This window comes from Schaalia sp. ZJ405 (assembly GCF_011038885.2).
GTDB lineage: Bacteria > Actinomycetota > Actinomycetes > Actinomycetales > Actinomycetaceae > Pauljensenia.
In genome coordinates, this window is record NZ_CP064952.1 from 517,956 (window position 1) to 748,641 (window position 230,686).

183 protein-coding genes, 4 tRNA genes, 3 rRNA genes and 1 pseudogene (2 of these 191 only partly in view) are annotated in these 230,686 nt (G+C 57.6%); 105 read left to right on the forward strand and 86 right to left on the reverse strand.

The annotated features are described in order from the left end of the window. Nucleotides 1-259, forward strand: the 3' portion of a protein-coding gene (locus G7Y41_RS02115) for an ABC-F family ATP-binding cassette domain-containing protein (RefSeq protein ID WP_165316175.1). 1,652 nt of this gene lie to the left of the window's left edge; only the last 259 of its 1,911 coding nucleotides appear in the window; the start codon falls outside the window, past its left edge; the stop codon is at nt 257-259. A gap of 217 nt (nt 260-476) precedes the next feature. Continuing rightward, nucleotides 477-5,252, forward strand: a complete 4,776-nt coding sequence (locus G7Y41_RS02120) for a glycosyl hydrolase family 95 catalytic domain-containing protein (RefSeq protein WP_165316174.1) — start codon at nt 477-479, stop codon at nt 5,250-5,252. A 232-nt stretch (nt 5,253-5,484) separates the two neighbouring features. On the opposite strand, the gene G7Y41_RS02125 is transcribed toward G7Y41_RS02120, so the two are convergent. Both G7Y41_RS02125 and G7Y41_RS02130 read right to left on the reverse strand, forming a co-directional pair. Continuing rightward, nucleotides 5,485-6,003 (reverse strand): MarR family winged helix-turn-helix transcriptional regulator, encoded by a 519-nt coding sequence (locus G7Y41_RS02125; RefSeq protein ID WP_231367342.1) that lies wholly within the window; start codon nt 6,001-6,003, stop codon nt 5,485-5,487. Nucleotides 6,004-6,108: 105 nt separating this feature from the next. Next, nucleotides 6,109-6,738 carry a TetR/AcrR family transcriptional regulator gene (locus tag G7Y41_RS02130; protein WP_165218842.1) on the reverse strand — a complete coding sequence of 210 codons (630 nt, stop codon included), beginning with the start codon at nt 6,736-6,738 and terminating at the stop codon, nt 6,109-6,111. A gap of 100 nt (nt 6,739-6,838) precedes the next feature. Here G7Y41_RS02130 and G7Y41_RS02135 point away from each other — a divergent pair. The 7 genes from G7Y41_RS02135 (at nt 6,839) to G7Y41_RS02165 (ending at nt 12,531) form a co-directional block, all read left to right on the forward strand. Beyond that, nucleotides 6,839-6,909: transfer RNA gene (locus G7Y41_RS02135), tRNA-Gln, on the forward strand. A 100-nt stretch (nt 6,910-7,009) separates the two neighbouring features. Continuing rightward, nucleotides 7,010-8,050, forward strand: a complete 1,041-nt coding sequence (locus tag G7Y41_RS02140; RefSeq protein WP_165218840.1) for a bifunctional UDP-N-acetylglucosamine diphosphorylase/glucosamine-1-phosphate N-acetyltransferase GlmU — start codon at nt 7,010-7,012, stop codon at nt 8,048-8,050. A 38-nt stretch (nt 8,051-8,088) separates the two neighbouring features. Continuing rightward, entirely contained in the window at nt 8,089-9,060 is a 972-nt protein-coding gene (locus G7Y41_RS02145; protein ID WP_165218838.1) for a ribose-phosphate diphosphokinase, read from the forward strand. Nucleotides 9,061-9,248: 188 nt separating this feature from the next. After that, nucleotides 9,249-9,863, forward strand: coding sequence for a 50S ribosomal protein L25/general stress protein Ctc (locus tag G7Y41_RS02150; protein ID WP_165218836.1), 615 nt, complete (start codon nt 9,249-9,251; stop codon nt 9,861-9,863). Nucleotides 9,864-10,126: 263 nt separating this feature from the next. Further along, nucleotides 10,127-11,380, forward strand: coding sequence for a BMP family lipoprotein (locus tag G7Y41_RS02155; RefSeq protein WP_165316173.1), 1,254 nt, complete (start codon nt 10,127-10,129; stop codon nt 11,378-11,380). A gap of 99 nt (nt 11,381-11,479) precedes the next feature. After that, nucleotides 11,480-12,229: an LOG family protein gene (locus G7Y41_RS02160; RefSeq protein WP_165316172.1), complete on the forward strand. Its 750-nt coding sequence runs from the start codon at nt 11,480-11,482 to the stop codon at nt 12,227-12,229. Nucleotides 12,230-12,366: 137 nt separating this feature from the next. Continuing rightward, nucleotides 12,367-12,531 (forward strand): DUF3117 domain-containing protein, encoded by a 165-nt coding sequence (locus G7Y41_RS02165; RefSeq protein WP_165218830.1) that lies wholly within the window; start codon nt 12,367-12,369, stop codon nt 12,529-12,531. 106 nt (nt 12,532-12,637) lie between these two features. Here the strand turns inward: G7Y41_RS02165 and G7Y41_RS02170 are convergent, their stop codons facing one another. The 5 genes from G7Y41_RS02170 to G7Y41_RS02190 all read right to left on the reverse strand — a co-directional run bounded on the left by G7Y41_RS02170 (nt 12,638) and on the right by G7Y41_RS02190 (nt 17,197). Then, on the reverse strand, nt 12,638-13,276 hold the full coding sequence (locus G7Y41_RS02170; RefSeq protein WP_165316171.1) for an SDR family oxidoreductase: 639 nt from the start codon (nt 13,274-13,276) through the stop codon (nt 12,638-12,640). A 125-nt stretch (nt 13,277-13,401) separates the two neighbouring features. Further along, complete coding sequence (locus G7Y41_RS02175; RefSeq protein WP_165218826.1) at nt 13,402-14,031, reverse strand: O-methyltransferase; 630 nt, start codon at nt 14,029-14,031, stop codon at nt 13,402-13,404. 90 nt (nt 14,032-14,121) lie between these two features. Then, on the reverse strand, nt 14,122-15,252 hold the full coding sequence (locus tag G7Y41_RS02180; protein WP_165218824.1) for an Mrp/NBP35 family ATP-binding protein: 1,131 nt from the start codon (nt 15,250-15,252) through the stop codon (nt 14,122-14,124). Between the two features lie 114 nt (nt 15,253-15,366). Next, on the reverse strand, nt 15,367-15,915 hold the full coding sequence (locus G7Y41_RS02185; protein WP_165218822.1) for a DUF1003 domain-containing protein: 549 nt from the start codon (nt 15,913-15,915) through the stop codon (nt 15,367-15,369). Next, entirely contained in the window at nt 15,908-17,197 is a 1,290-nt protein-coding gene (locus tag G7Y41_RS02190) for a magnesium transporter MgtE N-terminal domain-containing protein (protein WP_165218975.1), read from the reverse strand. The genes G7Y41_RS02185 and G7Y41_RS02190 overlap by 8 nt, the downstream gene beginning before the upstream one ends. 190 nt (nt 17,198-17,387) lie before the next feature. On the opposite strand from G7Y41_RS02190, the gene G7Y41_RS02195 reads away from it, so the two are divergent. After that, nucleotides 17,388-18,098, forward strand: coding sequence for a YflT domain-containing protein (locus G7Y41_RS02195; RefSeq protein WP_231367343.1), 711 nt, complete (start codon nt 17,388-17,390; stop codon nt 18,096-18,098). Between the two features lie 93 nt (nt 18,099-18,191). Here the strand turns inward: G7Y41_RS02195 and G7Y41_RS02200 are convergent, their stop codons facing one another. Beyond that, complete coding sequence (locus G7Y41_RS02200) at nt 18,192-19,622, reverse strand: aminopeptidase P family protein (protein ID WP_503632165.1); 1,431 nt, start codon at nt 19,620-19,622, stop codon at nt 18,192-18,194. Nucleotides 19,623-19,823: 201 nt separating this feature from the next. On the opposite strand from G7Y41_RS02200, the gene G7Y41_RS02205 reads away from it, so the two are divergent. The 4 genes and pseudogenes from G7Y41_RS02205 to G7Y41_RS02220 all read left to right on the forward strand — a co-directional run bounded on the left by G7Y41_RS02205 (nt 19,824) and on the right by G7Y41_RS02220 (nt 25,322). Beyond that, a complete protein-coding gene (locus G7Y41_RS02205) occupies nt 19,824-20,672 on the forward strand; it encodes a PHP domain-containing protein (RefSeq protein WP_165316169.1) in 849 nt (282 codons plus the stop codon). Further along, nucleotides 20,669-21,304, forward strand: coding sequence for a MarC family protein (locus tag G7Y41_RS02210; protein ID WP_165218816.1), 636 nt, complete (start codon nt 20,669-20,671; stop codon nt 21,302-21,304). Before G7Y41_RS02205 ends, G7Y41_RS02210 begins: the two co-directional genes overlap by 4 nt. A 190-nt stretch (nt 21,305-21,494) precedes the next feature. Next, nucleotides 21,495-23,855, forward strand: coding sequence for a glycogen/starch/alpha-glucan phosphorylase (locus G7Y41_RS02215; RefSeq protein ID WP_165316168.1), 2,361 nt, complete (start codon nt 21,495-21,497; stop codon nt 23,853-23,855). A 170-nt stretch (nt 23,856-24,025) separates the two neighbouring features. Then, a pseudogene (locus G7Y41_RS02220) lies at nt 24,026-25,322 on the forward strand (IS3 family transposase). Nucleotides 25,323-25,385: 63 nt separating this feature from the next. On the opposite strand, the gene G7Y41_RS02225 reads toward G7Y41_RS02220, so the two are convergent. Further along, nucleotides 25,386-25,964: a 1-acyl-sn-glycerol-3-phosphate acyltransferase gene (locus G7Y41_RS02225; protein ID WP_165316440.1), complete on the reverse strand. Its 579-nt coding sequence runs from the start codon at nt 25,962-25,964 to the stop codon at nt 25,386-25,388. A 127-nt stretch (nt 25,965-26,091) separates the two neighbouring features. After that, nucleotides 26,092-26,955, reverse strand: a complete 864-nt coding sequence (locus G7Y41_RS02230) for a D-hexose-6-phosphate mutarotase (RefSeq protein WP_165316439.1) — start codon at nt 26,953-26,955, stop codon at nt 26,092-26,094. 404 nt (nt 26,956-27,359) lie between these two features. Between G7Y41_RS02230 and typA the strand changes: the two genes are divergently transcribed. Continuing rightward, a complete protein-coding gene (gene typA / locus G7Y41_RS02235) occupies nt 27,360-29,279 on the forward strand; it encodes a translational GTPase TypA (protein ID WP_165218809.1) in 1,920 nt (639 codons plus the stop codon). An 80-nt stretch (nt 29,280-29,359) separates the two neighbouring features. Here the strand turns inward: typA and G7Y41_RS02240 are convergent, their stop codons facing one another. After that, entirely contained in the window at nt 29,360-29,626 is a 267-nt protein-coding gene (locus G7Y41_RS02240; RefSeq protein ID WP_231367344.1) for a putative acetyltransferase, read from the reverse strand. A gap of 196 nt (nt 29,627-29,822) precedes the next feature. On the opposite strand from G7Y41_RS02240, the gene fdxA reads away from it, so the two are divergent. The 3 genes from fdxA to G7Y41_RS02255 all read left to right on the forward strand — a co-directional run bounded on the left by fdxA (nt 29,823) and on the right by G7Y41_RS02255 (nt 32,916). After that, nucleotides 29,823-30,164: a ferredoxin gene (gene fdxA / locus G7Y41_RS02245; protein WP_165218808.1), complete on the forward strand. Its 342-nt coding sequence runs from the start codon at nt 29,823-29,825 to the stop codon at nt 30,162-30,164. 16 nt (nt 30,165-30,180) lie between these two features. Further along, nucleotides 30,181-31,389, forward strand: a complete 1,209-nt coding sequence (gene dapC, locus G7Y41_RS02250; protein WP_165316438.1) for a succinyldiaminopimelate transaminase — start codon at nt 30,181-30,183, stop codon at nt 31,387-31,389. Nucleotides 31,390-31,623: 234 nt separating this feature from the next. Next, on the forward strand, nt 31,624-32,916 hold the full coding sequence (locus G7Y41_RS02255) for a citrate synthase (RefSeq protein ID WP_231367386.1): 1,293 nt from the start codon (nt 31,624-31,626) through the stop codon (nt 32,914-32,916). A gap of 135 nt (nt 32,917-33,051) precedes the next feature. On the opposite strand, the gene dapD is transcribed toward G7Y41_RS02255, so the two are convergent. Together dapD and G7Y41_RS02265 are read right to left on the reverse strand one after the other, a co-directional pair. After that, entirely contained in the window at nt 33,052-34,014 is a 963-nt protein-coding gene (gene dapD, locus G7Y41_RS02260) for a 2,3,4,5-tetrahydropyridine-2,6-dicarboxylate N-succinyltransferase (protein ID WP_165218805.1), read from the reverse strand. Nucleotides 34,015-34,170: 156 nt separating this feature from the next. After that, nucleotides 34,171-34,911, reverse strand: coding sequence for a Maf family protein (locus G7Y41_RS02265; protein ID WP_165218804.1), 741 nt, complete (start codon nt 34,909-34,911; stop codon nt 34,171-34,173). 378 nt (nt 34,912-35,289) lie between these two features. Here G7Y41_RS02265 and G7Y41_RS02270 point away from each other — a divergent pair, with 378 nt between their 5' ends. The 13 genes from G7Y41_RS02270 (at nt 35,290) to G7Y41_RS02325 (ending at nt 50,504) form a co-directional block, all read left to right on the forward strand. Continuing rightward, nucleotides 35,290-36,345 carry an adenylate/guanylate cyclase domain-containing protein gene (locus G7Y41_RS02270; protein ID WP_231367345.1) on the forward strand — a complete coding sequence of 352 codons (1,056 nt, stop codon included), beginning with the start codon at nt 35,290-35,292 and terminating at the stop codon, nt 36,343-36,345. 135 nt (nt 36,346-36,480) lie between these two features. Beyond that, nucleotides 36,481-37,161: a response regulator transcription factor gene (locus tag G7Y41_RS02275; RefSeq protein ID WP_165218803.1), complete on the forward strand. Its 681-nt coding sequence runs from the start codon at nt 36,481-36,483 to the stop codon at nt 37,159-37,161. 178 nt (nt 37,162-37,339) lie between these two features. Beyond that, nucleotides 37,340-38,665 (forward strand): HAMP domain-containing sensor histidine kinase, encoded by a 1,326-nt coding sequence (locus tag G7Y41_RS02280; RefSeq protein ID WP_165218802.1) that lies wholly within the window; start codon nt 37,340-37,342, stop codon nt 38,663-38,665. A gap of 184 nt (nt 38,666-38,849) precedes the next feature. Next, on the forward strand, nt 38,850-40,007 hold the full coding sequence (locus G7Y41_RS02285; RefSeq protein ID WP_165316437.1) for a 5-(carboxyamino)imidazole ribonucleotide synthase: 1,158 nt from the start codon (nt 38,850-38,852) through the stop codon (nt 40,005-40,007). Nucleotides 40,008-40,106: 99 nt separating this feature from the next. After that, nucleotides 40,107-40,658, forward strand: a complete 552-nt coding sequence (gene purE, locus G7Y41_RS02290) for a 5-(carboxyamino)imidazole ribonucleotide mutase (RefSeq protein ID WP_165218798.1) — start codon at nt 40,107-40,109, stop codon at nt 40,656-40,658. 430 nt (nt 40,659-41,088) lie between these two features. Continuing rightward, the gene (locus G7Y41_RS10015; protein WP_231367288.1) at nt 41,089-41,286 is read left to right on the forward strand and encodes a hypothetical protein; all 198 of its coding nucleotides are present in this window, start codon (nt 41,089-41,091) and stop codon (nt 41,284-41,286) included. Beyond that, nucleotides 41,246-42,541 (forward strand): IS1634 family transposase, encoded by a 1,296-nt coding sequence (locus G7Y41_RS02295; protein WP_231367346.1) that lies wholly within the window; start codon nt 41,246-41,248, stop codon nt 42,539-42,541. The genes G7Y41_RS10015 and G7Y41_RS02295 overlap by 41 nt, the downstream gene beginning before the upstream one ends. A 268-nt stretch (nt 42,542-42,809) precedes the next feature. After that, entirely contained in the window at nt 42,810-43,802 is a 993-nt protein-coding gene (galE, locus tag G7Y41_RS02300) for a UDP-glucose 4-epimerase GalE (protein ID WP_165315746.1), read from the forward strand. Between the two features lie 13 nt (nt 43,803-43,815). After that, a complete protein-coding gene (locus tag G7Y41_RS02305; protein ID WP_165315747.1) occupies nt 43,816-44,778 on the forward strand; it encodes a glycosyltransferase in 963 nt (320 codons plus the stop codon). 193 nt (nt 44,779-44,971) lie between these two features. Further along, on the forward strand, nt 44,972-46,039 hold the full coding sequence (gene wecB, locus G7Y41_RS02310) for a non-hydrolyzing UDP-N-acetylglucosamine 2-epimerase (protein ID WP_165315748.1): 1,068 nt from the start codon (nt 44,972-44,974) through the stop codon (nt 46,037-46,039). A 20-nt stretch (nt 46,040-46,059) separates the two neighbouring features. Continuing rightward, nucleotides 46,060-47,280 (forward strand): glycosyltransferase, encoded by a 1,221-nt coding sequence (locus tag G7Y41_RS02315; RefSeq protein ID WP_165315749.1) that lies wholly within the window; start codon nt 46,060-46,062, stop codon nt 47,278-47,280. Between the two features lie 10 nt (nt 47,281-47,290). Further along, nucleotides 47,291-49,312, forward strand: coding sequence for a DUF6541 family protein (locus tag G7Y41_RS02320; RefSeq protein WP_165315750.1), 2,022 nt, complete (start codon nt 47,291-47,293; stop codon nt 49,310-49,312). Nucleotides 49,313-49,412: 100 nt separating this feature from the next. Beyond that, the gene (locus G7Y41_RS02325; protein WP_165315751.1) at nt 49,413-50,504 is read left to right on the forward strand and encodes an acyltransferase family protein; all 1,092 of its coding nucleotides are present in this window, start codon (nt 49,413-49,415) and stop codon (nt 50,502-50,504) included. 54 nt (nt 50,505-50,558) lie between these two features. Here G7Y41_RS02325 and G7Y41_RS02330 read toward each other — a convergent pair whose 3' ends face one another. The 5 genes from G7Y41_RS02330 to G7Y41_RS02350 form a co-directional block, all read right to left on the reverse strand. After that, nucleotides 50,559-51,596, reverse strand: a complete 1,038-nt coding sequence (locus G7Y41_RS02330; protein ID WP_165315752.1) for a D-glucuronyl C5-epimerase family protein — start codon at nt 51,594-51,596, stop codon at nt 50,559-50,561. A 160-nt stretch (nt 51,597-51,756) separates the two neighbouring features. Beyond that, nucleotides 51,757-53,262, reverse strand: a complete 1,506-nt coding sequence (locus G7Y41_RS02335; protein WP_165315753.1) for an LCP family protein — start codon at nt 53,260-53,262, stop codon at nt 51,757-51,759. Beyond that, entirely contained in the window at nt 53,259-54,533 is a 1,275-nt protein-coding gene (locus tag G7Y41_RS02340; protein WP_165315754.1) for an LCP family protein, read from the reverse strand. Before G7Y41_RS02340 ends, G7Y41_RS02335 begins: the two co-directional genes overlap by 4 nt. 54 nt (nt 54,534-54,587) lie before the next feature. After that, nucleotides 54,588-55,028, reverse strand: a complete 441-nt coding sequence (locus G7Y41_RS02345; protein WP_165315755.1) for a DUF2304 domain-containing protein — start codon at nt 55,026-55,028, stop codon at nt 54,588-54,590. A gap of 2 nt (nt 55,029-55,030) precedes the next feature. Next, on the reverse strand, nt 55,031-55,708 hold the full coding sequence (locus G7Y41_RS02350; protein WP_165315756.1) for a glycosyltransferase family 2 protein: 678 nt from the start codon (nt 55,706-55,708) through the stop codon (nt 55,031-55,033). A gap of 118 nt (nt 55,709-55,826) precedes the next feature. On the opposite strand from G7Y41_RS02350, the gene G7Y41_RS02355 reads away from it, so the two are divergent. The 4 genes from G7Y41_RS02355 (at nt 55,827) to G7Y41_RS02370 (ending at nt 59,912) form a co-directional block, all read left to right on the forward strand. Then, on the forward strand, nt 55,827-56,444 hold the full coding sequence (locus G7Y41_RS02355) for an acyltransferase (RefSeq protein WP_165218774.1): 618 nt from the start codon (nt 55,827-55,829) through the stop codon (nt 56,442-56,444). Next, nucleotides 56,441-57,544 carry a DegT/DnrJ/EryC1/StrS family aminotransferase gene (locus G7Y41_RS02360; protein WP_165218772.1) on the forward strand — a complete coding sequence of 368 codons (1,104 nt, stop codon included), beginning with the start codon at nt 56,441-56,443 and terminating at the stop codon, nt 57,542-57,544. The genes G7Y41_RS02355 and G7Y41_RS02360 overlap by 4 nt, the downstream gene beginning before the upstream one ends. Before the next feature lie 4 nt (nt 57,545-57,548). Next, on the forward strand, nt 57,549-58,535 hold the full coding sequence (locus G7Y41_RS02365; protein ID WP_165315757.1) for a Gfo/Idh/MocA family protein: 987 nt from the start codon (nt 57,549-57,551) through the stop codon (nt 58,533-58,535). 93 nt (nt 58,536-58,628) lie between these two features. After that, nucleotides 58,629-59,912, forward strand: a complete 1,284-nt coding sequence (locus tag G7Y41_RS02370; protein WP_165315758.1) for a lipopolysaccharide biosynthesis protein — start codon at nt 58,629-58,631, stop codon at nt 59,910-59,912. 101 nt (nt 59,913-60,013) lie between these two features. Here G7Y41_RS02370 and G7Y41_RS02375 read toward each other — a convergent pair whose 3' ends face one another. Next, nucleotides 60,014-62,263, reverse strand: a complete 2,250-nt coding sequence (locus tag G7Y41_RS02375) for an N-acetylmuramoyl-L-alanine amidase (protein WP_165315759.1) — start codon at nt 62,261-62,263, stop codon at nt 60,014-60,016. A gap of 388 nt (nt 62,264-62,651) precedes the next feature. Between G7Y41_RS02375 and G7Y41_RS02380 the strand changes: the two genes are divergently transcribed. Further along, complete coding sequence (locus tag G7Y41_RS02380) at nt 62,652-63,743, forward strand: glycosyltransferase family protein (protein ID WP_165315760.1); 1,092 nt, start codon at nt 62,652-62,654, stop codon at nt 63,741-63,743. Nucleotides 63,744-63,820: 77 nt separating this feature from the next. Here the strand turns inward: G7Y41_RS02380 and G7Y41_RS02385 are convergent, their stop codons facing one another. Continuing rightward, nucleotides 63,821-65,407, reverse strand: coding sequence for an asparagine synthase-related protein (locus tag G7Y41_RS02385; protein ID WP_165315761.1), 1,587 nt, complete (start codon nt 65,405-65,407; stop codon nt 63,821-63,823). Nucleotides 65,408-65,557: 150 nt separating this feature from the next. Between G7Y41_RS02385 and G7Y41_RS02390 the strand changes: the two genes are divergently transcribed. Continuing rightward, the gene (locus tag G7Y41_RS02390; protein ID WP_165315762.1) at nt 65,558-66,730 is read left to right on the forward strand and encodes a glycosyltransferase; all 1,173 of its coding nucleotides are present in this window, start codon (nt 65,558-65,560) and stop codon (nt 66,728-66,730) included. On the opposite strand, the gene G7Y41_RS02395 is transcribed toward G7Y41_RS02390, so the two are convergent. Continuing rightward, a complete protein-coding gene (locus G7Y41_RS02395; RefSeq protein ID WP_165315763.1) occupies nt 66,691-68,490 on the reverse strand; it encodes an ABC transporter ATP-binding protein in 1,800 nt (599 codons plus the stop codon). The genes G7Y41_RS02390 and G7Y41_RS02395 overlap by 40 nt on opposite strands. A gap of 218 nt (nt 68,491-68,708) precedes the next feature. On the opposite strand from G7Y41_RS02395, the gene G7Y41_RS02400 reads away from it, so the two are divergent. After that, nucleotides 68,709-70,001, forward strand: coding sequence for a nucleotide sugar dehydrogenase (locus G7Y41_RS02400; protein WP_165315764.1), 1,293 nt, complete (start codon nt 68,709-68,711; stop codon nt 69,999-70,001). Between the two features lie 71 nt (nt 70,002-70,072). Then, on the forward strand, nt 70,073-71,692 hold the full coding sequence (locus tag G7Y41_RS02405; protein ID WP_165315765.1) for a DUF2142 domain-containing protein: 1,620 nt from the start codon (nt 70,073-70,075) through the stop codon (nt 71,690-71,692). A gap of 13 nt (nt 71,693-71,705) precedes the next feature. Here G7Y41_RS02405 and G7Y41_RS02410 read toward each other — a convergent pair whose 3' ends face one another. The 7 genes from G7Y41_RS02410 to G7Y41_RS02440 form a co-directional block, all read right to left on the reverse strand. Next, nucleotides 71,706-73,211 carry a DUF2142 domain-containing protein gene (locus G7Y41_RS02410; RefSeq protein WP_165315766.1) on the reverse strand — a complete coding sequence of 502 codons (1,506 nt, stop codon included), beginning with the start codon at nt 73,209-73,211 and terminating at the stop codon, nt 71,706-71,708. A gap of 152 nt (nt 73,212-73,363) precedes the next feature. Continuing rightward, nucleotides 73,364-74,659, reverse strand: a complete 1,296-nt coding sequence (locus G7Y41_RS02415; RefSeq protein ID WP_165315767.1) for a lipopolysaccharide biosynthesis protein — start codon at nt 74,657-74,659, stop codon at nt 73,364-73,366. Then, nucleotides 74,656-75,669 (reverse strand): glycosyltransferase family 2 protein, encoded by a 1,014-nt coding sequence (locus G7Y41_RS02420; RefSeq protein WP_165315768.1) that lies wholly within the window; start codon nt 75,667-75,669, stop codon nt 74,656-74,658. Before G7Y41_RS02420 ends, G7Y41_RS02415 begins: the two co-directional genes overlap by 4 nt. Then, on the reverse strand, nt 75,666-76,772 hold the full coding sequence (locus tag G7Y41_RS02425; protein ID WP_165315769.1) for a UDP-N-acetylglucosamine 2-epimerase: 1,107 nt from the start codon (nt 76,770-76,772) through the stop codon (nt 75,666-75,668). The genes G7Y41_RS02420 and G7Y41_RS02425 overlap by 4 nt, the downstream gene beginning before the upstream one ends. Further along, nucleotides 76,769-77,170 (reverse strand): DUF2304 domain-containing protein, encoded by a 402-nt coding sequence (locus G7Y41_RS02430; protein ID WP_165218744.1) that lies wholly within the window; start codon nt 77,168-77,170, stop codon nt 76,769-76,771. The genes G7Y41_RS02425 and G7Y41_RS02430 overlap by 4 nt, the downstream gene beginning before the upstream one ends. Next, complete coding sequence (locus G7Y41_RS02435) at nt 77,164-77,943, reverse strand: glycosyltransferase family 2 protein (RefSeq protein ID WP_231367347.1); 780 nt, start codon at nt 77,941-77,943, stop codon at nt 77,164-77,166. The genes G7Y41_RS02430 and G7Y41_RS02435 overlap by 7 nt, the downstream gene beginning before the upstream one ends. Before the next feature lie 283 nt (nt 77,944-78,226). Continuing rightward, nucleotides 78,227-79,654, reverse strand: coding sequence for a sugar nucleotide-binding protein (locus G7Y41_RS02440; protein WP_165315771.1), 1,428 nt, complete (start codon nt 79,652-79,654; stop codon nt 78,227-78,229). Nucleotides 79,655-79,924: 270 nt separating this feature from the next. Between G7Y41_RS02440 and rfbA the strand changes: the two genes are divergently transcribed. Then, complete coding sequence (gene rfbA / locus G7Y41_RS02445; RefSeq protein ID WP_165218738.1) at nt 79,925-80,821, forward strand: glucose-1-phosphate thymidylyltransferase RfbA; 897 nt, start codon at nt 79,925-79,927, stop codon at nt 80,819-80,821. A gap of 8 nt (nt 80,822-80,829) precedes the next feature. Here the strand turns inward: rfbA and G7Y41_RS02450 are convergent, their stop codons facing one another. Both G7Y41_RS02450 and G7Y41_RS02455 read right to left on the reverse strand, forming a co-directional pair. Next, the gene (locus G7Y41_RS02450) at nt 80,830-83,265 is read right to left on the reverse strand and encodes a glycosyltransferase (protein WP_165315772.1); all 2,436 of its coding nucleotides are present in this window, start codon (nt 83,263-83,265) and stop codon (nt 80,830-80,832) included. 1 nt (nt 83,266) lies between these two features. Beyond that, the gene (locus tag G7Y41_RS02455) at nt 83,267-84,784 is read right to left on the reverse strand and encodes a hypothetical protein (protein ID WP_165315773.1); all 1,518 of its coding nucleotides are present in this window, start codon (nt 84,782-84,784) and stop codon (nt 83,267-83,269) included. Nucleotides 84,785-85,061: 277 nt separating this feature from the next. On the opposite strand from G7Y41_RS02455, the gene rfbB reads away from it, so the two are divergent. From rfbB to G7Y41_RS02470, 3 genes are read left to right on the forward strand one after another with little or no spacing between them, the layout of a single operon-like run. Continuing rightward, nucleotides 85,062-86,069: a dTDP-glucose 4,6-dehydratase gene (gene rfbB / locus G7Y41_RS02460; RefSeq protein WP_165218732.1), complete on the forward strand. Its 1,008-nt coding sequence runs from the start codon at nt 85,062-85,064 to the stop codon at nt 86,067-86,069. A gap of 4 nt (nt 86,070-86,073) precedes the next feature. After that, nucleotides 86,074-87,021 carry a glycosyltransferase family 2 protein gene (locus tag G7Y41_RS02465; protein WP_165218730.1) on the forward strand — a complete coding sequence of 316 codons (948 nt, stop codon included), beginning with the start codon at nt 86,074-86,076 and terminating at the stop codon, nt 87,019-87,021. A 47-nt stretch (nt 87,022-87,068) separates the two neighbouring features. Next, complete coding sequence (locus G7Y41_RS02470) at nt 87,069-88,118, forward strand: glycosyltransferase family 2 protein (protein WP_231367348.1); 1,050 nt, start codon at nt 87,069-87,071, stop codon at nt 88,116-88,118. On the opposite strand, the gene G7Y41_RS02475 is transcribed toward G7Y41_RS02470, so the two are convergent. Then, nucleotides 88,075-88,872 (reverse strand): hypothetical protein, encoded by a 798-nt coding sequence (locus G7Y41_RS02475; protein WP_165315775.1) that lies wholly within the window; start codon nt 88,870-88,872, stop codon nt 88,075-88,077. The two genes, G7Y41_RS02470 and G7Y41_RS02475, sit on opposite strands and share 44 nt — an antisense overlap. A gap of 261 nt (nt 88,873-89,133) precedes the next feature. Here G7Y41_RS02475 and G7Y41_RS02480 point away from each other — a divergent pair, with 261 nt between their 5' ends. From G7Y41_RS02480 to G7Y41_RS02490, 3 genes are read left to right on the forward strand one after another with little or no spacing between them, the layout of a single operon-like run. Continuing rightward, nucleotides 89,134-89,433: a WhiB family transcriptional regulator gene (locus tag G7Y41_RS02480; protein ID WP_165218724.1), complete on the forward strand. Its 300-nt coding sequence runs from the start codon at nt 89,134-89,136 to the stop codon at nt 89,431-89,433. Next, nucleotides 89,430-92,816 (forward strand): glycosyltransferase family 2 protein, encoded by a 3,387-nt coding sequence (locus G7Y41_RS02485; RefSeq protein WP_231367349.1) that lies wholly within the window; start codon nt 89,430-89,432, stop codon nt 92,814-92,816. The genes G7Y41_RS02480 and G7Y41_RS02485 overlap by 4 nt, the downstream gene beginning before the upstream one ends. Further along, on the forward strand, nt 92,813-94,483 hold the full coding sequence (locus G7Y41_RS02490; RefSeq protein WP_165315776.1) for a DUF5719 family protein: 1,671 nt from the start codon (nt 92,813-92,815) through the stop codon (nt 94,481-94,483). Before G7Y41_RS02485 ends, G7Y41_RS02490 begins: the two co-directional genes overlap by 4 nt. Before the next feature lie 34 nt (nt 94,484-94,517). Here the strand turns inward: G7Y41_RS02490 and G7Y41_RS02495 are convergent, their stop codons facing one another. The 3 genes from G7Y41_RS02495 to G7Y41_RS02505 form a co-directional block, all read right to left on the reverse strand. After that, entirely contained in the window at nt 94,518-94,946 is a 429-nt protein-coding gene (locus G7Y41_RS02495) for a metallopeptidase family protein (RefSeq protein ID WP_231367350.1), read from the reverse strand. Nucleotides 94,947-95,088: 142 nt separating this feature from the next. Continuing rightward, the gene (locus tag G7Y41_RS02500; protein ID WP_165315777.1) at nt 95,089-95,670 is read right to left on the reverse strand and encodes a DUF3499 domain-containing protein; all 582 of its coding nucleotides are present in this window, start codon (nt 95,668-95,670) and stop codon (nt 95,089-95,091) included. Nucleotides 95,671-95,692: 22 nt separating this feature from the next. Next, the gene (locus G7Y41_RS02505; RefSeq protein WP_165218718.1) at nt 95,693-96,529 is read right to left on the reverse strand and encodes an RDD family protein; all 837 of its coding nucleotides are present in this window, start codon (nt 96,527-96,529) and stop codon (nt 95,693-95,695) included. A 19-nt stretch (nt 96,530-96,548) separates the two neighbouring features. Between G7Y41_RS02505 and G7Y41_RS02510 the strand changes: the two genes are divergently transcribed. Then, complete coding sequence (locus tag G7Y41_RS02510) at nt 96,549-97,544, forward strand: stage II sporulation protein M (RefSeq protein WP_165315778.1); 996 nt, start codon at nt 96,549-96,551, stop codon at nt 97,542-97,544. 173 nt (nt 97,545-97,717) lie between these two features. Here G7Y41_RS02510 and G7Y41_RS02515 read toward each other — a convergent pair whose 3' ends face one another. From G7Y41_RS02515 to G7Y41_RS02535, 5 genes are read right to left on the reverse strand one after another with little or no spacing between them, the layout of a single operon-like run. Continuing rightward, nucleotides 97,718-99,052, reverse strand: coding sequence for a DUF58 domain-containing protein (locus tag G7Y41_RS02515; RefSeq protein ID WP_165218714.1), 1,335 nt, complete (start codon nt 99,050-99,052; stop codon nt 97,718-97,720). After that, on the reverse strand, nt 99,052-100,077 hold the full coding sequence (locus G7Y41_RS02520) for an AAA family ATPase (protein ID WP_196819536.1): 1,026 nt from the start codon (nt 100,075-100,077) through the stop codon (nt 99,052-99,054). Before G7Y41_RS02520 ends, G7Y41_RS02515 begins: the two co-directional genes overlap by 1 nt. Further along, nucleotides 100,070-101,281 carry a DUF4350 domain-containing protein gene (locus tag G7Y41_RS02525; protein ID WP_165315779.1) on the reverse strand — a complete coding sequence of 404 codons (1,212 nt, stop codon included), beginning with the start codon at nt 101,279-101,281 and terminating at the stop codon, nt 100,070-100,072. The genes G7Y41_RS02520 and G7Y41_RS02525 overlap by 8 nt, the downstream gene beginning before the upstream one ends. Then, the gene (locus G7Y41_RS02530; RefSeq protein WP_165315780.1) at nt 101,278-101,937 is read right to left on the reverse strand and encodes a DUF4129 domain-containing protein; all 660 of its coding nucleotides are present in this window, start codon (nt 101,935-101,937) and stop codon (nt 101,278-101,280) included. The genes G7Y41_RS02525 and G7Y41_RS02530 overlap by 4 nt, the downstream gene beginning before the upstream one ends. Then, nucleotides 101,938-103,308, reverse strand: a complete 1,371-nt coding sequence (locus G7Y41_RS02535; RefSeq protein ID WP_165315781.1) for a DUF7847 domain-containing protein — start codon at nt 103,306-103,308, stop codon at nt 101,938-101,940. A gap of 179 nt (nt 103,309-103,487) precedes the next feature. Here G7Y41_RS02535 and mtrA point away from each other — a divergent pair, with 179 nt between their 5' ends. From mtrA to G7Y41_RS02550, 3 genes are all read left to right on the forward strand, one after another. After that, nucleotides 103,488-104,168 carry an MtrAB system response regulator MtrA gene (mtrA, locus tag G7Y41_RS02540; protein ID WP_165218704.1) on the forward strand — a complete coding sequence of 227 codons (681 nt, stop codon included), beginning with the start codon at nt 103,488-103,490 and terminating at the stop codon, nt 104,166-104,168. A gap of 133 nt (nt 104,169-104,301) precedes the next feature. After that, the gene (mtrB, locus tag G7Y41_RS02545; protein ID WP_442984258.1) at nt 104,302-105,933 is read left to right on the forward strand and encodes an MtrAB system histidine kinase MtrB; all 1,632 of its coding nucleotides are present in this window, start codon (nt 104,302-104,304) and stop codon (nt 105,931-105,933) included. Beyond that, entirely contained in the window at nt 105,930-107,735 is a 1,806-nt protein-coding gene (locus tag G7Y41_RS02550) for an LpqB family beta-propeller domain-containing protein (protein ID WP_165315783.1), read from the forward strand. The genes mtrB and G7Y41_RS02550 overlap by 4 nt, the downstream gene beginning before the upstream one ends. A gap of 33 nt (nt 107,736-107,768) precedes the next feature. Here the strand turns inward: G7Y41_RS02550 and G7Y41_RS02555 are convergent, their stop codons facing one another. Continuing rightward, complete coding sequence (locus G7Y41_RS02555; RefSeq protein ID WP_165315784.1) at nt 107,769-108,728, reverse strand: hypothetical protein; 960 nt, start codon at nt 108,726-108,728, stop codon at nt 107,769-107,771. Between the two features lie 168 nt (nt 108,729-108,896). Between G7Y41_RS02555 and G7Y41_RS02560 the strand changes: the two genes are divergently transcribed. From G7Y41_RS02560 to secA, 3 genes are all read left to right on the forward strand, one after another. Continuing rightward, complete coding sequence (locus G7Y41_RS02560; RefSeq protein WP_196819537.1) at nt 108,897-109,745, forward strand: ComF family protein; 849 nt, start codon at nt 108,897-108,899, stop codon at nt 109,743-109,745. A 181-nt stretch (nt 109,746-109,926) separates the two neighbouring features. Then, nucleotides 109,927-110,586, forward strand: a complete 660-nt coding sequence (hpf, locus tag G7Y41_RS02565; RefSeq protein WP_165218694.1) for a ribosome hibernation-promoting factor, HPF/YfiA family — start codon at nt 109,927-109,929, stop codon at nt 110,584-110,586. 219 nt (nt 110,587-110,805) lie between these two features. After that, nucleotides 110,806-113,661 (forward strand): preprotein translocase subunit SecA, encoded by a 2,856-nt coding sequence (gene secA, locus G7Y41_RS02570; RefSeq protein WP_165218692.1) that lies wholly within the window; start codon nt 110,806-110,808, stop codon nt 113,659-113,661. 130 nt (nt 113,662-113,791) lie between these two features. Here the strand turns inward: secA and G7Y41_RS02575 are convergent, their stop codons facing one another. Next, nucleotides 113,792-114,775 (reverse strand): polysaccharide deacetylase family protein, encoded by a 984-nt coding sequence (locus G7Y41_RS02575; RefSeq protein WP_165218690.1) that lies wholly within the window; start codon nt 114,773-114,775, stop codon nt 113,792-113,794. A gap of 140 nt (nt 114,776-114,915) precedes the next feature. On the opposite strand from G7Y41_RS02575, the gene G7Y41_RS02580 reads away from it, so the two are divergent. After that, on the forward strand, nt 114,916-115,917 hold the full coding sequence (locus G7Y41_RS02580; protein WP_165315785.1) for an asparaginase: 1,002 nt from the start codon (nt 114,916-114,918) through the stop codon (nt 115,915-115,917). A gap of 157 nt (nt 115,918-116,074) precedes the next feature. Then, a complete protein-coding gene (locus tag G7Y41_RS02585) occupies nt 116,075-117,517 on the forward strand; it encodes a purine-cytosine permease family protein (protein WP_165315786.1) in 1,443 nt (480 codons plus the stop codon). A gap of 301 nt (nt 117,518-117,818) precedes the next feature. Here the strand turns inward: G7Y41_RS02585 and G7Y41_RS02590 are convergent, their stop codons facing one another. After that, entirely contained in the window at nt 117,819-118,778 is a 960-nt protein-coding gene (locus tag G7Y41_RS02590; protein ID WP_165315787.1) for a sugar-binding transcriptional regulator, read from the reverse strand. 128 nt (nt 118,779-118,906) lie between these two features. Here G7Y41_RS02590 and G7Y41_RS02595 point away from each other — a divergent pair, with 128 nt between their 5' ends. Genes G7Y41_RS02595 through xylB form a run of 5 tightly spaced genes read left to right on the forward strand, consistent with a single transcriptional unit; the run spans nt 118,907 to nt 124,710 of the window. After that, the gene (locus G7Y41_RS02595) at nt 118,907-119,926 is read left to right on the forward strand and encodes an ABC transporter permease (RefSeq protein ID WP_165315788.1); all 1,020 of its coding nucleotides are present in this window, start codon (nt 118,907-118,909) and stop codon (nt 119,924-119,926) included. A 53-nt stretch (nt 119,927-119,979) separates the two neighbouring features. Then, on the forward strand, nt 119,980-120,999 hold the full coding sequence (locus tag G7Y41_RS02600) for a substrate-binding domain-containing protein (RefSeq protein WP_165315789.1): 1,020 nt from the start codon (nt 119,980-119,982) through the stop codon (nt 120,997-120,999). 28 nt (nt 121,000-121,027) lie between these two features. Continuing rightward, nucleotides 121,028-122,560 carry a sugar ABC transporter ATP-binding protein gene (locus G7Y41_RS02605; RefSeq protein WP_165218678.1) on the forward strand — a complete coding sequence of 511 codons (1,533 nt, stop codon included), beginning with the start codon at nt 121,028-121,030 and terminating at the stop codon, nt 122,558-122,560. A gap of 17 nt (nt 122,561-122,577) precedes the next feature. Then, nucleotides 122,578-123,204: a KpsF/GutQ family sugar-phosphate isomerase gene (locus tag G7Y41_RS02610; RefSeq protein WP_165315790.1), complete on the forward strand. Its 627-nt coding sequence runs from the start codon at nt 122,578-122,580 to the stop codon at nt 123,202-123,204. Further along, nucleotides 123,205-124,710, forward strand: a complete 1,506-nt coding sequence (gene xylB, locus G7Y41_RS02615) for a xylulokinase (protein ID WP_231367351.1) — start codon at nt 123,205-123,207, stop codon at nt 124,708-124,710. It abuts the gene before it with no gap. 116 nt (nt 124,711-124,826) lie between these two features. Here the strand turns inward: xylB and G7Y41_RS02620 are convergent, their stop codons facing one another. From G7Y41_RS02620 to G7Y41_RS02655, 8 genes are all read right to left on the reverse strand, one after another. After that, entirely contained in the window at nt 124,827-126,086 is a 1,260-nt protein-coding gene (locus G7Y41_RS02620; RefSeq protein WP_165315792.1) for an AGE family epimerase/isomerase, read from the reverse strand. Nucleotides 126,087-126,265: 179 nt separating this feature from the next. Next, complete coding sequence (locus G7Y41_RS02625; protein ID WP_165315793.1) at nt 126,266-127,900, reverse strand: class I adenylate-forming enzyme family protein; 1,635 nt, start codon at nt 127,898-127,900, stop codon at nt 126,266-126,268. Beyond that, nucleotides 127,894-129,108 carry a glycerate kinase gene (locus G7Y41_RS02630; RefSeq protein WP_165315794.1) on the reverse strand — a complete coding sequence of 405 codons (1,215 nt, stop codon included), beginning with the start codon at nt 129,106-129,108 and terminating at the stop codon, nt 127,894-127,896. The genes G7Y41_RS02625 and G7Y41_RS02630 overlap by 7 nt, the downstream gene beginning before the upstream one ends. A gap of 118 nt (nt 129,109-129,226) precedes the next feature. After that, nucleotides 129,227-130,576: an MFS transporter gene (locus tag G7Y41_RS02635; protein WP_165315795.1), complete on the reverse strand. Its 1,350-nt coding sequence runs from the start codon at nt 130,574-130,576 to the stop codon at nt 129,227-129,229. A gap of 33 nt (nt 130,577-130,609) precedes the next feature. Beyond that, nucleotides 130,610-131,785 carry a thiolase family protein gene (locus tag G7Y41_RS02640; RefSeq protein ID WP_231367352.1) on the reverse strand — a complete coding sequence of 392 codons (1,176 nt, stop codon included), beginning with the start codon at nt 131,783-131,785 and terminating at the stop codon, nt 130,610-130,612. Nucleotides 131,786-131,798: 13 nt separating this feature from the next. Then, a complete protein-coding gene (locus G7Y41_RS02645) occupies nt 131,799-133,256 on the reverse strand; it encodes a CoA-transferase (RefSeq protein WP_165315797.1) in 1,458 nt (485 codons plus the stop codon). Continuing rightward, nucleotides 133,253-134,014: a glucose 1-dehydrogenase gene (locus G7Y41_RS02650; RefSeq protein ID WP_196819538.1), complete on the reverse strand. Its 762-nt coding sequence runs from the start codon at nt 134,012-134,014 to the stop codon at nt 133,253-133,255. The genes G7Y41_RS02645 and G7Y41_RS02650 overlap by 4 nt, the downstream gene beginning before the upstream one ends. Beyond that, entirely contained in the window at nt 134,004-135,122 is a 1,119-nt protein-coding gene (locus G7Y41_RS02655; RefSeq protein ID WP_165218660.1) for a LacI family DNA-binding transcriptional regulator, read from the reverse strand. The genes G7Y41_RS02650 and G7Y41_RS02655 overlap by 11 nt, the downstream gene beginning before the upstream one ends. A gap of 241 nt (nt 135,123-135,363) precedes the next feature. On the opposite strand from G7Y41_RS02655, the gene recO reads away from it, so the two are divergent. The 3 genes from recO to G7Y41_RS02670 all read left to right on the forward strand — a co-directional run bounded on the left by recO (nt 135,364) and on the right by G7Y41_RS02670 (nt 137,711). Beyond that, a complete protein-coding gene (recO, locus tag G7Y41_RS02660) occupies nt 135,364-136,098 on the forward strand; it encodes a DNA repair protein RecO (protein WP_165218963.1) in 735 nt (244 codons plus the stop codon). 56 nt (nt 136,099-136,154) lie between these two features. Then, nucleotides 136,155-136,970, forward strand: a complete 816-nt coding sequence (locus G7Y41_RS02665; RefSeq protein WP_165315825.1) for an isoprenyl transferase — start codon at nt 136,155-136,157, stop codon at nt 136,968-136,970. Nucleotides 136,971-137,192: 222 nt separating this feature from the next. Further along, nucleotides 137,193-137,711: an SNARE-associated domain-containing protein gene (locus G7Y41_RS02670; RefSeq protein ID WP_165315798.1), complete on the forward strand. Its 519-nt coding sequence runs from the start codon at nt 137,193-137,195 to the stop codon at nt 137,709-137,711. Between the two features lie 84 nt (nt 137,712-137,795). On the opposite strand, the gene G7Y41_RS02675 is transcribed toward G7Y41_RS02670, so the two are convergent. The 4 genes from G7Y41_RS02675 to G7Y41_RS02690 form a co-directional block, all read right to left on the reverse strand. Then, nucleotides 137,796-138,179: a Fur family transcriptional regulator gene (locus G7Y41_RS02675; RefSeq protein WP_231367389.1), complete on the reverse strand. Its 384-nt coding sequence runs from the start codon at nt 138,177-138,179 to the stop codon at nt 137,796-137,798. An 83-nt stretch (nt 138,180-138,262) separates the two neighbouring features. Beyond that, nucleotides 138,263-139,204, reverse strand: coding sequence for a metal ABC transporter permease (locus G7Y41_RS02680; RefSeq protein ID WP_442984252.1), 942 nt, complete (start codon nt 139,202-139,204; stop codon nt 138,263-138,265). After that, nucleotides 139,201-139,995, reverse strand: coding sequence for a metal ABC transporter ATP-binding protein (locus tag G7Y41_RS02685; RefSeq protein ID WP_231367353.1), 795 nt, complete (start codon nt 139,993-139,995; stop codon nt 139,201-139,203). The genes G7Y41_RS02680 and G7Y41_RS02685 overlap by 4 nt, the downstream gene beginning before the upstream one ends. Before the next feature lie 26 nt (nt 139,996-140,021). Then, nucleotides 140,022-141,203 (reverse strand): metal ABC transporter substrate-binding protein, encoded by a 1,182-nt coding sequence (locus tag G7Y41_RS02690; protein ID WP_442984253.1) that lies wholly within the window; start codon nt 141,201-141,203, stop codon nt 140,022-140,024. A 182-nt stretch (nt 141,204-141,385) separates the two neighbouring features. Here G7Y41_RS02690 and G7Y41_RS02695 point away from each other — a divergent pair, with 182 nt between their 5' ends. From G7Y41_RS02695 to G7Y41_RS02715, 5 genes are all read left to right on the forward strand, one after another. Then, complete coding sequence (locus G7Y41_RS02695; RefSeq protein WP_165315801.1) at nt 141,386-142,777, forward strand: glycine--tRNA ligase; 1,392 nt, start codon at nt 141,386-141,388, stop codon at nt 142,775-142,777. Then, complete coding sequence (gene dusB / locus G7Y41_RS02700) at nt 142,778-144,073, forward strand: tRNA dihydrouridine synthase DusB (protein WP_165315802.1); 1,296 nt, start codon at nt 142,778-142,780, stop codon at nt 144,071-144,073. It begins immediately after the preceding gene. Between the two features lie 89 nt (nt 144,074-144,162). Next, the gene (aroD, locus tag G7Y41_RS02705) at nt 144,163-144,951 is read left to right on the forward strand and encodes a type I 3-dehydroquinate dehydratase (RefSeq protein ID WP_165315803.1); all 789 of its coding nucleotides are present in this window, start codon (nt 144,163-144,165) and stop codon (nt 144,949-144,951) included. Nucleotides 144,952-145,041: 90 nt separating this feature from the next. After that, nucleotides 145,042-145,551, forward strand: a complete 510-nt coding sequence (locus tag G7Y41_RS02710) for a hypothetical protein (RefSeq protein WP_165218640.1) — start codon at nt 145,042-145,044, stop codon at nt 145,549-145,551. Between the two features lie 79 nt (nt 145,552-145,630). Next, nucleotides 145,631-146,110, forward strand: a complete 480-nt coding sequence (locus G7Y41_RS02715; RefSeq protein WP_165315804.1) for an S-ribosylhomocysteine lyase — start codon at nt 145,631-145,633, stop codon at nt 146,108-146,110. 159 nt (nt 146,111-146,269) lie between these two features. Here the strand turns inward: G7Y41_RS02715 and dnaG are convergent, their stop codons facing one another. Then, on the reverse strand, nt 146,270-148,318 hold the full coding sequence (dnaG, locus tag G7Y41_RS02720) for a DNA primase (RefSeq protein WP_165315805.1): 2,049 nt from the start codon (nt 148,316-148,318) through the stop codon (nt 146,270-146,272). A gap of 160 nt (nt 148,319-148,478) precedes the next feature. Continuing rightward, complete coding sequence (locus G7Y41_RS02725; RefSeq protein WP_165315806.1) at nt 148,479-149,621, reverse strand: hypothetical protein; 1,143 nt, start codon at nt 149,619-149,621, stop codon at nt 148,479-148,481. Between the two features lie 166 nt (nt 149,622-149,787). Here G7Y41_RS02725 and G7Y41_RS02730 point away from each other — a divergent pair, with 166 nt between their 5' ends. Continuing rightward, on the forward strand, nt 149,788-151,074 hold the full coding sequence (locus tag G7Y41_RS02730) for a deoxyguanosinetriphosphate triphosphohydrolase (protein WP_165315827.1): 1,287 nt from the start codon (nt 149,788-149,790) through the stop codon (nt 151,072-151,074). 153 nt (nt 151,075-151,227) lie between these two features. Beyond that, the gene (locus tag G7Y41_RS02735; RefSeq protein ID WP_165218632.1) at nt 151,228-152,376 is read left to right on the forward strand and encodes a branched-chain amino acid aminotransferase; all 1,149 of its coding nucleotides are present in this window, start codon (nt 151,228-151,230) and stop codon (nt 152,374-152,376) included. Between the two features lie 126 nt (nt 152,377-152,502). On the opposite strand, the gene G7Y41_RS02740 is transcribed toward G7Y41_RS02735, so the two are convergent. Further along, nucleotides 152,503-153,696 (reverse strand): cobalamin-independent methionine synthase II family protein, encoded by a 1,194-nt coding sequence (locus G7Y41_RS02740; RefSeq protein ID WP_165315807.1) that lies wholly within the window; start codon nt 153,694-153,696, stop codon nt 152,503-152,505. Between the two features lie 236 nt (nt 153,697-153,932). Here G7Y41_RS02740 and G7Y41_RS02745 point away from each other — a divergent pair, with 236 nt between their 5' ends. From G7Y41_RS02745 to G7Y41_RS02755, 3 genes are all read left to right on the forward strand, one after another. After that, entirely contained in the window at nt 153,933-154,610 is a 678-nt protein-coding gene (locus tag G7Y41_RS02745) for a DedA family protein (RefSeq protein ID WP_165315808.1), read from the forward strand. Nucleotides 154,611-155,361: 751 nt separating this feature from the next. Then, nucleotides 155,362-156,588 carry a peptide ABC transporter permease gene (locus tag G7Y41_RS02750; RefSeq protein ID WP_165315809.1) on the forward strand — a complete coding sequence of 409 codons (1,227 nt, stop codon included), beginning with the start codon at nt 155,362-155,364 and terminating at the stop codon, nt 156,586-156,588. Continuing rightward, nucleotides 156,585-157,247 (forward strand): ABC transporter ATP-binding protein, encoded by a 663-nt coding sequence (locus tag G7Y41_RS02755; RefSeq protein ID WP_196819539.1) that lies wholly within the window; start codon nt 156,585-156,587, stop codon nt 157,245-157,247. The genes G7Y41_RS02750 and G7Y41_RS02755 overlap by 4 nt, the downstream gene beginning before the upstream one ends. Nucleotides 157,248-157,417: 170 nt before the next feature. Here the strand turns inward: G7Y41_RS02755 and G7Y41_RS02760 are convergent, their stop codons facing one another. The 3 genes from G7Y41_RS02760 to ilvD form a co-directional block, all read right to left on the reverse strand. Beyond that, the gene (locus G7Y41_RS02760) at nt 157,418-157,954 is read right to left on the reverse strand and encodes a transcription repressor NadR (RefSeq protein WP_231367354.1); all 537 of its coding nucleotides are present in this window, start codon (nt 157,952-157,954) and stop codon (nt 157,418-157,420) included. A gap of 61 nt (nt 157,955-158,015) precedes the next feature. Next, on the reverse strand, nt 158,016-159,632 hold the full coding sequence (gene cimA, locus G7Y41_RS02765; protein WP_165315811.1) for a citramalate synthase: 1,617 nt from the start codon (nt 159,630-159,632) through the stop codon (nt 158,016-158,018). Between the two features lie 33 nt (nt 159,633-159,665). Next, nucleotides 159,666-161,537, reverse strand: coding sequence for a dihydroxy-acid dehydratase (gene ilvD, locus G7Y41_RS02770; protein ID WP_165315812.1), 1,872 nt, complete (start codon nt 161,535-161,537; stop codon nt 159,666-159,668). Between the two features lie 220 nt (nt 161,538-161,757). Between ilvD and G7Y41_RS02775 the strand changes: the two genes are divergently transcribed. Genes G7Y41_RS02775 through lplAB form a run of 3 tightly spaced genes read left to right on the forward strand, consistent with a single transcriptional unit; the run spans nt 161,758 to nt 164,197 of the window. Further along, nucleotides 161,758-162,933: a PTS sugar transporter subunit IIC gene (locus G7Y41_RS02775; protein ID WP_231367355.1), complete on the forward strand. Its 1,176-nt coding sequence runs from the start codon at nt 161,758-161,760 to the stop codon at nt 162,931-162,933. A gap of 36 nt (nt 162,934-162,969) precedes the next feature. After that, nucleotides 162,970-163,143: a hypothetical protein gene (locus tag G7Y41_RS02780; protein WP_165315813.1), complete on the forward strand. Its 174-nt coding sequence runs from the start codon at nt 162,970-162,972 to the stop codon at nt 163,141-163,143. 4 nt (nt 163,144-163,147) lie between these two features. After that, entirely contained in the window at nt 163,148-164,197 is a 1,050-nt protein-coding gene (lplAB, locus tag G7Y41_RS02785) for a lipoate-protein ligase LplAB (RefSeq protein WP_165218618.1), read from the forward strand. Nucleotides 164,198-164,310: 113 nt separating this feature from the next. Here the strand turns inward: lplAB and G7Y41_RS02790 are convergent, their stop codons facing one another. From G7Y41_RS02790 to G7Y41_RS02805, 4 genes are all read right to left on the reverse strand, one after another. Next, on the reverse strand, nt 164,311-165,012 hold the full coding sequence (locus tag G7Y41_RS02790; protein WP_165315814.1) for a YggS family pyridoxal phosphate-dependent enzyme: 702 nt from the start codon (nt 165,010-165,012) through the stop codon (nt 164,311-164,313). Nucleotides 165,013-165,113: 101 nt separating this feature from the next. Further along, nucleotides 165,114-165,605 carry a Cys-tRNA(Pro) deacylase gene (gene ybaK / locus G7Y41_RS02795; RefSeq protein WP_165315815.1) on the reverse strand — a complete coding sequence of 164 codons (492 nt, stop codon included), beginning with the start codon at nt 165,603-165,605 and terminating at the stop codon, nt 165,114-165,116. A 54-nt stretch (nt 165,606-165,659) separates the two neighbouring features. Continuing rightward, nucleotides 165,660-166,049, reverse strand: coding sequence for a YccF domain-containing protein (locus G7Y41_RS02800; RefSeq protein WP_165315816.1), 390 nt, complete (start codon nt 166,047-166,049; stop codon nt 165,660-165,662). 28 nt (nt 166,050-166,077) lie between these two features. Further along, a complete protein-coding gene (locus G7Y41_RS02805) occupies nt 166,078-168,762 on the reverse strand; it encodes a DEAD/DEAH box helicase (RefSeq protein ID WP_165315817.1) in 2,685 nt (894 codons plus the stop codon). A 263-nt stretch (nt 168,763-169,025) separates the two neighbouring features. On the opposite strand from G7Y41_RS02805, the gene G7Y41_RS02810 reads away from it, so the two are divergent. Further along, the gene (locus tag G7Y41_RS02810; protein WP_165315818.1) at nt 169,026-170,534 is read left to right on the forward strand and encodes an alanine/glycine:cation symporter family protein; all 1,509 of its coding nucleotides are present in this window, start codon (nt 169,026-169,028) and stop codon (nt 170,532-170,534) included. A 43-nt stretch (nt 170,535-170,577) separates the two neighbouring features. Then, a complete protein-coding gene (locus tag G7Y41_RS02815; RefSeq protein ID WP_165315819.1) occupies nt 170,578-171,357 on the forward strand; it encodes a fumarylacetoacetate hydrolase family protein in 780 nt (259 codons plus the stop codon). Between the two features lie 135 nt (nt 171,358-171,492). Here the strand turns inward: G7Y41_RS02815 and G7Y41_RS02820 are convergent, their stop codons facing one another. Then, entirely contained in the window at nt 171,493-172,716 is a 1,224-nt protein-coding gene (locus G7Y41_RS02820; RefSeq protein WP_165315820.1) for a MalY/PatB family protein, read from the reverse strand. A gap of 267 nt (nt 172,717-172,983) precedes the next feature. Between G7Y41_RS02820 and gltX the strand changes: the two genes are divergently transcribed. The 5 genes from gltX (at nt 172,984) to G7Y41_RS02845 (ending at nt 176,566) form a co-directional block, all read left to right on the forward strand. Then, the gene (gene gltX, locus G7Y41_RS02825) at nt 172,984-174,510 is read left to right on the forward strand and encodes a glutamate--tRNA ligase (protein ID WP_165315821.1); all 1,527 of its coding nucleotides are present in this window, start codon (nt 172,984-172,986) and stop codon (nt 174,508-174,510) included. Between the two features lie 125 nt (nt 174,511-174,635). Next, nucleotides 174,636-174,707 (forward strand) — tRNA-Gln (locus G7Y41_RS02830). Nucleotides 174,708-174,739: 32 nt separating this feature from the next. Next, nucleotides 174,740-174,812, forward strand: a tRNA-Glu gene (locus G7Y41_RS02835). A gap of 58 nt (nt 174,813-174,870) precedes the next feature. Next, nucleotides 174,871-174,943: transfer RNA gene (locus tag G7Y41_RS02840), tRNA-Glu, on the forward strand. A 507-nt stretch (nt 174,944-175,450) separates the two neighbouring features. Continuing rightward, nucleotides 175,451-176,566 (forward strand): IS1249 family transposase, encoded by a 1,116-nt coding sequence (locus tag G7Y41_RS02845; RefSeq protein ID WP_196819463.1) that lies wholly within the window; start codon nt 175,451-175,453, stop codon nt 176,564-176,566. 23 nt (nt 176,567-176,589) lie between these two features. Here the strand turns inward: G7Y41_RS02845 and G7Y41_RS02850 are convergent, their stop codons facing one another. The 3 genes from G7Y41_RS02850 to G7Y41_RS02865 form a co-directional block, all read right to left on the reverse strand. Beyond that, nucleotides 176,590-178,260: an ATP-binding cassette domain-containing protein gene (locus G7Y41_RS02850; protein WP_165316399.1), complete on the reverse strand. Its 1,671-nt coding sequence runs from the start codon at nt 178,258-178,260 to the stop codon at nt 176,590-176,592. Nucleotides 178,261-178,893: 633 nt separating this feature from the next. Next, on the reverse strand, nt 178,894-180,303 hold the full coding sequence (fumC, locus tag G7Y41_RS02860; RefSeq protein WP_165218598.1) for a class II fumarate hydratase: 1,410 nt from the start codon (nt 180,301-180,303) through the stop codon (nt 178,894-178,896). A gap of 92 nt (nt 180,304-180,395) precedes the next feature. Next, a complete protein-coding gene (locus tag G7Y41_RS02865) occupies nt 180,396-181,673 on the reverse strand; it encodes an MFS transporter (RefSeq protein WP_165316400.1) in 1,278 nt (425 codons plus the stop codon). Nucleotides 181,674-181,871: 198 nt separating this feature from the next. On the opposite strand from G7Y41_RS02865, the gene G7Y41_RS02870 reads away from it, so the two are divergent. Together G7Y41_RS02870 and hemG are read left to right on the forward strand one after the other, a co-directional pair. Continuing rightward, a complete protein-coding gene (locus G7Y41_RS02870) occupies nt 181,872-182,585 on the forward strand; it encodes an SGNH/GDSL hydrolase family protein (protein ID WP_165316401.1) in 714 nt (237 codons plus the stop codon). A gap of 86 nt (nt 182,586-182,671) precedes the next feature. Next, nucleotides 182,672-183,271 carry a menaquinone-dependent protoporphyrinogen IX dehydrogenase gene (gene hemG / locus G7Y41_RS02875; RefSeq protein WP_165316402.1) on the forward strand — a complete coding sequence of 200 codons (600 nt, stop codon included), beginning with the start codon at nt 182,672-182,674 and terminating at the stop codon, nt 183,269-183,271. Here the strand turns inward: hemG and G7Y41_RS02880 are convergent. The 4 genes from G7Y41_RS02880 to G7Y41_RS02895 all read right to left on the reverse strand — a co-directional run bounded on the left by G7Y41_RS02880 (nt 183,268) and on the right by G7Y41_RS02895 (nt 185,782). Next, nucleotides 183,268-183,858, reverse strand: a complete 591-nt coding sequence (locus tag G7Y41_RS02880; RefSeq protein WP_165316403.1) for a dihydrofolate reductase — start codon at nt 183,856-183,858, stop codon at nt 183,268-183,270. The two genes, hemG and G7Y41_RS02880, sit on opposite strands and share 4 nt — an antisense overlap. Nucleotides 183,859-183,896: 38 nt before the next feature. Then, on the reverse strand, nt 183,897-184,694 hold the full coding sequence (locus tag G7Y41_RS02885) for a thymidylate synthase (RefSeq protein ID WP_165316414.1): 798 nt from the start codon (nt 184,692-184,694) through the stop codon (nt 183,897-183,899). A gap of 8 nt (nt 184,695-184,702) precedes the next feature. Beyond that, entirely contained in the window at nt 184,703-185,107 is a 405-nt protein-coding gene (locus G7Y41_RS02890; RefSeq protein ID WP_231367394.1) for an OsmC family protein, read from the reverse strand. Nucleotides 185,108-185,215: 108 nt separating this feature from the next. Next, nucleotides 185,216-185,782 (reverse strand): DUF2505 family protein, encoded by a 567-nt coding sequence (locus tag G7Y41_RS02895; RefSeq protein ID WP_165316405.1) that lies wholly within the window; start codon nt 185,780-185,782, stop codon nt 185,216-185,218. A 150-nt stretch (nt 185,783-185,932) separates the two neighbouring features. Between G7Y41_RS02895 and G7Y41_RS02900 the strand changes: the two genes are divergently transcribed. After that, nucleotides 185,933-187,399: a sensor histidine kinase gene (locus G7Y41_RS02900; protein WP_165218584.1), complete on the forward strand. Its 1,467-nt coding sequence runs from the start codon at nt 185,933-185,935 to the stop codon at nt 187,397-187,399. A gap of 158 nt (nt 187,400-187,557) precedes the next feature. Here G7Y41_RS02900 and G7Y41_RS02905 read toward each other — a convergent pair whose 3' ends face one another. Then, the gene (locus tag G7Y41_RS02905; RefSeq protein ID WP_165218582.1) at nt 187,558-187,806 is read right to left on the reverse strand and encodes a WhiB family transcriptional regulator; all 249 of its coding nucleotides are present in this window, start codon (nt 187,804-187,806) and stop codon (nt 187,558-187,560) included. A 174-nt stretch (nt 187,807-187,980) separates the two neighbouring features. Then, a complete protein-coding gene (locus G7Y41_RS02910) occupies nt 187,981-191,223 on the reverse strand; it encodes an FtsK/SpoIIIE domain-containing protein (RefSeq protein ID WP_165316406.1) in 3,243 nt (1,080 codons plus the stop codon). Nucleotides 191,224-191,497: 274 nt separating this feature from the next. Here G7Y41_RS02910 and ligA point away from each other — a divergent pair, with 274 nt between their 5' ends. Further along, complete coding sequence (ligA, locus tag G7Y41_RS02915; RefSeq protein WP_165316407.1) at nt 191,498-193,978, forward strand: NAD-dependent DNA ligase LigA; 2,481 nt, start codon at nt 191,498-191,500, stop codon at nt 193,976-193,978. A 54-nt stretch (nt 193,979-194,032) separates the two neighbouring features. Here the strand turns inward: ligA and G7Y41_RS02920 are convergent, their stop codons facing one another. Next, the gene (locus G7Y41_RS02920; protein ID WP_165316408.1) at nt 194,033-195,298 is read right to left on the reverse strand and encodes a phospholipase D-like domain-containing protein; all 1,266 of its coding nucleotides are present in this window, start codon (nt 195,296-195,298) and stop codon (nt 194,033-194,035) included. A 186-nt stretch (nt 195,299-195,484) separates the two neighbouring features. On the opposite strand from G7Y41_RS02920, the gene gatC reads away from it, so the two are divergent. The 5 genes from gatC to G7Y41_RS02945 all read left to right on the forward strand — a co-directional run bounded on the left by gatC (nt 195,485) and on the right by G7Y41_RS02945 (nt 202,024). Continuing rightward, nucleotides 195,485-195,781, forward strand: coding sequence for an Asp-tRNA(Asn)/Glu-tRNA(Gln) amidotransferase subunit GatC (gatC, locus tag G7Y41_RS02925; protein ID WP_165218574.1), 297 nt, complete (start codon nt 195,485-195,487; stop codon nt 195,779-195,781). After that, nucleotides 195,781-197,319 carry an Asp-tRNA(Asn)/Glu-tRNA(Gln) amidotransferase subunit GatA gene (gene gatA / locus G7Y41_RS02930; RefSeq protein WP_165316409.1) on the forward strand — a complete coding sequence of 513 codons (1,539 nt, stop codon included), beginning with the start codon at nt 195,781-195,783 and terminating at the stop codon, nt 197,317-197,319. The genes gatC and gatA overlap by 1 nt, the downstream gene beginning before the upstream one ends. Next, nucleotides 197,319-198,812, forward strand: coding sequence for an Asp-tRNA(Asn)/Glu-tRNA(Gln) amidotransferase subunit GatB (gene gatB / locus G7Y41_RS02935; protein WP_165316410.1), 1,494 nt, complete (start codon nt 197,319-197,321; stop codon nt 198,810-198,812). Before gatA ends, gatB begins: the two co-directional genes overlap by 1 nt. Nucleotides 198,813-199,154: 342 nt before the next feature. After that, nucleotides 199,155-200,702, forward strand: coding sequence for an ATP-binding cassette domain-containing protein (locus tag G7Y41_RS02940; protein ID WP_165218570.1), 1,548 nt, complete (start codon nt 199,155-199,157; stop codon nt 200,700-200,702). Between the two features lie 56 nt (nt 200,703-200,758). Next, entirely contained in the window at nt 200,759-202,024 is a 1,266-nt protein-coding gene (locus tag G7Y41_RS02945; protein ID WP_165218569.1) for an ABC transporter permease subunit, read from the forward strand. Between the two features lie 56 nt (nt 202,025-202,080). Here the strand turns inward: G7Y41_RS02945 and G7Y41_RS02950 are convergent, their stop codons facing one another. Beyond that, complete coding sequence (locus G7Y41_RS02950; protein ID WP_165316411.1) at nt 202,081-202,266, reverse strand: hypothetical protein; 186 nt, start codon at nt 202,264-202,266, stop codon at nt 202,081-202,083. A gap of 56 nt (nt 202,267-202,322) precedes the next feature. On the opposite strand from G7Y41_RS02950, the gene G7Y41_RS02955 reads away from it, so the two are divergent. After that, nucleotides 202,323-203,456, forward strand: a complete 1,134-nt coding sequence (locus G7Y41_RS02955; protein ID WP_165218567.1) for a substrate-binding domain-containing protein — start codon at nt 202,323-202,325, stop codon at nt 203,454-203,456. Nucleotides 203,457-203,987: 531 nt separating this feature from the next. Here G7Y41_RS02955 and G7Y41_RS02960 read toward each other — a convergent pair. Together G7Y41_RS02960 and G7Y41_RS02965 are read right to left on the reverse strand one after the other, a co-directional pair. Then, complete coding sequence (locus G7Y41_RS02960) at nt 203,988-204,740, reverse strand: ATP-binding cassette domain-containing protein (RefSeq protein ID WP_165218566.1); 753 nt, start codon at nt 204,738-204,740, stop codon at nt 203,988-203,990. 16 nt (nt 204,741-204,756) lie between these two features. Continuing rightward, nucleotides 204,757-205,944 carry an ROK family transcriptional regulator gene (locus tag G7Y41_RS02965; RefSeq protein ID WP_165218565.1) on the reverse strand — a complete coding sequence of 396 codons (1,188 nt, stop codon included), beginning with the start codon at nt 205,942-205,944 and terminating at the stop codon, nt 204,757-204,759. Nucleotides 205,945-206,132: 188 nt separating this feature from the next. Between G7Y41_RS02965 and G7Y41_RS02970 the strand changes: the two genes are divergently transcribed. The 5 genes from G7Y41_RS02970 (at nt 206,133) to rrf (ending at nt 214,820) form a co-directional block, all read left to right on the forward strand. Beyond that, a complete protein-coding gene (locus G7Y41_RS02970; protein WP_165316412.1) occupies nt 206,133-207,392 on the forward strand; it encodes a sugar ABC transporter permease in 1,260 nt (419 codons plus the stop codon). A gap of 170 nt (nt 207,393-207,562) precedes the next feature. Beyond that, nucleotides 207,563-208,990: an NAD(P)-dependent malic enzyme gene (locus G7Y41_RS02975; protein ID WP_165316413.1), complete on the forward strand. Its 1,428-nt coding sequence runs from the start codon at nt 207,563-207,565 to the stop codon at nt 208,988-208,990. 623 nt (nt 208,991-209,613) lie between these two features. Further along, a 16S ribosomal RNA gene (locus G7Y41_RS02980) occupies nt 209,614-211,151 on the forward strand. 285 nt (nt 211,152-211,436) lie between these two features. Continuing rightward, nucleotides 211,437-214,565: ribosomal RNA gene (locus tag G7Y41_RS02985) — 23S ribosomal RNA — on the forward strand. 135 nt (nt 214,566-214,700) lie between these two features. Further along, nucleotides 214,701-214,820 (forward strand): 5S ribosomal RNA (gene rrf, locus G7Y41_RS02990). The 16S, 23S and 5S rRNA genes sit together here, the layout of an rRNA operon. 243 nt (nt 214,821-215,063) lie before the next feature. Here the strand turns inward: rrf and G7Y41_RS02995 are convergent. Both G7Y41_RS02995 and G7Y41_RS03000 read right to left on the reverse strand, forming a co-directional pair. Beyond that, nucleotides 215,064-215,780 (reverse strand): response regulator transcription factor, encoded by a 717-nt coding sequence (locus tag G7Y41_RS02995; RefSeq protein ID WP_165315249.1) that lies wholly within the window; start codon nt 215,778-215,780, stop codon nt 215,064-215,066. Continuing rightward, entirely contained in the window at nt 215,767-216,903 is a 1,137-nt protein-coding gene (locus G7Y41_RS03000; RefSeq protein ID WP_165315248.1) for a sensor histidine kinase, read from the reverse strand. The genes G7Y41_RS02995 and G7Y41_RS03000 overlap by 14 nt, the downstream gene beginning before the upstream one ends. A gap of 354 nt (nt 216,904-217,257) precedes the next feature. Between G7Y41_RS03000 and G7Y41_RS03005 the strand changes: the two genes are divergently transcribed. The 5 genes from G7Y41_RS03005 (at nt 217,258) to G7Y41_RS03025 (ending at nt 221,061) form a co-directional block, all read left to right on the forward strand. After that, on the forward strand, nt 217,258-217,647 hold the full coding sequence (locus G7Y41_RS03005) for a hypothetical protein (RefSeq protein ID WP_231367356.1): 390 nt from the start codon (nt 217,258-217,260) through the stop codon (nt 217,645-217,647). Nucleotides 217,648-217,896: 249 nt separating this feature from the next. Continuing rightward, the gene (locus G7Y41_RS03010) at nt 217,897-218,661 is read left to right on the forward strand and encodes an efflux RND transporter periplasmic adaptor subunit (protein ID WP_165218468.1); all 765 of its coding nucleotides are present in this window, start codon (nt 217,897-217,899) and stop codon (nt 218,659-218,661) included. Between the two features lie 3 nt (nt 218,662-218,664). Continuing rightward, the gene (locus G7Y41_RS03015; protein ID WP_165218465.1) at nt 218,665-219,354 is read left to right on the forward strand and encodes an ABC transporter ATP-binding protein; all 690 of its coding nucleotides are present in this window, start codon (nt 218,665-218,667) and stop codon (nt 219,352-219,354) included. Further along, the gene (locus G7Y41_RS03020) at nt 219,347-220,537 is read left to right on the forward strand and encodes an ABC transporter permease (protein WP_165315247.1); all 1,191 of its coding nucleotides are present in this window, start codon (nt 219,347-219,349) and stop codon (nt 220,535-220,537) included. Before G7Y41_RS03015 ends, G7Y41_RS03020 begins: the two co-directional genes overlap by 8 nt. A 26-nt stretch (nt 220,538-220,563) precedes the next feature. Continuing rightward, nucleotides 220,564-221,061, forward strand: coding sequence for a hypothetical protein (locus G7Y41_RS03025; protein WP_165315246.1), 498 nt, complete (start codon nt 220,564-220,566; stop codon nt 221,059-221,061). Between the two features lie 311 nt (nt 221,062-221,372). Here G7Y41_RS03025 and G7Y41_RS03030 read toward each other — a convergent pair whose 3' ends face one another. Continuing rightward, nucleotides 221,373-222,092, reverse strand: a complete 720-nt coding sequence (locus G7Y41_RS03030; protein ID WP_165315245.1) for a hypothetical protein — start codon at nt 222,090-222,092, stop codon at nt 221,373-221,375. Nucleotides 222,093-222,459: 367 nt separating this feature from the next. Here G7Y41_RS03030 and G7Y41_RS03035 point away from each other — a divergent pair, with 367 nt between their 5' ends. Then, on the forward strand, nt 222,460-223,806 hold the full coding sequence (locus tag G7Y41_RS03035) for a threonine/serine exporter family protein (protein WP_165218560.1): 1,347 nt from the start codon (nt 222,460-222,462) through the stop codon (nt 223,804-223,806). Nucleotides 223,807-223,911: 105 nt separating this feature from the next. On the opposite strand, the gene G7Y41_RS03040 is transcribed toward G7Y41_RS03035, so the two are convergent. The 5 genes from G7Y41_RS03040 to G7Y41_RS03060 form a co-directional block, all read right to left on the reverse strand. Then, a complete protein-coding gene (locus tag G7Y41_RS03040; RefSeq protein ID WP_165315244.1) occupies nt 223,912-224,988 on the reverse strand; it encodes a hypothetical protein in 1,077 nt (358 codons plus the stop codon). Beyond that, complete coding sequence (locus G7Y41_RS03045) at nt 224,985-225,650, reverse strand: ATP-binding cassette domain-containing protein (protein WP_231367357.1); 666 nt, start codon at nt 225,648-225,650, stop codon at nt 224,985-224,987. Before G7Y41_RS03045 ends, G7Y41_RS03040 begins: the two co-directional genes overlap by 4 nt. Before the next feature lie 11 nt (nt 225,651-225,661). Next, complete coding sequence (locus tag G7Y41_RS03050) at nt 225,662-226,705, reverse strand: peptidoglycan-binding domain-containing protein (protein WP_165315242.1); 1,044 nt, start codon at nt 226,703-226,705, stop codon at nt 225,662-225,664. A gap of 61 nt (nt 226,706-226,766) precedes the next feature. Then, on the reverse strand, nt 226,767-227,375 hold the full coding sequence (locus tag G7Y41_RS03055) for a hypothetical protein (RefSeq protein ID WP_165315241.1): 609 nt from the start codon (nt 227,373-227,375) through the stop codon (nt 226,767-226,769). A 464-nt stretch (nt 227,376-227,839) separates the two neighbouring features. Beyond that, nucleotides 227,840-229,447, reverse strand: coding sequence for an aspartate:alanine exchanger family transporter (locus G7Y41_RS03060; protein WP_442984259.1), 1,608 nt, complete (start codon nt 229,445-229,447; stop codon nt 227,840-227,842). Between the two features lie 383 nt (nt 229,448-229,830). On the opposite strand from G7Y41_RS03060, the gene G7Y41_RS03065 reads away from it, so the two are divergent. Further along, a protein-coding gene (locus G7Y41_RS03065; RefSeq protein WP_165218449.1) for an acetolactate synthase large subunit crosses the window boundary here: on the forward strand, nt 229,831-230,686 show its 5' end (the start). 950 nt of this gene lie beyond the right edge of the window; only the first 856 of its 1,806 coding nucleotides appear in the window; the start codon lies at nt 229,831-229,833; its stop codon lies beyond the right edge, outside the window.

Consider the following 230,686-nt stretch of genomic DNA (forward strand, 5'->3'; position numbering starts at 1 on the left):
GTCGGCAGCTGGTGTGTCTGATTCGCAGGTGCGTCGAGCAGCGAAGAAGGAAGCGGATCGTCTCGAGCGGCGTTTGGAGAAACTTCGGGCTGTGGCCGGAGATCTTGAGGGGCAACTTGCGTCGCTTGCCGAGCGTGTTGCTTCTGATTCATCGGTGGTGGCGCAGCTGACCGCTGTGTCTGAGGAACATCGCGCGGTGTGCGAGGAGATTGATGCCTGCGAGGAGGCGTGGTTAGAAGCCGCGGAATTCATCGACTAACGGGGCGGGCTGTTGGTGATTGTACGCTGAGTTTGGGCTGTTCAGTGGGGGTCTGTCCCCGTCTGAAATTTCTTCCATTTTTAATAGTTAATTTTCTCAAATACCTGCATCGGTTAATAGTCCTCCGATATCGTGTGCTGCAGTGGTGAGAACCCGCCCACGAAGGAGTGGGCGTTGCACGTCTTCCCGCAGATCCATCAACGAAGTGGAGTGACATATGAAAACGGGAAAGCGCTTACTGACAAGCACTTTCGCCGCGGCGGTTCTGGTGTCAACAATGATGCCCGCAACCTTCGCTGAACCTGCTCATCTTAATGATTACCAAGCTGAACCATCGAGTTCATCGGACCCTGTGCTGTGGTACCGACAGCCCGCCTCGCAGACCCCTCTGACCCAAGGAGCACGCCCGGGGGAGGATGAGGTGTGGCAACAAACCACTCTTCCCGTGGGTAACGGCGACCTGGGAGGCACGATCTACGGTGAGGTTGCCCAGGAACGCATCGTGATTAACGAAAAAACCCTGTGGCTTGGTGGTCCCAAATCAACCCCCACATACAACGGTGGAAACGCCGCTGATCGTGGGAAGAACGGTGAGAGCATTCGGCGAGTCCAGCAACTCTTCGAAGAAGGAAAACAGAAGCAGGCATCCGATCTTGCCGGTGCGCAACTCATCGGCGGCTTCGACCGAGACAGAGAACAGGGCGGATACCAGGCCTGGGGTGAGCTGATGATCAACCAGGGCCTTGGACAAAATCCGAGATACAGCGACTATCGACGCTCCCTTAACCTCGCAACGGGAACCTCAACCGTTGAATTCACCGTTGGTGGGACGCAATACACGCGTGAAACACTGGTTTCACATCCTGCACGTGTCATGGCCCTTCACCTGACGTCCACCGGCGACGCAGAGCTCAACCTCGGGGTCAATCTGGTGTCTTCCCACCGCAGTGACCTCAACGAAGAAAAATCCACCTACGCGGACGGAGTGTTGACAACGACGGGTGCGTTGCGTAACAACAGCCTCGTCTATACCTCAAAGATCGCGGCAGTAAGCGAGGACGGGGGTGCGATTACCTCCGATGGAGCATCCCTGAGAATCGTCGGTGGTCATTCCGCGACCGTCTACCTTGCTGCGGCAACGGACTTTGCTTACGACTATCCGACGTACCGAAGCGGTGAGAGCGCTGCTCAGGTCGAGGCTCGGATCCATAAGGATATCGTCGCGGCTGTCGCGAGTGGCTGGGAGAGTGTGCGAGAGGCCCACGTTGCCGACCACTCCGCCCTCGTTCATCGCACGAACCTCAACCTCGGAGGATGGGACAATTCCCTCCCTACGGATCAGCTGCTGAGTGCATATAAGCAAGGTCAGACAACTCCCGCGCAGGAACGTACCCTAGAAACCCTTCTCTACCAGTACGGACGCTACCTGACGATCGGCTCCTCGCGCGCAGACTCCCAGTTGCCCGCCAACCTCCAGGGCGTGTGGGCTAGGCGAAGCAATGACAAGGGAGGGGAGAACCCCTGGAAGAGTGACTACCACATCAATGTCAACCTTCAGATGAATTACTGGCCAACATATTCGGCGAACCTTGCCGAAATGGCAGAGCCGATGATCCGCTACATGGAGGGACTTGTTGAACCCGGTCGTGTCACGGCAAAGACCTACATGGGTACCGCTGGCACTCCCGGCACGGGATACACCGCGAACACGGAGACCACGCCGTACGGGTGGACGGCTCCGGGCAAGAGCTTCTCGTGGGGATGGTCGCCAGCCGCGGTCCCGTGGATGCTGCAGAATGTCTACGAGGCCTACGAATACTCCCTCGACCCCCAACTGCTTCAACGAATCTATCCGCTGCTGCGTGAGCAGTCCGATTTCTACATCAATTCAATTCTTCACCCTTCGCAGGATGCGTACGGTGTTGAGAGGCTGACGTCCTCGCCAACCTACTCGCCCGAACACGGGCCCTATACAGACGGAAACACCTACGAGCAGACCCTCATCTGGCAGCTTCTCAACGACACGATCACAGCCGCAGGTGTTCTTGGTGTTGACGCCGACAAAGTCGGAGGAGTCCAGTCCTGTGCGACAGCGAACTGGCAGAAGAACTGGGCTGCACAGGGGGCGTTCGTCTCAGGTGATGCCAACCGTTCCTGGTCATGTGCGATGTCGCTGCTCAAGCCGGTTGTTGTTGGAGAGTCGGGGCAGATTAAGGAATGGTACAACGAGGGTGCGCTAGGCAAATGGAAAGACGGAAGCCCGATTGGGAGCTACCAGAAAAATCACCGTCACCTCTCCCATATGCTCGGCCTGTTCCCCGGTGACCTCATCAATGTGGACAACCCGACCTTCATGGATGCCGCAAAGTACTCCCTTGACCAGCGCACCGACTCGGCAACCGGCTGGGGCATCGCGCAGCGACTGAATTCGTGGGCACGCACCGGCGACGGCGACCGCGCGCACAAGATCATTCGCTCGCTTTTTGCCACAGGGATCTATCCGAATCTCTTCGATGCGCATCCGCCGTTCCAGATCGACGGAAACTTCGGATACACGTCCGCCGTTGACGAGATGCTTCTCCAGTCGAATTCGACCTATGTTGACCCCGAGGGAACATCGCACGCGAACTATCTCAACCTCCTTCCGGCGCTCCCAGCGGCGTGGTCCTCCGGTAGCGTTGAGGGGTTGCGTGCACGCGGGGACTTCACCGTGTCGATGAACTGGGATAACCAGGCTCTCAAATCTGTCACCCTGACATCGGGATCAGGGGCGGATGCGACTCTTGCATTGAATGGAGCTGAAGGTGCGGTGGTGACCGACGCATCGGGTGCCCAGGTGGAAACCACTGTTCATGATGGATCGCACCTCTCTTTCCCAACGAAAGTGGGGGAGACCTACACCGTCAAGGGAATGACGTCGATTTCCGTGCAGTCGCGCACAGGAGCCACCGTTATTGGAACGGATGATGGATTCCTTCAGCTCGACGCGCAGGTCAAGAGTGGAAACGACGAATCCGGTTCGACAGTTCCCGAACTCGTGTGGTCAGTGTCGGACAGCTCGGTCCTCGATGTTGATGCCACTGGCCGTGTCAGCGCGAAGGGCGTGAACGCAAGTGCAACGGTCACCGTTGCTCTTAAGTCTGATCCTCGGACCAAAGCCTCGATCGGCATTACCGTGGCAACGGGTCGTACGGTTGAGAGCCTCGTTGACGATGCCGCTCAAGGGATTGAATACACGGGTCCGTGGGGAACTTGGACGGATGCTCGAAATCACATGGGCACTGTTCACTTCATCCAGGACGGTTTGGGACAGGCGAGCTTCTCCTTCACCGGCACGGGAGTGAAGATTTACGGAAACCTCAACTCGACGTTCGGACAGGCTGAGTTCTGTCTTGACGGCAAAGATTGCGTGACCGTTCCTCTTGACACCGCCGGTGATGAGCACAAGCAGCTCCTTGCGACATTTGAGGGACTGTCCGAGGGCGAGCACACGGTGACCATGAAGAACCAGGTCCGTAATGGGAAGAAGAAAGCAGAACTGGACTACATCGGTGTGCTCACTCCCGGTATTGATCGCAGCAAGTTCCAGGAATTGCTCGAAACGGTCTCCGAAGCGTCCCCGGTGAAAAATACCTACCTTTCGGACTCGTGGGACACCTACGCGGCAGCTCTGGAGCAAGGGGTTGGCGTATTCAATAATCTGGATTCCTCGTCGGATGCTCTTAATCAGTCGCTAGATGTCCTGAAAGCAGCGTTCAAGGGACTGACAAAGGACGCGGAGGCTCCCTCGGCCCCCACACTCACCGCAGAAGCGGCAAGTGAATCGGTAGCGCTCACGTGGACGGAATCGACGGATAACGTCAAGCTCGTGGGATACGAACTCACCGGCAACGGGCTCAAGAAGAGCTTCACGCTGGCGGACGAGCGGTCCTTTACCGTCACCGATCTTCAGCCGTCGAGCAACTACGAGTTCTCGATTGTGGCCATTGATGCTGCGGGGAATAAGTCGGAAGCGGGAACCGTCTCAGTGACAACGCTGAAGGATCCTCAACTTGATATTCCCGAAGTTGACACGATTGCGCCGTCACAGGTGCCGGATCTTGCGGTGACGGCTCGACATGACTCCGCAGTTGTCACCTGGGGTGAATCAACGGACAATGTGAAGGTCACGCATTACGAGATTGCGGTGTATGTCAAAGGTGATGCCCCCAAGAATGAGGGCGTGATGTTCCGGTCGTTGCGTGCGGCGCTCACCCAGGGTGTCCCCGTGTTTGTGACGACAGTTGACGCCTCGGCTACGCGGAGTTACACGGTGACGGGGCTTGATCCTGAAACGGAATACGAAGTCCTTGCCTACGCCGTTGACGGTGCGGGGAACCGATCCCAGCGTGCTGGTGCAACCTTTAGAACGGCTGCTGCGCCGGCTACGCCCGCAAACCCCTCTGAACCGGAAAAACCGGGGACTGATGAGCCGGGAACTGACAAGCCCGGCGGTGATAAGCCTGGAGCTGATAAACCCGGTGCAGACAAGCCTGGAGCTGATAAGCCTGGTGCGGATAAGCCCGGAGCTGATAAACCCGACGCTGACAAGCCTGGGTCGGATGAGCCCGGTGCAGATAAGCCCGGCGGTGATAAGCCTGGCGGTGATAAGCCTGGCGCGGACAAACCCGGTGCTGATAAGCCCGGGTCGGACAAGCCCGGTGCTGATAAACCCGAAACTGACAAACCCGCCACTCATCAGCCAGGCGCCGGTGAATCAGGCACCAATGGAACTACGTCCCCAGGTGTCAATTCATCAGCGAAGCAGAAACCCGGTCCAGCAAGCTACGGCGGAAAGGGAAAGAATGCGTCCCTGAGCAGGAACCTTGCTCGCACAGGTACCGATTCCCCCATTGTCTTGCTCGTTGCTGCGGGGATTGCCTGCGCTGGCATCGCAGGCGTGCGGGTATCGCGCGTATCACGTCGGATCACACGCAACGACGGCGACGAGTGACGGTGGGAGCGATTGCATGAGGTGATGAGCTGCGCGCATGTTGCGCTCAGTCGCGATGATTGATCGCAGCGTTGCTGAGAACATCACCATGAATGTCAGTGGGGTCTAAGACGAGAGTCTTGGACCCCACTGGCGTGTGGTTGATCAATGTGAATGGGGATGTGCAGCGCAAGCGCGCGTGAGCCTGATTGTGGGCATCAGTGCTGACCTGGCCAAGCGATACGGCGGAGGTCTACTTCGATGGTGTTGCCGTAGATTCCAGCGGGACAAGAACGCTGCGCAGGAGGCTTGCAAAATCCGTCATGTCAGAGTCGGGGACAGAGGCGAGGATCTCCCGCTCCACCTCAAGTAACGCTTGAAGTGCCTGGTCAACGAGCATCTTCCCGTCGTCGGTCAGTGCGACGAGGACGGCTCGACGATCCACAGGCGAAGGTGTGCGCGAGACGAGACTGCGTTGTTCGAGCCGATCGATGCGATTGGTCATCGTCCCAGAGGAGACCAGGAGTTCCGTCATGAGTGCTCCAGGTGTCAGTGAATATGGGGGACCGGACCTGCGTAGGGAGGAGAGCACATCAAATTCCCACGGCTCAAGGTTGTGAGTGGCGAAAGCTTCGCGACGCTTGAGGTCTAGGTGACGAGCGATGCGCGTGATGCGCGACAGAATGCGCATGGGCGCGACGTCGAGGTCGGGACGCTCCTGCGTCCATGCGGCAACGATTCTGTCGACTTCGTCAGGTGTAGCTGTGGTCACAAGATCAAGATACTTGATGTCGAGAAGAAGTGGTCAAGTAATGCACAATTGCTTCGGGCGCGTTTCACGTTGGGCGCATCTATTCACCGATGTGTGCGCTGGCATCTATTCCTGAGGCTGGCGCACACGCAAAAGAGGAGTTGGCCGCAGATTGCGGATCCCATTCCACACGAGGTTGACGACGTGTGCCGCCACCTCGTCCTTGTCGAGACGTCGATCATCGAGCCACCACTGTCCAACCTGCGCGATGAGGCCGACGAGCATCTGCGCATACAGCGGTGACCACCCTGCGTTTAGTCCGGAACGTGCAAATTGCTCAGCAAGCAGATGTTCGACCCGGTTGGCAACATCGCCGAGGATGGACGAAAAAGACCCGAGGCTGGGGTCTGTGGGGGCGTCGCGGACGAGCACGCGGAAGCCGTCTGAATTGGACTCAATGTAGTTGAGCAGCGCGAGGGTAGCGTTTTCCAGGAGCAACCTCGGGCGGTCAGAGGAATCAAGAGATGCGTGGAGTGAACTGACTAAGGACTGAACTTCGCGATCAACGATGACCGCGTAAATCCCCTCTTTCCCACCGAAATGCTCGTAGACAACGGGTTTGGACACCTTGGCTTTGGAAGCAATTTCCTCGACGCTCGTGGCGTCGAATCCCTTCTGAGCAAAAAGTGAGCGCGCCACGGTGACAAGCTGCTCTCGGCGGGCAAAGCCGCTCATTCGGGTACGTTTCTCAGCCATAACGCTCAGTATCTCACGTTGCTGTGCCCGGCGATGGGTGCGAGGTCGTCCTCGTTTTTAGAGAACTGCCTAAGAATGTGGCACAATTTGTCCAGTGCTTTCCGCCCTGGTGTAATGGCAGCACACGGGTTTTTGGTGCCTTTGGTCCGGGTTCGAATCCTGGGGGCGGAGCGAAAGCCGAACACGCAGAGTCTGTCCGCGTCTTCGGCCTTTCCGGTGGGTCTGATGTGCACGCGCCGGTCACGATCGCGCTCTCTTCGGGAGGAATCCAGTGTCCCAGCCCGCAGCAGTCATCGTCCTTGCCGCTGGGCAGGGAACTCGGATGAGGTCGGCTCTCCCTAAAGTCGTTCACCCCATCGTCGGGGTTTCAATGATCGGGCATGCACTTCGAGCCGCTCAAGGACTCAACCCCGATCACCTCGTGACGGTTGTGCGCCATCAACGCGACCTCGTTGCCCAGGAAATTCTGCGCAATTCCCCCGAATCCCTCATCGCCGATCAAGACGAAATCCCCGGAACGGGACGTGCCGTCCAATGCGGTCTGGCGACACTCGAAAATGAAATCGGCCACGTTTCAGGAACGATCGTTGTTACCTACGGTGACGTTCCCATGCTGTCCACTCAGACGCTCCAGATGCTGCTCGACCAACATCATGCCGAGGGCAACGCGGTCACAGTCCTCACTAGCGTCGTTGATGACCCAACGGGCTACGGACGAATCATCCGTGATGCCCACGGAAGCGTCATCGCCATCGTTGAGGATCGTGACACGACTCCCCAGCAGAAAGCCATCACCGAAGTCAACGCCGGAATCTACGCTTTCGACGCCGAATTTCTCACCGAAACCCTCTCGGGACTGGGAACAGACAACGACCAGGGCGAGGTTTATCTCACGGACGTCCTCGCCGCAGCTGCCCCAGCGGGCCGACGAGCCGGCGCAGTCGTGCTCACCGACCCGTGGCAAGCCCAAGGATGCAACGATCGCGTTCAACTCGCACAGCTCGGCGCGGAATTTAACGCCCGGATCTGCCAGGAACACATGAAGGCCGGGGTGACGATCGTGGACCCGTCCTCGACGTGGATCGATGTTGACGTCACCATCGGTGCGGACACAACAATCTGGCCGGGAACAACGATCCGGAGGGGAAGCGTCATCGGGACAGGATGTGAAATCGGTCCCGCCGCAACGATCGTATCGGCGCAAATTGGGGATAACGCGACGATTCCCACAGCATGGGTGGAAAATGTTGCCGTCACTGCCGATACGATGGTTCAGCCGTTGAGTTTCCTCGGTCGACGAGACGTCGACTGACCGACCGTAGGTATTTCGTCACAGGGAAGGACTTCCGCATGACCGGTTTGGTGGCTAGGGGAGAGAAGAGCCTCGTCCTCGTTTCCGGTAGAGCACACCTCGACTTGGCGAATCGGGTGGGTGAAGAAATCGGCTGCGGTGTCTCACCCGTCACCGCCTACGACTTCGCTTCCGGTGAGATCTACGTTCGTTTCAACGAATCGGTCCGAGGGGCCGATGTCTTCGTTCTTCAATCCCACACCGGCGACATCAACAAGTGGCTGATGGAACAGCTCATCATGATTGACGCCGCAAAGCGTGCCTCCGCTAAGCGCATCACCGCTGTGGCTCCTTTCTATCCCTACTCTCGCCAGGACAAGAAACACCAGGGACGTGAACCGATTAGCGCCCGCCTGATTTCTGATCTGTATAAGACTGCCGGCGCCGATCGCGTGATGAGCGTGGATCTTCATGCCTCGCAGGAACAGGGGTTCTTCGATGGGCCGGTGGATCACCTCTTCGCCATGCCCGTCCTCGTTGACTATGCGCGCTCGCGTGTTGATCTGTCGAACACCGTCATGGTGTCTCCGGATGCTGGTCGAATCCGCGTTGCGGAGAAGTGGTCATCGAAGCTCGGTGGCTGTCCACTGGCCTTTGTCCACAAGACTCGCGACACCACGCGACCGAATGTTGCCGTGGCCAATCGCGTTGTCGGCGAGGTCGCCGGGAAACACTGCATCCTTGTTGACGACATGATCGATACCGCGGGGACAATTACCGAGGCCGTGAAGGTCCTCCACGACGCGGGAGCAGACAAAGTGATCATCGCGGCAACGCATGGCATCCTGTCCGATCCTGCAGCGAGGCGACTGTCGGAATGCGGTGCATCCGAGGTCATCGTCACCGATACCCTTCCGATTCCCGCCGAGAAGCGCTTCCCACAGCTGACGGTACTGTCGATTGCGCCGCTCCTGGCCCGAGCCATTCGCGAGGTCTTCGAAGACGGATCGGTCACATCACTCTTCGACTAATTGGCTTGTCTGTCCCGTCCGGGTACACTGAACGAGTTGCTCCGGCGAGGGCTGTGGCACCAGCGGATAGCTTCGGCTATTCCGGCTGCGCGATGGCCGTTATCGACAGAGCCTTTCGGGATCTCGTGGGTCCTCGGGTTCATCGACGCGTCGGCGCGTTGAATGACAGAACTCTTTGAGGAGAAACCATGAGCGATACCCCCGTTCTGAATGCGTCCGTTCGCACCGAGTTTGGCAAGGGTGCTGCCCGTCGCGCCCGTCGTGCGAACCTTGTTCCCGGCGTGATCTACGGCCACGGTGAAGACACGATCCACGTTGACGTTCCCGGGCATGACCTGTTCCTGCTGGTTCGTGGCAACACGAACGCGCTTGTTGAGCTCAAGTTTGATGGCAAGAGCCAGCTCGCCCTCGTTAAGGATGTGCAGCGCCACCCGGTGTCGCGTGTTCTTCTGCACGCTGACTTCCTCGCGGTGAAGGCCGGCGAGAAGGTTGACGTTGAGGTTCCGATCGTGATCACGGGCGAGTCTGCTCCTGGAACTCAGCACAATGTTGAGGAATTCAACATCCTCGTGAAGGCTCCCGCCACGGCGATCCCCGATTCCATTGAGGTTGACATTACCGGTCTTGAGGCCGGCACGGTTCTGCGCGTCGCTGACCTGGCGATTCCCGCGAACATCGAGATTGAGGTTGACCCCGAGCAGGACATCGTCTCCATCCAGGAGATCGCCGCTCTTGACGAGGGCGATTCCGAAGCCGGCGAGGCTGCGGAAGGCGAAGCCGGAGAAGCTCCTGCCGCCGAGTGATTCTTCCTCATCAGCGAGGACGGGCGGGGCTGCGCGTGAAAATGCGTGGCCTCGCCTTTGGCGTTCTCATTGCGCGTCTGCGGCGGTGCGCGGCGCATTTCCACGGTGACGCGAGGTCAGTCGCGGCGCCCGTCTTGATGGCCTGTGCATGTGGCGTAGGTCGACTGTGATCGATCTGTCGGTTTTTCCGTACGTGTGCCTGCTAGCGTGGGTGCCATGACAGATTGAACGAAAGGTTACATGTGATTCACTCTGTACGTGTCATGCGTTTGTCCTCCGCCGCCCTCGCCCTGTGTGTTGCGGGTGGTCTTGCGGCGTGCTCGCCCTCGACGGGAGACTCAGCCGTTGCCCAAGAATCGACGGTCTGCGTAGCCGTGCCCTCGGGTGAGGAAACATCGGCGTTGGTCGCAGCTCTTGAAAGGGCTGCGGTGGATTCGGGTGCGAAGTTCTCCAGTGTCTCGGGTGAGGGTGTTGTGGACTCGCTCGTGACCAAGGGCTGCACTCTGGTTGTCGCGGATTCCGTGTTTGCTGAGAGTGTGTCCGCGGCGGCGCGCGAGAATACCTCGGTGAACTTTGCCCTGTTAGGCGGTCATTTCATTGACGAGGACGGGGCTGAGGAAACTCCGGCGAATGGCACCATCATCGATATTCGTCTTGGAGAAGCCGCCTACCTTGCGGGCTACGCCTCGGCTGGGATGACGACAACGGGCAACCTGGCGACTGTTGGTTCGTCAGATAGCGTGATGGCGCGCGCAGCGATGGATGGTTTCGCCCAGGGTGTCGATGCGTACAACGTTGCGTTTGGCACGTCGATTTCTGTTGAGAATTGGAATTTCGCTACGCGAACAGGTTCCATCGTTGAATCGGCAGAGGCTGCGTCAGAAATAGTGAAGAAGAACCTGGCCGCAGGTGTGGATATCGTCATGCCCGTTGGTGTTGAAGCCACCAGCGGTGCCGTCGATGCCATCAAGACTGCGAAGAACCCTGCGTCGCGACTTGTGTGGACGAACATCCAATCCACCGATCTTGAGTCTTCTCAGCCGCAGTCGGGTGCTCAATTGGAGCCAATGTCAGGCAGTAACGCTCAATCTGGGAGTTCTGGCACCGAAGCGCAGACATCGGCTCCTCAGTCGGGCATGTCCGATGCTCAGGGGAACATGGATTCAGCTCAGAGCGGCGGCGTAGTTGCGGCGGCTCATCAGCTCGAGCCCGAGATTTCTCAGTCTGCGCGTGATGAACTCGGTGTCCCCGTTCTCACGGGCGTGTACGTCGATTACGAAGGAATATTTGCCGACGTCATCGACGATGCCCTGGCCGGCGCACTGTCAACGAAGCCGTACGTCGCAGCGATGTCTAACGGTCGTGTGACACTGGCAAGTTTCGGTCCCTTTGCTCAGCTGCGGTCTGAGGAGATGAAGGAGCGTCTCACCGAACTCAGGAGGGCGTTGTTGTCCACCGAGCTGCAAGTGCAAGCCCCCTGGGAACACGACGAAGGCGTGTCGGCAGGTCATCGTTAGGAACATCGGGGGAGTGGTTCAGGGCTTTGAGCATGACACTGCTCAAAGCCACTAGCATGGTGCGAAGCAAGCGCCCCGTCGACGCCACGAGAGGAATACATGTCCACTCAATCATCTTCACCTTCGTCAACACCACGCTCAACCTATCAGCGTGGTCCTGTGATCCTGCGCGGACGTGAAATTCCACAAGAAACAACCGACGCTAACCTCCTGCGTCCACAGCAGTCCTCGGACTGGCTCCACGAGGATCCGTGGCGAGTACTGAGAATCCTTTCGGAATTCGTTGAAGGATTTGGGGCGCTCGCTGAACTTGGTCCCGCGATCTCCGTCTTCGGTTCCGCCCGCACACCCCAGGACGCTTCCGAATGGCAGATGGCTCACGCAATCGGTGGAGAACTAGCCAAGCGCGGATACGCGGTGGTCACGGGCGGAGGACCCGGCGCAATGGCTGCGGCAAACAAAGGTGCCTGGGATGCGGGTGGAACTTCTGTTGGCCTGGGGATTGAGCTTCCCCATGAGCAATCACTCAACGAATGGGTGAACGTCGGAATTAACTTCCGGTATTTCTTCGCCCGTAAAACGATGTTCGTCAAATACTCATCCGGTTTCATCGTGATGCCGGGTGGTTTCGGAACGATGGATGAACTCTTCGAAGCGCTGACCCTGGTTCAGACACAGAAGATCGGATCTTTCCCCATCGTCCTCGTGGGCACCTCGTATTGGAGCGGACTCATTGAGTGGATCCGAGACCAGATGCTTGGGCACGCAAACATTTCCGCACCGGACATCGACCTCATCCACGTGGTTGACGACCCCGTCGAAGCAGTGGACCTTGTTGTCAATGCCTAGGTGACGTCCGTAGCCTCCGTGAGGGGTGCGTGGAAGTCGTCAACGTTTTCTCGGCCATTTTTGCTATTTCCGGGTAAAATGGGTGTGTCCACAATGGTGCGAATCGCGCCTGCACCAAGCACAAGAGGAGTGCACACATGGCAGCAATGAAGCCGAGGACCGGTGATGGTCCTCTCGAGGCGACAAAGGAAGGGCGCGGAATCGTCATGCGCATCCCAAGCGAGGGCGGCGGCCGTCTGGTCATCGAACTCAACCCGGATGAAGCCAAAGACCTTGCCGAAGCCCTCAGCTCGGCAGTCTGAGCATTCGTTAATCAACAACGCGTGAACCCTCGAATCACCTGATTCGAGGGTTCACGCGTCCCTTAAAGCCACGAGTCGATAATCGCTGATTGACAGCGAAGACACGCTAGATCATGTCAAGAGCCCGATCAATGGGCACATCCCCATCTGCCATCGTGATGACGCGACGGTAGGTGTTCGAGCGCTGAAGAACCCCGGCAAGGACCCGCGCAACATTTCCAATAGAGTTGGGCTGAGAATGGTCAACATGTGTCGTGATCATTCCCGTCGGGTGCTCGTCCTCGACAAGATTCCCGGGCTGAACAATTGTGTAGGCGAGCTCCGTGTTGTGCATGAGCCACTGGTCGGCAAAGAATTTCGCGATGTTGTAGTTCATGATGCCCGCAAGTGCGGGATCGTCCCACTTTTCTGGCCTATCGGCGAACACTGATGAAAGAAGGATGAAGCGCTCGATTCCTGCGCGCTCAGATGCCTGCATGAGCTTCACGGCGCCGAAAGCATCTGTGCGGAGAAGATCTTTTCCTCGTGAACCCGCGGTGAAATAGACAGCATCAATACCGTCAAGCATCGTGGTCATGTCGTCAAGAGGCCATGAGACATCGAATGTCACGGCTTCGACATGTGGAGTAACGGCGAGGCTCTCAGGGTGACGTGAAGCGGCAACCACCTCGTGACCCGCTAAATGAAGTTCATGGACAAGCTGGGTTCCGACTCTGCCGCTTGCGCCCGCAACAAAAACCTTCATCGTTGGTTGTCCTTTCGTCCTCGGCAATGGAACACACCACTGAGAATAGACCGAGGGTGTCACCTGAGGCGATGGGAGACCATTCACTCCCGAGGAGAGCAGGAGAACCAGGTTTCCCGGCGAGTTTAGCGCTTAATGGCCACCGCTATTCCGTCGCTGACAGGCAAGAGAGCCGTGACAAACTCCTCCGACTCTCGCAGGTAGTGAAGAACTTCGCGAGCGACCACGGTCTGAGCATCCCGGCGAGCAGGATCGGCAACCTGGTCATGCCACAACGCGTGGACGAAGACAATGACCCCGCCGGGACGCAGAACACGCACCGCATGATCGAGATATTCGGGGGTCTCTTGAATATCGGCATCCAACACCATCATGTCGTAGCCGCGAGCAGCCATCCGTGGGAGAACATCCAAAGCCCGTCCAGAAATCAGACGAGTACGCTGCGACGACACTCCCGCAGCGGTGAAAGCACGGCGCGCATGCTTGTGAAATTCCACGTCCGAGTCGATTGATGTGAGCACTCCGTCGGGAGCCATCCCATCAAGAATCCACAGGCCGGAAACCCCGGCTCCCGTGCCAACTTCAAGAACAGCACGCGCACCGGATACCGCAGCAATCATGCGCAACGTCGATCCGATGCTGGCACTGACTGGCTGTGCACCAAGTTCGGTGGCATTGTCCCGAGCTTGGCGCACAGTCGGTGACTCGGTGATGAAATCCTCGGTGTACACCCATGCTTGAGCCATGTCCGACATGGTGCCCGCCTTTCCGCTGCGTTGATGTGTCCTGAGCCGATCCACTTCCCACACTCTATCGTTCAACAGCGAGGATACCTGGTATTGATCTCAGTGATGGACGGGAGAGACCCCCAGAGGCCGCCCTGCCAGGCCACGCTCATAGGTGCCGAGCGCGGATGCCAACTCGTGGAGTGCCTGAGCAGCAGGACCCGAAGCTGAAGCAACAGGACGCCCTGAATCCCCGCCCTCGCGCAGAGCAATGTCGAGGGGAATCTGACCAAGAAGAGGAACGGAGTAGCCAAGCTGAGCGGTCAGGCGTGCCGACACTGACTGACCGCCGCCCGCTCCGAAAATCTCCAGACGAGACCCGTCGGGCTGGGTGAGATACGACATGTTCTCCACGACGCCGATGACTTTCTGATTGGTGTCACCCGCAATTGACCCGGCACGTTCGGCAACTTCGGCGGCGGCAACCTGTGGCGTCGTCACAACAAGGATTTCCGAGGTCGGAAGCAGCTGAGCGATCGAAATAGCAACGTCACCGGTGCCCGGAGGCATATCGATGAGAAGAACGTCGAGATCCCCCCAGAACACGTCAGCGAGGAACTGTTGAAGGGCCCGGTGAAGCATGGGGCCACGCCAAATCACGGGCTGACCCTCGGGAACAAACATTCCGATGGACATGACCTTGACGCCCGAAACTCCCACTGGCGGAATAATCATCCCGTCAATGACCTGCGGATCGTGATCGACTCCCATCATGCGGGGAATCGAGAACCCGTAGATATCGGCGTCCATGATGCCGACTTTGAGGCCGCTATTTGCCATTGCGGTTGCAAGATTCGCGGTCATTGATGATTTTCCGACACCGCCCTTACCCGAGGTCACCGCGATCACACGGGTGAGGGAATCTGGTCGTGCAAAGGGAATCTCCCGCTCAGGACGTCCACCGTTGAGCTTCTCACGCAGAGCTTTCTTCTGCTCATCGTCCATGACTCCCATGTTCACAGTCACTGAGTCAACGCCCTGAAGTTCTCCAACCCTGGCGGTGACATCCTCACTGATCTGCGTGCGCAGCGGACAGCCGGCAGTCGTCAACAGCACCGTGATCGTGACCTGACCGCCGTCAATGGTGATGAGGTCCGGGGTGACCATGTTGAGGTCGGTAATCGGACGGTGAATTTCGGGGTCAATGACGCCCGCGAGGGCTTCCATGACCTTTTCGGTGGTAACAGACATGCCATCATTCTACGTGTCGGCGTATCCGTGCTTCCAGGTGGAGGTTAGACGCTCAGGCGTCGCGAGGACGTGCGCACATGGGTGCTGGCGAATGTTGCGACTGACGCAGGGGTCTTAGAAAGTTTGAGGATCCTCATTGACGTGCGGGGAACGACTCAGCGCAGCAGCGTCAGCTTTCTTCTGGTTCGATTCGATTTCCTCGCGAAGTTCCTCCAAGACGTCACGCAGCTCCGAACGAACGAAGTCACGCGTGGCAACGTCCTGCAAAGCCAGACGCAAACCGGCGATCTCCCGCGTGAGATATTCCGTGTCCGTGAGATTGCGTTCAGCGCGTTGGCGGTCCTGCTGAGCTTGAACGCGGTCGCGGTCGTCTTGACGGTTTTGAGCAAGAAGGATCAGCGGCGCAGAATACGACGCTTGAAGAGACAGCATGAGTGTGAGTGCAGTGAACCCGAGCTGAGCGGAATCAAATTGCCAGGCATCGGGAGCGAGGGTGTTCCACGCGATCCACGCGATGACGAAAACAGTGAGATAAACAAGGAACTGAGGCGTACCAGAGAACCGAGCAATATTTTCGGCTCCCCGCCCCATCTTCTCTGACTCAAAGTTAATGCGTGGAAGACGAAACTTACGATCCGCTGGGGTGTCAAGACGATCAGCCATCAATGCTCCTTGCCATCAGTCGGTCGGTTTCTTCATCATCAAAATCACGCCAGTCCGTTGGGAGTAGCTCATCCAAAACGTCGTCAACGGACACGGCACCGAGGAGATGCCCGTCATCGTCAACAACCGGCAACGCAGTGAGGTTATACGTCGCCAGAAGTCGAGTGACCGTTGCGACGTGAGCCTGCGGCGGCACAGCCTCAATGTCAGAATCCGTGATCGTTCCCAGCAGAGTCTGTGGCGGCTCACGCAGGGCGCGCTGAATATGAACCATCCCCAGGTAGGGGCCCGTTGGTGTTTCCTCCGGTGGTCGAACAATGTAGGCGATTGTTGCCAGTGACGCGGGAATGTCCTCGCGGCGAACCGCCGCAAGCATCTGAGCGATCGTCGCGTTCGGCCCGAGAATCACCGGTTCCGTTGTCATGAGCGAACCCGCGGTGGATTCCTCGTAGGTCAGTAGCCGCCGCACGTCCTCTGCCTCGTCCGGCTCCATGAGCGCGAGCAGTGTCTGCGCCTGTGAATCCGGAAGTTCAGAAATCAAGTCAGCTGCGTCATCGGGTTGCATGACGTCAAGAACATCCGCCGCTCGCGTGGATTCCAAACCCGAAAGAATGGACACGCGGTCGTCCTCGCCAAGCTCCTCGAGGACGTCGGCGAGGCGAGAATCCTGAAGCTGCTGGGCAACAGCCAACTGACGATCACTGGGCAGAGTGTGGATGAAGTCCGCAAGGTCTGCCGGACGCATATCCTCCGTGTGCTCAACCAGTGCGGTTGCGGCCTGGTTGGAATCTGTTTTCAGTAGGCCCGTGACGTCACGCGAATTGACCGTGAGGGTTTCGCCGCGACGAGAAAAGCCGAGAGTGGATTCCTTCTGGCGCTGAACGTGGAGCTTTGAGATCACCCAGTCCTTGGGGCGGCGCCTTTCCATCGCAACATCGAGGATTTTCACCGACCCAGTTCCGTCGTTGAGAGTGACGATTCGGTCGAAAAGTTCGGCGAGGACGAGGGTCTCGGATGGACGCTGCGTAAAGGAACGGATGTTGAGCAACCCGGTGGTGATCACCGACCCCGGTTCAATGGACGTCACCCGAGTCATCGGGAGGAACACGCGTTTTCGCGGCCCGACCTCAACGACGAAGCCAATGACATTCGCCGAGGTCTTAATGCGGAACGTCACGACAACGTCGTGAACTTTACCGACGCGATCTCCCAGCGGGTCGAAAACGGATGTTCCGGCGAGTTTGCCGATATATACGCGTTTGCCCGGGGTCCCAAGTTCCATTTCTACAGTGCTCACAGGGCCCAGCCTAAGCGCTGGCCATGATGTTCGGGTGACGAAGTGTGAAGAAACTTTGCCATTCTCACACAGAAAACCTCCAGGGTTTTACGGGACAATAGGTACAGCGCATCGCGATACGCGTCGAACTGCTCAAACGAACACGGTCGGCCTCGGCCCATCCAGGAGGAATCCAATGGCTCAGAACTCTCGGGGAGGCGCCCCGTGGACTCCAACGATGCCTTCAGGCACCGAAGTGGCGTCCTACAAGACCTATGCGGAAGCGCAGGGCGGTGTTGACTTTCTGTCGGACCAGATGTTTGACGTCAAGTCCATCACCATCGTGGGAACTGACTTGCACATGGTTGAACGGGTGACCGGGCGTTTGACGATGGCTCGTTCCGCTTTGTCGGGAGCAACAACGGGTGTGCTGTGGGGTGCGCTCATGGGAATGATGGTGTCCTTCTCAACGCAGAGCACCGGCGCTAGCCTGTGGATCCTCATCGGAATGTTGGGTGGAGCCCTCGTGGGAACGCTGATGTCTGCCATCGGCTATGCGATGTCCGGTGGCCGTCGAGACTTCACCTCCCACTCGCAGGTTGTTGCCTCCCGTTACGCGGTCCTCGCCTCAGCTGAGATTGACAAGGCTTTCGAGCTTCTGCAAAAGACTCCCGGTAACATGATGCGCCCCAAGCGTGCGCCACGTCCCCAGCGTTCGGGACCCACGGAGTACGGGTCCCGGCTCGATGAGAAACCGCGTTTCGGTGTTCGCAAGTCCGCTCAGTCATCCACTGACGAGGATCAGTCTGCTCAGCCGTCCTCGGCTGAGGAAGAGTCGTCCTCGCACGAATCCTCGGTTGCCTCTGAGGTTTCGTCCACTGAGCCAGCGAAACCGGAAACCAACTGAGATATCAGGTGGATGCGCCTTGTGCGCTCCCGGTGAGCAATTGTGCGCTCCCGGTGAGCAATTGCGCAGTAGGCGACTTCCTTGGTTGGCAACCTATTTGGTTGACGACTGCACGTCCTCGATCCATGCTTCAACGTCGGCAATCGTCCGGGGAATGTCTTCGGAGATTCGCGTGACAGACCCGTCGGCGTTGACAACGACGTCGTCTTCGATGCGCACACCAATCCCACGGAACTCCTCGGGAACCGCAAGGTCATCGCTGCGGAAATAGAGACCGGGCTCAATCGTGAACGCCATTCCCGGTTCAAGGAGCGCATCCTGGTACATTTCGCGGCGTGCTTGAGCACAGTCATGAACGTCCAGGCCCAAGTGGTGGCTGGTTCCGTGAGGCATCCACCGGCGATGCTGCATCCCCTCAGGGCTCAGCGCCTCCTCGGGGCTGACAGGAAGAATTCCCCAGTCACTTAAACGATGGGCGAGCACGGTGGTTGCTGCGTCATGGATATCCCTGAAACGAACGCCCGGTTCATTTGCCCGGGCAAGAGCTGCTTCGCATGCGTCAAGGACAGCCTGGTAGATCTTGGCCTGAATGGGGGAGAAACGGCCATTCACAGGCAAAGTTCGGGTGATGTCCGCGGTGTAGAGCGAGTCCACTTCGATTCCAGCATCAACGAGGACGAGGTCGCCCTCGTTCACAGGTCCGTCATTGTCGATCCAGTGAAGGGTGTTCGCATGGTTGCCGGACGCGGCAATGGTGTCATAGCCGAGGCCGTTGCCCTCTTCGCGTGCGACAGCTCCGAATGCTCCTTCGATGACACGTTCGCCGCGACGATGCTGGATGGCTCGGGGCAGACAGCGGATGATGTCGGTGAAGCCCCGGTGAGTGGCGTCAACGGCTCGGCGAAGCTCATCAAGTTCGTACCGGTCTTTAATGAGGCGAATCTCGGAGAGGTGTGCCTCTAATGCGTGGTCGTCATCTTGAGCATCGGCGCCGCTGGGAAGTCCGGCCTGCTGGCGAACCTCATTGACGAGTGCCTCGACCTGAGAATCGACGTCGCGAACGATGCGTAAGCCAACGGTTCCCGCATCCTTAGCTAGGGCATCTCGGAGAGTGTCAATATGTTCGCAGCGCAGTCCGGTTGCAACGGCGACCTCGTCAAGTGAGGGACGAGCACCCACCCAGAATTCGCCGTAACGGGAGTCGCTGTAGAACTCTTCTGAGGAACGTGATGCGCGCGGCTTGAAATAGAGGACGGCTTCGTGTGTTCCATCCTCTGTGGGTTCGAGGACGATCACGGCGTCAGGTTCTTTTTCTGCGCCAAGGCCCGAGAGGTAGGCGAAAGCAGAGTGCGCCCGGAAACGGTAATCCGTGTCGTTGGAACGGACCTTGTAGGTGCCTGCGGGGATGACGAGGCGGTCGTGACCAAAGGGCGCTCCAGCCTTTGTTGCGCGCTGCGGAAGGAAATCTGCAACAGCTTCCCTCCGAGGTGTGGGAATGTGACGCTCACCCCAATGTGATCCCATGAAGTCACGGAAAGCCTGAGATTCTGGGCGGCGTGAACGTGACTGTCCTCGTTGAGCGAGGGTGTCGGGGGAAGTCGCGGATGCGCTGTCCGAGGTATTCGCTGAGGAAGAGTCTGCGGAAACAGGGGTGTGATCAGTCATGTGTCCTATCTTCTCACTGTCAGCGGCATCAGTCTGGTCGAATTCATATACCCTCTGTTTATGCTCCTCATTGACCCGCATACTCACTCAGCTGTTTCGGATGGCACGGACGCTCCCGATCAGTTGCTCCACCTGGGAGCCAAGGCGGGTTTAACGATGCTGGGTTTAACGGATCACGACACTTTCGCCGGATGGGACGAGGCCGAGTCCGCCGTTGCCTCGTCAGGGGTCTCACTCATCCGCGGTGTGGAGATTTCATGTGCGACCCAGGGGATCACGGTGCATCTTTTGGGTTATCTTCCCGACCCAACACATGCGGAGCTTGTGTCGGTTCTTGACCGGACGCGTCTGTCGCGGGAAACCCGTGCGCGCAACATCGTTGAGCGCCTCAGCGCTGACTTCCCCGTGACGTGGTCCGATGTTCTTCGCTGGGCTCCCGAGGATGGTCCCATCGGTCGCCCCCACATCGCGGATGCCCTGATCGAGGCGGGTGTATGTCAAGATCGGTCGGAGGTTTTTGCCACGCTCCTTCGCACGTCCAGCCCCTACTACGTTCGCCACTGGGCACCCGACGCAGTTGACGCAGTGGCCTTGGTGCGTCGTGCAGGAGGAGTTCCCGTGCTCGCTCACCCATTGGCGAGGACGCGTCAGCGATTCCTCCCCCCTGAATCGGCGATCGACGACATGGCTGAGGCAGGGCTCTTTGGGATCGAGTGCGAGCACCGCGATCACAGCGTCGAGGACCGACACCGCGCCCGCGACATCGCCAAGCGACTGGGTTTGAGAGTTTTTGGTTCCTCGGACTACCACGGAACGGGCAAGCCGAACCGTTTGGGTGAGAACGTCACCGATCCGCGTGTCATTGCTGAGCTTGAGGAACAAGGCACCGTGGAGGTGATTCGTCCATGAACATCGACGTTTTCTTTGACGCAGCGATGTTTGCCACAACATTCACAACGCTCATCGTCATCCTCGATCCACCGGGAACAATCCCTGTTTTTCTCGGACTGACCGCGCGCCTGAATCGTGCAGAGCAACGCCGGGCCGCGCTTCAGGCCACGGCCGTGTCGATCAGCGTAATCCTCATCTTCGCCGTTCTTGGACAGCAAATTCTCCATCTTCTCCAAATCTCAATGGAAGCTCTCCAGCTGTCAGGCGGGGTCCTCCTCTTCCTCGTGGCGATGGAATTGCTCATGGGGCAGGACTCCGGGGAGCCCGACACCGGCGATGCTCGCGTCAACGTTGCTCTTGTCCCGCTGGGCACGCCCCTGCTTGCCGGACCTGGGTCAATCGTTGCCGTCATGGTGTCGGTCGCTCAGGCGCGCTCCTCGCTTGCGGGCTGGGTGGCTGTCATCGTCGCGGTTGTCATCGCGCACATCGTCATGTGGGCGGCGATGCGTTTTTCGTTAGAGTTATCACGTTTCTTAGGTCCCGGCGGCATTATGCTCCTGACGAAGATCTCCGGTCTTCTTCTGGCGGCGATTGCAACGCAACTGGTCATGACAGCGGTTTTCATCTTCATCAAGTCTGCGCATTTCTAGGCCGAAGTGGCACGCAACCCGATGGGCGCGGGTTCACAGGGAACGTTAAGCGCACATAGGGGCTATTTGGGTTACTCTGTCTCCCGGTAGGTCTGAACAGACGGTACTTCCTCGTTCGTCAGGAACGAGGGGGGCGAGTCACAGCAGCTGCCGCGAGGATGTTCGCTGATTCCGAAGAGGAGATCACCACATGACCCTGTCCAAGAGTTTCCCTTCACAGGTCCGCGCCAACTCTGGACGGCCTGTCTTAGAGTCAACTCCGATGGAGGTGTGGCAGGGGCTTTCCGCGTCGATCGTTGACCACATCGCGTCCGACTGGGCAGCCACGGCAAAGAAATACGCACAGGGACGTCAGGAACACTATTTTTCGGCGGAGTTCCTCATGGGACGTGCGCTCCTCAACAACCTCTCCAACCTCGGCCTCGTGGATCACGCCCGGGACATTCTTTCCAACTACGGACTGGACCTGAGCGTCATCCTTGAGGAAGAACCGGACGCCGCTTTAGGTAACGGCGGTTTGGGACGCCTGGCAGCCTGTTTCCTCGACTCATGCGCGACTCTGGATCTGCCGGTCACCGGCTACGGGATTCTCTACCGGTACGGCCTCTTCAAGCAGCTTTTTGACAACGGTTTCCAAACGGAACACCCGGATCCGTGGATGGAAGAGGGCTACCCCTTCGTCATCCGCCGCGAAGAGCTGTCCCGAATCGTTGAATACGCGGACCTCAGCGTCCGCGCGGTCCCCTACGACATGCCGATCACCGGTTATGGCACCCCGAACGTGGGGACCTTGCGTTTGTGGCGTGCGGAGCCAATCGAAGAGTTCGACTACGACGCCTTTAACTCCCAGCGTTTCACCGACGCGATCGTGGACCGCGAGCGGACAAACGATATTTCCCGCGTGCTTTACCCGAACGACACCACATACGAGGGCAAGGTCCTGCGGGTGCGTCAGCAGTATTTCTTCTGTTCAGCTTCCCTCCAGTCAATCCTCGATAACTACGTTGAGCAGCACGGCAAGGACCTGCACGGCTTCGCGAAGTACAACGCGATCCAGCTCAACGACACGCACCCGGTTTTGGCAATCCCCGAACTCATGCGCCTCCTGATGGATGAGCACGGCATGGGTTGGGAGGACGCCTGGGAGGAGGTGTCACAGACTTTCGCCTACACGAACCACACGGTTCTCGCCGAAGCCCTGGAAACATGGGACATGGGGATCTTCGATCGGATCTTCCCGCGCATCGCCGAAATTGTTCGTGAGATTGACCGACGTTTCCGCGTGGACATGAGTGAACGCGGCCTCGATCACGCCACTATTGACTACATGGCTCCGGTATCGGGCAACACGGTCCGCATGGCGTGGATTGCCTGCTACGCGTCGTATTCGATCAATGGTGTTGCTGCTCTCCACACGGAGATCATTAAGCGTGAAACCCTGAAGGAATGGCACGCGATCTGGCCCGAGCGCTTCAATAACAAGACGAACGGCGTGACTCCGCGCCGCTGGCTCAAGCAGTGTAACCCGCGTTTAGCTGACCTGTTAGATGAGGTCACCGGGTCGGATGAGTGGGTCACGGACCTGTCGGTTCTTGGTCGTTTCACAGACGCTGCCAATGACGAGGTGCTTGAGCGTTTGGCGCAGATCAAGTACGAAAACAAAGTTGATTTTGTTCGCTGGGTGCGCGAACGCGAAGGCATCGACATTGACCCAACGGCAATTTTCGATGTTCAGATCAAGCGTCTCCACGAGTACAAGCGGCAGCTGCTCAACGCGTTCTACATTCTTGACCTGTATTTCCGTCTGAAGGAAAACCCGCAGCTTGATCTTCCCAAGCGCGTCTTTATTTTCGGCGCGAAGGCCGCTCCCGGGTACATCCGGGCCAAAGCGATCATCAAGCTCATCAACGCGATCGCCGATGTGGTCAACAACGATGAGGACATTAACGGTCGCATCAAAGTTGTGTTTGTGCACAACTACAACGTGTCGCCTGCCGAGCACATTATTCCCGCCGCCGATGTTTCAGAGCAGATTTCCACTGCCGGCAAGGAGGCGTCGGGCACGTCGAACATGAAGTTCATGATGAACGGTGCTTTGACGCTGGGCACATTGGACGGCGCAAATGTCGAGATTCTCGATGCCGTTGGTCCGCAGAATGCGTACATTTTCGGTGCCACTGAGGATGAGCTTCCCGAGCTGCGTCGTCACTACGATCCGCGCTGGCACTACGAGAATGTTCCCGGTCTGCGTCGTGTCATTGACGCGCTGACCGACGGGACCCTCAGCGACAACGGTTCAGGGTGGTTCCACGATCTTCGGGGTTCACTCATGGAGTTCGGCTATGAGCCCGCCGACGTCTATTACGTTCTTGGCGACTTCGCTGACTACCGTGAGACGAAGGACCGGATGGCCGCTGACTACGCTGATACGAGGGCGTGGGCTGCGAAGGCGTGGGTGAATATCACGCAGTCGGGGCGTTTCTCTTCAGACCGGACGATTCGTGACTACGCGACTGAGGTGTGGAAGATTCAGCCGTCACCGATCGCTTAAGACATCAGGCATCGTCGTCCTCGTTTCAGGGGACGAGGACGAGGTGTGGGCCCGGATGCTGCGACTGAACTGCTCCCCATTGGTTGGACTGAGAAATCAGTTTTGGCTAGTGGGGGGTAGTTTTTTGAGAGCACGAAGTTCTCTGGGTCGGTTGCAGCGTGAACAGCTTGTTGAGTTGTTTGAGCAGGGTGTGGGTTACACCGCAGCAGCTCATTGGTTGGGAGTTGGTTTGTATCCGGTTAGGAAGCTTGAGCGTAGGTTTAAGCTTCATGGCAGGCTATGTCTTGTGGAGAAACCAACCAGGCAACAGTATTCCTTCGAGGTGAAGAAGGAAGTTGTTGAGCGTTTTCTAGCTGGTGAGACGAAAATGAATCTCGCGCGTGAGTTCGGACTGTCATCTGCTCAAATCATCCAGAGGTGGGTTCGCGCCTGGCGTGAAGGTGGTGACGATGCGCTTCGCCCCAAGCCGAAAGGCCGTCCGAAAGGATCTGCCAGGCCGAAGGTAGTCACTACAGAAGACAAGCTTCACCGTGAAGTGGAACGGCTACGGGCTGAAAATGCGTATCTAAAAAAATTGCGGGACTTGAGGAACCAAAGGCGCGGCTGAAGACGCAAGTTGTTGCCATCCTCAAGTCAGACCACTCGCTCAACGATCTTCTACAAGCTGCGGGCCTTGCCCGGTCGACGTACTTTTACCATCAGGCACGACTTGACCGGCCCGATCCACATGCCAAGCTTAAGAAGACCATTATGTTGATCTTTGAGAAGATGAAGCGCCGTTATGGCTACCGTCGGGTGCTGAGCGAACTGCGTAACCAAGGGTGGAAGGTCAATCACAAGCTGGTCTACAAACTCATGGATCAGATGGGACTGAAATCCAAGGTTCGCCCACGCAAGAAGTACAACTCCTTCAAAGGCCAGACCAGCCACATCGCCGAGAATCTCTTGAACCGTAACTTCATGCCCGATAAACCCAACACTGTCTGGGCCAGCGATGTCACCGAGTTTCGTGTCTGTGGCACCAAGGTCTATCTCTCACCGGTCATGGACTTATACGACCGCAGTATCCTGGCGCACGAGTTGTCTACCTCGCCGTCCACTAAGTTCACCTCAACATCGTTGAAGAATGCGATTGCTTGGCACCAACCTGGTGAAGGATTGATGGTACATACCGATCAGGGCTTCCAGTACCAGCATTCAAGCTGGCGTCAACTGATTCACTCTATCGATGGCACACAGTCGATGTCGCGCAAGGGCAATTGTTATGACAATGCGACCATAGAAAATTTCTTCGGGCATCTGAAGACCGAGATGTATCACGGCGAGCACTTCGCCAGTGTCGACGAATTTTGCCAGGCCGTTGATGACTACATCTTGTGGTACAACAACGACCGACTCCAACAACGATTTAAGGGTCTGACCCCGATGCAATACCGGAATCAGACCCTTAAAGCCCCAACCCCCTAGAATAAAACCAGTCCAACTTTCGGGGGCTAGTTCAGACGCATCCGGGCCCACACACATGAGTTGTTAATCTTCCTCGTCTTCGATCCGCAGTCGGGGGACGGATGTTTTTTCGGGGTTGACACCTGTCATCGGTGCGTAGAATTCGCGAATAACATCCATATCGCGGCGAACATCTCCGGTGAGCGTATATGTTCCTGCCCAGCCGAAGGTTTTCGTCACGGAGTCAACGAAGCCGAATTGGATGGGAACATCGGCCTGCATCGCCATCCGGTAGAAGCCGGATTTCCAGTATTCGCGTGGGCTGCGAGTTCCTTTCGGTGTCATGCACAGAATGAAACTGTCGGAGGTATTAAAGCGTTCTGTGATGGTCTGGACGATGCCGTGTGACCGTGAGCGCTCAACGGGAATTCCACCGATGGAGCGAATAAATCGTCCGAGGATCGGCGCATTGGCGAGAGAGTCTTTGACGAGGAACTGGAAGTTCTTATTCTGGCTCCACAGTGAAACAGCCATGAAAATGCCGTCCCAATTCGACGTGTGCGGGGCACCGATGATGATGACTTTGTCAGGAAGAGGTTGAGTCGACACCGACCACCGCGAACACGCGATGTACAGGTCAGCGAGGCGTTTTTTCAGGCCCATGTATTCCCCCTCGTGCGGGCGTCAGTCATCGGTGATGGGACGTTGCACTCATGGGGCAACGAATTCCAAACCCCCACTTTACGATGTGTGAGCGCGGTGTTGCCTCGCAGGTCATCAAATGATCAGCTTAGTTGAGCATCTCCACACGAACTGTGAGATCCATGACGTGGCTTTCACCGGGTTGGAGGGTCAGGGCGTTCTCCCCGACATTCCCAGCGTCAATGCAAATGAATTGCATCCAATCGGAATCATTGAGGTCATCGATTACGGCAGCACCGTCACGCCACGGGTTCCACACAATCGTCGAATTGGATCCGTGTTTTTCAATGATGATTCGTCGCAGCCACCTGGGGTCTGTCAGCATCAGCGTGTGCGCGGAAGAATAAACCGAGTTCGTTGTGCGCACCAGGGCGAGTTCCTCAAATTGTGTGCGCCACTTTTGTCCGCGTGCTTTGTCAAAGAAGCGTGCTCCGCGCAAGCCGTTAATCGTCACGTCTTTGATGTCGCCGACGGCAACATACATGTGGAGTGATTCCTCGAAGATGAAGGCGTGGTCGTCCTCGTTCGTTATCTCAAGGAACAGGGAAAGAACGTCTTCGGGTACCACATTGAGGCGAGCTGAGAAAGCGTGGGGGAAAATCCCACCGTGGTCCTCTCGGGCGTGTGTGAGCTCCAAGGTCACGTTCACGTCGGTGGATTCGGCCTCGTTAATGCTCCACTGGGCCGTGCGCGCAAATCCGTGATTCGGTGCGTGAGCGGGCGAGGATGAGGAGGTGTCGAGGACGATATCCGCTTGCGTGGTATCCGCTGATCCAAACCAGGGCAAGCACACGGGAATGCCCCCGCGGATCGGTGTGCTTCCATCAAAAACTGCTCGATCAGAGAGCCAGAGCACAGGGCGGTTATCCGCCGCTATCCATTCGAGCGTTGTTGCACCGAATGGCGTGAGCGTCGTGTCATCGCTAATACGGAGAGTCCGGACGGTCTGCATATCATCAAGAATAATCGTTACTGGGGTAATACCGCGAGGAAATGGGATGTCCGTGCGGGAAATGTCTCCAAGTAGTCATTGACAATTCCCGATGATACGCAAATGGATCGTTGCGAATCTCCGAGGACGAGAGGGCGCCTATCAGTGGAATGATCGTGGTCGCAGCGGTGCCAGGTCCCGTGGTGTCGCATCTTAAGGTCGTCTAGCGTTCCAGTTCAGGGACGTCTGTGATCGCAGGACGCCATAACAGCGTGCGGACGTGTTGAACGTCGCAGGAACTGGTCGCGGAGGGTGGGCCGTGAGCCGATATTCTGAAGGAGTATTGCTCGACCGTGGCGCACTGTGAGGCGTCTGTCCCGCGGGTGCGTGGTTCCACGGTCGATTATTCATTGTGAGGAGACCATATGCCCACGCGCTCGGATCTGCGTAACGTCGCGATTGTTGCCCACGTTGACCACGGGAAGACAACACTCGTTGACGCGATGCTGTGGCAGTCGGGAGCTTTCTCGGAACGCGATACCGTTGAGAAAACGGGCGAACGCGTCATGGATTCGGGTGACCTTGAACGTGAAAAAGGCATCACGATCCTCGCAAAGAACACCGCTGTCCACTACAGGGGGCCGGCAGCCCAAGCCCTGGGACTTGACGACGGCGTCACCATTAACGTCATCGACACCCCCGGTCACGCGGACTTTGGTGGCGAGGTCGAGCGCGGACTTTCGATGGTTGATGGCGTTGTCCTCATGGTTGATGCCTCCGAAGGTCCGCTGCCGCAGACCCGTTTCGTTCTGCGTAAGGCCCTCCAGGCCCAGCTTCCAGTTGTCGTTGTTGTCAATAAGGTGGACCGGCCTGATTCACGAATTGACGAGGTCGTGTCTGAGACAACGGATCTGCTGCTGTCTCTGGGCGAAGATCTCATGAACGAAGGCTTCGACGCGGATGTGGACTCATTGCTCGATGTCCCCGTGATTTACGCCTCTGCGAAGAACGGTGTTTCTTCTGTGACCAATCCGGGTAACGGTCATCTCCCAACGGAAAATCTTGAGCCGTTGTTCGAGACGATTCTTCATCGGATCCCCGGTCCGACGTACGAGGACGAGGCGCCACTACAGGCACATGTGACGAATCTTGACGCGTCGCCTTTCCTTGGACGTTTGGCGCTCCTGCGTATCCACAATGGGACGCTGACAAAGGGGGCAACAGTTGGCCTTGCTCGCCACGACGGGTCGATCAAGCAGGTCCACATTTCTGAGCTTCTGCGCACCGAGGGACTTGAACGAGTGTCCGCTGAGAGTGCGGGACCCGGTGAAATTGTTGCCGTTGCAGGTATTGATGACATCACCATCGGTGAGTCCTTAGTTGACCTTGAGGATCCGCGTCCACTTCCGCTGATTACCGTGGATGATCCGGCGATTTCAATGACCATCGGAATTAACACGTCGCCGATGGCTGGCCGCGTCAAAGGTGCGAAGGTCACGGCCCGTCAGGTCAAGGACCGCTTGGATCGTGAACTGGTTGGCAACGTGTCCCTCAAAGTGCTTCCCACGGAACGCCCGGACGCGTGGGAGGTTCAGGGCCGCGGCGAACTTGCGTTGGCGATCCTTGTTGAACAGATGCGACGCGAGGGTTTTGAGCTGACCGTAGGTAAACCGCAGGTTGTGACCAAGGAGATCGACGGCGTGCGCCAGGAGCCGATGGAGCGCATGACGATTGACATTCCCGAGGAGTACTTGGGTGCGGTGACTCAGCTCATGGCGTCTCGCAAGGGACGCATGGAAACGATGTCCAATCATGGCTCGGGGTGGATTCGCTTGGAGTTCGTTGTCCCTGCTCGAGGGACGATCGGTTTGCGGACGCGTTTCCTCACGGAGACTCGCGGCACGGGAATTGCTTCGTCGATTTCTGAGGGATACGCGCCGTGGCAGGGCCCCATCGAGCAGCGACTGACGGGTTCCCTCGTTGCCGATCGCGCGGGCCAGGCAACCCCGTATGCGATGACGAACCTTCAAGAGCGCGGATCTTTCATTATTGAACCGTCCTCGGAGGTGTACGAGGGACAGGTTGTTGGTGAAAACCCGCGTGGTGAGGATATGGACGTCAACATTACGCGCGAAAAGAAGCAGACGAATACCCGTTCAGCCACGGCGGATGTGTACGAGTCGTTGACCCCTTCACGTAAGCTCACTCTCGAAGAGTCCCTTGAGTTTGCTGCGAACGACGAGTGCGTTGAAGTCACCCCCGAGGCCGTGCGTGTCCGCAAAGTTGTTCTTGATGCTCAGGAACGTTTCAAGATCGCTGCCCGTGAACGTCGCGCACAGAAGTAGTTTCACCAGGGAGGGTTCCTCCCGTTCCGCCCAGACCGCTGCGCTTGTCATTGACGAGGACGATGTCGCTGCATACGGCCTCAGCCTTGGCTGGGCAGGTATTGCGGTGGTGGTGGAACGCGTTTGCCTGTGACCATTGTTGAGGCTTCGACCCGGATGATGCCGCGACGCGTATCGACGCTCACGTGGTCAACGGCAACATCGGTGAGTGTGCCCAATGCGTCATGCAGTCCGTCATCGAGCCGATACCTGACGACAACGCGCTCGCCCTCGTTCCATTTCAGCCACGGCAACACCTCTCGCGCCCCGTTGCGGTGAGCGGAATCCTCTGGGGAAGAACCCGGCATTTTAAGCGTCCCTCATGTGCTGTATTGTCGTCTGTCTGCTCGCCAATATGCGACACTCCTTGCGGACGTCTTTTGGGTGACATACTGCGGAAAAGACAGTGGCGCGCGGTGCTTCTCACGACGCGTCGATGTGGGTAGAGGATAATAGATGAAGATGTTCACGGTCCACACGAAGTGAAGGAAACGAGGAGCCCTCATGACTTACGTCATTGCTCAACCATGCGTCGACGTCAAAGACCGCGCCTGCGTCGACGAATGTCCTGTTGACTGCATCTACGAGGGCAAACGCTCGCTCTACATCCACCCGGAAGAATGCGTGGACTGCGGAGCATGCGAGCCGGTCTGTCCTACGGAAGCAATTTTCTACGAGGACGACCTTCCCACCGAATGGTCCGACTACTACCGCGCGAACGTTGACTTCTTTGAGACCCTCGGTTCCCCAGGTGGTGCGCAGAAGACCGGAGCAATGGACTTCGATGACGAGATGATCGCGCAGCTTCCCCCTCAGAACCAGGACTATCTTCAGGCACATTCGTGATTGACGCTGGTGAATCATGGCCCATGTTGATCGACTCACTCATTGCTCTCAGCTGACCGACGACGCCCCCGGTGTTGGGGAGTTTCCCAGGCCGCTTGCCCTTCCGAAATTCCCGTGGGATAGCCTCGCCCCAGCCAGGGAACGCGCCTTAAGTCACGAGGACGGGATCTGCGACCTCTCGGTGGGGACCCCCGTGGACCCAACGCCGGAGTTTATTCAGCGCGCGCTCACCGAGGCTGCCGATTCTCCCGGATACCCCACGGTCATCGGGACTGAGGAGGTCCGCCGGGCAATTCTTTCGTGGGGCCAACGCCGAGGCATGATTGACGTGGGAATGTCCGGGGTGCTTCCAACGATCGGGTCAAAGGAAGCTGTGGCATGGTTACCCCTTATGCTCGGGGTGGGGTCTGGCGACATCGTCCTCGTCCCTGAGGTTGCCTACCCAACGTATGACATCGGTGCCAGACTTGCCGGAGCCACGCCCGTCCCCGTTGACCCGACGCGACCGGAAACATGGCCTGATGCGGCGTGCGTGTACCTTAACTCGCCGGGAAATCCCCACGGGCATGTTCTCTCAGTTGAGCAACTGCGCGCTGGCGTTGCGTGGGCTAGGCAGCGACAGGCGGTGATCATTTCCGATGAGTGCTACGCGGCGCTTGCCTGGGAGGAGCCGTGGATGAGCGAGGGCGTGCCGTCGATTCTTGATGAGAGAGTCTGCGACGGTGACTCCAGCGGACTTATTGTTCTGTATTCCCTGTCAAAACAGTCCAATCTCGCCGGCTACCGCGCGGCCCTGGCCTACGGTGATCCCCGGCTGATTGCTGCGATCGTTGAGGTCCGTAAGCATTCGGGCATGATGGTCCCGGCTCCCGTTCAGCACGCGATGGCCTGCGCTTTGCTTGATGATGACCACGTGCGTGAGCAGCGTGATATTTACGGGCATCGTCGCCAGCTTCTCATGTCGGCAATTGCCGCCGCAGGTTTGGAAGTTGATCCGCAGTCTCAGGCGGGTCTCTACCTGTGGGTTGGTGCTCCGCACTCGGGTCTTGATGCCTGGGAGCTTGTTGATCGCTTTGCGAAACTGGGCATCCTCGTTGCTCCGGCTGATTTCTATGGGACACATGAGCGGGGGAAGGTCCGGGTTGCGCTGACGGCAACGACGCAGCGGATCGAAGCTGCCGCAGATCGGTTGATGAAAGCGGGACCTGAGGCTTTTGCTCGGTGATACGCCCGGTATCTGCGTGTTGGGCGTCAATGTGGCCAGCGCGCTCGTCCTCGTTCATCTCAGAAAGTCTTGATATCGAGACAAATTTTCGCTGACCAGTGACCAAAGGCCTAGAAATGAGGTACCGTTTTCTATAAGTGAATCAACGTCGACTCAATTTTTCCCCAAGTCGGCGGATAGAAGCTGAATCTTCGGAGGATAGGAGGTGTCTCCATGACACAACACGGCGATGGAATGAACGAACGCCCCAACGCTCTGCTGAACATCGGTGACAAAACGGTCGAACTCCCTCGAACGAATGCATCGATCGGAAATGACGGAATCGGAGTCTCGCGGCTCATGGCGGACGGGGGAGTCGTTGCGCTCGACCCCGGATTCACCAACACCGCCTCGTGTGCTTCGGCGGTGACATATATCGACGGTGATGCCGGTATCCTTCGTTACCGCGGATATCCCATTGAGCAGCTGGCCAAAAACTCCTCCTTCTTGGAGGTGGCCTACCTTCTCATCTACGGTGAACTCCCCACCCAAACTCAGCTCGAAAACTTCGTGATGCGGGTGAAGAATCACCGGCTTCTCCACGAAAACTTCCGCGCATTCTTCACTGCCTTCCCCCATCGCGGACACCCGATGGCGATTCTCCAAGCCGGTGTTGCCGGAATGGCGACGTACTACGAAGACACGCTGGACCCTCGTGATCCCGCACAGCTTGACACCGCTGCCGTCCTCTTGCTGGCAAAGCTCCCCACGATGATTTCCTACATCGCCAAACGTGCCGCAGGGTTGCCGCTGACCTACCCTGACGCCCAGCGCGGCTACACCGAAGATTTCATCCAAATGACCTTCGGTATGCCCTACCAGTCACACGACATTGATCCGGCGCTTGTGCGCGCCCTCGACATGCTGTTGATCCTCCACGCCGACCACGAGCAGAACTGCTCAACCTCAACGGTTCGGCTCGTGGGTTCCTCTCAGGCAAATCTCTATGCCTCCGTTGCCGCCGGCGTTGGCGCGCTCGCGGGCCCGCTTCACGGCGGGGCAAACGAAGCAGTGTTGCGGATGCTCCATCAGATCCGAGACACCGGGGACCCCGTTCAGGTATTCGTCGATAAGGTCAAGTCAAAGGCCGAGGGCGTTCGGCTCATGGGTTTTGGCCATCGCGTGTATAAGAACTACGATCCGCGCGCAGCGATCGTCAAAGAAACCGCTCACGACGTGCTGTCCCGTCTGGGCAAACGCGACGAGCTTCTCGACATCGCGATGGAACTCGAAGCGATTGCCCTGTCTGATGACTACTTCAAGGAACGTAAGCTCTACCCCAACGTCGACTTCTACACGGGGCTGATCTATTCCGCGATGGGCTTTACAACGAAGCTCTTCACTCCGTTGTTTGCTCTGGGTCGTCTGCCCGGGTGGATCGCCCAGTATGTTGAAATGACGAAGGATCCCGCAACGAAGATCGGTCGTCCTCGACAGGTGTATGTCGGTGAGGTTGAACGTGACTACGTGCCGCTGAGTCGGCGGTAAGTGACGATATCGCTCCGGTGCCCACGCTATTGCGACGGGCGCCGGAGCGATGTCATGCGTTCCCCAAGTTCCTTGGGAACGAGGGCGACTGGAATCACGGTGTTGTGTCTTCACCGTGATTCCAGCGCGAACCCCCTAGAGTTCGATTGATTTGCCTCCGCGGGCCAGTGCTTCGATTCGACCGGACTGGGAGTTGCGGCGGAAGAGGATATTTGATGCGCCGGAAAGATCTCGGGCAAAAACGGTTCTCGGCTCGGCGAAGAGTCCATTGGAGCCGGGTAGAACGCCGCCGGATTCCATGAGCGCAACCCTCGCACCCGCGGTGAGGTAGAGGCCGGCTTCGACGACGCAGTCATCGCCGAGGGGGATACCCAAACCGGAGTTCGCGCCCAGGAGGCACCGCTTTCCTAGACGAACGGCGGAATCGCCGGAGTTACCTGAGAGAGTTCCCATTGTTGACGCGCCGCCGCCAACGTCGGACCCGTCATCAATGACAACTCCCTGCGCGATGCGTCCCTCAACCATTGAACGTCCCAGGGTGCCAGCGTTGTAGTTGACGAACCCGGCGTGCATGACTGTGGTGCCTTCAGCAAGGTATGCGCCGAGGCGAACCTTTGCACCGTCAGCGATTCGCACTCCCTTGGGAACAACGTAGTTGACCATCGGTGGGAACTTGTCAACGCCTTGAACGGTGACGGGGTGCCCGAGGGAAGCGCGCAGTCTCAGGCGCGTTTCCTCGAAGTCTGTGACCGAGCACGGACCTTGCGATGTCCACACAACGGTGGGGAGCCGGGAGAAGATCCCGTCAAGGTTAATGGTGTTCGGTCTGACCAGCCGATGTGAGAGGAGGTGGAGCCGCAGGTAGGTTCCCGCGGTGGAATTTGGCCGATCCTCGAGATCGGATTTGCAGGTGACGATAGTGGTATGTACGCCGCGCGCCTCGTCGACGCGTTCCATGCTGGAGAGCTTTTCAAGCAAGTCGGCATCGTCGCCGGGTTGCATGACTCCCAGGTGCGGGCGGGGGTACCAGACGTCTAGTGTTTGGCCGTCTTTGGTTACTGTTGCGAGGCCGATGCCCCATGCCTTGGTCGTGTCCATGAGGCTTACTGTAATTGGGATATAGGACTTTGTCCCTAGATTTCCGAATGTCGGTTGAAAATCCTCGTAAGGTTTCCCCGGTGGTGCGCTCTTTTCTGGGGACGAGGGCGAGGCCGCGTGCTTCGCGGCTCCGCTTCGTTACCGAGGTGCCGGATCTCAGTTGGTTCGACGATGATCCCACAGGTCAGGCCAGAAAATGCCAAGTTCAGTGGCCATTTCGCGCAGAAGCGGAAGGGAGATTCCCACGACTGCGTGGTGATCACCTTCAACTCCACGGATGAAAGGACCGCCGAGGCCGTCAATGGTGAATGATCCGGCAACTGCGAGGGGCTCGCCCGAGTCAACGTAGGCGTCAATTTCTTCGTCGCTCATATCGGTGAAGTTGACGACGGTGTGGGACGCCCGAACGCTTGTGCCCACAAGCTGATGTAGTGAACCATCCCGGCTGCCCAGAAGCGCGGCATAGTGGCCGGTCCAGAGTGTGCCAGATTTTCCGCTCATCGCGCGGATGCGTGCACGCGCAACCTCAGGGGTGTGGGGCTTTCCCAGCATTTCTCCGTTCATTTCCAGCATCGAGTCGCATCCCACGACGAGCAGTTTTCCTGCGGGAAGTTCATCCGGGGTGGAGTCATCCCGGCTTGTTGGCGTGCAGATGTCGTTGACAACGGCTTCGCACTTGGCCTGTGCCAGGAGAGTCACCTGCTGGGCGGGTGATAGGCGAGGGTGTGTCTGCCGGGTGTGGTCATGGCTGTCGGGGGTGGATTTCTGCGCAGCGTCGATTGCCCGGGCAAGGACCGCGTCCTCGTCAACGTGGGAGACACGGATGATGGGTGTGATTCCGGCGCTGATGAGGGTTGCTCGCCGCGCCGGGGACTTTGAGGCAAGAATCAAACGCATGGGGATATTGTCCTCCACATCGGCGATGTGATGTCCCAACGATCGGGCAATCTGTGGTGCGTGGCTCAGGCGATGCCACGGGGAGCGATGATTAAGCAAGGCGATCTCATGGGATTATCGGTGCTGGTCAAGGTGGGTATGAGGGGCCATGACAGTGAAGATAGGCTGATGTGGTTGCGGTGATCCGTGGTGAAAATGCCGCGGGCGAGTCACAAGTGGAGAAAAGTGACGTAGACTACTAAAGTATGGGTGGCTTGCGGCGTTGTCTCTCATCCCGTGGTGCACACGACGCAAAGAATATGACCGCATCGCGAAATGGTGGATGGACCAGTGACGCGGTCGTGAGGAAATGGCTGTAAGAGTGGAGAAAGGGTGGCGATGAGCGCGGAAACTCCGACTGCGCACGATCAGCGACCTGTGGCACCCTCGGAAGACGATTTTCATCTGACGGCTCCAAGCTATGTTCTCAGCCTTCTCGGGGGGCCAAAGATCTTCTCGGCTGAGGATATTGCCGAACACACCGATATGTCGATTGAGCAGGTTCGAGACCTGTGCACGGCGATGGGTTTTGCGTATTCGGAGCCATCCGCGAGTGTTTTTACCCAGCGGGATCTCGACGTGTTCCAGGAATGGACAGCATTTGTTCAGTCCGGGGCAATTGATGAAGCGACCTCGCGATCACTCATTCGAGCGAACTCACACCACGCAGATCGGCTGAGTCTGTGGCAGGTTGAAGCACTTGTCGAGGACGCTGTTCGCCGGCTGGACCTCGATGACACGACGGCGCGACTCTACGTGCTTGATCATATGCGTGACAGTATCGCCGTGTTCCAAAAAATGTTCATCCATTCGTGGCAACGCCAGATGGAAGACCTCCTGTCGCGGCTTGATCGTGAAGTGTCGCAACGCGGTCACGAGAATGCGAAGGCACGTTTCCCACTTAATCGGTCTCTCGGCTTCGTTGACATGGTGTCGTACACATCCTCGTCCACAATCCTTGGTGATGCGCTCGTGGGGCTGATTGAAAAGTTCGAGGATGCGTGCAGGACCGCGGTCACGGAGGCGGGTGGTCGCGTTGTCAAGATGATTGGTGATGCCGTCCTCTTCATTGCCGATGATCTCCCCACGGGACTGCGCGTTGTGACGTCCCTGATCGAGCGGCTCAATGCGGATGATGAAATCCTGCCTGTGCGTGCGTCTTTTGTTCGGGGCGACGTCTTCTCCCGTTCCGGTGATGTCTTCGGCCCCACGGTTAACCTGGCATCGCGTTTGGTGGACATTGCTCCGGTCGGCCAGATCTTGACAGATCCAACAACCGCAACGGCAGTGGCGGCAGGCAAGGGCGGTGAGGGGTATGCGCTTGAGGAGTTCCCAGTTGCGGAACTTCGTGGTTTTGGAGCGGTTTCACCGTATCTTTTAGCGCGCATCGACTGATTTGGCTGCGCGGCGTGCCGTGGGAAGCGTGCGAATTATCGCGGAAAAGTGCGCCTGTGGCTAGGTCTGTGAAGAAGATGTCCAAAATAGTCAAGAAAGGTGAAAGAAAGCGTTGGGAAACGCTAAGATTGTTGTGTGACTACAGTACTTCTTGTCGAAGATGACCCGGCAATCTCGGAACCTCTGGCTCGCGCGCTCGGGCGTGAGGGCTACGAAGTGCGCGCTCACGGCACTGGTCGTGGCGCTCTTGGAGAGCTTGAAGGTGCAGATCTGGTCGTTCTGGATCTGGGGCTTCCCGACATTGACGGGCTTGATGTTGCGCGCGAAATCCGCTCGGATGGGAACCCCGTTCCCATCCTCATCCTGACGGCACGAACGGATGAAGTGGATATGGTTGTCGGCCTCGATGCCGGCGCAGATGACTATGTGACGAAACCGTTCCGCCTGGCGGAGCTTCTTGCGCGCGTTCGTGCGCTGCTGCGTCGTCACGGTCCGGAAGTGTCCGACACTGATCTTGTTGCCCAGGATGTTCGCGTGGACGTTGCCGCTCACCGTGCATTCTCGGGAGATAAGGAACTCCAGCTCACCGCGAAAGAATTCGATCTGCTGCGAGTCCTTATCCGAGACGCAGGAAATGTTGTCGGTCGTGAAACGATCATGCGTGAGGTCTGGGGTTCGGATCCAACAGGATCAACAAAGACCCTGGACATGCACGTCTCGTGGCTGCGCCGCAAACTTGGTGACGACGCAACCAGCCCGCACTACATCACCACGGTGCGCGGCATGGGGTTCCGTTTCGAGAATCCGGGCCGCTAAGTACCCTTCACGTGCAGGCGCGAAGCACGGAGCTCTCCTCGGAGGAATTAACGAGGACGATGCGGATCATGCGACGCGCCTGCACTGGGTGAGCGAGACTGATCGCATGGAGGCGACCGTCTCGTCATTGGCGCGACCGAAGTGTCGGCGGTGAGCCAGTTAAGGCTGGAGGGAATGCATGCGTAAACGTGCTGTGCGAATCATTCTCGTCGCGGTGTCAGTTGTTGCTCTTCTCATGGGGATCCCTGGAGCGGTGACGTCATCGCTGATGCTGTGGGGGCAGGCCGAGCAAAATCTTGAGGCTCGGGCGATGGAGATCGTTCGGTCGCTGGATCGGGCGAACCAGGATGGAACGGTGGTGACGTCGGCCCTCGCTGACGCGTGGTCATCAGCGAGGCAGGATGGTGCCGCGACGGTATATGCGCACCTCAAAGCTCCCGACGGCGGTGTCATCATCGTTGGTGAAAAGCCTTCGTTTCCCACGCTCTCCACCTTGGTGACATCCGCGACCGGTTCCTCGGTTCGGCTTGAAATTTCAGCCATCCCGACGATTCAGAAAATCGTCATCGTGTGCATCATGTTCGCCGCCGGAATGGTTACGTGCCTGCTCGTTGGTCGTCTATTGGCATCCCGCCTGTCGCGTCACCTATCGGCCCCGCTGATCTACCTTGCTGCACAGGCCGAGCAGATCGGCTCAGGTCAGGTTCGTGCCCGAGTTAAGCCGTCCGGAATCGAAGAAATTGATCTGGTGTCGGAGGAACTGGCACGCACGGGTGAACGCATGGCAGGGCGCCTCGCCGCAGAGCGTCAGTTCGCAGCGGATGCATCGCACCAGCTCAGGACTCCGCTGACGGCACTGTCGATGCGCCTGGAAGAAATCGAGATGATTTCCACGGAAGACGCGGTCCAAGACGAGGTTCGCAGCTGCCTCGAACAGGTTGAACGTATGACAACAGTGGTTGCTGAACTCCTCGATACAAGCACGAGAGCCAGCGGCCTAACAGAAGCCATCCATATTCTCGAGGTATTCAATACGCAGCGCGAAGAATGGGAAGAAGTCTTTGAACGAGCAGGGCGCCAACTGGTGTTCTTAGATGAGGCAGAGCTGCCCGTCCTCGCTGATTCTGGAAAGCTCGGGCAGGTCCTCGCAACACTCATTGAAAACTCCTTGCACTACGGAGATGGGATCACCCGTGTTCATGCGCGTCGTTCAGCGAATAAACGCGGCGTCATCATTGAGGTCAGTGATGAGGGTGAGGGCATCGACGACGACCTCGCACCAGATATTTTCATCAAAGGCGTTTCGGGCCACGGGTCAACGGGTATCGGCCTTGCCCTTGCCAAGGACCTCACCGGTGCGATGGGTGGGCGCCTTGACCTCACGCAGAATCAACCCCCCATTTTCACCGTGTCACTCGCAGCGATCCCCGCATCTCTTGACCCCGATCGTGTGATGCCGCAGGGGCCGGTTGTGTCAATGGGACGGCGCTCCCGTCGTTTTTAAGCCGAGACGCGCTTCCTTGCTGCCCCTCAGCGAGGCGCCGTGTGCGCTGAAACGAGCCTCCGCGAGGGCAGATTGGTCACCGGAGATTCACTGGCGGCCCCAAGAGAATCGTTGTGGCGCACGGATTGAGGCTCGCAATGCAGTCGATTCGGCGAGGAATGCACGGGCACGCTAGGTTAAAAGGGTGGATCAAAGGAAAACGACTCGACCCGTGGTCGCAGTTATCGGCGGTGGACAGCTGGCCCGGATGATGCAGGAAAGTGCGATTGCTCTCGGCGTCGATCTGCGCGCCCTTGTTGAATCCCGTGATGGGGCAACGGGACAGGTGACAGTCAACTCCATCGAGGGAACCCCCAGCGACGACGCCCTCGTTGACACTCTCGTTGACGGTGCCGATGTGCTGACTTTCGAGCACGAACATATCCCTCAGTCGCTCCTGACGCGCCTGGCACCGCACATCCCTATTGAACCCTCCGCCGCGTCCCTACTTTTCGCCCAGAATAAACTTGCGATGCGTCAGCGACTGACCGAACTTGGCATCCCGTGTCCGCAGTGGGCGCGCGTCACATCGGTGGATGACGTTCGTGCCTTCGGTGACCGTGTTGGATGGCCAATCATCGTTAAAACCCCAACCGGAGGCTACGACGGACACGGAGTCCGTGTGGTTGACGATGCCTCGGATGTCGCGCAATGGCTGTCGGAACGTTCAGAGTTGCTCGCCGAAGAGAAAGTGCCCTTCACATCTGAAGTTGCCGCTCTGCTCGCCCGTTCCCCTTCCGGTGAAATCCGATCATGGCCCGTGGCAACCACCGAACAGGTGGACGGTGTCTGCTCGGTCGTCACCGCACCAGCCAGTGGAATGAGCGATCAGGTGGTGAATTCCGCCCAGGACATCGGCGAGAGGATCGCACGAGAGCTGGGAGTCACGGGTGTTCTCGCCGTCGAAATGTTCGTCGTCGGCCAAGGGGACAACCAGCACGTCCTCGTCAATGAATTGGCGATGCGCCCCCACAACACCGGCCACTGGACCATCGACGGAGCCGTGACCAGCCAGTTTGAGCAGCACTTGCGCGCAGTCCTCGACCTGCCCTTGGGAGACACCGCAGCTTTGCGACCCGGTGCGTCCACGGTCATGGTCAATCTCCTGGGATCATCACTGCCCGATCCTGCCCGCGCACTCCCCGCCGCCCTCGCTGCCGGGGGGCCACGAGCCCGCATCCATCTGTACGGCAAAGAGGTGCGACCGGGCCGCAAACTCGGTCACGTGACCGTCATTGACGAGGACGCCGCCGCAGCTCGCGCTGCGGCGCAACGGGCGGTCGCCTGCCTACGCGGAGAATAAGGCCTAAAAACGGCTGAGGCAATGGCGTTTTGGGCGATCGCTGATCTGCGAGAATACACTGGGAGAGGGCGTCGTCCTCGACAATGACAGGGAGCAATCATGGAGCCTCAACTTGACGTGCAACTGACCGCCACGGGTCAGACCCCGCTGGTCGGAGTTGTCATGGGATCGGACTCGGACTGGCCGACGATGGAACCAGCGGTTGCGGCGCTCGCGGAATTCGATATCGCGTGCGAGGTCGGAGTGGTATCGGCGCACCGGATGCCCGAAGACATGGTTGCCTACGGGCGCAGTGCCTCGGGGAGAGGTATTCGCGTAATCATTGCGGGCGCTGGGGGAGCCGCTCACCTCCCGGGGATGCTTGCAGCGCTCACAGAGCTGCCGGTCATCGGAGTTCCAGTTCCTCTCAAACATCTCGATGGCGTTGATTCTCTCCACTCAATTGTTCAGATGCCTGCTGGTGTCCCCGTCGCCACCGTGTCGATCGCGGGGGCACGCAACGCCGGTCTGTTGGCCGCGCGGATCCTCGGTGCTGGTGAGGGAGAACGCGCTGAGACCCTGCGCTCGAAGATGCGTGTTTTCCAATCCGACTTGCGGGCGGTGGCAATGGACAAGGGAGCCAAGCTCGCCGACCGCGTTCGAGGAAGCTGACAGCGCTGGCGCAGGGCTTCCCCTGGTAGCCGTCATCGTGCGAGCCCGCGCTACGAGGCCTAGGAACCCCTGTAGACGCCACCCCGCGCGTCTGACCGGCAATGCCGCTTCGCATTGGTGCCCGCGCCCTGCCCTGTGGAAATCCCACGTGCTAGGCACTCACGCCACGCTATTTGAGCACCGCGTACTGCGGACGGCAAGCATTGCCGTCGTCACTGCGTAAGACCCGACTTACGACATGGGTGTGTGATCGGGTTAACTTTTGATGTGTTGGTCTGGGGTTTTGGGTTTTGGGTGGTGGGTTTTTCCGCACTAAGGGGGGGTGGGTTGTAGTGTGATGTTTGTGAGTCCGTATATCCGTACTGTTACTACCGCTTCGGGTGCTACTGCTGTGCAGGTGGTGTTGGAGGAACACGCGGGTAGAAAGACGATGAAGCATATTGGTTCTGCTCATGACGATAGTGAGTTGGCACTGCTTAAAGCTCAGGCTCAGCGTTTTATTGATGGCGATCAGCTTGTGCTCGATTTAGGTCTGGGTGGAGAGTGGGAAGCTTCAGGTATTGGCTCGAAAGGATCATCCGCTGCCGGTGAGTTCGCAGAAGGCTGGGGTACTGCTGGAGTGTATTGATACCTGCTACCAGCGACTGGGTTTGGATGTTGTTACTGGAGGTGACCGGGTCTTTGCGGATTTGGTGCGTGCTCGTATCATTGCGCCGGGCTCGAAGTTGGACTCGATTGAAACGCTGGCTGAGGTTGGTGTGTCCTGTGTAAGTTATCGCACTATCCAGCGTCACTTGCCTCACTTTGCTACCGAGGCTTTTCGTGAGGTGTTAAGCCAGGCGTTGGCTTCTCATGCCAGCATTGGTGCGGGTAGTTTCATTTTGTACGACGTTACTACACTGTACTTTGAGACTGATACGCCCGATGAGTTGCGTAAGTCAGGGTTTTCTAAAGAACGTCGGGTTGAACCCCAAATCCTTGTTGGTCTGCTCACCGATGCCACTGGTTTTCCGCTGCATATTGGGGCTTACGAAGGAAATCAAGCTGAAACGCGTACGATGCTGCCGATGATCCGGGCTTTTCAGGCTGCCTACAACATCGATCAGATCACTGTTGTTGCTGACGCGGGAATGTTTTCGGCTGAGAATAAAACTGCACTCGTTGAGGCTGGGTTGGACTACATACTCTCAACGAAGGTCTCCCGCATGCCTGAGGTTATTGCACAGTGGAAACGTGATCACCCCGGTACCGACTATCCCCACGGGCAAATATGGTCACAGTCTTGCTATATTGACGGGCGTCAAGCCCTATCAGGTAAGCCGAACTCCATTATCCACTTTCACTACTCCTACGACCGGGCCCGGCGAACGTTGCGCGGTATCGATGAGCAACTCGCCAAGGCTGCCCGTGCGGTAGAAGGCAAAGTAGCGATCAAACGTAATCGCTACGTCGATCTGAAAGCCCCAAGCAAGAAGATCAACTACGAATTGGCCGCTAAACATAGGGCTTTAGCTGGGATTAAAGGTTACGAAACAACACTGACATCGATGCCAGCACCGCAAGTGCTCGCTGCCTACCGGCATCTGCTCAACATTGAAAAGTCGTTCAGAATGTCCAAATCTGATCTTAAAGCCCGCCCGATCTACGCCCGCACCCAAGATTCAATCAACGCTCACCTCAACATCGTCATGGCCGCCCTAGCAATCAGCCAGATGATAGAAACAGCCACAGGTAAAAGCATTAAACGCGTCGTACGAACCCTCAAAAAGTACCGAACCTTCGAACTAACACTCAACACCACCACCATCCACGCCGCCACACCACTACCCCCAGACGTCCAACAACTCGTCAACACCATCACCAACCCCAAAATTCCGCACTAAAATGTCGTAACTCGGGACCGCGTTCGAGGAAGCTGACAGCGCTGGCGCAGGGCTTCCCCTGGTAGCCGTCATCGTGCGAGCCCGCGCTACGAGGCCTAGGAACCCCTGTAGACGCCACCCCGCGCGTCTGACCGGCAATGCCGCTTCGCATTGGTGCCCGCGCCCTGCCCTGTGGAAATCCCACGTGCTAGGCACTCACGCCACGCTATTTGAGCACCGCGTACTGCGGACGGCAAGCATTGCCGTCGTCACTGCGTAAGATGTGTCTATGAGCATTCTTGTGTGTGGCGGCGCCGGGTATATCGGCGCGCATGTTGTTCGGCTTCTTCAACAGCGCGGTGAGAAAGTCATCGTCGTTGACGATTTGTCGACGGGCCGCAAGGATCGGATCGGGAACGCGACACTCGTGACACTCGATGTTGCCGCTAGCGATGCGGTCACCGTCCTCGCCAATACGATGGTTGACGAGGACGTCACAGGTGTCATCCACTTCGCTGCACGCAAGCAGGTGGGGGAGTCTGTTGAACGCCCCATGAGGTACTACCGCCAGAACGTCGGAGGGCTCGCCAATGTCCTCAGCGCGATGAACGAGGCCGGCGTTGACCAGATGATCTTCTCCTCCTCCGCTGCTGTTTACGGAATGCCCGATGTGCCGACGGTTTCCGAGGACGTGCCCTGCCACCCCATTAACCCCTACGGGGAAACGAAGCTCATCGGTGAATGGATGATGGCGGACTGCCAGCGCGCCTGGGATCTCAAATGGATTGGTTTACGCTACTTCAACGTTGCGGGAGCGGGCTGGGATGACCTCGCGGACTCAGCGATCCTTAACCTCATTCCAATGGTCCTTGACCGCGTGGAACGCGGTGAGGCTGCGAAGATTTTCGGTACGGACTATCCAACGCCCGACGGAACGTGCGTCCGCGACTACATTCACGTCCTCGACCTCGCTGAGGCCCACATCGCTGCACTCACTGCGTTAGCCACGGGCCAGCCGTCGCACCACACGTATAACGTCGGCACGGGGATTGGCACCTCGGTGCGCGAAATCGTTGACGGCCTGCGTCGCGTGGCCGGCTGGGAGTTCCCCGTCGAAGAATGTGACCGTCGTGCCGGTGACCCCCCGACGCTCATCGGAGATCCGCTGAGTATCGGCGTTGACCTGGGATGGAAAGCGAACCACGGACTAGACGAGATCCTCGACTCAGCCTACAGCGGCTGGCAGGCGGGCCCACGGCCGATCACTGCGCCTCGGGCCTAACCTGGGGCGTCAGGTGTATTCCAACGATTCGAGGATCCTCCACGTCAACGAGGTAGCCAATGTTGCCAGCACCCTCGTTGACGAGGCGCGACGCGAGGGAAAGAACTGGCGTTTACGTCGGATTCCTGCCGGACGAGGGAATATCTTCACCGTCGCAACATCGCGCGCCCGTGACCTTGTGACGGCGCGCAAGCTGATCGGCGCCAGTGATGTTGTCCATCTCCACTACGCAACAAACGGCTACCTCATCTGGGGATCAACACCATCGGTTCTGCACCTTCATGGATCTGACATCCGAAAAGATTGGAAGCGTCCGCTCCTCAAATCAGTGATCAGCGCGAGTTTGCGCGCAGCAGATGCCGTTGTCTATTCGACCCCGGATCTCTATCAGTGGATCGAGGACGTGCGCCCCGACGCAACGTGGATTCCCAATCCCGTCCCACGTTCCTTCCTTGAGCCGGTGCCCGGGGTGACGCGCAGCGAACGCATTGTCTTCTCATCGCGCTGGGATGAGACAAAAGGGATTGAACTGCTCCTGCCTCTGGCTCAACGATTAGTGGAAGCGGGCTGCGAGGTCGTTGGACTGGATTGGGGGACTCATCGAGAAGATGCGCGCCGAGTAGGAGTGAAGCTGGAGCCCCTCATGGATCATCACGAATTCAAGGGTTTCCTTGCAGGAGCAAAAGTCGTTGTGGGTCAGCTCAAATTCCCCGCTCTGTCGATGACTGATTTTCAGACGATGGCATTGGGGATCCCTCTGATCTGCTCGGCAAATAGTGAGCAGCCACCGGCCTACACGGTCACCTGCGATGACTACGCGGGCCTTGTGCCGCGCGATCCTGAAGCGATAGCGGAATTGATCCTCGACGGCTCACATCCAAGCGATTCGGTTGCCTCGCAGTGGGTTGAAGACCACCATTCTCCCGGTGTGACTGTGCGAGCCTGCGAAGACGTCTATCGGCGCATCCTCGCCTAATTGCCCTGTCACGTGTCTTCGCGTGGGCCGCCAGTTCCTGTATCCAAGGTCTGGATGAGGCCGCGAAGCGCGCTCGTCCTCGTCAAGGCCGTCAGTTTTCGGGTGTGATCCATGAACGAGGACGTAGCCGGTGACCGAAAGGCCTCCGGGGGAGAAATAATCGCTTCGCGTATTCCCCTTATATGATGGGCATATGCGAATTGTTTCTGTAGTCGGCGCCCGCCCCCAGTTCGTCAAGCTGGCTCCGATTGTCCACGCGTGTGCGGCGGCGGGAATTGACCACAAGATCATCCATACCGGTCAGCATTACGACCCGATGCTCTCCGACGTGTTCTTTCGTGATCTGGGAATTCCTGCGCCGGATGTGAATCTGGGGATCGGTTCGGGAACCCCGGGAGTTCAGACCGGTGGGATCATGGAGAAACTTGATGACGCCTTCCCCTCACTTGAGCCTGACTGCATCCTTGTCTACGGAGATACAAATTCGACGCTTGCCGCCGCGGTCTGCGCGGTGAAGCTGCACTACCCCCTCGTTCATCTTGAAGCTGGACTGCGATCCTTTAACCGTCAGATGCCTGAAGAACATAACCGCGTGCTGACGGATCATGCGGCAGACCTGCTTCTCGCTCCGACTCAGGTCGCTGCTGATCACCTAAAAAACGAGGGACTTGCCGATCGCACGGTCATTGTGGGTGATGTCATGACTGATGTCGTCTACCAGGTCAAGCAGACGCTTGATGGCGTCACCTCGCCGATCGTTCGGGAAGGAATTGCCGCAGCAGGAAACTACTCGTTGGCCACCATTCACCGGGCGGAAAACACCGATGATCCGGACCGACTTCGCTCCATCGTGTTCTCCCTGTCTCAGGTGGATCATCCCGTTGTTCTCCTCGTTCATCCCCGATTTCGAGCCAAGTGCAGCGAGTTCGGGATTGATCCTCATCAAGGGAACATCGTGGTTCATGATCCGCTGGCTTACCCTGATCTCATCAGCTCAGCGATGGCAGCACGCGGTATCATTACGGATTCGGGTGGTCTCCAAAAAGAAGCGTTCCTCCTGAGGGTCCCAACAACAACGATTCGCCCTGAAACAGAATGGGTTGAGACCGTCGAGTGCGGGTGGAATCAGCTGGTTGAGCCTGGGGAAGGGTTGATTGAAGCGGTGTCTCGGCCTCGTCCGATGGACACGGATGCGCAACCCTACGGGGATGGTCATGCGGCGGTGCGCGCAGTGGAAACCATTGCCGCTCGGTTGAGCTAAAAAGAAGGAGTATAGGCATCGTGATCCTCACGGGACTGATGGTGAGTCGGATCTTTGCGCCGGAGCCCGCTGCGGCCTCACTCAGGCTCTCGTGGGTGAAAGCGGGGCTTGAAAAATGTGGTGCGCGAATGAGGGTGCTCACGACTCGCCCCCCGGCAGGAATCGAGGCTGAGGATGCTCCGGAGATTACTCGGGTTCCGGTGATCCGTGACTCCGAAGGATACGTCAAGGGATATCTTTCCTACGCGTCATTCGATATCCAAGCGTTCCTACGGATCCTGGTGAGTCCGCGTCAGGATTTCATTCTTGTTGAACCACCCCCAACAACCGGAACGGTGGCACGGGTTGCCTGCTGTCTGAGGCGGACTCCTTATTTTTGGTATGCCGCGGATGTCTGGTCCGACGCCACAGAAGGCATGGAGGTTCCCGGGATCGTCAAGAAGACGGTACGGGCGTTGGAATCTTTCGCGATCCGCGGAGCTCAAGGCTGCATCGCAGTTTCAGATGGCGTAGCTCAGCGCATCGAAGCACTGGGTGCTCGCAGAGTCAGGGTGATCCCCAACGGTGCAGATACGGAGATTTTTACTCCTGAAGTTGAGCCCCTATCGGATGCGGATCGCGAATCTATGGGGATTGCTCACCCATATTTTGTCTACGCCGGAACCGCATCCCAATGGCAGGGGGCGGAACTCTTTGCTCGTGCGTTTGAGATTTTCTGGGAGACGAATCCCTCGGTTCAATTGCTCTACCTCACCAGGGGAGATGCTGTTGCAGTTCTCGAGGACGTGGCCGCACGGCTCAAAGAACGAGCGGACAGCCGCGGAATGAATGTTCAACCGATCATCGTGCACTCAACCGTGTCGCCCCAGGAAGCCGCCCAATGGCAACATGAGGCGATCGCGAGCTGTGTCTCGATCCAACCGGGGGTTGGATACGACATTGCCTATCCGACGAAAGCTCTGGCTGCGCTGTCAACGGGGACACCGGTGTTATATGCCGGAGTTGGTCCCGCAGCCCAGGACATCAGAACCCACGAGCTTGGCTTGACCGTTGCCTACGACGAACACGCAGTTGCTCACGCAATGACCCAGCTCGAACAACGCAACAGCGAGGGAACGCTGAGTCAGACGTGGGACGAGGATCGTCTTCATCAGTGGGTCGTGGACAATCGTTCAATGAAAGCTGCTGGCGAGCAGGTTGCCGCCTTCATCGCAGAATCGATCATTGAAAAGACACGCTGAGGAGTTTTGAGTGGAATCGGTTGCCGCATGGATGAACGTTCTTCCGGTGGTGGCGTCAACTATCGCCGTCCTCTTCCTTCCCGGGTTGTTCCTCACGACACTTCTCTTTCCTCGTTCTTCCCTTCTTCTGCGGATCGCTCAGGCGCCCGCGTGGTCGGTTGGAGGCATTGCCGTTTGGACGGTGCTTGGGCACTATGTTGGCGTCAAGTGGGGCCTCTGGCCTTTCGTCGGATTCATCCTGTGTGTTGGCGTTGTTCTGTGGGTCCTGGGGAGAACCGGGTGGGGGCGCGGTGTCGCCCAGATGCTTCCTCCGGTCGAAACGAGCACTAGGGAAACCGTTGGGAGACTTGGCGCGGTCCTCGTCGTGTGGATATTCGTTATCCTCCCCATCATTGTGTCGGCGAGCCCATACGACATTGTTCAGGGCGGAGATTCAAGTTATCACTACAACCAACTGTGGTTGATGCACCAGACGGGGGATGCTTTCCCCCTGACATCTAACGCAACGATGGCCGGTTTATCGGATGCCAGCTGGTATTACCCCAATACCTGGCACGCCATGTTGATTCTTGCGACCGTGGGGAATATCCCGTCCTATGTCACGGCACATGTCCTTTTCCTCGTCACGCCCTTGGTCTGGTTACTCGGGGCAGGAGCATGGTCTGTGTCCGTTGGAGGAGACAGCCGGCTTTTTGAGTGGAGTCTCCTCGGTTCAGTGCTCGCTCCGATTGCCTTGATCCAGCTTCAATTTACGACGACGCTGTGGCCCTTTGTTCTGGGAATCGTGCTTCTTCCGGGAATTATGGCGGTGTGGTATTACGCGATCAAGGCAGTGAGACGTCAGCCCGACGCCCTCGTGATCCTTCGGACCGTCCTCGTGGTGAGCCTGATCAGCGTCATCCCTGCGGTGGGACTCATCGGGGTTCACCCATCAATGCTGCTTCCCCCTGCTTTCGCTTTCTATGTCTACCTCCTCTTCGAGCTGATCCGATCAGGTATCGCGACGTATCGGAAACATCGCGGGAAAGCTCTGTACTGTTTCTTTGCGGCAGCCGGCCTCATTATTCTTGTTTTGATCATCGTCGAAGCTCCCTTAGCTCCGCGCCGACTACTGTTCTTTAGATTCCCTCCCCAGCTTGGCTGGACCCAGATCCCCCAGAAACTTTTTGCGAGCGTGACGCTCTTCATGCCCGGTGGGGGAGTGCTCGGATTGATCTTCTACGCCGTCGTTGGTCTGGCGTTGCTGGGCGCGCTCATTGTCGCATTCCGAAAGCGACGGTGGATCATGCTCTCCGGATGGCTCTCACAGTGGCTTCTGATTCTCGGGACATTCTTCCCGATCTTTGGATTGACCCGGATTACCAGTCTTTACTACAACTACCCGGACCGCCCCAAAGCCGCGGCTGCGATTTTTCTCGTGCCGCTCATTGCTCTGGGAGCGCAGACGCTCTGGGAGAGGGTAGCGAAAGCTCTACGACCTCGCTATGCGTGGACACGGCCCGCTGTGCTACTTCTTGCACCCGCGCTGGCCTATTCCTTGGTCATGCACTCCATTGCAACAAAGGTTGACAGTTCGTTCGCGCCCGACACCGAAAATGTTCGCTTCCTTGCGAACGAGGACGAGCTCGCAATGATCAAACGTGCGAGCACGACCCTTCCTCAAGATGCACGAGTGCTTGGTGATCCTGCTGCGGGAACCGCTCTGCTCCAACCCTTATCAAACGTCAAAGTTGTCTGGCCCTACCCTAATCCGCCAGCGAATTTCGAGGACCGCTACCTCCTCAACCGTTTCCACGACATTCATCAAGATTCGTGGATCTGCGACATTCTTGACAAACACGGCATTAGATACTTCTATCGGGATGAACCGCGTTACTACAACGGCGGCTACACCGATCGAGTGCGGCCCGGTCTTTATCACGTCCCGGTTGATCGGGGTTTTGAGCTGGTGGATTCGGGTGGAAGCGCCGCAATTTACAAGATCACGCTCTGCGATTCTCCCGATCGCCCACGGGCACATGTTGTGCCCTAGCGCTTGGGTTGTATGAGTCTTGCCCGTGCCCGCCATACAATGTGGGCAGTGACATTCTGCTCGCTCAAACCTTCATCTTCGTCTCTCAACGGGAATGCCCTTGACATCGCTCGTAGCAACTCCACCGTCATCGCCACCGGTTCGCCTTGATTCGCTGACAGGTATGCGATGGTGGGCGGCGTTCTGTGTCTTTGCCTATCACATGGCCAACCTCGCTCCCCTGAAAGGGCAGGCGATCTTTAACTTCGGCTATTCGGGTGTGACATTTTTCTTCATCCTGTCTGGATTTGTGTTGACATGGTCGGCTCGACCTGAAACGGGCGCACGTCGTTTCTGGATGCGTCGATTTGCGCGGATCTGGCCCGCGCACATTGTTGCTCTTCTGATAGCAATTCCCGTCTTCTATCGGCTGAGCACTCTTGACCCAGACCAGTTCTGGATCAAACCCCTTTCGTGGGTTCTCCTGCTCTCTATTCCATTGATCCAGGGTTTCTTCACTGATTCGACGATTCTCTTCTCCGGCAACCCAGCAGCGTGGACTCTTTCATGCGAGGTGTTTTTCTACGCGCTACATCCGTTGCTCATGCGTCCGTCCTTGAAACGTATGCGACCTGCGTCGGTGTTCTTCATCGCAGCTGCTCTTTGCGGCGGTCTGCTCTACTCTCTTTTCGGTGCCGCCCAGATTCCTTCCCCCATTGCTCGTCTCTGGGAATTCTTCCTCGGAATCGGGCTGGCTCTCCTGATGCGTTCGGGGATCAACCTGAATATCAACGGAGGGTTCGGCTACGTTGTACTGCTCATCGCTCCGATCGTCTATCTCATTCCGACGCTGGTCCCTCATCCGGCAACGAGCGCGTTGGAACACATGATGCCTGTGGTGTTAGCTGTCATCTACGCCTGCGCTATTTTCATCGCGGCAAGTGCGGACATTCACCGTCGCCCATCAGGATTCCGCTTTCCCTGGTTGGTCAAAGCCGGGGAGGTCTCCTATTGCTTCTATTTGGTGCATGCAACGGTCCTCTACGCCGTTCTTGAACGTACCGGATTTATTCTGTGGAGTCCGAGAAAGTCGATCGCCGTGTGGATCGGCGTATTTTGTGCTGCGTATCTTCTGGCCTACTGCCTCCATCGTTTCATTGAGCGTCCGTGTGAAGCGAGGATTCGGTCCTGGTCTGACCGTCGTTTTTCCTAAAGGCTCCATATTGAGGCGCGACCACTGCGGGAGTTGTGTTCCGTAGTAGTCGGACTAACTGTGATCCTGTTCAAGGAGGGAGGCTTGTTGGTGAAATTCGTCGTTCTGGCAGATCTCTGCAATGAATCGAAGCTCAGCAATGACACCCTCGTGGTATTTTTCGGGAGCGCCCCATGTTTTGTGTCCGAAGTTAGTCATGGCGTAGTAAGAAGGAGCCCCTGGATTTCGATAGAGATCGAGTGAATGTAATTGAGCGTAAGAGCCGGCGTTAATATACGATGCGGCGAGAGCGTCTTTCGTGATTCTGTAGTAGTCATAAAGGCCAATGATCGCGTACATGTGACCGTTGACTACATGAGTATTTTGTGAGTCAACAGCTGCCGGATACTCTTCGAAATACATGCACTCAGATGAGCTGTCTGGGCACTTCATGAGGTTCGTGAACCAGTGGCCTTCTGTAGATTTTTGGACACTGAACGATTGAAAGATCTCCCGCATCAACGGAATATATTTGTCATCATGCGTGATGTCGTACATCCGAGAGAGAACGGATAGTACCATTCCCTGTGCCATTCCGGATACCCAGGGGACGTCCATCCGTAATTCACCACGAGAGTGCTCGAACTGATACTCAAACCACCGTGATCCGTCAATGACTGTGGAGCCGTCAAGCAGATATTTGACGTTGTCTTGTGCAACTTTTAATAGGCGGGAATCATGAGTCTCTTCATAGAGATTAATGATCCCCAGAAGATTCCATGACATGCTGACAGGATGATAGACGATATGACCGTTAATTTCTGTTTCGATGATTCCATCGTCGTTGACCATTCCAAGGACTTCGTTGACCGTGAGCGTCGTGTCTTGGTCATAGTGGGAGGGTGTTGAATCGCTGAGTGTGTATTCAGAGGCATACTTTTCAGCGACTTCGTCATTTGTTAGTGCTACTACCGGTTCGCTTTGTTGTACCTCAGATACGGGTGACTCGGGGGGTGTATCAGAATTCGATGCCGCGTGTGGTCCCGCGCAAGATGCGCACAGACAAGCTGAGGCGAGAAGGAATGAGATTTGCGAAACTTTGGGGATGCGCACGTGGGTCTCCTCAGTCATGAAAATTCAAGGTCGTGAGATGAGGGAACAAAGCGTGAACAGACATACGGTGCTGTCGGATTCAGCTTTCCTCAGTCTCTCAGAATCAGAACATGTGTCATGCTACATGACATCAATCCCGTAAGGCCGCGTCAGCAAAGAATCACGGGGCGATCTGGTTGAGATCTGTTGGAGTGAGAGTTCCGGAGCGTACTTTGTTGAAGAAAGCGGGCGCAGTCTGTTCCTGGAGAAGCACCGCAGATGCCCCCGCATCGGTGATATAGCTCAGCGAAGCGATCGGCGGAACACCCGTGAGTTGGTTGTGAGAGGCCTTTCTCAACGCCAACACCAATTGGGCGACGTCGAAAACATTGGATTTATTATCAACGGTGAAAGCTGAAGATCCTGCTCGTTCAACAGTGAGTGTCTTTGCCGGGTTGACCAGCGTTGATGGTGACAAAGCTTGAGAAATGACTTGTGAAATCACCTGACGCTGACGATTCGTTCTCCCGATATCTCCCTGTGGATCGGAGTAGCGCATTCGAGAAAAGGCAAGAGCAGTTTTGCCATCGACATCGTGGCATCCGGCTGTCCACATCAGACCGGAGTACGCGTCGTCAACGTCGGCGTCGTAGCACAGGTTGACCCCGCCCACTGCGTCAACGAGGGAGGAAACCCCACCCATGCCGACTTGGACATAATGATCCACGGTGAGGCCAGTGAGTGCTTCAACGGTTTTGACGAGGAGCTCGGAACCTCCGTAAGCGTAGGAAGCATTGAGCTTGTCTTCGCCGTAGTCAGGAATGCGTGCAAGAGTGTCGCGAGGCAACGACACGGCAACCGCTTGGCCATTGGGTGCAACGTTGATGAGCATGATCGAGTCCGAGCGCTCACCGCCCTCGAATCCATCTTGCACAGCACCATCTGCTCGGGAGTCAGACCCGGCAAGAAGGTACGTTGTTCCCGGGGAGTCTGGAGCACCAGAAAGCGCGGTTGTGCGACCAAGATTCGTATTCGCATCCCACAGGAGGAATGACACCCACGCGAGCAGAACAACGAGGAAGAACAGGAGAACTTTAGCCGTCACGCTGCGCCATGACCGCTTGGGGCGGCGCCTGGGAGCTTGCGTGACACCTGGGCGCAGATGAGACGACTCCGCGGTCCTTGGCGCCGCGGCACCCGGCTGTTGTCTGGGGGACTGCCACCGAGAACCAGAAGGTCCCCCAACGCCTTGCGATGCGCCACGTCCCTGATAGTCGTGAGAGTCCGGATATTGCGTCGAGGCCCGATACGACGGCGCGCGGCGGGCCTGGGGTGCGTAAGCAGGGGGCATTGCTGCTGGCCTTGGCTGAGCGTTCTCGCGCGGAAAACTCCCGGCTGAGTCTGAGCCGCGAACAATCGGAGAGGAAGCATCTTCGGGCGCTGCGCCGGACCTATGATCCGGTGGCACGATCGACTGCCTCAGCGGACGCCCCCGTGAGTCGTCTCCCCGAGAAATCCTCCACTGGCGTTCACTGGCCCCATTCGAGGAATCCGAAGCAGGGGCGCGCTCGTCCTCGTCCCCAGATAGCGGACGACAATCATCGGAGCCACGAGAGGTGCGTCGAACTTCCCGATGCGACGGACGGCGACGAGAGGGATCGGGGGTAAAAGACGGGGGATTGGTCATCGTTGTGGCGGGCAGGGTTGAGGTGCAGGATCAGGGGAGGGGGCAGCGGCTGTTTCGGGCGGTGTCGGGGATTCCGCCGGTGGAGTAGTCGCGGCCGAATCCATTCCCTCTGGTGCTTCGCTGGGCGTTGGGGCCGTTGACGCTTCTGCTGGAGGATCGGGGACCGTGACCAGTTGACCGTTGCCATCGGTGTATTGGAGACCCGCGGGCAGGGCGCCGTCGCTTGCCAGAGCCTGCCAGAGCGCCGATGCATCCGGTTCGGTGGCCCGCACTCGGTTGCTATCGAAGTCATCGAGGTGGTTCGGCATCGTCACGAAACGGATGTTCGCGCGTTCAATATCCATCAGAGACAGGAGAAGACCGGCGTCGGCATTAATGTCCGACAGGTTCGTCGACATCGACAACGACGAAATCGCAGACTGAAGGAATGACACGAGCGCGGGGAAATCCGTGACGAAGTTCTTCGACAGCAGCTCGCGGAACATCGCAGAGACGAGCTTTTGCTGGCGACCAATTCGCGAAAGATCGGAGCCATCACCAGCGCCGTAGCGGACGCGCGCGTATCCGAAAGCTTGGACTGCGTCGAGCTTCTGGCAGCCGGCTTTGAGATGAGCATTCGCCGAATCATCGTCAATGTCTTCCTCGACATCGAGCCACACGCCACCCAGAGCGGACACCATGTTTTGGAAACCAGAGAAGTCAACGACGGTGAAAGCGTCAATTGTCAGACCCGTGAGCTGTTCGACCGTTGCTTTTGTGCAGGCTATTCCTCCAGCAATGTCGTTCGTGACAGCTCCCGTGGCGAACGCGGAATTAAACATCCCGGTGTATTCCCACGTCGTTGTGCCGTCGCTGTGCGTACACGAGGGAATGTCGGTGATGAGGTCGCGGGGAATTGAGACGACGGTGACGGTCTTTCGGTCCGCACTGATGTGCGCAACCATTGTTGTGTCCGACTGGATCGTGACGAGTTCTTCTGGGTCCCCGTAGTTACCCGCTGACTGGTCGTAGCGGGAGTCGATACCTGAGACCAGGATATTGAGGGCCCTTCCCTCGAATTGATCAGCGGGAAGTTCCTGCTGCTTTTTGCCCTTGGGGGTCAGGGTTGAGATGTCGATTGCCTGGGACTTCACTTGGTTCGCCAAAGCGGCGTAGACAAAGACTCCCGTCAAACCGAAAAAGAGGACGAGTGAGAGGAGTGAGGCGAGGATGATACGAGGTATCCCCATACGGTCAACGTGTGTTGCCGCGTGTTGAACTGGGTATTTCATGCGTCTGGCTCCGTTCACCGCCGCCTCGGCCTGTTCGTCGTCATTGTTTAGATCTTAACCTTTGTTAGGCGAGTGAGAAGATACGCTCGGTCCGTTTCCTGAGTTTTCCTCAGATTCATTGGGGTCGGTGGTATCCGTGCGCTCGCCCTGTTCGTCCGGGTATTGGACATTGTCGAGGGCGACTGCGCGCGCCAACGCAGTGAGGCGACGAGCGCTCTCCAAGTCGCGACGATACGCCGAGGTCATCTGGATGAAGACAGCGATGACGAGTGCATAAACGAGGAGGTTGATGCCGCGATCAACACCGATAGCTTGGGCGAGCCTATTGAGCAGGCCGGGGAAAAGGACAGCAAACACGGCGAAAAGAAGGATGAGAAGAGTCCCTAAACGGCGTATTGCCAGCCTATTTGCAGAACGCGGTGGACGAACAATGAAGTAGGCAAGAACGATGAGGGCGACGATGAGGAGCGCCTTAATTAACCAGTACGACGTCATGATTACTTCATCACCAGCTCGACGAGAATGTTCACCGAATTGAGCAGCGACTGCCCTTTAGAACGCGAATAGTCGGTGTAGCGCACATTCACTGGCATCTCCTTCCACGGGAGGGAGGTCTTGGCCAGTTGCTCAACAATTTCGGAGGCGTGAGCCATGCGATCTTGGTGTAGGTGGATCTGTTCGAGGGCGTCACGACGGATCAGGCGAAGACCGTTGTGGGCGTCGGTGAGTTTAAGTCCCGTCTGGAGGCGAGTGACCAGGGCGGCAGTCCGCAGGACCAGAGCCTTTAGGCCCGTCATCTCGCGTTTTGCCCCGTCGAGGAATCGTGAACCAAAAACGAAGGAGAGGTCCTCATCGAGGGCTGCCTGACGCATGGCGACGACATCATCAATGCTGTGCTGCCCATCGGCGTCGAAAGTGGCGACGAAACGGGCGTTTGTGTACCTGAGGACGAAATCGAAACCGGTTTGGAGGGCGGCTCCCTGACCGAGGTTGATCGGATGTGTTGTGACGACAGCTCCCGCAGCGCGAGCGACCGCTCCGGATCCGTCTGTGGACCCGTCATCGATGCAGACAATGTTCGGAAACACCTGTCGTGCTTCCGAAATGACTTGGCTGATCACCGTTTTTTCGTTGTATAACGGCACAACAAGCCAGGTGTCGTCGTAAGTCTTCATGGGTGCCAGTATTCCATGTGATTCTGTGAATCTTTTGTGGAGCGGGCGTGAGTTAAGGCATGTCATTTCTGTTCTGCCACGAGAATCGTGCGTAGGATGACCTCAGTAGAATCCGTGGATGGGAGACTTTGTGGTTCGCATTGCTCAGTCAGCTGACGTTGACGAAAGAGCCTCAATTGGCGAGGGTTCCTCAATCTGGCACCTTGCTCAGGTACGTGAGGACGCAGTTCTTGGAGAAAGCTGCATTGTCGGACGAGGTGCCTATATCGGCACCGGTGTGACGATGGGGGATCACTGCAAGGTTCAGAATTATGCCCTGGTGTACGAGCCAGCCCGCCTCGGTCACGGTGTCTTCATTGGTCCTGCGGTCGTTTTGACGAATGACCATTTTCCCCGTGCGATCAATCCGGACGGTTCGATCAAGAGCGCCTCGGATTGGGAGGCTGTCGGAGTGACCATCAAAGACGGAGCGGCGATTGGCGCACGTTCCGTTTGCGTTGCTCCGGTGACTATTGGAGCCTGGGCAACCGTTGCCGCCGGTGCCGTTGTCACGAAGGATGTCCCCGACTACGCGCTCGTCGCAGGAGTCCCTGCTCGCCGCATCGGATGGGTTGGGCGCTGCGGGGTCAAACTCGAAGAATCCTCAGAAGATCCGACACTATTTATCTGTCCGCAATCTGGTGAAAAATACCGTCTAGTTGGTGAAGAACACCTGGAATTGGAGAAAGCTCAATGACTCGCGAGATGATTCCGGCAGCCCATCCTGAAATTGGCGAGGAGGAGATCGAGGCCGTCGCGCGTGTCATGCGCACGGGAATGGTCGCCCAGGGGCCCGAGGTTGCTGCCTTCGAGGAAGAGTTTGCTGCGCAGCTGGTTCCCGGAACCGAAGCGATCGCTGTGAACTCGGGGACTTCCGCTCTGCACCTGGGTCTCCTTGCCGCGGGAATTGGCGAGGGAGACGAAGTGATCGTTCCTTCCTTCACCTTTGCTGCAACAGGAAATTCGGTGGCAATCACCGGGGCAACGCCGGTCTTCGCCGACATCGATCCCGTGACTTTCTGTTTGTCGCCTGAGTCGATCGAAGCGTCGATCACTGAGAAAACCAAGGCAATTATGCCCGTTCACCTCTATGGACACCCCGCTGCGATGGAGGAAATCCGCGCGATTGCTCAAAAGCATGGCCTCATGGTGTTCGAGGACGCAGCTCAAGCTCACGGCGCATCCCTCAACGGCACACAGGTTGGTGCCTTCGGAACCTTTGCGGCTTTCTCGCTCTATCCAACGAAAAACATGACATCTGGCGAGGGCGGAATGGTGACGACTTCCGACCCTGAGGTTGCGCGCAAGGTCCGTCTCCTGCGTAACCAGGGAATGGAGAAACGCTACGCGAATGAACTTGTTGGTCTGAATAATCGCATGACCGACATTCACGCGGCCATTGGACGAGTCCAGCTGACGAAGATCGGTGCGTGGACGCAGAAGCGCCAAGAAAATGCCGCGTTCCTCTCGCGCAACCTCGAAGGAGTTGTTGTCCCGACCGTGTGCGAGGGCGGCGTCCACGTGTATCACCAGTACACGATCCGAGTGACTGACACCGATCGTGATCGCTTCATGCAGGCACTTCGGGAGGAATGGCAGGTTGGCTCCGGGGTCTACTACCCGATTCCCAACCACCGTCTGCCCTCACTGACGCCGTATGCCCCGGGGCTTGACCTTCCCCAGACTGAGAGCGCTGCCAGCGAAGTCGTGTCCTTGCCGGTGTACCCCTCACTCACTGAGGAACAGCTCGACCGCATTGTCGAGGCCGTCAACGCCTGTGCGAAAGCAGGAGCGTGATCGCATGGCGCCAATTCGTGTAGGAGTCCTGGGGATCGGCTCGATGGGCCGACACCATGTTCGCAATGTGAAGAACACCGAGGGGTTTGAGCTCGTCGCTTTAGCTGATCCGGCGGGCGACCGTTTCGGCGTTGCGGGCGGCATGGAGGTTCTCCCCGATGTGGAGTCCCTCATCGGAGCCGGAATTGACGCCGCTGTCGTCGCCGTGCCAACCGTGTACCACGAGGACGCTGCACTCAAACTTGCAGCCGCGGGCGTCCACACGCTGGTGGAGAAGCCGTTGGCTGCCGACGTGGAGTCTGGCGAGCGTATCCAGAAGGCCTTTGCAGATGCCGGACTCGTCGGAGCCGTCGGTTACGTTGAACGCTGTAATCCGGCGTTGCTCGAGATGCGCAAACGAATCCAAGACGGTCAGCTGGGCCGCGTCTTCCAGATCATCACGCGCCGTCAATCGCCTTTCCCCGCACGCATCTCGGATGTCGGCGTCGTCAAGGATCTTGCGACGCACGATGTTGACCTTGCGGCCTGGGTTGCAGGTTCGACCTATGAGACGATTTTTGCCCAGACTGCCTGCCGATCAGGACGTGAACACGAAGATCTGCTCGTCGCATCCGGGCGATTTGCCAACGGCGTCCTCGTTAATCACCTGGTCAACTGGATGAGTCCTTTCAAGGATCGGACAACAATCGTCACCGGCGAACACGGTGCGCTGGTTGCCGATACGACGATGGGTGATCTGACCTTCTACGAGAATGGGTCGATGCCTGTTCAGTGGGATCAGATCGCAAACTTCCGGGGAGTTTCCGAGGGCGAGGTCACGCGTTATGCGTTGACGAAGCGTGAGCCACTGGCGGTTGAACACGAACACTTCCGCGATGCGATCCTCGGCGTCGGTTCGGATCACGTGTCGATGGAGGAGGGCTTGACGGCGCTGCGCGTTGTCGAAGGAATTCTCCAATCGGCCGCAATCGGACAGGCAGTGACGCTGTAGGGGATTCACTCGGCGATGAGTGGTCCTGTTCCACCTGGGGACGGGACCACTCATTTTCGTTTATAGGATTGAGGCACGAGGGGGAGCGGACAGATGTTTCAACGGATGATCACATACGGGAAGAATGTCTCCGCATCTTCGCCGTTCCTTCGCTATGTTCTCACGCTCGTCACAGGAACCGCCGCTGCGCAGGTCGTTGTCTTTTTCATGACGATGATCATCACCCGCCTTTACGGGCGGGAGATGATCGGTGAATTCGGAACATTCAACGCCATTGTTGCTGTTGTTGTTGCTGTTGCCGCTGGCCGCTACGACATGGCTCTCATGCTCGAAGCAGATGATCGCGATGCAAAGGTCCTCGCCAAGTTAGCCTTCCGCACCATCCTCGTTGTCTCGTTCATCGTGACTTTCTTGTCTTTTCCTCTGCGGCCACTCGTTGCGCATCACTATTCGCAGGCCGTAGCAGACTGGCTCCCCCTTGCGGGACTAACCACCCTCTTCATGTCCGGTGCTGCGCTCGTGCAGTACTGGTACAACAGGAAAACCGACTACAAGACCATTGCACTCAATCGCGTGCAACAGCAGATCGGAACCAGCGGCGGACAGGTCGTCTTCGGCTGGGCTGGCCTTCACTCAATCGCAGGCCTGATCAGCGGCCAGATCCTCGGACAAGCCTGGGCGTTCTTTAATCTGGGTTTCCGTGCAAAAGACCTCAGGCACTTGGATACCACAGGATCGAAGTCCATGAAAGCCTTGGCCCGTAAGCACTGGAAAATGCCCGTTCTTAACGGCCCAAATGTTCTCGTGGACACGGTGCGAGCCAATGGAATCAATCTCCTGATCGGACGGGTGTCGGTTGGGGACTTCGGAGAATACCTCATTGCCAATCAGGTGGTCAGCGTGCCGGTGACTCTGATTAATTCGGCAGTGTCCCAGGTATTTTTCCAAAAGCTCTCGACGATTCAACCCGGGCATATGCTCAAGGAAGTGAGGAACCTCGTCAAGCGCGCACTTATTATCGGGACGATTCCCTTTGCGCTCCTGTGGCTTGTGGCACCGTGGCTGCTCCCCATCTTATTCGGTCCAGATTTTTCACAGTCCGGCTACTACGCTCGCGCACTCATCCCGTGGATGGCCATGCTGCTCATTACCTCGCCGATTTCCACACTCTTCGTCACAACGGGCACTCAGCACTGGCTTTTGGTTTTTTCGATCCTCTACACGCTGGGCAGTCTGTCGTGGCTGATTTTTTCGCCTCTTGATCTGCTGGGAACGATCTACGTCCTCGGACTTATCATGGCCGCGTTTCTCTTGGTCATGACGGCGATGTCGATCTTCGCTGCGCGTCGATTTGACCGGCGCGCAGCGAATGCCTAGACGCCGCGAGCTCCATGAAGGACGCCCCCTTAATCCGCACACGCCGTCGGGTAACGGGAAGCGTGGATCAGGGGGGCGTTCTTCAACAGCTACTTGCCCGATTACCTGAGTTCGTAGTGGTAGAGTTTTCCGTTCGTGCTCACAGCCCACATCCGAGATGAATCGGTGATTGTCAGGACAACCGGAAGGGAATTCCATCCCTGGCCGACCTGCTTCGAGGCACCAAGGGCCCCAGAATTCAAGCCGGAATAGACCAAGAAACGTCCTGCCTGGTTAATGGCAGTGAGGTCGCGGACTCCATCGCCTGTGACATCAGGAATCATATTGAGGCTGCGCATATTATCCCAACCACTCCCCATGACCACGGGGGAGAGGAATCGTCCTCGGCCCGTTGTGATGTACGCGCGAAGACGTCCTGTCGACCTTTCGATTCCGAGCAGCGCAGGGTTGTTGTCGGTGTATTTGTTCACCGCAAAAATTCTGGAGAATATCCCCCAACCGTTCCCGATCACTTGGGTGCTGAGGAATCCACCTTTACCGTTGCCTCGATACAGAAGGAGATCACCGTTGCTCTTGCGACGGGCGATGATATCCGGATTCCCATCGCCATCAAAGTCGACTCCCGCGCTCACCTGGTCAACGAATGTCCAGCCGTGTCCGATTTGACGAGGCATCGCGAAAGTCTTCCCCGTTGTGCTCGAATACAGGTGGAGGGTTCCATCGGTACGCAGCAGGAGCGCATCTTGATGTCCGCGTCCGCTGAAAGCTCCTGCTGAGAGGAGCTGACCGTTATGCCAGCCGACACCGATCTGCTGTGGGGCTGACCAAACTGGGAGATTCTCGGTGTTTGGCTTCGGGGGCTGCGGCGTGGATCCTGACTTGTTGATGGTGATAATTTTCTGTCGAATTGTTGGGAGCTCCGCGTAGAGATTCTTCCCCGGGCACGCCGTATATCCAACATCGCGGTGTCCAGAAACAACGGGGATCGTCAGTGATGCCGTGTTCTTAGCACCGGGAACCACGATCGTTGCGTTCGGATTCGTAATGCCGTGGAGCTTGAGTTTCCACGCCATCACCCGTGCAACAGAGTCAATAATTTCGTTCGTCGCGGGCGCTGTTTCGTAATTTCCCAGCACTGAAATACCGAAAGTCTGGCCGTTGGCTCCGTATGCGTGTGCGCCCATAATTCCTTTGGTCAGGCCGCCTGAGCGTCCTTCCCAGATCCCACCGTACTTATCGACGAGGATGTTGTACCCGATGTCACCCCACCCCAGCGTCACGGCATGGTAGAGATAAATACTCCGGATAATCCCGGGAACCTGGCTCTGCGTGTAGTTATTTGCTCCCGCTGTGTGATGGAGAACGACTCCCTTGACATTCAGAGCCTCGGGTGTCCAGGTCATCTTGGATTCATCGGCTCCCCAGCCCTTTCGGGTGGTGATCGTGAAGCCCTGTCCCGTGTCGTACATGGTCCCCTGCGCGTTGACTCCGGTGGCCGAGTGCAGTGCCGTTGACGTGGAGGAATGGTGTCCGGTGGCTGCGCCGCCCTGTTCGAGGACGCGGTCCGAACCGGGCGTCTGTGCCGGATTGAGCGTGTCTGGGTCAGGCGCAGCGCCGTCCTCGGACTCAGATGCGGTGATCTCAAGAGGATCGGGCATCGTTTCACCTTCGGGGTTAATCACCGTTAACTCTGCCCCGGAAACTACACGTCCATCTGTGGAGGATACGGCCGCCTCGACCTCGTCAACATCAACGATTGCCACGGGTTCCGTTCCAATGACGGAAGGGGACTGACCATTTTCTAAGTGCGCATCCTCTGCTTCAACTTCGGTCCACTCGCTCCACGTGTTGCCGTGACGTGTGCGGTACTCGAATCGCAGGAGCTCGGGATCTTCCCCGGCGGGAACTGTGATGCCGATAATCGCGGACTTGCTCGTCACCGGCTGCTGGATCACTGAGAGACGCTGACGGTCGTCGTTGAGTGTGCCGACCCCATCTTTTTCTTCAGAAGACAAAGGGGTGAGTTCCGACTGCTGTTCGTCGACGAGGGCGACCTGCGCTGCTGGTTGGCTTGTGTAGTCATCAGGAGCCGCGACCTCACTGAGTTCGTTTCGCGTTTCGACGGGTTCAATGCCGAAGTTTTCGTCTGTGGCTGTGGTCGATGCTGCTTGGGAGAGCGCCACGGTCTGTGTCAGGGGAGTATTTTCTGCGGTGGCCAACGCCAGATCAACGTTGTGCGGGCTCTGCGTGGGGTGAACATATGCCCCCGTCGCGACAAGCATCAGGGAGAGCCCTGCTGCTATGAAGCCGGCAGTTGTGCGGCGATTGCGCGTATGTGTATTCCAGTTCATCGGGGCCTTCCACAGATTCAATCCGATTGTTGGCGTACGTCGTGAGGTTTCGTATTGAGACAATCGAGAACTAGTGTGCCACAAGTTTGCTATTGAGGCTAGCGTGTGTGAAATGAAACGAACTGACATTATCAGCTGATGATTCTCGCGGTTCCTCGTGGATGGCACTGAAAAATGATCTGGGGTCGGTATATCTGCTGGTAGAGCCGGGCTTTGATGATCATGTGATCGGAAGTAACGTCGAGAGGTTGCAGATTGATCGACGATGCCGATAGCGTGGTCCGTGGATCATTGGTCCTTGACGAAGGATGGCGGATGAAGCGTCACGCGGTGTCGAATTACCTGAATGCGACGTGGCGAAAGCGCGGTCAGATGAGGAGACGCTGACATGAAAACAATGGTGTTCCACGTGCCCTTTCCATTGAATCGAGCGTCCAACGCCGCCTCTGGAATGCGTCCCTATAAGATGCGTGATGCCTTCGAGGAGATCGGCTACCGGGTGATTGACATCACGGGAAATGGGAAAGAAAGAAAGAGTCAGGCCCGAGCACTTCGTCGGTTTATTGACGGCGGAGGGAAAGTTGACTTTGCCTATTCGGAGTCGGCAACAATTCCCACGCTGCTGACGGAAAAGAACCACCTCCCCACGCACCCCACCGTCGACTTTGGTTTATTCCGCTACCTCAAGAAACATTCCGTGCCCATCGGCTTGTTCTACCGTGATATCTTTTGGCGCTTCGATGACTATCGCAGAGCCGTTAAATGGCCACTGTCTTCAGCGATGATTGCGCTCTACCGCTACGACTTGAGGCAGTACACCAAACTTGTCTCGAAGCTCTACCTCCCGTCACTGAAGATGGGGGCATACGTGCCGATTGTGCCCAAAGACATGCTTGCTGAGCTTCCTCCCGGAGCCCAGATCCGACAATCCGGTACAGACTCACAGAACGCGTCACTGAATCTCTTTTACGTCGGTGGTTTTTCCGGGCACTACCACATGGAAGAAGCGGTCCGTGGAGTCTCTGCACTGACTGGCGTGGATTGGACCATCTGCACCCACAGAGATCAATGGTTGACCAACGAAGAGAGGTATCGTCCGCTCCTAGGCACCAATATCCGCATCGCCGAGGCCACGGGGGAAGAACTCGATCCGTACTATGCCCAGGCTGACATTGGAATGCTCGCAGTTGCCCCCGATGAGTATTGGACTTTTGCTGTTCCCTACAAGCTGTTCGAATACATGGGCAGGGGAATCCCGATCCTCGCATCAAAGGGTACTCAAGCCGCCGCCATTGTCGAGGCTGAGAATATCGGCTGGACCGTTGACTATCGTGCGGAAGAAATTTCACGCGTGCTGAGCCGGCTACGTGATCATCCCGAGGAACTCGCCGAGATGACCCGGCGCGTCAAAGCGCGGGCCGTAGAACACACCTGGGAATCGCGCGCTCGTCGCGTTGCCGCAGACCTGACAGGTCACTAGCGTCCTCACACATCAGTGGCGCCACAGCAGGTCACTAGCGTGACGAGGTCGCGCTCAGGCTTTCACGGTTCCACGTACTAGCGGGGAACCACTGTTCCTTGAGGAATCCAGGAACCCTCAAGGAATAGGTCGCAGTAGATGCCAAGGATTGTGGTTCCGCTGAATAATTTCCGATCAATCTCGCGTGTGCTGAGGTCTCCCGCGAGAGCCTGGAATGCCATTGGATGATCGCGGGAAACTTTCGCAGCGTAGAAACGGTTTAGGTATTTCGTTACGCCCATGAAATCGAAGGATTTCTTGACGAGCTCTTTCATCGTTGGGTTGAGCCGTGCGGCCGGTGCCTCAAAGTTCGGCAGCGAAACCCCCGAGACTTCAGCGAAACGCTCATTGACCATCCGAATGTAGGGTGCGCGATCCACGCCCCACACTTCAGGAGCGCAGGAGAACCACGTGTTCCACGCCTCGGCTTCGAGCATCGGCATCGCCCATTGGAAACCGTAATGTTCATAGGCGCGAACTGAGTTGTTGATGTACTTGGCCTGTCGTTCGAAGAGGTTGTATTGCGTGATGACGCTCGCCCGCTGGTGTGGATTGGCGTCGGGCCAATACTCACGAAGGAAGGCTTCGAGTTTGGCATGCGAATACGCGTTGTGTGCCGGGAAATCTGGGGATGCCTGTAAAACAAAGTGGTGGTGAGCGAGAATCCTCGCCATATCACCCACGGATACGGGAACTTCAGGGGGAAAAGCCCAGAAATCATGCTCATTCCCAACCACCGTGTGTCCGGGGCTGATGACGGCGTGAGGATCAATGTCGGGATCGTCAGCTAATTCCTTCAGCGCGTACCAGTCCTGGATATGGGGGAGTGCGTTGCCGCTCCAGGAATCCTGAAGAAAACTCAGCGTCTCGGGTTGATACCAGTGTGCGTGAACATCATGAGGATCAAGCTGAACGTACTTCCAGGGATAGTCCAACCCCGTTGCGACGAGACGGGAGATCTCTGCTTCAGATGAACCCGCGACTCCATAGGTAAATGCGAGGACGTTGCGAGCTCCAACCTCTCTCAGGAGCGTGAGAATGAGGCGAGAATCTGCTCCCCCCGACAGCGGGATGAGGATCTGATGCCCATTCGCCTGCTCAACCATTCGCGCAGTTGCTTCGCGAAGCACATCAAAGAAGTGTGAATGAAACTCCTCAGGATTCACATCAATTGGCGAGTCACACAATGCCGTGGAATGGGGAGTAACAGTCATCGTGCCGTCTTGACGAAACAGCGCACAGGACCCACTGGGGACGGTTGACACCCCCTCAATGAGAGTATCTGTGCCGGCAACAAATCCAAGATGCCGAAATTCTTCAGCTGCCTCAGTGTTGCGCCGAGGAGAATCCATGAGCGACAGCACGTCGGTAGGGGAAGATGACAGAACGAGTTCACCGTTGATACGAGTATGCAGAATAGGGAAGGAACGCGGCCCATCCGTGATGGCATGAACCTCGTGATCCCGCGTGATGATTGCCGCCCAATTTCCCCGCTGCGAACGAGCCCACTCGACGGGGGAGGCAAAGTCCGTTCCGTGAGGGGACATGGGGAGGGAACTGCGCCACCAGACGTCACCGAAAGAAAACTGGAACTTTGTCCACTTGTGTTCGTCGGCAAGAATCATCAAACTCTCCAGTGCAACGGTCTTTAGAATAGATCGTATCTGCTTGACGGCAGATGGCGAAACGATGGCACAACACACTCAGTGAGACACCCAAACCTCGGAAGGCGTGGCGCCTGACCAGCCATAACGAAACAACCGAAAGATCGATTGATGCATGTTCTATGGACACCCTCGTGGTATCCGATGCCCAACGCCCCACTCAATGGCACTTTCTTCGAGGAACAGGTGGAAATCCTTCGGTCGGCCGGTCACGACGTGGGTGTCTATTGTCTGAGTCCACAATCATTCTGGCAGTGGAGACGAACTCCCACTGTGGTGGATACAGACCGCCACCTCCTTTTTAATACCTTCCCCACCGTTCCCAAAGGCGCGTTGCCTGGCGACTATGCGCTCATCCGACGATATGCACGTGCGGCAGCAGAACAGTACGTGTCGCGCTGGGGAAAACCGGATGTGATCCACGCGCATTCGGTGTTCCCCGGTGTGCTTGTTGCGCAGAACCTGGCAGATCTGTGGGGCGTGCCCTACGGAATCACCGAGCATCGGGGGTCCGTCCTCGATGCAAAGGAAACAACGCCGAGGTTCGCTCGAATCACAGACGCCGTGCGGCGAGCTGACTACCGCTTTGCCGTTTCTCGCGGATTCGCCAACGCCCTGGGTGCCAAGTTCGGTGTCCCTTTCGATGTGGCGGCCCTTCCCGTCCCGGAGCATTTTTTCGACCATGCACTCCACCAACCCCGCACGGGGACGACACGTTTTGTCCACGTCTCGGGCCTGGATCGGTGGAAACGCGTGGAGGAAACGATCGACGCATTGTCCGAGATCCGAGCCGAAGGCCTCAACGTTCAACTGGATATCATCGGTGGTACGCCTGAGCGTGTCGAGCACTTCACAACTTACGTGGGCGACAGGGGACTGTCTGGGAGTGTTTCCGTGCTCGGCCCTGTGAGCAGGGATGACCTTGCTGGAAGCCTCGCTGAGTACGACGTCCTCGTCCTCGTCTCCAGCACGGAAACAGCTGGGATGGTCTTCGCAGAGGCGCAGAGCCTCGGGATCCCCGTCATCGGCTCGTCAACCTTTGGCGGTTCCTTCATGGTGACCCCCACGACGGGAATCGTTGTGCCCATCGATGAGCCAGAAGCGCTCAAAGATGCGATGCGAAAGTTTGCGTCGGGAGAGGTCTCACTGAATCCGCAGAGCGTGCGCGATGAGGCACGCAGTCGTTTCTCAGCCGATGCTTTCGCCGCGCTCCACAACGAGATCTACACGCAAGCCGTCAAGGATCACTCGGCATCCGAGGGGTCGAGCAGCCCGGCTAATTGAGCCTGGTGAGCGAATCCTTCAGCCTGCGAGGTGAGTTCGTCAAAGGTGCCCTGAGCAACGAGGCGACCTGACTCGAAGTAGAACAGGGTGTCATAGTCCTTGATCGTCGACAGCCGGTGCGCAATCGATATCAGCGTGATCTCCCCCCGGAGGTTGTGCAGAGCCTGAGCAATCTCGGCCTCGGTTTCAGTGTCCAAGGCACTCGTTGCCTCATCAAGAACGAGGACGAGCGGGTTGGAATACAGCGCGCGCGCAATGCCCAGGCGCTGACGCTGACCGCCCGATAACGCCATGCCGCGATCCCCGACGGAGGACTCAAGGCCACCTGTACGCTGCTGGACCGTGTCCCACAGCTGCGCTTGAGTGAGGCTTAAGACAATGCGATCCCGATCGATGACCCCTTGCCATGACAGGGCAATGTTTTCCTCAATCGTTCCATCGAAGAGCGCGACCTCCTGGGGAACATAGCCGATCCGGTGACGCCAGTTCTTCAACACCTCAGGCAGGGGATGATCATCGAGGAAGATCTGTCCGCTATCGGGTTCAAGGAGTCCGAGGACGAGGTCGACCAGCGTGGACTTCCCCGACCCGGATTCTCCAACGAATGCCACGGAAGACCCCAACGGGATCGTCAGGGACACATCATCGAGAGCGGGACGCTGCTGCGTTGGATACGTGAAGGTCACGTGTTCGAGGCGAAGCTCCTTGGGGTGCGAAACCGGAGTTGTTCCCTGATTGACCGGTTTCGCCGCCCGGTATTCTTGAGCTTCATAGATGTCTTTGATCACCGTGTCCACCTGAGCGGTGTTGGCGTTAATGATGTTCATCGTGGCTTGGAATCCCGTCAGTGACGGAATGATCCGCATCCCGGCAACAGCGAAGAGGACGACGGCGTTAATCACCTGGTCCATTGAGTGATAGATGACGAAATTCACCAGGCCGATGATGAGGAATCCGCCGATGAGGGCTGCGTCGAGGACGAACTTGGGAACACCGCTGTAGAACTGAATGTCCGCGCGAGCATCCGTTGCGCGCTTGCGGTGCTTGCCAACCACGGCCTCGACCTCGTCAAACTTGTCACGTAGCGTGATCTCTTTGAGAGCTCCCACCATGTCGGTCATGAGGGTGGCGGTCTTGAAGGAATACTCAACGTTAATTCGGCCGGCATCCGTCGTGTATTTCGAGAGCCTGCGGTAGAGCACCAGGGCGATGAGGCCGAGATAGCTGACGGTGACCAATGCGGTAATGGGTTGAACGAAAACCAACGTGAGCGTGATCCCGACCGAGGAAATGAGGAGGCTGGGAACGTTGAGGAGCGGAAAAATTAAGCCGGCGTTGATCGCTGCGATGCCGATGTCCACCATGCGCACAAGCTCGGAGGTTGTTCGGCTCAAGCGAGCGATCCACGGGGCTCCCAGATACGCGTGGAATAGATGATTCCCCAGTTGAAATTCATATTCGGCGAATTTTCGGGTTGCCAGTCGCTGCTGGATCAAAGACAGCGTTGACTTCGTCAGGATGATCAGCGAGATCACCAAGATGACGTAAATGTACTGGGAGGGACCGAAGCGTCCGACCAGGGGGATCGAAATGTCCTGCGCATTGATGATCGCCGACAGTGAGAGGGCCAGCGTGATCACGGCAACCGTGTCAAGGATCGTCAAAATGACGGAGATCGCGACGAACGTCCAAATGTAGGGCACCGCACCTGCGGGGAGGAACGGAAGGAGTTCCCGAAACTGCTTGAGGCTCTTATTCATAAGGAGACCGTGGGTTCGATTCAGTCGATGAATAGATGGTGCTCGTTATTCTAAGGGGAATCTCTCGCAAGAATCGGCTTGAGCCTCCGGATGGGGGACGAGGACGATTGCGAGTTCACACCGCGAAGCGATGGAACGGGGATGTGTCGGGGCGGTGCAAGGAACACCTCATGCCAGACTAGACTCAGCACAGACAATCAATGAAGGAGTAAGTCGGAATGCGTATCGCTGTTGTTGCACTCGGAAAGATCGGACTTCCGTTGGCTGTGCAATTCGCTCGCCAGGGACATGACGTCGTTGGTGTCGATGTATCGCAGCAGACAGTCGATCTGGTGAATGAGGGGACGGAGCCATTCCCCGGCGAGGCACACCTCCAGGAATACCTCAGTGAGTTGGTACCCTCTGGCAAGCTTCGGGCAACAACCGACTACGGCGACGCCATCCCGAGGGCTGACGCAGTCGTCCTCGTTGTTCCGCTTTTCGTTGACGAGGAATCGCGCCCCGACTTTGGCTGGATGGATGCCGCCACAAGGTCCCTGGCCAAACACCTGACACCGGGCACGATTGTTTCCTACGAAACGACCCTGCCGGTTGGGACCACTCGTGGGCGCTGGAAGCCCATGCTTGAGGAAATCTCAGGCCTGAAGGAGGGTGAAGATTTCCACCTGATCTTCTCGCCTGAACGTGTTCTCACGGGTCGTGTTTTCCAGGATCTGCGTCGCTACCCGAAGCTCGTTGGTGGCCTCAACGAAGCGGGAACTCAGGCGGGAATCGCGCTGTATCAGCAGCTCCTTGAATTCGATGAACGTCCCGATCTGCCCCGCCCCAACGGCGTGTGGGACATGGGCAGCGCCGAGGCCGCGGAGATGGCGAAACTTGCAGAAACCACCTACCGTGACGTCAACATCGGCCTCGCCAATCAATTTGCCGTCTACGCAGACAAGGTGGGGATTGACGTTTACCGCGTCATTGACGCGTGTAATTCTCAGCCCTACAGCCACATTCACCGTCCCGGAATTGCCGTTGGTGGTCACTGCATCCCCGTGTATCCGCGCCTCTACCTGTCGACCGATCCGGATGCGACCGTTGTGTCGACCGCCCGCTGGTACAACGCCGACATGCCCGAATATGCGGTCTCTCGCGTCGAAGAGATCCTCGGTGACCTCAAAGGGATGAAGATCGCCGTCCTCGGTGCCTCCTATCGCGGTGGGGTGAAGGAAACGGCGTTCTCCGGAGTGTTCGCCACCGTCGATGCCTTGGTTAAGCGCGGTGCGGTCGTTGCCGTTGAAGACCCGATGTATGCCGATGAGGAACTTGAGGCCTTTGGTTGGTCCCCCTATCACATCGGCGATCAGGTGGACGTCGTCATCGTTCAGGCAGACCACAGGGACTACACGACTCTCACTCCTGCTGACTTCCCCGGAATCACACTGCTCTTCGACGGTCGCGGAATCACCGACGCCTCCCTGTGGACAGGGGTTCCGCGTCTGACGATCGGTGGAGGTCGCTGAGGAGTTTTCCGCTGTGGGGTCACATGAAGCGGTGAACACAATTGACGCATGAGAAAGGGACGAATGAGGTCATGAAAACTGGCTTGGGCGCTCGCGGTCGCGGATTCTGGACGATCTGTCTGACGCTACTTTTCTTCGTCACGGGCGTCGCCTGGGCGTTCAGTTCGTCAACCGGGACCTCCCCCGACAGTGACTACCATCTGACGAGCATGTGGTGTCCCAAAGGTCTTTCTGTTTCATCGTGTGATGAGCGCATCGTGAACGGAACTCCCACGGTTGTGGTCCCCGGATCGGTGGCCAATTCCTCGTGTACCGCATTCAAGCCGAATGTCACAGGTGCGTGTTCTCTTGCGATTTCTGATCAACCTGAACGCACGAGCCGTTACGATCACGGATCGTATCCTTATGGCTACTACGAATTTCACCATCTCTTCGTCAATTCCAACCTGAACGTCATGGTGTTGACGATTCGTATCGTCAATGTGTTGATCGCAGCCGTTATTCTCGGGGCCTTGGGGTGGTTGCTTCCAACGCATCTGATCCCCGGATTCCTTTTTGCCATCATCGGAGCGTGGATTCCCAACGGCATCTACTTCATTGCGTCGGTGAACCCGAGTTCGTGGTCAGTCACGGGAATGTTCGCGGTCGCAGTGGGTTTAACCGGCGTATTGACAACGAGGGGAAGCAAGAGAATCGGACTGACAGTCGTCACCGCTGTCGGGTCGCTGCTGTGCGTGGCGAGTAGGGGAGATGCCACATTCCTCACCGCCGTTGTTGCCGTGGCAGTGGCCGTGGTGTTCCATCGGAGAATTCTGCGCGACTGGAACTGGACGGTCCCTCTCGGTGTTTTCCTCGTCGGTATCGTCATGTTCCTCCTGGGCAAGCAGAAGGAAACGCTCTTCGCTGGTGGGGAGAGTACCGGAGCTCATGCTCTTGGAAGCGCCGCAATCGGTGCGGTATCAACGAATGGTGCGACGATGGGTGCGATTGCGGCCACCGCAGCGCCCGAGCGACCGGGTTTCCTCAGGCTGTTCCTCATGAACATCCTGGAGTATCCCAACTACTTCGCGGGATTCTATGGAAGCAATTCCGGAAAACTTGGATGGATGGATGTGCAGCTCTACCCATTCGCCATCTACGGCATGTACTTTTTCTTCGGGATTCTCCTGGTCATCGGCCTACGCACCTTCGTCTGGTCACAGGCCCTCGCAGCGTTGATGATCCTCTCAACAACTGTGGTGATCCCCGCTTACTTCATGGCGATCCGCGGAATCCTTGCGAACGGATATTTCCAGCCTCGGTACATGCTGCCGATGCTTGCGGTATTTCTTTTCTTCTGGCTAGCTGACATGCAAGCCACGGAAGAATCGGTTGACACTGATGGCGCCTACGTCAGCGGTCCCCTTCATTCGTGGAATTTTTCCTCACTTCAGCTGGGAGTCGCATGTGTATTTCCGATTCTCGTCAATACCTTCGCTTTGCGCTCAGTGATTAATCGCTACACCTTGGGGGCACGCAACCCCAAGCTTGGACCGATCGACACCAATACCTGGTGGTGGAATATCCCGGTTCCTCCATCCGCAGTCTGGGTGGTGGGATCTGTAGGGTTTATCGTGGCCGTTGCTGGAATCCTCATCATCATGCGCCGACTTGGTATCGTCGGATCCAAAGGCTTGCAGCAGAGCTCGTGAGTGAAGACTGGCCTCACCTGGATGTATCGCTGAAAGAATCTGTGGTGTGCTCAGCGTGAGCGAGTTTCGGATCTTGAAATCTGAAAATCAGGATTCCTGCGCATGCGATCGCTACTGCGAACACGGCAGAAACGCAGAGCCACAGTGTCATCGGTGACACCGGAATGTTCCACCACCATTCAATTGTCGAGTCGATGTTGAGAATGTTCGTCTCGCCCAGCCCCCTGACGTAGCGCGTGATCACAGCGTGTAACTGCATAGCGTGTCCAGCGGTGAAGGCAGAAGCGATGAGGACGAATTGAGGAAGGGACACGAGCTGTTGACGTGGGCGATCAGCAGCGTAGAGCATCCACAGGAGAGGAGCGAGCAGGGGGAGGATATAGCGGGCCTGATAGCCCGATAGGCCAGGGAAAGCTCCGATGGTTCCAAAAACGATGGGGATACCGCACAGAGCGCCAGCAACCATGAGCGATGCCATCCATTTGTGCCAGCTTCCGCCGCGCAGTCCCAGCATCAACGTGGCGCCAGCAGCAACGAGGAAGAGGAAGACAGCCGATGCGTTGATGGGGATGTCGAGCCAACCGAGAGTCTGGCCGTGTGAGTAGAATCCGCCGAAAAGCGAGGGAACGCGGGCGAGGACATTCAATAGGGAGGTGTTCTCTTGCGGGGTCCCGGCACTGAGATTGTTTGACTGGGCAACGACGAACATGTTGAAGACACCAAGAATGCTGAGCACAGCTAAGGCGATGCCATTGATGCGCAGCGTTCGATTCCATCGGATAGCAAAAAGCAGGCCCATCGAGACAACAAAGATGTAGAAAGAAGCATCCGGTCGTGAGGCGAAACAGAGGGCTGCTCCAATAGTTGCTAATGCCAGGAGAATCCACCGACGCAGCCCTTGAGTGCGCGCCGACATCAGCATGGCCACGGTATAGGTGAAAACTCCGGTAATTGACCAGGAACTTGGGTTATTTGTTGAAATCAGGTACATGCCCAGGGGAATCCAGGACCCGATGAGTGCAATGAGGAGGGGCGGGAGGTATTTCTTGGGCATGAGAACGACGATTGCGCTCATGAGAATAGCTGCAATGAGGACGTTGATCAGGCGCATCGTGATGACAGACGCACTGATGTTATCGGTGATAAAGAGGTGATGGAATGCGTAATATGCACCCGGATACTGGCCCGTGTTGTATCGAGGAGTCCACACCGTGAGATTCGGATCAACATGCGACGAACACGCTGCCGAGAGCGTTGGTACCCCGGCAAAACATCCGGGGGTGGCGTAGACCGGCTGGGGAACGCCGACGGTCATCACGCCGTCGACTATTCGTGACGGGCAGGAATCTTCTCCCTTTGGGCACCAGATACTTGTCAGGTGAAAGTCATCGTCCGGTGATCCGCCCACAGGTGAAGAAATGGCCCATCCGGCACCGATCACGAGGATGCACAGGAGAAGTAGACCTCCGGTGATCCACGAAAAACTCCGATTCTTGACGAAAGAATTCTTTGTGCTCATTGACTCGGCAGTGGGGTGTAAGCGCATGGTTTGATAACCTCCGAAGTCGTGCCGATGAGTTGCCGTTATGATACAAGAAAAATGCGTGAATTTAGAGGATTGTTACAATCGCCGAAAAATGTATATTTCAATAAATTATCCGGGTGAAATACCTATTGATCCGCGAGTTTTCCTATTCGTAGTCCCGAGCGAACAAGCAGCATGGAGACAACAAATGCGACGACGGATGCGACGACGAATCCTACGGCCCCGCGAATTTCTGGGCGTGCAGGAAAGAACTGAATGGACACGACCGTTAAGAGCAGCGTCGTGGCCCACGTCAGCATCACGTGGGCGTAGTTGCCGAGGGAAACGAGGGTCGAAGCCAGAAGGAGCGCACCTGCGAGGACGACAGTTGCCGATAGCAGGAGGGAGACGAGCCACGCTGGAGCAGCGTAGTGTGGCCCAAAAACCAGTGTGATGAGCCACGGGCCGATTAACCAGCCGAGCAGTGCAGTGGGGACTAGTGCTCCGGCGATTCCGAGCCCAAGCGTGACTTGTTGTCGTGACAGATCCGTTCGGCGTCCTTCGCGAATCGCGCGGGACGTGTACGGAATGACCAACGCCTGGATCGGCGACATGAGAACTAAAGGAACCCGTGAAATGGTGATTACTGAGAATAAGACTGCGAGTCCCATCGAGGATCCGATCGTGGCCGAGACAACTGCTGGGTATCCCGTGAGTACACATGCGAGAAGACCATTTGCTCCCGTCAGGACGAGTGCATTACGGATCGTCTCTATGAGCGAGGTCGGGAGCAAGCTCATCGGATGAGGTGGTTCATCTCCCCGAGGCGACGGATCGCTGGTCGACGGGAGTGCGGGGGCGGGTTGAGAGGTGAATCGGCGGATGATGCCAGCGAATGGAACCCAGGCGAATGAACCGATGACGGTTGCGCACACTGCAAGGTGAAGATTTGCGTTGACGCCAATGACAACGCAGATCACGAGGATAACTAGACGGGCGAGAGCTTCAATGAGAATAACTGCCGCATAGTGACATTCGCGTTGAAAGCCGAGAAGGGTGCCGCGGAGGGCGAATTGGATGATGAATCCGAAATATGCGATTGCGACAAGAGTGAGTAGGAGAGAATCGCGGAGAAAAATTGTGTGCCAGCCGAAAAATCCGAGTGGAACGAGGACGAGTGCCGTTCCGACAGCAAAGATCGCGATGAAGTGAAAGATCTCGTGCCCTTCGTGGGTGACGTTTTCGTGGGCGAATGAGATGCGGCGCGCTGCGTGCTGTTCGATCGAGGAGAAAACTGAGCCGCCAGCAAAAATTACTCCCCAGAGAGTGATGAAAGCGGCGTTGTCGTTAGGTGTGAGCCACCGCGCGGTGAGGCCGAGAAAGACGATGCCGAGTGCGCTCGCCAATCCCAGTGCGATACCAATGATTCCAATCTGTTTCACGTAGCGTCACGTCGATTCCGCTGGATCAAACGTAGACCGCGCACCGCTCCGGCTGTGAAAAAGACCGAGAATGGAAAACTCAGGACACCCACTGCTGTTGCTTCACGAGGATGAGCGCCGCACGAGCGGGAGATGAAACCCCCGAGAATACTCAGACCGACTGTCATTGAGAGGAAGGACTTGGGGAAACGGAGAGCGAAAAGCCCCGTTCCCGTGACCGCGAGAGTGAGGAGCGCTAAATACTCAGGGGCGCGACGAGGATCGGTGAGGTAGCCATCGACGAAAGTCGTCCCTCGGTAATAGCACTGACGGACCCATTTCTTCGCACCCTCTTTTCCCCAGTAGCGGCACGAGGCCTGTGGTGAGAGTCGGATTCCTGGGCTTTGAGCCAGGCTTCGCAGCAGAAGGGTGTCGTCTGACCTGAGCTGAGGATCGTCGATGAGACTCTCATAGCGTTTCATTGCGTCACCAAGCAGCACCCGGGGAACGAGAAAGGCTCCCGTTCCTTTGGGGTGACGATCGAAATTCTGCTCATCTAAGAGAACTTCTTGCCGATCTCTAAAGTAGTCACGCCACCAGATTGCAGTGAGCCCCATCCAAAACGCGGCGGTGAGTGACGTGCGATTCGCTAAGTGAACATCGAGGTTCCAGATATCTTCATGACGCTGTTCAACTCGATGACGGAGGAAACTCAGGCACTCCTCATCGAGGGCGACGCGCGCATCAAGGAGGAGGACATAATCTGTCACCGCATGGCGCAGCCCGCGTTCTCGGGCAGCGAATCGTCCTCGGTTTTCCTGGCGAAGAAGGAGAACGTCGGTGGCTTCTGCTAGCTCGCTGAGAATGTGAGCATCTCGGGAATCGGACCCGTCGTCAACCACGATGAGTCGATGCGAAATTCCCGCACGACGTGCGCTATTGCGCAATGCGTTGAGTGAACGAATCACCGCGTCGCCCTCGTTAAAGACGGGCATGATGACGTCAAGGGAATCAAGGTGAGGCATTGTCATGCATTCCATACACTGTCGATCTCGTCGACGATGATCTTCGAGGGCTGAAATTGATCGAGGCACGGCGGTCGTCGGAATGTCTCCCATTCCTGAAGGAAAGTGTTGAGGGTGTCAATGTTTTGACCCGTGAGGAGGACGTTCTGCCCGATTCCTTGGTCCTGTTCGGAATGAGTCCGGTGAATGGCGCACGGAATACCCAGCGCAGCGCACTCTGCTTGGAGCCCACCCGAATCGGTGACGACGAGAGACGCTCCCATGAGTATCGACTGGAAGGTTCTATACGAGGACTTATCGATACGACGGAAGTGATCATCGAACACATTTTCCAGATCGTATTCGTGCAGGCGTTCACGCTCGGATTTCCCGATGAGGATCACGAGTGGAAACTGTCGTGAAAACTCTTTGAGTGCGTAGAGAACATCACGATATGCGTCGCGATCGCGAACAAGCTCGAAGCGATGCAGAGTGACCAAACCGTAGCGCGCAGGGAGGTTAAACGCTGTGGGACGCAAGGAATCGCGCACTTCGCGAAGGGAATCGACGACGGTGTTCGCGCCGGTACAGATGACTTTGACGCCTTTGCGAGTGGCGACCTTGGCGAGATTGGCAACTTCACGTGACGTGGGAGCGAAATGAAGGTGAGCGAGACGTCCGACGATGCGTCGGTTGATTTCTTCGGGGAATGGGCTCCACATGTTTCCCGTGCGCATTCCGGCTTCAATGTGACCAACTTGTGCGCCGAAAATCCTGCCGATGAGCGAACCGATGACCGTTGTGAAGGTGTCTCCATGAACCAGGACAATTCCCTGGTGCAGCTCGGACTTGATGAGCCTGCGGTTCTTGGCCACGGATCGTCCGATCGACAAGAGCCATCCGGGTACTTGACGAACACTGACCACTCCTCGGGCATGAGCGTCATCGACGAGGAGAAGTTCGGGTTGCTCGATGCTCAGATCCGCAAGTGTTTCGGCAACGCCGTCGCTGTGCTGAGCAGTGCTCCAGTATCCGTAGCGTCGGCCACGACGTTTCAGCTCATGCATCACCGGAGCGATCTTGATCAGCTCGGCTGTTGTTCCTGCGATGAAGATGATTCTCCGGCTCATCGATGGGAGTCCTCTGCGTTGTTCTGTTGCGCGGGGTGTTCAAGGGAGTGCAGGCGCCCCGCAAGGCTTCTGAGTTCTTCGGCTTGAAGAGTGATTTCTTCTGCGAGTTTTCGCCGTTCCTCATAGAGCGTCGATAAGTCCACGCTGAGTTGAAGGATCATGAAGAGAAGGACAATTGCGGCGACGAATAATCCAAGGTTGAGCGGGACAACGATGCCGAGGAGTCGAGCAAACCAGTCGAGGATGTGCGGATAGATACTGACGAGGACCATTCCACCCGCGATGATGATCCACCACAGTGCGTAGCGTTCTCGCATTCCGGCGTTTCGGATTCCAAGGACGACGGAAAGAAGAACGAGTGCCGAAAAAATGAGACCGAGAAGGTAGGTTGTCACCATGTTCGCTCCTTTCCGACGTCGGCTGTTGGCACCGAGTGGGAAGACGACTCACGTGTGGCATCAGAACGGTCTGTGGAGGGACTTCCAATTTTCATGGGAGGTCGCGTTAATGCAATGCTCAACGACATCGTTGCTCGGATCAGCTGAATGAGAGATCGAATGAAGCCGTGGGAAGGCTCTCCGCCTGCCCTGGGACGCATGGTGACACCAACCTGTCTGACTTTGAGACCGGATTGGGAGGCAATGACAAGTGCCTCAATGGTGTCACCCAAATATGCTGAAGGATAATGACGTGAAAAAAGTTCAAGAGCTCGACGTGAATAGAGCTTAAAGCCCGACGTTGTATCGGTGAGGCGAGTGCGGCACACCCGGCTGAGGGTCATCGAGAGAAATGACATGGCCCATCGCCTCGGTCCGCGGATGGTATATGTTCCAGGTTCGGAAAAACGGGCACCGATGACAACATCGGCGTTGTCAGATATGTGTTTTTCGTAGAGAAGTGAAATATCTTGGGGATTGTGCTGGCCGTCAGCGTCTAGCTGAACCGCATATGAATACCCGTGACGAACGGCGTATTGAAAACCGGTTCGCATTGCACCGCCAACGCCCAGATTAAATGGCAATTCAAGAACAGGAACACCTCTTTCGCGGGCCACCGTCGCGGTAGCGTCCGTGGAGCCGTCGGAGACAACGATGACGTCGCAGCGGGAGGAGAATGAACGAAGATGATCCAATACTGAACCAATGACGTCTTGTTCATTCCACGCCGGCATGATGACTAAAATCCGCTCGGATTCAGATTCTCTTGCCTTCCAGCTGCTCGCCTGATCATTCTCACGTGGCTCATGCGAATGATCTGTGCAACGATCAGCGTTCCCAGGGGGTCGTTGGGAATCCCGCATGATCGTTGTCTCCGGTTGCTCGATTCGATGAGTAAGTCCGTTCTCATTATGCCAGAACGTCTATTCATCATTGAGCATGTGGAAAATTACATCAGCGGCGCCAAGAAATACCACTCTCGCTAATTATTGAACATTGAAATATATTTCCAGTCAATTACGCGTTGACCAGCGATTGAACATACTCTTCCAGACGCTTCATTGAATTCTCCGGAGTGAAACCCGTGGCCTCGATCTTTGTCAGATTCAGCACCGAATTCAATGGACGCGGGGCCACGTCTTGCCCGGCGAAGTACTCCTCGGTGGAAATCGGCGTGACGGCATCACCGGGGTGTCCGGCAAGCTCGAAAGTCCGACGGGCGACATCCGCCCACGACACAACCGGGCCTTCGCCCGACAGGTTGTACGTGCCGACGGGAGCCTGCGAGGAGATCAGGTGAATGATTCCGGCAGCCAAATCTGATGTGAACGTCAATCGGCCGATCTGATCGGAAACGACTCGCGGCGAAATACCCCGCTGAGCCAAGGACACCATCGTCTTGACGAAATTCTTCCCATCGCCAACAACCCAGCTGGTGCGCACGAGATAATGCCGGGGAACGGAACGGATCGCAGCATCTCCGCCGGCCTTTGACTGCCCATAGACACCCAGAGGAGATGCGGGCTCGTCCTCGTCGTGGGGTCCCGTGGATCCGTCGAAGGTGTACTCGCTGGAAATATGGACGAGGAGGAGGCCGCGCTGCGAGGCAATACGTGCAAGGTTCGCCGGCCCCGTGGCATTTGCTTTCCACGCCTGGGGTCGCCCTTGGGCGGTTTCAGCACCGTCGACATTCGTCCACGCGGCAGCGTTGATGATGATGTCATATGACGCCCAGTCGATCGTGTCCAAAGAGGCGGCATCGGAAATATCGACCTCGGGAAGGTCAACTCCCGTGACCTCGAAGCCGGCTTGGGGGAGCTGTCGAAGCAACTCACGTCCCAGCTGGCCCTTTGCCCCGGTCACAAGAACCCGACGGACCGAGGACGACGGGAAAGGAGAGACCGCAGACAGTTGCGGATGCTGCGCGTCCTTTTCGGAGGTGATTGCGTTCGACAGGGGGATCGGCCATTCGATAGCCACCGTCGGATCGGCGAGATTGACGAAGGTGTACTGCGCGTCGGGGGACCAGTGGTCATTGACCAGGTACGTGTAGGCGGTGTTCGGTTCAAGCGTCTGATAGGCGTTGCCTACCCCGCGAGGAACATAGATCGCGGTGTCCGGCGTGATTTCCGTGGTGTAGACGGAGCCGAATGAGGGGCCTTCTCGCAGATCCACCCAGGCTCCAAAGACGCGGCCGGCGGCCACGGAAATGAACTTGTCCCACGGTTCGGCGTGGATCCCACGTGTCACACCGACATCGTCATTGAACGAGATGTTGTTTTGGACGGGATGGAAGTCCGGCAGCCCCAGCGCAACCATCTTTTCGCGCTGCCAATTCTCCTTGAACCAGCCGCGACGATCCGCATGAACAGTCAGGTCGATGTGGAGCAACCCCGGGATCGGGGTTTCATGGATCGACAAAGGACGAGGAGAGGTGGCGGCCATGAGCGTCTAATCCCTTTCGACAACTGATGTGTCCGACGTCGTGCGGCCAGAGCGGCTCGACGGCGTGTCAGGCAGTGCGAAGCCGGTCTTCATTCCGACGAATGGACAACGCTTAGATCCTAGTCGACAGGTGGAGAGTGCGTGAGTGGAGCGCGTGGTGAGTGTGATTTCCGCTGGATGTAGAGGATAATGGCCCGCGACACATGAATGAACGCCCTCGTGGGCACCGAAGCATCTGGATGCGGCAGGCGATAGCTGAAAGGACCCCCAATGAAAGGCATTATTCTTGCCGGAGGCTCCGGCACCCGCCTCCACCCGATCACGTTGGGCACATCGAAGCAGCTGCTGCCCGTGTACGACAAGCCGATGATTTACTATCCGCTGTCCACGCTTATGCTCGCGGGGATCCGTGACATCCTCGTCATCACAACGCCCCACGATCAAGAGAGCTTCCGCAGGCTCCTCGGCGATGGTTCCCAATTTGGAATCTCGCTGTCCTACGTTGTCCAGCATGAGCCCAACGGACTTGCGCAGGCCTTTGTTCTGGGTGCTGATCATGTGGGAACGGACTCGGCCGCACTCGTTCTGGGAGACAATATCTTCTACGGTCCGGGAATGGGTGAGAGACTGCGGCGTCACACGAACCCGGACGGGGGAGCGGTCTTTGCCTATCACGTGGCTGACCCCAGTGCCTACGGTGTCGTCACCTTCGACGGGGAATTCAACGCCCTGGCAATCGAGGAAAAACCCACAAATCCGCAGTCGAACTACGCGGTTCCGGGACTGTACTTCTACGACAATTCCGTTGTTGAGATCGCGAAAAACCTCAAACCGTCGGCGCGTGGTGAGTACGAGATCACCGACATCAACAAGGCATACCTGGAGGCAGGAAAACTCAAGGTCGAGCTGCTGCCCCGCGGGACCGCCTGGTTAGACACGGGAACTTTTGATTCGTTGACGGACGCAACGAACTTCGTGCGCACCGTCGAGGCTCGCCAGGGAATGAAGATCGGCGCACCCGAGGAGGTGGCGTGGCGGATGGGATTCCTTTCCGACGACGAGCTTGTTCAGCGAGCGCAGCCACTTCTCAAATCTGGGTACGGGAGCTACCTCGTTGCTTTGGTTGAGCAAAAACGCGACCTCGAAGAACTCACCAAGATCCGTTAAATGCCCGTCTACGAATCCTGCTCCATCTGACGCAGAATCCGTTTCGCTGCGCGGCGATACACCTCGGTTGGGCCACCCAGCGCCCAGTAATCCTTCACCAGTTGCAGATCTTCGGAGAGTGTTCGCTGGCGATCCGGGATGAGAATCGACATGTCAGCGAGCTCCTGGCGGCTTCGAGCAAGGGGAGCATCGGGCGCTCGACGCGGACGTTTGAGGAAGTCAACGATCGGTTCGAGGGCGCGCGACCAGCGGAACTGCTCGCGGTAGCGTTCGATATTCCTCTGCATTTCTGAGGCAACGCCGTCCTCGTATAGCACCTTTTCCAGTGCGTCAGCCAGCGCCTGGGGATCCTCGGGGGGCACACCGATGCCGATCCCTTCAGAGTCGAGGACGTTGCCGAAAGAATCGCCGGTTGTTGCAACGATGGGCAGACCGGTCCACAGGTAATCGAGGATGCGGGTACGGAAAGACAACGCGGTCTCAACGTGCTCAAAGTGGGTTGACACTCCGGCATCCGCGTCGAGGAGGACATCGGCCCGACGATCGTAGGGCACCCATCCGGAGTTGAAGAACACGAAACGATCCGTCAGTCCGAGTTCTCGTGACAGTTCCTGAGTCTGCCACGCAACCTTCATCTCCGGTACACCCGGATTCGGATGCTTGAGGCCCATGAAGTACAGACGAATATCGGGGTGCGTCGTGTGCAGCAGATCGATTGCTCGCACGAGGGTGAGGGGATCAAACCAGTTGTAAATGCCGCCGCCCCAGATGATGACCTTGTCATCCATGCCGATCCCGGGAACGACCCCGCGGATGCCGTGTTCGAGTTGAACAGGAGCGGCGTCCTCGACCCCGAAAGGAACAACAGAAATCAACGAATCAAGACCGACCTCGGCCTCAAGGGTGAGCCGGTTGACGCGCCCAAGCGCCGCGAGCTGCCCGAGCCAAAAGTCTTTTTGCTTGAGTGAAGCGCAGACAAAAAAGTCACCGCGAGCCAGCTGCTGATTGAGCAGAGTCGTCACATTTGCAATCTGCGTCTTGCGGCCCGATTCCCCCAGGTCCTTCGCCTGTTCGAGCTGCTCAAGATGCATGGGGTCGTAGATGTCGGCGATGAGGATCTTGTCGGAGTCGCGAAGCCAGGGAGCTTCCTCAAGGAGTGACCCCTGGAAAAGGATCGCGTCAGCCCAGTCGGTATGGGGACGCAGTTTCTTGTCACGCGCGGCAACGATCTCGTAATTCGGATCCGTGACGTCTTTGACGCCCGAGGTCGACACGAGCCGAACGGTATGCATCGCCGATAGGGCGTGCGCGATATGCCGGGCACGAATCGCCGGGCCAGCGAGCTTCTCAGAGATTGGGTCACCCGTGACCACAAGAACGTTGAGATGAGGCTGGACAAAGTTGGCGTAGCCCCACAGCTCGGCCGCATGCTGATCCGTCAGGGCCTCGAAACCCGGGCGGGACGAGGACGAAAAGGCCGCAGCGCTCAGATCTGCAAACTCATCGTCGGGGCACACACGCAGTGCCTGGATGCCCACACGCTCATTGAGCAACTCATCGAGATGACTGGCAAACACCGAGACAGCATGGGAATCGAGAGCAGATGCGCGGGAGAGAGCCGGTGCCAGCAATCGATCGCGGAGCGTATCATCGGCGTTCCTGACAATGACAGCGAGGGCGCTGATGAGTGCATCCGACAACGCGGGTGCGGGAGAGTGCGAGGCTTCGTGGGCACGCTCCCCTTCGGCCCGAGAGGCCTCGGCGTGCGTGGCTGAAAGCACGGAGCCTGAATCTGTTGGTGGCGCGCTAGGGGGCGCCACAGCAAGAACATGATGCCCGGCAAGGTTCGCGCGCCATCCGAAATCGATGTCGTCGTACACGCCTCGCAACCCCTCATTGAGGCCGCGGAGAGCGCGGAATTCCTCCGTGCGGACAACCATCGCCTCACGCGAAGGGAAAAGAACCCGCCCTTTGACCGCCGCTGCGGGATCAACAACAGTGACCGCAATGGCATCGGGATTGTCTGCGAGCATACGCACCCCGGTGAACACCCAATCGAGCTGAGCCGGTGCCGATCTTCCCAGGACAGCGAACATCTGCCCGCGTGCCTCGTGAGCAGCCCTGTTGACCCCCCGGGAAAACCATGCGGGAACTAAAGAGCCTTCGCGGGGAACAACGATCGTGCGAACCTGAGCAAAACGGGAGGTGAGAGCAGCGGGAAGGGGCGCCGCGTCGTCCTCGGCAATGATGAGCAGCTCAGCATCCAGAGGAACGCACGGATCGCATGAGCCGTCGGGGGAAAGCTCAGCAGCCCGAGAGAGAGCGGAATCCTCGGCGGTGGACGAGGCGTGAGACCCGGACGCACCGAGCGGCTGCGTACCCGTCAACGTGTCAAGGAGAGTGCCAGCTTCGGATGAGAGGGAAGTGATGATCGACAGTTGCATGTCAGCGGCCCAATCTCTGAGTGGATGAACCCACGCCCAGGTACAGCATGGCCTTCTGCGCGACGTTTGACTGCGCCCCGCGGTTGGGGAAGAACGTTGAGGTCACGCCCGCCCAACGCCGTGGCGCCGCGCAGAACCCAGCGAGCTGTACGCCGTCGGGATCAACGGCGATGAACGAATCCAACGACGGATCCTCATCGTAGGATTCCGTTGAGATACGGCGGGTTCCGGCAAGCATTCCCAGGAGGAAATCCCGTTCGGACTGGGTGGGCGCGATCGTGAAGTCGGCGCGTTCAAGGAGGAGACGCAGCTCTGGTGACGGGTCCATTCCACGGTCAGCAGGGAAGAAAGTGTCGAGGATGGGGGTGGGTGTCAGGTCGGCTGCAACGGGGATTTTCGACGTGACGACCTGGGGGAACATGCTGAGTGTTGTTCCAAGGAAAACGACGGCATCAAAGTCCTCCGCAAGGAGCCCCCGAGTGTCATCATCGGGGACATTCACCCGGGTCACGCTGGCTTCAGATGCCTCAAGCACACCTTCGAGCCCATCGCATCGGGCCAACGCCTGCGCATCGCCCGAAGGAAGGATGACGAGGACCCGGTTGCCCAGATCGTTGCTTCCCGGGAGGCCCTCTGTAGCGGATTCGTCCTCGCGGTGGCTCGTTGGTGACGAGGCCGGCTGCGGTGACGTGACTGGAGTCAACGACTCAGCCGTAGGCGTGCGACTGGCCGACAGCGTGCTCATTGTGGCCGCATACGCCTGGGCAAGCGGCCCCGCATATTGACAGATCGCGCGATCGGCTCGGCGGGAGAGATCTCGTGCCGCCCACGCTGTGATACGCCGATTCGCCAGAACGTGTCGACGCAGATCAGTAAGGTGGTGTGTCCGTGTGTGAGCGCTCATCGCCTCGGTGCCGCATTCCGGGGACGAGGACGAGGGCCCTTCCCCTCCCATTACCTGCCCCACCTGAGCGGAGGCAAGCGCGACGTGAAGAGAAACGGAAGCACGTTCCCGATCCGGACCCTCCATGAAGACGCTGACGAGGGCGTCAAGGGAAGCGACGCGCCGCTGGAGTTCCCGCGGTGATCCAGGAGCCGGCACCTCCCAATGGGAGTGGGGCAGTAGGACAACAGATACCCCTGAGAGTGCCAGGAACCACTGGATCGCCAAGAGGGCGACCTCCGCCTCGAAAAGCCCCTGACCGTTGGATAAATCGTCAAGGAGACGCGGGGGAATGATCTGATAGGCATGCTCATTGACGAGGACGAGGTCGCTGGCAACCGGGGGAAATGGAAGAGACTCACCGGTTCTTTCCCATGTCACAGAGGCGTTATTGGGCGCTTGGCCTGGGGCCTCGGGGCCGGTGAAAACGACGGCGGCGCTCCCGGGAAGTTCCGCGAGCCTCACGCGGGCCGTGTGAACATCATCGGACACAACGGTTGGAACCTCACCGAGGGGTGTCAGCGCGTAGATGCCCTGTCCCAGTGCATGAACTGCCGAGTATCCGGCTGATTGCATGAGGCTCTCCTTGTTTTCCGCGTGCGCTCGGTCGTGGGCGTTTCCCTAGTTTAGAGGGCAGTTGCAGAATCGGTGTGACATCTGGTGCCGTGCTGCCTCAAGGCCAAGGCGTAGCGCACGGTAGGGGAGTGTCAGCGCATGTCACGTGGCATGTCCGACGAAGCATCCCAGATAACGCAGGTGAGTGATGTAACGTGTGTCCCACAGAATATCTATAGTGGACACCGAGAGTTCCACCGACGGACGACCGGGCCCCTAATGCGTGGAGGTGCGCAGCGTGAAAATTCTTGTCACCGGCGGAGCCGGATTTATCGGAGCGAATTTTGTTCACACGCTGCTTGACGAGCACGAGGACGTTGACGTAACGGTCCTTGATAAGTTCACCTACGCCGGCAACCGCGGATCCCTGACCGACGTCCCCGAAGACCAGGTTTCTCGCCTGACAATTGTCGAGGGCGATGTTGCCGATCGTGACCTCGTTGACGATCTCGTTGGTGAAACGGATGCCATTGTTCACTTCGCTGCCGAATCCCACAACGACAACTCCCTGAACGATCCATTCCCCTTCGTTCAGACGAATCTCGTGGGAACATGCACTCTTCTTGAAGCCGCTCGACGTCACGCAACACGTTTCCACCACATCTCCACTGACGAGGTGTACGGCGACCTTGAGCTGGATGATCCAGCGAAGTTCACGCCCGAAACTCCCTACAATCCCTCGTCTCCGTATTCGTCATCGAAAGCCGGATCGGACCTGATGGTGCGCGCATGGGTGCGGAGCTTCGGTGTTGAGGCAACGATCTCGAATTGCTCGAATAACTACGGGCCCTATCAGCATATTGAAAAGTTCATTCCCCGGATGATTACGAATAGGTTGCGCGGAGTTCGTCCTCGTCTCTATGGGGACGGATTGAATGTCCGCGACTGGATCCACGTGCGCGATCACAACACCGCCGTGTGGGAGATCCTGATGAACGGGCGTATCGGTGAAACTTACCTCATCGGAGCCGACGGGGAGACGAACAACAGGGAAGTTGTTGCGGTTCTCAACGAACTCATGGGTTACCCAGCGGATGATTTCGACCATGTCACCGACCGTCCCGGACATGATCTGCGCTATGCGATAGATAACACGAAGCTGCGCGAAGAACTGGGATGGGAACCCCATTTCACGGACTTCCGTTCAGGCTTGGCTGACACGATCGAGTGGTACACGAACCACGAGGCCTGGTGGGCACCCCTCAAAGAGCAGGTTGAAGCCAAATACGCTGCTGAGGGACACTAGGCACATGGTTCACGTGCCGCTTGTCCACAGGGATTTCTCCCCGCGGGTCACAGTCCTCATGGCAACGTACAACGGTCGCCAGTGGATTGAAGAACAGATCGAGTCGATCCTCACCCAAGAGGTTGTCTCGGTGCGGCTTGTTGTGTCCGATGACGGGTCCACCGATGGAACTCGGGAATTTCTTGAAGAAAGAGCGCAACGAGAACCTCGGATCCACGTCCTTGCCCCTCGCAACGGACCCGCCGGTGTTGCCGCCAATTTCCTTCACCTTTTCACGACGCACGAACCTGACGGCTCCTACGTTGCGTTCAGCGATCAAGATGACATCTGGTATCCGGATAAGCTCAAGCGACAGGTGTCGCTACTGCAGAGCCTCGGGCTGGACGCTGTGTCATCGAATGTCACGAGTTTCGATGCGTCCGGCCGGGAAAAGCTCATCCGAAAGTCCCGGCCCCAACGCAAATGGGATCATCTTTTCGAGGCCGCAGGTCCGGGATCGACCTACATCTTCACTCCGGCGCTTCATGCAAAGCTCCGTGATGTCCTTTCAACGTTGGACTATTCACGAGTGGGCGTTCATGACTGGTACATCTATGCGCTTGCGCGCGCCCAGGGCGCACGATGGCTCATTGATGAGACCCCAACTGTGCTCTATCGACAGCACGGAGGAAATGTCCAGGGAGCAAACCTGGGGATCTTCGCCCATATCTCACGGTTATCGCGCCTATCGCAGGGGTTCTACGGGGAACAATTCATCGAGACTGCGCGCGCAGTGTCCGCATGCAACGTGTACACGAAAGCGCGAAACAACGACCTTGATCAGATGATTGAGCTTCTCGAAAACTCTGACCTCAAGAGCCGAGTGGCGCTGCTGAAGCGGGCCTCGCAGATTCGCCGGTCTTTCGTTGAAGGCCTCGAACTTGCCGTGTCGCGTGTTCTTCGGGTGTGGTGATGGTGGCGCCGCAACAGTCAGGACCACGCATCTTAGACAATCCCACGGTGTCCGTTGCGCTGTGCACCCACAACGGAGCGGAGTTTATCGCCGCGCAGGTTCGTTCGATCATTGACCAGACATCACCCGTTGACGAAATCGTCCTCGGCGATGATGACTCCACCGATGAGACGGTGGAGATTGTTGAGCGCGTGCTTGAAGGAACACCGGTTAGGCTGCGCGTTCGTCGCCACAGTCCCGCCCTACGTGTGAGAGGAAACTTCTCTGACGCAATCGGAGCAACAACCGGTGATGTCGTCATCCTGTGTGACCAGGATGATGTGTGGCATCCGCGCAAAGTGGAAACCCTCGTTGCGGCAATTGCTCAGGGAAACGACCTTGTGCATTCTGATGCGCGTCTCGTTGACGCTAGCGGGGATCCGCTGGGGACAACGCTGCTGGGGAGCCTTGGGGTGAGTCAGTGGGAGAAACGTCAGCTGAGCGGTGGGGATGCGGTGGCCGTACTTTTGAGGCGCAACCTGGTGACCGGAGCAACCACCGCCCTCAATGGTCAGTTTGCCCGCGCCGTCATGCCCGTTCCCGAGGGATGGATTCACGACGAATGGATGGCGATGCTCGCGGCGTTACGAGGACGACTGCGGCTTCTCCCGGTGCAACTCACCGACTATCGGCAACACGACAACAATGAGATTGGTGTGAACAAGGGAGGCCTGAAGGGAAGGTTGGCACGTCTGCTTGTCTCCGATGTTGACGATGACGTTCGGCGTTTGAGGCGGGCCTACGCCTTGGAAAGCGCAGTTGCGGATGCTCAATGGATCAGCGCCGACAATGCCCAACGTGTCCGAGAATTCCGCGAGCACCAGGTTTTCCGCGCGCAGCTGCCCAAGTCTCGGGTCCTGAGACTGCCGAGGATCCTTGCCGAATGCGTGCGCGGGCGCTACTCACGCTATTCTCGCGGGTGGCTCACTGTTGCCCGCGATCTGTTGCAGGTTCACGGCCCGGATCGGCGTCAACGATTAGATGCGATCATGGAAGACTATGCTCGCCAGGACCCTACCGGTACGTCCCAAGCCCCGCTGAGACATTCTCCGAGCTGAGAATCTTGTCGGCTTGCGCCGGTGAGTAGCACGTTGGATCAATAACGACAACGGAACATCCGCGCAGCCACTGGTCGCACACCTCGCCCGCGAGGCGGCGAGGACGGCCCAGCAAGCCGATGCGGGTGCCTCGCTCTAAGGGCCCGTCAAACACCGTCTGTCCGCGCAGCGCCTCGGTGACAGCGTCTTCAACTGGTGGAGCATATGAGGGAACCAGCGTCACCAAGGCATCGGGTTGAGCCATGAGTTCTTGAAGGGCATCCAGCTCGCCCTCGTCAAGATCATCCCCATCCCAAGAAAACGCAAGATAGCGGGGGGATTGGAGCAGCACCCAGGCCCCGATGCCCCGAGCGTGCGCTGTCGTGGTGTCGGCTGCGTTGGATACAACGACATCTCCAGGAAGCACGCGAGGGCCTATGCGGGCAGCAGCGGCGTTATCGGATGCGAGCTTATCGGATGCGGGTCCCGTCCCGGCTGCGTCAAGAATCTCCCACCCCATGAACCGAGCGGACAACTCCCACAAGACGCGCTGCCAGAGAACGAGCGGAGCGTAGAGCCGGGGACGGGATTCACCCAGCGGTGATGTTGACCCGAAAAGGTCGGCCCCGAGTTCCTCTCCGATGAGGTTGGCAATTTTTGCTAGCCACCGAGCAACAACGGGACCGGAAAGTTCAACCCGTTCGTGGGAATAAACTGTCAAGACCGGGCCGCGACGCGAGGAGAGGTCACCGAGTAGCTGGGGGAAAGTTGTCATAGGAGGAGGGTAACGGATGGGGATGGCGGGATTCTTAATCGGGGTGTTTGACCAGGTCAACGCTCGATGAGGGAGGCGGATGCGGGGATTGCGTGAAGGTGACATCGCGCGTTACCAGAGACGCGGCTGGCGCGCGAATCAATGCGAGAAAACTCCCAGTAACCCTCGAACGTGATCTCATTTACTCCCATCCACTTGACTTGTGCGGATGACACGCGTGTAATTTCCATATTGACACTTGATTAACGAGGAGAAGACATCGTGTGGAACATCTTGGGTGACGGGCCGATCTCGTGGTCGGACGCATCATCTGATGTCGACGTCTTTGCGCTCGTCGACGGGCCGCTTGCATGGCAGCAACACGCATTGTGTGCACAGACCGACCCCGAAGCCTTCTTCCCTGAAAAAGGCGGGTCAACGCGCGAAGCCAAGGCCGTGTGCCAATCCTGCGAGGTGCGAGAGGAATGCCTTGAGTACGCTCTCGCTCACGATGAACGATTCGGAATCTGGGGCGGCCTGTCCGAACGTGAGCGTCGTCGACTCCGCCGTATAGCCGGGTGACTACGCCCACGCGCACCGGGATCGCCGCCCTCATCGTTACCAGGGGCGAGTCACCGGATCTTCGCGCCGTTCTGAAGTCCGTTGGACACCAGACTCTTGCGGCGGACCACTGCGTCGTTATTGACGTTGCTGGCTCCTCAAACCCGGTGCTCAATGCGTCTGCACTTCCCGCCGACGTAACACTGATCCACATCGGCCGCGCCCCCAATCTCGGCGAAGCAATTCGGCGCGCAACACGAGAACCATTATTTCCTTCCGCCGTGTTGTCGGCCCGATGGTGGTGGATCCTTCATGATGATTCCCAGGCGGAACCCTCATGTCTTCAACACCTCTGGGAGGTTGGCGACCAGGGGCGAACCATTGCCGCGGTCGGCCCGAAACAGCTGTCGTGGGATGGGGAGGAAATCCTTGAATTAGGGATTTTCGCAACCCGCAGTGCCAGACGGCTCAACCGTGTCTCTGAGGGGGAAATCGACCAGGGACAGTACGACTCAACCAGTGACGTGTTGGCCGTCGGTACCGCCGGCATGCTCATTGACCCGCAGGCGTGGTTCCTTGTGGGGGGAACAGATCCGATGCTCGGTCCCTTCGGAGACGGCCTCGACCTCGGGCGTCGCCTGCATCGGGCGGGATACCGTGTTGTTGTTGCGCCCAAGGCACGGATTCGTCACAGGCGCGCATCCTTGACTCCCAGCACCGTCAATGACAGTGACGAGGACGAGCGCGCCAACGCGCGAGCAACAGCCGACCCCGCTGATGAGGACCACAGTGACGTCGATGCCCGGCGCACACACGACGACTCCCTAGAGCTGCGGCAATCCACTGCCGAAAATGTTGTCGAGATAGAAGCCGCAGCCTCGTCCTCGTCCCGAGAAACAAGACGCCAGCATCCGGCGGACGAATCCTTCGGTGCCAGGCGCTTTGCCCAGCTCTATAACTGGGCAAAAGCAACACCGATCCTCCTTCTGCCTTTCCTCGCAATAGCACTTCTCGTGTGGACTCCCGCGCGGGCGCTCGCCCGGGTCGCAACGAACTCCGGGCATCTTGCGCTTGCAGAATTTGGTGCGTGGGGACGCCTCATCGGCTCAACCGGACACCTGCTTGTTGCCAAGTGGAAAGCGCAGCGGACCGCAAAAGTCCCAGCGTCAACGCTGCGGAGCTTGGAAACAACGCCGCGTGAACTTACTGCTCAGCGATCCCTTGACAGACGAATTGCCCGCGCACACCGCGTGACGCACGCTGAACCACTGGTCGAAGAATCTCTGCGCTCTCACCGGATGTCCACCGCGGTGACCTTCGCCGTCGTCCTCGCCGTGTCAATTATTGCGTCAATTGGCCAGTGGTGGTTCGTTTCCGGGCCGCTCACAGGTGGAGCGTGGACGGCTCTTCCTGAAAAATGGTCAACGCTGTGGGAAGCGGCGTGGGCCGCGTGGATTCCCGGAGGAGACGGACATCCCTCGCCGGCCGACCCGATCCTTGGTGTTCTTGCGCTCCTCTCGTGGCCCGCCCACGTCTTTGGGGTCGCGCCGAATCTGTGTGCAACGGCGATACTTGTCAGTGCCGGTCCGCTCTCAGCAGCGAGTATGTGGGTTCTTTCCCGTCGCTTCACCGCGTCAACAACATGGCGGGCAGCCGCGGCTTGCACATGGTCAGTGCTTCCTGCGCTCACGATGAGTCAATTCCAGGGGCGTCTGGGAGCCACGATCGTTCACTGTGTTCTTCCGCTGGTGATTGCCGCGTGGATGAGTCTCCTGCACCTCGACACCCCCGTGCGGGTCGCCGCTTCCACTGACACCGTCACCGTGACGTCCCGACGATTCACCGGAGCGATCGGCGCTGCGAGCCTCAGCGGAGCTGTTGTTGTGGCGGGTGCTCCGTGGATGCTGGTGGTCATTCTCATTCTCGGATGCATTGTTCTGGGCGTGAGCCGCGGGCCGCGCCGGTGGGCAGCGCTTCCCATGATGCTGACGCCCACGGTGCTCGTCGCACCGATCGTCATCACAGCAATCGCCGGAGGACACACGTGGAGGGCCCTGGTCACCCCCGGGGGAGGCGCCAGTGCCTACGTGATTCCCCAGGGGTGGCAGGTATTCCTTGGTGTGCCTTCTGCTGCCCAGCGTCCCCTCGATCTTGCATTCAGCCTCGTCCCCGGAACCCTTCTGATCATCGGGGCATTCATTGCCGTTGCACCAACGATGAAAGCGTCGTCAGCTGACGCTTCTTCGCCTCGTCGACGAATGCTTCCGGCTCTCGCCCTACTTGCCGGCGTCGTGTTCGCCGGATGCGGCCTGGCCATCGCCCGCATCCACGTGGCTATTGACGCCCAGGTTGCGGCGACGGCGTGGGCATCTCCGGCACTTTCCCTTGCGGGACTGGCACTCATCGTGTCGATCCTCAGCGCGATTCCATTCCAGCACGCATGGAATGGCCCGCGCATGCTGGTGATCACGCGTCTGGGCTTGGTTGCCGCGATCATCATGGCTGCCTGCGGAGCGGGACCAATTGTGGCCAGGGTCGATGCCCTTGGGCGGGACAACTCCCTGAGCAACTGGGACCGCCTCCACAACACTCACGTCAGCGTTGCCTCAGCCCACTTGGTCTCCGCGGTTTCCGCTCAGGCGGAGGAATCGGTGCGCGCCGGACGAGTTCTCGTTCTCGACGCGGATGCCAATATCGACACACTCAATGTGTCGCTGTGGCGAGGACGCGGACCGATGATGACCGACGAATCCTCAGTGACGCGTGCCCGGGCACTCAACGCCGCAGTTCAGCGTGCATCAACGGGAGCGCAGGCACATGAGTCGGCAGCTGGCACAGCGCCTGCTCACAGCGATGCCGCAGAAAATTCGCTCGCGCAACTCGCGCTCACCCTCGTTGCTTCCCCCGATGCCTCAACGGTTCTCCAGCTTGCCGACCACGGAATCGACACGATCCTCATTCCTGCCAGAACTCGTGGACGCGATTCCATGAGCGAAGCTCTTGGGCGCGCACCCGGCTTGGAAAAGGTCGGTGACACCGATGCTGGAACTGTGTGGCGCCTGCGCCCCAAAGGGCTGCAACCCGCACGGATGCGTGTGCTCTCAGGGTCTTCCTGGAGTGTCATTGAATCTGGACAGATCAGTGCGCATGGCCGACTACCCGAAGGAACAACGGGAACGCTGACTCTTGCTGAACGCGCGGACCCTCACTGGCATGCGCGCATTGATGGCCACCCACTTGAGCCCTCAAGGCAGTCGTGGAACCAGGAATTCACCGTGGAATCAGGTGGCGAACTCGCCGTGTATTACCGCACGTGGTGGCAGCTTCCGTGGTGGATCACGCTGGGGATCCTTGGAGCCGCAAGCCTCGTCCTTGCCGTGCCCGTCAGGAGGAATCGTTCATGATGCGCACCGAAGGTCACAGCATGCGCTTCCTCAGCCCTCGGATTCTTATTGCCTTAGCCGCAGTACTCAGCCTCGCAGGCATCGCCGTTGGTGTATCCGTCAACGAATGGCTTCCTTTGGGCCGCGACGGACACGTCCCATCACCACAGCGTGAAGCCTCACCCACGTCAATGACTCTTGCCTGCCCCCCGGGAATCATTGATCCTTTCTCAACGCTGACAGCAAGCACCCCATCAGCAATCTGGTCAAACACCCCCGTTGACGGTGAGAATCCCGCGCAAGGAACACGTTCTGAGACGAGCAGTCCCTTAAGCAAAGGGGCCGGTCAGCTTCGGACCGTCACGTCCCAAGCGTCAGAGGATGGACGGCTCACCCTCCCCAGTGGAGTGACGATCGCCGGTCAGGGCGGGGGAGAACTCGTGGGCATCTCAGCAACGGGATGTGCAGCGCCCTCGGCGGAGCAATGGATCGTGGCTGGGTCAACCGTCGTGGGAGAAGACCTCGTCCTCGTCCTCGCAAATCCCGCGGACTCTGCTTCTGTTGTGTCAATTTCCGGTTATAGCGGCGGTGGATTAATTGACCCGACACCCCAGCAGGTGACGGTTCCTGCCGGCACCACCCTCGCGGTCCTCGTCGCCGGTTGGTATCCCGACGCGGAACGACTTGCACTGCGTGTTTCTGCCGACGGCCCCGGAGTTGTTGCCTGGGCCCAAAGCTCTGGGATGTCGGGGGAAGTGCCGCTGGGAAACACCTGGCTGCCATCTGTTCGTCCGTCCACCACGAACGTTATCGGCGGAATTGACCCCAAAACAACGTCCACGCTTCGTGTGGCTGTTCCCGGTGACTCTAGCGCACACGTTGAACTGAGTGCGGTTACAGCCGGTGGAACAACGTCGGTTCCGGGAGGCAGTGTTGAAGTTGACGGACACACGGTTCTTGACATCCCCCTCGGCGGAATCGGAACGGGTGAAGACACCTACGCTTTGGTGGTCAGCTCTGACGTGCCCGTTGCCGCTCAGGTCCGGATGAGGGACGAGGGCGAGGCGTGGCCTGGAGGTGGGCAATCATGGGAAACCCGCGCCACTGTCTCGCCGTCGACAGCAGTGACCAGTGCTCGACTCCCCGGTGCATCTGTCATCACGGACCTTGTGACGCGTCAGCTTGACGCTGACCCGGTGCGTCCGACCTCGATTCCCACACCATCGGGAGCCTTAGAGGTCAAAGCCAAGCTCGTTGTCGTTGCCGATGAGTACACTGCTCACGACCTGTTATCTTCTGCTTCCTCAGACTCAGGGAGCGTGTCGCAAAAGACTCTGACGCGTGATACCGACACGGATCAATCCGGTGGACAAAGCGCTGGTTCCCCCCAGTCCGGTGGTGGAGAATCCACCCCGGTGGACACTGCACAGTCCGCAGGTCAACACTCCGGTCAGGGGGCGTCGGGGGGCGTGATGATCACGTACGGCGGACACACCCACACGATTGCAGCGGGAACAACGATGACGCTTGACCTGGCATCGGAAGACGCCGAGTTCACCAGCAACGCCCCCGTGCGGATCATCGTTGAGATTCAGGCGTCGACCCCGGTTGGAACTGTGCGCGGCGCGTGGCCCGTGGGGACGCTTGGATTGGCAACTCAGGGCGCACGCGTCAGTGTTGATAACTAGGGTCACGCGGGGTTGATCACTAGGATCGCGCGGGTTATGAATTCCCGAGGGCGTCGTCAAGTTCATCCGGGGGGATCGCCAGAACACGCGCAAGACGATCGGCAATGACAGCGCGCGTGAGCTGAGCGACATCCTGCGTTGTGCATCGCAACATGATGGGCAAGCGATAGATGACAATGCGGTCCTTGAGGCCGCGCCGCCGATCCATAGGGAACACCTGAGCAAGAACAACGGAACGAGAATCCCACGGTGCCGGATCGGAGGGGGGAACTTCCTCGGTGGCGAACTCAACGGAAGCGACCGCAGGCCATCGGCGCGTGAAATCGGCAATGATCGACGCGACCAGAGCATCAAAAGACTGGCGGCGTGTTCTCCACGCGGGGAGCCCAGGGAACAGCCTGGGACCGCGCGCGCCGCGACCATGACGATCACGAAGAGACTTCACACGACGAGAACCAGGCACCTGACCAGTCTAAATGCCACGTTGTCCAGCAGCGGCGCGCACTAGCCGCGCGGCCCAAATTTTTCGGCGGTGCACCGATAAATTCTTCACCAGCGGGAAGTGTGGAGAAAACGGCTCTTCGCATCCGAGGCGGGTAAGACTTTCAGTCCGCGTCTGAAGGTGCGGCCTCGTCCTCGTCAATGCTCGATACAACGCGGAACTGGGCGCGGCGGCGTGCATAGGGTGATTTCGGGTCAAGCGGGCTCAGGGATGAGTCGCCGCTTCCTTCAGACTCATTCGCCCGAGACGAGGACGACGCCCCATCGCTACCGGCTGATCCTGAGGAATGGGAACTGAAAGGACCGAAATCAACACCGTCATCAACACCGCTCAGACGTGCGCGAATGGAACGGCGGGTGGAGGAATGAGTGTCCTGATGAGGCGCCTGGGTGTCACGACTGGAGGTGGTGTCGGCGTGTGCTGCCTGGCGAACTGCATCCACCAGCGCAAGGAGATCATCACCGGACGGGGGAGCAGGCTCAAAACTTGTTGCGAGGCGCACCACTTGCCAGCCACGGGGGGCAGTCAGGCGCTGGGCGTGATCGGCGCACAGGTCATATGAGTTCGGCTCAGCGACGGTTGCTAACGGCCCAAGAACAACGGTGGAATCCTGATAGTCGTAGGTCAGGGTGGCCACCGCTGAACGAGAACATGCAGGTTTAGAACATTGACGAGCCGCGATCACTCATCCACTGTACGGCACAAACTCAGCCGATATCGAAAACCGGAGCGGCGGTGTCCTCACGACGGGCGAGGCTGGTGGCCAATCGGTGCGTCGACTGAGCGAACTCCCGATCACGGCTCATCACCAGAACTGCCGCAAGAAAACGCTCGGGGTGAGCCTGAGCTGGCGGCGGAGTCTCCACAAAGCCCCGAACCTCGCGCGCCAAGGCGAACGCAGCTTCGGCTCGGGCTTCGGGCAGGAGCTGGCGATTCTCCCGGAGGAAAAGATGCGCCCGATAGTGCAGATCAAAGGGGAGGGGGAGAATGACCGCCGTTCGCGCCCACGCCGCCATGTCGGGAGGCATGACGAGGGGGAGATGACCGGAGGGCTCGGGGATCCGAACAACGGTTGTCCCCGCAGCGAGATCACCTAGACGCTTGCCACGAGCTGAGACAATCATGGTGATCGTTGCAACTGAGCCGAAAGTTAACCATCCTTCGACCACGCCAACGAGGGCGCGCATGAAGGAGTGACGGAAGGTGATTGATCCACCGTCGTCGCGAACAACACGGATCCCCAGGGCCCAGTGTCCCAGAGTTTGGCCGCGGGTCAGAGTTTCTGTGACAACTGGATACCCAACGGTTACGGCTGCCACGAGGACAATAGCGAGCGCGCGCAGGAGCGACATGGAGAAAGCCTCGTACTCGTGGAGAAAAAGTGCCGCGATGATGAGTGCTGTCAGGATCGAAACGACGGCGTCGATGAGTCGGGCACCGATGCGTGCAATGGGGGATGCCGGGCTGATCTCCAAGGAGACGGCCTCACCGGTTGTCACAGATTCTTCGTGAATACGGCGTATCGGGGCTGCATTGTCGCTCATATATGACACGCTAGCGGATGTGGACATTGATGCGTTGCGTGCCTCGCGCGAAGACTCATGGGAACGGATGCGTGAGCTTGCTAGCACGCGCAAACTCACGGGCCCGCAGATCGATGAACTTGATGCCCTCTATCGGTTGGCAACATCTGATTTGGCGCGAGTGCGTGCACAGAGCCCCGATCCCGATACGATCCGGGCGCTGTCACGAGATCTTGCTCAGGCACGAGGACGACTGACGGGAACACGTGCGAAACCGTTGGCACTGATCCCGCGTTTCTTCCGGATTCAACTACCTGAAGCTCTGTACTCGATCCGTTGGTGGATTGTCGGCGTCACAGCAGCCTTTTTCTGTGTGGCCGCAATGCAGATGTTCTGGGTCCTGTGGCAGCCCGACATCATGGCTCAACTAGGATCACCGGAGCAACTTCGGGCATACGCCACACGCGAATTCGTTGCCTACTACAGTCAAGACACCAATGCCGAATTTGGTCTGTCCGTGTGGACGAACAACGCCTGGATTGCACTTGGGTGCGTGGGCGGTGGAATCACCGGGGTCTATCCGGTCTACGTCCTCCTGGGCAATGCCACGTCGCTGGGAACCTCGGCCGCTGTTGTCATTGATCAGGCCGGACCCTGGCATTTCTTCCGGATGATCCTCCCCCACGGAATCCCAGAACTCACTGCCGTTTTCATTGCGGCGGCAGCGGGACTTCGAGTGTTCTGGGCGCTCATCGTTCCAGGACCTGCGGCGCGAACAGTGGCCCTAGCGCGCGCGGGGCGAACAATGGCCGTCGTCGCGGTAGGTTGCGTGATCCTTCTGTTCATTTCCGGCATCCTTGAAGGGTTCGTCACCCCCTCAGGGCTACCGGATGTGATCAAGGTCAGCCTGGGAACTGGAGTGACCCTGGCAATGTGGGTGTATATCTTCGTCAGCGGTCGACGCGCACACACCCGGGGAGAAGACGCCGACGTTGACCCTACCGTCGCCGGATACGTGCTCCCCGTAGCGGGCTAAGCGTCAGTTTTTCAGGTGCTTGATCTCCTGGGCCTCGGGGGATATGCATACTGTCCGCCACGGGCTCAGCGCCTAGGCTGGCTGAGCACAGGGGTATCGGTATACACGTATGCCATGTGAGAAAAGCACAGGTCGGGCCGGAGCACCCTGTCCTCAACCTCTCTGGCTTTTCCCTAAACCTCTCCTGCTTTCTTCAAGGCAAGATAAGCGTCGGCAGTGCGCGCAGCAAGAAGCCCAGAGTCGACGGCAACGACATGAGCACCCGTGCGACGAGCATCCGCGATTCCAGCGTCCACTGCTCGAAGCGTCTGAGCGGCAGCGGCCGCAATCATCACCTCTTCAGAATCGTCAAGTGATCTGCGGGCTCTGTCAAGGTCAGGATCGGTTGCCGCGGCAATGACCACGCGGTGCTTTGCCGCAAGCTGAGCCGTTGCCTCAAAGAAATCAGAGTCTGTTCCTGCCGGCGCGACCTCGGTCATGAGGACAACAAGACTCGAATGACGAACAGTCTGATTGACTTCAGAAACAACAAGGCCCCAATCAATCGGATCAAGCCGCGGGGAAACATCAACGAGAGCAGAGGCGCTTGCCCGCAGCAGCCCGGCTCCTCGAATTCCAGAGACTCTCGCACGTACTTCACGGTCGATGACGAGAAGATGGACGTGATCGCCTGCCCGATCTCCAAGCGCTCCCAGAAGTAGCGCCGCCTCGATACTCGCATCAAGACGCGGGGCCGTGCCCAAGGGAATACGGTCAGGATCCTGATCAACAGTGGGGGCGCCCAGGAGAGAAGCTCCCATGCGTCCGGAGTCAACAACGATGACGATATGGCGGTCCCGTTCAGGTCGCCAGGTGCGCACAATGAGATCATCCGAGCGGGCGGACGCTCGCCAGTCGATATCGCGGGGATCGTCTCCGCGAACGTATTCGCGAAGAGAATCGAACTCGGTTCCAGGTCCGCGCAGAACTGTTGCGGACGTGCCCTCAAGCTCGTGGAGACGATGAAGACGCGATGGAAGCAGAACGCGGGAACGGAACTCAGGAAGCACGGACAGCGCTAAGGGAACCTCAAATGAGACCTGACGTGCTCCCAGTCGCAGCGGCCCCCACACGCGCACCGTCACGGGTCCACCGCGGTGCGTTCCTCGACGTTCAGGCCGCAGGCGAGTCTCCACTGTTGTTGTCTCGCCCGGGTGAACGACCAGCCGATGCCTGGATGGAAGAGGGTGAAACGAGGGCGGCCAGGCGTCACGGATCTCCAGGAGTAACGAGTGGCGTGAGGAATGCCCGATCGTTAGCGATGACACGGTTTCATCGTTGGCCCTGACCGGACCGGTGACCGAACGCTCAATAGTTAGGTCACGCGGACTGAAAGCCAGAGCAACGTCAAGGAGCACGCACCCGATCACTCCCGCAACCCACGCCCACGCAACACCGAGGTTGGGGAAGAAGATAACGGGAATGGCCCCCAAAGCAGTCAGGAGCCCGGCTCGCCAGGAAATACTCATCAGCGAGGCACCGGAACCTGGCTGAGGATTCCCTCAACAATTGCCTGAGCGGTCAAGCCCTCCAGATCCGCCTCGGCTTTCATTCCAATACGATGAGCGAGAACGGGAACAGCCACACCCTTGACGTCGTCGGGGGTGACGAAGCCACGCCCCTGAAGGAACGCCCACACTTTCGACGCCTGAAGCAACGCTGTTGCACCACGAGGTGACACTCCCAGGCGCACCGACGGTGAATTCCGCGTTGCGCGCACAAGGTCAACGATGTACTCGATGATCGCGGGTTGAACATCGATCCGCTGGGCGTGCTCGCGTGCCGTGCGAATCTCCTCGGGTCCGGCAACGGCGGTGATTCCTGCCTGCGTCAGTGCCAGGGGGTTGAATCCGTGCTGATGCTTGGACACAACCGCGATTTCTGCGTCGCGCGGTGGAAGATCAAGCGTGATCTTCATGAGGAACCTGTCAAGCTGGGCCTCGGGAAGAGGATACGTGCCCTCATATTCCACGGGATTCTGCGTCGCAATCACCATGAACGGATCGTCAAGACGATGGGACTGGCCATCAACGCTGACCTGATGTTCCTCCATCGCCTCAAGCAGGGAGGACTGGGTTTTCGGTGGAGTCCGGTTGATCTCATCCGCCAGAAGCAAATTCGTAAAAACGGGGCCGCGTCGAAACTCGAAAGCTGACTTGCCTGAATCCCACACGAGTGACCCGGTGACGTCTGCCGGCATGAGGTCGGGAGTGAACTGGATACGCGTCATCTTCAGATCAAGTGCCGTAGCAAGTGTCCGCACAAGAAGCGTTTTCGCCACACCGGGAACCCCTTCAAGCAGGGTGTGACCGCCGGCGATGAGGGAAATAATCAAGCCCGTGACCGCGGAGTCTTGACCAACAACGGCCTTGGAGATTTCTGAACGCAAAGCGACGAACGCAGCACGTAAGGCCTGCTCGTCCTCGTTCAGCATCCGGCCCGACGGGGCAGTGGCGCTTTGGGGTGGAGGCGCAGGAACCGCGGGATTAGTCATGGCAAATCTCCTTTTCGAGGTCGGCAAGCCGGGAGGCTAGATCAACGAGTTGACGTTCAGATTGGGGGGAAGGCCCCCACAGGAGGTCATCGAGACGGGCAGGATCAACCCCCCGATGCTCCAGGGCACGACGGAGTTCATCGCCGCTCCCTCGCGGATTCACCCCAAGGAAGCGCGCAAAACGCATCGCGTAGTCGCGTCGAAGCGCGGTCGCCGCATGGTCCCACGCACGATTTTTCCGCAGCAAGCGTCCCTTACCAATGACGGTTTCCGATGCGGGAACCTGGGCGGGAAGATCCTCTGGAACGAGCGCCCCCAGTCTCCGTCCCCGCGCGAGGCCGAAAATCACCAGGGAACACCCCGCGAGGACGACAAGGGGATTGAGCCACGGGGGATCCGTCGTCGGTGTGGCTTTCATTGAGTCCTCTTCGGAGGCCAGATACCACACCACTCGATCCGTTCGTCCGAGAACATTGAGCATCAGTGCCCCGTGGCCGTGCTCAGTGATCTGCGAATTACGCACCAGCCCCGAATCAGGGATAACGGCGCGAAACGAGGACGAATCTGCTCCCGCTGCGCTCTGGACATAGCCGTAGGAGCCGTTTTCCTGGGGGAAACACCAGGTCCACGAATCGGTGTCCCTCGCTGGTGTTTCGTCGCGACTGAGGGATTCATCGCCGAACTCGTTGGGAGAAACACCGTACATTGAGGACGCAATGGAGGAGGCTGCCCGTGCTGGAGAGGCAGCGCAGTGAGCAGACACCGCGGGCGCAGTGTCGTCGGCGCTCGGGGTGCCTTCCGCTGTTGGCCACAAACCGGGGAAAACCTCATCGTAGGACTGTTCGGTGCCGATATAGACGAGATTCGGAAGCTTGTTGATCGCCGATGTCACGTCGGAACGCATACGGAACGGAAAGACAACGACGACCGTCGCATCGGGGTGAGCTCGGACCTGGGCAAGAACATCGACCGCCCGATCGTGCGATGTGACGGTCACGCCGTGACGTTCCAGGACCTGTGCAACAGCGCGGGCACCGTTCGGGGCGGCGTTTTCTGGGCTGACTGGGCGTGAATCTCGCACAGATGCGGGAAGGAGTACGAGGACGAGGACGGCCGCCAGGACAACCGCGGCGATGACAGCGAAGGGGCGGAGGCGTCGTGCAATGGTACGAGGACGAGGCGTGATGACGCGCGTGGATGTCACGGGCGACTCACCCCCGTTTCTGCGGGAGCGGTCTGCGGCAACTGGGCGCGGAGACTATCGAGGACGAGAGCCGCGGTGGTCTCAAGATCGTCCACATCGCGCGAGGAGACGGTTGACTCTCCGTAGCGGATTGCGTCAAAAACTTCTGACTGGTGACGGAGGCGGTCCGCCAGTTGAGGAACCCGGCGTGCTGCGGCTTCGGTGGCTTCCTTTGCCGTTAAACCCGGACCGTCGTGGAGGATTCGCATGTGCGCCAAGGTGAGAACGAGGAGGCGGAATGCCCAGATGAATGAGTCATTCCAGGAGCCGCTCTCTTTCGCTGCGCTCAGGCGTTTGAGCGCGAGAGCTGCCGAGACGTTCTCGTCGTCAAAAACGGTTGACGAGGTCACCCGACGGCGCCGAAGCCGCACGAATATCGTGAGGAAAACACCGATGATCAGGAGGAGTGCGACGACCGCGAGGATGATGTATTCAATTGGGGGGCGCGTTCCTGAACCCGAGCCGCCCAGGAGATCCACAATTGCTTGGAGGATCACCCGGATGAACCGCGTGATCGGACTGAGTTCCGTGGAATACTCCGGCCGAGACAGCTCCTGTTCGAGCCAGCGTTGTGCCTCATCGTGGTCGGGAGTCACGGGAACGTCAGCGGGGAACACTTAGTTCTCCTGTGCCGCAGCGATCAGGGCAGAGGCGAGGTTTTCGCGGGTGACGCGTTCGTCGATGTACATCAGCACCTCGAAAGTTGTCAGGACCGGTGTTACCAGGCCCGAGGCGAGGAGTCCCAGTCCTGTCGACACAGCATTGACCACGGCGATAGAACCGATGAAGGTGAAAATGCCCGCGCCAATTCCGACCACTGAGGAAATAATGCCGGTGAGCACTGACATGACGATGGTGATCAGGAGCAGACGTCCGAGTGTTTTCCAGAAGCTCCCGCGAGTGAGCGTCCACGAGCGCTTGAGAGATTCAATGGGACCACGCTCTTCGAGGACGGCAACGATCGGCGCATAGAGGAGTTTGACCTGGAGAGCAAAGGTCGGGATGACCACGAGGAAGAACATGACACCAAGGATCGCGATAACGGCCAGGAGGATTCCGAAGAATGACCCGTCGTTCTCGGCGAAGCCCGCGAGAAATGCGACGAGGATCCCCACTGAGACGAGGACGGCAACGACAACGATTGCGGTGAAGATCAGGGATGTCAGCAGCGTGATGCCGATGACGGGGAACACGCGAGGCCTGAATCGATTCCATGCTTGTTGAATACTGATTTTTCGCCCGATGACGGCCTCGGAAACTCCGATCGCAATAATGCCCACGAGTAGAACTGACGCAATAAAAGATCCGCCCACCGATGTCAGGGACGACACCAGTGTGGAGGCGATTTCCGACGCTGCAAGTGTCAACTCATCGCTTCCGCTGAGAGCTGCTTGAGGGTCCTCGAAGACCCGTTCAAATGTGGACAATGATCCCAATGAGAATAGCGTTGAGATGACGGCAATGATCGCCATGATCGCGAAAGCAAAACCGAACATCACCGTGGGGTTAGAGCGGATTGTTCTAAATGTTCCCTCAAAGAGATCGTTGATTTTCAGAGGCCGTAAGGGAATGACGCCGGGTTGGGCAGCGGACCACCCCGAGTGTCCGAAAGGATTCGGTCCGGCCGATGGTGTGGTGAATCCATGAGAACCACCGGCCGGCTGGTTGACATGCGGCTGGCCGGTGCCTGGATAGCCGAAGTCCGGTTGAGGAGTCCCGGGTTGAGGAGCTCCGGGGTAACCGGACCCTGGCTGAGGGGCCGCTGGATCACCGCCCTGCGCCGCAGGAGCCGCCGGGGACTGCCACTGTGGTGATGGGGGAGCAGACCATCCCTGCGATACAGGCGGAGTAGACCATCCTTGCGCCGGTGGTGCCCACGATGTCTTAGGCGACGAGGCGGAATCCACCGGCTGAGTGAGGTCGGATTCCGTCCCTGAAGATTCCGGAGTTGGTGGGAACGGTGGCTGCATGTTGGAGGGAGTGCTCATGCGGGGATATCAACCTTCAGTCATCGGATCGTTGTTCGTCATTTCTCCGTCATTCTCTCATGTCTGAGGGGAATTCCGTCGGAACGTTGGCCGGTGGATCACATTCGCCACGCCATGAAAGACCCGATTGGTTGGGCGAGTCACCTGCATCTGAGACGAAGACGTGACAACATCGTTACATGAGTTCGCGCATCCTCGTTGTCGATGACGACGTCGCACTGGCGGAAATGATAGGTATTGTCCTCACAACCGAGGGCTTTACCGTTTCAACCAGTGCAGACGGCCTTCAAGCCCTGGAGGATTTCCATGCCTTCAGGCCAGACCTCATTCTCTTGGATCTCATGCTCCCTCAAATGGATGGGATTCAGGTATGTCGAGCGATCCGCGCAGAATCGGATGTTCCCATCGTCATGCTGACAGCCCGTTCAGACACGAATGATGTCGTAGCCGGACTTGAGGCGGGGGCTGACGACTACGTTCCCAAACCTTTCAAGCCCAAGGAGCTTGTTGCCCGCGTCAAAGCGCGTCTGCGTGGACGCGAAGATGCTGAGGAAGAACACATCACCCTGGGGGATTTGGATATCGACGTTTCCGGACACCTTGTGCGCCGGAATGGAACAACGATTCCGTTAACTCCGCTTGAGTTCGATCTGCTTGTTGCCCTGGGGCGCGCTCCGTGGAAGGTCTTTAGTCGCGAAGAACTGCTTGAGCGCGTGTGGGGATACCGTCACGCTGCGGATACTCGACTGGTGAATGTTCACGTCCAGCGCCTTCGGTCAAAGATCGAACGCGATCCGGAATCACCCGAGATCGTCATTACCGTGCGCGGAGTGGGATATCGTGCCGGAATTGGATCCTGAATTTAACCGCCAGAAATCACTGGAACCACCATCACCCGAGGCTGTCTTTCAACAGACGCTGGAGGATACGGAAAACCCTGGGTCCTACCGGATTTCCTCGCCGATTGATCCGAACGTTCCCATTCAACAAACCATCGAGAAACAGGCTCGTTTCCCCCGATGGGAACGTCTTCGCTCACAGGTGGCCAGGACGCGTCTGCTACGTTCGATCTCTCAACTGCATCTCGTGCGCACGGTTCGCTCCTCGCTGTCTTTACGGCTTGCGGTGATGATCACCGCGGTGGCGATGGTGATCATCGCGGCATTTGCATTCTTTGTCTCCTCTCAGCTGCTGTCCTCAACTTTTGAGGCACGTCGCGATCAGGTACTAGAAGACGCTGCACGTCGATTCGCTACCGCGCAGTCACTATTTGAGCAGTCAACGGCAACAACCCCGGATCAAGTGCAAGAAGCTGCACGGCAGTCGGTTCAGTCGATCCGCCAATCCGCTGCAGGTGCTGGTGCCGTTTCCGTCATGCTTTTACGCTCACCGAATGCCTCGTCTGCGTTGCGAATCAATCAGATCATTGATGCTGAGGTCGTGGATATCATCACCGATGAGATGCGCGATGCGGTTCGCTCCGGTGAGGGCGCACAGTGGCAGTCGGTGGCGATCCCTGTCAGCACGGATCCGCAGCACACAGTCCCTGGAATTCTTGTGGGAATGGAAACGCACCTTCCCAGAGCTGGGGAACACGAGTTGTACATCGTGTATTCCCTTCAATCTGATCAAGCGCAGATCGACATGGTCATGCGGATTCTCTCGTTAACGGTCATTCCGTTGATCATTGGGCTTCCGCTGGGAGTCTTTTTACTTCTGTACCGTCAGCTCCGCCCGGTTCGTTCAACGGCGAAAGCAGCAGACCTGGTGTCTCGGGGAGATTTGTCAGTTCGCGTTCCGGTGGACGGCATCGACGAGATGTCGGGTTTGGCGACGGCCTTCAACGACATGGCGGAGTCTCTTCAGTCGAAAATTAACGAGTACGACGAGCTGTCCAAACTTCAACAACGATTCGTCTCCGACGTGTCGCACGAGCTGCGCACCCCGCTGACGACCATTCGCATGGCGGATTCCGTGATCTGGGACAATCGACAATCCCTCCCACAGGGGGCAAAACGGTCAGCAGAACTCCTGCACGAGCAGACCGAACGCATGGAGTCGATGCTCGCTGATCTCCTGGAAATCTCTCGCTATGACGCCCAGTCAGCGCTTCTTGACGTCGAGACCACTGACCTGCGATTTCTTATTCAGAAGGTCATCGCAGCGCATGACGATCTCGCTGAACGAGTGGGATCTCCCGTGCAGTTGCACGCACCGTCCTATCGATGCGCAGCGGAGATTGACTCCCGTCGAATCGAACGCGTCTTGCGTAACCTCATTGTTAATGCCGTCGAACACGCTGAAGGCACCACCGTTGATGTCACCGTTGATGCCACGGATACAGCTGTTGCTGTACGCGTTCGAGATCACGGCGTGGGGATGTCCCCGGAGACAACGTCACACGTCTTTGATCGTTTCTTCCGTGCAGACACCGCTCGGGCCCGAACAACCGGTGGAACGGGTCTTGGACTATCCATCGCGCTGGAAGATGTTGCGCTACATGGCGGTACTCTCACGGCGTGGGGAGAGCTAGGTAAGGGAGCAAGTTTTTTGATGACATTGCCGCGAATCTCCGGGGAACCGGTGACCTCGCAGCCGCTGATCCTGTGGGAGGAGGACGAGTGAGGAGCCCACACCTTCAAGAAACTACTCTCAGTGGCCTAGCCAAAACTTTCACGAAGCCTCGATTCCTTCCCCGGCATCGCGCAGGGTCACGGCGTCGATGGTCTCGCATCGGGATTATCCTTCCCCTGTGGTGTGCGCTTGTTGTCGCCGGTTGCTCAACGCTTCCGGAGTCATCGGCCCCTCGTCCCTTTGATGTCTCCGTTCCCGATTCTGACCCGATTGAACTGTCGGCTGACGGTCCAACCGATGGGGCAGATCCTCTGGCGCTGCTTCAGGATTTTCTCCTGGCGTGCGCAGCCGGACCGAATGATGATTTTGCAACGGCACGCCTCTTCCTGACATCGGATTCTGCTCAGAAATGGAATCCCGAATCCGAGGTGCTGATTTATGACACGTCCTCGTCTCTGCGACTCTCTCAGGTGTCAAACCCCGAGTCGGATCCTCTCAGGCAGCAGATACGGTTGGAAGTTCCCGCTCTGGCGAGCGTCGATGCAGACGGAGTGATGACCCTCGCGACGCAAACGGACATTGATCGAACATTCACTCTGGTCAAAGAGGCGGGGCAGTGGAGAATTCAGGCTCCTGAAAACTCTTTCCTTGTTTCTCGTTCCTCGTTCATCGCATCCTATGAACTCGCCAATCTGTGGTTCCCGTCGACGTCGCTTGACGCTCTGGTTCCAGATCCCAGGTGGTATCCCGCGCGTAGGCTCGCGGGACATTTGCTTTCTGGGCTTGTTGCAGGCCCTCAGGCTTCACTGAACCAATCGGTGAGCAACGCGATTCCCGGGGGAACAACGATCCCCTCCCAGGGAGTTGAGGTTAAGGACCGTATCGCGAATGTCAGACTCAATGCAGCCGTTCCGAACGATCAAAAAACCCTTCAGCTCATTGCGTGGTCAGTACATGAGACCCTCATTCAGGCGCCGTCAATCACGGGTATCCGGCTGACTCTTTCCGGTGAGACCATTGAGACGGATGACCTTCCCAGCGGGCCCCGATACCTCCTTGATACGGGAATTGCTCTGACTCAATCGGGACTTGGAATCGTGTCAGGAAGTTCTGTTGCCCCGCTCAAAGCACAGGTCTCTCCGGAGTCGGGGGCATCCCTTCCTGCGATGTCGCCCGTCTCGTCCTCGCTCATTGCCTGGAAGGAAGATTCCACCCTCGTTGTTGCGCGAGGCCATGAAGACACGTGGAGTAGTGCGCGAGCTCCCATTTCTTCCCAGACGCAGGGCTTGAGTATCGATCGTTTTGGATGGACCTGGGCGCTGGGCTCCTCATCGCCTGAGGCGGGCCAGTCATCAATTGTGTGCGTCAATGAAAACGGCGTGGTGTCCGATGTCAATGTTGATGGCGATGTCAATGGGAAGATTCGTGCAATTCGTGTGTCTCCCGACGGAGCGCGGGCTCTCGTGATCGTTGATTCGGATGGAGTTCAGAGCCTGTGGATGGCAGGGGTTGTCAGAAACGAGAACGGTACTCCTCGAGGCCTTCACCAGCCGAACATCCTCTTTGCGAATAGCTGGAATCTCATCGATGCTTCATGGTCGGGCAGCACCGGGGTTGTTGCCGGATTCAATTCCACACATGACACGGGACAGTCTCAATCTCTCCTTGTTGATTGGAATCTCGGTGGTTTCTACCAGATGCTGACACTTCCCGCGGGCACCACGTCTGTGAGTGCGGGGACGTCGAGCGCGTCGACGATCATTCGCATGTCCGATGGACGAATGCAGTACCGTGCGGGAGCTTTGTGGCAGCAACTTGCTCAGACAGTGAAAGACGCGCGTTATTCCGGGTAGTCTCTTTCCTCTTTCCTGAGATGACCCGTTGTGTCAGGGGTGAGTTTTTGGCGCCGAGGACGTGACACGTGTGTACGGATGCGTCACGGTGATCGCTTGACTTCTTTCGACTGTCGTCACGAGGTTGGGAATCACCCGGTGCTCACCGGTAAAGGGATTGGTGATCTCTCCAGACCATGTTGTTGTCAGCGTGACGTGCCGCTGCTTGGCAGGAAGCGAAAACGAATGGCTGATCGTCTGATCTGGCCACGGTGCTCCGGGAACAGGGGAGGTCACCGGGGGAGATTTATCGCCGAAATCGAAGGAAAACTGTGTGGCCGTCAGGGAAATTTCTACGGTTTCATTAAAGACACGGGTTGACAGAATCTGCGTGGGTGACGAGGCGTGGGCAAGTGTGGGGATCCCAGTGAACGCGATGCGTTCAGGTTGCACTACTAAGCCTGATCCGCGGGCGCGAACGGTGGTCATGAATTGCTCGATAATCTCATCCGTTGTTGGTTGTCCACCGAGGTCGCTCCTCTGAGGAGCTGGCTGCCCCAGGGGATCTCGAGAAATCGGGCACACGACCACCGACACTCGATGATTGGTACGGGACCGTCTCTTATAACACCGAGGCTTGTTCTCGGCCCCGGATGCTCCGGAATTCTGCGCTGGGGATAACTGCCCCGCAGATGGGGGCGAGTATGGCGGAGGAGATGAGGCGTTGGGCGTGACCCCCGACGATGACGAATCGGCCGGTGGAGCAGTGACGTTCCGTGAACGGCTTGACCATAGGGTCACCGTATCTTCGTTGCCATCAACATCGATACGAGGTGGGGATGACTGCGACGTGACGGATGCTGGAGTAGTAGACAGCGAGGAGTCAATGGATGCCTGAGCCGGCGGTATCCCGCGAGGAGATGCGCCGCCGAAGAAGAAGAGAACGAGGACGCTTGCGAGCAGGAATGTGAGGCGGTGACGAAGAAGAAAACCGTGGGGATTGCGAAACATCATGACCTCCGTGCATGAGTGTGCGGACGAATGTTGTCGACGATAGGTCGACGGTCAAACCTGGGGAATAGGGAGATCAGTTCCTGTGGATAACGCTTGTCCTCGAAAAGTTATCCACAGCGGTGACTCATGGTTGCGACACGTAACGCGAGAATGGCAACGATTGTTTCCATGACTGATATGTTCTGTGCACCAACTCCCGGATCTTTTAACGGATGGCGGCGCAATCCGGTGATGATTCGCAGGAAGATACGCCATTTTCTTGATCTTCTGCTTCCCGTGCAATGCCACGGATGCGGTATGTGGGATCAGGTGCTGTGTCCCCGATGCGCCGCGGTGTGGAAGCCAGAAAAGGCAACGTGGTCAACTATTGAAACCGAGATGGATATGCCCGATATCCCCGTTGCCAGCGTCGGCGCCTATGACTCGGTTCTTCGGCGAATGATTGTTGCGGCGAAAAACTCTCAGTATGTCGAGATGACGGCGATCTTCATGAATGCCGGTCAGCTCCTCGCACGCTGCGTCTGTGACGCGGGGTGGGACCCTCTGTGTTCACGGGTTTACGGTCGGGGAAACGCGGTAGAAGCATGGGTGGTGCCGGCACCGTCGTCGTGGAAACGCAGGCTGACGGGGTGGTCGATTACTTCGCCCTTCGCCCAGGGTTTTGCTCGGGGGCTCGTGCGATATGGGGGATATTCACGAGTTCGGGTGGTCGATTGCGTCAGACTCACAGTGGGGGCGTGCTCCCAATCGGGGAAAGTTGGGGAGCAACGACGGCGTGGTCGGCGCGGTGCGATGGTGTCGAAACTTCAGGTGCCCGATGGAGTTGACGTTTTTGTTGCCGACGATGTGGTGACAACAGGAGCGACGGTTCGGGAAATTGTCCGTGTTCTTGGGCGTTGTCACGGTGTTGTGAGTATGGCTCGGGCGTTGTCTCCCGGTACGACGGCTTCTGGACTGCCCGCCCCTGACCACTTCGTGACGAATGCTGTCCCTGATGGCAACGCGATGATCGCATAATATGACGCGCGTCACGTCATGGGGTAGTATGTGTGTCACACGCAAGGAGAGACGACATCGGAAAAGTCGTGAATCCTTGTCCGACTGGAGGTGATAGTTCAGCTCACAGCTTGGGTCATGAAGCACTCAAGCAATCAACCAGCGGGCGAGGAGCCCGCCGAATTCCCTTGGAGGACTAATCATGGATATCACTGTCGTCGCGCGTAATGCGGAAATCCACCCGAATTTCCGTGCGTATGCGGAAGAAAAGGTCGCGAAAGTTACCCAGTTCTATCCGCGCGCTCAGAGAATCGATGTTGAACTCACACACGAGCGCAACCCGCGCCAGGCTGACACCGCAGAGAGAATCGAACTCACTGTCTATGGCAAGGGCCCAATCATTCGCGCCGAAGCAGAGTCCGCAGATCGATACGCTGCCGTAGACATTGCCGCCGGAAAACTTTTTGAGCGGCTCCGCCGGATGCGTGACCGTGCGAAGGACCATCGTCGGCGTTACCCGCGTGACTTTGAGCCGACGGACCCGGAGATTCTTGAAAACCTACAACCGGAAGAAGAAAGCGTCGAGACCCCAGAGCCGCGGTCCCTGCGTTCCGCTGAGGATCTCAAGGTCGGAGAGGCTCGCGAAGAACAGCTCGGTGACTCACCGATTATCGTTCGACAGAAAGTCCATGAAGCGCAGCCGATGTCGGTTGATGAGGCCCTTGACCAAATGGAAATGGTCGGACACCCATTCTTCCTCTTCATCGATGCCGAAACCCATCAGCCCTGCGTTGTCTACCACCGACACGGGTGGACTTACGGCGTGTTGCGTCTGAACACGACTGTTGAGGTTGATGCCTGAGTGTCGTTACCCGTGATGCTCATGATGTGAGCACGTGGATTGTCCCCGGAAACCGGTGAAGTTTCCGGGGACAATCTGTGACAATGACGCTCAATATACGAGGAAACTGTTCACTCATAGCGACTTTGGTCGATGAATGCTCCCAATAGTTCGTACACTTGACCCCGTGCGTTTGTGCGCACTCGGGGAGAGTCCCCGGCAAGGACGTCAGGAGCCGTGGTGTCACTCATCGACAAAATTCTCCGTGCGGGTGAAGGCCGCACGCTCAAGAAGCTTGATCGCATGGCCTCTCAGGTGGATGCACTTCAAGAAGACTTCGAGGCCCTCACAGACGAGGAACTCCAAGCCAAGACCGGAGAATTTAAGCAGCGGCTCGAAGAGGGAGAAACCCTCGACGACATTCTTGTTGAAGCATTTGCCACGGTGAGAGAAGCCGCGTGGCGAACGCTTCGCCAACGGCCTTTCCATGTCCAGGTCATGGGCGGTATTGCCCTGCATCAGGGCAACATCGCTGAGATGAAGACCGGTGAAGGAAAGACCCTCGTTGCCACAATGCCTGCCTACCTGCGGTCGCTGACCGGTAAGGGAGTCCATGTCGTTACGGTCAACGACTACCTGGCGAAGTACCAGTCGGATCTCATGGCACGCGTGTACAACTTCCTTGGCGTGTCCTGTGGCTGCGTCCTCGTTGGGCAGAACCCGGTTGAGCGTCGAAAGCAGTATGCCGCGGACATCACCTATGGGACGAACAACGAATTCGGCTTCGACTATCTGCGTGACAACATGGCACAGCGGGTCGAAGACATGGTCCAGCGCGAACATAATTACGTCATTGTTGACGAGGTCGACTCGATCCTCATTGATGAGGCCCGTACCCCTCTGATTATTTCCGGTCCGGCCTCCGGGGACACGAATCGCTGGTATGTCGAGTTTGCGCGCATCGCACGCCTGCTCAAGCGCGATGAGGATTACGAGGTTGATGAGAAGAAGCGGACCGTTGGAATCCTTGAATCCGGAATCGATGCGGTCGAGGACCAGCTTGGTGTTGACAACCTGTACGAGGCAGCGAACACTCCTCTCATCGGTTTCCTGAATAACTCAATCAAAGCTAAAGAGCTGTTCCACCGCGACAAGGACTACATTGTCGACAACGGGGAAGTGTTGATCGTTGACGAGCATACCGGTCGTGTCCTACCGGGACGTCGGTACAACGAGGGGATGCACCAGGCGATCGAAGCCAAAGAAGGCGTTGAAATTCAGGCGGAAAACCAGACGCTTGCAACCATCACATTGCAGAACTATTTCCGTCTTTACCCCGAGGGGTCACGAGCTGGAATGACCGGTACTGCGGAAACCGAGGCCGCAGAGTTCGCGTCGACGTACAAGATCGGTGTCATTCCGATTCCGACGAATCGCGAAATGATTCGTGTTGATCAGCCCGACCTCGTCTATCCGACGGAGCAAGGAAAACTCAACGCCATCGTTGAGGATATTGCCGAGCGTCACGCCCAAGGGCAGCCGGTGCTCGTTGGCACGGCATCCGTGGAAAAGTCCGAGCTGCTGTCGCAGATGCTCAAGAAAGAACGGATCCCCCACCAGGTCCTCAACGCCAAGCAGCACGCTCGTGAGGCGGCGGTCGTCGCAATGGCTGGGCGTAAGGGTGCGGTTACCGTGGCCACAAATATGGCTGGTCGTGGTACTGACATCATGCTCGGAGGAAACTCGGAGTTCATTGCTCAGGCGAATCTGGCTGCTCAAGGGCTTGATCCGAAGGAAAACGCTGAAGAATACCGCGAAGCGTGGCCGAAAGCTCTCGCCGAGGCCGAGGCCGCAGTTGAAGCTGAACGTGAAGAGGTTCGCGAGCTTGGAGGACTGTATGTTCTTGGCTCCGAGCGTCACGAATCTCGTCGTATCGATAACCAGCTTCGCGGTCGATCTGGACGTCAGGGTGATCCCGGTGAATCACGGTTCTACCTGTCGATGGAAGATGACCTCATGCGTCTCTTCAACTCGTCGATGGCGCAGCGAATCATGGCTTCGGGTGCATACCCGGAGGATATGCCTTTAGAAAATAAGTTGGTGTCGAGGTCGATTGCCTCGGCCCAACGCCAGGTTGAGGCGCGAAACTTTGAGATCCGCAAGAACGTCCTCAAGTACGACGATGTGATGACCGGTCAGCGTGAGCTCATTTATGAGGAGCGCCGCAAGGTCCTTGAAGGCGCGGATCTGCGCGACCAGATGGACGCGTTTATGGCAAGCCTCGTCACGGGGATTGTTGACGAGAAAACTGCCGGCCTCGGGGTCAAAGAATGGGATCTTGATGTCCTGTGGGACACTCTCCGCGGCTACTATCCGCCGTCGGTTACCGCCGATGAGGTGGCACAGGCACATGGCGGCCACGATTCCCTCGTGCGCGATGACCTGGTGACCGAGCTTGTTGGTGACATTAAGTCTGCCTACGCGGATGCTGAGGACCGTCTCAATGAGAATCCCTTGGCAGCTGCGCAGCTGGGTGAGGAACCCATGCGGTCGCTTGAACGCCGCGTCATCATTGCAACCGTTGATCGCCTGTGGCGTGAACACCTCTACGAGATGGACTATCTCAAGGAAGGAATCGGTCTGCGTGCGATGGGCCAGCGCGATCCGCTCGTCGAATATAAGGACGAGGGTGCGCAGATGTTCCAGGCGATGACGGAGCGTATTCGTGAAGAGTCCGTTCAGACTGTCTTCTCTTTCGTCAAGCAATTTGATCGGGCTTTGGAGACCGCGGAGCAGCAGGCAGAAGCGTCCTCGGGGAACGAGGACGAGGCGGCAGCAGCCGAAGTTGAGGAAGCCGCGCGTGCAACTCAGGAAGCGCAGGAGCGTGCAGCTCAGCAGCGCGCCGCCGAGGAGAAACGGCGTCAGACGGTGGCACGTGCCCGTTCCGTCATGGGTGACCTGGGCCAGCAGCGCTCTGATCGGAGGCTGAGCTATTCATCCCCCGAAGGGGAATCTCGTGGTGGTTCAGGGACTTCGACGGGTGGAGGAAATAGGGCGCAGCGTCGCGCGGCGAAGAAGAAAGGTCGCGGTCGTTAAATCGACGAAGGTCGGCTGCAAGAGTAACTCTTTGGCGGCTGGGAATACCGTGTGGTGTTCCCAGCCGCCGTTGTGTTGTTGAGTGATCTGTGAGTTGGCCTCTCCTGGCTGACGTTATGGGGGACGGGTGTCAGCGGTTCAGCCGGTCGTCTGGCGAAGCGGGCGCCGGAACTTGCTCAATGAATTTGTGAGCAATCGCCGAGCGCGTCATGAACACGACGTCGTCTTTTGACTGTGCGTAGCGAATAAACTCTGCCAGTCCATGAATACGCGCCGGATTTCCGGTGATCCGCGGGTGGATGCCAATGGACATCATGCGTCCGCAATCGTCGCCGTCGTCGAGTAATTGATCCAGCGTTCGCGAAGCCACCTCAACGAAGTCTGAGGGTGCAGCGAATCCTGTGCCCATGATGTACCGGCAGTCGTTAACGACCAGTGAGTAGGGGACAACGAGGTGTGGTTTGCCGTTGACGAAAGTCCAGAACGGGAGGTCATCACCGTAATAGTCGGAGTCGTAGAGGAAGCGGCCGTCCTCGACCAGGAGTTCGCGGGTATTCACAGACATTTCACGGCAATACCAGCCTTCAGGTTGGCGACCCAACGTGCGTTGGAATGAGTCCATCGCCAGGTTGATCAGTTCTTTTTCTTCTTCACGCGAGTATTCGTAGTGGTCGATCCACCGGTAGCCGTGGCCAACGATCTCATCCCCGCGTTCGTTGATTTTTGCGGCGACAGAGGGGTTACGTTCGAGGGCGACGGCTGCGCCGAACACGGTGACGGGGACGTTGTAGCGGTCAAAGGTGCGGAACATCCGCCAAATCCCGGCGCGTGTTCCGTATTCATACATCGACTCCTTGGCCAGGTCACGTTGGTCGTCAACCTCGAAGGGGAGTTCGTACATCCCGTCGTTGACGTTGTCACCCATCGCGAAGGTTTTCTCCGAGCCTTCTTCGTAGTTGATGACGATGTTGATCGCGACTTTCGCGTCGTTGTCCCATCGGATCCGCGGCGGTGTGGGCCCGTAGCCGATGAGTTCCCGATCTGGGCCTGCTACGCCCGGGACGTCGTCATTACGGAACCAGTGGTTTTTCTGAACCTGAGCTTGGTCTGGCATGGGGCGTGATCCTTTCGAGTGTGATCTAACTGTAATTTTCCCTATGATAACCGACACACATTGTAGAGTATAGGTACACTAATTAATTGAAAAATTGTTGATAGTTTGCCGTGTTTTGACAAAAATTTGATGGAGAATGGATGTCGCATACACACATCGTTGCAATTGGAGCCACGGGTGGAACCATTTCGATGGCTTCGCTCGACCGTGGAGGCCCCGCAACGCCATCGTTACAAGGGGAGGACCTCGCAGCCCCCTTGCACCAGTGGCTCCCCGACGTCACCGTCCGTTCAACCAGCCTCTTCTCTGTCGGCTCCCCCCAATTGCGGATCGCGGATGTCTTAGCCGTTGCGCGATTCGCCAGCAACGCAGTACGCGATGGCGCCCACGGAGTTGTCATCATTCAGGGCACCGACACTCTTGAAGAAACCGCCTACCTCCTCGACCTCATCTGGGACCGCCCCGAACCCTTGGTCGTCACCGGAGCCATGCGGGCCAGCGACGATGCCGGAGCCGAAGGCATGGGCAACCTCGTCGCTGCTGTGCGTGTTGCCCTGGATGAACGCACCCGAAATATGGGTGTCTTGGTTGTCCTCAATGACGAGGCTCACCTGGCGTCCCTGGTGCGTAAAGTCGATGCTAATGCGCTCAGTGCGTTTAAGTCCCTCAGTTGGGGGCCCGTTGCCCGCGTCGTCGAAGGCGACGTCACCGTGGTCTACCGGCCCGTCGTCCGTCATCCTGCACTGCCTTACCCTCAAGCCTCGCCGCCCAGAATCCCGATTGTGACCGCCGGACTAGACGACGACGGCGAACTCATGAGACTGGCGCTGCACGCGCGTCCTCGTGGCATTGTCATTTCAGCGATGGGTTCTGGGCATGTGCCGGTGCCCCTGGCTGACGCCGCCGAAGAAATGGTCAACGCTGGAATCCCCGTGGTGTTCGCATCACGCACCGGCGGTGGGACAACGACGCAGAACACGTACGGTTATCCCGGCTCCGAAGTTGACCTACTCAACCGTGGCCTCATTGGGGCGGGGTGGCTTGATGGCCGCAAGTCCCGACTTCTCCTGCACACCTTGGTGTCTGCGGGCGCGGACCGAGAGTCCATTGCCGCTGAGTTTTCTCGCCGAGGACGAGGCTGATCGTGTACCAGGCGGGGACGAGGCCGACGGCAGGCTGGATGGAGACAAGGATGATGGTTCGTCCCAGCTCGTCCTCGCCAATCCCTGAACTTACAAGCTTTCTTTTCGTGAGTCGCCCGACCGGGAGGCTCAATCCCAACGCACAGAGAGGACACGCATGTCCGCATCACCGCACAACACACACCCGCCACGGACTGCCAGCAGGCAGACCGATGTCGCGCAAACTCCTGACAACACCGAAGAATTCATGCTGGAACCCGTGCCCAGGGCAGCGCGTCGCAGCTGGTGGTCCATCTTCGCGATCTGGGTCGGTTTCGGGTACGTCCCCACCGGCCTCATCGTTGGTGGCCAGTTGGCTGGGCAAGGCGGAGCTCCGGGAATGAACTTCGGTATGGCCTTGCTCGCCGTCATCGTCGGCGAAGGAGTCTTGCTGGCCATGACCTTCGCACTGGGGTATGCAGCAATGAAGACGGGCCTTAACCTATCCCTCATTTCCAGGTATTCCTACGGGAAAGTCGGCATGGTGTTGCCGATGTTGATTATGGCGTTGCTGACGCTCGGGTGGTTTGCCTCGATCGTTGGCATGGTCGGTGAAATTTTCAATAGCGCCATCGGGAGTCCCACGGGGATCACCGTGGTCAACGGCCTGAGCCTTGAATACGTGATTTTGTGCCTGTTCTGGGGCGCGGTGTTCACGTGGTCGGCGTGGAAAGGAATTTCTGCGATTGAAAAAATCTCCTCTGCTGCTGCCCCGTTCGTGTTGATTATGGCGCTTGTTGCCGCGGTCATGATGGTGTCGCAATTTGGTGGTTTCGGAAAAGTTCTTGACGAGGCTGCAACACGTTCTGGCCTGTCCTTAGGCTCTGCGGTCACAGTGATCATCGGTGCGTGGATCGCAGGTGTCATCATGGGGGTGGACATTTTCCGCTATGCGAAGAGGTCTACTCACGTGTTGATCGGTGCGGGTGCGTGCTTCATTTTGACGAACCCGCTGTTGAATATCGTTGGATACACCGGGTCCATCGCAACGGGAGACTCGAACTTCATTTCCTGGATGGTTGACAATGGCGCGCTCTTGGCGGTCCTCGGTGTTGTGCTGTGGGTTTTGGCGCTGTGGACAACGAATATGTCGGAGCTGTACTGCAACGCCTTGTACGTAGGGCCGGCTGCGGACTCGCTGGGTGTGCGTGTGCGACGCGGACGCATCGTGATTGTTGTCGGCATCGTGGGGTCAGTGTTGGGGGCGTTGGGTTTCTACTCGCTGTTCTTCAATGACTTCATCACGGTTCTGGGGGCAGCTTTCGTGCCTCTCGCTGGCCCGATTTTGGCGGATTTCTATTGGGTGCGTCGCCGGGAATACACCAGCGCGGATCCGCATGCGCTGCCCTTAGTTCGGTGGCCGGCATTGATTTCCTTCATCATCGGCGCGTGCGCGGGTATTGCATTCCAGTACTGGATTCCGCTTCCGGGGAATTTCCCGGCCGGCCTGGGTGCATTGGCCTTAACCTTTGTGCTGCACGTCGTACTGTCGGCTGTGTTGCGTCATCGCCCTGAACAGCAGATTGTGGTCACTGAGGGATACGTCAGTCCAGCAGCATAACCACGGTCGCTGTGCGTATCTCACGCGATCCATGTTTACCGGCCTGCCCGCCACAGGGCAGGCCGGTAATGCAAAAAGAGGAGGTTAGGCTAACTCTCGGGAGGACAAGCAGTCGTACATGATGCACCGGGAAAAAGCGGATGCTCGGCATGTAGATACTTCACATGGCTTCCCTTTTTAGACAAAAGTCTGGGGTGCCTGTTTGTCAATTGACTTGTGCCTATCTGAAATGGTGAAGGTTGAAAGATGTGAAAGAAGGGGACCCTTGAGGCTGGGGGTGTGTGAGGGCGGTCATGGTGACTTATGGGGTATCGTGCAGCAGGGCGTAGCCAACCTCGTCAGTTGTCACAAGGCAATTGACGAGTCCTGACGCGCAAATTGCGCGGATCGCCGCTGTCTTTCCCAGTTGGCCAGCGACAGCGATGACGTGCGGGCAGTGTTTGAGCTCATCGAAGGTAATTGAGATTCTCCGGGCATTCAGTGTCGTATCAATCATCTGACCGGCCTGATCGAAGAACAGTCCGCCAATTTCCGCGACCGCACCTTTTTCATTCAGTTCCAGGATTTCGTCTTCGAAAATATAGGGTTCAAGCTGGTTAATTGATGGCGACCATGAGCCGACCGATAAGAAAGCAACATCAAGGTTCTGATAGACGCTCAAGGTTGCCGAAACTGATGGTTCATTTTTGAGTGAGTCAGCCGCCTCTGAGGAATTGGCAAGCAGTGGGGCAAAAACCGCTTTCGTTGTCAGGTGCTCATGTGATGAGAGTTTTGCAAGGATCTGCACCGGCGAAAGAGAGGGATCATTGCCAACAACCCCTGAGATTTGCACGAACTCCATCGGTGGAAGCTCAGGGAGATGTCGAACGATGGGAGCGACAGTTCGTCCCCACGAAATGCCGACACGGTAGCCTTCATCCATGATTTCGGTGAAATAGTCCGCCGCAGCCTTCCCAAGAAGATCCCGCTCGATAGTGATGTCTTGATTTGATGGCACGAGAATCGCGTGCTCAATGCCGAGGTGCTGCGCCAAATCGCGATGGATTGTCAGGTCTTCGTTGAACGGGTACTGGATAGTTATTTTGACGATCCCGGAGCGTTGAGCCTCGTCAAGAAGGCGCGCAACTTTGAACCGCGACATGCTGAGGCGCTCTGAGATCTCCACTTTGCTGAGGTTTTCGACGTAGTGGAGGCGTGAGACTTCGGCCATCTGTCGGATTGCAGCCCGATCGGGTGTTGCAGGTCGCGATGGTTGTTTCATAGCAGACATCATAATCTCTGAGTCATATCCGCTCAAATGAGCACTCTAGTAAGACTTGCGCTCTCAAATGAGAGGGGATAAGGTTGCATCCGTCACGCAGTCGACGTTGATGTAGCGAAGGAGCTCTTATGACGAAGCGCAGGAGAGTGCCCCAAGAACTCGGGGTTCTCATCGTTGTTTTGCTGGTCGCTCTCGTGATGGGTGCCATGTCCCCTGAATTCCGTACCGCGAGCAATCTCAGCGTTCTGTTGCTCAACGGATCTGTTGTGACATTCCTTGCCATAGGCCAAGCGTGTGTTCTCCTTACCGGAGGAATCGATCTCTCCGTTGGTTCAAACATTGCGTTGACCGGCATGATCGCCGCTCTGGTGATGCAAGCAGGCGCCCCGTGGTGGCTGGGAGCCCTGGCAGCAATCGTCACAGGTATCGCTGTTGGAGCGATCAACGGCCTCATCATCCACTACGGGAATATGCCGCCGTTCATCGTGACATTTGCAGCGTTCGGTATTTCAGCATCGATTCCGAAAATTTTGACTCAAGCAAAATCGGTGACTGTATCAGAACCGATGTTCGCTTTCTTCGGCCGCGGATCGATCTTTGGTATTCCGGTTCCCATCCTGATGGTGATCATTGCTGCGGTGATCGTCGCATTCCTGCTCAAGGGCACCGCCACTGGCGTTCATATCTACGCTCTGGGCGGCAATCGAGAGACTGCGCGTCTTGCAGGTATCTCCATCGCTAAGAACACAATCCTGGTCTACGTCATTTCAGGAATTTGTTCCGCGTTCGGCGGGATTATCACGACCTCGCGCCTCATGGTGGGATACCCGACAGCTGGTTCAGGTACGGAACAGTTCTATTCGATTGCCTCCGCAGTTGTTGGCGGGGTATCCCTCTTCGGTGGAGTCGGAACAATCCTTGGTGCAGTTATCGGGTCCCTGCTGATCGCCGAAGTATCGAACGGTATGAACGTGATTGGCGTTGATTCCTACTGGCAGCCATTGGTTATTGGCGTCATTATCCTCGCGGGCGTGCTTCTGGATACAAATAAGAGCGGCCTACGGAAGCTTGCATTCTGGCGAAAAAGCAGAGTCCCATCCACCCCGGGAACTACCGCAGACATCAGTAAAGATCAGCTCATTAGCTGAATGAATCTCCCTCAAATTTCGCAGAACCTCAACCACAAACAAGGAGCGAACACATGAAGCAGCAGAAGAAATGGGTGCTGGCAATAGCGACAGCAGGTGCACTCGCAATGGGCCTCACCGCCTGTAGTGGAGCCATCGACACGGGGACGGGGAAAGCATCGTCTGAGTCTGATGCTCAGTCTGTTGCACAGACGATCCCTGAATCATGCAAGAAAGAGGGGGCGCTGATTTCGGTTCTTCTACCGAATCAGACAAACCCCTACTACGTTGCGATGAAGGAAGGCTTTGAAACCGCTGCGAAAGACAACGGTTTTACGGCCGAAGTGCAGATTGCTGGCGATGATGACGCGCAGCAACTCGCTCAAGCACAAGCAGCCTTGCAGAAGAAGCCCTGTGCACTTGCACTCAACCCCGTGAAGTCAGAGCCCGCAGCAGCGATCGTCCGCGAAGCAAACGATGCGGGGGTACCGGTATTCACAGTGAACGTCATCGTTGATGAAAAAGCATTGACTGCGCAGAATGCCCGAATCGTTCAATACCTCGGTGCAGACAATAAAGCTGGCGGGGTTGAAACAGCCAAGAAGATCCTTGAGGACTTGGGTGCTGATAGCACCCTGAAGATCGGGTTTGTTACCGAACCTGACGAAGTGCCTGTGGTCCAGCGTGATGAAGGCTTCCGTGAGGAAATTGGGAAGAACAAGAATGCGGAGGTCGTTGCTGAAGTCGATGGAAACGTCAAGGCAACTGACTCTCTCAATGTGACAACGGACATGTTACAGGGCAACCCGGAGATGAACGTCATTTTCGCTTCCACAGGTCCTGCAGCTCAAGGGGCTATTGAAGCAGTTGCAGCATCGGGACGCGATGTCAAGGTGTATGGATTCTGTGCGGCTGAAATGATGCTGACTGATGCCTATCCGGCGTGTGTCGCACAGGAACCAGCAGACTACGGCAAGCGTGTCATCGAACAGATTGCTGCGTATGTCAAGGGCGAAAAGGTAGAACCCGAAATCTTGCGTCCGTTGAAGATGTTCGTCACCGGTCAAACCCCCGGTGAAGGAGAAGTCGGCTGATCGGATATCACTAGGGAAGGGCACGCCCATGACGAAGAATCAATTGGAAACTTTAGAGATTCGGAAGGACTACTCAGGTGTTCCTGTGCTCATGGGCGTGTCCCTCTCTCTTCAAGCTGGAGAGGTCGTCGGGCTCGTTGGACATAATGGAGCCGGAAAATCGACCCTCCTGAAAGTGCTATCTGGTGCGCATCGATACTCGTCAGGAGCACTTACCATCAACGGGGAGAGAGTGGAGTTTTCTTCCCCTGCCGAGGCGATTACCGCTGGCGTTTCGACTGTGTATCAAGAGCTGTCGCTCCTTGGAAACCTCACGGTTACGGAGAATGTCTGGCTGGGAAGGGAACTTCGTCTCCCAGGTGGAAAACTGGACCGTCAAAAGATGAAGCGTGGTGCCAGCAAAATCCTTGAAGATTTTGGTTTGAGTGACGTAGATCCCGATGAAAAGGTTGGGAATTACCCGGTCGCAACCCGCCAACTTCTTGAGATTGCCATCGCATCCAGTCGCAAAACACAGTTCTTGCTCCTTGATGAACCGACAACATCCCTTGAAGGCGAACAAGTTACTGAACTTTTGAGGTATATCAAGAATCTGGCAAAAGAACGCCAGATTGGCGTGCTCATTGTCAATCACAAGTTGGATGAGCTTTACGAGGTTGCTGACCGTATTGTCGCGTTGATGAACGGGCGAATCGTGATTGATACTCCAGTGGAAACCGCTGATCGTCACGACATCGTTGCCGCAATTGCGGGTGAAGAACACGCTGAGCTAGAAGAGAGCTCGCACCCCCGATCCTCGATCCATCGTGAGGTTCAGGTGGCATTGGAGGTCAATGACCTTCATAACTCCACATTATGTGGGGTAACCTTTAAGGCTCATCAGGCGGAGATTCTTGGAATCTATGGGCTTGGTGGAAGCGGGCGCTCCGAGACATTGCGAGCCATTGCTGGTATTGAGCCAGCGAAGAGTGGATACATTGAATTAGACGGGCGTAAATTTCTCCCGAGAACACCGTCCGAAGCAATGCGCCACGGAATCGCATTCTTGACCGAGGAGCGCAAGAGCGACGGAATTGTTCCTCAGATGAGTTCTGTGCTCAATGCAGCTCTCCCTGTCGTCGGCACATTCATGAAGGGTGGGGTGCTGCGCAGTCGGAAGATGAAGGAACAAACCTCTCAACTCTTAGAGTCGTTGCACCTCAGAGGTGATGCTTCAGAGCCCATTACGTCGTTATCGGGTGGAAACCAGCAAAAGGTACTTTTGGCGAAAGCTCTCATTCAGAAGCCCACAGTGTTGTTGCTTGATGAGCCGAGTAAGGGTGTGGATATCGGAGCGAAAGCCGAAATTCACCAGTTCCTTAAGCGGCTTGCGCACGATGAGGGGTACGCGATTGTCATGGTTTCTTCCGAAGAGGAAGAAATACTGGATCTCTCGGATCGCGTGGTGGTCTTCTCTGAAGGAAGCGTCATTGACGGACCTCTCCCGGTTGAAGATTTAACTGTTTCAGATTTACGCCGACTTGCCTGGGGTGAACTCCGTTCACCGACCGCGCAGAAATAGAAGTCATAGTGACAAGGATGAAATTGCAGACAATGGAAGATAACAAAATTCTACAGATTGCACGTGATGGAGCCAGGCTCGAGGCTCGTGCGGTTGCTTGTGTAGAAAACCAGATCGATGACAGTGTGATCAACGTGGCCCGACTGATCGACCAGGCCCGGGGCAAAGTCATCGTCGTCGGGTCAGGGACATCGGGCACTATTGCACGCCGACTCGCACACCTATTGTCTGTCTCAGGCACGCCGGGTGTATTTGTACATCCAATGGATGCGCTGCATGGAACGATGGGGGCAATTGAGGGAGATGATGTCCTGATTGCCTTGTCTAAAGGTGGTGAGTCTGATGAAATCAATTCCCTGTGTTCACTTCTGTCTGAGCAAGGAACCACAATCATTGGAATCGGTGAACAATCAGAATCGACATTAGCGCGCCTATCCGATGTATTCGTGTGCCTTCACACGGCTGATGGTGCAGATCCGGAGAATGTCCTCGCGATGGGGTCAACGTTGGTCACTGCAATTTGGGGGGACGCACTTGCTCGGGTTCTCATGGCGATGCATGGGTGGACGGTCGACGAGAGCATTAGGATCCACCCGGCAGGTGCAGTTGGGAAAAACGCTATCTGTTCGCAGCATGAAGGGTGAATGGTCGTGCGCTCGGTACTTGGAATTGATCTGTCCACCCAGTCGTGCACCCTTGAAGTACGGTCAGTAGACGACTTTTCAGTCGTTGCGCGCAGTCGCATTCCACTTGCCTCAACGCACCCTCCAGTGTCTGAGCACAATGCTGAAGACTGGTGGAGGGCACTCGCTCAGGGGGTCCGCCAACTTGCTGAGAGTACCGATTTATCTGCAATCGTTGCCCTTTCGGTGTCGGGCCAGTGTCATGGTCTGGTCCCCCTTGATGTGAACGGTTTCCCGATTCGCCCAGTCAAACTGTGGAACGACACATCGACCACGCCGTATCTTGAGCGATTGTTTGACAGAGTTTCGAGAAAAGAATGGGCTGAACGCGTTGGTTCAGTACCGACAGCCGCGTTCACCGTGTCAAAGCTTGCGTGGTTTATCGCCGAGGAACCCGATAATTTCGCGAAGACAGTACAGATTGTTCTTCCTCACGACTACATTACGTATCGCCTCACGGGCCGCTACTGTACGGATCGCTCCGAAGCTTCTGGTACTGGGTATTTCGATTCAGTGAGTAACTCCTATGACTATGAGCTGCTCGCTCAGTGCTTTGGCGATTTGCGGTCGTGGACAGATCTATTCCCCGAGGTTTTAGGACCGTCGGAGATCGCCGGCTACGTTACCGACGAAGCCGCTGAGATTCTCGGGATTACTTCCGGGATCCCGGTGGCTGTGGGTGGTGGAGACCAACACGTTGCCGCGCTGGGACTGGGAATGACTGAGGGCGATGTTGTTTTTAGTCTGGGAACGTCCGGTGTTGTCATCACGATGTCGGATCGTCCCGTCAGCGATCCATCCGGTCAAGTCAATGGTGTCGCAAACGTCACGGGTGGCTGGCTTCCGCTGGTGTGTACGTTGAATGCAACGAAGGTGTCGGACTGGGCTGCTCGTCTGCTCAACGTGTCAGTGCAGGAACTGGATCAGCTAGCCCTCGATGCGAACACCGGCGAGATCGGACCAGTCTTTGCAACATACCTGGATGGTGAGAGAAGCCCATCATTGCCATTGTCTGTTGGTGTTCTCGCTGGCCTGAAAGGGGAGTCCACCCGTGAAGACGTCGCGCTATCAGTGTTCCGCGGTGTTCTGGCGGGACTTTTACGGGGACTCGATTCGATTGAAGCTCATGGAGTGGATATTGGCGGTCGTGTAATGGCGATCGGTGGAGGTGCGCGTTCTGCGGCGTACATTCAGTTCCTTGCTGACTTGCTTAACCGGCCCGTCAGTGTCATTAATGAACCTGAAGCCACAGCTCGGGGGGCGTGTATTCAAGCTCTGGCGGTCTATCGACACCAGGATGTATCCACGATTGCCATTCAGTTCCCGCCGACCATTTCTCGCACGATTCAACCGCGATCAGGTGAATTGCGCTGGGAGGAATTGAAGTCGGTGTACCTCCCCGTCGCAGCCTTCGCTGGAACTCAGAATCGCGACTCATTCACCCAACCGGACAGGCTTCGTCGTTAGCGCATATCCGATGTCTATCCGTGTCGAAAGCCAGGACACTCGTTATAGACGCCCTCGTCAGTGAGGATCTGACTCGATGAGAGAGAATGAGAGTCCCGCAGAAACAGGTCTGAATTTTACGCCTGGGTATCGTGGGCAACTGTGCGAGCCCAGGCTGCCAGACCAAGGTGTGCCGGCAGGAACGCGTACATTGTTGCTTGGAAAGCGTGGTAAAGGTCAGGTTTGCCTTCCCAGGTGAAGGACACCGGCTCATTGTCTTCATTGAGCTCCGGGAACCATGAACCACCGTTGAAATCCATGATGTGATCTGCGGTGTACTGCCAGATTGTCCGATACGCCTGCGCGTACGCGGGATCGAGTGTTTCCTGGTACAGGAAGTGCGCTGCTCCCAGAGCCTCTGGGGGCTCCCAGAAGAAACGTTCCCGCACGATCGGGGTTCCATCCCAGTCTGTGGTGTACACAAAACCGCCGGTCGGTTGCCAGCCGTCAGTCATGGCTCCCGCAAACAGGTGCTGTGCCGCTGGAAGAACCCAGTCTTCATCCACACCCAGCCCACGCATTTGCATCAGCAGCTTCGCCCATTCCAACCAGTGTCCCGGTTGCGACCCGTACGGGCGGAACGGATGGCGTGGATCGTCGCGGTTGAATTCGGGAAGGTCAGACCAATCTTCGGCAAAGTGCTCGCACAAGCGCCACGCGCCGACATGGTCCTTGGCGGCGCGCCCAGCGATGAATCGTCCGATCCGAACAGCGCGCTCGAGGAGTTCATTGCGACCGGTGGCCTCGTACGCAGCAAGGAATGCTTCCGTTAAGTGCATGTTGGCGTTCTGACCCCGGTAGGTGTCCAGCTGGGTAAACGTCCGGTCGTAGGCTTCAACGCAACGCCCCACGGATTCGTCCCAGTAGTGTTCATCAATAACCCCAAGAGCAGCGTTGACCAGTTCCTCGCCGCGTTGAAGACCTGCGAGCATTGCGGATGAACCGGCGAGAAGCACGTGCGCTTGACCGTAGAGTTCCTTCAAGTCTGATGGAGAGTCTCCGCCAACAGTGGCGAACCAGCCACCGTATTCGTGGTCGCGGCCGTCTCCGTCAAGGAAATATGTCAATCCGTGTTCGGCGATTTCGCGGGCACCGGGGCGTCCGAGCATGTGAGCGATAGAGAAGCAGTGGAGCATCCGGGCGTTATTCCACAGCTGCCGCCCTTGGTGGGGTAGGGGGTTACCGGTGGCATCGAGGTAGTTGTATCCGCCGTCAGGGTGGCACACGTGTGGCTGGTAGAAGTCAAGCAAGCGGGTGCGTTCATTGTTGAGCCATTCGAGGTGTGCAGCGTCCCCGTCCAGCAGGTTCGCTCCGGGGGTGCCAATCAGTGTGCTCATCGTGGTCCTTTCGTGACAACGCACCCACGCGTCGTATTCACACGGGGTCAACATCGACCCGGTTTTCACGTGGTCTCACCATCAATTTTACGCTCCGCTATCCCTGCCGACAACGTTGTCAGCAGAATCCGGAGCCACAGACACCCCAATGAGCAGCGCAGACGCGGCTCACAGCGACGTTAGACCCGGTGGGCAAACAGAGCACGGATCGTGTTCTTATCGATCTTCCCGCCCGCAGTCACCGGCAGAGCGTCGACAACCATGAAACTCACGGGCACCCGATACCTCGCCAGGCGCCCATTGAGTTGAGTCCGAACTAATTCGGCATCGAAATGAGCTCCCGGCCTCACCACCACCGCAGCTGCGGGAACTTCACCATACAGATCGTCAGGCACTCCAACCAGGGCAGCATCGTCAATTTCGTCGAGGCGCCGCAGTTCCTCCTCCACGTCGATGCAGCAGATCTTTTCGCCGCCGCGGTTGATGACGTCTTTCTTCCGGTCGTGTACGTACACGTAACCGTCGGGCGTGGCGAGGCCGATGTCGCCTGTGGCAAACCATCCGTCAGTGCGGAAAGCTCCAGCAGCCGTACCGCGACCAGCCTCGTCCTCGTCAATGACGATCCCGTCGTAACCCCGTGCAATGTTTGCACCCCGCAGGTAAATTTCCCCTTCCGCGTTGAACCCGAGGTCATGCCCGTCAGCGTCACAGATCTTGACATCTAACCCGGGAATAGGAATACCGGAACTGCCTAGATGCGCAGATGTTGCCGCATCGCAGGGAAACACGAACGCGGGTGAGCATGATTCGGAGAGTCCGTAGATCGTGCGGAACTGCATATGCGGCATCCACTCGTGCATGTCACGGATCCGGTGTACCGGCATGTGCGCGGCTCCGCAGCCGATAGTGTGGACACTGGGCAACTGGGGGAAACGTTCACGCTGATCCAGCATGAGTGCGAACACCGTGGGAGAAGCATGAATGAACGTGATGTTTCGAGCAAAGATTTCGCGGACGAACGGCATTCCGTCCATGCGTTTCTGAATGTGGATCGAGCCGCCGAGGTGGATGAACAACGCCAAGATCGCGATCATGCCGGTGACGTGGTAGATCGGCACGGCAATGATGGTGGAGTCTTCAGCGGTCAGTTCCAGGACACGCTGATAAGCGAGGACCGCGTGGGTGGCATTCGCGTTTGTCAGCAACACGCCTTTGCTTTGCGAGGTCGTCCCAGATGTGAACAGCAGAATCGCATCGGCGTCAGCACGCGGCACAGGAAGATGAGGAAGAGCCGCGTCGTCCTCGTCAATGGGGGAGAGGGGGAGCCCGAACGCGCAGGACGTGGATGATGACACCACGGTTGCATAGTCGGGGAACCACGCAGCCTGCTGGGGTTGGCACACGATGAGGCGCACCTGGGCCCGCTGCACGAGCGCAGTGATTTCAGCGCGCCGGAACTTCCCAGGCAGAGGCACGATGATGGCACCCAAGCGATTGAGGGCGTAGAATGCGGTGACAAAATCAATGCCGTTGTCGAGGAGAACCCCGACGCGGTCCCCGTGACCGATGCCCACAGTGGTGTGGAGGTAGCGGGCGAATCCGGTGACCATGCGTCGGACGTCGGCGAACGTGAACGTGTGCCCGTCTTCGGTGTAGATCGCCACTTTGTTTGGGAGACGTTGAGCTGTTGCGCTCAGCATCGCGTCCAGCGACTCGGGTGCGCCCTCGAATGTGCGGACGTCACGGCCGTTGATGGTGCGTTCGTTCAGGCCCTTGATGACACTGGCAGGCCACAGGGTGTCTCCGCTCAGCATGATCGTCCGCCCTTCAGCGTGACGTCCCCCGTGGGTTTTTCCGCTGAGTCCACCGCGCCGCTGCCCGCGACATTCGATGCGGCGTTAAGAATCTGGCACATCATCGCCACAGATTCATAGAGGGATTCGCGCGCGGTTGCCAGGGCTGTGGGTAGGTCACAGACTTCGCGCACCGTTGGGACGATCGCGGTGAAGCCGTTGTCGCAGAGGTCGTCAAGGTCGTGGGCAACGTTCCCCGCGAAAGCGATCGTGGGAATACCGTGGGCTCTGGCTCGCTGCATCACTCCCCACGGGGTTTTCCCGAACCTCGTCTGAGAGTCAATGGAGCCTTCCCCGGTGAGTACCAGGTCAGCGTCAGATAGATGCGCGTCGAGGTTGACGGCATCCAAGACGGTATCGACTCCGGGTGAGGCGGTAGCTCCCAGGCATCCCATGAACGCGGCGCCGAGGCCCCCGGCAGCTCCGGCTCCGGGGAGGGTGGTCACGGGGGCAATGTCATTCGCATCGAGGAGACTTCCCCACTGAGTGAGTGCCTCGTCAAAGGCATCAATGTCCTTAGGCTGAACTCCTTTTTGTGGGCCAAACACCGCGGTGGCACCAGTTGGGCCGGTGAGAGGATTCGTGACGTCGCACGCCAAAGTGATGGTGACATCCGCCCACGCGGGGTCGATGTGGCTGGTGTCGATCCGGGTGGCGTGTGTCAGGTCGAGGGGTGCATATGGGTCAATAGGCGTGTTGTCTCCGGTGTAAGCACGCACCCCGAGGGCGTGGCACATCCCCCACCCGCCATCGTTGGTGGCACTTCCGCCCAATCCAATAATGAGGTGACGAGGCTGACGCGTGAGGATCTGGGTGAGCATCAGTCCAACTCCAGCAGTTCCGGATTGGCGAGGACGACGCTCATTCGGAGCGATATGTTCGATTCCTACGGCTTGGGCAACTTCGAGGACGGCGAGGCGTTGGTCAGGAATCCACCCGTAGGTCGCAGTTCGTGGGCGGCCCAACGCATCCACGGTGTCGACGTATTCACGGGTACCGCCGAGAGCGTCAATCAGGGAGTCTGTTGTTCCTTCTCCACCGTCAGCGACGGGGACTTCCACGCAATCGGCGTGCGGCCAGACGCTGCGGACAGCCTGAGACATGGTGTGAGCGACCGTTGCGGCACTCATTGTTTCCTTAAACGAATCTGGCGCAATAACAATTTTCATGATCCCCTCATTTCTGTGCGATACATGGGGTGGCCGGGCGATACTCGCAGCACCCAGTCACCCCATGTATCACTTATCTGGCAGTAACCACCAACAAGTTCACCTCCAAGAGATGTCCTCAGCTGCGCTCAGCAACTGCGGGTGATTCATTGTTGCGGTACTTCAACAACCACACGAGGAGAGAACCGATAATCACCGCTCCAATGATGAACCAGAGTCCAGAAAGTTTGTTCCCTGTTGAGGTTTCGAGCGCGCCCATCACCGTGGGTCCAAGGAATCCCCCAACCAGACCACACATGTTCATGAAGGCCACACCGCCTGCCTGAGCCGCGCCGGAGAAACGCTGCTGTGGGAAGGTGAACAGAATGGACTGGATGACGAACAACTGTGATGCTGCGATGAAGAATCCGCCTACAGCGATCCACATGTTCCCAGCAGTGGTTGCGGCAATAGTCAATCCGAGGGCGACGAGGAGGAATCCGGCAGATGCCATCATCTTCGATTTCTTCAATCCGACTGCGTACTTTGGTAAGAACCAAGACCCTAGAGCAGCTGCGATCCACGGAATTGCCGTGATGAGACCGACTTGGAGGCTACTCATTGTTGCATCGTACGAATGAATAATCGTCGGGAGGAAGTAGGACAGAGAATAGACGGCGATCTGGTGTGTAAAGTAGGCCAGGACCACGACCCAGAGGATCGGGTCACGCAGAACGGGGCCGAGAGCACGCAAATCGTTGTGCTTGGAACCTTCACCCTGATCTTCAGAATCCAGGATGCGCTGCAACAGAGAACGATCTTCATCGGTGAGCCACTTGGCATTTTGTGGCTTGTCAGGCAGATAATTCCACACAGCGAATGCCAGAAGAATAGCGGGCAAACCTTCAATGATGAACATCCACTGCCATCCCTCTAGGCCAGCAAAGCCATCCAACTGAAGCAGAAGACCACCTAACGGGGCACCGACGATGTTGGCAATCGACACCCCCAGCAAGAAGATCCCAATGGCGCGAGCGCGGTAACGTTGAGGGAACCAGTATGAAATGTACAGAATGATACCGGGGTAGAGGCCGGCTTCGGCGGCACCCAGCAGGATCCGCAGGACGTAGAAGGAAATGTCATTCCACACGATTGCCATCAGCATGGAAATCGCGCCCCAGGTGATCATGATTCGCGCGATCCAGAATCGTGCTCCGACTTTGTGAAGGATCAAGTTCGAAGGGATTTCAAGGACGGCGTAGAACAGAAAGAACAATCCAGCGCCCAGACCATACGATGCTGCTGATAGCCCCACTGAGGCTTCCAACGATTCTTTCGCCATTCCGATATTTGTACGATCGACGAAGCTGATGATGTAGACGATCACCAGAAGCGGCATCAGTTTGACGAAGTTCTTCTTCGTGAGGAGATCTAGTTGTGATTGTTCTGAATGAGATAGAGACAACGACGTTGTTGCCTGTGTACTCATGATTTTCTCCTTTTATACCTTTTACTTCTTTTGTCAGAGTGCTTTGAAAATGGCGGCGACACCTTGTCCACCGCCGATGCACATGGACACGAGACCAAATTCCTTGCCAGTTCGGCGAAGGTTATACAAGGTCCGCAACGACAGGATCGCTCCCGTTGCCCCCACTGGGTGACCCAACGCAATTGCGCCACCCAACGGATTCGTTTTGTCCATGTTCAAGTTCTGATCTCGAATTACAGCGAGAGCTTGAGCGGCAAAAGCCTCGTTTAATTCGATCCAGTCAATGTCAGCTAAAGACAACCCTGCCTTGTCCAAAGCCCTGGGAATCGCCAATGCTGGAGCAAACCCCATGACCTCAGGGCGCACACCTGCCTTCGCGAAACTGACCAACTCGCCCAGCGGCTTCAACCCCTCCGCCTGAGCCACAGACTCCGTGGTCATCACCAACATCGCCGCAGCATCATTGATGCCCGACGAATTGCCGGCAGTCACAGAGCCGCCCTCACGGAACGCTGGACGTAGACGAGCCAATTTCTCACCCGATGTGCCCGGTCGAAGGTGCTCATCCACATCGAAAACACGTTCCGTTTTCTTCTCCTTCACCGTCACACCGACGATTTCGGGAGCAAACACACCGCGCTGCTGCGCGTCAGCTGCACGTTGCTGCGACAACGCTGCGAACTGATCTTGATCCTCACGGGAAATCCCGAACTGCTGCGCCACATTCTCAGCGGTCACACCCATCGGATACCCGCCGAATGGGTCCGTCACCAGTGACAAGGTCCCATCCACCAGCGAATGATTACCCATGCGCCACCCGTGACGAGCGTCAAAGTCCATGAACGGCTGATTCGACATGTTCTCCGAACCACCCGCCACCACGAACCGTGAATCACCTGAAAGCAACTCAAAAGCCGCCGACTGTAAGGCCTGCAACCCGGAACCACACAGACGATTCACCGTGAACGCTGTTGAATCTTCACGGACTCCCGCTTCTAACGCGATTCGCCGAGCCAGGAAAGCGTCCCCACCCACCTGACCGACACAGCCAACAACAACCTCGTCAACAGTCTCAACGCTGATGCCAGAGCGAGACACGGCCTCGCGCATCGCTGCCGCACCCAACAGGTGATTTGGCGTCGCCGATAACGACCCAGCGAACGTGCCGACAGCGGTGCGAGCACCATCAACAATGACTACTTTCTCCACACTGAACTCCCGTTCACTTGGTGATGACAAGACTGGCCGCTGCGCGCGCTTCATCGTTGTCATCCACTTCTGCGACCACCCACCCTTGGGGGGTCAACTGCACCAAATAGTGTTCTGTTGCCAGGAACACTTCTTGGCCCTTGGCCAACGCACCTTGTCCGTTGAAGGTCAACTGATCGACCGCAGGAACCCACTTTGGATGCTTTGAATCAGCGACCATGAGGAAACAAATCCGTTTTGCTCCGTCAACAATGTCCATGAATCCGCCGCAGCCAATTGCTTTACCGGCGAACGCTGAAACGTTGATGTTGCCCAAACCATCAACCTGGCCGACACCCATGAATGTGATATCCACGCCGCCACCGTTGTAGAAATCAAACTGCTGAGGGTGGCCAATGATGGCCGCAGGATGCAACGCGCACCCAAAATCCACGACACCCAACGGCACACCGCCATAGGTGCCTGACTCCACTGTCAATGTCACGCGCGCGATCTGTCCGCTGACTGCGAGCGCGCGACCAATCGAATCCCCTGGCAGGCCCGTGCCCAAGTTGATGATGTCGCCATCACGAACCAGAGTGGCACCACGCTCACCGATACGCACTCGTGTGTCCTCAAGCTCCGTGGCAAGCAGAGCCTCGCTGAGTTCCTCCGGTGATGCGTACCCCGTGAGTAGGTCCCAGTTCACTTCCACTGAGGCATTCGTTTGACGGTGATACCGGGCCGGATCCGACGTGACCATCACGTAATCCACGAGGACACCGGGGACTTCGACGTCACGGGCGGGAATCTCCCCCGGTTCCACGACCTCTTTCACCTGAGCGATAACGATGCCGCCGCAGTTATGGACCGCTTGCGCGATCGCGAGGTTATCCAAGATGGACACGTCATCCGCGCACGACATGTTCCCATTCGTGTCAATCCGGGTGCCACGGATGATCGCAACATCCAAGGGGAAGGACTTATAGAACAGGTACTCTCGTCCGTGAACGGTTGTCACCTCAACGTATTCATCCGGTTGAGTGGCCTTCTGAGCAGACTCGTTAATACGTCCGCCCCCGTGACGAGGATCGACAAAGGTTCCCAAGCCAACGGTTGATAACTGCCCCGGACGGCCCGCAGCGATCGTGCGATAGAGCGTGGAAATCTGTCCCTGCGGCAGGCAGATCGCCTCGACCTCGTCAGCGCCGAGGACGTTGGCCATCGGAGGGTTGAGCCCCCAATGGGGACCCACGACCCGTTTGAGGAGCTTGGGGTGGGCTAGGCGAGCTAACCCGTCCACACGATTCGACTGCCCCGCCGCGTGAACGAAAGTCAGCTCATTCGGTGAGCCTTTCTCCAGGAATGACTTCTCGATCTGGGCGTATATCTCGTCGGCAACCCCCATCATTGTGAAGCCGTTGCCCACAACCGTTGCGCCGTTGGGAATTAAGCTGGCGACGTCGGAGGGTTCAATGCGTTGAAAACTCATAGCTTGTAGCCACCGCCAATGTTGATGACTTCACCGGTCAGGTACGCCGCATCGTCCGACACCAGGAACGCCACCAGGTTCGCCACGTCTTGAGGGGTGCCAGCGCGACGCAGCGGCACTTTCGCGACCTGCTCTTCATATAGGTTGTCAAAACCTGCGCGTGAAGGAACATCCTTGAGTGCGCTGGTCATGGCGGTCTCAATGAAGCCGGGGCAAATGGCGTTCGCCGTGACACCTCTGAACGCCAACTCCTTCGAGATGGAGCGTGTCAACGACACCACGCCGCCTTTTGCGGCCGCGTAATTTGTTTGTCCGATGTTGCCCATCCACGAGGCCGAGGCGACGTTGCAGATCCGCCCGTATCCGCGTTCGCGCATGTGCGTGCCCACGGCGCGGCAGAAATAAAACACCGCCGACAGGTCCACTGCGATGACGGAGTCCCACATGTCGTCCGTCATCTTGTGGAGCATCCCATCACGGTTAATGCCCGCGTTATTGACCAGGATGTCTACCTTGCCGAACGTTGAGATTACGTCGGCGACGGCCTCGTCAACGGACTGTCTGCTGGACACGTCTAAGGCGACTCCCACGGACTTTCCTGCGCATTGGGCGGCGGTTTCCTGCGCGGCCTCGCCGTTAATGTCGACGACGACAACGGTTGCCCCACGCTCAGCTAGTGTGAGCGCGATTCCGCGACCGATCCCCTGGGATGCGCCCGTGACAATTGCGACCCGATCCTTTAGTTGACTACTTGACACTGAGTTTTTCCTTTCCAGGTGTGCATCGGCACGATGTCCCGATGCGAAGGTGGTAATGACAAATGACGTCACGTACCGGCGAACGCTTGTTATTGAGAAGATCCGCCACATACTCCACGGCCTTTTGAGCCATTTCCTCTAGCGGCTGCACCACCGTTGTTAACTGTGTTGACACCGACCCCACCAGGTTCAGTCCGTCAAACCCCGTGATCGCGACATCGCGGGGCACACGGATGCCGTGATCAGCGAAATACTGAATGACTCCGAACGCAATCGCGTCCGACCCGCATACGACAACTTCGGGAAGCGACGCCCCACACGTCAGGAGGTACTCTGCGGCTCGCAGCCCGCCGTCGGTCCCCAAGGTTGTGCGAACAATCCAGTGGCGAGGCACGAAAATCCCGTTCTCCACCAAACCGTCTAAATACCCCGAGTAACGCTCATTCGACGCTGAGGAGCGGCGAGGCCCCATGACCAGCGCAATGTCTCGATACCCGTGGTCCACCAAGTGAAGCACCATGTCACGGGCAGCCGAACGATTGTCGATGCCGACGAAAGGTGCACGTACCGTAGGGATTTTGCGGGACACTTGAACATAGGGAAGACCCGACTGGTGAAGCTCTTGAACAACCGTGGCGTCACCGTCTTGCGTGGCCGTCAAAATGATGCCGTCAACGTTGTGGTTCGCCATTGCGCGGACCGTTGTGAGCAATTCCGCGGGTTCGTCACCCGTGTGAGCGAGGTAGGAGTCGAAGCCGTGCGATCGTGCTTCACGCGAGATGACGACCCCAAGCTCGTGGTAGTACGGGTTGCGTAAGTCCGCCAGAACAACACCGATCAACGGGGTTGTGGTGGTCTCCGTTGTTGCCTGCGTGGGAATGGGTATTCCGAGTTCTTGGGCAACGTGAAGGATCCGCGCACGCACTGGCGCGGACACACCGGGTTTCCCATTGAGTGCGTACGACACCGACGCGCGGGAGACTCCGACGATTCGGGCGACTTCCGCGGCAGTTGCCTCCTGAGGGGCAGACTCCTGCTGGTGATCGTTCACTGGCGGTTCACTTCCTTGTAATACCGACGCCTCCAACTCGACTGTGAGCTGTGGCATGCATGTACTTTGACAGCAGGTGCAAATGTTAAGCAACGTTAAGTAGGGGATGAATCACCCGTGTGTTGAAAAGTTCGAGGATTCGGGGATTCAAGTGGCGAGGACGAGGTTCACCGCATGAGGTACCCCTCATTGAACAATCCCGGCATGATGGTGCAAGAACCGCGTCAAACAGCGTCGTTGCCACGGAAGTTGCCGAGCGTGAGACACCGGTGACGATCGGTGCGACAATTACCCGGTGATGAGGACCTACCGAGACGAAGCGGTCGTGCTGCGCACCCACAAGCTGGGTGAAGCTGACCGAATCGTCTGGTTATTAACGTCGGATCACGGGCAGGTGCGGGCCGTGGCGAAGGGCGTGCGGCGTACCTCCTCCAAGTTTGGGGCACGGCTCGAACCATTCAGCGTGATCGACGTTCAACTCCACAAGGGACGCAGCCTCGACACCGTGACACAGGTCGAAACAATCACCTCTCACGGCGATGCCATTGCCGCAGACTACGACCTTTTTTCCGCCGCCTCGGTCATCGTTGAAACCGCCGAACGCGTGACAGCGGACCAGGATGACGCCACACACTCACAGTACCTCCTGCTCGTCGGAGCGCTCTTTGCGTTAGCGCATCGGCGTCACGACCCGCGACTGGTCCTCAACTCCTACATGCTTCGTGCGCTTGCCATCGCCGGATGGGCACCCTCATGCTTTGACTGCGCAGTCTGTGGTGCACGAGGTCCCCACGGAAGTTTTTCAATTCCCGAGGGCGGCGCGGTCTGCGACACCTGTCGCCCCGTTGGTGCGGCATCGCCCTCACCGGATGCAATGAAACTGCTCGGTGACCTCCTGTCGGGTGATTGGCAAAGCGCCGATAGCGCCCAGCGCTATGCCTACGGTGAAGTTCACGCGCTCGTGTCCTCCTACGCTCAGTGGCATCTTGAACGTCGGCTCAAATCCCTTCGTGTCTTTGAGAGGAGCCACTAGTGGAAAAAGCAGCGTCGTCCTCGTTCATAGGACACGATGGTGAAGTGAAGACGCCGATGGAACGCGCCCCCGAGGACCCGTGGGCGCCGGTGCTTGGACCGGGACAATGGCATCGCGAGGCACCGATTTTTGGTGTCGGGGAAGTGCCTGCGCACGTCGCGCTGGTCATGGACGGCAACGGCAGGTGGGCGAACGAACGGTCACTGCCGCGCACCGAGGGACACCGGGCGGGTGAATACGCACTCATGGACACCATCGCCGGAGCCATCGACGCGGGCGTGCGCTACCTGTCGGTGTACACGTTCTCCACGGAAAACTGGAAGAGATCACCCGCTGAAGTGCGTTTCATCATGAGTTATGCAACCGATGTTCTGCGCCGGCGCACCGGGCAACTCAAGGACTGGGGTGTCCACGTTCGTTGGAGTGGTCGGCGACCTAAGCTGTGGAAATCCGTGATCCATGCCCTCGAAAGGGCCGAGGACGAAACGCATGACAACACGACGCTTGATCTGGTGATGTGTGTGAATTACGGGGGGCGTGCGGAGATTGCCGATGCCGCCCGGACCTTGGCGCAGGACGTTACCGATGGGAAAATGTCGCCCCGTGGCATCACGGAGAAATCCTTTGCTCGTGCGCTTTACCTGCCTGATGTGCCCGATGTTGACCTGATGATCCGAACATCGGGGGAGCAGCGGATCTCGAATTACCTTCTGTGGCAACTTGCCTATGCGGAACTCATGTTTACGCCCACGCCGTGGCCCGCGTTTGACCGTGAACAGCTGTGGGATTGCCTCCTGGAGTACGCCGGACGTGACCGACGCTTCGGGGGTGCGCGTGACCGCGTGGACGAGTCCGGGGATGCGATTCACTGAAAGGTTTCCGGCTCGTTTACTTGGGGTGCATCTGACTGAAACGATCTGGTAGCGCTGTCAGATAACACGCCGAATATAGAGGTTTTTGGCCGAGACGTGTGGACGTTTGTCGCCCACAGTGTCAGATAACTTCTCGGGCGAAGGTAGATCAGTAGCATTGGGCCGTTAGGACTCTCGTCCCATTTGGGGGAGTAGTCGAGTCGCATGACGACAGGAGAAAGCATGCATCCGGAATGGGCTTCATCGGGAATTCGGCTGATCATTTTCTTGTTCTTTGTAGTCTTTATCCGAGCTCAGGGAACGTATTGGCTCGGGCGCGCAACCGCGCAAGGAGCTCTGTCAGGTTCAGGCCGCGATGGCTTGCGCGGGAAAATCGCCGCCTGGTTCAACGGCCCTATTCCTCGAAAAGGCGCGGATCTACTGGAGAAATGGGGACTGATCCTCATCCCCCTATGCTTCCTCACCGTTGGAGTCCAAACCGCAGTTAACGCAGGTTCTGGAGTTGTTCGCTTGAAGTGGCGGACCTACACGCTGTGCATGATTCCCGGATGCATCGCCTGGGCGTTTCTCTACGGATTCGGGATGCTTGCCGTATGGATGTCGATTCTTGCAGCGATCGCAGGATCGTGGTGGGGATGGGCAGGAATACTCACAGTGCTCTCCATCATCGCTGCCATCGTCGTGGTTAGGCGCAGACGTTCTCGTCCCCTGGAAGCTCCGGTACAGGCGCAAAATAGCTGACCGGTAAGGGAAGAGAAGCGGCGCGTATCTCAGGGAGACTGGTGTTCCCACTGATAGGGATGCGCGCCGAGGGCGCGCTGCGGATTAGTTCTGCATCTTCTGGCAGTTGCCGCACACGCCAAAAAGTTCCATCGAATGCGACACCTGTGTGAATCCGTGTGATCGAGCGACGTCGTCGACCCAGGTTTCAATTTCTGACTGGCTGATCTCCTCGGTGTGACCGCATATGCGGCACACGAGGTGATGATGGTGGTCTGCGGTCCTGCATCGACGGAAAAGAGCTTCGCCCTCGTCAGTGCGGAGAACATCGACCTGGTGAGCGTCGACCAAGGCCTGGATATTGCGGTAGACCGTGGCCAAACCGACTTTGTGACCCGAGCGGATGAGATCGTCGTAGATCTGCTGCGCACTACGGAAGTCATCGATGCGCCCGAGCTGTTCCCACACGGCGAGGCGTTGCTTCGTCATGCGCTGGGTTGACCCACCCGCAGTCGCAGATGCGCGGGCGGAGTGAGTTGCCTCCGATAGGGGATCATGATGGTGATGTGTGGTCATTGAATGGGTGTCTCCTGAGTCGTGTCATCGCGCTCGGGATGAACCGCGGAGGCGGAAACTTCGCGGAGTCTGCGGGAACGTTTCGTCTGGTCGATCACCGTGCGAACGGTGAAACCCAATGCATAGACAATTATCGCAAGAACAACGATCGCTGCACCCGGTGACAAATCAACGAAATATGTCAGTGACAGGCCGAGCGTGCACACGATGGTGCCGATCCCCATTGCCCAGGTCATGGTTGCGCGGAACGACCGGGAACCGAGCTGAGCGATGGCAACGGGAACGATCATCAGGGCCGAGACCAGGAGCGAACCGACGACGCGCATTGCGATCGCTACGGTCAGCGCCGACAACACGGCCAAAAGCATCGACAGGCTGCGCACTGGAAGTCCCGTGGAGCGGGCAAATTCCTCGTCGTTCGTCACTGAAAACAGTGCCGGAGTCAGACCGATGCCGACAATGATGATCAGCGCGGCCAGGGCAACGATGAGCCAGAGATCCGACCACTCAACCGTGGAAATTGAGCCAAAAAGATACGAATTGAGTTGCGCGGAGGTGCCGCCGGCGATGCCGATGAGAAGCACACCGCCCGCGATTCCCCCGTAGAAAAGCATGGCGAGGGCGACGTCGGCCGAAGTCCGCCCCGACTGGCGAACCAGCTCAATCGTCACCGCACCCAGGAGCGATACGACAATTGCTCCGGGGATTGCCCACTGATCCGCTGGCGAGGCGTTCACCGCGGTGCCGAGCAACCAGCCGAGTGCGACACCGGTGAGTGATACGTGTCCGATGCCGTCGCCGAGCATTGCGAGGCGGCGGTGCACAAGGTACGTTCCGATGACGGGAGCTGTGGCGCCGACGAGCACCGCGGCCAGGAGGGAGCGCTGCATCATTGGCGACGTGAGCATCTGCCCGAGGGCAGCGATGATGTCGCTCATGCGTTCCCTCCGTAGATCTCAGTGACCAGCGTCGACGCGCGTGCGCCGATGGGAGCGGTGGATGTTGAATGCGTGTGGCACGTGTCGTCGGTGTGCGCGTGCTCGGTGCTCAGGCGCGGCGGTCCGTCGTAGGTGATATGGCCGGAGCCGATGTGGAGTTCCCGATCGATGGAGGGCGCGAGTTCACCGAGTTCGTGGAGAACAACGAGGATTGTTGTTCCAGCGGCACGCAGATCAGAGACGATTCCAGCCAAGCGCCTGCGGGAGGCCGCATCAATACCGGCCATTGGTTCGTCCATGATGAGGAGTTCAGGGGAACGCACGAGGGCACGCGCAATGAGGACTCTCTGCTGCTGTCCCCCCGACAGGATCGACATGGGATCCTTTGCCCGATGTGCCATCCCGACGCGCTGGAGGGCATCGAGAGATCGTTGGCGATCTTTGGGTGCGGGCCACCAGCGGGAGGGTCCGAGTAATCCCGTGCGAACAACCTCGATTGACGAGGACGTCACTCCGCCGGGGGTGGCCACGCGCTGAGGAACATAGCCAATGCGTTTCCACGGAAACGAGCGTGGGTGAGTTAAAGCGCAGCCGAATAGTTCAACGCTTCCTCGGGTGATCGGTGCGGACCCGAGGATTGCGCGCAGCAGAGTGGATTTTCCTGAGCCGTTAGAGCCCGTGAGGGCAACGACTGAGCCGCGTGGGACACGCAGACTGACCCCGTGGAGGATCAGGTTGGTGTCCCACGCGACGTGAAGGTTGTCCACGCAGATGACGTCAGTGTGTGTCACTGCGAATCAGAGTCTTTCTTCCGTGCTCACTCGCAGTCGAGTGCCTTGCGTAGGGCGACGAGGTTGTCGTGCATCACGGCCTCGTAGTCCTTTGAGGAATCGACCTGAGATTCGATGGGGTCGAGGACGTCTGTCTTAATCCCCAGGTCGGACGCCAAGGTTTCTGCGACCTTCGGATCGATGAGGGACTCCGTGAAAATTGTCGACACATTTTCCGCCTTGACGAAATCGGCGATTTCTTTGAGTCGTGCGGGTGAAGGAGTGGAATCGGGGGAGAGGCCGGAGATTCCCATCTGTGTCAGCTGTGTGCGGTCTGCGAGGTAGCCGAAAGCCGTGTGCGCGGTGACGAAAGTGCGGGAGCGGCACGTTGCCGTACCCTCGACCAGTTCGGTGCTGAGTTTCGTCATGCTCTTGGTGACGGCTGCGGCGTTCTGCGTGTAGTGCTGCGCGTTCTTCGGGTCGGCTTTGGCAAGGGCCTGGCCGATCGCGGTGGCCGCCTGCCCCATGCGGTCGGGGTCAAGCCAGAAGTGAGGATCGGTTGTCCCGTGGTCATGGTCATCATGGTCGTGCGCCTCGTGGTCATGACCCTCGTGATCGCCGTCTTCGTGGCTGTCGTGATCGCCGTGTGCCTCGTGGTCGTGACCTTCATGGTCATGCGCCTCATGGTCGTGGTCGAGTCCCTCGTGGTCATGCGCCTCATGGTCGTGGTCATGACCCTCATGATCATGCCCTTCATGGTCGTGATCATCGTGCGCGTCACCGTGATCGTGACTGTGCTCGGGGTGGTTGTTGCGCGGGTCGTCGCTCGTATCCACAAGGCTCACGGCCTCTGCGACATCAATGACAGTCTTTGGAGCGTTCTGTTTGACAGCATCGTCAACCGCTGCCTGGAAACCTGAAAGGTAAACAACTGCATCCGCTCGACCCAACTGGTCGACGGTTGCGGGAGACAGCTCCAGATCATGAGGTTCTGCCCCATCGGGGGTCAGCGAGGTGACAGAGACGAGGTCTCCGCCGATGCGCTCGGTGAGGTATTTCAGGGGATAGAACGAGGTCATCACGGAAAGAGGTTTGTCGGATGCCCCATCCGACTGTCCTGCGGACTGAGTCGAGGAGGCACCCGAGCATCCGGCGAGGATGAACGAGACAGCCGCAACGGTCGCGGGGGCGGCATACGTCAGGAAGGAATGTCGTTTCATGAGAATCATTCTCACTCTTAATGGGAATGATCGTCAATAGAAGGCCTGGTCATCGTGAGCATCCTCATGCTCTATGAGAAACGGCATTGATTCCCTGGTAGCTGTAGAGGCACAGGCCAACGTCCCTCGACTAAGATCGGTACCAACACGTCGCGCCAGCCAGGTGCGGCGCTTTCCAAAGGAGTTTTTCTGTGGCACCCACACCTTCCCGCCTCGACTCAGTCATCAGCCTCGCGAAGCGCCGCGGCTTCGTTTTCCCCTCGGGTGAAATCTACGGCGGTACTCGCTCCGCGTGGGACTACGGGCCCCTGGGCGTTGAACTCAAAGAAAACATCAAACGCCAGTGGTGGAAGCGGGTTGTTCGTTCGCGCGAGGACGTCGTCGGCCTCGACTCTTCCGTCATTCTCCCGCGTCGTGTCTGGGAAGCCTCCGGCCATGTCACGGCCTTCACCGACCCGCTGATCGAATGCCTGTCGTGCCACAAGCGCCTGCGTGAAGACGAACTCAAAGAGACCTACGCAGAAAAACACGGTGTGAACGAAGACTCCGTTGATCTCGGAGACGTCCCCTGCCCCAACTGTGGAAACCGTGGACAGTGGACCGAACCGAAGGCATTCTCCGGTCTCCTCAAGACATTCCTCGGACCCGTTGACGACGAAGCAGGTTTGCATTACCTGCGTCCTGAAACCGCTCAGGGCATCTTCACGCAGTTCGCGAACGTCATGGCATCGTCGCGCAAGAAGCCGCCGTTTGGCATTGGTCAGATCGGCAAGTCTTTCCGCAACGAAATCACCCCCGGAAACTTTATTTTCCGTACCCGCGAGTTCGAGCAGATGGAACTCGAATTCTTCGTTGAACCCGGAACTGATGAGGAATGGCACCAGTACTGGATTGATGAACGCTTCGCCTGGTACGTCGACCTCGGCATCGATCCCGAACACTTGCGCCTGTACGAGCACCCCAAGGAGAAACTCTCCCACTACTCCAAGCGCACCGTCGACATTGAGTACACCTTCGGATTCCAGGGATCCGAATGGGGAGAACTCGAAGGTATCGCCAACCGCACCGACTACGACCTATCCGTTCACGCTGATGCCTCGGGACAGAAGCTCGACTACTACGACCAGGCGAAGAATGAGCGCTGGACTCCCTACGTCATCGAACCCTCGGCAGGCCTGACCCGTTCGCTCATGGCATTCCTCGTTGAAGCCTACGCAGAGGACGAAGCTCCGAACGCCAAGGGTGGCGTGGACAAGCGGACCGTTCTTCACCTGGATCCGCGTCTTTCCCCAGTCAAAGCTGCTGTGCTCCCGCTGTCACGCAAGGATGAACTACAGGGGCCGGCACGCGAACTCGCCTCCGAGCTGAGGGAACTGTGGAATGTCGATTATGACGATGCGGGTGCTGTGGGCCGTCGATACCGTCGCCAGGACGAGATCGGCACCCCCTACTGCATCACCTACGACTTTGACTCGGTCGAAGATCAGGCCGTGACGATTCGTGATCGTGATTCGATGGAACAAGAGCGCATTCCTGTTTCTGAAGTCAAGTCCTACCTCGTTGATAAGCTCGGGGTTCTGTGAATGACTGAGCCTCATGGCTTCGTTGGCGGCCCGGTCTCTGTCGTAGAGGTCGGGCCCCTGCGTTTATGGTCACCCGTCGTCCTCGCCCCGATGGCCGGAGTTACGGACGTGCCTTTCCGTCGCCTGTGTCGCCAGTTCGGTGAATCTGGGCTCCCCCGTGGGCTTCGCCCCGATGAAGGAAACCCTACTGCACCCTCTGGCGGTGATGACGCGCAGATCGCATGGACGAAAGGTGTGGATGCGCCGGCGGGGCTGTATGTCACGGAAATGGTGACTTCACGTGCGCTGGTTGAAAACAACGAACGCACGTGGAAGATGGTCCAGCCCGACCCGCTTGAGCGGGTGCGCTCCATTCAGCTCTACGGCGTCAACCCCGCTGTCATGGCGCAGGCGACGCGTCTGCTCATTGACCGTGACCTGGTTGATCACATCGATCTGAACTTTGGGTGTCCCGTTGCGAAAGTGACGAAGAAAGGCGGGGGAGCGGCACTGCCGTGGAAGCGTGACCTGTTGACGGATCTCGTCCGTGACGTTGTTGCGGCAGCAGATGATCAGTCGCGCCGAACCCGTCGTGACCAGCCGGTTCCTGTGACCGTCAAGATGCGCATCGGGATTGACAACGATCATGAAACTTTCCGCGAGGCGGCGCAGATCGCGCAGGATGCAGGGGTCGCGGCGATTGCTCTTCACGCTCGCACACAAACGCAGCACTATTCCGGTAAAGCGCACTGGGAACGAATCGCGGAGCTCAAAGACCACGTGTCGATCCCTGTGTTCGGCAACGGTGACATATTCGAGGGCCCCGATGCTCTGAGGATGCTCGAAGAGACCGGATGCGACGCGGTGACGATCGGACGCGGATGCCAGGGGCGCCCGTGGCTGTTCCGTGACATCATCCGTGCGATCCACGGGATGCCCGCACTTCCCGGCCCATCGTTGCGTGAGGTCGCTGAGATCATCATGACGCACGCACGCTGGGTTGTTGAGGTTGAAAACGATGAGAAGCGTGCTTTGCGTGAGATGCGTAAACACGTGGGATGGTATCTTCGGGGATTTTCTGTGGGCGGCCCGCAGCGTCACGCATTGGGGATGGTGTCGACGCTCGATGAGCTTGAACAGCGTCTGAGTGCTCTTGACGGGGACCAGGAGTTTCCCGCGGCTGCGCAGGGGGCACGAGGACGAGCTGGCGGTGAAAAAACTCCGCATTTGCCCAGCGGTTGGCTTAACTCTCGATGCTTGACTGACGCGGAGCGGGAGATGCTTCAGCTGGCGGAACTGGATGTTTCCGGTGGATAACGGCAGATGTGAGGGGACGATCCTCAGCGACGAGAGTTCCGGACCTTTTGGGCTGGTCAGAGTACAGAACACGTGAGGTGGTGTGAGAAATGCAGCAGGTGATGATCGGACGGCGAGGGCATCGAGAATGTGTCCTCGGTGGTCGAACGAAAATTATTGCGCCGCTGATGTCTGCTGATCTGCGGGCGCTCACCGAACAGGTCGCACGCTACGCCGACTACCCCGTTGACCTCGTGGAATGGCGGGTCGATCCACTGCTTGCAGCCCAGGGACAACAGACGATTGATGCCCTCGAGGCAACGCTACGCAGCGTCGGCGCGCAGATCATGGCCGCCAGTGCGCTCCCGGTTCTCGCAACCTTACGCACGGGGGCCGAGGGCGGGACAGTAGATGTTGACAGTAATGACATGTACGAGGCCGTTGTGCGCCTCCTTGCTGATCTCGCCGATGCCGTTGATGTAGAAATCGCCCGAGGCAGCTCGGAGCTGGTCAACGACTGCCACGAACGTGGTGCTGTTGTTGTCGCATCGTCCCATTTCTTTGAGGGAACCCCAGCGCTGGCTGAACTTGAGGACACTCTCTTGTCAATGGATCAGGCGGGGGCAGATATCTTGAAAATTGCAGCAATGGCGCGTTCGCCCAAAGACACACTCACGGTGCTTGCCGCACAGGTTGACGCAGCCAAACGCCATGCGCGCCCCGTTATCGGCATCGCAATGGGCCCCTACGGTGCTGTGACACGTGTGAGCGGTCGCGCCCTCCAATCGGCAGCAACCTTCGCATCGATCGACGAGGCCAGCGCTCCCGGGCAGCTTGATGTGATGGCAACGCGCCGCATCCTTGACATGCTTGAACCGCGCGGAGAATCAGAAGAATAAGAGACTGACGAGAGCACGCAGAGGAAGTGCGTGCTCGTCCTCGTCCTCGTCCATTGGGCTGCCGACTCCCAAGGAACATAGAATCATCACATGGCTCATCGACAACGCCCACCGAAAGACCTCATCACCTTGCTTCCGGATTCGGATCGGCGAGCCCTCGCGGAACATCTTGACGAGGGCGGGTGGATCGTTGCGGGAAAATACGCGATGATCGTGCTTGCGGAGGAGCTGGAAGGTCAAGCAGCGGGAGTTGTTGACTCGGGTATGTGGTACGAGATTCAACAAGTGCGTTGGGAAGCCGCGACTCGGCGATTGACATGCGTGTGGGTTGATCCGGGGCGTGCGCCGATCGAGGTGACAACCGACAGCGAGGATCCCGCAGAATTCATGCGAGATGTCACGGAAAAAGTCAACCGGACGCTCATTACCCATCGCACGGAGGCCATGCCCAATGGCACGCGGGTAACCGCATGGGTGCGTCGACGTGAAGATGACCAGCTCTTTTCCGTGCTCACTGCGGACGGTCCCTTAGATGAGGAGTCGCAAAGTCTCGCATCGCGTCTTGAACGCGAAGTGAGAGAAAGCGTCGGCCTAGACTGATATCCGCTGGTGGGCCGCAATATCCCGTCGAGCGTGACCTCAATGAACACCCACGTCATAGGACTGAGGAGAGCTTGCTATGGCTGAAGTTGAAAGTTTTACCCTGGATCACACTGCCGTCAAGGCTCCGTACGTCCGGCTCATCTCCGTTGAACACGGGCCCAATGGTGACGCCATTTCTAATTTCGACCTGCGTTTCGTCCAACCAAACGCCTCGGCGATTCCCACGGGCGGATTGCACACGATTGAGCACCTGCTCGCAGCAATCCTGCGCGACCACCTTGAAGGTGTCATCGACTGTTCTCCTTTCGGTTGCCGTACAGGTTTTCATCTCATCGTGTGGGGAACCCCCAGCGTTGAAGAGGTGACTCGTGGGCTTGAGATCTCGCTGCGGGTGATCGCCGACGATGTCACGTGGGAGGACGTCCCGGGAACCGACGAGAAGTCGTGCGGGAACTATCGTGATCACTCGCTGTTCTCCGCGAAGGAATGGGCTCAGGCGGTCCTCGCTCAGGGGTTCTCGGTGGACGCATTTGAGCGAAAGCTCCTCGCCGGCTGACGGGATGGTCTTTGCTCGGTGTTGTGCCGATGTGCTGCGGCATTGCGCCGGTGAAGGCCCGTTGGAGCACGGTCGTCAGCGCCCACAGGTAGCTGGCACCTACAGGAAGCTCATGCCCACGGGCAGTCGGATTCGTCCCCCGTGAAGAACACTGAGCTGCTAGTCCCGCTCAGTGAAGGTTTGCCGACGTTGCTCAAGACGAAGCAATTCCTTGAATGCGTCGCCGTAGCCGGGATCGTCCTCGTTCATTCGCTGGAGGTCAGCGCGTGCCTGGCCGACTCGGCGGGTGAGGTCCATGCGGACCATTGCCCCAACAACCCCGCGGCAGTATGAGCGCATTCCTTCCTCGCGATCGTCCTGCGGGATTGGTGCAACGGCGAATTGAGTGACGACCTCTCCGAGCATGTCTCCCGCCGATTCGCGGATATATTCAACGAAACGACGCGTTATCAGAGCATTCTTTTCGATGTCGTCACTCTCGCCGTCCCTGCGAGGCGGGAGGGGAGCAGCGTCAGTTGCCCCGGCGGCGTTCGTTGGGCTGGTCATGGGATTCCACGACGGATCCCGAAGCATCCGCGTGAACGTATCGAGGCCGCCAACTGCGCGGATGGCGTCGTGAACAGCGCGGTGGGTGGGCACGGTAAAGGATGAACCGTCAAGTTCCTCGAAACCGGAACCGATGACATACATCGGATATTGGAGGACAGCTTCAAGTACTTGGCGTTCGATTCGTGACACCGGATCCTCGGGGCCACGCCTTTGAGGGGCAACCTGGAGACCCGCACCCGACATCGGGGACGAGGACGAATACGCACCTGGGCGTGCCTGCCCGCCCTGACCGCTAGAACGTGGAGCCTGACGGACAGCGCGTTCCACGGAGCGTATATCCATCCCCAACCAGCCGGCCAACAAACGCGTATATTCGCTGCGCAGCGCATGGTCTTTAATTCCCGCGACGATTGGCGCGGACGCTCGAAGCCCGGCAACTCGTCCCTCGGCGGTTGTGAGTTCCACCTGAGAGAGAACCGAACGGATAACGAATTGAAAAAGAGGGGTACGTGATTCGATGAGATCGAGGACGGCGCGGTCGCCGCGAGCCATCCTCAGGTCGCACGGATCCATCCCAGATTTTTCCACAGCGACGAAAGTCTGGGATGCGAAGTTCTGGTCTTCGTTGTAGGCACGCAACGCTGCCTTTTGTCCGGCCGCGTCACCATCGAAAGTGAAGATCACTTCCGAGCCGCGGGCTCGTCCCGATGACAGGAGAACACCGGCTGCGGGATCTGCCACGTCCCCCAGGAGCCTGCGGATGATCCGCACGTGTTCCGAACCGAAAGCCGTGCCGCACGTGGCGACGGCGCACGGTTCCCCGGCGACGTGCGCAGCCATCACATCTGTGTACCCTTCAACAATGACCACGCGACGTCGCTGTGAAATCGCCTTTTTCGCCAGGTCCAGGCCGTAGAGCACCTGGGATTTCTTGTAGATCGGTGTCTCGGGGGTGTTGAGGTACTTCGGTGAAGATTCATCATCGTCGAGACGACGCGCACCGAATCCGACGGTGGCTCCGGTGATGTCTCTAATCGGCCAGACAAGCCGGTGACGAAAACGATCGTAGAGTCCACGCGAACCCTGAGAAGCCAGGCCCGCCAATTGGATTTCTTTATCGGTGAAGCCTCTGTCACGCAGGTGACGAGTCAGTGAATCCCATTGCGCGGGAGCGTATCCGATGCCAAAGTGCGCGCACTGAGAGGGACCGAAACCGCGTTCGGCAAGGAACGCCCGACCTTCGTGAGCCTGAGGGGATGTGAGTTGAGAAATGTAGAATTCTTCGGCAACCTGATGGGCATCAATCAGCCGCTGGCGTTTGCCCGGTTCCTCGGTGCGGTGTCGAGTACCGCCTTCTTCGTAGTGCAGTGTCACGCCGTAGCGTTGCGCCAGCATCTCCACCGCTTCGGCGAACGGCAGGTGGTTGATTTTTTGGACGAAAGAAATAACATCCCCGCCTTCATCACAGCCGAAACAGTGCCACATGCCAAGCTGGGGGCGCACATGGAAGCTGGGGGTGCGTTCGTCGTGGAACGGGCACAACCCCTTGAGGGAGTCCATTCCCGCTGATCGTAGGGTGACGTGCTCGCCAACGATGTCGTCGATGCGTGCAGTTTCACGCACCAATGCGATGTCTTCCTTGCGAATCAAGCCAGCCATGATCCCAGTCTAGTCGCTGTGAGTGTCGTGCCGCGCCGACGAGAGTCGCCTGTGGATCGTCATTGACGAGGACGACGAGTCCCGCTTCACCGCTTCCAGTCCGTTCGCTCAGTACCTGAGGGGAGCAACGGGCCTTAGCCATTGCAGCGGTGGATCGTGATTATTCGTAGGAACGGGGCTTAGGGGGACGAACGGGTGCTGTCTCGAACCACGCGCAGGAATTCGCCGGGAGGAGCGTGGCACCGGCGCGGCCCAAACCCGCCGGTTGCGAGCTGACAAGCAGAGCGTGTTCACGGGGAACGTCGACGGTTTGCCCGGACGTATTGACGACGATGGTCACCCCAGCGCAGATGAGGACAACAACGCCGTGGCAGGCCCACGGCAGTCCAGTAACGATTCCCAAAGACCCCGCACCCATGCGACGTTCGCGCCGAATCCGCAAAGCCTCAGGGATCGGTCCTGAATCGCCTTCCTCGATGGCACGCGCGGTTTCACTGTTGTAGGACGCTCCGGGGAGCGCAAGACTGAGGAGTTGTCGGGAGCTTGCGAGATCAGCCTCGTCCTCGTTCATTTCTGTGGAGGAAGTCCACGACCACGGGGTGATTGCCCCGATGGGATCTCGGGGACGTAGGGAAGCTCGGATCGCTGCGATGATGCGGTCGGCATCCCACGGGGTTGAGGAGCACACGGAATCGCGAAGATGATGGAACCAGTTGTCTTCGAGGGCGGTGCGCAGCATGTCGGCATCCGTGTAGCCGGTTGATGCAACGAGAATCGCGGAGCTGTTGGCGGCTTCAATTTCGGCAAGAAGCACTCCGGTCAGGCGCGTCAGACGTGCGTGTCCCGCTGTCTGTTGCTGCGCAGTGAGGCTGGCGTCGTTAAGGCCGAGAATCCCCAAGTCGATGCCGTCAGCCCCGGCCTCAAGGCTGGCTCTGACGCGCCCAATGAGAGTGGTGATGTCGTCTTCGTTGGAGAAGTCACTGGTTGCAAGGAAACGGAACGACACTCCCGCCAGACGCACGATGACGCGTAGCCCAAAGTCGTGGGCACGGGAAATGAAGGATGACAGGGACGAGGACGAGTCCCACACGACACCGGAATGGCTGGGCTCAACGACGACTGCGTCGAATCCGATCCGGCCAAGAGCCTCGGCCTGTTCGCTGAGAATGCCGAGTGTTGACTCGTCACATTTATCTGAGAGTACACCGATGACAGCTGTATGCCACCACTGGACCGGACCTCGCGTGATCCGGTGGATCATCGAGGTTAACACACTGTTGTCGCGGCGCTGTTCTTCGGACACAGATCCATATTGACACACTTGCCTCATCTGTGTGAAACAGCGCACGATCAGATGGGCGAATACCTGTGGATCGGCGGGCGGTGAGTGGGTGTGACGCTAGTGTAGGAACGTGAGTACCACACATTCGTCGTCAAACCCTGCGAAGTCGGGATTCACTTTGCCCGTGATGGACCCCTACGGTGGCGCAGATCTGCTCTCTGGGGCCTACGGTCCCCAAGATCGTCAACGAATGGTTCAGGAGAAACCGAAGTCGTCGGAACGCACGGACTTTGAGCGCGACCGCGCACGGGTTCTTCATTCATCGGCCCTGCGTCGGATGGGTGAAAAAACGCAGGTTCTGGGTCCGTCGACTAATGATTTCGTGCGTACTCGGCTCACGCATTCGCTCGAGGTTGCTCAGGTCGGACGCGAACTCGGCAAGGAACTCGGTGCTGACCCCGACGTTGTTGATGCGGCGTGTCTTTCGCACGACCTCGGTCATCCTCCCTTTGGGCACAACGGTGAAAAAGCGCTCGACGTGCTCGCGGGCGATATCGGGGGATTTGAGGGAAACGCCCAGACACTCCGTATCGTTGCCCGTCTTGAACCTAAGGTGCTGTCTTCGGGTGGTCAGCCTGCGGGGCTGAATCTCACGCGCGCAACGCTTGATGCAATTTGCAAGTACCCGTGGGCGAAAGGACAGGGACCCGACCCTGAGAAGTCACGACGGAAATTCAGTGTCTACGGGGATGATGAACCTGTTTTCCGGTGGATGCGTCAGGGTGCCCCTGAGGGACGTCGGTGCCTGGAAGCGCAGATCATGGATCTTTCCGACGACATTGCCTACTCCGTTCACGATGTCGAGGATGCGATTGCAACGGGGAAGTTCGCGCCCGCTGACTTGCATGATGACGGCGTTGTTGAAGCGGTGATTGACGCAACCGTTGACTGGTATGGCAAAGGAATTTCGCGCCATGACCTAGAGGGAGCGATTCAGCGCCTTGTGTCCCTTGACGTGTGGCTTCCGTCCTTTGCCGGCTCCTACGCTGACCTTGCCCGTCTCAAGGATCTCACAAGTGAACTCATCGGTCGTTTCTGCTCTGACACTGTTGCCGTTACTCGCGAGGCCTTCGGTGAGGGGCCGCTGGGACGCTACCGCGCCGACCTCATCGTCACCGATGAGACTCGGGCCGAAATTCAGGTGCTCAAAGGCATGGCGGTGCACTACGTCATGAGCCCACGCGAATCCGAACCCGTGTACTACCAGCAGCGCACCCTCCTCAACGACCTCGTTGATGTGCTCTTCACGAACGGCCCGCACCATCTTGAACCTCTTTTTGCTCAGCAGTGGAGGGCGGCGATCGGTGACGAGGAACGTCTCCGCGTTGTCATCGACCAGGTTTCCTCTCTCACGGATGCTTCCGCGTCGGCATGGCACGCTCGTCTATGCGGGATGCTGTCGACGCAGCTGTAAGAAGCAGTTGCGAGACGCAGCTGTAAGAAGCTGTTGTGCGGGGCGAGGTCGATGTTCGGCCTGCCAGGTCATATGACGGAATCATTCCCGGTGGCTCAGTACACCGACCTATCCTGAGAGAGCACGGGAGAATCACGGATTTTGGAGGGTGCTATGTCAGCGCAACCACACACGCCAACAGAGTTGGAACGCCTCGGAGATCAAAGGATTCCCGTCGCCGACGAATTGGCCGGCCGATTCCCCCTGACACCCAACCCGAATCCGGCATCCGAAGAGGACTACTCGCGGATCATGACGGACCTGACTTTCGGACGCGAATTCACCGACCACATGGCCCACATGCGCTGGACCCGCGAGGATGGATGGACTGGACGTGAAGTCATTCCCTTCGGTCCCTTGGAACTCACGCCGGGCGCGTCGGTGCTGCATTACTCGCAGTCGGCATTCGAGGGGATCAAAGCGTATCGTCACACGGATGGGTCCATTTGGACATTTCGCCCCGGATACAACGCCGCACGTCTGAACCATTCGGCGTGGCGCATGGCCCTGCCACAAATGGAACGCGACGACTTCGTTGCCTCGCTCATCGACTATGTCCGAGCAGATGAGAAATGGGTTCCCGAAGATGACGGAGCCTCCCTCTACCTGCGGCCCTTCCTGTTCGCATCCGAACAATTCGTTGGCGTTCACCCAGCGGGCATTGTTGACTACTACGTCATCGGGTCGCCGTCAGGCCCCTACTTCACGGATGGTTTCAACGGAGTTGCCATCTGGGTTGTTAAGGGCTATCACCGGGCGGGTCCGGGCGGAACAGGTTCGGCAAAGACGGGTGGTAATTATGCCGCGTCGCTGCTCCCGCAGACGGAGGCCGCCGAGAAAGGTTTCAGTCAGATCTGCTTCCTCGATACCTACGAAGAGAAGTATCTTGAGGAGCTTGGCGGCATGAACATGTTCGTCGTCATGAAAGATGGAACGGTGCGTACCCCGTCGCTCACGGGAGTCATTCTTGAGGGAGGGACGCGCTCGGCGATTCTGCGGATGCTGCGCAGCCAGGGAACCCAGGTACGTGAGGAACGTATCGCGTTGACTGATCTTGTCGAGGGGATTACTTCCGGTGAAGTCACTGAGGTATTCGCCTGTGGAACAGCTGCCGTGGTCACGCCGATCACCCGTCTCGCTGGTGACGATTTCGACGTGGAGATTCCCGTGGGTCCTCAGACAACGAAGATCCATCGCATGCTGACTGATATTCAGTGGGGGCGCGCTGAAGATCCTTTCCACTGGATGTACCGGCTCGTCTGAGCGCGTCTTTTCTCTCATTAACGAGGACGAACCTGTGGGGGCGACCATCGGGTCGCCCCCACAGGTGTATCGAGAGCCGACGTATTCACGTCAAGCGCTCACGGTGAAGCACTCACGGCGAAGAGCTCACTGCGAGGCGAGGCGCGCGCCCTCTGTGAGTGCTTCGAGTTTCGCCCAGGCGATCGACGGATACACACGTCCACCGAGGCCGCAGTCAGTTGAAGCGACAACACGTTCGTCTCCGACGATGTCGGCGAACTGGCGAATTCGCTGAGCAACCAACTCCGGGTGCTCAACAACGTTGGTTGAGTGGGAAACAACGCCGGGGATCAGATACTTCCCATCGGGCAGAGTGACGTCTTTCCAGATCGTCCACTCGTGGGCGTGGCGAGCGTTCGCAGCCTCAAAGGTCAAGCCATTGGCATTGACCGCAAGCGCCAGGTCAACGATGTCCTTGAAGGGGATGTCCGTTGTGTGCGGGCCGTGCCATGAGCCCCAACAGACATGGAAACGGACCAGCTCCGGATCAATTCCCCGCAACGCATGGTTAAGGGCTTCAATCCTCACACGTGAGAACGCCCGGTAGTCGTCAACGGAGGGTTCGGTGGCGAACTGGTCCCACCCTTCAGCAATATCCGGTGCATCGATCTGAACAGTGAGTCCCGCATTGGTGATGCGCAGGTATTCCTCACGCAGCACATCGGCGCATGCCCAGACCACGGCCTCGTCGTCCTCGTAGAATGCATTCGCCACGCGAGCGGCGCTTCCCGGAGAAATCGCGGCAACGAAGCCATCAGAAAGGGGTTTGCCTGCGGCTGTGAGTGCCTGGGTGATCCCAGCGATGTCACGATCAACGGCCTCGGCGCCAATGTAGGTGAGTTCACTGGTGATCGTGGGGAAGCGAACGGGGTTCTTATTCGCAATGTGGATTCCCGATTCGGGATCAGCGTATGCGTCGGCGAAACGCTGCCAGTCGCGGCGCTCGGCGAAGGAAGAGAAGGAGAGGCGACCCTCCCGACCCGCGGGAGGACGAATGTCGAAACGCTGCGTGTCCTCAAATGACAAGCCGCCCAGACGGGAGAACGAATATGTCCACCATGCCCCGTAGTCGACAACGTCAAGCATCGCATGGCCGTACTCGCCGTCGTTGACAATGCTCAGGCCGATCTCATCTTGTCGCTGAACAATGCCGTTGACTTCCTTTTGGAGGAGAGAAGAAAACGCCTCGTCATTGAGCGTTCCTTCGCGGTGAGCACGGTTAGCTTCGATGAGAGCCTCGGTGCGCGGCAGAGAGCCGACGTGGGTTGTACGAATCGTCATGATTACCTCGCTGGTCGAAGAAATTGATTGATAACGACATTCAGATTAGAGGCCGTGATCAGGTGCAACATCGGGGTCCGGTTACTGAATTTTTGTAACGAGGTGTCGATGAACGCGGACATGATGCATGTCATGTCTCCACGTGTCGCGCCCACGTGCGGACTCCCATATTCTCACAGTGAAATACTGCCCCTGACCTGTGACTTCTCCATCAACGAAAGGCCATTCCCCTCGTCGTGACACGCTTTCTTGACCTCATCGTCTCCTGGGTCGTTCACCTCATGTCCCTCCTGGGCGCTCCCGGTGTCGGAATCGCCGTGGCCTTGGAAAATGTTTTCCCTCCGATTCCCTCCGAAATCATTCTTCCCGCTGCGGGATTCGCCGCTTCCCGGGGAACATATGGACTGTTCAGCGCAATTGTGTGGGCAACAGCTGGTTCGGTCATCGGCGCGTGCGTTCTCTACGCAATCGGGGCACTCATCGGACACGAGCGCATGAGTCGCCTGATCATCCGGCTCCCGTTCATTGACGAGGACGATGTCGCTCGCACCGAGAATTGGTTTGAGCGACACGGGCCCAAAGCCGTGTTCATCGGGCGCCTGATCCCCGTGATTCGATCATTTATTTCGATCCCCGCGGGAGTGGAGCGCATGCCGATTCCCGTGTTTCTTGCCTATACGACGGTGGGATCAGCGCTGTGGAATAGCCTTCTCGTGGGTGCGGGATTCTTCCTCGGGGAAAACTGGACCCTCGTTGGGGAATGGATCTCGCACTATCAAGGTGTTGTTCTTGGGCTGTTCCTTGCAGCTATGGGCCTCTGGATCGTCAGGATGATTGTGCGTCGACGTCGACAACAGCGCCACGGTCACGCGGGCGCAGCCTCGTCCTCAGAAAGCACGGGCGACGCAGCCTGAGCCACGGGGGATCTCTCGTGCAGGCGAAGAGCAGTGGGTAGCCTCTCGCAGGCGAGCGGATATCCGGCGCTCTCTCGCGTGCAAGGTGTGACGATCAAATACCGCAGGATCCTCTAATCCTGATGAAGTGCTCGAACATGGCGATGTTCCTTGCGGTTCTCACTTTCGTAAGAAACCCTTGGGAATTTCGATGACAAATCTCTTGACGGTACAAAATGTGATCCGTTACATTGGCTTTGAGGTGCAGGGGCTATGCTCCTCACCCAGAAAGTTGCAGGGTTTAGAGGTGAAGGCGGATGAAGTATCTGCTCGGGAAATGTCCAATCAGGCTAAGTGGCCTTATTGAGTTAGCATGCCTATATTTCGGCTCTTTTCTTCTCGCTGGCTTCCTTGCATATATTGAGCGAAGCTCCACAGAATCCTATGTATTGGAGCGCTACCTAAAGTTTATCGTCGAACATCAAACGGCATTGATATTCGCCCTGTCGACGCTGGTTATTGTGTACCACTACCAGGGAATAGTCAAAGCAGAGACTGAGATCGCATGCCGAATCATCGTCGGTGATCGACTTGGATCAATTCGTTTTCGGTACGGACTTGGATGTTTTGTGATACTTGCCAGTTGTTTCCTCATCATGCTCATCATTCACATCCTGCTTGATCTGAAAATAAACAATTTTCTCAACCTTTTTAGCATATTTTTCGTCTACATCTGCGCTAGTTCTCTCATACTAGGAAAAGTGAGGAGAAAATGAAGACTTTTCGCTTTTTTGTGACTCGAATATTTCTGCGAAAACCCGTGTTAGCCGTCGTGGTCCTTGTGCTCATTTTGGCTACTGACTATATTGCATTCATGGTGACACGGACACTGGCCTCGACATCTGAGGGGCTTGAGGAAGTTCAGCACTTCAACCTTCCTGGTATATACATAGCGAATCTGGATCCCGATTCCCCATTTAACCCTGGACAAATGTCGGAGAAATCTCTTCAAGATGTGTATGACCGTATCCAAGAGAAACATACTTTTGGTCTATTTACGGACGGATATATCGCCGATGTAAAAAACAGGCAAGGTGTTGATGTTCCGGTTGCATATATGAATCAGACCTATAGCGAGATTAATGGATTCACAGTTGCAGAAGGAACGGGGATCAGCTTCGACTATGATCTCGATAAGTCGAACACGATTCCCGTGCTGGTGGGAAAAGGTCTTGCGGATGACTATCCGTTAAACACTAAATTCTCGGTAGTGGATCCAGGATTGAATAGAGAGGTAACTTATGTAGTAACAGGCATTCTTACGCAGAATTCTTCTCATTCTCATCTGTATGTGCTTGATTCCAAACAGTACTACAATTTTTCGATCATCGTTCCAGTCACTGAACAATTTATTCAACAGGCGCATGGCGCATTTAAGATTAACGGATTGATGGATCTGATGCTGTTGGATACTTCTCGTCCTGGAGCGAGCGAGCTCGGAGCCTATATCGAAGAAAAGATTAATCTAAAATTTAACTTCTCCAGTCAACAGGATAATATCGACTTCTATCATGAATATTTTTATTCCTCTATGGTTTTTCTCATGGGAGTTTCTCTCATACTAGTTATCGTGATCATATTTCTGGCAGTCTGGGGATCATTGGCCGCCGTGAGAGTCATGCTGCCAGATTTCACCATTAATCTCCTTGTCGGATTGAGCTACGAAAAATTCCAGCGTCTGCTCGTGGCATACTATGCGTTGCTTTCTCTGTTTGCGCTGTCAGCACTTTTTGCGATGGTTTCTTATTCGAGGCATGATAGTTGGAGTACTAAAGTTGCATTCCATATAACATATGGTCCTGCTGGAGGATTGATACAGATGGACTGGATTGCCCTACTTGCTGCGTTCCTAGCCAATGTCCTGTTGGTTGCCATTGTGGTTCAGTCAATCGTATGGCGAATCAAGCGAGTTCCAATTTCAATAGGGGTACTACAGTGACAGAAAAAGTGATTCAACTTGAGATTCAGCGGAAATCCTACGGGAGACGCTCTGCCCCATTGTCAGCACTCGAAAACCTCTCACTCGAGGTCTCAGCAGGTGAAAAGGTTGCTCTCGTAGGCGAATCAGGTGTTGGTAAAAGTACTGTGCTCAACATTCTGGGACTCATCGATCGGAAGTTCTCCGGCAGGTATTACCTGTTAGGGCGGAATGTTGACGAGCTATCGGGATCTGAGCTGGCTGCGTGGCGCAATCGATCATTGGGGTTTGTGCTCCAAGAGTCTGCACTTATCAACTCGCTGAGTATTGCAGACAATATCACTCTTCCATTCCTATATTCGCGGCCGAGAATTCGCGACTGGCGTGAACGTTTCGATACGCTTGTGGAGTCCCTTGGAATCAGCGGGATCGTCAACAAAAAACCACGTGAATGCTCGGGTGGAGAAAAGGCAAGGGCAGCATTCGCCCGCGCAGTGATACTCCGTCCTCAGATCATCTTGGCAGATGAGCCAACCGCGTCATTGGATGCCGAGAATCGTCAACGAATTCTTCGGCTTCTTTTTGATCTCAACCGAGACTTTGGTGTCACCATCATCACGGTCACGCATGATGCGTCTATCGCTCACCTGCACGACAGAATTCTGGAATTGACACGATAGGGGTGAATCAATGGGATTCTTTGCGATGGGAGGATCGGGGATCCTCGGCTTGATCCTTCTGATTCTCGGCGGTATGCGGGTAAAAAACGATGAGCGGTGGATAGTATCAGTCGCCATCGGCTTGGTGGGTATCGCTACCGCCGTATGGCTGGGCTGGCCAAAATAGTGAGTCAGTCGGCCTCAACATCGTCGACGTCGACGTTTGGGTCACGCAGGAATCCTTCGTTAGCTAACGCCGACTCCACGCGGTCAAGGGTCTCCTCGTCCTGGGCCTCAACCGTGTGGAAATGCCAGCCATTTGTCAGTTCGGACAGCGCGGAGGAATCCGTTAAGCGAGAAAGATAGGCGCTGAGGTTTTCCGCGGATCGAATGTCGAGGTCAGCCGTGAGTTGACCGTAGAGACGATGATCCACGGACACATCAAGGATCGCGCCGCCGGCATTGAGAATGATCTGAAGTTCCTTGGCGACCTCGTCCCTTGTATGCCGAACAAAAAAGGATCGGCGCGCCCCGCGGGGAGTGCCTGCGAGGACGTAGCCGCGATTCGTTGCCCGAATCGGATGTCCACTCGCACGAAGCAAAGCCACATCCCCAACGATGATCTGTCGGGAGACACCGAGCTGTTCCCCTAAGGACGTCGCCGAAACAGGGGTTGTCTCGTTGAGCGTGCGAACGATGAGTTCCCTACGCTGAGCCGCATCCATCATGACTCCAATCGTCACCGGTATCGCTCGAAGATGTGCTGGGGAAGATTCTCCTGCTTTGCTGTTATTCCTGGAGAAGTGGTTTGGCTCCGGAATGGAGGAGGCCCCACCAGTATGCCTCGAAAAGAGCCTCCCACGAGGCTTCGATGACGTCGGTGCCGATACCCACGGTTGACCAGGTGCGTTTTCCGTTGGACATCTCAATGAGGACGCGGATCGTCGCGTCCGTGCCTGCGCGCTCCTCGTCAATGATGCGGACCTTGAAGTCCGTCAACTCGAAATTCGCGCAGACAGGGTAGTCGCGGGTCATCACGTGGCGAAGCGCCCGGTCGAGGGCGTGGACAGGACCGTTACCCTCAGCTGTACGAATGTGACGACGATCCGTGTGAATCTTGACGGTCGCTTCTGACTGAGTAAAGGGTTCGCCCTGAACCTCGGCGATCTCCTCGGAGGTCACTTTCCACGATTCGACGCGGACAAAACGGGGAAGTCGCCCAAGTTCTTCAAGGGCAAGCAGCTCGAAGGATGCGTCGGCGGCATCGTAGGTGTATCCCTGAGCTTCACGTTCCTTGACTCTGGACGCGAGGCGGCGTGCAGCATCGGGAACTCCGCTCAGATCAATCCCCAGTTCCTCGGCTTTGAGCTCAATTGATGACTTTCCTGCCATCTCCGACACCAGCATGCGCATTCCATTACCCACGAGGGAGGGGTCAATGTGCTGATAGAGGTCGGGATCAATGCGGATCGCTGAAGCATGCAACCCCGCTTTGTGGGCGAAGGCTGACTGACCGACGTAGGGTTCACGAGCGAAAGGTGCGATGTTCACCAGCTCCGAGATGCGGTGAGACACGGAGTCCAAGGAGTGAAGCCCGTCCTCGGGGAGAACATCGTAGCCGAGCTTGAGCTGAAGATTTGCTGCGCAAGTTAAGAGATTGGCGTTGCCGGTGCGTTCACCGTATCCGTTGACCGTTCCCTGGATATGACGTGCTCCGGCCTCGACGGCGGCAATCGTATTGGCAACCGCGCACCCCGTGTCGTTGTGCGTATGAATGCCGAGGATGACGTCGGGGCAGCCGGCCTCGTCTAAGGTCTGACGGGCACGCTGGGTGACCTGGAAAATCTGGGAGGGAAGATTACCGCCGTTCGTATCGCACGGGATAACCGTGCGTGCACCGGCGTGAGCGGCCTCGCACATGACCCGCAGCCCGTAGTCGGGATCGAAGGAGAGACCGTCGAAGAAATGCTCAAGATCAACCATGACTTCCACACCCTCGGAGGTGAGGAAATCGACGGTGTCGCGGACCATCCGCAGGTTCTCGTCGAGATCGGTGCGGAGTGCGCGCGTCACATGCCGAGGGTCAGATTTGGCAACGACAGTGATGATTCGTGCCCCCGAATCCACAAGCCCGCGAAGCTGAGCATCCTCGCGGGCTGGACAGCCGGCCTTCGTTGTTGCTCCGAAAGCGACGAGCCGCGCGTGCCGGAGACTCATTGCCGAGGCTTTCTCAAAGAACACCGTGTCCTTTGGGATGGCGCCCGGCCATCCGCCCTCGATGTAGTCCACTCCGAGTTCGTCAAGAATGGGAAGGGCCGCGAGCTTGTCAGCAACGGACAGGGAAATCCCCTCCTGCTGAGCACCGTCACGCAGGGTCGTGTCATAAACCGCAACATGGTCCTTCATGATGTTCCTCGATTCCACGGATATGTGCACGGTCTAACGCAGGACGCGTGACACGTCACGTGCCGCGCCCTTAGAAGCAGACATTGCAGTGGCGGCGTACAGCTTGAGGGCGTTCGACACCTGGCGGTCGCGGTCACGCGGAGTCCACGGGTGCTCACGAGCCTCTTGCGCGGCGCGTCGACGCTCAAGTTCATCTGCGGGGACGTCAAGGTGGAGTAATCCTTCGTTGACGTCAATGATGATGCGGTCTCCGTCCTCGACAAGTCCGATGAGCCCTCCATCGGCAGCCTCGGGGGAGATGTGTCCAACGGAAATACCAGACGTACCGCCGGAGAAGCGGCCGTCGGTGATGAGTGCGCACGCCTTTCCCAGACCGCGGCCCTTAATGAACGAGGTCGGGTAAAGCATTTCCTGCATACCCGGACCGCCCGCAGGCCCCTCGTAGCGGATCACAACGACATCTCCGGTCTCAACGGTTTTGTCGAGGATCCGATCGATAGCTTCCTCCTGAGATTCCATCACGCGGGCGCGCCCCTCGAAGTGGAACAGTGACGGATCAATACCGGCGGCCTTGATGATTGCTCCCTCGGGAGCAAGGTTTCCAAAGAGCACGGTGAGGCCACCGTTTGCCGTGTAGGCGTGCTCAATATCGCGGATGCAGCCGTTGACCGGATCAAGGTCAAGGGTTTCCCACTGGTTCGACGTTGAGAACGCTTCGGTGGTCCGCACATTGCCGGGAGCCGCATGCCAGAGTGCGAGCGCCTCGTCACTCACGTTCTCGCTGCGGGGATCCCAGCTCGACAACCATTCGTTCACCGAGGAGGAATGGACGGTGTGCACGCTGTGGCGAAGAAAACCGCCACGATCAAGTTCACCGAGGATCCGGGGGATTCCGCCGGCACGATGGAAGTCCTCCATGTGGTAGTCGTTGTGGTTTGGAGCAAGTTTCGACAGGCATGGAACGCTCTGTCCGAGCGTTGCAATGTCGGACAGAGCGAAGTCGACGTTGCCTTCGTATGCGGCGGCAAGAAGATGGAGCACGGTGTTTGAGGAGCCGCCCATCGCCATGTCAAGGGTCATTGCGTTCCAGAAAGCATCCTTCGTTGCAATAGACCGGGGGAGAACGGAGTCGTCCTCGTTGCCGTAGTAACGCTGGCACAGGTCAACGATGAGGGAACCTGCGCGCTCGAACAGGCCTCGGCGAGCAACCTGGGTGGCAAGTGTTGACCCGTTGCCTGGTAGGGACAGGCCGAGAGCCTCTGTCAGACAGTTCATCGAATTCGCCGTGAACATACCCGAGCAGGAACCGCAGGTCGGGCACGCAAGTTTTTCCGTTGCCAAAAGATCAGCGTCGGAAATGTCATCGTTTGCCGTTGCATTCATCACGGTGATGAGGTTTCCGTGTCCGTCTGTGGACGGGCCAATGATCAGCGACGGATCAATGTTCTTCCCGGCCTCCATCGGGCCACCGGAGACAAACACCGCGGGGATGTTGAGACGAAGAGCAGCATTGAGCATCCCCGGAGTGATCTTGTCGCAATTGGAAATGCACACCATTGCGTCCGCGCAGTGTGCGTTGACCATGTACTCAACCGAATCGGCAATGACCTCGCGCGACGGCAGTGAATACAGCATGCCTGAGTGCCCCATCGCGATGCCGTCGTCCACGGCGATGGTATTCATTTCTTTGGCAACGCCGCCGGCTTCAACAATGGCGTCGGCAACGATCTTGCCAACATCACGCAGGTGAACATGACCGGGAACAAACTCAGTGAAGGAGTTGACAACAGCGATAATCGGCTTCCCGAAGTCTGAGTCTCCCATCCCGGTGGCGCGCCAGAGTGCGCGCGCGCCGGCCATGTTACGGCCCTGGGTTGATGTCGCCGAGCGAAGCTGAATGCTCATGAATACCCCTTCTGATGTGCTCTGAATTCAAGGGTACGAGTGCGGACCTGTCCTGTCCGTGAACGCTCAGGTGGTGGACTCTTCATGAGCGTGATCCGGTGAGTTGTGGTTGTCCGCGACATCGATGTGACATGGGCCCCTTTTCTAGGTGTCAAGACACATAGGGGCTACGGTTATGTGTCAAGACACCTGGAATTGGTTGCCACACCGAGGAGACAACATGACAGACACCGCGCTCGCTCACACGTCGAGCAACGGCGAGAAACTGAGCACAGGTGAGGTCTCGTCCTCGTTCATGGAACCGAAATCCCGCCTGAGAACAACGATGAGGATCCTTGCGCAACGAATCTTTATCGAGGGGCTGACGGGGATGGCCCACGGCCTTTTCGCAACCCTCATCATCGGGACGATTCTCGTGCAGATCGGGACTTTCATTCCCGGTGGAGTCGGAGAAACCGTCATCATGCTGGGGAAAGTCGCGCAGTCAATCACGGGGGCTGGGATTGGAATCGGTGCAGCGTATCGACTTAAATCTTCAACTTTCGTTCTGATCTCAGCGGGAGTTGCCGGCCAGATTGGGGCGCTCGCCGCCGGGCTCCTCGCCGGAACAACTCTGGTGTCCACCGACTCCGGAACGGCGCTTCAGCTCACGGGCCCCGGAGAACCCCTCGGTGCGTTCATCGCCGCTTACGTGGCCATCGAAGTTGGACGAGTGGTCAGCGGGAAAACTCCCGTCGACATTCTCGTTACGCCCCTGACCACGATCATTGCCGGTGGTGGAGTGGGGCTGCTTGTTGGCCCTCCCATCTCCAGCACCATGCGTGCGTTAGGTAACGTTGTCAACTGGGGGACTGAACGTCAGCCCTTCGTCATGGGAATCATCGTTGCCGTCATCATGGGAATCGTCCTGACTCTCCCGATTTCTTCGGCTGCCCTGGGGATCATCCTCGGGCTCTCAGGTCTGGCGGCGGGGGCAGCGACCATCGGCTGCGTGACACAGATGGTCGGTTTCGCCGCCGCGTCATTTCGTGAGAACCGCTGGTCCGGGGTGCTCGCTCAAGGGCTGGGAACGTCAATGCTTCAAGTTCCCAACATTGTGCGCCATCCGCTGATTTGGATTCCACCAACGCTTGCCTCGGCGATTCTTGGTCCGGTGTCCTCCGTTCTTCTCCACATGGAATCCAATGCCGTGGGATCTGGCATGGGGTCGGCGGGACTTGTCGGGCAGATCATGACGTGGAACGTCATGGGGGCAACAACACCGCACCTTCAGCTCGCGGTGACGATCCTGCTCTTTCACTTCGTTGCTCCTGCGCTGCTCACCCTGGGGATCAGCGAATTTATGCGCAAACAGGGGTGGATCAAGCCCGGAGATATGGCGCTGCCTCAAGCCTAACGAGGACGAGGTGCCTCCTTCTCAATCACCTGACCCATGAGTGAGTTCGTGCCCACGGGTCACGAGGACGAGGTGGCCGCAGCATCTATTCGGCGAGCAATATCCACAAGGTCTGGGGTGCCTGGTGACAATGTTTCCGGCGTGTCCGGCTCCCTGACGGTATCTGCCAAGGTCTGGGGTGCTTATTGGGACGTGCGCGTGGAAGAATGAGACCATGCATGGTGAATACAAAGTCCCCGGTGGAAAGCTCGTCGTCGTTGACCTGGAAGTCGATGCGGACGTTCTCACCGAGGTTAAGGTCTCTGGAGACTTCTTCCTAAACCCCGACTCCGCGCTTGACCGGATTAACGGCGCGATTGAGGGGGCACCGGTTTCGGCGAATTCCAAGGAACTTGCCGCACGTGTACGCAACGCGTTAGCGCCTGACGATGAACTCCTGGGGATCACCCCGGACGCGGTGGGGATTGCGGTTCGCCGTGCCCTTGGTGTGGCCCTCGACTGGTCGGACATTGATTTCGAGGTGATCCACGGGCCAACGGTTGCGCCGATTATTAATGTTGCTCTTGATGAGACCCTTGTTGAGGAAGTCGCAGCTGGGCGTCGCAAACCCTTTATGCGTCTGTGGGAATGGGAAGGCCCGCAGGTTGTTATCGGTTCTTTCCAGTCCTACGACAACGAAATCCAACAGGATGGGGTGGATCGCCACGGCATTACCGTTTCGCGTCGCGTCACCGGTGGTGGAGCGATGTTCATGGAATCTGGGAACTGCGTGACGTACTCCTTGGTGATTCCGACTGCGCTCGTCGAAGGGATGAGCTTTGAGCAGTCCTATCCATTCCTTGATCAGTGGGTGATGGAGGTTCTGGAAAAGCTCGGGATCAAAGCAAGGTACGTCCCCCTCAACGACATTGCCTCAGAGAAAGGGAAGATCGGCGGAGCCGCTCAAAAACGTTGGGCTAACGGCTATATGGTGCATCACGTGACGATGGCGTATGACATTGACGCTGAGAAGATGAACGAGGTCCTGCGTATTGGCATGGAGAAGATCCGGGACAAGGGGACGCGCAGCGCGGTGAAAAGAGTTGATCCGATGCGTTCGCAGACCGGTTTGCCTCGAGCAGCCGTCATCGAGACTTTCTATAACTACTTCAAGGAGAAATATCGCGCGACACCCGGTGAGATCACCGAACGCGACCTCGAGATTGCCCGCGAACGGTGCGAAACGAAGTTCGCGACGAAGGAATGGATCTACCGAATCCCCTGAGGTGCGATCCCAGCGGCTTAGGAAAATAGGGCGAGGAATCTGATTGGGGCTGGCGGTCCTGATCAATGCTTGTTCGAGGTTAAAGTTCGGGACCTGTACTTTCTGATTGCGTCCTACTGCGCCGGTCGGGAACCAAAAATTGCGGTACCTAAGCGAACGATCGTTGCGCCCTCGGCAATTGCCCACTCAAGGTCGCGTGACATCCCCATTGACAGTTCCAGGTCGGAGACGGGAATGTCGAGGCGCACCGACGTTGCCTCGCGGATCTTGCGCAAGTGAGTGTAGGCCTCTCGCACGGGTTTTTCGTCCGGTGAATTCAGGCCGACCGTCATGAAACCCGCGAGGGTGAGATTTACGCACGACATCACGGCGTCGACAATCGCGTCGACCTCGCCTGGGAAACATCCGTGCTTCGTGTCTTCGCCAGAGACGTTGACCTCCACATAGACGGGCAGAGGCTTGGGAGTGCGCTGATCAAGTGCAGCAACAAGTTTCAACGAATCCACCGATTCGATGAGATCAATGCATCTGAGAGCCTGGTTAATTTTATTTGTCTGGAGTGGGCCAATGAGGTGGATGCGGGCACCGGGAACACGGCGGATATCCTCGGCAGTGCCCCGGGCTTCTTGGACTCTGTTGTGCCCGAGGAGAACGGGCTGCCCGAAGGACTCAAGGGCAGCTGCTGCTTGGAAACATTCGTCGCCGGTGCGGGTTTTGACGGCGATCTCCATAGACACGTGATCACGGCGTCCAGCCGCCTGGACAGCCCCGTCTATGCGTTCATAAGCCTGCGCGATGGCCTGCGAGATTGTCATATGAAAACTCTACCCGCACCGAAATGCCTGGGGTATTCGCGCCTAGTTCAGGGCCTGAATATCGACCATGACGGGGGCGGGGTAAATTGGGGTGTTCGTGCCTAGTTCAGGGCTTGAATATCGACGACGTGGGCGTTGGTGGCCTCAACGAGGTCGAGGGGAGAAAGTTCGACCGAAAGCCCTCGCCTTCCGCCAGAGACGAGCATCGTCTCGTGATCGAGACAGGATTCGTCAATGAAAACCCGATGCTCGGTTGTCTGGCCCAACGGTGAGATCCCGCCAACAACATAGCCGGTCCGACGCTCCGCCACGCGCGGGTCCGCCATGTCCGCGCTTTTTGCTCCGGCAGCTTTCGCGATGAGTTTGAGTGACAGATGCGAGGACACGGGGACAATACCGACCACGTATTCGCCCGAGTTGAGACGTACAAGCAGCGTCTTAAATGCCATTGCCGGATCAACACCCAGTTTTTCAACGGTTTCTTCTCCGAAGGTCCGTGCCCTGGGCGAGTGTTCGTATTCATAGACAGTGAATGGGATATTCGCCGACGTCAGTGCTTCGATTGCCCGGGTTGGACCGGCCCCTTTCTTCATGTGCGTCCTTTCGTGTTTCGGCAAGCTCCCGCCTGATTCTCACAGGATCACCTGTCAGATGATCGGTGCTTGCGAATCGCTGATTACGCTCTTTCCGAAGGGGAAACAGGTCACGGGAATAAGTTTGAGGTTCGCGATGGCCAAAGGAATCCCAATAATCGTGATCGCCTGGAAGAAAGCGGTGGTGACGTGGCTGATTGCGAGCCACAATCCGGCCACAAAGAACCACACGAGATTCATCAGGCAGGAACCCGCACCGGCGCCGGGCATGTCAACGACCCGACGGCCAAATGGCCACAGGACATATCCGGCGATTCGCCAGCAGGCAACTGCGGCAGGAATCGTGATGATGAAAATGCAGGCAAAGAGACCGACAATCATGTAGGCCAACCACAGCCAAATTCCACCGAAAAGCAACCAGATGATGTTGAGCAGCGTACGCATGATCGTCTCTTTTCTTCCGTTGATGAATCTACCGGGGAGCAACCGTGAGCATCTGGATCACCGCGGCGTGACGGTCGTTCGATGCAGCGACATCCACGAGTGCGCTCATGCGCCAGTCGAGGGCGTCATCGGAATCAACAATTGTCTGGGTGACCAGCCAGTATGACCCCTCGGGAGCCTCGTCGACGACGTCCGCCTGACCGGTGTCTGCCCCTTCGAGGAGGACATCCTCACGGCTTGGATGTTCGTTGATGCTCACATAGCGTGCGGAACGTGCTTCCTGGTCCGTTCGGATCCATTCATGTTCCGCCCAGAAACGCGCGAGCGTATGATCCCAGCGGTCCAGCGTCCACTCAGATCCGTTGTCGATCCGTGCGAGGCCTTCGACATCGTCACGGCTCATGAGTTCGATTCGACGGAACATCGAATTGCGGATCGCCGTGCGGAAAGCATGACGATTCGCGCTGAAAGCGACGTTTCCTTCCTCATCGGCGCCAAAGGCACGTTCGTCCCCCGTTGCGTCGGTGGGCTCAGTGAGGGCACGTCCTTGCGCGAGTGCTTCCCATTCATCCAGCAGCGACGAGTCCACGGAACGAATCAGCGCGGCAAGCCACTCAATGATCGCCGTGACCTCATCGGTCATCACCGAGTCGGGGAGGATTTGACGCAGCGCCCGGTAGGTGTCTGTCAGATAGCGCAGAATCACACCTTCGGAACGGCCAACGTCGTAGCGGGAAACCAGTTCGGTAAAGGTCATGGCGTTCTCGATCATTTCGCGAACGACGGATTTAGGGGAAATCTCCAGGTCCATCGCCCACGGATTCGATTGCGTATAGGTTGAAAACGCCGATTCCAGGAGGTCAGCCAGGGGCATTGGCCACGTCACAGACTCCAAGGCCTCCATGCGTTCGTCGTAGTCCATGCCTTCAGCTTTCATTGAGGCAATGGCTTCACCGCGGGCCGCATTCTGCTGGGCAAAGAGCAGAGGTCTGGGGGCTTCGATCACAGATTCGACAACGGAAACAACATCGAGGCTGAAGTCTGGGGACTGGGGGTCAAGGAGCTCCAACGCCGCCAAAGCGAATGGGGAGAGTGGTTGGTTGAGGGCGAAGTCATCAGGAAGATCTGTTGCCGCTCTCAGGCGTGGGAGGCCATCGGCTGCCGCACGTGCCTGCGACACGTGTTCGACGACGCCGGCGCGCCGCATCGATGAGTAGATCTCTCCGAGCCTGCGCAGATGGGGGTTTGCTGGCTTAGGTGGATCGTCGTTCATTGTTGCAAGATCAACAAGGTGGGCACCGGGGTCGCGTCCGGCTTCTTGGGCGCCAGCCAAAACGTTAAGCACCATCGAGTGAGTGAGAGAGAACTGAGAGTCCAACTGTTCGGGAGCAGCGCCGACGAGTCGATCAAAGGTAGAGCGCGTCCACGAGATCTTCCCATCCGGTGAACTCTTACGTTTCTTCGCACCCTTTTTCTTCAATCGCTTCAGCTCCCGCTCGTCACGTGCCTGCTCCTGCGCGGCGGTGAGTCGAGCGCGTTCACGTGAAGCCTCGACCTCGTGTGGCGGGGCAAGAACACGAACGAAACCGACAGTATCGAATCCGGCCCGTCCCGCTCGGCCGGCAATCTGATGGAACTCACGCGCGCTGATATGGCGCATCTTGTCTCCGTCAAACTTCACGAGTGACGTGATGAGCACGGTACGGATCGGGACATTGATGCCGACACCCAAAGTGTCGGTCCCACAGACGATGGGAAGAAGCCCCTGCTGCGTCAGTCTCTCAACGAGGCGACGATACCTCGGCAACATCCCCGCATGGTGAACACCGATCCCCTGGGACAAGAGGTGGCGTAGCTGCTGTCCGAAGCCTTTCCCAAAGCTCACGGTCTTGAGCTCCTGGGCGATTGTTTCCTTCTGCTGCGCTGTGATCAGCGTGCGCCGATCAAAAGAATGTGCGGTTTCAACCGCGTCTCGTTGAGCAAAATGCACGATATAGATCGGCCAGCGTTCCTCAGCAAGCAGTCGCTCAACCGTGTCATCAGCTCGGTCAACAACGTACTCAAATTCAAGGGGAACCGGACGCTCGGCATTGTCAACAAGAGCGACATCGCGACCGGTGCGCTGCTTCCACTGAGCCTGAAAACGGGAGGTGTCACCAAGGGTTGCCGACATGGCGATGAACTGGGGTTTCGTCAGTTCAAGAAGCGGAACCTGCCAGGCCCAGCCGCGCTGCGGATCCCCATAAAAATGGAATTCGTCAATGATCACCATGTCGGTGTCAAGAGTGGGTCCGTCACGCAGCGACTGGTTGGCGAGGATCTCCGCTGTGCAGCAGATGATCGGCGCGTCCGCGTTCAGCGAGACATCCCCGGTGACCATGCCGACGTTGTCAGCGCCAAATAGGGAAACCAGATCGAAGAACTTTTCCGACACCAACGCCTTCAGAGGCGCGGTGTAGAAAGACCGCCCGCCATGCGCCATCGACACAAAGTGTGCGGCCAGCGCGATCATTGACTTGCCCGACCCCGTTGGTGTTGCAGCGATGACGTGGTTTCCCGCAAGGATTTCAAGCAGAGCCTCGTCCTGATGGGGATAGAGGGGTTTCCCAGCCTCGCGTGCCCACGAAGTGAACGCCTCATACAGGGCGTCCTCATTATCGAGGACGCCCGAATCTTCGAGATCGTCGAGGAGTTCATTCAGTGGAGCACTCATACAGTCATTGTTTCACGGGCAACCGGCAACTGCGTCCTCGGTCACCATCCGTCAGTCGGACGGGCAGTTTCGACCGAGCACGAGGTCTGCTGACCTCAATCATCGTGACTGGGCTGGTGACCTAGTGTCACGAGGCCGAGGCCCAATTTTATAAGGGCGTACACCCTCGCCTGAGCTGGTGATTTCTTGAAGCCCGTCACGTGGTGGATAGGTCAGACACAACGGAGATGACATATGGCATGCTGAGTCGGTCACATCACCACATGAAGGGAATAAGAACAGTGGAAGCGCTCGCCGATGGCATCCTCCAAGTAGCAGACTGGGTGACCCTCCATATCACTGTCTGGGTTCTCCTCGGCGCAGGCCTCTATCTGACGATCTGCTCTGGAGCCGTCCAGATTCGCTTCTTCCCCCGCATGGTCAAAACGGTTTTGTCGTCGCGCAAGGGAGCCGAGGGCGGGATCTCCTCCTTCCAAGCTTTCGCGATCTCCCTAGCCGCACGCGTGGGAATCGGCAACGTTTTCGGCGTTGCCGCAGCTCTCCTCATGGGTGGACCTGGCGCTGTGTTCTGGATGTGGGTCGTTGCCCTCGTCGGAATGGCAACGGCGTTCTTCGAGGCCACTTTGGCGCAGGTTTTCAAGGTCCGCGCCAACGACGGAACTTTCCGCGGAGGCCCGGCCTTTTACATTGCCCGTGGAATGAAGAGCCGCGTCATGGCGAAGGTCTTCGCCGTGATCACCGTTGTCACCTGTGGTTTCGTCATCACCTCTGTTCAGTCAAACGCGGTGGCGTCCACGCTCACGTCGGTCTTCGGCGAAGCAGCTAACCAACCGATCCCCGGCTTCGGTGAGATTTCCGCTGCCGACCTGACGGTTGCCGGTCTGATCTTCGTGTTCACTGCGATGGTGATTTTTGGCGGAATCCGCCAGGTCGCCCGCGTCACCGAATGGATGGCTCCGATCATGGCGATCATCTATGTCGTCATGGTGTTCATCATCTGCGTCCTCAACGCAGGACGTTTCGGTGAAGTCGTCGGTCAAATCTTCTCTTCAGCCTTCGCCCCGCAGCCCCTGGTTGGTGGCCTAGGCGGCGGCATTCTCGCCGCCGTCATCAACGGAACGAAACGCGGCCTCTTCTCCAACGAGGCCGGTCAGGGAACAGCCCCGAACGCTGCGGCCACTGCCACGGTTGCTCACCCCGTGAGCCAAGGTTTCATTCAATCCCTCGGTGTCTTCGTTGACACGATCATCGTGTGCACGACAACGGCTTTCGTCATCCTGATTGCCGGTCCGGAAGTTTGGGGTGGCGAGGACGTCAACCCTGCGAACCTGACAACGCTTGCCGTGGCACATGAGTTGGGGACGTGGACCGTTGTTCCTATGGCAATCCTCATCTTCGTTCTGGCGTTCTCGTCGATCATCGCAGCGTATGTGTACTCCGATACGAATATGACGTTCCTCACGGGGCAAAAGACCTGGTCAACGTGGTCAATCCGCGTGCTCTCGGTCCTTTCTGCAACGGCCGGTGCCGTCCTCTCCCTCGATCTCGTGTGGAACGCCGTCGATATTGCGATGGCCGTCATGACAGTGACGAACCTCGTCGCCCTCGTGTGGCTCTCGAAATGGGGAATCGGGGCGCTGCGTGACTACGTCGCTCAGCGACGTGATGGCATTGAGGAACCGGTCTTTGTTGGTCAAGACAACGCCTTCCTTCCCGGAGATGTTCCCGGCGACGTGTGGGCGAAGCATTCAGCCGACGACCACCGGGAATAGTGGACGTGCACCAAATGCAGGTGGGAAGCAATACTCTTGGACTATGAGAATTGTTCGCTTTTCCGATGGAGATACTCCTCGCTACGGTGCCCTGGATGACGACTCGAACCGAATCGTCGTTCTCAAAGGTGATCCGCTGTTCAACCCTGTCGAACCAGATGGTCGCATCGTCGAACTCGATGAAGTGCGCCTGCTGTCCCCGGTGATTCCCCGGTCGAAAGTTGTGGGTATCGGCAAGAACTACGCTGACCACGCGCGTGAAATGGGTGGGGAAGCCCCGGCTCGCCCCGTCATCTTCCTCAAACCCAACACGTCGGTCATCGGCCCAGACGATCCGATTGCGCGTCCGAGCTGGTCATCGGAGGTTCATTACGAGGGCGAGCTCGCGGTAATCATCAAGTCGCTGGCCAAAGACGTTCCGCTTGACCGCGTGGACGATGTCATCTTGGGATACACGTGCGCCAACGACGTGACCGCACGCGACGCGCAGCGCAACGACGGTCAGTGGACACGCGCGAAGGGATTCGACACATCGTGCCCCCTTGGGCCGTGGATCATTGTTGACCCCGAACTCGACGTCAACAACCTGCACATCGAGACACGCGTCAACGGTGAAATCAAACAATCGGATTCCACTGCCTCAATGATCACCCCGGTCAAAGAACTCGTTGCGTACGTATCGACGATCTTCACCCTGCTCCCAGGTGACATCATCATCACGGGGACGCCCGCCGGAATCGGCCCGATCGACGCCGGGCAGCGAGTTGAGGTGGAGATCGAAGGTATCGGCACCTTGTCCAACCCCGTTGTCAACGCCTCGTAAACTCTCGATCGGCTCAGAACTCTCAGCGGCCCGCTCGTCCTCGTTCCTTAAACTTGCGGCGCGAAAGCGTCGTCAGGAACGAGGACGGACACGGTCTCGCCGCACGCTGAGAGCTCCCGTTTGGTGGCGCGGAGCTCACAGCAAAGAGAGCGCCCCGTCGATGATCGTGCGTGCAACATCGGGGGAGCACGCCAGATTGATCCGTGCCCACTGCGCGTAGTCGGCACCCAAGGACAGGCCGGCATTGACACCGATCCCCGGGCCCTCTCGCAGTGCCTTCGCCGGAGAAAGCCCACCTAAGTCAACGCCGTCGAAACCCCACCACGTGAGGTATGTGCCCTGGGGACGAACATAATCGATTGGTGTTCCCGCAGTTGCTTTCTCGGCGTCGTCGGCATTCGAGCGGATGATGTCAATCACCTCTCGTTGCCAGGCATCTGCCGAGGTGTAGGCCGCAATCGCTCCGAGAGTGCCGATGACATTCGCACCGTGGGCAACTTCGGACCCGAATGTATCCCACTTCTCCCGCAGCGCTGCGTCGGGCAAGATGACCTGCGCGGAGGGGAGTCCCGCGATGTTCCACCCTTTTGAGGCGGCTGTTGCCGTGACCGTGTGGGCGGCAAATGTCGGGCTAAGACGTGCGTAGGACGTGAATGTCACCGTGGGATCGATGATGAGAGGAGAGTGGATTTCGTCGGAAAAAACGAGCGCATCGTACTGACTGACGAGGTGGCCCAGAGCTTCAAGTTCATCCCTGGACAGCACACGACCCGTCGGGTTCCACGGGTTGCACAGGATCACCAGTCCGGCTCCGGCTTCGAGGCCGCGTCGGATCCCGTCGAGGTCAAGAATCCACTCTTTGGGAGAAACAGACGCTGCGTAGGGGAGGGTCGCCTCGTCCTCGTCCCCCGAAGTAGAGATTGAGGGGGTGCGCAGGGAAGGAACCTCAATGACGGGATGATCCAAAGCCCCGGGGATCGTCAGGAAAGGCATGTATGCGGGAGTGGGAACGATGATGGGCGCTCCTGGGCGCACACAGCGTCTGATTGTTTCTTTGAGCGCGGGCAAAACCGAGGCGACCAGACGCACGTCCGAGGGGGCGATATCCCAGCCGAAACGTTGCGCCTGGAACGATGCTGTTGCTTCCTGAATTGCGCCTTCAAGCCAGGGAGGCTGATATCCCAGGAGCCCATTGTCAATCGCGTCCTTCATGACCTTCGAGACCTCCGGCGCGGTGCCGAAATCCATTTCTGCAACCCATGCGCCAATTGTTGGATCGCCGTTTGACCGGGTGATTCCCGTCCACTTGAGGGAACCGGTGTCGCGTAGCTGCTGGGGAGTAAAGGTCTGGACGCTCATTGTTGTCCCTTTCGCTAGAACCGTGAATCCGCTGTGTCTAGCCTATTGTCGCGGATGAGAAAAAGACGGGGGAGATCAATCGTTGGGAGAATGCAACGACTTTGGGATCAGGGCGGCGTTCGGGGAGGGATCGGCGCGATGTGTGTTGTGCCGCCGCGCTCGCACTTGTTGCGGTGGCGTCATGTGGGGCGATGATGAGTCGGGGCAATGACCAGCGTCACCGCCCATCGCAAGCACGGGGAAGAACAGAGTAGAATCGGCTTCATTATGAGTGAAACGACTGCCACCGGAGCCGACGTGCGCGTCCGCTTCTGCCCTTCGCCCACCGGAACCCCCCACGTCGGCATGGTTCGCACCTGCCTGTTTAACTGGGCCTACGCCCGGCACACCGGAGGCACGTTCGTCTTTCGGATCGAAGACACAGATGCCGCACGCGACTCCCAGGAATCCTTCGACCAAATCATCGATTCCCTGGGCTGGCTGGGGCTCGACTGGGATGAGGGCGTGAACAAGGGAGGACCGCACGGCCCTTACCGTCAGTCCGAACGTATGGATATTTACCGTGACGTTGCGGCTAAGCTCCTTGAAGCGGGATATGCCTACGAGTCTTATTCAACTCCGGAGGAAATCGAAGCTCGCCATCGCGCCAAGGGTGAGGACCCGAAGCTGGGCTATGACGGGTTTGACCGCGACCTCACCGCCGAACAGATCGCAGCGTTCGTGGAGGAAGGACGCACACCTGTTCTGCGGATCCGGATGCCCGATGAGGACATCACATTCACCGACCTGATCCGCGGGGAGATCACCTTCAAGGCAGGTTCTGTTCCCGACTACGTCATTGTCCGCGCCAACGGTGATCCGCTGTACACGCTGGTCAACCCCGTTGACGATGCGCTCATGGAAATTACCCACGTTCTGCGCGGTGAGGACCTGCTGTCATCCACTCCCCGCCAAATTGTTCTCTACCGTGCGCTTGAGGCGATCGGCGTTGCGAAGTTCATGCCGCGTTTTGGGCACCTTCCCTACGTGATGGGTGAGGGCAACAAGAAACTCTCCAAGCGTGACCCCGAGTCGAATCTCCTCTTGCATCGCGAGGCCGGGATGATTCCCGAGGGCCTGAATAACTACCTTGCTTTGCTCGGCTGGTCGATCGCTCCAGATCGCGACATCTTCTCGATGACAGAGATGGTTGACGCTTTCGATATTTCACAGGTCAATCCGAACCCTGCGCGTTTCGACCAAAAGAAAGCTATCGCGATTAACGCCGAACATATCCGCATGCTTGAACCCTCGGACTTCCGTTCGCGTCTCGTGCCTTTCCTGCATCGCGACGGCGTGGTTTCCGCCGACACCTACGAGGGAATGAACGAGGACGAGCGCGCAATTCTCGATGTTGCGGCTCCTTTGGCGCAGACCCGGATGCAGATGCTTGGCGAAGCGGGCAACCTCATGCGTTTCCTCTTCATTGAGCCGGAGGCCATTGAATACAACGAAAAAGCTGTGTCGAAACTCAAGGAGTCGGCTCCCGATGTCCTACGTGCCGCTGCGGACGTAATCGCGGGTCTTGACGATGCACAGATGGTGCCAGAGACGATCAAGGCCGCGCTTGATCGCGTCCTCGTTGAGCAGATGGGTGTGAAGCCGCGTCTGGCCTTCGGTCCTCTTTTTGTTGCGATGACCGGAACGAATGTGTCGCTTCCAGTGGTTGATTCAATGGCGCTTCTGGGTAAAGACCAGGTTGCTGCCCGAATCGCTCGGCTCCTTGAACATTTAGGGAATTCAGCGCTTTCCTGATGGCTGCGGGTTTTTCCGCGCTGAAGGTGAGGGGTTCCACTTGGCTCAGATTTGCTGTTCGGTAGCTGCCTGCGCTAGTGTTTTCTTTCGTCGCCGCGGCTCACTGAGCTGATGGTGATGCCCATTGGGGTATGGTGTAATTGGCAACACAGCTGATTCTGGTTCAGCCATTCTAGGTTCGAGTCCTGGTACCCCAGCGGTCGATGAGCCTTCGGCTCATCTCGATCAAGCCCCCATCGTCTAGTGGCCTAGGACGACGCCCTCTCACGGCGTTAACGCCGGTTCAAATCCGACTGGGGGTACGGATCGACGGAAAGAATCCACGCCAGGAATGGAGTGGGTGAATAACTGAAGATCAAGGCCCCCATCGTCTAGTGGCCTAGGACGACGCCCTCTCACGGCGTTAACGCCGGTTCAAATCCGACTGGGGGTACAAAAATCTCGCAGCACCGGTTTTGAGTGACTGCGAGATTTTCTTTGTCTCCCCGAGACTTCGTGGCCCATAAGCCCATAAGCCTAAGCCCCATAAGCCGGCTTAAACGACATGAATTGGTGGTTTGGCCCCGGTTTTTCGCTGTAGTTTCCGGGGCTAGAGCCGCACATGCAGGCGTCGTGCGTGTCCACAGTCATCCCGGATCTGAGGGAGGACATGGCAATCGGAGTCGTCCTCGTCTCCAGAATCCCACGTGCGGATCAGCCACTGATCGTGGGAAGCAACGACCAGGGTGCCCGGCCACGTCAAAAGCGCGCTTTCGGGGTTAGCGGACTTTTCGTGTTGGTTTTTGGGTTGTTTTTCGTTGGTATGGCGGGGGAAAGTCGGTGTTGAAGTTGGTGGTTTCCAACTTGCGTCGCGGACATTTTGTGTTGGTCGGTGGGTGTGTTTTGGTTGTGGTTGCAGTGAATAGTTGGCGTTGAAGTTGTTTTTTCTGATCGTTGAGGAATGAATATTCCTCGATGTGAAGTTTGTGGTCTTGTGATGACGCGGTATGGGTACACGTCTCGTGGAACTCAACGGTGGAGGTGTCGCGCGTGCGGCGTGTCACGGGTGGGGCGCATTGATAACACCGCGAAGCTTCTTGAGCGGTTTTTGAAGTGGCTGACATCGGGTGAACTTCAAAAGAACATGCCAGGGGCGGGACGAACGTTTAGGCGTAAGAACGAACGCTTGTGGCAGTTATGGCCTTTTTGTCCCGTCGTTGACGAAGTCCACCCAGTCGTCTTCGTTGACGGCCTGCATTTGGGCCGTCAAGCGGTCGTGTTGATTGCCTGCACCAACGAACACGTGCTGGGCTGGTATGTGGCTCGTAGTGAGAACTCCAGGGCGTGGGGTGCGCTTATGAGCCGCATCGCCCCACCCGATGTGGTTGTCACTGACGGCAGTGGTGGTTTTGAGAAAGCTCGCCGCCAACATTGGCCCGACACTAGTGTCCAACGATGTGTCTTTCATGTATTCATGAACCTGACCACAGCCACCACACGCCATCCACGCCTACCAGCCTCTCAAGAGCTTCGCCAGCTCGCCCTAGCGCTGTTGAAAGCTAAAACACCCCAATCGGCACGCCAATGGATCCGCGACTACATGGACTGGCTTCGCCGCTGGGAGGCATTCCTTGCCCAACGCACCGCAACCCCCAATGGAACCCTCGAATACACCCATGCGCGCCTGGTTAAAGCCCGAAACTCCACCAACAAAATCCTCGCAGACAAACGCTTATTCACCTTCCTTGACGACGAATGGGACATCACCATGCCATCAACCAATAACCGCATCGAAGGAGCCATCAACGCACCCCTACGCCAAATGCTGCGCGATCACAGAGGCATGAGCCTAACCCGACGCATCAAAGCGATCTTCTGGTGGTGCTACATGCACAGCCCAAACCCGCTACCACCAGCACAACTCCTCAAAACCTTCCCCACTGACAGCGACATCGAAAACACCTACCACCACGCCAGACAACACCACCAAACCGCCACATCAATCCCCCAATGGGGCGACGCAATCGTCTGGGCAGAAATCCACCACACCACCCCATACACAAATCGATGGGACTAAAGCCCCAACACAACAATTGAAACCTAAACTACCAACACATTTTGTCCGCTAACCCCGCTTTCGAGTGATTCGATGGCATCGACATCGAGATAGTTTGTGGGCTCATCAATGAGGAGGATCGGTGCCCCGAGGGTGGCGGCGAGGGCGAGCTGGACGCGCCGCTGATTGCCATCGGAGAGCTCACCGATCGATGTTGTCCAGAACTTTGGGTGAAGGAATCCTTTGCCGCGTTCCCCGACACCGCGATCCCATAGGCCATCGGAGACGAGGAAGTCAGTTGGATGAGGGAGACGCTGGGGAACGTAGGCTGCACCGGGTGCAACGACAACCAGGCCCGAGGCATCGGGCGTCAGTACAGCTCCGGGCGTGTGGGAAGCCGCATCAAGCCATGCGAGCACCGTTGATTTTCCACACCCATTGGGCCCGGTAAGGAGGACGTGTTCGCCAGCACGGGCCTCAAAGGATACCGGTTTGAGGCGCCCCGGAATGCTTGCGTCGCGAACTGAGAGGGCAATCGTCCCGCTTGTGAGAATGTGACCTGCCCGCGCCAGCGGCGACACTGTACCCGAAGCTGGAATCCTCATGTTGAGTTCGTCGTAGCGTGGCTTACGCACCTCAGTGGCGTGAAGACGTTCGAGACGAATCGCGTCGTTATTTATCCGACGGGTTGATCCCGTTTGTGCCCGATCCGCGTAGAACTTCTGCGCCATGCGAATCTCAGTACGGGGCGTGAAATGTGCGTGGCCAACGACCTGGGATTTTTCCACGTGCTCTGTGAGGGCCCCTTTGCGCTGGCGCTGAGCTTCATGCAGGGCGACATGTTGCGCGCGGGCCTCATTCTTAGCTGCGTGGTAGTGCGCATAGGAGGCCGGCGACTGGTAGATTCCGCCGATCGCCTCACTGCTCTGTGCGGTGGCAAGAGCCTCCCACGGGGTGACGTCAAGGTCAAGGATTCCTGTTGCGACGCGTTCGATGAAGTCGCGGTCGTGGCTGGTGAATAGCACTGACCCCTCCCAGTCGATGAGCGTGCGGATAAGGAATTCTCGCGCGTCGTCGTCCAGGTGATTTGTTGGCTCATCGAGGATGAGCACGTCCTCATGGGTAACGAGGGTGAGTGCCAGTTCGAGCCGAGCTTCCTGACCGGGCGATAGCGTGTTCAACGGACGCGAATGTTCCACGTGTTGCAATCCCATACCCGCGATCACCTCGTCAATGCGGGCATCCAGTCCCCACACATTTAGCGTGGTCATGCGTGTGAGCAGGTCGTCATACTCTCTTACTGCGTCCCCAGCGTGATTGACAAGGACGGCGCTGACCTCCTCGAAGCGTTGCTCAAGGGCGCGCAGAGGTGCGACTGCGTAGCTGATGCGCTCAGCAATGGTTGTTGTTGGTAACCGGGTGGGTGGAGCATCGAGTAGTGTGCGTGTTCCACTGCTCGCTGACGTGTGAAGACTGCCGGGCTCTCGGTGGCTGTGAAGGTGGGAGTCGATGGCAGGAGAGGAGGACTCTGCTTCGATAGTTCCCGAAAGGGGAGTGAGTTCTCCCCGGGCTAGTCGCAGGAGGGTTGTCTTGCCGCTGCCATTTGGCCCGATGAGGGCCAGGCGCTGACCGGTTTGGCAGGTGAAGGATATGTCCGTGAGGACGTCGACCGACGGATAGGAGAAGGAAACGTGAGAAAAATGCAGGGAAGACATGAGAAACCTCTAAGTGTGGTGCGCTGATGCGCAGAACTGACGGAGGTGCTCCCGGTGGCGTGGACGCTCTCATGAGGAACGCGCAACGTTGAGCCGAAGAAACTCAGGGAACACAGAGGAGGTCTCTCAAAGGGTCATGGCTTGAGTATAGGTAGAGGATCGTGGGCGTGCATTCGGGTTGAGTGACACGCTGGCGAACAGCACCGTGTCAATTGCTGTTCTTCCCGCAAAATGTACAGTGAAATCTGTACGAAGGAGGAGTATGAAAATGCCCGGTGATACCGAATCGCGTGCAAAATCTGCTCAGGTCCTTGATGACGTGATCAATAATCGCGAGCAAGCCGTGATGACACGTGCAGGTCATGAGCCTGTGGTCAGTGTCCCTTGAGGAATATGAATCTCTTCGTGAGACCGCCTACCTCTTGCGGTCGCCGAGGAACACTCGGAGGCTGTTGGACTCCATTGATCGTCTTGAAGCCGGAGGCGGAGGGGAACATCCTCTCGCCTAGGGATCTTGTCAGAGGAAAACAACACGCCGGGCTTCGGATTTTTCCGAAGCCCGGCATTCGTTGTGGAAGACCACCTCGTCCTCGTCCCCTGAAAATGGAGGCTAGATGACGAGGGAAATTCCGGTCACTCCTCGGCGGCGCTTGGGTGCGTCATATCTGCGGGAACAACCCACGCGTCGAACTCCTCGGCGGAAAGGAAGCCCAGCTCAAGGGCGGATTCACGCAGAGACAGGCCCTTCTTGTGCGCATTCTTCGCGATCTTCGACGCCTTGTCGTAACCGATGTGGCGGTTCAGAGCCGTGACCTGCATGAGGTTCGTGTCGAGGTTCTCTTGAATTTTCTCGCGGTTCGGCTCAATGCCGTAGGCGCAGTGCTCATCGAAGGAAACACATGCGTCACCCAGGAGCTGGATGGACTCAAGGACACACCAGGACATGACGGGCTTGAAAACGTTGAGCTGGAAATTGCCCTGTGAACCCGCGAAACCAACGGTCGCGTCGTTGCCGAAAACCTTCGTTGCCACCATCGTCATAGCTTCGCACTGAGTGGGGTTGACCTTGCCGGGCATGATCGAGGAACCGGGTTCATTCTCGGGGATCACGAGTTCGCCGATGCCGTTACGCGGGCCGGAAGCATACCAGCGCACGTCGTTCGCGATCTTCATCAGCGCATCAGCGAGAACACGCAGCGCACCGGAGACGAGGACGAGGGCGTCGTGAGCACCCAGCGCAGCGAAGAGGTTTTCGGCCTGAGTGAACTCAATGCCGGTTTCCTCAGAGATCTTCTTCGCGGCCAGTTCACCAAACTCCGGGTGAGCATTAAGGCCGGTGCCCACAGCGGTGCCGCCGATGGCGAGTTCACGCGCACGAGAATCAGCGTATTCGATGCCCTCAAGAGCAAAGTCGATCTGCGCAACCCAGCCGGAGATCACCTGGCCGAGGCGAATAGGTGTGGCATCTTGCAGGTGGGTGCGGCCCACCATGATGACATCGTCGAATTCCTTGGCCTTGGCATCCAAGGTGTCACGGAGACGACGAACGCGCGGGTACATGGCCTGGAGTTCGTTGACAACGGCGATGTGCATCGCGGTGGGGAAGGTGTCATTGGAGGACTGACCGCGGTTGACATGGTCATTCGGGTGAACCGGGGTCTTGGTTCCCATTTCACCGCCAGCCAGTTCGATGGCGCGGTTGGAGATGACCTCATTGGAGTTCATGTTCGACTGCGTGCCCGAACCCGTCTGGAAGACAACCAGCGGGAAGTGGTCATCAAGTTTGCCTTCGATGACCTCATTGGCTGCTGCAACGATGAGATCAGCAATGTCCTGGGGGAGTTCGCCGAGCTGACCGTTGGCCTGGGCGGCAGCTTTCTTGAGGATGCCGAGAGCCTTGATCATCGGGCGACCCCACACGAAGGTCTCGCGACCGATGTCGAAGTTATGGAGGGAACGCTCAGTCTGAGCACCCCAGTAACGGTCTGCGGCAACCTCAACGGTTCCCATTGAGTCGGATTCGGTACGAGTATTTTCTGCCACTGGGGGCTCCTTCGCATGACGACAATGAACAGATCTAAGCCTACCGGCGTGCGTGCCGATTTGCGGGGTCTGTTGTCCTAATTCCCCAGAATTTATGAGGTCGTGGCGTGGCGGAGCAGACGTGGGTGTGCCCACGCAACGGTGCAGGAGAAAGCGATGAGGCTCAAGCCGAGAGCAAAAGGTGCCAGCGGATTCCATCCGTAGAGAGCTGCTGCGCTGACGGGAGCGAAGATCCACGTCACCGATCCGGTGGCGTTCATGATTCCGGCGACGCCACCCTGTTCCTCAGGTGACACCGCAAGTGAAGCACCTGCGCTGAAACCTGGGACCGCCAGGCCCGAGGCAACACCCATGAGGAAGGTTGAGAGGACAACGAGGGGGAGAGTTGGAGCCCACGCGAGAGCAGCGAAGGCCACGGTGCCCAGCGTGATTCCCCCGCGGAGAAGACGGCGTGGTTCCCACGCGAGTTTGGGAACAATGAGGAGTTGGAAGAGCATGGCTCCTGCCGCATTTGTCAGCAGCATGAGGCCGGTGATGGAGACAGCGTGTGAGGGGTCCAGGTGCGCGCGGTCCTGGACGATGAAACCCATGAGGATCTGAACAACTCCGTTGGCGAAGAACATTCCAAAAACCCCGCCGATCCAGGGTAGGAGCCTGCGGTCAAGCCAGGAGACGCGCGGTGGGAGTTCCCCCGTTACTGTCATTGACGAGGATGAATGGCCGGGCGCACACGTGGGCTGAGTATTCCGGGGACTACGGGAGTGTCCGTCTTTGGGAACCCACACAAGAGCAATGACGAGGGCGATGACGATGAACCACGGCGTTGCGTGAACGGGAGCGAAGATCCAAACGGCTCCCAGAGCGGAAGAAATGAGGGAGCCGAACATCACGGAAAAATTGATCGCACCGGAAAACGCGGACATCCCTCGTACCCTCGAAGTCTGGTCCTGGGTGACTTCTGCAACGAGAGCCTGACCCGTTGGAGGGATTGCCGCAATCGCCGAACCAAAGAAAGGACCGCGGGCCAACATGATCCCGGCGGATGCAGCAACGACCCCCAGAGCGCCGGCGGACCTGGCCCACACGGTCGCGGAAAACACGGTGCCAGCGATAAGTGCAAGAACCAGCGACGTCAGGAGGACTCGGCGTCTTCCCCATGCGATTGAACGGCGCCCCCAGAACTGGCTGAGCGCCGTCACAGCAACGGCAGCAAGAGAGACAGCTCCGCCGACAATCCATTCGGGAAGAGCTAACGCACGCGACAGGGGAGCGATCGACACGTTGATCATGTTCTGAGCGGTGTAGGTAAAAACCGCCAGAGCAATCAAGGCGCGAAGCGTCGGGTTTGTGAGCAAGGGGGAGGAAGGCACGAGGAGATTCTACGGGGCCTCCTCGTGATGCGGAGGTGGCCGAGGATTAATCAAACCACGGGTGCGCACGTCGTCCTCGTTATGCGCAGGCAATGGTAGCGTCAAGTGTGACGCCGCGATGGGTGGCAGTGTGCCGGGTGTGTGAGATTTTGCGGTGGGTGAGTACAGGCTTGCACGCGAGAGTTAATCTTGCATGACGTGAATCCGTTAAAAAAGACGTTACTGCTCACTCAAGCTGCCATTGCAACGCGCAGGGTTCATCTCCTTCCCGAACCCGAAGGGGAACGCTCCGGGATCGTTACCCCACGCGACGGGCAAACAGACAGTCAAGAACCCATTCGTTTCGTTGCCGTGGGTGACTCCCTTGTTGCAGGCTCCGGAGTGTCATCCCAGGCCGAGTCGCTGACTCCGAGGATTAGCTCACGGCTTGCCGACGCAACCGGCCGCTGCGTCGCCTGGCAGACCCACGCGAAGCTCGGATCAACGATGCGCCGCGTGCGCTATCGCTTCCTCGAAGAAGTCGAAGGACACGTCGACGTTTTATTCCTCTGCGCCGGGTCGAATGACATCTTAGCTAGGCGTGGTCGCCAGGACTGGGTTGATGACTTAACCGCTGCGATTGACATCGCCGAAGGATTGGCTGACCACCTCATCGTCTGCTCGTCGGGCCAACCCCACAACTCACCGAAGCTGCCGGGGATGCTCCGTAAGGAATTGGCCAAACGCATCAACGCCCAGACCGAGGATTCCTCACGCATCTGCCGTGACCGTGGAATCGACTTCGTTGATGTCGCCCATGCCCCACTCTTCGATGGGTTCTGGGCGAGCGACGGTTTCCACCCATCGGCAGCGGGATATGAATTCGCCGCCGATCAAGTTTTCGCAGCGATGTCCTTCCTTGAGCGTTTGTGACAGTGCGTCGCAAACATCGGTGAGAAAAGAGCGTACCGTCAGAGGACACGAAGACTTATCCCCAGTGATTTTTGGAGAGTACGCACATGTCAGTTCTTGCCCTCTACTCCTCACGCTTTGGCCACACAGCGAACATCATCATGAGAGTTGCCCAGAGTCTTCGCGCTCACGGCATCGACGTCGAAGTTCGTCCCGTTGAAGCCGTGAAGACCCTTGACCCAGCAGTCGACGCGGTGATCCTTGGGGCGTCGGTTCGATACGGTGTTTTTGCGCCGTCAGTGTGGCGTTTCGCCAAGAAGAACGTTGAGCGGCTCAATGCGATGCCAACGGCGTTCATCGGCGTCAATCTTGCCGCGGCGAAACCTGAAAAATCTCAGCCCGACACCAATGCCTACGTCAAGCGATTCCTTGATGGCACCCCGTGGAATCCAACGACGGTTGCCCTTTTTGGTGGCGAACTTGATTTCCGTCTCTACAACGCCGTCGACACGGCACTACTCAAGCCGATCCTCAAAGCCTCTGGCAAACCCTGGGGTCCCGATGTCCATATTGACTACACGGACTGGGAGCGTGTTGATTCCTTCGCGGACTCATTCCTGAACCTCATCGGGGCGGGAGAAGCCTCGGCGCAGACGAGTCTTCAGGCCCAGAACCCCACCGACACATCGGATTCAGCTGAGAATTAACGAGGACGAACACGCACCCACGTCGTCACTTTCCACCGAGCATCACCGGAACGCTCACGCCACTGGGAATCAGAGCGTAAAGGATCAGGTGCCCACTCGTCCTCGTTAATGAACGGCGCACGAACCAGGGGAGAATCCGGTGAAACCGTCGACGCGACATCGAGGTCAAGATCAGTGACGACTAGTTCATCGACGATCCCCATGACGTCGGCGTAGAGGTGAGCCCCACCCGTCACCCACACGTGGGATGAATCCCCGACGTGGTTTCCTGCAACGAGGAATGCCTCATCTAAGGAATGCACGACAATCCCGCCGGGAGCCTCGAAGTGTCGATCTCGCGTCACGACGATGTTCGTGCGTCCCGGCAAAGCAGCGCCGAGAGCTTGCCAGGAACGACGCCCCATGATGATGGGGGACCCCATAGTTGACGTCTGAAAATGACGAAAATCCGCGGGGACATGCCAGAGCATGTCTGTTCCGGAGCCGAGGACGCGGGTGCGATCCTGCGCCCAAATGGACGCGAGGACGACACCGGAATCTTTCAGAGCCTGCGTGGCCTCAAACGGGGAGAGATTCGTTATTCCCATGAGTTCATCAACCCCTGATCTGCGTCGTCATCACACCATCACACCGCTACCGGCGCTGTGATCGTCGGATGATGGGTGTAGTTCACGACCTCAACGTCGTCAAAGTCGTAGTCAAAAATTGAGTCTGCGCGGCGCAGCGAGAGCGTGGGGAAGGGGTAAGGGTCGCGCGACAGCTGCTCGGTGACCTGGTCAACGTGGTTGGAGTAGATGTGACAGTCTCCGCCCGTCCAGATGAAGTCGCCGACCTCTAGGCCAGCTTGCTGGGCGAACATATGCGTGAGCAGGGAATACGACGCGATGTTGAAGGGAACCCCGAGGAATAGGTCAGCGCTGCGCTGGTAAAGCTGGAGGCTGAGGCGGCCGTCGGCAACGTAGAGCTGGAAGAATGCGTGGCACGGCTCCAAAGCCATATCCGGCAAATCCCCAACGTTCCATGCGGACACAATCATCCGCCGGGACTCGGGCTGAGTTTTCAACGTCTCCATAACCTGTGAGATCTGATCAATCTCACGGCCGTCCCCGGCGTTCCAATGACGCCACTGGACACCGTAGACGGGACCCAGTTCGCCGTTCTCATCGGCCCACTCATTCCAAATGCGGATCTTGTGGTCTTGGAGCCAACGAACATTGGAGTCTCCGGAAAGGAACCAGAGAAGCTCACCAACAATGGATTTCAGATGCACACGCTTCGTGGTAATCAGCGGGAAACCCTGTGACAGGTCATAGCGCAGCTGCGCTCCGAAAAGGGAACGCGTGCCCGTGCCAGTACGGTCACTCTTGAGCGCCCCCTCGGACATGACCTTCGCGAGAAGATCCTCATACTGGCGATCAATCACGGTGCCAGTCACTCGGAAACCTGCTCTGATGTGAATGTATGCGTGTAGGGAACAGGCTGGGACAGGGTATGTCCGATCGTGCAGTTGCGGTCGATTGCTCCATTCGCACGGCGCACAAGATCAGCCTGGTCCTTGTCAGACAGTGAGGAGAGATCCTGGATGAGTTCAACCTGGAACGTCGTGTAGCGATCCTCGTCCTCGTTGTACTCACCGGAAATACCGACGACCTGAGCGAAATCCTCACCCAGACGGTCAGTCATGCGCTTATCGGACGACATTGCGTTGCAGCCCGCGAGGGCAAGCTTCAACAGGTCACCGGGGGAGAAACGCCCCGGTCCGTCGCCGATCAGAATTTCGGCGCCGCGGGAATTACGGGCAACGTACTGGCGCACTCCTTGGCGTTCAAGGAACATCGCGGGCGCTGGCTGGCTGGCTGGCGCCGATGTAGACGCGGATGCAGCGGAGCCGGAATCCGCAGGTGTAGTCGATGATGAAGTAGTCATAGGTCCATTGTCCCCTGTTCAGTCATCCAATGCATGGTGATCCGTTGAATGGGTGCTGGTGAGCCACTGGGTGGTGACGTGTTCCTCGGCTGCGACAAGCTCCTGTACGTGTTCGAGGAGTTTCTGCTCGATGGTGCTGCCAAAGAACGGAATGGATACGGAAAGGGTGCCGTGCCCCGTCCTCGTCACACTTGCGGGAGTCGTCTCACCGGGCAGCGGGGTCGAAGGGGCCTCACTCAGCGTCGATGTCAGGTCCACGCGAAGGTGTGCAGCGTCGACGGTGAGAACGGAATGTATGCGGTCAGGGCACTGCGTAGAGTGAGGATTCGCCTCGTTGGATGTGCCGTTCTCCAGTTCCTCGCAGTAGGAGAATTTCAGGGGGAATGAGAGATAACCACGGACTTTGTCGGGGAAGGCGTCCTCGGCAAAGTACCCTGTGACGTCGATCCGGTTGCCGGTGACGTTGACGTGAGGCTCACCCGTGCTCAATCCACTCAGCCGGGCGATCTGAAATGACGGATCGAGAACCGCAGCGACGAGGGCGCACGCGGATGCCGGATATGTGACGGTGAAGGAAAAATCCATGAAAACTCCTGTGCGGCTGTTGACGTGGCCTCCGGATCTCAGCAGTGGCCCAGTCTCGCTTGCAATGGATGCCCAGTGTGTGACGTGTGCTCCCACTTTAGGGGTGGGCGTGGAGGGAAGCGAGCGTCGCGGCACATTAGAGTTGTCGCCATGAGAAGTCTCACCCAGTTTGCCGAGATTAACGCGATCGATCTCAACGAGGACGAACTCGCGTGGCTTCACCTCCTCCTTGCCGACTGGCAAGTGCTCGCCGATCTTGCTGCGGCCGACCTGGTGCTGTGGCTGCCGGCGAAAGACTCGAAGTTCTGCGCTGTTGCGCACTCTCGTCCGGCAACGTCAAGCACCGTTCACGTGGAAGATATCCTCGGTCTTTTCCTGCCGACGGTCCGTGAGGTTGAGCTTCGCCGAGCGATGACGACCGGTCAGGTCATTAAGGCATCGACGGCTCACTGGGCGGGAACGTATTCGATGATGGAGACGTGTATTCCCGTGTCATACAACGGGCGCATCATCGCTGTGATGACAAGGGAATCTAACCTTGCTGCCCCTCGCCCGTCCCTGGGGTCTCAGGGGTGGACGCAGTCGGCGGCAGACATTCTCTGCCAGATGATTGCCCGGGGAGAATACCCGTACGATTCGACACCGACAGTCAGCGGTCACGGGGTTCCGCGCGTCCAAGATGGGGCCATTTTCATTGACGAGGACGGACGGGTTGAACAGCTCACGCCGAATGCGTCATCGTGCCTGCGACGCTTAGGTATTAAACAACGCATTATCGGGAAGGTTCTTGCTCAAGAGATCACTCAGGTTGTTGCGGATAAAACACTGATTGAAGAGTCGATGGCGGTTGTTCTCAAGGGACGGGCATCGTGGCGTGTGGAGATCGCGGCACACGCCTCAACTATTGCGATGCGGGCCTTACCGCTCACGAATGGACGTCACCGCCTGGGAGCTGTGATTCTCACTCGGGATCTGTCCGAGATTCGTCGTCACGAGCAGGAACTCATGACGAAAGATGCCACGATTCGCGAGATTCACCACCGGGTGAAGAACAATTTGCAGACCGTGTCGGCGCTGTTGCGCTTGCAGTCACGTCGGTCGGAGTCCGATGCGGTGAAGGTTGCGCTAGCTGAGGCGGAACGCCGCGTGCAAGCGATCGCGACTGTCCATGCGGCTTTGTCCCAGAATGTTGATGAGTCTGTTGACTTTGATGAGGTTGCGCGCACGGTTTTGCGGATGGCGGGTGCGGTTGCGTCAACGGCTCACGAGGTTCAGGTTGTCACGACCGGGAAGTTCGGCATCATTCATGCAGAACAGGCACAGGCCTTGGCAACGGTTCTCAATGAGCTTGTGGCAAACTCTGTGGAACATGGCCTGGCGGACCGCGATGGTATTATTGAAATTTCTGCGAATCGTCAGGGTGAGCGAATGGTTGTGACCGTTGCAGACAACGGGTTGGGCTTTGAGCCGGGAACGCCGATGACCGGTTTGGGAACACAGATTGTTCAGCAGATGGTCCGCGGAGAACTGCACGGAACGATCGACTGGTCGCTTCGTGAGGGTGGGGGAACGGTCGTCACTCTCGACATGCATCTTGACGATGGTTCTGATGATTAAGTGCTGAACTTGTCTTTGCCGAGGTCGCATGGTCGCTGAGCACGTTTGCTGTGAGGAGCCGAGCGGGTGGACTTCAGGTGTCGATGAGGACACGAACAGGGGTGTCACACCGGTGAGTGTGACACCCCTGTTGAAGGTGAAAAGTGAGGAGCCGCCAATCAGGAGGCACGGCGAGCGCGGGCGGCGCGACGCTTGAGGCTACGCCGTTCTTCCTCGCTCATTCCGCCCCAGACTCCGGAGTCCTGGTTGTTGTCGATAGCCCACTGAAGGCAGGTCGCTTCAACTTCACAGCTATGGCACACGGCCTTGGCTTCGGTGGCCTGTGCAAGAGCTGGTCCCGTGTTCCCAATCGGGAAGAACAGCTCGGGGTCTACGCTGAGACAGGCTGCCTTGCTGCGCCAATCCATTCTTGAAGCTCCTTTGTACGCCTTGAGACGGTGGATGACCTCTGACGCTTACGCGACGTCAGAACAACATCGTTAAGTTTGAGACAAGAGAGCGCAGTCCACAAGAGTTAGGACGCAGACTTTCAGATTCCTCACTGTGGAAATCGTCACGTTTGACAATTCGCGAATAGGTGATCATTGGTTGTTGGGACTCGTGGGCAGAGGAACTGCCAGGCGTTCACAGCGTCCGTTTTCTATGAGGAACCCCGTAGATTCGTCCCACATATGAGCTTCTAAAGCAAGGGAGGGGCTTCGACAGCGACGAAGTAACGCTCGTGCAACATCGACCGGCGGATCGAGCACAACAAGACGGATCGTTGGGGACAGGGGGAGACGGGACCACGCTGATGTTGCCAGGATGTCGATGCGTGCCTGATCCCAGCCTGCCGCGTCGTGCAGCTGGGTGATCCACTCTGTTGAAATATGCGTCTGATCAGTGAGGATCATCCAATCGCGAGGAGACGTGGGGACATATGGGTGCCAATCCGCACCGATGAGCGCGATATGCCGTTGGTGCCTGTCGAGATTTCGCACTCTCCACGAATCAGATAATTCGCTGGTGAGGTGCGCTGAGGATGGACTATCGGGGATGCCCAGCGGGATGGTTGCCTCGATGGGCGTCACAGAACCTGGGGAGCACACCCACACATCGCATTCGCGAGAGGGAAGAGGCAGGCGTGTCTGAAGTCCGAAGGCGTACACGTCGGAACGCGACGTCGGCTGAAAGATTGTCCACGTGCGCTGGGACACGCGAACCCCATGTGAACGATTCTGGCTCAAGCGAGCACCAATGATGATGATCCCCCGGGATTCAGCGCGTTGCTGGAGAGTTGACCACAGCGCCTGAGCGTTCGTAAGTCCGATGCGGGTACTCAGCGCGTCAAGGAATGCATCGAGATCATCAATGGCGAGGACGGCGGGCCCGTGGACGTGGATGTGTTCAATGAGAAGGGCGAAATCCTCAATGTTGAGGGTTGATACGTGGGACACAGCGGGGATTTCGAGGCAGTCAGAACACAGGTGAAGAGGGAGCTTTCGTGCCGATGCCAGTCTCACAGCTGCGGATTGCACCCATCGTCGCGCCCGAGCCTGGGAGCCCGATGGCATGTAAAAGTGGAGGGCTGGACCGTCCCAGACGAGCGGACGGTGCATGTCCTGATCCACACCGTCAGCAATGGCGAGAATCGGGGAGGTCCGATCCGACTGACAAGCCTGTGGAGCACATAGTGAATCTGCTTGTTCCCACGTGACATCCGCCGGAATCTCCTGCGGCCACAGCGAAACATCCGGGGATTGCCAGCTCGGGGACCGTTGTGATGATGAGACGGCCTGGGACCGTGACCCTGGGGAATCTTTAGGCAATGCGACATCTTGAGTCTGCGATCCCGGGGTGTTGTGAGATCGCGGTATGGCGAGAAGTCCACCGCAGTTGTTCTGCGCGCGAATAGCATCCACGACCGAGCGAACATTGGGGAGAAAAGCGAATTGCAGTTCGGATAGCCCGTGAGAACCCGCCAGGAGGGCGCGCCCTGGATTTTTCGGCAGTTGGTGTGCGCGAGCATCGGAGAGAATGTCAAGAGAATCCGTTGCCGAAACGCATCGAAGGGCGATCCGTAGATCAATGTTTGCCCGCATTGAGGCGTCGATCGCACCGGAGGGACGCTGCGTGGCTGCGATCAAGTGGAGGCCAAGAGACCGCCCCTGAGCTGCCAGCCGCATGAGGGTGTTCATTGAGTCGGGGTGTTCATCTTTGAGGACACGGAACTCGTCAATGACAACGACAATGCGCGGCGGTGGAGGTCCTGTTGGACCGGAGGGATTGGCAGTGAATTCCCGGACCCACTGGGCACGGTCGCTCACTCCAACGTCGTTGAACAACTGTTCGCGCCGTCGAAGTAAGGCTTGGAGGCCACGCAGAGCACGGTCAGTGAGTCGAGGATCAAGGTCAGTGAGCACACACTCGGTGTGAGGTAAGTCAGCTAATTGCTTAAACGTTGCACCGCCCTTGTAATCAATGAGCACGAGCCGCAGGTCATGCGGTGACTCGGCCATACACATCGAGAGCAACCAGGTGATGAGCGCCTGTGATTTCCCCGATCCCGTTGACCCAGCAACCAGAGCGTGCGGCCCGTTGCGCTCCAAATCGAGCGTGACAAGGCCGTGGGCATCCACGCCGACCGCAGGTGCATGGTCACGTATAACGTCAACGCGGTCCCACACAATTTCACGAGGAAGCGCAGGCGTATTCGTGTGGTCGCTCATTGGTGTGGCGCATGCCAGCCACCAGGTCAGTGACACGCACGGTCGCTCAGCAGTGACAACGCGATCACACCACGAAGGAAGTTCGTGGAAACTCCGTCCGATTCCGATGTGGATCAGGTCAGCGCTGCGTTGCCCGTTGTCGCCTGTGTGTCGCGCATCCTTTGGCGCACACCACGGGCAGTCCTCGACGGCTGAAATGTGAACGACCTCTGTTCCAGTTCCAACGGACCAGCATGCCCCGTCCTCGTCAATGACTTTGCCGCCCCCACAACGCGCCGCGCATTGGGCAGCCCACCATCGAGCGGCAAGAGAAGCGTGTGGCCCGAGGAATCCCATGCGTTGCACGCGCGGGATATCCATGCGACGAAAAATCGCCGTGGCGTTGAGGGGTGCTCCCGGACTACTGCCCGAAGGCGATGGTCCCACCAACTGAAACACTCCTCGACGTGCGCCGTGTCTGTACCCGTTGGGACGTTCTGGCCAGATGTAGATCCCACCGGGCTTAGGCGCGTCGGAGTGATCTACAGAAGAAACAGCCAGTATCAATGCAAGAAATGACGCATCCACGCAACGCCACCGACGACGCATCAGGAGCCACTTGAAAACGCAGAAAGCCCCGACTGCTGCGGCGCACGCACAACACACGCCGACGAGTACCCCTGAGGGTATCGCCAGGATTCTCTGAAGTCGCCATATGAGGAAAAGGGCCATCACCCCGATTGAGATGACGCTCATCCACCGCCGTGAGTGGGATTGCTCGGGGACCGGCCATATCAGGGCACGAGGACGAGGCCGCAGCTCGAACACATTAGAACCAACACGAATGTGCTGGCCGATGCGAATGCGATGAGGGCCTTGGCTGGTGGGGGAACGCCACATGCCCCACCGGGTGCGAATGGCGATTCCGTTGACCGACTGCTGGTCTGAAAGCCAGACCTGTCCACGAGCATCCGTTTGTGATTGCGCGTGACAGCGGGATGTGTGGGGATCAGTGAGGAGTACCGAACACGAGCGGCCAATTGGTTCGCCCACGGGGATGACCGCACCGATATCGGGGCCAGCGATACATGCCCAATGGGAGGAGACCTTGAGGGCGCGGGTCGTTGGTGATGTCATTGATCTTTCCCCTTCCCTCAAGAGTCTGCGTATCCCACGGCTTGCCGCGGGATCAGTGATCACAGCGCCGACGTTCGGTGTCTGCTCAATCCACAGTGGTGTATTGGGAAGCCGTTGGGTAGCGGACGTGGTGCACCTGTGGATATCCATGCGTGAGGTCAGTCGTTTGTGGATTTCGTCCCGTGTATTCGCGGCCTGTGGATTCTGAGATGACTTTTGCACAGGCGGGTGCTTTCGGGAGGAGTCAGGTGCAGAGCAATGGAAGAATGAATGCATGAGCGAAGCAGAAGCCGTGGGCGCACCACACCATGCCGCGCCCGTCGTCAGGCCCCAGTCCGCGTCGTCATCCGCACAGGCATCATCTCCCACAGCATCGCAAGCAGCTGCTGGCGAAGCGAACTCGTCCTCGACCATCCCGGAGGACTTTTCAGCCGCGCGAATCCGCCACGATGAACTCGTGGCAGTCATCGAAGGTGCCCGAGAGGCCTACTACGAACATGACGCCCCCACGATCGCTGATGCCCATTACGATCAGCTCTTTCGTGAACTTGAAGACCTCGAACGCGCATATCCGCAGCTGTCGGGACAAGACTCTCCCACAACAAGCGTCGGTGGTGCTCCAAGCTCGGCATTCGAGCCAGTCACCCATCGTCAACAGATGACCAGCCTTGAAGATGTCTTCACCCTCGAGGAACTCAATGAATGGATGATGCGCGTTGCCGCGGACACGGGAAGCCCTAACCTGCCGATGACCACGGAGGTGAAAATTGACGGGCTCGCGGTCAATCTGCTCTACGTTGACGGTGTCCTCACCCGGGCGGCAACTCGTGGGGACGGCCACGTTGGCGAGGACGTCACGGCGAATGTCTCCACCATCGGGGCAATTCCGCACACACTCAAAGGCGACGTCGTGCCTCATGAAGTTGAGATCCGCGGTGAAGTGTATTTCCCAGTAGCGGAGTTCGCCGCATTCAATGAGTCACGTGTGGCGGCGAAAGAAAAAACCTTCGTCAACGCGCGTAACGCGGCAGCGGGGTCCCTCAGACAGAAGAACCCGGAGGAAACAGCTCGCCGTCCGCTGTCGATGATCGCTCACGGCGTTGGTTTCGTTGACCCGGGAGACGGCGGCTTCGTTGCGCCAACGACTCAGCACGGGTGGTATCTCCAGCTGAAGGAATGGGGCATGGCGGTGTCCCCCTACACTCAGTTGCTCACGGGGATTGATGCGGTCACCCGGCGGATCGAGGAGATCGGACAGCAACGACATTCCCTCGTTCACGAGATCGATGGCGTTGTCGTCAAGGTTGACGACGTGGCCGTGCAGCGCAGCCTGGGAACCACATCGCGGGTTCCGCGGTGGGCGGTGGCCTATAAGTTCCCACCCGAGGAAGTCAACACTCGACTGCTTGACATTCGTGTCCAAGTTGGGCGCACCGGACGTGTCACCCCGTTCGGTGTCATGGAGCCCATCCTCGTTGCCGGATCCGTCGTGTCTCGCGCAACCCTGCATAACGCCCAGGAAGTCACCCGAAAGGGTGTTCTCATCGGTGACCTTGTTGTTTTGCGTAAAGCCGGTGACGTGATTCCGGAGATCGTTGCGCCGGTGGAGTCGGCGCGCGATGGTTCGGAGCGTCCGTTTGTTATGCCCACTCTCTGCCCGTCTTGCGGGGCACCTCTTGCCGCAGAAAAGGACGGGGATATCGACCTGCGGTGTCCGAATAAAGCGGGCTGTCCTGCCCAGCTCACTGAACGGATCGCGCATATTGGGGCACGTCAGGCCCTTGACATTGAGGGATTAGGGGACGAGGCCGCGCTTGCGCTGACTCAGCCGGAACTTCACCGCGAGGATGTGGCATCGGCGCTCGTTGCCGGTCGCAGCGTGTTCCTGGAGGACGGAACAGTCATCTCGATGCCTCAAGGACATGACCTGGAACATCGCCAGCAGCTCGAGGCAGCGGAGGCTTTGCTCCCTAAGGCCCAGGAGCCGGTTGTGACCTCGGAAGCGGAGGTGTTTGACCTCAGAGCCGAGGACGTCAAGGACGTCCTCGTGTGGCGCGAAGTCAAAGTCAAAGGGCAAGCCACGGGCGACTGGATGCAGGCCCGCTACTTCTGGACGAAGCCGTTCAAGACGAAAACCGTCCGTGGACAGTCAGTTATTGAACCCCAGGAGTCCGTGCCATCAAAGTTGCTCACAGAGATGCTCAGCGAGTTGGACAGAGCAAAGTCGCAACCTCTTGCCCGCGTCCTCGTTGCGCTGTCCATCCGCCACGTCGGTCCAGTGATTGCGCGTCCTTTGAGCCGGGCATACCCAACGATGGATGCTCTTCGCGCGGCCAGTGTTGAGGATCTGACGCAGATTGACGGCGTGGGTCTTGAAATCGCTCAATCCGTTGTCGACTGGTTCGGTGTTGATTGGCATCGCCAGATTGTTGACCGTTGGAGTGCGGCAGGGGTGCGCATGGCCGATGAACAGGGGGAGAGCGTCGAGAAAACCCTCGAAGGGCTAACGATTGTTGTGTCGGGAGCGATGCCGGGTTACGACCGTGAGGGAGCAAAGCAAGCCATCGTTGAGCGCGGTGGTAAAGCAACGTCGTCCGTGTCGAAGAAAACAACGGTCGTTGTCGCGGGCCCCGGCGCGGGCTCCAAGGCATCCAAAGCTGAGGCGCTGGGTGTGCCCGTGGTTGACGAGACGCGTTTTGGTGATCTTCTTGACGGTGGCCTGGCGGCTCTCGGTTTGGATGTTCCCAACGACTGAGGCGATGGGCCGCAGTGGGGGAAAGATCCGGCGCTAGTGACGATCGGTGATGTCCTAGACGATGACCTCAAAGGGGTGGAGCAGGACTTCGCCGATACGCGTGAGCATATGTCGGTTCTCCCACTCTCGGATCGTCAGTTGCCGGGCGGTTGTCAGGTCATTGGTGAAGATCTCTTCCATTCGCTCAGCAAGCTCTATGGAGTGGAACTGCATGTTGACCTCGTAGTTTCCGCGCATCGACAAGGGATCGAGGTTCGCAGTGCCAATCGTTGACCACTTTCCGTCAACCGTCATCGTTTTCGAGTGCACCATTGCGTGCTGATACAGCCAGATTTCGATCCCTTCGCGCAGGAGCTCCCCAAAGTAGGGGCGAGCACACCAGTCGGCGAGGATGTGATTGGAGTACTCGGGAATGAGGACCTTCACGGTGACGCCGCGCCGCGCCGCTGACTTAAGAGAAGCGAGGATCTCCCGGTCGGGAATGAAATACGCCGTCGTGATGAGGATATGGTCGGTTGCTCTTTCCATCGCATCGATGTACATGCCGCGGATCGGGTACAGCAAGCGTTCAGGCAGGTTAAATAGCGCCGTGATCTTTGATGACCATTTGCGTGCGCCCAAGTCGGGAAGTTCGGGTGCGTTCTTGGGGCGGAAGATATTCCAGAAATCCGAAAATCCGTTTTCTAGTTCCCAGACGGCGTCACCGGTGATTCTCACGTGAGTGTCACGCCATTCGTCGGCAAAGGCATTGCCGATGTTGTAGCCTCCGACGAATCCGGTGTGTCCATCAACGGTGAGAATTTTGCGGTGATCTTGCCCAGTTTTGCGGATGTTCAAGGTGAACAGGCCCGAGCGGATCGCAGGGAATGCGCGGGTGTGGAGGTTAGGCAGCGGGGGGAATTGGTAAAACTTCGGGTCCTGGTTGAGGACTCCGAATCCATCCCACACGCAGTAGACATTGACCCCGCGCCTGGCTGCCGCGATGAGGGCGTCCTTGAATTTTTGTCCCCATGTGTCCGAACGCCAGATAAAAGTCTCGAAGTAAATATGATCCTCGGCGCAGTTAATGGCATCAAGCATGTCTGCGTAGAGGGAATGTCCTTCAGTGTATGTACGAGCCGTGGTTCCACCGATCGTTGTGTCAGCGGGATCAAGTGTGGGAAACCCGCGGCGACCACCGGGGATACGTTTCTTTCGCACCCTATCAATCGCGTGGACGGCAATGAGCGCTGCCGTTTGGGCTGTGGCAACTGTCAGCCCCACGCGTTTGAGTGTCTTCCACGTCGAGTCGCTCAAAATTCTGTGGTGCCGAATCTGCATAGTTGTAGGGTAGCGGGTTTTTCTGATTGACGGGGACGGCGTCGCCCTCGTCAATCTCCGGACCTGCCGGTGGCGCAACGCTCGTGAGCACTGGGCGCTCCACAGCGGGGGAAGGTGCGATGAAAATGTGGGATCACTTGGTGTCCGAGGACGAACGACGAAGCGGAGCCGGGTAGGATTCGGATCATGTCACGAATCAGTACCGAAGAGGTCGCCCGCGTCGCGGGGCTGGCCCACATCGCATTGACTCCAGAAGAGATCGAACGCTTTGCCGGGGAACTTGACGTCATCACGACGTCCGTTGCCAAGGTGTCCGAGGTCGCCACCCCGGATGTTCCGGCAACATCCCATCCGATTCCGTTAACGAATGTGTGGCGCGAGGACGAGGTCGGGGAAACAGTGGACCGCGACGAAGTGCTTGCTCAGGCACCGGAATCGCAAGACGGAATGTTCCTTGTTCCGCAGATCCTTGGGGAGGACTGATGAAGGACATACTCACGAAGAGCGCGCTGGAACTGGCGGATCTCCTGGCCGCAGGAACGATCACCAGCGTGGAACTCACTCAGGCCTGCTTAGATCGCATTGAGGCACTCAACCCGAAGATTAACGCTTTCCTTCATGTTGACCGTGAGGGTGCGCTGGCAACTGCCGCGGACGTGGATGCGCGCCGAGCTGCGGGGGAGAAACTCCACCGGCTGGCCGGTGTGCCGATCGCACTCAAAGACAACATGGTGGTCCGGGGGATGCCAACGACGTGCGCCTCGAAAATTCTTCAGGGATGGCTGCCCCCTTACGATGCGACGATCACGGTGAAAATCCGCCAGGCGGGTCTGCCGATTGTTGGCAAGACCAACATGGATGAGTTTGCGATGGGATCATCGACCGAACATTCAGCTTTCGGTCCAACGCTGAACCCGTGGGACACAGCCCGGATCCCGGGTGGGTCCGGTGGCGGTTCAGCCGCGGCCGTGGCCGCGTTCATGGTGCCTCTGGCTTTGGGGTCGGACACGGGTGGGTCGATTCGTCAGCCTGGGTCAGTCACGGGAACCGTCGGAGCCAAACCGACCTACGGTGCGGTTTCGCGCTACGGCCTGGTGGCGATGGCTTCCTCCCTCGATCAGATCGGTCCGGTGACTCGCACGGTTGCTGATGCCGCTGCTTTGACGGAACTCATCGGTGGGCACGATCCCGCGGATTCGACGTCTCTGAACGAGCCGGTTCCCCCGCTTGTCGAGGCAGCTCGCGTAGTTGCTGAAAAGGGCGCAATTGAGGGACTGCGGGTTGGAGTCGTCAAGGAATTGTCGGGTGAGGGTTACGCCCCCGATGTTCTTACGGCGTTCAACGAAACAGTGGAGAAGCTACGTGATGCCGGAGCTGACATCGTTGAGGTGTCGTGCCCGAGCTTCGACTACGCGCTCGCGGCCTATTACCTCATCATGCCGGCGGAGGTTTCTTCCAACCTTGCTCGCTTCGACGGGATCCGTTACGGCATCCGCGTGGAACCAACGCAGGGGCCGGTGACGGCGCAACGAGTCATGGCTGCCACCCGTGAGGCTGGGTTCGGCGACGAAGTCAAGCGCCGCATTATCTTGGGAACACACGTCCTCTCCGCCGGGTTCTTTGATGCGTATTACGGATCAGCCCAGAAGGTCCGCACCCTCATTCAGCGTGATTTCGCGCGGGTGTTTGAGAATGTTGACGTGTTGGTGTCGCCGACGGCTCCGACGACCGCCTTTAAGTTCGGTGACAAGATTGACGACCCGATGGCGATGTACTTGAACGACATCGCGACGATTCCAGCGAACCTCGCGGGTGTTCCCGCGATGAGCGTTCCTAATGCCGTGTCGGATGAGGGGCTGCCGGTGGGCTTCCAGATCATTGCTCCGGCCCACGGGGATCAGCGGATGTACGAGGTCGCTCAGTTGGTCGAGACACTCAGCGACGATGTGGTGTCGCAGTGCCCGGCCGCGCAGTGGGACGAGAAGTCGGCGCAGGCTGGCGAGGTTCAGGAGGAGAAGTGATGTCAGAACTCATGGATTACGAGCTGGCCGCGAAGAAATTTGATCCCGTCCTCGGTATTGAGGTTCATGTCGAGCTGGGAACGAAGACGAAGATGTTTGATGCGGCCCCAAACGCATTTGGCGGCGACCCGAACACCTATGTCACGCCGGTGTCCCTCGGTCTTCCCGGATCTCTTCCGGTGGTTAACCACAGGGCCGTTGAGTATGCGATCAAAATTGGTTTAGCCCTTAACTGCACGATTGCTCAGTCGTGTCGTTTCGCTCGGAAGAACTACTTTTATCCGGACCTGACGAAAGCCTTCCAGACCTCGCAGTCGGATGAACCAATTGCTCACGACGGCTGGGTGGATGTTGAGCTTGAGGACGGCACGGTGTTCCGTGTGGAGATCGAGCGTGCACACATGGAAGAGGACGCGGGGAAGAACACCCACGTCGGTGGCGCTGATGGTCGTATCCAGGGAGCGGAGTATTCGCTGGTTGATTACAACCGTGCGGGTGTGCCTTTGGTTGAGATCGTCACTCGTCCGATCGAGGGCGCGGGGGAGCGCGCTCCCGAGGTTGCGGCCGCGTATGTGCAGACGCTGAGGGATATTTTCCGTGCGCTTGGTGTCTCGGAGGCCCGCATGGAGCGTGGAAACGTCCGTGCCGATATCAATGTGTCGTTGCGTCCTGATCCCAAGGCCCCGTTGGGGACGCGTACCGAAACAAAGAACGTCAATTCATTCCGTGGGATCGCCTCGGCGGTGCGTTTCGAGATGCAACGCCAGGCAGCGATTCTTGATGCGGGTGGGACGATCATTCAGGAGACCCGTCATTTCCACGAGGAGGATGGGTCGACGTCCTCGGGTCGTGAGAAGTCGGACGCTGAGGACTACCGTTACTTCCCTGAACCAGACCTTGTTCCTGTGGCTCCCGCTCGCGAGTGGGTGGAGGAGCTGCGTGCCAGCCTGCCGGAACTTCCCGTTGCCAAGCGTCGGCGCTTGCGTCAGGAGTGGGGTTTCGCCGACATGGAAATGCGTGATGTCATCAACGCGGGTGCCCTGGAGATTATTGAAGACACCGTTGCCGCGGGGGCCTCGCCCGCTGCGGCGCGTAAGTGGTGGATGGGTGAGTTGTCGCGTCGCGCGAAAGAACGTGAGTGTGCGCTCGAAGATATGCCGGTGACACCTCAGCAGGTCGCTGAGCTTGAGGGCCTGATCGAGGCGGGGCGTATCAACGATAAGCTGGCGCGCCAGGCCCTCGAAGGAGTACTTGCCGGCGAGGGAAGCCCCACTGAGGTTGTTGAGGCTCGTGGTCTTGAGGTTGTCTCCGACGACGGCGCTCTCACAGCTGCTGTTCGCGAGGCCGTGGATGCCAACCCGGATATTGTGGCAAAAATTCAGGGAGGCAAGGTCCAGGCCGCTGGAGCCCTTGTGGGTGCGGTGATGAAGGCGACGCGCGGCCAGGCTGATGCTGCCCGAGTCCGCGAGTTGATCATGGAGATGGTTGGTTAGCCTGCTGTCTGTTCCCTTTGGCGGAGTTTCATTGACGAGGACGCCCCCGTGCCAGATCTGTGGCACGGGGGTTTCCTTTGTCCTCGGCACATGTTCGGCGATGATGAGCGGGGGACAGAAACGGTGGTGTTGTTGAGGATGTGACTGCCGTTTTGACGTGCAGTTACTGCGGGACAGAGGTGCCTTCCCCATTGGATTTAAGTCTTAAACTCAAGATAACAATTTGATTACAAAGCGTAGAGTTTTGCCTCAAATGGTCGCGAACGCCCCGAAAAGTGGTGAACACTGTCACCCATAAGGGGTGGCGCAGACGCGCCGTCACAACTGTTCGACGGAGAACCTATGGCAACTCTAAGAAATGAACGCCGCGTTCTTGAGATGCGGAATATCACCAAAGTATTCCCCGGTGTCGTTGCACTCGACGATGTGAATCTTGACGTTCGCGCCGAGGAAATTCACGCGATCTGCGGAGAGAACGGCGCCGGCAAGTCCACACTCATGAAGGTGCTCTCGGGAGTTCACCCCCACGGAACCTATTCGGGCACAATCCTCTTCGACGGCGAGGAAGTGCAGTTCTCTTCCATTCGCGACTCAGAAAAACTGGGCATCGTCATCATTCACCAGGAGCTTGCCCTGATTCCGCAATTGTCGATTGCGGAAAACATGTTCATGGGAAACGAGATCACTCGTCGCGGGGCGATCAATTGGCATGAAACCCGCAAGCTGGCACGCAAGTTCATGGCGGAAGTCGGACTGGACGAAGACCCCGACACTCTGATCAAAGACATCGGCGTTGGCAAACAGCAGCTCGTGGAAATCGCGAAGGCCTTGGCGAAAGACGTCAAGCTCTTGATCCTCGACGAACCGACATCAGCGCTCAACGAAGAAGAGTCTGCCCACCTGCTCAATCTCATGCGCAAGCAGCGCGAACGCGGGGTTGCCCAGGTGATCATTTCCCATAAGCTCGACGAGATCGAACAAATTGCCGATGCCGTCACCGTGATCCGCGATGGGAAAACCGTTGGCTGGTTGGATCATGAGAAGGGAACCATCGACCAGGACGAGATCATCCGCCTGATGGTTGGTCGCTCGCTCGATCACCGCTTCCCGGATCGTCACCCGGAGATCGGCGATGTGAAATTTGAGATCCACGATTGGTGGGTTCGCCACCCGGTCAACACCGAACGGTGGGTGTGCAAGGGCGCCAACATCACGGTTCGGGCCGGCGAAGTCGTTGGTCTGGCCGGCCTCATGGGGGCGGGACGCACCGAACTGGCCCGCTCAGTGTTTGGCCGTTCCTACGGAGTATGGGAATCGGGACGTCTGACCATCGACGGTCAGGACGTCAACGCGGGCAGCGTCCCCGAGGCCATTAGTCAGGGGATTGCGTACCTCTCCGAAGACCGGAAGATGCTTGGCCTGAACCTGCTCGACCAGATTCACCAATCGATCGTGTCGGCGAAGCCGCAAAAGATCACCCACGGTGGAGTGCTCAACATCCACGAAGGACTCAAAGTCGCCGAACAGTACCGCACCGACCTGAGAATCAAAGCCCCGTCAGTGCTGACGGGTGTTGGCACGCTTTCGGGCGGTAACCAACAGAAAGTCGTCCTGGCCAAATGGATGTTCACCGATCCTGAAGTCCTCATCCTTGACGAACCGACACGCGGCATTGACGTCGGAGCGAAGTACGAGATTTACACCTTTATTGACGCGCTGGCCCGCAGCGGCAAGGCCGTCATCGTCATCTCGTCGGAGCTTCCCGAACTTCTGGGCATCACCGACCGTATCTACACGATCTTCGAGGGCGAAGTGACGGGTGAGCTCCCCACCGCCCAGGCAGATCAAGAATCCCTCATGCACCTGATGACTTCCTCAGCGAAGCGCTGACCCGGGGCGGCTCCCTAGGTTTCCAGATCCCACGCCTTACAAGGACATTGATACTTATGAAACGCAATCTGAAAGAACTCTTTGGCGGTGACTTCCGCCAATTCGGAATGATCGCAGCCCTCATTGCGATTGCCCTGTTCTTCCAATGGAGGACGGACGGCAAAGTTTTCCAGGCCCAGAACCTCATGAACCTGGTCATGGGCAACACATACGTGCTGGTCCTGGCGATCGGCATGGTGCTGGTCATTATCGCGGGCCATATCGACCTCTCGGTTGGGTCGGTTGCCGCAACGGTCGGCATCATCGTTGCCATCGCCATGCGGGACCACAACGTGTCGCCGTGGCTGGCGATCCTCCTGGGAATGATCATCGGTATTCTCATCGGAACGTGGCAGGGATTCTGGGTGGCAAAGTGGGGGATTCCCGCCTTCATCGTCACGCTCGCGGGCATGTTGCTTTTCCGCGGGATGAACCAGTTCATTGGTCATTCGTTGACGGTTCCGGTTCCCGAGGTCTTCCAGTACCTGGGCGCAGGCTACCTTCCTGACATCGCTCCCGACGTCATCCCCTTCAACCTGCCGACAATGATCCTCGCGGTCCTTGCCGCGGTGGCAATCATTGGTGGCGAACTGCGTTCCCACAAGGTGAAGAACGAGGAAGGAGCAGTGAAGACCCCGCTGTGGATTCCGCTGCTGCGTTCGGGCGTCATTTCCCTGGTCATCGTGTGGTTCGGGTGGATCTTTGCCACGGGCCGTGAGGGAACATCCTTCCCCGTTCCGGGTGTCATCGTCGTCGTGCTGGCGCTCGTGTATTCCTTCATCGCGGAACGCACGATTCTTGGTCGGTCGGTTTACGCGATCGGTGGCAACAAGGCGGCTGCCGAGTTGACGGGCGTCAAGGTTGTCAAAACAAACTTCTTCGTTATCTGCAACTCCGCGTTCCTCGCTGCAATCGCGGGCATGTTGTTCATCGGTCGCTCAACGGCATCAGGTCCGGCTGACGGCAATATGTGGGAGCTTGACGCCATCGCCGCCGTGTTCATCGGTGGAGCTGCGGTTTCCGGTGGTATCGGAACGATCGGGGGAACAATGGTGGGTGCTCTCGTCATGGCTTTCCTCAATAACGGCCTCCAGCTGCTGGGCGTTGGTTCGGATATGACGCAGATGATTAAGGGCTTGGTTCTCCTCATTGCCGTTGCGTTGGACGTCTACTCCAAGCGTCAGGGCAAACGGTCGATCATCGGGACGTTCATGAATGCCCGCTCCCACCAAAAAGCCATGCAAGCAAAAGACTCAGCATCCCCAGATCAGGCATCCGCTTGAGGGAATGTTCATTGACGAGGACGAGCGCGGCCTCACCTCTTCACGCGCGACGACAGTCACAACGCCTCCCGTTTTCTTCGGATCATGCGGAATGCGAAGTCGGCCTCGTCCTCGTCAATCATCGTGAAAATTTCGCTTGGCGCAACGCGTTGACGCGTGGTGACGAAGCGAGTGTGGGAACTTTCGTGACGATGGAAAGTCCCACCACCCGGCTGTGCCGGATCGGAACACCCGTTCCACATCCCTGACAGTGTCCAATCCGGGCACATGACAGAACAATCAACCAAAGAAGGACACAATGAAAACGTTCAAGACACTTGCAGCCCTCACCGTTGCGGGCGCAATGGCTCTGACCATGAGTGCCTGCGGCGCTCGTGGCAGCAATGAATCCGCAGACTCGGGGGCAACTGATCAATCGGGTTCGTCTGAGGGAGTCTCTATCGGTATCGCGATGCCGCAGAAGACTTCGCAGAACTGGGTCGAGGCCGAGGAAATGTTCAAGGAAAACTGTCAGGAGATGAAGGTCGACTGCCAGATCCAATTCGCCAACGGCGGTGTTGCTGAGCAGCAGAACCAAATCTCGGCAATGATTGAGAACGGTGTGAAAGTTCTCGTGATCGGCGCGATTGACGGTTCGCAGCTGGGGACGCAGCTGGCTGCCGCGAAGGCTGCGGGTATCTCGGTCATTGCCTACGACCGTTTGCTGACGAACACAACGGACCTGGACTACTACATCGCCTACGACAACTTCGGTGTTGGACAGCTTCAGGGCAAGGCCCTGCTTGAGGGCCTTGAAGCAAAGGGTGGAGACCATCCGTGGAATATCGAGGTCTTCGCTGGTTCGCCTGACGATTCCAACTCCCTGAAGTTCTTCAACGGTGCGATGGATGTGCTTCAGCCCAAGATTGATGATGGCACCGTCATGATCAAGTCCGGTCAGAGTGAGTTCACGCAGGTGGCAACGCAGGGCTGGCTGCCGAAGAACGCTCAGGACCGTATGGCGGCGCTGCTGACCTCGACATACCAGGGTGATGCCGTTCCTGACGGCGTGCTCTCCCCGAACGACACCCTGGGTCGTGCAATCATCACCGCTGTTGAGCAAGCCGGAAAGCCGATCCCGGTTGTTACCGGTCAGGACTCCGAGGATGAGTCGGTGACCTGGGTTGTTCAGGGACGCCAGTACTCAACGATCTTCAAGGACACTCGTCCGTTGGTCAAGAGCACGGTCATGCTGGCCATTGCGCTGGCCGGTGGTGAATCCGAGCCGAAGATCGACGGGGCAACTCTGGATGACAAGCAGTACGAATCCAAGGAAGGCAACCCCGTGAAGTCTTTCCTGCTCACCCCGCAGATCGTCACGAAAGACAACGCAGCGGACATCTACAAGGATGACGCGACCCGTGCGAAGCTTGTTGAGGAAGCCTCGAAGTGAGCATCTCCTGATCGCAGATGGTTTAAGCGCTTGTGGTGATTGTGCCTCACTCGGCACAGTTGCTGATACGACCACCGATCGGTTGGTGAGCGTTTAAGCTGTCAGCACTCATCGGCACCACTGTGAAATAGCCGAGACTTTGGGCGGTGGGGTGAAACGTGAAGTTTCACCCCACCGCCCTTGTGTGTGTCCAGGCCGTGACGGCTTTGTGTCAACGACTGTGAGGGCTTGGTGTCCACGACCGTGATGGGAGAGCCTGCTCTTCGACGGATCTCCCTGCCATGCGTGGTCGTTTGCGTCACAGTGAATCTATTCGTTGTGACGTTTTTGGTCTGAAACAGGGGTTTTGGCCGTTCTGAGGTCGTTTGCGTCACAGTGAATCTTTTCGTTGTGACGTTTTTGGCTGAAACCATCGATTTTCGGGCAATTTTTGGCCCTTCGCGTCACAGTGAATCTATTCGTTGTGACGTTTTTGGCTCACGCGTCGTCCCCACCCGTAGCGCCCCATCGTCCTCGTGAAAGGCCGAAAATCTACGACGAACGGCGCACCCGTGTGGCCCCTGTAATTGCCGCAATAATCGTTTCGATTGACGCGTCCTGAGCGTCAAAAGACCCGTTGTTACGACCGTGGCGAAGGACCTCCACGCGATCCGAAACCGCCTTGACATCCGTCAAATTATGCGAAATGAATAGCACGCCCAGGCCCATGTCGCGTAGGCGTTCAATGTGAGTAAGGACCTCCGCGGTCTGGCCGACCGACAGCGAAGCAGTCGGTTCGTCCAATACCACCAGGCGAGGATTCGACACCAAGGTTCGTGCAATCGCAACGCACTGACGTTGCCCCGCCGACAACGACCGCAGGGGAACAGAGACATCCGGGATCTTTGAGTTCAACTGATCCAAGTATTCGCGGGCGCGCAACGCCATTTCGTCCTCGTCAAGGAAAGCTCCCTGAGTGTGCTCTTGACCAAGGAAGATATTCGACACCACGTCTAAGTTGTCGCACAGGGCAAGTTCCTGGAATACCGTTGCCACGCCCAAAGCAATCGCAATCTGAGTTGTCGGAATAACCACGGGCTCGCCTTCGATGCGGATGATGCCCGACGAGGGCTGGTGAACACCCGAAATCATCCGTGCCAGGGTCGACTTACCCGCCGCATTGTCACCCACGAGGGCGACAACCTCACGAGCGTTAACCGTCAGATCCACGCCTGCGAGAGCCTCAACCCCGCCGAAACGCTTCGTCACGTTCGACATCTGCAAAAGGGGAGCAGGGGTATTCATTGCGGTGCCTCCCAAGTCATTGTGCGTCTTCAACACTCTGTGAAATCGGGTCGGAGAACTCATCGAGAGCTAAAGCCAGAGCGCCCTTTGCCTCCGCGGATCCGTTCAGGGATGTTTGGAGTACATCAATATGTTCGCGCATGAGCATTGGGCGTGAACGAATTGCCTGAGCCATCGGGGCTAAGAGAATGTCCCCGGTCTCGGCTAACTCTCCGCCCACAACAATGCGCTGCGTATCTGTCCACGTTGCAATGTTCGCCGCGACCTGACCGATCATCGCGCCGGCGTCCGTCATCAGATGGACACAGCCCGGGTCACCGTCTTTCGCTAAGGAAATAACATCTCGCAGACTCAGGTGCCCGCGTGACACTCGTAGCAGCTCAACCAGGGCATTCGCGCCAACAACAGTGTTGAGACACCCGCGGTTACCGCACTGGCAGATGAGCCCCAGGGGATCGACCTGGATATGTCCGATCTCGCCCGCTGTTCCGTGGGGGCCCCGATGCAGCGTGCCGTTGACAATCATTCCCGCGCCGCACAGGTACGACGCTCGAATATAAATCCCGTTGTCAACGCCGCGCAGATTCCCGTAGCGCAGCTCGCCGATGGCACCCGCGTTTGCGTCGTTCTCCACCAAAACTGGCCGCTCTAAACGATTCATGAGCAGCGAACGAATGTCCGTGTCCTCCCAGTCGCGCATGAACCCAGGAACAGAAATTTCCTGAGACACCGGATCTACGGGGGCCGGGACGCACAAGCCGATGCCGATGACGTCCGACAGGTCCGCGCCGATCTCCTCGGTCAATTCCGAAATGAGCATGGCCGCGCGGGAGAGTGTTGTGTCGATGCGATGTTCCTCTGGAAGAGGAAGAATTTTTCGTGCAGTCACCGAATATGCTGAATCTGCGATCTCAATGTGCATCGCGCGGCGAGCAATATGAATACCGATGCCCAAACCCGACTGAGTGCGCAAAGACACCAACTGGGCGCGCCGGCCCGAACGAATCGTGTTCTCCGTGGTTGCGACCCCGCGCTCAACGAGCTGCTTGACAATGTTAGAAATCGTGGCCGAGGACAGACCGGTTGCCGCAGCCAATTCAACCTGAGTGATTCGGCCATATCGACGGATCGCATCGGCGACGCGGGCACTATTGACCTCACGCAGGGAGGCCTGCGAGCCCAGTCGTCCATTGTGCGCAACCACAGCACAAAGCTATCAGCTTGTTCGCCGACTATTCGACGAAAATGCGCGAAGGTTCCAGATCAGCCTTATCAGTCATTAGACTGAACCCGTCAAGATGCCCGACGACGGGCACGAGGTGGTGGCATAGTTCGGTAACAGAGGTGTTGCCTGAGCGTGCGCCTTCGGAGCCGTATTCGAGCGGCGTGACAATGAGACGACACAATAGCGAAGGAGATGTCACGGCTATGGGCCTGATCCACACCAGCCTGGGACGGCATCGACAGACGTACCTCATCGGCAATGTCCTCCTCGTACTCGTGATCGTGTTTCAGATCGTCACTGGCGGACGTATGCTCTCGCCCTCGAACCTCTACAACCTTTTCGCGGGGAATGCCCACATCTTCATCCTGACTATCGGAATGGTCATGGTTGTTGTCATCGGGCAGATCGACCTGTCCGTTGGCTCTGTTGCTGCCTTTGTTTCTATGACGACTGCACTCACCATGCTGCATACGGGGATTCCCTGGTGGTTGGGGCTGATATTCGGAGTGGCTATTGGCGTGATCATCGGCGCTATCCAAGGACTCCTCCTGACGAAGGTTGCCGTTCCGAGCTTCGTCATTACCCTCGCCGGAATGTTGATTTTCCGTGGGATCGTTCAATGGGAATCCCAGGGACTCTCCACGCCGGTACCCGCGGAATTCCAGATCGTTGGTGCCGGATCACTTCCCAACCTCGGGCGGTGGTGTGGACTGGACACTGCGACGGTGCTCCTGGGGATCATTGTGTCCGTGGTCGTCATCGTTGATCAGCGTGCGCGATTTCGCCGAAGCCTTAAACGCGGCGTAGAAACAACGCTGTGGATCCCTATTCTCCGAGGTGCTCTCCTACTGGCGGCTGTATGGGTCATCGTGTGGCTGTGTGGTCGAGGCGCCAGCGGAGCGACGATCCCGCTTTCGGCTCTTGTGGTTCTGGCGCTAGCCATTGTCTATCACCTACTAGCCGGGCGAACACAGTTCGGACGCCACATGTATGCCGTTGGAGGTAACCCCGTCGCTGCGCATCTTTCCGGCATCAACATCACCCGAGTGCAATTCCTCGTCATGACAAATATGGGGTTCCTTGCAGCTCTTGCTGGGATGGTCTTCGCTTCCCGAGCGACCGCAGCTGGACCGCAGGACGGATTCCTCTGGGAACTGGACGCTATCGCCGCCGTTTTCATTGGGGGAGTGGCGATCTCTGGCGGTAGCGGAACCATTGTCGGTGGCATACTTGGCTCCATTGTCATGGCGGTGCTCAACAATGGGCTTCTGCTGCTGGGAGTTGGTTCTGATCGTGCACAGGTCATCAAAGGGGTGGTCCTGCTGATCGCGGTTATTTACTCTCTTGTGGTCAAGCGTGAGGAAAGCCTGTCGATCGGAGAGCGTGTCCTGCGCACGCGCGCATTCTCGCTGGTCTCAACGAAGTAGGGCTGTGATCGGAGTTTCGACAACCGTGGCTGTCGTGTGACGTTCACCCCTGATGTCCACGCGGTAGACAGCGATGGGCGTCCGTCCTCGTCCCCAATTACGATGAGAGGGAAGAACGTTAACAGTATTCGTATTCCGAGGGCACCCTCACGACAGAAATAGGGAAAAATATGCACACCTCACCGTCGTACACCGCGTCCTACCGGCTCGAGGTCGACGAATCGCAGACCTCTATCGCCGCGATTATCGACGCAGTTTCCGAGACTGGAGCTGAAATCAAGGGCCTCGACGTTGCGGACTCCGATCGTGGAAACATGGTCCTTGACCTGACCTGCAACATGCGTGACTCCGCCCACCGGCGCCAAGTGCGAGACGTCTTGGACTCCCTCGCCGGTGTCACTGCGTCCTCCGTTGCCGACCAGACGTTCCTCTCACATATCGGCGGCAAAATCGAGGTGGCTTCCAAAGTTCCACTGCGTAACCGCGACGACCTGTCTCGTGCGTACACTCCCGGCGTCGCCCGAGTCTGCACTGCCATCCACGACAGCCCGCAGAAAGCACATTTGCTCACCATGAAGGCGAACTCTGTCGCCGTCGTGTCCGATGGAACCGCCGTTTTGGGCCTGGGAGATATCGGACCCGAGGCCGCCCTGCCCGTTATGGAAGGCAAGGCCGTCCTCTTTAAGGAATTCGGTGGCGTTGACGCCTGGCCCGTTGTCTTGGACACCAAAGACACCGAGGAAATCATCGCGATCGTCAAAGCCATTGCGCCCGCGTACGGCGGCATCAACCTCGAAGACATCTCGGCTCCGCGTTGCTTCGAAATTGAAGAGCGTTTGCGCGCCGAACTCGACATTCCGGTTTTCCATGACGACCAGCACGGCACCGCTATCGTTGTGCTCGCTGCGCTCATTAACGCGCTTAAGTTGGTGAACAAGAAAATCGAAGATGTCCGTATCGTTGTTTCTGGTGTGGGTGCTGCCGGGAATGCGATCATCCGCCTGCTGTTGGCCCAGGGAGCCAAAGACATCGTTGGCTACGGCCGCACAGGAGCGTTGGCTGGAGATGACACCGAAGGGATGCACCCGTCGCGTAAGGCCCTGGCTGAGGCAACGAACCCGCGTCTGGTACACGGCTCGCTGAAGGAAGGAATCGAGGGCGCTGACGTTTTCATCGGCGTCTCCCAGGGCAATATCCTCAACGGCGACGACATCGCGAAAATGGCGCCGAACGCCATCGTTTTTGCCCTGGCAAACCCGACACCCGAGGTGGACCCGCTTGCTGCCGGTGAACCCGCTGCGATTGTCGCCACCGGGCGAAGCGACTTTCCGAACCAGATCAACAACGTTCTGGCGTTCCCCGGCCTCTTCCGCGGTCTCCTGGACGCAAAGGTCAAGGAGATTACGACGGAGGTTCTCCGCGTGGCCGCCAACGCCATCGCCGAAGTAATTACCGAGGACGAGCTCTCGCCTTCCTACATCATTCCCGGTGTTTTCGATGAGCGTGTGTCTCCTTCGGTTTCACGTGCTGTGCGCCGCGCGGTCCGTGATCTGCCGACGATCGATATTCCTGTCCAGGAACACCTGGGGACGCGCTGATCTGAGGGTGTGCGCGTAGCCAGGCCGAGAACGCGGTCTGAATCGGGCGTGAAACAGGCATTCGCTGTGCCTGCTTCACGCCCGTTTCGTCGATGTGACGTTGTCTCTGAAGCTCATTCATGGACTGTGGTCTCCTTCGGGAGAGGTGTTCGAGCCAGAGTGAAAGGGTTCGTGATTGCGGTCATGAATGGTCAGGGAAACTGTGCGTCATCTGGTGAACTGGCTAACGAACGTAGATCACATTTTGTTGTTTCGAGGTTTGGTTTGCGGGTTTTTCGGCGAGATATCGGGGTTTCTCCTGCGTAGAGACTGAAGAAGACTGAGGAGGAGTCGATTTGACCCGCCGAGGTGGATGTCGTTAATGTATTCCTCGTTGCGCCGAACGGCAGCGAGATTCGGACTCTAAGAGTTCTTGAGTCTCGTGGAAACATGGCGCCGAACTCAAGCCTTCTTGGTCCACACTAGTTGGGGTGTGTCCAGGTTGTGTTGGTGTTGTTTGTGAACTCGATAGTGTGTTTGTTTGTTTTTATGCCTGTTTTTTGTTTTTGAGTTGTTTTTGGTTGGGATTGCCTGGGTTGGCTTGGCTGTTGTGGTTGGGTTGGTTTGGGTTTTTTCGAGTTTTTTGTTCGGAGAGTTTGATCCTGGCTCAGGACGAACGCTGGCGGCGTGCTTAACACATGCAAGTCGAACGATGATGCGGTGCTTTTTGTGCTGTTGATTAGTGGCGAACGGGTGAGTAACACGTGAGTAACCTGCCCTCTTCTTTGGGATAACGGTCGGAAACGGCTGCTAATACTGGGTATTCACTTTCCTTCGCATGGGGGTTGGTGGAAAGCTTTTGTGGTGGGGGATGGGCTCGCGGCCTATCAGCTTGTTGGTGGGGTGATGGCTTACCAAGGCTTTGACGGGTAGCCGGCCTGAGAGGGTGACCGGTCACATTGGGACTGAGATACGGCCCAGACTCCTACGGGAGGCAGCAGTGGGGAATATTGCACAATGGGCGAAAGCCTGATGCAGCGACGCCGCGTGAGGGATGTAGGCCTTCGGGTTGTGAACCTCTTTCGCTCATGGTCAAGTCTGGGTTTTGGGCCTGGGTGAGGGTAGTGGGTAAAGAAGCGCCGGCTAACTACGTGCCAGCAGCCGCGGTAATACGTAGGGCGCGAGCGTTGTCCGGAATTATTGGGCGTAAAGGGCTTGTAGGCGGTTGGTTGCGTCTGTCGTGAAATTTCCTGGCTTAACTGGGGGAGTGCGGTGGGTACGGGCTGGCTTGAGTGCGGTAGGGGAGACTGGAATTCCTGGTGTAGCGGTGGAATGCGCAGATATCAGGAGGAACACCGGTGGCGAAGGCGGGTCTCTGGGCCGTTACTGACGCTGAGGAGCGAAAGCGTGGGGAGCGAACAGGATTAGATACCCTGGTAGTCCATGCTGTAAACGTTGGGCACTAGGTGTGGGGGCCACCCGTGGTTTCTGCGCCGTAGCTAACGCTTTAAGTGCCCCGCCTGGGGAGTACGGCCGCAAGGCTAAAACTCAAAGGAATTGACGGGGGCCCGCACAAGCGGCGGAGCATGCGGATTAATTCGATGCAACGCGAAGAACCTTACCAAGGCTTGACATGCGCCCTGAGCCACTAGAGATGGTGGTGCATTTGGTTGGGGGTGTGCAGGTGGTGCATGGTTGTCGTCAGCTCGTGTCGTGAGATGTTGGGTTAAGTCCCGCAACGAGCGCAACCCTTGCCCTATGTTGCCAGCACGTTGTGGTGGGGACTCGTGGGGGACTGCCGGGGTTAACTCGGAGGAAGGTGGGGATGACGTCAAATCATCATGCCCCTTATGTCTTGGGCTTCACGCATGCTACAATGGCTGGTACAGAGGGTTGCGATGCCGTAAGGTGGAGCGAATCCCTTAAAGCTGGTCTCAGTTCGGATTGGGGTCTGCAACTCGACCCCATGAAGGTGGAGTCGCTAGTAATCGCAGATCAGCAACGCTGCGGTGAATACGTTCTCGGGCCTTGTACACACCGCCCGTCACGTCACGAAAGTTGGTAACACCCGAAGCTCATGGCCTAACCGTTTTGGGGGGAGTGGTCGAAGGTGGGATTGGCGATTGGGACGAAGTCGTAACAAGGTAGCCGTACCGGAAGGTGCGGCTGGATCACCTCCTTTCTAGGGAGCCTCGTTTTGGGGAATGCTGTGCGCGCGTGTTTGTGTGTGTGGTGTTTTCTTGTGTTCATGCTTGTTGATCTATGCGTTGTGTGTGGTGGGTGTGGGCGCGTTTTGGGGTTGCAGGCGTAGGTAATGGATGAGCATGCTGTCGGGTTCAGGTTCAACATTGTGTGGCCTGTGGCTTGCATCTGGACTGCTATTACTGTGGTTGTTTGGGTGTGTGGTGGGTTGTTGGTGATTTGTATAGTGGTTGCGAGCATCTTTATTTTTTGTGTTTTGTGTTTGTGTTTAGTTTTGTTGGGCATTCGGTGGATGCCTTGGCATCAAGAGCTGATGAAGGACGTTGCGGCCTGCGATATGCCTCGGGGAGTTGGCGAGCGAGCTTGGATCCGAGGGTGTCCGAATGGGGGAACCTAGCCCTGGTTGTGTGGGGTTACTGTCATCTGAACGTGTATAGGGTGATGGGGGGAACGCGGGGAAGTGAAACATCTTAGTACCCGTAGGAAAAGATATTCCGTGTGTAGTGGCGAGCGAAAGCGGATGATGGCTAAACCGTGTGCGTGTGATTAGTCGGCGGGCGTTGCGTGTGCGGTGTTGTGGGGCTCGATCGTTCCATCTCTGCCGGGGTGGGGTTTTGTTGTGTTGTGGGAGTTGAACATTCTGGGATGGGTGACCGTAGTGCGTGATAGTCGTGTAGGCGGACCGTGACATGATGGGACGGGTTGGGTGCCCGAGTAGTGCGGGGCTCGTGGAATCTCGTGTGAATCTGCCAAGACCACTTGGTAAGCCTGAATACTTCTTGGTGACCGATAGTGCATAGTACCGTGAGGGAATGGTGAAAAGTACCCCGGGAGGGGAGTGAAATAGTGCCTGAAACCGGGTGCCTGTAAGCCGTCAGAGCCTTGTGGGGTGATGGCGTGCCTTTTGAAGAATGAGCCTGCGAGTCAGTGATGCGTGGCGTGCTTAACCCGTGTGGGGGATGCGTAGCGAAAGCGAGTCTGAAATATTGTTGGGCGTGTGTCGCGTGTTCTGGACCCGAAGCGGGGTGATCTACCCATGGTCAGGTTGAAGCAAGGGTAAGACTTTGTGGAGGACCGAACCCACCTCAGTTGAAAATGGGGGGGATGAATTGTGGGTAGGGGTGAAAGGCCAATCAAACTCCGTGATAGCTGGTTCTCCCCGAAATGCATTTAGGTGCAGCGTTGTGTGTTGCCTGGTGGAGGTAGAGCTACTGGATGGCTGATGGGCCTTTTGGGTTACTGACGTCAGCTAAACTCCGAATGCCATTAGGTTGAGCATGGCAGTGAGACTGCGGGGGATAAGCTTCGTAGTCGAGAGGGAAACAGCCCAGATCATCAGCTAAGGCCCCTAAGTGTGCGCTAAGTGGGAAAGGATGTGAGATCGCGGTGACAACCAGGAGGTTGGCTTAGAAGCAGCCATCCTTGAAAGAGTGCGTAATAGCTCACTGGTCAAGTGGTTTCGCGCCGACAATGTAGCGGGGCTTAAGTGTACCGCCGAAGCTGTGACATTCACACGTATAAGACCTGAGGGGCAAAGCCTTTTGGGTTGTGTGGGTGGGTAGGGGAGCGTCCTGCTCGCGGTGAAGCCTGCTGGTGATGGTTGGTGGAGCGTGTGGGAGTGAGAATGCAGGCATGAGTAACGTTTGGCGGGTGAGAATCCCGTCCGCTGATTGACTAAGGGTTCCAGGGGCAGGTTTTTCCGCCCTGGGTTAGTCGGGTCCTAAGGCGAGGCCGACAGGCGTAGTCGATGGGTGACCAGTTGATATTCTGGTACCGCGTAATAACCGACAAGTGCTGAAGCTGGTGTGCTAACCATTTGCCGCTGCTCGCCTTTCCCTTTTGGGGTTGGGTGTTGTGGTGGTTGTGGGGTCCTGCTGGTGTGTAGGTAAGCGTGTTAACAGGGGTGACGCAGGAAGGTAGCTGGCGCACACTGGTGGTTTGTGTGTTTAAGGTTGTGGCCTGTTGCTCAGGTAAATCCGGGTGACATTGTGGGTGAGGACTGATGAGGCTGGCCGTTGTGGTTGGCTGCTGGTGATCCTATGCTGCCAAGAAAAGCCTCGACGTGAGGGGGTTACGCGCCCGTACCCTAAACCGACTCTGGTGGTCAGGTAGAGTATACCGAGGCGTTCGAGTGAATCATGGTTAAGGAACTCGGCAAAATTCCTCCGTAACTTCGGGATAAGGAGGACCTCCGGCGGTCTCACGCCCATGCGGTGTGGTGGTGGTTGGGGGTCGCAGAGAATAGGGAGAAGCGACTGTTTATCAAAAACACAGGTGCGTGCGAAGTCGTAAGACGATGTATACGCACTGACGCCTGCCCGGTGCTGGAAGGTTAAGAGGAAGACTCAACCATACTTGTGTGGTGAAGGTTTGAATTTAAGCCCCAGTAAACGGCGGTGGTAACTATAACCATCCTAAGGTAGCGAAATTCCTTGTCGGGTAAGTTCCGACCTGCACGAATGGCGTAACGACTTCTCCGCTGTCTCGACCGTGAACTCGGTGAAATTGCAGTACGAGTAAAGATGCTCGTTTCGCGCAGAAGGACGGAAAGACCCCGGGACCTTTACTATAGCTTGGTATTGGTGTTCGCTTTCGCTTGTGTAGGATAGGTGGGAGACTGTGAAGCTGTCGCGCTAGCGGTGGTGGAGTCGTCGTTGAAATACCATTCTGGTGGGAGCGGTCATCTAACCTTGGCCCGTGATCCGGGTTGGGGACAGTGCCTGGTGGGTAGTTTAACTGGGGCGGTTGCCTCCTAAAATGTAACGGAGGCGCTCAAAGGTTCCCTCAGCCTGGTTGGTCATCAGGTGTTGAGTGTAAGTGTACAAGGGAGCTTGACTGTGAGACCGACGGGTCGAGCAGGTGCGAAAGCAGGAACTAGTGATCCGGCCATGGCACGTGGGTGCGTGGTCGCTCAACGGATAAAAGGTACCCCGGGGATAACAGGCTGATCTTGCCCAAGAGTCCATATCGACGGCATGGTTTGGCACCTCGATGTCGGCTCGTCGCATCCTGGGGCTGGAGTTGGTCCCAAGGGTTGGGCTGTTCGCCCATTAAAGCGGTACGCGAGCTGGGTTCAGAACGTCGTGAGACAGTTCGGTCCCTATCCTCTGTGCGCGTAGGAAACTTGTGAAGGGCCGTCCCTAGTACGAGAGGACCGGGATGGACGAACCTCTGGTGTGCCAGTTGTACCGCCAGGTGCATGGCTGGTTGGCTACGTTCGGGAGGGATAACCGCTGAAAGCATCTAAGCGGGAAGCTTGCTTCGAGATGAGGTTTCCGCACCACCCTTTGGTGGTGGAAGGCCCCCAGGAGACTACTGGGTTGATAGGCCAGAAGTGCAAGCCTTGTAAGAGGTGTGTGAGCTGACTGGTACTAATGGGCCAACACTAAACAACAACACACACACAATTATTGTGTGTGGCACAATGAGTGTTGTGTTTGCAACCACTATACGAATCACCCACAACCCACACAACAAGAGCCAAACCCCAACACACGGGGTTAGGGCAGTGTGTGTGGACCAATAGTCTTGTGGTGGTCATAGCGTGAGGGAAACGCCCAGCCCTTCCTTTTCGAACCTGGAAGCTAAGCCTCACAGCGCCGATGGTACTGCACTTGGGAGAGTGTGGGAGAGTAGGACACCGCCACAACAAACTTTCACTGTGAGCCGACACCCCCCAACGGGGGGTGCCGGCTCACACACACATAACCACACATAACCACGCGTAAACCACGAACGCCTCCACAAAACGGGACACCACAACACACACACGGGGACCCGCACACCAGCAAAGCACACGCACACAGGACAAGGCACACCAACCACACGCGCCGCACTTGCAACAACCACCCAGGCGAGCCGCAACACGGCTCTTTCCATCAAGGTCGGTCAACTAGTTTCCTCGGTTAAGCCCCTGCATTTTCACAGCTATTTCACCGCGTCGGGCCTCTAACAAGGTGATCGCGTCCCGTACGTAGCTTCCTACGGTGTGTTCGGACAATCCGGTTGCTCGGGCGATCTCTCGGTTCGTGTAGGAATCCGCAAGATAATCCACGACTTTGCGTAAATGCTGGGGGAGCCTTTCTAAACGCTCAGCAAACTCGTGATCTACCTGCGGCGAGCTACCCAGCACGTAATAGTCTTGAAGGATCTGAATGGGTCGTTCATCAAACACGGCTTTGCCGTGATACGCGCGGTGTAGGGCCGTAACGATCTCGGCGGTGGAGGTTTCTTTCGTCAGAAAGCCCTTTGCCCCAGCAGCTAAGGCTTCGCGAAGCGTGTGTGGCCGCTCAAATGCTGTGAGCATGACAACCGTGGCATCAGGCTGTATCTCCAAGAGTCGCTTGAGGGTTTCAATTCCGTCGATCTCTGGCATAGCGATATCAAGTAGCGCCACATCCCACGTCATCGATTTGGCAAGATGCAAGAGCTCCATCCCTGAGGCAGCAACTCCCACAAGATCGATGCTCGAGAATTGGCGCAGCAATGCGCTTTCTTGCTCTCGATAAATCGGCGAATCGTCTGCAAAAATCAGCCGCAGCACATCTTGTGCAGATGCACTGTGAGTGTCGCGAGTTTCGTCTGTATCACGAGGCTTATTTGAGGGCATTCGCCTCACCTTTCTCAAGCGGTACTTCGCAGCGTACATACCACCAGTTGTTCACCGTCCAGATATCGAGTTCTCCTCCGATGACCTCGAACTTTTCCTGAAGTGCGTTCAATCCTTTACCTGAGCTGAATACCGCATCTCGTACAACATTGAGATATTGATTTTTCATCATGATCTCAATTGAATCCGCATCACAAGAAACGCAGAGCGTTGCATTGGTCGATGGTGCAGCGAATTTGATTAAGTTTGTGCAGGCCTCTCGAAGAAAAGTCGACAGAACGCTATTTACTTCGACGGGAAGAAGCTCCAAGTCTCCGGCGTTATATTCCATCTCAAAGTGGATTCCAGCTGCTGAAACCATATTCTTCAATCTTTCCAGCTCGGACATGAAGCTCAAACTTTGATCGAGAGCCTGATTCGGACTATCGAGCAACTGAATAATTCCCCGAAGCTCTTTGAGAGAAGTGCGAGCTTGCTCCTCTAGAATCTCGGCTTTTGATTCTAGGGGAGTATTTTTTGGAACTTCATTTCGTAGTGCTTCAGCAAGCTTTGTCACCACGGATAGCGTCCCGGCGAGAGAATCATGTAAGTGGATTGCTAGTGTATTTCTCAATTGTTGAGAATTTCTCAGCTGTTGGATCTCATGCTCCCATAGTTGGTTCACTGCGGCATCGCGTTCATCGACGTAGCGACGCATTATGTATCCGCTGCTATAGGCTGCACCGAGCATAAGCAATAGCATCACAGCGCCGGGTTGGAATGAGGAGCCCGCCCAAAAACCACCAAGGACAACCGGCGCCCCCACAGCAGCATCGACTGTGTATCTGTGCCATCCCCAAAGGAAGAGCACTGCCATGCATACATATCCGAGGATGCCTACGGGAACAGGCGATAAGGCAGCGAGTCCGGTGTCGAGCAGGAGGAACACCCATCCGTAGAGTCGAGGATGAAAAGGAATGAGTGTCGCGGCAATGAATAGGACCGCCGTCAGTGTAATATTTGTGAGCGAGGATGCTCCGCCAAGGAGAACTAAATCAAAAACGACGATCAGAATCAGCAGAAGCCAGAAAACGAGTACAAAAGTGCTTCTTCCCCTTAACCGCCTATTGATGTGATGAAACAAAGCTTCCGCTCCTACTTATTCGCATAACCGCGGAAAAAGTTTGCAAATTGGGTGACTGGTAATATATGTCTTAGAGACTTGATGCTTTGGGTTCATTGGAGGGTGTGCAGATACTACCCCAGTTACTCCTGTGCTTGCTAGGAGAAGAGTAAGAGTACAGGCCATCAACATCCGCATGGAGATTCCCTCCTATAATCAGCTTGAGATACACTTGTGCCTAGGATATCCACGGCCATGACCAAGTGACTACCCCAATATTGGGGTATTCAAGGGGTGGCTCAACGTGCGTAAGGTGAAGGCACCGGAGATCTCCGGTACTAAACCTATCGAATCTTGAAACAGAGGAGAATCATCATGTCGTTCAAGAAACGAATCGTTGCAGCGGGAGCTACGCTCATCATTCTCGCAGGTAATGCGGGCATTGCCTACGCAGACAACTCGTATGTCTCAGGTCAGCTCAATACTTCTGGCTCTCTCGTTCAATACGATTACACCCGTACACACACCTACACCGGGCCAATTAGCTTGAGTGTGAGTGATATGCCCAGTGGACACCTTCGTTTGGGTCTGCGAAACATGAAACAAGTTGGCGGACCCCAGTTCACAGGGACGTTGCAGTGGAATGCCAAGGGGGCAAAATCGTGGGAGAACATTCGTAGCGGCACTCGCTTTGCCTTCCAAGGCCGGATGAAAGCATGCAGCTGGTTGTGTGATAACACGTGGGGCGGCGATCTGACCTACTGAGATTCCATGCGCGATTCAACTACACGAGCTCTCTGCGGATGCCTGTTGTCACTGGTTGTGCTCCTTTCTGGATGCTCTACCAGTGACACAGGCACCCAGAGTGCAGAAGACATCAGTGCTGTTCAGACCGCGCCCACAGTATCGGTGGGGAAACGACAGATCGTTCCGACGTTGTCTGCGAAAGCGACTGTAGAACAAGCGGCGTCTTTCGTTCTTTCGACACCTCAACGTGGAGCTTATCGTTCTGCCGTGAAAGTCAACGACTCGGTGAAAGCCGGTCAGGTGTTGGGATGGAATAACGGCGCGGAAATACACGCGCCCGTGGATGCCGTCGTGCGAAGAGTTGCCGAGGCATCGGATGATGTACCAGCGCACTACTCCGTATTGGAACTGGAGTACCAAGGTTTCGCCGTTACTGTAGACGCTGCCGCGCTCTTGGCAGTTGCCCCTATTGAATCGCTGACCGGTCGATTCCAAATTGCAGGCGGGCTTGGTCCCACGGATATCTACGCGATCGTCACCTCACCGGGCGACCAAGAACCAGCAAGCGAAGATCAAACTCCAGCGACAACACACAACGCAGTCTTTCAAGGCGTCAACGCTGTCGTGCCCGTTAATTCCAGTAACGCGGGTGCTCCGGATGAGGCCGAGGAATCTGTAGCGCCGTCACCAGAGCAGCCCGCTGAGTCTGAGCCGAAGATAGGACCGCGCCCACGAGTCGCTTCGCAGACTCTGCTCTGCCTCATAGGGAAAGATCAGCCAGTTCGCCCAGGACAAGTAGCAACTGTGGTGCTCGCTGGTCAAGCTCAAGCTGATGTACTTGCAGTACCCGTGAGCGCCGTTGCTGGGCGAGTAGGCAAAGGAACGGTGACGTTAGTGCACGGCGAGACTACTTCCCTTGTGGAGGTGGGATTGGGCATATCCGATGGTGCGTATATCGAGATTACTTCTGGGCTTAGCGAAGGTGATGTGATCAGCGCCGTTGCCCCGTATCTTGATCCGCGAAAGAAATAGCTGATGAGCGGCGTATTACTTGAGCTAGAAGACGTGACGGCGAAAGTGCAGCTTGGGCGGCGCCAGCTTTTGACCACGGTGGATAGCGTGTCTCTGGAGATTATTCGGGGAACATCTCATGCGATTGTTGGGAAATCCGGATCTGGAAAAACCAGTCTCATCTCCATTCTTGGCCTGCTGAACTCGGATTTCACTGGCCGCTACTCGTATGCAGGCAGCGACGTGGGTCGTTTAAGCGACCGTCAGCGTTCCAAGCTTCGCGGCAGCCACATTGGGTTCGTCTTCCAAAACTATTCGCTGATCCGGCATCTGAACGTGGCGGAAAACGTGGATTTGAGCCTGCGCTACTCGAATGAAAAGCTCTCACGGAGGCAGCGATTTGCGCGGATCACGCAGGCTCTTGAGGATGTGGGCTTAGCGGATCGACGCAAGGAGTATCCCGGGAGGCTTTCTGGCGGTGAACAGCAAAGGGTGGCGATCGCACGCGCCTTGGTATTGCGTCCGGAATTGCTGATCTGCGACGAACCCACAGGGGCCCTCGATACCGATACCGGCAAGCACGTGCTGAGCGTATTGATGGAGCTGGTGAGATCTTCGCGCACCACACTCGTACTCGTCACGCACGATTCCGAAGTGGCGGCGCATTGCGAGAACGTGATGCATATGGATTCTGGAAGGCTCACTCATGCTTAGGATGATCATTCAGGATCTACGAATCTCGCCCGGACGAGCGTTCCTCACAGGGTTTTCGATGCTCATCGGCATCATTGCGGTGATCGTTTCTGTGCTCGCTGGAACCATCGGGAAGGACTACCTCGCCGCGACTAATGAACAGCTCTATGGTCGTGCCCCTACATATTCAATGCTGATGAGTTCTCAGCATTTCTCCGAATCGGCTTCGCTTTCAAGCCTGATCGGCGCACTAGAGAAAAACAATTTGCACGCTGCACTCTCTCTCACTCCGGACGAAGAGCATACCTATATTGTCACTCGCGATTTAGATCATCCACCGAACACGGATGACCTAGCCAGCGGACTGAGCGTTGATACGGTGTACACCACGGCAGGCTACGCATCGGTCTACAACCTCCCGATGGCCGAGGGACGTTGGCTCACCCAAGCGAATCAGATGCCTCGACTGGAATTGGTGGCAAACAAACCTGCCGCGCAGAATTTTCCGCTCCATTCCTACGCTTATCTCACTACCGGATCAACTCTGACGCCGACTCCGCTTGAAGTTACTGGAATTGTCAATGATGGATTGAACTTTCCGCGGATATACGTCAATGTCGAAGGTCTCGCTGCTTTGGCTCCGCACCTGTGGGCCAGCACAAACGCAACGTTCTATTGGCACGACAAAGAGTTACGCACAGACCAACAGCGCTCCACACTCATCGCAGATTTGCTGCACGACTACGCCCCAGGAACCACGAACAGGATAAGCCGCTCCGATACTCAGGAATACGAGGGCGTATTACAGATTATCTCGCTGAGCTTCATTGTCACCTCTGTACTGTTGCTCGGCGTTGCCGCTATCGGGCTCATCAATATCGGCCTAGCGAGCATCGAGCAACGTACCCATGAACTCCTGATCCGCCGCGCTCTCGGAGCTACAAGAGGATCCGTGGCGGGGTTGGTGATCGGCTCGTCACTGCTGCTTGCTGTCATCGTTGCCGGTGTGGCCATCGTGATCTCAATGGCACTTGTTGAGAGCATCCCACTGTTCTTGCCTCGAGACACTCCCATCACAGCTCCGGGATACCCCTATCTCGCCGCTCTAGCGGCGGTGACAGCCGCCGTAGTCACCGCCCTCATTGGATCAATAGCACCAGCTATCCGAGCGACACGCCTCCAACCCGCCCTGGCTTTGCGCTAGCCGAAACACAGAAGAGGAAAGAAACCATGAACAACCACAAGTATCAGATCAGAGCATTTGCCGTACTTGTTGCAGCTGTAGCTGCGTTCTCAGTTGCTGCTTGTAGTCACGAGACCGAAAAGCAAAGCTCCGAAGAAAGAGGCTTCGTCTCCTACGACGAAATCAATGCCGAGTACAAAGACTCCGTTGCCCAACTTGACTGGCCGGAATCCTACACTCCGCCAGCTGATCTTGAGGGTGAAGACACCAAGCTCACCTTCCAATCAGGATTTGGAGATACCCGCGCCTCTATTCTTTTCGAGTGCGCATGGGAAAGAGAATGGCTCAACACCTATGCCACCGCACCTGATCAAGCTGCTGCCGCCATTGAGCAGCTAAGCAAAGTGCCGAATATGGGCTACATGAGCCCGCAGCGAGCCGACGATGCCACACGCAGAGTCTTCAACGATTATCTTGATCGTGCCAAGCTCGGCGACCCGTCAGGATTCCAAGAAAACATCGATATCAACTGCCGCTCAAACTGACGCACAAACAACCGTGTGAACCGTTTAAGGGGCAAAGGCAATTGCCCTGTCGAATGTGGACGAGGAACTCAATGGCACCCTTGTCGACGATGGCGAGGTCGATGAGGGTTGTCCATTGGGGCGGCGTGAATGCGTCTCCTCGCTTCGCGGGCGGAGGCTCCCCGTTCTTGTCGATGCAGCAGTGAACATTGCGACGCTGGTCGTTCTTCTGGAATTCTGCTCCTCGACGAGGTATCTCTTAGGCTGGGGTGAGCACGGGACGCGCCGTTGACCGCAACACACTTGCGAGGAATTCGCGAAACTCCAGGGGACTATTCACTCATGTGACGCTGACAATCCATGAGAATCTGAGGCCCATCGTCACTGATGAAGTTCAGATGCTTCGCTGCTTCTTTCTTCTCGTCATCGGACAGCATGATATACGCATGATATTCGGCTTCGGCGGCCAGATAATCCTCGCTCGTATAATCTTCCGACACGGCTCCGTGGCGGCGCAGACAGCGAGCCATGAGCTCTTCGATTGGAATGTTCTCGGGATTATCCGTGATCTTATTGAATAGGAACTGAATATCCCCCCAGTCAGTCTCTGCTTCGCACCGTTTTTGAGTGAGGTCAACGTTCTCCATCGGGCCGCCGTGGTCAGGAATGAGCAATGCGCCATCGAGAGAGTCCACGTCCGTGCCGGGAAACCCATTCTGTGCCATGCAGTCTTCGAAGGCTGACTGGAGTTCAAGGATTTCTTGTTCAGTGATCTGTGAATCGTTAACGATTGATTTCCCCAGGTCAGAATGAGCAGTTTTCTGGATCTGTGCAAACTCGGCAGAATAGGCGCTAGCGGTATCGACCTTTTCGGGAATCGCATCGGCGTGGTGATCGGGGGAGGTGCAGCCCGCGATCAGCCCGACTGATGAAAACACTACGAGAGCTGATCTTAGGGCGTTGTTGTCGTGCTTCATTGGAACATCCGAATAATCATTCGAGGACGAGCCAGGGATCTTCAGTGACGAGGACGACTCCGGCAACTTCTTCATTGATGTGCTCTTCCAGGTGGTGTTTTGGGCTGCGAAGCCATGCACAATCAGGCTATTGACACGTATAAGCCACACTCAAGGATTGGAGAGTAACGATTTGGTGACAATCGGTGGAATTTGCACCCCTGACGCATGTGTTGACGAAGCCGGCTGCTGGGATTACATACAGATGCAATATGGCCAAGAAAACAGGCGAACCGTGACTTTCGGCATGGAAATGAGACTCTGTGCGTGACACAGTGGAAGCATGAAGGAATCGAGCGCACCGAACTTTGCGGATCAGCCCGACGATACACCCGGCGCATCAAACGACACCCCACGCCTTGAGACCGATGCTCTCGCTGAATCGCCCGATGAGCGCAGACAGATGCGGGATCATGTTGATATTCAGACGCATCGTACCGATGCTCACGATCGACTGGCACACCAATCCCGCGTTGTCCTTCGACTCGGGCAAATGCTGCTGTCCTGTGGTGCATCCGCGTTTCGTGTGAAACGGGCGATGGCGGATACAGCAAAGGCCGTGGGGATTTCCGAGCACCACGCTCAGGTGACGTACACGGAGATTGTGGCAACGGCCTACGCGAATGGAACATTTCGTACGGAGCTGGCAGAACAGCGCGCGATGGGCATTAACGCCGACAAGATCGACCGCATCGGCAACTTCGTTGAATCCTTAAAGAATCGGACCGTTCGCGTGGAATACGTCGACCGTGAACTCGACAAACTTGAGAAAGTTCCTGCGCTCTACGACTGGTTCCCCAATGCCGCGGCATCGGGCTTGGCATGTGCGGCCTTCTCATTCCTCAACGGTGGAGGATGGGTTGAGTGTTCCGCGGTCGCGGTTGCGGCATTCTTCGGTCAGGTTCTGCGTCGCCAGATGATCCATCGCCGAATGAACCACTTCGGCGTGTGGATGGCCTGTGGGGCGCTCGCCGCGATGATTTACATCCTGCTGGTCGCCCCGGCTCAGCACTTCCTCGGCCTCGAACCCACGCACCAAGCGGGCTTCATCTCAGCTCTGCTCTTCCTAGTTCCGGGTTTCCCCTTGGTTACCGGCATGATTGACCTGGTCCGTCAGGATTTCCAGGGCGGTATCGCCCGACTGATGTACGTGTTCATGCTGGTTGTGAGCGCGGGTATGGCCACATGGGTCGTCTCCGCGGTCTTCAACTGGTCGGTGACTCCGCAGTACTCCTACGAGCTCGTGGCGTGGGTGCTGTACCCGGCGAAGTTCCTCGCAAGCTACGTTGCGTCTTTCGGTTTCGCGATGCTCTTCAACTCGCCGGTTCGCGTGTGTGCTGCGGCGGCGCTCATTGGCGCCGTCATTAACACGGGTCGTCTTCTGCTCATCGACTACGCAGAATTCGCTGTTCCCGCAGCAGTTGGCTTGGCCGCTCTGAGCGCGGGAATCCTGGCGAACCTCGTCGCGAAAAGGACAAAGTTCTCGCGCGTGACCTTGTCGGTTCCCGCGGTCGTCATCATGATCCCGGGTGTCCCTCTGTATCGCTCGCTGACGTACCTCAACAACGGCCAGATGCTTGAGGCTCTGACGTCGCTCTTCACCGTGGCGTTCACAGTTTTGGCGATCGGCATCGGCCTGTCCATCGCGCGAATGCTCACGGATCGGAACTGGTTGCAGGAAACCCCACCGAGCGTCCCTGCGCTCGTGACGTACAACGGGGAGTATGGAGATCTCAGTGCCGGACGCTGATATGCACCGTGGGTGCCATTGAAGGCGGCGACACAACTCTGTCTCGACGTTTTGCCGAAGAAAGCCCAGCTCCTGTGAGGTGGCGGCGGCCTCGTCCTCGTCCCCTTACCTGTTCTTGAAGTAACGGAACAGTTGCTTTTCTCTGGTGGCAAGCCACGCAAGAGTCACCCCGGCGCATGCCCCCACGAGAGCCGCCCAGATCATCCTGTGGGCAAGCACCGCCAGGGATCCGTCGCTATAAGCTCCCAAGGCGGCAATCGTGATCCACGTGATTGCTTCATTGACGAGGACGGACGCGCCGATCCATGTCCCGCATTCGCACGCGATGATCCGTCGCATGTCTTTTCGGGACACTCCTGCATGAAGCGCAGAGGCGAACTCTAGGCGACGAGTGCGCACCGAAAGGAACCCAATGATCAGCGCGACGGTTCCGACAATGACTGGGAGGAAGCGGGTGATGCGGCTATCGAACTGTGCTTGACCGGAAAATGATGCCCCCAGTGTGGTGTTGAGTTGCAGTTTCTGTGTTGGTTTGCTGTCGGAAGGGTCGCTGGGAATCAGCGCCATGTAGATGAGATTCTGTGTGGCTTCGTTCTGTGGCCAGATATCAACCCAGCATTCGTCGAATGCCTCTTTCGCGGTTGTTGGTGTCAAAACCAGGTATCCGTAGCCAGCTGCGCGTCCGTCATCAGGGTATGAGTACAGGCCCGCTACCGTGACATCCCCGTCGGCTGTTGCGATGACGGAACCAGGGGAAGCTGGAACAGACTTCGTGATCTGATCAGACAGGATGACACCCGGCAGTGGTGATACGTCGGCGTGAAGCACTTGCGGGAATGACGCGGTGACGCTCGCGAGGGGGATGGGAGCAGATGGCAGCGCGGAGAGGGTGAGGCGTTGTTCCTGCTCGTGTCTGAGGGCACCGGCTGCACGCACCCCGTCAACGGAATTCAGGGCTTCGCATGAGAGGCCGTCAATGTGACCTGGGGAATCGAGAACAGTGATTGACGCACCGGAGTTGACGTAGGTACGGGCGGCAACGGTGACATCGTGTGCCTGGAAAAGCTCAGCAATGATCGACACACCGGTGACGCAGCTGAGAACGAGGACCCACGTCAGTGCCCGACTGGTTCCAGAAACCAGGTTACGCAGTGCCTCCGACCAGATGGATGACCACCTCATGCGCCACCCTCCAATCCGCGAGTGGGGGAGTTAGGCAGGACCGATGTCGAGCTTTGCGAGGGAGCGCGCCTCTCGTCGAGATCCTGGTAGTGACGCAGATCCAGAACAGAGGTGCACATGTCACGCGTCTCCTGGTCGTGTGTCGCAACAACGACGATCGTCTTCATGTTGGCCAGGCGCGCAATCGCAGCGTTGACCTCCTGGCGTGTGTGGAGGTCAAGCTGCGCGGTGGGCTCGTCAATGAGAAATAACGCCGGCTCGGATGCGACGGCACGCGCAAGCATGAGGCGTTGAGCTTCCCCACCCGAAAGTGATGAGAACGGCTGGTGGGCAACATCTGCCAGCGTGAACGTTGAGAGGATCCCCAGCGCCTCCTCCTCGGCCTCTGACCGAGTGAGTCCCCGAGAAAGCAGCGGGAGAACAACGTGATCCAGTGCGCTTCGATGCGCGGTCCCATGCGGGTTCTGAAAGACCCACGACGTGCGCCCTTCACCGGAAATACGGATTTCCCCTTCGGCTGGCTCAACCCACCCAGCGATGAGTGACAGAAGAGTTGATTTCCCTGAGCCTGATGGTCCGACCAGGGCATAGACCTCACCTGGGGTCAAGGTTTTTGTCAGACCCCGAAACAACCACGGACCAGAGGGGAAACGATGTCCCACACCCTCGAAGATTACTTGCACTGGGGGCTCGTTTCTGAGGCCATCAGCACGGACTTTGGTGCGGGTTGACCGTCGTCAAAGGTGATGAATGTTTGACCAAGCTCCGAGGAGACGATCGTTACTGCTCGGGCATTGCCGCCGTCGTTGACGCATCCGCTGGTGTCGCTAATGTTATAAATTGCACCGGGTGCCACAAGATGCACTTCGTGTGGCTCTTTCAAGGTCAGCTGTGCACTCAGTGGTAAACCGGGATGCTCTTTACTGGACGCCGTCCACGCCTTGTATTCCGGTGATTGCTGCAAGAGGTTCAGAGCTGCCGCGTCGGTGACGACGCCGTCCTCGTCAATGGGAAGACTCACGGAACCGACGGAGAGGACGTGTTCACCCGCAAGCAGGTTCTTGGGCATCTCCGATATGCGCGCAAGGCTGAGTGTTTTCGTCAAGGTGGCGATCTCGTCACCCGGGGAGAGAGTGCGACCGACCTGGGTGTGGCACTGGGCGACGGTGACGTTGGGAGCGGGAATCCAGAGGAAACGTTCGGGAGAGATCGTTGAAAAATCAGCGGCTTCCTGTTCGGTCACGCCCAGGAGTAGAGCCACCGCCCGAAGTGTTAAGGGACCAACCCGTCCGCTGGGATAGGTGTTGTAGCCCAGGCGTTGAAGTTCCGTCTGCAAGGCAGTGACGTCCTCGCCGGTGTCGTTCTCGCTCAGCTCTCTCCACAGGGGAGTAGCGGTGGCGAGGGCGAAGACGGGGCTCCCGTCCACGCTGAGGGCGGATTCCCCGGAGGTGAGTTCAGAACCGGGAGAACATGCTAAATCCGTGACGAGGCCCGTTGAGGCGGAGGATAGAACGATTTCACTGCCCTGGGTCACTGTGAGTTGGACGGCGCGCTTGTCGTCAACGGCGCGTGAGGTCACGGGGGAGTGCTGGTTGTCAACTGAACGTTCCAGGCCTTCGGGGTGGACCGGTCGAAATAGCCAGGCACCTGCGGCAATGCCGAAACCCACTGCGATCAGGATGCCGAGAGCTGTCAGGAGCTTGCGGTACCACGTCATTGAGAATTCCTCCTTGCATTGCGGGCCTGAAACTGTGAAGCGAACAATAAATGGTGATGAGTTAGGACTGCGATGTTTCCGTGGATGAGTATGCGGGATTGCGTACGCAGGAAAGGTATATATCGAGTCCCTTTTCTGGATCACCGATATATGTCAGTGCTTCGCCGGGAATGCCTTCGATTGGTTGCTTACCCTCGGCGTTCTTGCGGTGGATCCAGTCAATTATGTCCTTGTGGTAGCGCTCTTTCGTGTAAACCGGTTCTACGGCTTTATTACGGATGAGACAATCGATAATGACCTGCTCATGTGGAAGCTTTGTGGGATTCGTTGTCATCTTGAAATAAATCGACTCTGTGTCGCTGTAGAACAGTTCCTCGTCACACGTATTTAGAGCGTCCATTCCAGACTCGCCGAACTCGTTGTCTCGGACAGCGAAGTCGTTGAACTGAGATCCAAAGCTGAGATGGAATCCGCGGTCAGCAACGCACTGAATGATTGTGTTCTTCAGTTCAGTCATCTCAGATTCGGTGATGACACCGTCGGCGAGAATTGTGGCTGTAGGCTCAACATCCTGAACTTCTGCATGGAGCTTTTCCGCATCTGGCCGATATAGCTCGATTGGGGTTGCCTCGTGCTGCGCTGTGCACGCACCGAGAAAAGCGATAGTCACCAATATGCTGGCTATTTTTAGTCTCTGACGCTGCATACTATTGGTCCAGATCGTTTGTTGTGTGGGAACACGAAGGCCTCTTGCCTAAAAGTGGGTACATGGTCGCGGTGGTTCATTGTTTCGTGATCCAAAGAACCGCCACGAAAAGATCCAGTGTGGGGAGAGCGATGAGTGATGCTGCGCTAAAGAGTATTGCGCAGGCAAACGAACTGAATCTCTTCATGATGAGTTGTCCAATCTCCCGGCCAGGTGAGGGCGTCGTTGCCACTCAATCCACAGGTTACAGGGAAACTAGGGAGAAATGAAGAGAAATGAGTGTGGCGATTTGCTGGGCGACACATGATGAGCCCAGGCACGTGGATGGACAGAAAGAACACTCCCCGGTTTCTCAGTGACGCAAAGTCACGGAGAAACCGGGGAGTAACGGTGAGGCAAGAAGCGGTGAAAACCCGCAGATCAGGCCATCACAAAGCACCGAGGATCTGGGCGACGGCAATTTTTCCGACCATCGCGACGGGGTAAACCAGGGCATACCCCAAAGCCACGCGAGGATCCGAACCCGTGCGGCCATTGGCGAAGGCAAGGACTGCGGGCTGCGTCTGTGCGCCACCGAGCAAACCAGCCAGCTGCGTGCCACCCATCTTGAAGATCCACCGCATCGTGCAGTACAAGCCGACCGCCATGATCGACGTCATGAGGAATCCCAAGATGAAGATACGGATCCAGTCGCCGGAGGTGAAAGCATTCGCGATCTGACCACCAGCGTTTGCCCCCGCCTGAGCGAGGAAGACAAGCAAACCGAGCTCAGCAAGAACCTGGCTCGCGGTGAATGGCAGTGCGGTGACGACCGGGCCGATGCGTCCGATCCGTCCGAAGATCAGCCCAACGATCAGTGTTCCAGCAGCGGAACCGATGGAGAAGTAATCGCCCGAGGGCGTAAGGATCGGAAGCTCACCAATCATGATGCCCAACGCCATACCGATACCCAGGGCGATGGGGTTGAGATCGAAGAGGCCGCGAGCTGAGTCGCCGAAGAACTTCGTGATGTCCTTCATTTTCGAGGTCGGAGCAACAACGCGGACGCGGTCACCCTGCTGAAGAACGAGGTCAGGTTCGGCAACCATGTCGATGTCACCGCGGCGAACACGAGAAATGGTCGCGGAGAACTTCTGCGCCATGTTGAGCGAGCCAACTGTGCGGCCGGCAATCTCGGGGGAGGAGATCGTCATGCGACGGAAATCCAAGTAGGAACGGTCCTGCATGAGCGAGTGCGAGGATGCGTGACCAAGTTCAGTAGCTGCACGTGCAACGACTTCACGGGGGCCAACAACAGTGACAAGGTCACCCGGGTCGAGCGTATCCGACATCGAGGGTCGGGAAATCGGCCCCGTCTCACCGCGACGCAGACGTGAGAACGTCACTTTTTCGCCAAGTTTCTCGTAGATATCACCAATGAAGGGGTGATCCTGGCGTTCAACTCGGATCGTGCGGTTTGCCAGTGGTGAGGGGACGTCCTTGTCGTTCTTTCCGTAGGACAGGGCAGCCATAGCTGCGGCGAGCATCCCGATGACACCGAAGAGGTACGCAATCGAATAGCCGACCGTTGCTCGGTCAAGTGCCCCGGAGGCTTCACCTGCCGCCGCGAGGGCGGGAGTGTTCGTGAGAGCTCCCGCGAAAGTACCGGCGATCAATGGAATGTCCATGCCCATCGCTTTGCCGATGAAAAGGCCCGCTATTGCGGCGATGATGTAGAGAGCGACCAACGTCAGGAGCGGTCCGATGGCTTTCTTCAGGTTATGGAAGAACGACGAACCGGAGTTGACACCAATGGCGAATGTGAAGAGCGTCAGGCCCAGAGTTCCGATCTGAGGGGTGACGCGCAGTTCGATGTCGTAGGACTGAGCCCATGCGGATAAGGCAATTGCGAGGAATAAAACGGCAGCTGCACCAAGGCCAATCCCCTTGATTTTGATATGGCCGACGGCCATGCCAAAACCGATGAGGAGGAAGAGGAAAAGCACCGGCTGTTCTGCCAGTAAATGAAATACAGTTTCCACTGTCGAAGACTCCATTGCTCGGAGGGAAAACACCATGTCAGGCCAGTATGGCAGGTCGGCGGGAACGCTAACGGTGTCCATCGTCCTAAACGCGATCAATGTGATGTGAGCATCACAAGCAAGAGGCAGGGGGACAATCGATCGACGATAGATCACGATGCGTCATCGCAGGGGCGTAGGCGCTCCACGGGTGACCTGCAGGGAATACCGAGGTCCGAAGTATGAGACGGATCCGATCACTCATCGTCAGCGGCCTACCGTTACATACGTGCGCAACATTCACCTTGCAGAAATTGACGTCCTGGTCATCGTACCCGGGCGTGCGATTCCTGCCGAGTGAACTACGGGTGGATCGCACGCCTTATCCCCAACGCCACGGTCGCGGAGGGGATTTTTTCATGGGATTCATCCACACAGACGGAGAGGACCTCGCGGTGAAAGACACTGCCGACACACAAACCATGACGGGTGCTGAGGCCATCGTTGCCAGTCTCGAAGCGCTCGGTGTCACTGACGTTTTCGGAATGCCCGGTGGCGCGATTCTTCCAACCTACGACCCACTGATGGCGTCAACCTCGTTGCGCCACATCCTTGTACGTCACGAACAAGGTGCAGGCCACGCCGCCGAAGGATATGCCATCGCTACAGGGAAAGTTGGGTGCGCAATCGTCACCTCCGGTCCCGGGGCAACCAACATTCTCACCGCCCTGGCCGACGCAAACATGGACTCCATTCCGATGGTCGTCATCTCCGGCCAGGTTGGTGCCTCGCTCATCGGTACCGACGCTTTCCAAGAGGCCGACATTGTCGGTGCATCGATGCCGCTGACAAAGCACGCGTTCCTCGTCACCGACGCCCAGGAGATTCCCGCTCGTCTGGCCGAAGCCTTCCATCTGGCCGGAACAGGCCGCCCCGGCCCCGTCCTCGTTGATGTCACCAAATCGGCTCAGACGGGAACCCTTGAGTTTGCGTGGCCGCCCGCACTTGACCTGCCCGGATACCGGATCGGCGCGAAACCTCATAAGAAACAGGTCAAAGCTGCGGCTCGCGCACTCATCGAAGCCCAAGCTCCCGTCTTCTACGTCGGCGGTGGCATGATTCGCTCGGGAGCAACACAGGATCTCAAAACCCTCGTTGAGCTGACAAACGCTCCCGTTGTCACCACGTTGACGGCGCGAGGTGCGTTCCCCGATTCCGACTCTCACAACCTCGGGATGCCCGGCATGCACGGAACCGTTGCCGCCGTGGGTGCCC

Bases quoted from the DNA above. Each gene is read 5' to 3' on its own strand.
- G7Y41_RS02120 (WP_165316174.1), top strand. From the start codon at position 477: ATGAAAACGGGAAAGCGCTTACTGACAAGCACTTTCGCCGCGGCGGTT.
- G7Y41_RS02130 (WP_165218842.1), bottom strand. From the start codon at position 6,738: ATGGCTGAGAAACGTACCCGAATGAGCGGCTTTGCCCGCCGAGAGCAG.
- G7Y41_RS02145 (WP_165218838.1), top strand. From the start codon at position 8,089: ATGACCGGTTTGGTGGCTAGGGGAGAGAAGAGCCTCGTCCTCGTTTCC.
- G7Y41_RS02150 (WP_165218836.1), top strand. From the start codon at position 9,249: ATGAGCGATACCCCCGTTCTGAATGCGTCCGTTCGCACCGAGTTTGGC.
- G7Y41_RS02155 (WP_165316173.1), top strand. From the start codon at position 10,127: ATGCGTTTGTCCTCCGCCGCCCTCGCCCTGTGTGTTGCGGGTGGTCTT.
- G7Y41_RS02160 (WP_165316172.1), top strand. From the start codon at position 11,480: ATGTCCACTCAATCATCTTCACCTTCGTCAACACCACGCTCAACCTAT.
- G7Y41_RS02165 (WP_165218830.1), top strand. From the start codon at position 12,367: ATGGCAGCAATGAAGCCGAGGACCGGTGATGGTCCTCTCGAGGCGACA.
- G7Y41_RS02170 (WP_165316171.1), bottom strand. From the start codon at position 13,276: ATGAAGGTTTTTGTTGCGGGCGCAAGCGGCAGAGTCGGAACCCAGCTT.
- G7Y41_RS02175 (WP_165218826.1), bottom strand. From the start codon at position 14,031: ATGTCGGACATGGCTCAAGCATGGGTGTACACCGAGGATTTCATCACC.
- G7Y41_RS02180 (WP_165218824.1), bottom strand. From the start codon at position 15,252: ATGTCTGTTACCACCGAAAAGGTCATGGAAGCCCTCGCGGGCGTCATT.
- G7Y41_RS02185 (WP_165218822.1), bottom strand. From the start codon at position 15,915: ATGGCTGATCGTCTTGACACCCCAGCGGATCGTAAGTTTCGTCTTCCA.
- G7Y41_RS02190 (WP_165218975.1), bottom strand. From the start codon at position 17,197: ATGGAACTTGGGACCCCGGGCAAACGCGTATATATCGGCAAACTCGCC.
- G7Y41_RS02195 (WP_231367343.1), top strand. From the start codon at position 17,388: ATGGCTCAGAACTCTCGGGGAGGCGCCCCGTGGACTCCAACGATGCCT.
- G7Y41_RS02200 (WP_503632165.1), bottom strand. From the start codon at position 19,622: ATGGGATCACATTGGGGTGAGCGTCACATTCCCACACCTCGGAGGGAA.
- G7Y41_RS02205 (WP_165316169.1), top strand. From the start codon at position 19,824: ATGCTCCTCATTGACCCGCATACTCACTCAGCTGTTTCGGATGGCACG.
- G7Y41_RS02210 (WP_165218816.1), top strand. From the start codon at position 20,669: ATGAACATCGACGTTTTCTTTGACGCAGCGATGTTTGCCACAACATTC.
- G7Y41_RS02215 (WP_165316168.1), top strand. From the start codon at position 21,495: ATGACCCTGTCCAAGAGTTTCCCTTCACAGGTCCGCGCCAACTCTGGA.
- G7Y41_RS02225 (WP_165316440.1), bottom strand. From the start codon at position 25,964: ATGGGCCTGAAAAAACGCCTCGCTGACCTGTACATCGCGTGTTCGCGG.
- G7Y41_RS02230 (WP_165316439.1), bottom strand. From the start codon at position 26,955: ATGCAGACCGTCCGGACTCTCCGTATTAGCGATGACACGACGCTCACG.
- typA (WP_165218809.1), top strand. From the start codon at position 27,360: ATGCCCACGCGCTCGGATCTGCGTAACGTCGCGATTGTTGCCCACGTT.
- G7Y41_RS02240 (WP_231367344.1), bottom strand. From the start codon at position 29,626: ATGCCGGGTTCTTCCCCAGAGGATTCCGCTCACCGCAACGGGGCGCGA.
- fdxA (WP_165218808.1), top strand. From the start codon at position 29,823: ATGACTTACGTCATTGCTCAACCATGCGTCGACGTCAAAGACCGCGCC.
- dapC (WP_165316438.1), top strand. From the start codon at position 30,181: ATGGCCCATGTTGATCGACTCACTCATTGCTCTCAGCTGACCGACGAC.
- G7Y41_RS02255 (WP_231367386.1), top strand. From the start codon at position 31,624: ATGAACGAACGCCCCAACGCTCTGCTGAACATCGGTGACAAAACGGTC.
- dapD (WP_165218805.1), bottom strand. From the start codon at position 34,014: ATGGACACGACCAAGGCATGGGGCATCGGCCTCGCAACAGTAACCAAA.
- G7Y41_RS02265 (WP_165218804.1), bottom strand. From the start codon at position 34,911: ATGCGTTTGATTCTTGCCTCAAAGTCCCCGGCGCGGCGAGCAACCCTC.
- G7Y41_RS02270 (WP_231367345.1), top strand. From the start codon at position 35,290: ATGAGCGCGGAAACTCCGACTGCGCACGATCAGCGACCTGTGGCACCC.
- G7Y41_RS02280 (WP_165218802.1), top strand. From the start codon at position 37,340: ATGCGTAAACGTGCTGTGCGAATCATTCTCGTCGCGGTGTCAGTTGTT.
- purE (WP_165218798.1), top strand. From the start codon at position 40,107: ATGGAGCCTCAACTTGACGTGCAACTGACCGCCACGGGTCAGACCCCG.
- G7Y41_RS10015 (WP_231367288.1), top strand. From the start codon at position 41,089: ATGAAGCATATTGGTTCTGCTCATGACGATAGTGAGTTGGCACTGCTT.
- galE (WP_165315746.1), top strand. From the start codon at position 42,810: ATGAGCATTCTTGTGTGTGGCGGCGCCGGGTATATCGGCGCGCATGTT.
- wecB (WP_165315748.1), top strand. From the start codon at position 44,972: ATGCGAATTGTTTCTGTAGTCGGCGCCCGCCCCCAGTTCGTCAAGCTG.
- G7Y41_RS02335 (WP_165315753.1), bottom strand. From the start codon at position 53,262: ATGACCAATCCCCCGTCTTTTACCCCCGATCCCTCTCGTCGCCGTCCG.
- G7Y41_RS02340 (WP_165315754.1), bottom strand. From the start codon at position 54,533: ATGAAATACCCAGTTCAACACGCGGCAACACACGTTGACCGTATGGGG.
- G7Y41_RS02345 (WP_165315755.1), bottom strand. From the start codon at position 55,028: ATGACGTCGTACTGGTTAATTAAGGCGCTCCTCATCGTCGCCCTCATC.
- G7Y41_RS02350 (WP_165315756.1), bottom strand. From the start codon at position 55,708: ATGAAGACTTACGACGACACCTGGCTTGTTGTGCCGTTATACAACGAA.
- G7Y41_RS02355 (WP_165218774.1), top strand. From the start codon at position 55,827: ATGGGAGACTTTGTGGTTCGCATTGCTCAGTCAGCTGACGTTGACGAA.
- G7Y41_RS02360 (WP_165218772.1), top strand. From the start codon at position 56,441: ATGACTCGCGAGATGATTCCGGCAGCCCATCCTGAAATTGGCGAGGAG.
- G7Y41_RS02365 (WP_165315757.1), top strand. From the start codon at position 57,549: ATGGCGCCAATTCGTGTAGGAGTCCTGGGGATCGGCTCGATGGGCCGA.
- G7Y41_RS02370 (WP_165315758.1), top strand. From the start codon at position 58,629: ATGTTTCAACGGATGATCACATACGGGAAGAATGTCTCCGCATCTTCG.
- G7Y41_RS02375 (WP_165315759.1), bottom strand. From the start codon at position 62,263: ATGAACTGGAATACACATACGCGCAATCGCCGCACAACTGCCGGCTTC.
- G7Y41_RS02380 (WP_165315760.1), top strand. From the start codon at position 62,652: ATGAAAACAATGGTGTTCCACGTGCCCTTTCCATTGAATCGAGCGTCC.
- G7Y41_RS02385 (WP_165315761.1), bottom strand. From the start codon at position 65,407: ATGATTCTTGCCGACGAACACAAGTGGACAAAGTTCCAGTTTTCTTTC.
- G7Y41_RS02390 (WP_165315762.1), top strand. From the start codon at position 65,558: ATGCATGTTCTATGGACACCCTCGTGGTATCCGATGCCCAACGCCCCA.
- G7Y41_RS02395 (WP_165315763.1), bottom strand. From the start codon at position 68,490: ATGAATAAGAGCCTCAAGCAGTTTCGGGAACTCCTTCCGTTCCTCCCC.
- G7Y41_RS02400 (WP_165315764.1), top strand. From the start codon at position 68,709: ATGCGTATCGCTGTTGTTGCACTCGGAAAGATCGGACTTCCGTTGGCT.
- G7Y41_RS02405 (WP_165315765.1), top strand. From the start codon at position 70,073: ATGAAAACTGGCTTGGGCGCTCGCGGTCGCGGATTCTGGACGATCTGT.
- G7Y41_RS02410 (WP_165315766.1), bottom strand. From the start codon at position 73,211: ATGAGCACAAAGAATTCTTTCGTCAAGAATCGGAGTTTTTCGTGGATC.
- G7Y41_RS02420 (WP_165315768.1), bottom strand. From the start codon at position 75,669: ATGACAATGCCTCACCTTGATTCCCTTGACGTCATCATGCCCGTCTTT.
- G7Y41_RS02425 (WP_165315769.1), bottom strand. From the start codon at position 76,772: ATGAGCCGGAGAATCATCTTCATCGCAGGAACAACAGCCGAGCTGATC.
- G7Y41_RS02430 (WP_165218744.1), bottom strand. From the start codon at position 77,170: ATGGTGACAACCTACCTTCTCGGTCTCATTTTTTCGGCACTCGTTCTT.
- G7Y41_RS02435 (WP_231367347.1), bottom strand. From the start codon at position 77,943: ATGCCGGCGTGGAATGAACAAGACGTCATTGGTTCAGTATTGGATCAT.
- G7Y41_RS02440 (WP_165315771.1), bottom strand. From the start codon at position 79,654: ATGGCCGCCACCTCTCCTCGTCCTTTGTCGATCCATGAAACCCCGATC.
- rfbA (WP_165218738.1), top strand. From the start codon at position 79,925: ATGAAAGGCATTATTCTTGCCGGAGGCTCCGGCACCCGCCTCCACCCG.
- G7Y41_RS02450 (WP_165315772.1), bottom strand. From the start codon at position 83,265: ATGCAACTGTCGATCATCACTTCCCTCTCATCCGAAGCTGGCACTCTC.
- G7Y41_RS02455 (WP_165315773.1), bottom strand. From the start codon at position 84,784: ATGCAATCAGCCGGATACTCGGCAGTTCATGCACTGGGACAGGGCATC.
- G7Y41_RS02465 (WP_165218730.1), top strand. From the start codon at position 86,074: ATGGTTCACGTGCCGCTTGTCCACAGGGATTTCTCCCCGCGGGTCACA.
- G7Y41_RS02475 (WP_165315775.1), bottom strand. From the start codon at position 88,872: ATGACAACTTTCCCCCAGCTACTCGGTGACCTCTCCTCGCGTCGCGGC.
- G7Y41_RS02490 (WP_165315776.1), top strand. From the start codon at position 92,813: ATGATGCGCACCGAAGGTCACAGCATGCGCTTCCTCAGCCCTCGGATT.
- G7Y41_RS02505 (WP_165218718.1), bottom strand. From the start codon at position 96,529: ATGAGCGACAATGCAGCCCCGATACGCCGTATTCACGAAGAATCTGTG.
- G7Y41_RS02515 (WP_165218714.1), bottom strand. From the start codon at position 99,052: ATGAGTATTTCCTGGCGAGCCGGGCTCCTGACTGCTTTGGGGGCCATT.
- G7Y41_RS02520 (WP_196819536.1), bottom strand. From the start codon at position 100,077: ATGACTAATCCCGCGGTTCCTGCGCCTCCACCCCAAAGCGCCACTGCC.
- G7Y41_RS02535 (WP_165315781.1), bottom strand. From the start codon at position 103,308: ATGAGCACTCCCTCCAACATGCAGCCACCGTTCCCACCAACTCCGGAA.
- mtrA (WP_165218704.1), top strand. From the start codon at position 103,488: ATGAGTTCGCGCATCCTCGTTGTCGATGACGACGTCGCACTGGCGGAA.
- G7Y41_RS02555 (WP_165315784.1), bottom strand. From the start codon at position 108,728: ATGATGTTTCGCAATCCCCACGGTTTTCTTCTTCGTCACCGCCTCACA.
- G7Y41_RS02560 (WP_196819537.1), top strand. From the start codon at position 108,897: ATGACTGATATGTTCTGTGCACCAACTCCCGGATCTTTTAACGGATGG.
- hpf (WP_165218694.1), top strand. From the start codon at position 109,927: ATGGATATCACTGTCGTCGCGCGTAATGCGGAAATCCACCCGAATTTC.
- G7Y41_RS02575 (WP_165218690.1), bottom strand. From the start codon at position 114,775: ATGCCAGACCAAGCTCAGGTTCAGAAAAACCACTGGTTCCGTAATGAC.
- G7Y41_RS02580 (WP_165315785.1), top strand. From the start codon at position 114,916: ATGTCGCATACACACATCGTTGCAATTGGAGCCACGGGTGGAACCATT.
- G7Y41_RS02585 (WP_165315786.1), top strand. From the start codon at position 116,075: ATGTCCGCATCACCGCACAACACACACCCGCCACGGACTGCCAGCAGG.
- G7Y41_RS02590 (WP_165315787.1), bottom strand. From the start codon at position 118,778: ATGAAACAACCATCGCGACCTGCAACACCCGATCGGGCTGCAATCCGA.
- G7Y41_RS02595 (WP_165315788.1), top strand. From the start codon at position 118,907: ATGACGAAGCGCAGGAGAGTGCCCCAAGAACTCGGGGTTCTCATCGTT.
- G7Y41_RS02600 (WP_165315789.1), top strand. From the start codon at position 119,980: ATGAAGCAGCAGAAGAAATGGGTGCTGGCAATAGCGACAGCAGGTGCA.
- G7Y41_RS02605 (WP_165218678.1), top strand. From the start codon at position 121,028: ATGACGAAGAATCAATTGGAAACTTTAGAGATTCGGAAGGACTACTCA.
- G7Y41_RS02610 (WP_165315790.1), top strand. From the start codon at position 122,578: ATGAAATTGCAGACAATGGAAGATAACAAAATTCTACAGATTGCACGT.
- xylB (WP_231367351.1), top strand. From the start codon at position 123,205: ATGGTCGTGCGCTCGGTACTTGGAATTGATCTGTCCACCCAGTCGTGC.
- G7Y41_RS02620 (WP_165315792.1), bottom strand. From the start codon at position 126,086: ATGAGCACACTGATTGGCACCCCCGGAGCGAACCTGCTGGACGGGGAC.
- G7Y41_RS02625 (WP_165315793.1), bottom strand. From the start codon at position 127,900: ATGCTGAGCGGAGACACCCTGTGGCCTGCCAGTGTCATCAAGGGCCTG.
- G7Y41_RS02630 (WP_165315794.1), bottom strand. From the start codon at position 129,108: ATGAAAATTGTTATTGCGCCAGATTCGTTTAAGGAAACAATGAGTGCC.
- G7Y41_RS02635 (WP_165315795.1), bottom strand. From the start codon at position 130,576: ATGAGTACACAGGCAACAACGTCGTTGTCTCTATCTCATTCAGAACAA.
- G7Y41_RS02645 (WP_165315797.1), bottom strand. From the start codon at position 133,256: ATGAGTTTTCAACGCATTGAACCCTCCGACGTCGCCAGCTTAATTCCC.
- G7Y41_RS02655 (WP_165218660.1), bottom strand. From the start codon at position 135,122: ATGCCACAGCTCACAGTCGAGTTGGAGGCGTCGGTATTACAAGGAAGT.
- recO (WP_165218963.1), top strand. From the start codon at position 135,364: ATGAGGACCTACCGAGACGAAGCGGTCGTGCTGCGCACCCACAAGCTG.
- G7Y41_RS02665 (WP_165315825.1), top strand. From the start codon at position 136,155: ATGGAACGCGCCCCCGAGGACCCGTGGGCGCCGGTGCTTGGACCGGGA.
- G7Y41_RS02670 (WP_165315798.1), top strand. From the start codon at position 137,193: ATGCATCCGGAATGGGCTTCATCGGGAATTCGGCTGATCATTTTCTTG.
- G7Y41_RS02675 (WP_231367389.1), bottom strand. From the start codon at position 138,179: ATGACGAAGCAACGCCTCGCCGTGTGGGAACAGCTCGGGCGCATCGAT.
- G7Y41_RS02680 (WP_442984252.1), bottom strand. From the start codon at position 139,204: ATGAGCGACATCATCGCTGCCCTCGGGCAGATGCTCACGTCGCCAATG.
- G7Y41_RS02690 (WP_442984253.1), bottom strand. From the start codon at position 141,203: ATGATTCTCATGAAACGACATTCCTTCCTGACGTATGCCGCCCCCGCG.
- dusB (WP_165315802.1), top strand. From the start codon at position 142,778: ATGACTGAGCCTCATGGCTTCGTTGGCGGCCCGGTCTCTGTCGTAGAG.
- aroD (WP_165315803.1), top strand. From the start codon at position 144,163: ATGCAGCAGGTGATGATCGGACGGCGAGGGCATCGAGAATGTGTCCTC.
- G7Y41_RS02710 (WP_165218640.1), top strand. From the start codon at position 145,042: ATGGCTCATCGACAACGCCCACCGAAAGACCTCATCACCTTGCTTCCG.
- G7Y41_RS02715 (WP_165315804.1), top strand. From the start codon at position 145,631: ATGGCTGAAGTTGAAAGTTTTACCCTGGATCACACTGCCGTCAAGGCT.
- dnaG (WP_165315805.1), bottom strand. From the start codon at position 148,318: ATGGCTGGCTTGATTCGCAAGGAAGACATCGCATTGGTGCGTGAAACT.
- G7Y41_RS02730 (WP_165315827.1), top strand. From the start codon at position 149,788: ATGGACCCCTACGGTGGCGCAGATCTGCTCTCTGGGGCCTACGGTCCC.
- G7Y41_RS02735 (WP_165218632.1), top strand. From the start codon at position 151,228: ATGTCAGCGCAACCACACACGCCAACAGAGTTGGAACGCCTCGGAGAT.
- G7Y41_RS02740 (WP_165315807.1), bottom strand. From the start codon at position 153,696: ATGACGATTCGTACAACCCACGTCGGCTCTCTGCCGCGCACCGAGGCT.
- G7Y41_RS02750 (WP_165315809.1), top strand. From the start codon at position 155,362: ATGAAGACTTTTCGCTTTTTTGTGACTCGAATATTTCTGCGAAAACCC.
- G7Y41_RS02760 (WP_231367354.1), bottom strand. From the start codon at position 157,954: ATGATGGATGCGGCTCAGCGTAGGGAACTCATCGTTCGCACGCTCAAC.
- cimA (WP_165315811.1), bottom strand. From the start codon at position 159,632: ATGAAGGACCATGTTGCGGTTTATGACACGACCCTGCGTGACGGTGCT.
- ilvD (WP_165315812.1), bottom strand. From the start codon at position 161,537: ATGAGCATTCAGCTTCGCTCGGCGACATCAACCCAGGGCCGTAACATG.
- G7Y41_RS02775 (WP_231367355.1), top strand. From the start codon at position 161,758: ATGACAGACACCGCGCTCGCTCACACGTCGAGCAACGGCGAGAAACTG.
- G7Y41_RS02780 (WP_165315813.1), top strand. From the start codon at position 162,970: ATGAGTGAGTTCGTGCCCACGGGTCACGAGGACGAGGTGGCCGCAGCA.
- lplAB (WP_165218618.1), top strand. From the start codon at position 163,148: ATGCATGGTGAATACAAAGTCCCCGGTGGAAAGCTCGTCGTCGTTGAC.
- G7Y41_RS02790 (WP_165315814.1), bottom strand. From the start codon at position 165,012: ATGACAATCTCGCAGGCCATCGCGCAGGCTTATGAACGCATAGACGGG.
- ybaK (WP_165315815.1), bottom strand. From the start codon at position 165,605: ATGAAGAAAGGGGCCGGTCCAACCCGGGCAATCGAAGCACTGACGTCG.
- G7Y41_RS02800 (WP_165315816.1), bottom strand. From the start codon at position 166,049: ATGCGTACGCTGCTCAACATCATCTGGTTGCTTTTCGGTGGAATTTGG.
- G7Y41_RS02805 (WP_165315817.1), bottom strand. From the start codon at position 168,762: ATGAGTGCTCCACTGAATGAACTCCTCGACGATCTCGAAGATTCGGGC.
- G7Y41_RS02810 (WP_165315818.1), top strand. From the start codon at position 169,026: ATGAAGGGAATAAGAACAGTGGAAGCGCTCGCCGATGGCATCCTCCAA.
- G7Y41_RS02815 (WP_165315819.1), top strand. From the start codon at position 170,578: ATGAGAATTGTTCGCTTTTCCGATGGAGATACTCCTCGCTACGGTGCC.
- G7Y41_RS02820 (WP_165315820.1), bottom strand. From the start codon at position 172,716: ATGAGCGTCCAGACCTTTACTCCCCAGCAGCTACGCGACACCGGTTCC.
- gltX (WP_165315821.1), top strand. From the start codon at position 172,984: ATGAGTGAAACGACTGCCACCGGAGCCGACGTGCGCGTCCGCTTCTGC.
- G7Y41_RS02845 (WP_196819463.1), top strand. From the start codon at position 175,451: ATGAATATTCCTCGATGTGAAGTTTGTGGTCTTGTGATGACGCGGTAT.
- G7Y41_RS02850 (WP_165316399.1), bottom strand. From the start codon at position 178,260: ATGTCTTCCCTGCATTTTTCTCACGTTTCCTTCTCCTATCCGTCGGTC.
- hemG (WP_165316402.1), top strand. From the start codon at position 182,672: ATGTCAGTTCTTGCCCTCTACTCCTCACGCTTTGGCCACACAGCGAAC.
- G7Y41_RS02880 (WP_165316403.1), bottom strand. From the start codon at position 183,858: ATGGGAATAACGAATCTCTCCCCGTTTGAGGCCACGCAGGCTCTGAAA.
- G7Y41_RS02890 (WP_231367394.1), bottom strand. From the start codon at position 185,107: ATGTTCCTTGAACGCCAAGGAGTGCGCCAGTACGTTGCCCGTAATTCC.
- G7Y41_RS02895 (WP_165316405.1), bottom strand. From the start codon at position 185,782: ATGGATTTTTCCTTCACCGTCACATATCCGGCATCCGCGTGCGCCCTC.
- G7Y41_RS02900 (WP_165218584.1), top strand. From the start codon at position 185,933: ATGAGAAGTCTCACCCAGTTTGCCGAGATTAACGCGATCGATCTCAAC.
- G7Y41_RS02905 (WP_165218582.1), bottom strand. From the start codon at position 187,806: ATGGATTGGCGCAGCAAGGCAGCCTGTCTCAGCGTAGACCCCGAGCTG.
- G7Y41_RS02910 (WP_165316406.1), bottom strand. From the start codon at position 191,223: ATGACATCACCAACGACCCGCGCCCTCAAGGTCTCCTCCCATTGGGCA.
- ligA (WP_165316407.1), top strand. From the start codon at position 191,498: ATGAGCGAAGCAGAAGCCGTGGGCGCACCACACCATGCCGCGCCCGTC.
- G7Y41_RS02920 (WP_165316408.1), bottom strand. From the start codon at position 195,298: ATGCAGATTCGGCACCACAGAATTTTGAGCGACTCGACGTGGAAGACA.
- gatC (WP_165218574.1), top strand. From the start codon at position 195,485: ATGTCACGAATCAGTACCGAAGAGGTCGCCCGCGTCGCGGGGCTGGCC.
- gatA (WP_165316409.1), top strand. From the start codon at position 195,781: ATGAAGGACATACTCACGAAGAGCGCGCTGGAACTGGCGGATCTCCTG.
- gatB (WP_165316410.1), top strand. From the start codon at position 197,319: ATGTCAGAACTCATGGATTACGAGCTGGCCGCGAAGAAATTTGATCCC.
- G7Y41_RS02940 (WP_165218570.1), top strand. From the start codon at position 199,155: ATGGCAACTCTAAGAAATGAACGCCGCGTTCTTGAGATGCGGAATATC.
- G7Y41_RS02945 (WP_165218569.1), top strand. From the start codon at position 200,759: ATGAAACGCAATCTGAAAGAACTCTTTGGCGGTGACTTCCGCCAATTC.
- G7Y41_RS02950 (WP_165316411.1), bottom strand. From the start codon at position 202,266: ATGTGGAACGGGTGTTCCGATCCGGCACAGCCGGGTGGTGGGACTTTC.
- G7Y41_RS02955 (WP_165218567.1), top strand. From the start codon at position 202,323: ATGAAAACGTTCAAGACACTTGCAGCCCTCACCGTTGCGGGCGCAATG.
- G7Y41_RS02960 (WP_165218566.1), bottom strand. From the start codon at position 204,740: ATGAATACCCCTGCTCCCCTTTTGCAGATGTCGAACGTGACGAAGCGT.
- G7Y41_RS02970 (WP_165316412.1), top strand. From the start codon at position 206,133: ATGAGACGACACAATAGCGAAGGAGATGTCACGGCTATGGGCCTGATC.
- G7Y41_RS02975 (WP_165316413.1), top strand. From the start codon at position 207,563: ATGCACACCTCACCGTCGTACACCGCGTCCTACCGGCTCGAGGTCGAC.
- G7Y41_RS02995 (WP_165315249.1), bottom strand. From the start codon at position 215,780: ATGCCCTCAAATAAGCCTCGTGATACAGACGAAACTCGCGACACTCAC.
- G7Y41_RS03005 (WP_231367356.1), top strand. From the start codon at position 217,258: ATGTCGTTCAAGAAACGAATCGTTGCAGCGGGAGCTACGCTCATCATT.
- G7Y41_RS03015 (WP_165218465.1), top strand. From the start codon at position 218,665: ATGAGCGGCGTATTACTTGAGCTAGAAGACGTGACGGCGAAAGTGCAG.
- G7Y41_RS03020 (WP_165315247.1), top strand. From the start codon at position 219,347: ATGCTTAGGATGATCATTCAGGATCTACGAATCTCGCCCGGACGAGCG.
- G7Y41_RS03025 (WP_165315246.1), top strand. From the start codon at position 220,564: ATGAACAACCACAAGTATCAGATCAGAGCATTTGCCGTACTTGTTGCA.
- G7Y41_RS03030 (WP_165315245.1), bottom strand. From the start codon at position 222,092: ATGAAGAAGTTGCCGGAGTCGTCCTCGTCACTGAAGATCCCTGGCTCG.
- G7Y41_RS03035 (WP_165218560.1), top strand. From the start codon at position 222,460: ATGCGGGATCATGTTGATATTCAGACGCATCGTACCGATGCTCACGAT.
- G7Y41_RS03040 (WP_165315244.1), bottom strand. From the start codon at position 224,988: ATGAGGTGGTCATCCATCTGGTCGGAGGCACTGCGTAACCTGGTTTCT.
- G7Y41_RS03050 (WP_165315242.1), bottom strand. From the start codon at position 226,705: ATGACGTGGTACCGCAAGCTCCTGACAGCTCTCGGCATCCTGATCGCA.
- G7Y41_RS03060 (WP_442984259.1), bottom strand. From the start codon at position 229,447: ATGGAGTCTTCGACAGTGGAAACTGTATTTCATTTACTGGCAGAACAG.